170 protein-coding genes, 3 tRNA genes, 1 other RNA gene and 5 pseudogenes (1 of these 179 only partly in view) are annotated in these 230,686 nt (G+C 37.8%); 111 read left to right on the top strand and 68 right to left on the bottom strand.

Annotated elements, in window-relative coordinates; translation table 11 throughout:
- From AC6ER8_RS07675 to AC6ER8_RS07600, 16 genes are all read left to right on the top strand, one after another.
- Positions 1–17,626, top strand: partial view of a Vomp family autotransporter gene (locus AC6ER8_RS07675; RefSeq protein ID WP_497078158.1) — the 3' portion only. 929 nt of this gene lie to the left of the window's left edge; 17,626 of the gene's 18,555 nt are visible here — the last part of the coding sequence; its start codon lies off the left edge, out of view; it ends in the stop codon at positions 17,624–17,626.
- 17 nt (positions 17,627–17,643) lie between these two features.
- Entirely contained in the window at positions 17,644–18,198 is a 555-nt protein-coding gene (locus AC6ER8_RS07670) for an invasion associated locus B family protein (RefSeq protein ID WP_497078156.1), read from the top strand.
- Between the two features lie 946 nt (positions 18,199–19,144).
- Positions 19,145–20,455, top strand: coding sequence for a Ppx/GppA phosphatase family protein (locus AC6ER8_RS07665; protein ID WP_497078154.1), 1,311 nt, complete (start codon positions 19,145–19,147; stop codon positions 20,453–20,455).
- 29 nt (positions 20,456–20,484) lie between these two features.
- Positions 20,485–21,213 carry an RlmE family RNA methyltransferase gene (locus AC6ER8_RS07660; protein WP_497078152.1) on the top strand — a complete coding sequence of 243 codons (729 nt, stop codon included), beginning with the start codon at positions 20,485–20,487 and terminating at the stop codon, positions 21,211–21,213.
- Between the two features lie 175 nt (positions 21,214–21,388).
- Complete coding sequence (obgE, locus tag AC6ER8_RS07655; protein ID WP_497078150.1) at positions 21,389–22,414, top strand: GTPase ObgE; 1,026 nt, start codon at positions 21,389–21,391, stop codon at positions 22,412–22,414.
- A gap of 1 nt (position 22,415) precedes the next feature.
- Positions 22,416–23,555, top strand: a complete 1,140-nt coding sequence (proB, locus tag AC6ER8_RS07650; RefSeq protein ID WP_497079674.1) for a glutamate 5-kinase — start codon at positions 22,416–22,418, stop codon at positions 23,553–23,555.
- Positions 23,556–23,599: 44 nt separating this feature from the next.
- Positions 23,600–24,856 carry a glutamate-5-semialdehyde dehydrogenase gene (locus AC6ER8_RS07645; protein WP_497078148.1) on the top strand — a complete coding sequence of 419 codons (1,257 nt, stop codon included), beginning with the start codon at positions 23,600–23,602 and terminating at the stop codon, positions 24,854–24,856.
- Positions 24,857–24,885: 29 nt separating this feature from the next.
- Positions 24,886–25,479: a nicotinate-nucleotide adenylyltransferase gene (locus AC6ER8_RS07640; RefSeq protein WP_497078146.1), complete on the top strand. Its 594-nt coding sequence runs from the start codon at positions 24,886–24,888 to the stop codon at positions 25,477–25,479.
- A gap of 111 nt (positions 25,480–25,590) precedes the next feature.
- Positions 25,591–25,980, top strand: coding sequence for a ribosome silencing factor (rsfS, locus tag AC6ER8_RS07635; protein ID WP_497078144.1), 390 nt, complete (start codon positions 25,591–25,593; stop codon positions 25,978–25,980).
- Position 25,981: 1 nt separating this feature from the next.
- The gene (gene rlmH, locus AC6ER8_RS07630; RefSeq protein WP_497078142.1) at positions 25,982–26,464 is read left to right on the top strand and encodes a 23S rRNA (pseudouridine(1915)-N(3))-methyltransferase RlmH; all 483 of its coding nucleotides are present in this window, start codon (positions 25,982–25,984) and stop codon (positions 26,462–26,464) included.
- A 96-nt stretch (positions 26,465–26,560) separates the two neighbouring features.
- Complete coding sequence (locus tag AC6ER8_RS07625) at positions 26,561–27,841, top strand: murein hydrolase activator EnvC family protein (RefSeq protein ID WP_497078140.1); 1,281 nt, start codon at positions 26,561–26,563, stop codon at positions 27,839–27,841.
- Positions 27,831–29,141: a S41 family peptidase gene (locus AC6ER8_RS07620; protein WP_497078138.1), complete on the top strand. Its 1,311-nt coding sequence runs from the start codon at positions 27,831–27,833 to the stop codon at positions 29,139–29,141. Before AC6ER8_RS07625 ends, AC6ER8_RS07620 begins: the two co-directional genes overlap by 11 nt.
- 39 nt (positions 29,142–29,180) lie before the next feature.
- Positions 29,181–29,702: an RNA pyrophosphohydrolase gene (locus AC6ER8_RS07615; protein WP_497078137.1), complete on the top strand. Its 522-nt coding sequence runs from the start codon at positions 29,181–29,183 to the stop codon at positions 29,700–29,702.
- Positions 29,703–29,800: 98 nt separating this feature from the next.
- Positions 29,801–30,361 (top strand): invasion associated locus B family protein, encoded by a 561-nt coding sequence (locus AC6ER8_RS07610; protein WP_497078135.1) that lies wholly within the window; start codon positions 29,801–29,803, stop codon positions 30,359–30,361.
- Positions 30,362–30,703: 342 nt separating this feature from the next.
- Positions 30,704–30,997, top strand: a complete 294-nt coding sequence (locus tag AC6ER8_RS07605) for a YggT family protein (protein WP_497078133.1) — start codon at positions 30,704–30,706, stop codon at positions 30,995–30,997.
- A gap of 22 nt (positions 30,998–31,019) precedes the next feature.
- On the top strand, positions 31,020–31,334 hold the full coding sequence (locus AC6ER8_RS07600; RefSeq protein WP_497078131.1) for a DUF167 domain-containing protein: 315 nt from the start codon (positions 31,020–31,022) through the stop codon (positions 31,332–31,334).
- A 54-nt stretch (positions 31,335–31,388) separates the two neighbouring features.
- On the opposite strand, the gene ppa is transcribed toward AC6ER8_RS07600, so the two are convergent.
- The 3 genes from ppa to mgtE all read right to left on the bottom strand — a co-directional run bounded on the left by ppa (position 31,389) and on the right by mgtE (position 36,338).
- Positions 31,389–31,919, bottom strand: coding sequence for an inorganic diphosphatase (gene ppa, locus AC6ER8_RS07595; RefSeq protein ID WP_497078129.1), 531 nt, complete (start codon positions 31,917–31,919; stop codon positions 31,389–31,391).
- Positions 31,920–31,995: 76 nt separating this feature from the next.
- Positions 31,996–33,816, bottom strand: coding sequence for a translational GTPase TypA (typA, locus tag AC6ER8_RS07590; RefSeq protein WP_497078127.1), 1,821 nt, complete (start codon positions 33,814–33,816; stop codon positions 31,996–31,998).
- A gap of 1,145 nt (positions 33,817–34,961) precedes the next feature.
- A complete protein-coding gene (gene mgtE / locus AC6ER8_RS07585; RefSeq protein WP_497078125.1) occupies positions 34,962–36,338 on the bottom strand; it encodes a magnesium transporter in 1,377 nt (458 codons plus the stop codon).
- A gap of 975 nt (positions 36,339–37,313) precedes the next feature.
- Between mgtE and AC6ER8_RS07580 the strand changes: the two genes are divergently transcribed.
- Positions 37,314–39,338, top strand: a complete 2,025-nt coding sequence (locus tag AC6ER8_RS07580) for a M3 family metallopeptidase (RefSeq protein WP_497078123.1) — start codon at positions 37,314–37,316, stop codon at positions 39,336–39,338.
- Positions 39,339–39,719: 381 nt separating this feature from the next.
- Here AC6ER8_RS07580 and AC6ER8_RS07575 read toward each other — a convergent pair whose 3' ends face one another.
- Both AC6ER8_RS07575 and AC6ER8_RS07570 read right to left on the bottom strand, forming a co-directional pair.
- Complete coding sequence (locus AC6ER8_RS07575; protein WP_497078121.1) at positions 39,720–40,796, bottom strand: SGNH/GDSL hydrolase family protein; 1,077 nt, start codon at positions 40,794–40,796, stop codon at positions 39,720–39,722.
- A gap of 15 nt (positions 40,797–40,811) precedes the next feature.
- Entirely contained in the window at positions 40,812–42,068 is a 1,257-nt protein-coding gene (locus AC6ER8_RS07570) for a lytic murein transglycosylase (protein ID WP_497078119.1), read from the bottom strand.
- Positions 42,069–42,333: 265 nt separating this feature from the next.
- Here AC6ER8_RS07570 and galU point away from each other — a divergent pair, with 265 nt between their 5' ends.
- Positions 42,334–43,224 (top strand): UTP--glucose-1-phosphate uridylyltransferase GalU, encoded by an 891-nt coding sequence (gene galU / locus AC6ER8_RS07565; RefSeq protein WP_497078117.1) that lies wholly within the window; start codon positions 42,334–42,336, stop codon positions 43,222–43,224.
- Between the two features lie 39 nt (positions 43,225–43,263).
- Complete coding sequence (locus AC6ER8_RS07560) at positions 43,264–44,253, top strand: KpsF/GutQ family sugar-phosphate isomerase (RefSeq protein WP_497078115.1); 990 nt, start codon at positions 43,264–43,266, stop codon at positions 44,251–44,253.
- Positions 44,254–44,549: 296 nt separating this feature from the next.
- Here AC6ER8_RS07560 and omp10 read toward each other — a convergent pair whose 3' ends face one another.
- Positions 44,550–44,909, bottom strand: coding sequence for an outer membrane lipoprotein Omp10 (omp10, locus tag AC6ER8_RS07555; RefSeq protein ID WP_497078113.1), 360 nt, complete (start codon positions 44,907–44,909; stop codon positions 44,550–44,552).
- A gap of 253 nt (positions 44,910–45,162) precedes the next feature.
- On the opposite strand from omp10, the gene AC6ER8_RS07550 reads away from it, so the two are divergent.
- The 3 genes from AC6ER8_RS07550 to guaB all read left to right on the top strand — a co-directional run bounded on the left by AC6ER8_RS07550 (position 45,163) and on the right by guaB (position 50,173).
- The gene (locus AC6ER8_RS07550; protein ID WP_497078111.1) at positions 45,163–46,548 is read left to right on the top strand and encodes a sigma-54-dependent transcriptional regulator; all 1,386 of its coding nucleotides are present in this window, start codon (positions 45,163–45,165) and stop codon (positions 46,546–46,548) included.
- A 389-nt stretch (positions 46,549–46,937) separates the two neighbouring features.
- Entirely contained in the window at positions 46,938–48,509 is a 1,572-nt protein-coding gene (locus AC6ER8_RS07545) for a phospholipase D family protein (protein ID WP_497078109.1), read from the top strand.
- A 164-nt stretch (positions 48,510–48,673) separates the two neighbouring features.
- A complete protein-coding gene (gene guaB / locus AC6ER8_RS07540; RefSeq protein WP_497078107.1) occupies positions 48,674–50,173 on the top strand; it encodes an IMP dehydrogenase in 1,500 nt (499 codons plus the stop codon).
- A 175-nt stretch (positions 50,174–50,348) separates the two neighbouring features.
- On the opposite strand, the gene AC6ER8_RS07535 is transcribed toward guaB, so the two are convergent.
- Positions 50,349–50,495 (bottom strand): hypothetical protein, encoded by a 147-nt coding sequence (locus AC6ER8_RS07535; RefSeq protein ID WP_497078105.1) that lies wholly within the window; start codon positions 50,493–50,495, stop codon positions 50,349–50,351.
- 534 nt (positions 50,496–51,029) lie between these two features.
- Between AC6ER8_RS07535 and AC6ER8_RS07530 the strand changes: the two genes are divergently transcribed.
- From AC6ER8_RS07530 to AC6ER8_RS07500, 7 genes are all read left to right on the top strand, one after another.
- Positions 51,030–52,316 (top strand): RsmB/NOP family class I SAM-dependent RNA methyltransferase, encoded by a 1,287-nt coding sequence (locus AC6ER8_RS07530; protein ID WP_497078104.1) that lies wholly within the window; start codon positions 51,030–51,032, stop codon positions 52,314–52,316.
- Between the two features lie 134 nt (positions 52,317–52,450).
- Entirely contained in the window at positions 52,451–54,007 is a 1,557-nt protein-coding gene (guaA, locus tag AC6ER8_RS07525; RefSeq protein WP_497078102.1) for a glutamine-hydrolyzing GMP synthase, read from the top strand.
- A 200-nt stretch (positions 54,008–54,207) separates the two neighbouring features.
- Positions 54,208–54,930, top strand: coding sequence for a glycerophosphodiester phosphodiesterase (locus AC6ER8_RS07520; RefSeq protein WP_497078100.1), 723 nt, complete (start codon positions 54,208–54,210; stop codon positions 54,928–54,930).
- Between the two features lie 1,064 nt (positions 54,931–55,994).
- Positions 55,995–57,329: a sn-glycerol-3-phosphate ABC transporter substrate-binding protein UgpB gene (gene ugpB, locus AC6ER8_RS07515; protein WP_497078098.1), complete on the top strand. Its 1,335-nt coding sequence runs from the start codon at positions 55,995–55,997 to the stop codon at positions 57,327–57,329.
- A gap of 95 nt (positions 57,330–57,424) precedes the next feature.
- Positions 57,425–58,309, top strand: a complete 885-nt coding sequence (ugpA, locus tag AC6ER8_RS07510) for a sn-glycerol-3-phosphate ABC transporter permease UgpA (RefSeq protein ID WP_497078096.1) — start codon at positions 57,425–57,427, stop codon at positions 58,307–58,309.
- A gap of 10 nt (positions 58,310–58,319) precedes the next feature.
- Positions 58,320–59,171 carry a sn-glycerol-3-phosphate ABC transporter permease UgpE gene (ugpE, locus tag AC6ER8_RS07505; RefSeq protein ID WP_497078094.1) on the top strand — a complete coding sequence of 284 codons (852 nt, stop codon included), beginning with the start codon at positions 58,320–58,322 and terminating at the stop codon, positions 59,169–59,171.
- 2 nt (positions 59,172–59,173) lie between these two features.
- The gene (locus tag AC6ER8_RS07500) at positions 59,174–60,220 is read left to right on the top strand and encodes a sn-glycerol-3-phosphate import ATP-binding protein UgpC (protein WP_497078092.1); all 1,047 of its coding nucleotides are present in this window, start codon (positions 59,174–59,176) and stop codon (positions 60,218–60,220) included.
- 1,501 nt (positions 60,221–61,721) lie between these two features.
- On the opposite strand, the gene AC6ER8_RS07495 is transcribed toward AC6ER8_RS07500, so the two are convergent.
- Genes AC6ER8_RS07495 through AC6ER8_RS07485 form a run of 3 tightly spaced genes read right to left on the bottom strand, consistent with a single transcriptional unit; the run spans position 61,722 to position 64,282 of the window.
- Positions 61,722–62,639: a metal ABC transporter solute-binding protein, Zn/Mn family gene (locus AC6ER8_RS07495; protein WP_497078090.1), complete on the bottom strand. Its 918-nt coding sequence runs from the start codon at positions 62,637–62,639 to the stop codon at positions 61,722–61,724.
- 9 nt (positions 62,640–62,648) lie between these two features.
- Positions 62,649–63,521, bottom strand: coding sequence for a metal ABC transporter permease (locus tag AC6ER8_RS07490; RefSeq protein WP_497078088.1), 873 nt, complete (start codon positions 63,519–63,521; stop codon positions 62,649–62,651).
- Between the two features lie 5 nt (positions 63,522–63,526).
- Positions 63,527–64,282, bottom strand: coding sequence for an ABC transporter ATP-binding protein (locus AC6ER8_RS07485; RefSeq protein ID WP_497078086.1), 756 nt, complete (start codon positions 64,280–64,282; stop codon positions 63,527–63,529).
- Between the two features lie 685 nt (positions 64,283–64,967).
- On the opposite strand from AC6ER8_RS07485, the gene nrdH reads away from it, so the two are divergent.
- Genes nrdH through nrdF form a run of 4 tightly spaced genes read left to right on the top strand, consistent with a single transcriptional unit; the run spans position 64,968 to position 68,708 of the window.
- A complete protein-coding gene (nrdH, locus tag AC6ER8_RS07480) occupies positions 64,968–65,192 on the top strand; it encodes a glutaredoxin-like protein NrdH (protein ID WP_142415928.1) in 225 nt (74 codons plus the stop codon).
- Positions 65,192–65,590 carry a class Ib ribonucleoside-diphosphate reductase assembly flavoprotein NrdI gene (gene nrdI / locus AC6ER8_RS07475; protein ID WP_497078084.1) on the top strand — a complete coding sequence of 133 codons (399 nt, stop codon included), beginning with the start codon at positions 65,192–65,194 and terminating at the stop codon, positions 65,588–65,590. The genes nrdH and nrdI overlap by 1 nt, the downstream gene beginning before the upstream one ends.
- Positions 65,572–67,722, top strand: coding sequence for a class 1b ribonucleoside-diphosphate reductase subunit alpha (nrdE, locus tag AC6ER8_RS07470; RefSeq protein ID WP_497078083.1), 2,151 nt, complete (start codon positions 65,572–65,574; stop codon positions 67,720–67,722). Before nrdI ends, nrdE begins: the two co-directional genes overlap by 19 nt.
- 11 nt (positions 67,723–67,733) lie before the next feature.
- Positions 67,734–68,708, top strand: a complete 975-nt coding sequence (gene nrdF / locus AC6ER8_RS07465; protein WP_497078081.1) for a class 1b ribonucleoside-diphosphate reductase subunit beta — start codon at positions 67,734–67,736, stop codon at positions 68,706–68,708.
- Here nrdF and prmC read toward each other — a convergent pair.
- From prmC to secA, 4 genes are all read right to left on the bottom strand, one after another.
- The gene (gene prmC / locus AC6ER8_RS07460; protein ID WP_497078079.1) at positions 68,705–69,571 is read right to left on the bottom strand and encodes a peptide chain release factor N(5)-glutamine methyltransferase; all 867 of its coding nucleotides are present in this window, start codon (positions 69,569–69,571) and stop codon (positions 68,705–68,707) included. The two genes, nrdF and prmC, sit on opposite strands and share 4 nt — an antisense overlap.
- Positions 69,568–70,644, bottom strand: coding sequence for a peptide chain release factor 1 (gene prfA, locus AC6ER8_RS07455; protein ID WP_497078077.1), 1,077 nt, complete (start codon positions 70,642–70,644; stop codon positions 69,568–69,570). Before prfA ends, prmC begins: the two co-directional genes overlap by 4 nt.
- A gap of 214 nt (positions 70,645–70,858) precedes the next feature.
- Entirely contained in the window at positions 70,859–71,356 is a 498-nt protein-coding gene (locus AC6ER8_RS07450) for a Fur family transcriptional regulator (RefSeq protein ID WP_497078075.1), read from the bottom strand.
- Positions 71,295–74,012 (bottom strand): preprotein translocase subunit SecA, encoded by a 2,718-nt coding sequence (secA, locus tag AC6ER8_RS07445; protein WP_497078073.1) that lies wholly within the window; start codon positions 74,010–74,012, stop codon positions 71,295–71,297. The genes AC6ER8_RS07450 and secA overlap by 62 nt, the downstream gene beginning before the upstream one ends.
- Before the next feature lie 421 nt (positions 74,013–74,433).
- Here secA and AC6ER8_RS07440 point away from each other — a divergent pair, with 421 nt between their 5' ends.
- From AC6ER8_RS07440 to mutT, 3 genes are all read left to right on the top strand, one after another.
- The gene (locus AC6ER8_RS07440; protein ID WP_497078071.1) at positions 74,434–75,387 is read left to right on the top strand and encodes a peptidylprolyl isomerase; all 954 of its coding nucleotides are present in this window, start codon (positions 74,434–74,436) and stop codon (positions 75,385–75,387) included.
- Positions 75,388–75,519: 132 nt separating this feature from the next.
- On the top strand, positions 75,520–76,752 hold the full coding sequence (gene argJ, locus AC6ER8_RS07435; protein ID WP_497078069.1) for a bifunctional glutamate N-acetyltransferase/amino-acid acetyltransferase ArgJ: 1,233 nt from the start codon (positions 75,520–75,522) through the stop codon (positions 76,750–76,752).
- 135 nt (positions 76,753–76,887) lie between these two features.
- Positions 76,888–77,310: an 8-oxo-dGTP diphosphatase MutT gene (gene mutT / locus AC6ER8_RS07430; protein WP_497079672.1), complete on the top strand. Its 423-nt coding sequence runs from the start codon at positions 76,888–76,890 to the stop codon at positions 77,308–77,310.
- A gap of 1,163 nt (positions 77,311–78,473) precedes the next feature.
- On the opposite strand, the gene AC6ER8_RS07425 is transcribed toward mutT, so the two are convergent.
- The 4 genes from AC6ER8_RS07425 to AC6ER8_RS07410 form a co-directional block, all read right to left on the bottom strand.
- Positions 78,474–79,340 (bottom strand): C40 family peptidase, encoded by an 867-nt coding sequence (locus tag AC6ER8_RS07425; RefSeq protein ID WP_497079671.1) that lies wholly within the window; start codon positions 79,338–79,340, stop codon positions 78,474–78,476.
- A gap of 144 nt (positions 79,341–79,484) precedes the next feature.
- Positions 79,485–80,858 (bottom strand): leucyl aminopeptidase family protein, encoded by a 1,374-nt coding sequence (locus AC6ER8_RS07420; protein WP_497078067.1) that lies wholly within the window; start codon positions 80,856–80,858, stop codon positions 79,485–79,487.
- Positions 80,859–80,871: 13 nt separating this feature from the next.
- Complete coding sequence (coaA, locus tag AC6ER8_RS07415; protein ID WP_497079669.1) at positions 80,872–81,816, bottom strand: type I pantothenate kinase; 945 nt, start codon at positions 81,814–81,816, stop codon at positions 80,872–80,874.
- Between the two features lie 174 nt (positions 81,817–81,990).
- The gene (locus AC6ER8_RS07410) at positions 81,991–82,980 is read right to left on the bottom strand and encodes an asparaginase (RefSeq protein ID WP_497079668.1); all 990 of its coding nucleotides are present in this window, start codon (positions 82,978–82,980) and stop codon (positions 81,991–81,993) included.
- 220 nt (positions 82,981–83,200) lie between these two features.
- On the opposite strand from AC6ER8_RS07410, the gene hslV reads away from it, so the two are divergent.
- A complete protein-coding gene (gene hslV, locus AC6ER8_RS07405) occupies positions 83,201–83,782 on the top strand; it encodes an ATP-dependent protease subunit HslV (protein ID WP_497078065.1) in 582 nt (193 codons plus the stop codon).
- On the top strand, positions 83,783–85,093 hold the full coding sequence (gene hslU, locus AC6ER8_RS07400; RefSeq protein ID WP_497073725.1) for an ATP-dependent protease ATPase subunit HslU: 1,311 nt from the start codon (positions 83,783–83,785) through the stop codon (positions 85,091–85,093).
- Between the two features lie 18 nt (positions 85,094–85,111).
- Here the strand turns inward: hslU and AC6ER8_RS07395 are convergent, their stop codons facing one another.
- From AC6ER8_RS07395 to rpsO, 3 genes are all read right to left on the bottom strand, one after another.
- Positions 85,112–86,107, bottom strand: coding sequence for a class I SAM-dependent methyltransferase (locus AC6ER8_RS07395; protein ID WP_497078063.1), 996 nt, complete (start codon positions 86,105–86,107; stop codon positions 85,112–85,114).
- Positions 86,108–86,180: 73 nt separating this feature from the next.
- Complete coding sequence (pnp, locus tag AC6ER8_RS07390; protein WP_497078061.1) at positions 86,181–88,376, bottom strand: polyribonucleotide nucleotidyltransferase; 2,196 nt, start codon at positions 88,374–88,376, stop codon at positions 86,181–86,183.
- 244 nt (positions 88,377–88,620) lie between these two features.
- Entirely contained in the window at positions 88,621–88,890 is a 270-nt protein-coding gene (gene rpsO / locus AC6ER8_RS07385) for a 30S ribosomal protein S15 (RefSeq protein ID WP_142415910.1), read from the bottom strand.
- Positions 88,891–89,207: 317 nt separating this feature from the next.
- Between rpsO and AC6ER8_RS07380 the strand changes: the two genes are divergently transcribed.
- Both AC6ER8_RS07380 and AC6ER8_RS07375 read left to right on the top strand, forming a co-directional pair.
- Positions 89,208–90,836 carry an MFS transporter gene (locus tag AC6ER8_RS07380; RefSeq protein WP_497078059.1) on the top strand — a complete coding sequence of 543 codons (1,629 nt, stop codon included), beginning with the start codon at positions 89,208–89,210 and terminating at the stop codon, positions 90,834–90,836.
- 232 nt (positions 90,837–91,068) lie between these two features.
- Complete coding sequence (locus AC6ER8_RS07375; protein ID WP_497078057.1) at positions 91,069–91,227, top strand: hypothetical protein; 159 nt, start codon at positions 91,069–91,071, stop codon at positions 91,225–91,227.
- 73 nt (positions 91,228–91,300) lie between these two features.
- On the opposite strand, the gene truB is transcribed toward AC6ER8_RS07375, so the two are convergent.
- From truB to AC6ER8_RS07255, 24 genes and pseudogenes are all read right to left on the bottom strand, one after another.
- Positions 91,301–92,263 carry a tRNA pseudouridine(55) synthase TruB gene (gene truB, locus AC6ER8_RS07370; RefSeq protein ID WP_497078055.1) on the bottom strand — a complete coding sequence of 321 codons (963 nt, stop codon included), beginning with the start codon at positions 92,261–92,263 and terminating at the stop codon, positions 91,301–91,303.
- A 4-nt stretch (positions 92,264–92,267) separates the two neighbouring features.
- The gene (gene rbfA / locus AC6ER8_RS07365) at positions 92,268–92,672 is read right to left on the bottom strand and encodes a 30S ribosome-binding factor RbfA (protein ID WP_497078053.1); all 405 of its coding nucleotides are present in this window, start codon (positions 92,670–92,672) and stop codon (positions 92,268–92,270) included.
- A 123-nt stretch (positions 92,673–92,795) separates the two neighbouring features.
- Positions 92,796–95,324, bottom strand: coding sequence for a translation initiation factor IF-2 (gene infB / locus AC6ER8_RS07360; protein WP_497078051.1), 2,529 nt, complete (start codon positions 95,322–95,324; stop codon positions 92,796–92,798).
- On the bottom strand, positions 95,321–95,956 hold the full coding sequence (locus AC6ER8_RS07355) for an RNA-binding protein (protein WP_497078049.1): 636 nt from the start codon (positions 95,954–95,956) through the stop codon (positions 95,321–95,323). The genes infB and AC6ER8_RS07355 overlap by 4 nt, the downstream gene beginning before the upstream one ends.
- A complete protein-coding gene (gene nusA / locus AC6ER8_RS07350) occupies positions 95,957–97,594 on the bottom strand; it encodes a transcription termination factor NusA (RefSeq protein ID WP_497078047.1) in 1,638 nt (545 codons plus the stop codon). It abuts the gene before it with no gap.
- Between the two features lie 47 nt (positions 97,595–97,641).
- Positions 97,642–98,291: pseudogene (rimP, locus tag AC6ER8_RS07345) on the bottom strand (ribosome maturation factor RimP).
- Positions 98,292–98,418: 127 nt separating this feature from the next.
- Complete coding sequence (locus AC6ER8_RS07340; protein WP_497078046.1) at positions 98,419–99,120, bottom strand: tRNA (guanine(46)-N(7))-methyltransferase TrmB; 702 nt, start codon at positions 99,118–99,120, stop codon at positions 98,419–98,421.
- Positions 99,117–100,385, bottom strand: a complete 1,269-nt coding sequence (gene metK, locus AC6ER8_RS07335; protein WP_497078045.1) for a methionine adenosyltransferase — start codon at positions 100,383–100,385, stop codon at positions 99,117–99,119. The genes AC6ER8_RS07340 and metK overlap by 4 nt, the downstream gene beginning before the upstream one ends.
- Before the next feature lie 131 nt (positions 100,386–100,516).
- Complete coding sequence (locus AC6ER8_RS07330; protein ID WP_497078044.1) at positions 100,517–100,930, bottom strand: helix-turn-helix domain-containing protein; 414 nt, start codon at positions 100,928–100,930, stop codon at positions 100,517–100,519.
- Between the two features lie 150 nt (positions 100,931–101,080).
- Positions 101,081–102,715, bottom strand: a complete 1,635-nt coding sequence (gene lnt / locus AC6ER8_RS07325) for an apolipoprotein N-acyltransferase (RefSeq protein WP_497078043.1) — start codon at positions 102,713–102,715, stop codon at positions 101,081–101,083.
- Positions 102,678–103,703: a hemolysin family protein gene (locus AC6ER8_RS07320; RefSeq protein ID WP_497078042.1), complete on the bottom strand. Its 1,026-nt coding sequence runs from the start codon at positions 103,701–103,703 to the stop codon at positions 102,678–102,680. Before AC6ER8_RS07320 ends, lnt begins: the two co-directional genes overlap by 38 nt.
- Before the next feature lie 94 nt (positions 103,704–103,797).
- Complete coding sequence (ybeY, locus tag AC6ER8_RS07315; RefSeq protein WP_497078041.1) at positions 103,798–104,289, bottom strand: rRNA maturation RNase YbeY; 492 nt, start codon at positions 104,287–104,289, stop codon at positions 103,798–103,800.
- Positions 104,290–104,291: 2 nt separating this feature from the next.
- Positions 104,292–105,410 (bottom strand): PhoH family protein, encoded by a 1,119-nt coding sequence (locus AC6ER8_RS07310; protein ID WP_497079667.1) that lies wholly within the window; start codon positions 105,408–105,410, stop codon positions 104,292–104,294.
- A 161-nt stretch (positions 105,411–105,571) separates the two neighbouring features.
- The gene (gene miaB / locus AC6ER8_RS07305) at positions 105,572–106,948 is read right to left on the bottom strand and encodes a tRNA (N6-isopentenyl adenosine(37)-C2)-methylthiotransferase MiaB (RefSeq protein ID WP_497078040.1); all 1,377 of its coding nucleotides are present in this window, start codon (positions 106,946–106,948) and stop codon (positions 105,572–105,574) included.
- A gap of 31 nt (positions 106,949–106,979) precedes the next feature.
- Positions 106,980–107,471 carry a ribosomal protein S18-alanine N-acetyltransferase gene (gene rimI, locus AC6ER8_RS07300; protein ID WP_497078039.1) on the bottom strand — a complete coding sequence of 164 codons (492 nt, stop codon included), beginning with the start codon at positions 107,469–107,471 and terminating at the stop codon, positions 106,980–106,982.
- The gene (gene tsaB / locus AC6ER8_RS07295; RefSeq protein WP_497078038.1) at positions 107,453–108,157 is read right to left on the bottom strand and encodes a tRNA (adenosine(37)-N6)-threonylcarbamoyltransferase complex dimerization subunit type 1 TsaB; all 705 of its coding nucleotides are present in this window, start codon (positions 108,155–108,157) and stop codon (positions 107,453–107,455) included. The genes rimI and tsaB overlap by 19 nt, the downstream gene beginning before the upstream one ends.
- A 641-nt stretch (positions 108,158–108,798) precedes the next feature.
- On the bottom strand, positions 108,799–109,827 hold the full coding sequence (locus tag AC6ER8_RS07290) for a YeiH family protein (protein ID WP_497079666.1): 1,029 nt from the start codon (positions 109,825–109,827) through the stop codon (positions 108,799–108,801).
- 48 nt (positions 109,828–109,875) lie between these two features.
- Positions 109,876–110,481: a recombination mediator RecR gene (gene recR / locus AC6ER8_RS07285; protein WP_497078037.1), complete on the bottom strand. Its 606-nt coding sequence runs from the start codon at positions 110,479–110,481 to the stop codon at positions 109,876–109,878.
- 31 nt (positions 110,482–110,512) lie between these two features.
- Positions 110,513–110,836 carry a YbaB/EbfC family nucleoid-associated protein gene (locus AC6ER8_RS07280; RefSeq protein ID WP_497078036.1) on the bottom strand — a complete coding sequence of 108 codons (324 nt, stop codon included), beginning with the start codon at positions 110,834–110,836 and terminating at the stop codon, positions 110,513–110,515.
- A 14-nt stretch (positions 110,837–110,850) separates the two neighbouring features.
- Entirely contained in the window at positions 110,851–112,791 is a 1,941-nt protein-coding gene (locus tag AC6ER8_RS07275; RefSeq protein WP_497078035.1) for a DNA polymerase III subunit gamma/tau, read from the bottom strand.
- A 223-nt stretch (positions 112,792–113,014) separates the two neighbouring features.
- Positions 113,015–113,112, bottom strand: an RNA gene (gene ffs / locus AC6ER8_RS07270) — signal recognition particle sRNA small type.
- Between the two features lie 646 nt (positions 113,113–113,758).
- On the bottom strand, positions 113,759–114,166 hold the full coding sequence (locus AC6ER8_RS07265) for a hypothetical protein (RefSeq protein ID WP_497078034.1): 408 nt from the start codon (positions 114,164–114,166) through the stop codon (positions 113,759–113,761).
- A gap of 590 nt (positions 114,167–114,756) precedes the next feature.
- Positions 114,757–115,620 (bottom strand): prephenate dehydratase, encoded by an 864-nt coding sequence (locus AC6ER8_RS07260; protein ID WP_497078033.1) that lies wholly within the window; start codon positions 115,618–115,620, stop codon positions 114,757–114,759.
- Entirely contained in the window at positions 115,617–116,348 is a 732-nt protein-coding gene (locus tag AC6ER8_RS07255; RefSeq protein WP_497078032.1) for a 3-deoxy-manno-octulosonate cytidylyltransferase, read from the bottom strand. Before AC6ER8_RS07255 ends, AC6ER8_RS07260 begins: the two co-directional genes overlap by 4 nt.
- A 104-nt stretch (positions 116,349–116,452) precedes the next feature.
- Here AC6ER8_RS07255 and AC6ER8_RS07250 point away from each other — a divergent pair, with 104 nt between their 5' ends.
- Positions 116,453–117,016 carry a c-type cytochrome gene (locus AC6ER8_RS07250; RefSeq protein WP_497078031.1) on the top strand — a complete coding sequence of 188 codons (564 nt, stop codon included), beginning with the start codon at positions 116,453–116,455 and terminating at the stop codon, positions 117,014–117,016.
- Between the two features lie 341 nt (positions 117,017–117,357).
- Here the strand turns inward: AC6ER8_RS07250 and AC6ER8_RS07245 are convergent, their stop codons facing one another.
- Positions 117,358–118,116, bottom strand: coding sequence for a molybdopterin-synthase adenylyltransferase MoeB (locus AC6ER8_RS07245; RefSeq protein WP_497078030.1), 759 nt, complete (start codon positions 118,114–118,116; stop codon positions 117,358–117,360).
- An 87-nt stretch (positions 118,117–118,203) separates the two neighbouring features.
- On the opposite strand from AC6ER8_RS07245, the gene gshB reads away from it, so the two are divergent.
- From gshB to AC6ER8_RS07175, 14 genes are all read left to right on the top strand, one after another.
- Positions 118,204–119,142 (top strand): glutathione synthase, encoded by a 939-nt coding sequence (gshB, locus tag AC6ER8_RS07240; RefSeq protein ID WP_497078029.1) that lies wholly within the window; start codon positions 118,204–118,206, stop codon positions 119,140–119,142.
- Positions 119,143–119,288: 146 nt separating this feature from the next.
- A complete protein-coding gene (locus AC6ER8_RS07235; protein ID WP_497078028.1) occupies positions 119,289–120,335 on the top strand; it encodes a PstS family phosphate ABC transporter substrate-binding protein in 1,047 nt (348 codons plus the stop codon).
- 75 nt (positions 120,336–120,410) lie between these two features.
- On the top strand, positions 120,411–121,871 hold the full coding sequence (pstC, locus tag AC6ER8_RS07230) for a phosphate ABC transporter permease subunit PstC (protein WP_497078027.1): 1,461 nt from the start codon (positions 120,411–120,413) through the stop codon (positions 121,869–121,871).
- On the top strand, positions 121,868–123,157 hold the full coding sequence (gene pstA / locus AC6ER8_RS07225) for a phosphate ABC transporter permease PstA (RefSeq protein ID WP_497078026.1): 1,290 nt from the start codon (positions 121,868–121,870) through the stop codon (positions 123,155–123,157). Before pstC ends, pstA begins: the two co-directional genes overlap by 4 nt.
- Positions 123,158–123,208: 51 nt before the next feature.
- Positions 123,209–123,967 carry a phosphate ABC transporter ATP-binding protein PstB gene (gene pstB / locus AC6ER8_RS07220; RefSeq protein ID WP_497078025.1) on the top strand — a complete coding sequence of 253 codons (759 nt, stop codon included), beginning with the start codon at positions 123,209–123,211 and terminating at the stop codon, positions 123,965–123,967.
- A gap of 21 nt (positions 123,968–123,988) precedes the next feature.
- Entirely contained in the window at positions 123,989–124,711 is a 723-nt protein-coding gene (gene phoU / locus AC6ER8_RS07215) for a phosphate signaling complex protein PhoU (RefSeq protein ID WP_497078024.1), read from the top strand.
- A gap of 582 nt (positions 124,712–125,293) precedes the next feature.
- A complete protein-coding gene (locus AC6ER8_RS07210; protein ID WP_497078023.1) occupies positions 125,294–126,130 on the top strand; it encodes a cell wall hydrolase in 837 nt (278 codons plus the stop codon).
- A 178-nt stretch (positions 126,131–126,308) separates the two neighbouring features.
- Entirely contained in the window at positions 126,309–127,556 is a 1,248-nt protein-coding gene (locus AC6ER8_RS07205) for an aminopeptidase (RefSeq protein WP_497078022.1), read from the top strand.
- 303 nt (positions 127,557–127,859) lie between these two features.
- Positions 127,860–128,735 carry a bifunctional DNA-formamidopyrimidine glycosylase/DNA-(apurinic or apyrimidinic site) lyase gene (mutM, locus tag AC6ER8_RS07200; RefSeq protein WP_497078021.1) on the top strand — a complete coding sequence of 292 codons (876 nt, stop codon included), beginning with the start codon at positions 127,860–127,862 and terminating at the stop codon, positions 128,733–128,735.
- Positions 128,736–128,821: 86 nt separating this feature from the next.
- Positions 128,822–130,216 carry a M20/M25/M40 family metallo-hydrolase gene (locus AC6ER8_RS07195; protein WP_497078020.1) on the top strand — a complete coding sequence of 465 codons (1,395 nt, stop codon included), beginning with the start codon at positions 128,822–128,824 and terminating at the stop codon, positions 130,214–130,216.
- Positions 130,209–130,829: a ribonuclease D gene (locus AC6ER8_RS07190; RefSeq protein WP_497078019.1), complete on the top strand. Its 621-nt coding sequence runs from the start codon at positions 130,209–130,211 to the stop codon at positions 130,827–130,829. The genes AC6ER8_RS07195 and AC6ER8_RS07190 overlap by 8 nt, the downstream gene beginning before the upstream one ends.
- Before the next feature lie 1,116 nt (positions 130,830–131,945).
- Positions 131,946–132,272 (top strand): hypothetical protein, encoded by a 327-nt coding sequence (locus AC6ER8_RS07185; RefSeq protein ID WP_497078018.1) that lies wholly within the window; start codon positions 131,946–131,948, stop codon positions 132,270–132,272.
- Between the two features lie 1,859 nt (positions 132,273–134,131).
- Positions 134,132–134,965: an outer membrane protein gene (locus AC6ER8_RS07180; RefSeq protein WP_497078017.1), complete on the top strand. Its 834-nt coding sequence runs from the start codon at positions 134,132–134,134 to the stop codon at positions 134,963–134,965.
- A 336-nt stretch (positions 134,966–135,301) separates the two neighbouring features.
- Complete coding sequence (locus tag AC6ER8_RS07175; protein ID WP_497078016.1) at positions 135,302–136,129, top strand: outer membrane protein; 828 nt, start codon at positions 135,302–135,304, stop codon at positions 136,127–136,129.
- 236 nt (positions 136,130–136,365) lie between these two features.
- Here AC6ER8_RS07175 and AC6ER8_RS07170 read toward each other — a convergent pair whose 3' ends face one another.
- Positions 136,366–136,593, bottom strand: coding sequence for a hypothetical protein (locus AC6ER8_RS07170; protein WP_497078015.1), 228 nt, complete (start codon positions 136,591–136,593; stop codon positions 136,366–136,368).
- Here AC6ER8_RS07170 and AC6ER8_RS07165 point away from each other — a divergent pair.
- The 5 genes and pseudogenes from AC6ER8_RS07165 (at position 136,514) to AC6ER8_RS07145 (ending at position 146,385) form a co-directional block, all read left to right on the top strand.
- A pseudogene (locus AC6ER8_RS07165) lies at positions 136,514–137,349 on the top strand (outer membrane protein). The gene AC6ER8_RS07170 and the pseudogene AC6ER8_RS07165 sit on opposite strands and share 80 nt — an antisense overlap.
- A gap of 167 nt (positions 137,350–137,516) precedes the next feature.
- Positions 137,517–138,401: an outer membrane protein gene (locus tag AC6ER8_RS07160; protein ID WP_497078014.1), complete on the top strand. Its 885-nt coding sequence runs from the start codon at positions 137,517–137,519 to the stop codon at positions 138,399–138,401.
- Between the two features lie 2,460 nt (positions 138,402–140,861).
- Complete coding sequence (locus AC6ER8_RS07155) at positions 140,862–142,553, top strand: outer membrane protein (RefSeq protein WP_497078013.1); 1,692 nt, start codon at positions 140,862–140,864, stop codon at positions 142,551–142,553.
- A 247-nt stretch (positions 142,554–142,800) separates the two neighbouring features.
- Positions 142,801–145,716, top strand: a complete 2,916-nt coding sequence (gene ileS / locus AC6ER8_RS07150) for an isoleucine--tRNA ligase (protein ID WP_497078012.1) — start codon at positions 142,801–142,803, stop codon at positions 145,714–145,716.
- Positions 145,717–145,893: 177 nt separating this feature from the next.
- Positions 145,894–146,385 carry a hypothetical protein gene (locus AC6ER8_RS07145; RefSeq protein ID WP_497078011.1) on the top strand — a complete coding sequence of 164 codons (492 nt, stop codon included), beginning with the start codon at positions 145,894–145,896 and terminating at the stop codon, positions 146,383–146,385.
- Between the two features lie 613 nt (positions 146,386–146,998).
- Here the strand turns inward: AC6ER8_RS07145 and AC6ER8_RS07140 are convergent.
- The gene (locus AC6ER8_RS07140) at positions 146,999–147,442 is read right to left on the bottom strand and encodes a nucleoside deaminase (protein ID WP_497078010.1); all 444 of its coding nucleotides are present in this window, start codon (positions 147,440–147,442) and stop codon (positions 146,999–147,001) included.
- 269 nt (positions 147,443–147,711) lie between these two features.
- On the opposite strand from AC6ER8_RS07140, the gene AC6ER8_RS07135 reads away from it, so the two are divergent.
- The 8 genes from AC6ER8_RS07135 to lpxK all read left to right on the top strand — a co-directional run bounded on the left by AC6ER8_RS07135 (position 147,712) and on the right by lpxK (position 157,198).
- Entirely contained in the window at positions 147,712–149,133 is a 1,422-nt protein-coding gene (locus tag AC6ER8_RS07135; protein WP_497078009.1) for a pseudouridine synthase, read from the top strand.
- A complete protein-coding gene (gene rsmD / locus AC6ER8_RS07130) occupies positions 149,114–149,680 on the top strand; it encodes a 16S rRNA (guanine(966)-N(2))-methyltransferase RsmD (protein ID WP_497078008.1) in 567 nt (188 codons plus the stop codon). Before AC6ER8_RS07135 ends, rsmD begins: the two co-directional genes overlap by 20 nt.
- A gap of 695 nt (positions 149,681–150,375) precedes the next feature.
- A complete protein-coding gene (locus tag AC6ER8_RS07125; protein WP_497078007.1) occupies positions 150,376–150,822 on the top strand; it encodes an SRPBCC family protein in 447 nt (148 codons plus the stop codon).
- 275 nt (positions 150,823–151,097) lie between these two features.
- Positions 151,098–152,429: a TldD/PmbA family protein gene (locus tag AC6ER8_RS07120; protein WP_497078006.1), complete on the top strand. Its 1,332-nt coding sequence runs from the start codon at positions 151,098–151,100 to the stop codon at positions 152,427–152,429.
- Complete coding sequence (locus AC6ER8_RS07115) at positions 152,416–153,219, top strand: 3'(2'),5'-bisphosphate nucleotidase CysQ (protein ID WP_497078005.1); 804 nt, start codon at positions 152,416–152,418, stop codon at positions 153,217–153,219. Before AC6ER8_RS07120 ends, AC6ER8_RS07115 begins: the two co-directional genes overlap by 14 nt.
- Before the next feature lie 46 nt (positions 153,220–153,265).
- A complete protein-coding gene (locus tag AC6ER8_RS07110) occupies positions 153,266–153,511 on the top strand; it encodes a DUF4170 domain-containing protein (protein ID WP_497078004.1) in 246 nt (81 codons plus the stop codon).
- A 1,343-nt stretch (positions 153,512–154,854) separates the two neighbouring features.
- On the top strand, positions 154,855–156,177 hold the full coding sequence (gene waaA / locus AC6ER8_RS07105) for a lipid IV(A) 3-deoxy-D-manno-octulosonic acid transferase (RefSeq protein ID WP_497078003.1): 1,323 nt from the start codon (positions 154,855–154,857) through the stop codon (positions 156,175–156,177).
- Positions 156,167–157,198: a tetraacyldisaccharide 4'-kinase gene (gene lpxK / locus AC6ER8_RS07100; RefSeq protein WP_497078002.1), complete on the top strand. Its 1,032-nt coding sequence runs from the start codon at positions 156,167–156,169 to the stop codon at positions 157,196–157,198. Before waaA ends, lpxK begins: the two co-directional genes overlap by 11 nt.
- A gap of 19 nt (positions 157,199–157,217) precedes the next feature.
- Here the strand turns inward: lpxK and AC6ER8_RS07095 are convergent, their stop codons facing one another.
- On the bottom strand, positions 157,218–157,454 hold the full coding sequence (locus tag AC6ER8_RS07095; RefSeq protein WP_142415857.1) for a DUF2093 domain-containing protein: 237 nt from the start codon (positions 157,452–157,454) through the stop codon (positions 157,218–157,220).
- A gap of 107 nt (positions 157,455–157,561) precedes the next feature.
- A complete protein-coding gene (mutL, locus tag AC6ER8_RS07090) occupies positions 157,562–159,415 on the bottom strand; it encodes a DNA mismatch repair endonuclease MutL (RefSeq protein WP_497078001.1) in 1,854 nt (617 codons plus the stop codon).
- Between the two features lie 274 nt (positions 159,416–159,689).
- Between mutL and AC6ER8_RS07085 the strand changes: the two genes are divergently transcribed.
- From AC6ER8_RS07085 to AC6ER8_RS07075, 3 genes and pseudogenes are all read left to right on the top strand, one after another.
- Positions 159,690–160,787, top strand: coding sequence for a 2'-deoxycytidine 5'-triphosphate deaminase (locus AC6ER8_RS07085; RefSeq protein WP_497078000.1), 1,098 nt, complete (start codon positions 159,690–159,692; stop codon positions 160,785–160,787).
- A 792-nt stretch (positions 160,788–161,579) separates the two neighbouring features.
- Positions 161,580–162,731, top strand: a complete 1,152-nt coding sequence (lldD, locus tag AC6ER8_RS07080) for an FMN-dependent L-lactate dehydrogenase LldD (RefSeq protein ID WP_497079664.1) — start codon at positions 161,580–161,582, stop codon at positions 162,729–162,731.
- Between the two features lie 510 nt (positions 162,732–163,241).
- A pseudogene (locus tag AC6ER8_RS07075) lies at positions 163,242–163,319 on the top strand (SMI1/KNR4 family protein); the annotation flags it as partial.
- 1,528 nt (positions 163,320–164,847) lie between these two features.
- Here AC6ER8_RS07075 and AC6ER8_RS07070 read toward each other — a convergent pair.
- The 5 genes from AC6ER8_RS07070 to AC6ER8_RS07050 form a co-directional block, all read right to left on the bottom strand.
- Positions 164,848–165,057, bottom strand: coding sequence for a hypothetical protein (locus AC6ER8_RS07070; protein WP_497077999.1), 210 nt, complete (start codon positions 165,055–165,057; stop codon positions 164,848–164,850).
- Positions 164,990–165,217, bottom strand: coding sequence for a hypothetical protein (locus AC6ER8_RS07065; protein WP_497077998.1), 228 nt, complete (start codon positions 165,215–165,217; stop codon positions 164,990–164,992). Before AC6ER8_RS07065 ends, AC6ER8_RS07070 begins: the two co-directional genes overlap by 68 nt.
- A complete protein-coding gene (gene bgtA, locus AC6ER8_RS07060) occupies positions 165,214–165,876 on the bottom strand; it encodes a gene transfer agent endolysin BgtA (protein ID WP_497077997.1) in 663 nt (220 codons plus the stop codon). Before bgtA ends, AC6ER8_RS07065 begins: the two co-directional genes overlap by 4 nt.
- Before the next feature lie 1,292 nt (positions 165,877–167,168).
- A tRNA-Thr gene (locus AC6ER8_RS07055) sits at positions 167,169–167,241 on the bottom strand.
- Positions 167,242–168,643: 1,402 nt separating this feature from the next.
- Positions 168,644–168,967, bottom strand: coding sequence for a hypothetical protein (locus tag AC6ER8_RS07050; RefSeq protein WP_497077996.1), 324 nt, complete (start codon positions 168,965–168,967; stop codon positions 168,644–168,646).
- Between the two features lie 181 nt (positions 168,968–169,148).
- Here AC6ER8_RS07050 and AC6ER8_RS07045 point away from each other — a divergent pair, with 181 nt between their 5' ends.
- The 8 genes and pseudogenes from AC6ER8_RS07045 (at position 169,149) to AC6ER8_RS07010 (ending at position 175,590) form a co-directional block, all read left to right on the top strand.
- The gene (locus AC6ER8_RS07045) at positions 169,149–170,576 is read left to right on the top strand and encodes an amino acid permease (protein WP_497077995.1); all 1,428 of its coding nucleotides are present in this window, start codon (positions 169,149–169,151) and stop codon (positions 170,574–170,576) included.
- Between the two features lie 41 nt (positions 170,577–170,617).
- Positions 170,618–171,298, top strand: a complete 681-nt coding sequence (locus AC6ER8_RS07040; protein ID WP_497077994.1) for an energy-coupling factor ABC transporter ATP-binding protein — start codon at positions 170,618–170,620, stop codon at positions 171,296–171,298.
- Positions 171,295–171,934, top strand: a pseudogene (locus tag AC6ER8_RS07035) (energy-coupling factor transporter transmembrane component T family protein). Before AC6ER8_RS07040 ends, AC6ER8_RS07035 begins: the two are co-directional and overlap by 4 nt.
- Before the next feature lie 16 nt (positions 171,935–171,950).
- Positions 171,951–172,505 (top strand): biotin transporter BioY, encoded by a 555-nt coding sequence (locus tag AC6ER8_RS07030; RefSeq protein WP_497077993.1) that lies wholly within the window; start codon positions 171,951–171,953, stop codon positions 172,503–172,505.
- A 317-nt stretch (positions 172,506–172,822) separates the two neighbouring features.
- Positions 172,823–173,383 (top strand): biotin transporter BioY, encoded by a 561-nt coding sequence (locus AC6ER8_RS07025; RefSeq protein ID WP_497077992.1) that lies wholly within the window; start codon positions 172,823–172,825, stop codon positions 173,381–173,383.
- A gap of 999 nt (positions 173,384–174,382) precedes the next feature.
- Positions 174,383–174,697 (top strand): annotated as a pseudogene (locus AC6ER8_RS07020) (lysozyme); the annotation flags it as partial.
- Between the two features lie 179 nt (positions 174,698–174,876).
- Positions 174,877–175,092 (top strand): DNA adenine methylase, encoded by a 216-nt coding sequence (locus AC6ER8_RS07015; RefSeq protein WP_497077991.1) that lies wholly within the window; start codon positions 174,877–174,879, stop codon positions 175,090–175,092.
- A 249-nt stretch (positions 175,093–175,341) separates the two neighbouring features.
- Positions 175,342–175,590, top strand: a complete 249-nt coding sequence (locus AC6ER8_RS07010) for a DNA adenine methylase (protein WP_497077990.1) — start codon at positions 175,342–175,344, stop codon at positions 175,588–175,590.
- A gap of 132 nt (positions 175,591–175,722) precedes the next feature.
- Here AC6ER8_RS07010 and AC6ER8_RS07005 read toward each other — a convergent pair.
- Positions 175,723–175,798: transfer RNA gene (locus AC6ER8_RS07005), tRNA-Phe, on the bottom strand.
- Positions 175,799–176,199: 401 nt separating this feature from the next.
- Here AC6ER8_RS07005 and AC6ER8_RS07000 point away from each other — a divergent pair.
- The 3 genes from AC6ER8_RS07000 to AC6ER8_RS06990 all read left to right on the top strand — a co-directional run bounded on the left by AC6ER8_RS07000 (position 176,200) and on the right by AC6ER8_RS06990 (position 180,701).
- Complete coding sequence (locus tag AC6ER8_RS07000) at positions 176,200–177,363, top strand: phosphoserine transaminase (protein ID WP_497077989.1); 1,164 nt, start codon at positions 176,200–176,202, stop codon at positions 177,361–177,363.
- A 386-nt stretch (positions 177,364–177,749) separates the two neighbouring features.
- On the top strand, positions 177,750–179,039 hold the full coding sequence (locus tag AC6ER8_RS06995) for an adenylosuccinate synthase (RefSeq protein WP_497077988.1): 1,290 nt from the start codon (positions 177,750–177,752) through the stop codon (positions 179,037–179,039).
- Between the two features lie 237 nt (positions 179,040–179,276).
- On the top strand, positions 179,277–180,701 hold the full coding sequence (locus AC6ER8_RS06990; protein WP_497077987.1) for a hypothetical protein: 1,425 nt from the start codon (positions 179,277–179,279) through the stop codon (positions 180,699–180,701).
- A gap of 179 nt (positions 180,702–180,880) precedes the next feature.
- Here AC6ER8_RS06990 and rpoH read toward each other — a convergent pair whose 3' ends face one another.
- The 3 genes from rpoH to AC6ER8_RS06975 form a co-directional block, all read right to left on the bottom strand.
- On the bottom strand, positions 180,881–181,765 hold the full coding sequence (gene rpoH, locus AC6ER8_RS06985) for an RNA polymerase sigma factor RpoH (protein WP_497077986.1): 885 nt from the start codon (positions 181,763–181,765) through the stop codon (positions 180,881–180,883).
- Between the two features lie 149 nt (positions 181,766–181,914).
- The gene (locus AC6ER8_RS06980) at positions 181,915–182,919 is read right to left on the bottom strand and encodes an RluA family pseudouridine synthase (RefSeq protein ID WP_497077985.1); all 1,005 of its coding nucleotides are present in this window, start codon (positions 182,917–182,919) and stop codon (positions 181,915–181,917) included.
- 30 nt (positions 182,920–182,949) lie between these two features.
- Positions 182,950–184,380 carry an aldehyde dehydrogenase family protein gene (locus AC6ER8_RS06975; RefSeq protein ID WP_497077984.1) on the bottom strand — a complete coding sequence of 477 codons (1,431 nt, stop codon included), beginning with the start codon at positions 184,378–184,380 and terminating at the stop codon, positions 182,950–182,952.
- 465 nt (positions 184,381–184,845) lie between these two features.
- Between AC6ER8_RS06975 and AC6ER8_RS06970 the strand changes: the two genes are divergently transcribed.
- The gene (locus AC6ER8_RS06970; protein WP_497077983.1) at positions 184,846–187,437 is read left to right on the top strand and encodes a DNA translocase FtsK; all 2,592 of its coding nucleotides are present in this window, start codon (positions 184,846–184,848) and stop codon (positions 187,435–187,437) included.
- A 1,060-nt stretch (positions 187,438–188,497) separates the two neighbouring features.
- On the top strand, positions 188,498–190,204 hold the full coding sequence (locus AC6ER8_RS06965; RefSeq protein ID WP_497077982.1) for an ATP-binding protein: 1,707 nt from the start codon (positions 188,498–188,500) through the stop codon (positions 190,202–190,204).
- Between the two features lie 18 nt (positions 190,205–190,222).
- Here the strand turns inward: AC6ER8_RS06965 and mscL are convergent, their stop codons facing one another.
- Positions 190,223–190,636 carry a large conductance mechanosensitive channel protein MscL gene (mscL, locus tag AC6ER8_RS06960; protein ID WP_497077981.1) on the bottom strand — a complete coding sequence of 138 codons (414 nt, stop codon included), beginning with the start codon at positions 190,634–190,636 and terminating at the stop codon, positions 190,223–190,225.
- Between the two features lie 776 nt (positions 190,637–191,412).
- Here mscL and AC6ER8_RS06955 point away from each other — a divergent pair.
- The 14 genes from AC6ER8_RS06955 (at position 191,413) to AC6ER8_RS06890 (ending at position 202,861) form a co-directional block, all read left to right on the top strand.
- The gene (locus tag AC6ER8_RS06955; RefSeq protein ID WP_497077980.1) at positions 191,413–192,495 is read left to right on the top strand and encodes a quinone-dependent dihydroorotate dehydrogenase; all 1,083 of its coding nucleotides are present in this window, start codon (positions 191,413–191,415) and stop codon (positions 192,493–192,495) included.
- A 135-nt stretch (positions 192,496–192,630) separates the two neighbouring features.
- Positions 192,631–192,707 (top strand) — tRNA-His (locus AC6ER8_RS06950).
- A gap of 281 nt (positions 192,708–192,988) precedes the next feature.
- Positions 192,989–193,246 (top strand): hypothetical protein, encoded by a 258-nt coding sequence (locus tag AC6ER8_RS06945; RefSeq protein WP_497077979.1) that lies wholly within the window; start codon positions 192,989–192,991, stop codon positions 193,244–193,246.
- Positions 193,236–193,409: a hypothetical protein gene (locus tag AC6ER8_RS06940; protein WP_497077978.1), complete on the top strand. Its 174-nt coding sequence runs from the start codon at positions 193,236–193,238 to the stop codon at positions 193,407–193,409. The genes AC6ER8_RS06945 and AC6ER8_RS06940 overlap by 11 nt, the downstream gene beginning before the upstream one ends.
- A 111-nt stretch (positions 193,410–193,520) precedes the next feature.
- Positions 193,521–194,864, top strand: coding sequence for an MATE family efflux transporter (locus tag AC6ER8_RS06935; RefSeq protein WP_497077977.1), 1,344 nt, complete (start codon positions 193,521–193,523; stop codon positions 194,862–194,864).
- Between the two features lie 131 nt (positions 194,865–194,995).
- Positions 194,996–195,226: a hypothetical protein gene (locus AC6ER8_RS06930; RefSeq protein ID WP_497077976.1), complete on the top strand. Its 231-nt coding sequence runs from the start codon at positions 194,996–194,998 to the stop codon at positions 195,224–195,226.
- Between the two features lie 592 nt (positions 195,227–195,818).
- The gene (locus tag AC6ER8_RS06925; RefSeq protein ID WP_497077975.1) at positions 195,819–196,022 is read left to right on the top strand and encodes a restriction endonuclease; all 204 of its coding nucleotides are present in this window, start codon (positions 195,819–195,821) and stop codon (positions 196,020–196,022) included.
- A gap of 82 nt (positions 196,023–196,104) precedes the next feature.
- A complete protein-coding gene (locus AC6ER8_RS06920; RefSeq protein ID WP_497077974.1) occupies positions 196,105–196,995 on the top strand; it encodes a Gfo/Idh/MocA family oxidoreductase in 891 nt (296 codons plus the stop codon).
- Positions 196,979–197,149, top strand: a complete 171-nt coding sequence (locus AC6ER8_RS06915; protein ID WP_497077973.1) for a hypothetical protein — start codon at positions 196,979–196,981, stop codon at positions 197,147–197,149. Before AC6ER8_RS06920 ends, AC6ER8_RS06915 begins: the two co-directional genes overlap by 17 nt.
- 14 nt (positions 197,150–197,163) lie before the next feature.
- On the top strand, positions 197,164–198,300 hold the full coding sequence (locus AC6ER8_RS06910) for an MFS transporter (protein WP_497077972.1): 1,137 nt from the start codon (positions 197,164–197,166) through the stop codon (positions 198,298–198,300).
- Between the two features lie 1,045 nt (positions 198,301–199,345).
- Positions 199,346–199,819 carry a DNA methyltransferase gene (locus AC6ER8_RS06905; RefSeq protein ID WP_497077971.1) on the top strand — a complete coding sequence of 158 codons (474 nt, stop codon included), beginning with the start codon at positions 199,346–199,348 and terminating at the stop codon, positions 199,817–199,819.
- 60 nt (positions 199,820–199,879) lie between these two features.
- Positions 199,880–200,389: a hypothetical protein gene (locus tag AC6ER8_RS06900; RefSeq protein WP_497077970.1), complete on the top strand. Its 510-nt coding sequence runs from the start codon at positions 199,880–199,882 to the stop codon at positions 200,387–200,389.
- A 199-nt stretch (positions 200,390–200,588) separates the two neighbouring features.
- Positions 200,589–201,206 (top strand): hypothetical protein, encoded by a 618-nt coding sequence (locus AC6ER8_RS06895; protein ID WP_497077969.1) that lies wholly within the window; start codon positions 200,589–200,591, stop codon positions 201,204–201,206.
- A gap of 1,151 nt (positions 201,207–202,357) precedes the next feature.
- Entirely contained in the window at positions 202,358–202,861 is a 504-nt protein-coding gene (locus AC6ER8_RS06890; protein WP_497077968.1) for a DUF6622 family protein, read from the top strand.
- A gap of 1,460 nt (positions 202,862–204,321) precedes the next feature.
- Here AC6ER8_RS06890 and AC6ER8_RS06885 read toward each other — a convergent pair.
- The 4 genes from AC6ER8_RS06885 to rhuM all read right to left on the bottom strand — a co-directional run bounded on the left by AC6ER8_RS06885 (position 204,322) and on the right by rhuM (position 208,561).
- Positions 204,322–205,542 carry an MFS transporter gene (locus AC6ER8_RS06885; RefSeq protein WP_497077967.1) on the bottom strand — a complete coding sequence of 407 codons (1,221 nt, stop codon included), beginning with the start codon at positions 205,540–205,542 and terminating at the stop codon, positions 204,322–204,324.
- 136 nt (positions 205,543–205,678) lie between these two features.
- Complete coding sequence (locus AC6ER8_RS06880; RefSeq protein WP_497077966.1) at positions 205,679–205,873, bottom strand: hypothetical protein; 195 nt, start codon at positions 205,871–205,873, stop codon at positions 205,679–205,681.
- Positions 205,870–206,973 carry a radical SAM protein gene (locus tag AC6ER8_RS06875; protein ID WP_497077965.1) on the bottom strand — a complete coding sequence of 368 codons (1,104 nt, stop codon included), beginning with the start codon at positions 206,971–206,973 and terminating at the stop codon, positions 205,870–205,872. Before AC6ER8_RS06875 ends, AC6ER8_RS06880 begins: the two co-directional genes overlap by 4 nt.
- 928 nt (positions 206,974–207,901) lie before the next feature.
- Positions 207,902–208,561: a RhuM family protein gene (gene rhuM / locus AC6ER8_RS06870; RefSeq protein ID WP_497079663.1), complete on the bottom strand. Its 660-nt coding sequence runs from the start codon at positions 208,559–208,561 to the stop codon at positions 207,902–207,904.
- Positions 208,562–208,828: 267 nt separating this feature from the next.
- On the opposite strand from rhuM, the gene AC6ER8_RS06865 reads away from it, so the two are divergent.
- From AC6ER8_RS06865 to edd, 5 genes are all read left to right on the top strand, one after another.
- Positions 208,829–210,256 (top strand): glutamine synthetase family protein, encoded by a 1,428-nt coding sequence (locus AC6ER8_RS06865; protein WP_497077964.1) that lies wholly within the window; start codon positions 208,829–208,831, stop codon positions 210,254–210,256.
- A gap of 11 nt (positions 210,257–210,267) precedes the next feature.
- Positions 210,268–211,551, top strand: coding sequence for an NAD(P)/FAD-dependent oxidoreductase (locus tag AC6ER8_RS06860; RefSeq protein ID WP_497079661.1), 1,284 nt, complete (start codon positions 210,268–210,270; stop codon positions 211,549–211,551).
- A 120-nt stretch (positions 211,552–211,671) separates the two neighbouring features.
- Positions 211,672–213,147 carry a glucose-6-phosphate dehydrogenase gene (gene zwf / locus AC6ER8_RS06855; protein ID WP_497077963.1) on the top strand — a complete coding sequence of 492 codons (1,476 nt, stop codon included), beginning with the start codon at positions 211,672–211,674 and terminating at the stop codon, positions 213,145–213,147.
- A 10-nt stretch (positions 213,148–213,157) separates the two neighbouring features.
- On the top strand, positions 213,158–213,910 hold the full coding sequence (gene pgl, locus AC6ER8_RS06850; protein WP_497073822.1) for a 6-phosphogluconolactonase: 753 nt from the start codon (positions 213,158–213,160) through the stop codon (positions 213,908–213,910).
- Between the two features lie 58 nt (positions 213,911–213,968).
- The gene (edd, locus tag AC6ER8_RS06845; RefSeq protein WP_497077962.1) at positions 213,969–215,792 is read left to right on the top strand and encodes a phosphogluconate dehydratase; all 1,824 of its coding nucleotides are present in this window, start codon (positions 213,969–213,971) and stop codon (positions 215,790–215,792) included.
- A 48-nt stretch (positions 215,793–215,840) separates the two neighbouring features.
- Here edd and folD read toward each other — a convergent pair whose 3' ends face one another.
- On the bottom strand, positions 215,841–216,740 hold the full coding sequence (gene folD, locus AC6ER8_RS06840; protein WP_497077961.1) for a bifunctional methylenetetrahydrofolate dehydrogenase/methenyltetrahydrofolate cyclohydrolase FolD: 900 nt from the start codon (positions 216,738–216,740) through the stop codon (positions 215,841–215,843).
- A gap of 314 nt (positions 216,741–217,054) precedes the next feature.
- Here folD and AC6ER8_RS06835 point away from each other — a divergent pair, with 314 nt between their 5' ends.
- Positions 217,055–218,935: an AsmA family protein gene (locus AC6ER8_RS06835; RefSeq protein WP_497077960.1), complete on the top strand. Its 1,881-nt coding sequence runs from the start codon at positions 217,055–217,057 to the stop codon at positions 218,933–218,935.
- Between the two features lie 317 nt (positions 218,936–219,252).
- Here AC6ER8_RS06835 and AC6ER8_RS06830 read toward each other — a convergent pair whose 3' ends face one another.
- Entirely contained in the window at positions 219,253–219,396 is a 144-nt protein-coding gene (locus tag AC6ER8_RS06830; RefSeq protein ID WP_185913378.1) for a hypothetical protein, read from the bottom strand.
- Between the two features lie 235 nt (positions 219,397–219,631).
- Here AC6ER8_RS06830 and AC6ER8_RS06825 point away from each other — a divergent pair, with 235 nt between their 5' ends.
- The 3 genes from AC6ER8_RS06825 (at position 219,632) to AC6ER8_RS06815 (ending at position 225,052) form a co-directional block, all read left to right on the top strand.
- Complete coding sequence (locus AC6ER8_RS06825; RefSeq protein WP_497077959.1) at positions 219,632–220,375, top strand: 16S rRNA (uracil(1498)-N(3))-methyltransferase; 744 nt, start codon at positions 219,632–219,634, stop codon at positions 220,373–220,375.
- Positions 220,376–220,443: 68 nt separating this feature from the next.
- Positions 220,444–221,817 (top strand): glutamate--cysteine ligase, encoded by a 1,374-nt coding sequence (locus tag AC6ER8_RS06820; RefSeq protein WP_497077958.1) that lies wholly within the window; start codon positions 220,444–220,446, stop codon positions 221,815–221,817.
- A 1,879-nt stretch (positions 221,818–223,696) separates the two neighbouring features.
- Positions 223,697–225,052 (top strand): L-cystine transporter, encoded by a 1,356-nt coding sequence (locus AC6ER8_RS06815; protein ID WP_497077957.1) that lies wholly within the window; start codon positions 223,697–223,699, stop codon positions 225,050–225,052.
- A 7-nt stretch (positions 225,053–225,059) separates the two neighbouring features.
- On the opposite strand, the gene AC6ER8_RS06810 is transcribed toward AC6ER8_RS06815, so the two are convergent.
- Entirely contained in the window at positions 225,060–225,938 is an 879-nt protein-coding gene (locus tag AC6ER8_RS06810) for a methyltransferase domain-containing protein (protein WP_497077956.1), read from the bottom strand.
- A 199-nt stretch (positions 225,939–226,137) separates the two neighbouring features.
- Between AC6ER8_RS06810 and AC6ER8_RS06805 the strand changes: the two genes are divergently transcribed.
- Both AC6ER8_RS06805 and grxC read left to right on the top strand, forming a co-directional pair.
- Positions 226,138–226,923: a ComF family protein gene (locus tag AC6ER8_RS06805; RefSeq protein ID WP_497073832.1), complete on the top strand. Its 786-nt coding sequence runs from the start codon at positions 226,138–226,140 to the stop codon at positions 226,921–226,923.
- 49 nt (positions 226,924–226,972) lie between these two features.
- On the top strand, positions 226,973–227,227 hold the full coding sequence (gene grxC / locus AC6ER8_RS06800) for a glutaredoxin 3 (protein WP_497077955.1): 255 nt from the start codon (positions 226,973–226,975) through the stop codon (positions 227,225–227,227).
- 39 nt (positions 227,228–227,266) lie between these two features.
- Here grxC and ubiG read toward each other — a convergent pair whose 3' ends face one another.
- Entirely contained in the window at positions 227,267–228,010 is a 744-nt protein-coding gene (ubiG, locus tag AC6ER8_RS06795; RefSeq protein WP_497077954.1) for a bifunctional 2-polyprenyl-6-hydroxyphenol methylase/3-demethylubiquinol 3-O-methyltransferase UbiG, read from the bottom strand.
- A 189-nt stretch (positions 228,011–228,199) separates the two neighbouring features.
- Here ubiG and AC6ER8_RS06790 point away from each other — a divergent pair, with 189 nt between their 5' ends.
- Both AC6ER8_RS06790 and tmk read left to right on the top strand, forming a co-directional pair.
- Positions 228,200–229,456 (top strand): aspartate kinase, encoded by a 1,257-nt coding sequence (locus AC6ER8_RS06790; protein ID WP_497077953.1) that lies wholly within the window; start codon positions 228,200–228,202, stop codon positions 229,454–229,456.
- Positions 229,457–229,925: 469 nt separating this feature from the next.
- Entirely contained in the window at positions 229,926–230,585 is a 660-nt protein-coding gene (gene tmk, locus AC6ER8_RS06785; protein ID WP_497077952.1) for a dTMP kinase, read from the top strand.
- The last annotated feature ends 101 nt before the right edge of the window (positions 230,586–230,686 follow it).

The raw sequence follows: 230,686 nt of genomic DNA, 5'->3' as shown, positions 1-230,686 counted from the left end.
TTTGGGCGCGGAGTCACTGGCGAACAGAAGAGCAGGGCAAGCTGGATTTGACCCCAGAACTGGTCAAATCTCAAAACTTTCAAATTATGTATGGAAAAGCACCATGGGTGCAGTCAGTATTGGTCGTTCTATAGGGACTACTATTCATACGCGACAAATTACCGGAGTAGCAGCGGGCACGCAAGACACCGATGCCGTCAACCTTGCACAGCTAAAAGCAGCAATGGGGATGATCGTAAAACCTCCAGAAGGGCCAGAAGGGCCAGAAAAGCCAGAACAAGGGTCCGGCGGGGCTCTAAGAGGTTTAGTTATTGACACATCGGATACAGCATTTACAGATCCTGTAGCCGAATCTCAAAATTCCGCTGCTCTTGGTTCATTCGCTACGGTTGCTAAAGGGGCCGAGTATTCGCTTGCTTTTGGTTCATTTGCTAGTGTTGGTGAAGCGTCTAGGATGTCGCTTGTCTTTGGTGCGTTTGCCACAATTGGTAAAAACTCTAGTCAATCATCTGCCCTTGGTTTTACAGCCAAAATTGGTGATAATGCCGAGAATGCGTTGGCCTTTGGTGCTTCAGCCATAGTTGGTGACAATGCCAACTATGCGATGGCTCTTGGTAGTGAGACAAACGTATCAGTTGAGGATGGTGTTGCATTAGGTTCACATTCTATCGCTGATGTTAGCGCTGGTATTGCAGGGTATGATCCAATCACCAAGACAGGCTCAACAAACGCAGACAAGGCATGGAAATCCGGTTATGCTGCACTCAGCATTGGGAATGTTAAGGAAGGCAAAACACGACAAATTACCGGATTAGCAGCAGGTACTCAAGATACTGATGCAGTCAACGTTGCACAGCTGAAAGCTGTAGCAAAGTCTGCCGGTGGAAGCTGGAAGTTCGTAGGTTTAAATAGTGATGGTAATTCCACAGTAATAGATGTTAATTCAGATAACAATCTAATCTTTGAGGCTGGTTCTAATGTAACGCTTAGCAAAGCATCCAAAGGAATAAAAATTGACTTGAGTGATATTCTCACAGTAAAGGGCATAAATTTAGGAAAAACGACACTAACAGAGAATGGTTTAATATTTGAAAATGGTCCACAAATAACCACGACTGGTATTAATGTTGCAAATCAAAAAATTACAGGAGTAGCAACAGGTACCGATGACACCGATGCCGTGAATTTTGGACAGTTAAGAAAAACCAAGGAAGAGGTCCAAGAACAAGTAGCAGAAAAAATTCAAGAAGTTGAAAAACAAGTTGCATCCAATAGCTTCGTTAAACAAAATCCCGAAACAAGACATATCACCATTGGTAAGGAAACAGATGGTGATAAAATCGATATTGCCAATAAAGATGGTAGTGCTCGGATTATTTCTGGGGTGAAGGATGGTATTGCAGAAACTGATGCAGTAAATTTTGGACAGTTGCAGAAAATTCAAACAGAAGTCACAGAGCAATTGGCTGCTAATAGCTTTGTAAAACAAGATTCCAATACAAGAGACATCACTATTGGTAAAGAAACAGATGGCAATATAATTAATCTTCAAAACAAGAATAATGAGAACCGAACCCTTTCTGGTTTGACAGGTGGGACAATCTCTAAAGATTCACATGATGCGGTAAATGGTTCTCAGCTTTTTGAGACCAATGATAAGGTTGCGAAGTATTTTGGCGGTGGCACTAAGTATGAAAATGGCACATGGACCGCTCCTACTTTTAAGGTTGCATCAGTTGATGGTAAAGGTAACGTAACCACGAATACATACAATGATGTTGCTTCAGCGTTTGCAGGTGTTGGTGCATCTTTCACGAATATTGAGAATAAAATTACCAATGACATTAATAAAGGGATCGAAAAAACTAAAAGCGATGCTTTATTATGGAATGATGATGCCGGAGCCTTTGTCGCACAGCATAAAAAGGCTGGAGACAAAGAAGTCGCAGAAAAAACCGCAAGCAAAATCACGTCTCTCGCACCAGGCGATATTAACAACACCTCCACTGATGCAATCAATGGCTCCCAGCTTCATGCTTTAGGGAGCAATGTCGCAAAATCTTTAGGGGGTAATGCAACTTACGAAAACGGCAAATGGACAGAACCTACTTTTGAGGTCTCATCAGTTGACGATAAAGGTCAAACAACTACGAATACATATCAGAATGTTTCTGATGCATTTGCAGGTGTTGGCAGTAGCTTCAAAAATGTCGTTAAGAACGTTAAGGACCAAGTCGATGATGTAAAAAAAGGCTTTGATGAGAAAATCAAAGATATAACCGCAGAAGTTCAAGGCGATTCCTTGTTATGGAATGAAGAAACTGGAGCCTTTGTGGCCAAGCATAAAAAGGCTGGAGCTGAAGAAGGCAATGAGAAAGTTGCAAGCAAAATTACGTCTCTTGCAAATGGCGATATTTCAGAAACTTCCACTGATGCGATCAATGGTTCTCAGCTTCATGCTTTGGGTAGCGGTGTTGCAAAATCTTTAGGGGGTAATGCAAGGTACGAGAATGGTGCGTGGACCGCTCCTAAATTCACGGTTAAGACCTTCAGTGAAAATGGTACGGAAGGTACGGCAGAGTATGACAATGTAGCTTCGGCTTTTGCTGGTATTGATAGCAACTTTACAAATGTCGTTAAGAACGTTGATAAAAAAGTTGATGATGTAAAAAAAGACTTTGATAAGCAAGTCAAAGATATAACCGCAGAAGTTCAAGGTGATTCCTTACTGTGGAGCACGGAAGATGAAGCCTTTGTAGCCAAGCATAAAAAGGCTGGAGATGAAGAAGGCAATGAGAAAGTTGCAAGCAAAATTACGTCTCTTGCAAATGGCGATATTTCAGAAACTTCCACCGATGCAATCAATGGTGCACAACTTTATACTTTGGGTAGTGGTGTTGCAAAGTATTTTGGTGGTGGTGCAACTTACGAAAACGGCAAATGGACCGCTCCCAAGTTCACGGTTAAGACCTTCAGTGAAAATGGTACGGAAGGTACGGCAGAGTATGACAATGTAGCTTCGGCTTTTGCTGGTATTGATAGCAACTTTACAAATGTCGTTAAGAACGTTGATAAAAAAGTTGATGATGTAAAAAAAGACTTTGATAAGCAAGTCAAAGATATAACCGCAGAAGTTCAAGGTGATTCCTTACTGTGGAGTAAAAAAGCCGGCGCCTTTGTCGCCACACATAAAAAGGTTGGAGATAAAGAAAGCGATGAGAAGGTTGCAAGCAAAATCACCTCTCTTGCAAATGGCGATATTTCAGAAACTTCCACCGATGCAATCAATGGTTCTCAGCTTCATGCTTTGGGTAGCGGTGTTGCAAAATCTTTAGGGGGTAATGCAAGCTACGAGAATGGTGCGTGGACCGCTCCTAAGTTCACGGTTAAGACCTTCAGTGAAAATGGTACGGAAGGTACGGCAGAGTATGACAATGTAGCTTCGGCTTTTGCTGGTATTGATAGCAACTTTACAAATGTCGTTAAGAACGTTAAGGACCAAGTCGATAATGTAAAAAAAGGCTTTGATGAGAAAATCAAAGATATAACCGCAGAAGTTCAAGGTGATTCCTTACTGTGGAGCACGGAAGATGAAGCCTTTGTAGCCAAGCATAAAAAGTCTGGAGATGAAGAAGGCAATGAGAAAGTTGCAAGCAAAATTACGTCTCTTGCAAATGGCGATATTTCAGAAACTTCCACTGATGCGATCAATGGTTCTCAGCTTCATGCTTTGGGTAGCGGTGTTGCAAAATCTTTAGGGGGTAATGCAAGCTACGAGAATGGTGCGTGGACCGCTCCTAAATTCACGGTTAAGACCTTCAGTGAAAATGGTACGGAAGGTACGGCAGAGTATGACAATGTAGCTTCGGCTTTTGCTGGTATTGATAGCAACTTTACAAATGTCGTTAAGAACGTTGATAAAAAAGTTGATGATGTAAAAAAAGACTTTGATAAGCAAGTCAAAGATATAACCGCAGAAGTTCAAGGTGATTCCTTACTGTGGAGTAAAAAAGCCGGCGCCTTTGTCGCCACACATAAAAAGGTTGGAGATAAAGAAAGCGATGAGAAGGTTGCAAGCAAAATCACCTCTCTTGCAAATGGCGATATTTCAGAAACTTCCACCGATGCAATCAATGGTGCACAACTTTATACTTTGGGTAGTGGTGTTGCAAAGTATTTTGGTGGTGGTGCAACTTACGAAAACGGCAAATGGACCGCTCCTACTTTTAAGGTTGCATCAGTTGATGGTAAAGGTAAGGTAACCACGAATACATACAATGATGTTGCTTCAGCGTTTGCAGGTGTTGGTGCATCTTTCACGAATATTGAGAATAAAATTACCAATGACATTAATAAAGGGATCGAAAAAACTAAAAGCGATGCTTTATTATGGAATGATGATGCCGGAGCCTTTGTCGCACAACATATTCAAAAATCCGCAGGTGATACTGAAGGAGAAGGTGTCAAGAGTAACAGCAAGATCACGTCTCTCGCAAATGGCGATATTTCAGAAATTTCCACTGATGCAATCAATGGTTCTCAACTTTATACTTTGGGTAGCGGTGTTGTAAAATCTTTAGGGGGAGGTGCAACTTACGAAAATGGCGCATGGACAGCCCCCAAATTCACGGTTAAGACCTTCAGTGAAGATGGTACGGAAGGTACGGCAGAGTATGACAATGTAGCTTCGGCTTTTGCTGGTATTGATAGCAACTTTACAAATGTCGTTAAGAACGTTGATAAAAAAGTTGATGATGTAAAAAAAGACTTTGATAAGCAAGTCAAAGATATAACCGCAGAAGTTCAAGGTGATTCCTTGCTGTGGAGCACAAAAGATGAAGCCTTTGTAGCCAAGCATAAAAAGTCTGGAGAAGATGAGGGAAAAACCGCAAGCAAAATCACCTCTCTCGCACCAGGCGATATTAACAACACCTCCACTGATGCAATCAATGGCTCCCAGCTTCATGCTTTAGGGAGCAATGTCGCAAAATCTTTAGGGGGGAATGCAAGTTACGAGAACGGCACATGGACAGAACCTACTTTTGAGGTCTCATCAGTTGACGATAAAGGTCAAACAACTACGAATACATATCAGAATGTTTCTGATGCATTTGCAGGTGTTGGCAGTAGCTTCAAAAATGTCGTTAAGAACGTTAAGGACCAAGTCGATGATGTAAAAAAAGAGTTTGGTGATAAAATCGATCATATAACTGCAGAAGTTCAAGGCGATTCCTTGCTGTGGAGCACAAAAGATGAAGCCTTTGTAGCCAAGCATAAAAAGTCTGGAGCTGAAGAAAGCGATGAGAAAGTTGCAAGTAAGATCACCTCTCTTGCAAATGGTGATATTAATTCTGCCTCCACTGATGCAATCAATGGTGCACAACTTTATACTTTGGGTAGTGGTGTTGCAAAGTATTTTGGTGGTGGTGCTAAGTATGAAAACGGCACATGGACCGCTCCCAAATTTACGGTTAAGCAGCTTAGTGAGGATGGCACGTCTCAGGATAAGACATACCAGAATGTTGCTGATGCCTTTGCTGGTGTTGATAGCAACTTCACGAATGTTGTTAAGAACGTTGATGACAAAGTCAAAGATGTTAAAAAAGACTTTGATGAAAAAATCGAAGGTATAACCGCACAAGTTCAAGGCGATTCCTTGTTGTGGAGTAAGAGCGAAGGAGCTTTTGTAGCCAAACATAACAAGGATGGGGATGAAGAAGGCCAAGCGAAAACCGCAAGTAAAATTAAACATCTTGCAAATGGTGATATTAATGTCACCTCCACCGATGCTATCAATGGCTCTCAACTCTATACTTTGGGCACGAATGTCGCAAATTCTTTAGGGGGTAATGCAACTTACGAAAACGGCAAATGGACCGCTCCCAAATTCACGGTTAAGACCTTCAGCGAAGATGGTACGGAAGGTACAGCAGAGTATGACAATGTAGCTTCGGCTTTTTCTGGTGTTGGTAGTAGCTTTACAAATGTCGTTAAAAACGTTGATAAAAAAGTCGATGATGTAAAAAAAGAGTTTGGTGATAAAATCGATCATATAACTGCAGAAGTTCAAGGTGATTCCTTGCTGTGGAGCACAAAAGATGAAGCCTTTGTAGCCAAGCATAAAAAGTCTGGAGCTGAAGAAAGCGATGAGAAAGTTGCAAGTAAGATCACCTCTCTTGCAAATGGTGATATTAATTCTGCCTCCACTGATGCAATCAATGGTTCTCAACTTTATACTTTGGGTAGCAGTGTTGCGAAATCTTTAGGGGGGAGTGCAAGTTATGAGAATGGCACGTGGAAAGACCCAAGTTATACGGTCTCATCAGTTGATGATAAAGGTAATGTAACGACACAAGAATACCATGATGTTGGTGCAGCGTTTGCTGGTGTTGATAGCAACTTTAAAAATGTTGTTAAGAATGTTGATGACAAAGTCAAAGATGTAAAAAAAGACTTTGATGATAAAATCGAAGGTATAACAGCACAAGTTCAAGGTGATTCCTTGTTGTGGAGTAAGAGCGAAGGAGCTTTTGTTGCCAAACATAACAAGGATGGAGATGAAGAAGGCCAAGCGAAAACCGCAAGTAAAATTAAACATCTTGCAAATGGTGATATTAATGCCACCTCTACCGATGCGATCAATGGTTCCCAGCTTTTTGAAACCAATGATAAGGTTGCGCAGTACTTTGGTGGTGGTGCTAAGTATGAAAATGGAGCATGGACAGCCCCTACTTTTAAGGTTGCATCAGTTGATGGTAAAGGTGAGGTAACGACGCAAGAATACAATGATGTTGCTTCAGCGTTTGCAGGTGTTGGTACCTCTTTCACGAATATTGAGAATAAAATTACCAATGAAATTAATAAAGAGATCGAAAAGACCCAAAGCGATGCTTTATTATGGAGTAATGATGCTGGAGCTTTTGTAGCGCAACATAGTACAAAAGTTGGAGAAGATCAGGAAAAAACCAATAGTAAGATCACGTCTCTCGCACCAGGTGATATTTCTACCACCTCCACCGATGCAATCAATGGTTCCCAACTTCATGCTTTGGGTAACAGTGTTGCAAAATCTTTAGGGGGAAGTGCAAGTTACGAGAATGGTACGTGGAAAGACCCAAGTTATACAGTTTCATCCGTTGATGATAAAGGTAATATAACCACGCAAAAATACCATGATGTGGGTGCAGCGTTTGCTGGTATTGATAGCAACTTCAAAAATGTCGTTGATAACGTTAAGGATGTTGATAAAAAAGTCGAGGGTGTAAAAAAAGACTTTGATGATAAAATCGAAGGTATAACCGCACAAGTTCAAGGCGATTCCTTGTTGTGGAGTAAGAGCGAAGGAGCTTTTGTAGCCAAACATAACAAGGCTGGAGATGAAGAAGGCCAAGCGAAAACCGCAAGTAAAATTAAACATCTTGCACAAGGTGATATTTCTGCTGCCTCCACCGATGCTATCAATGGCTCTCAGCTTCATGCTTTGGGTAACAGTGTCGCAAATTATTTTGGTGGTGGTGCTAAGTATGAAAACGGCACGTGGACAGCACCTACTTTCACGGTTGCATCAGTTGATGGTAAAGGTGAGGTAACGACGCAAGAATACAATGATGTCGGTGCAGCGTTTGCAGGTGTTGGTACCTCTTTCACGAATATTGAGAATAAAATTACCAATGAAATTAATAAAGAGATCGAAAAGACCCAAAGCGATGCTTTATTATGGAGTGAAGAACAAAGTGCGTTTGTAGCGCAACATAGTACAAAAGTTGGAGAAGAACAGAAAAAAACCAATAGCAAGATCACGTCTCTCGCACCAGGTGATATTTCTACCACCTCCACCGATGCAATCAATGGTTCCCAACTTCATGCTTTGGGTAACAGTGTTGCAAAATCTTTAGGGGGAAGTGCAAGTTACGAGAATGGTACGTGGAAAGATCCTACTTTCACGATCACATCAGTTGATGATAAAGGTAATGTAACCACGGATACATATCAGAATGTTTCTGATGCATTTACAGGTGTTGGCAGTAGCTTCAAAAATGTCGCTGAGAAGGTTGATAAAAAAGTCGATGATGTAAAAAAAGACTTTGATGATAAAATCGAAGGTATAACCGCACAAGTTCAAGGTGATTCCTTGTTGTGGAGTAAGAGCGAAGGAGCTTTTGTTGCTAAGCATAAAAAGGCTGGAGATAAAGAAAGCGATGAGAAAGTTGCAAGCAAAATCACCTCTCTCGCAAATGGTGATATTTCTGCCAATTCAAGTGATGCGATCAATGGTTCTCAGCTTCATGCTTTGGGTAACAGTGTCGCAAATTCTTTAGGGGGGAATGCAAGTTATGAGAATGGCACGTGGAAAGACCCAAGTTATACAGTTTCATCCGTTGATGATAAAGGTAATATAACCACGAAAAAATACCATGATGTTGGTGCAGCCTTTGCTGGAGTTGATAGCAACTTTAAAAATGTTGTTAAGAACGTTGATGACAAAGTCAAAGATGTTAAAAAAGACTTTGATGAAAAAATCGAAGGTATAACCGCACAAGTTCAAGGCGATTCCTTGTTGTGGAGTAAGAGCGAAGGAGCTTTTGTAGCCAAACATAACAAGGCTGGGGATGAAGAAGGCCAAGCGAAAACCGCAAGTAAAATTAAACATCTTGCAAATGGTGATATTAATGCCACCTCCACCGATGCGATCAATGGTTCCCAGCTTTTTGAAACCAATGATAAGGTTGCGCAGTACTTTGGTGGTGGTGCTAAGTATGAAAATGGAGCATGGACAGCTCCTACTTTTAAGGTTGCATCAGTTGATGGTAAAGGTGAGGTAACCACGAAAGAATACAATGATGTTGCTTCAGCCTTTGCAGGAGTTGGTACTTCTTTTACGAATATTGAGAATAAAATTACCAATGAAATTAATAAAGAGATCGAAAAGACCCAAAGCGATGCTTTATTATGGAGTAATGATGCCGGAGCGTTTGTAGCGCAACATAGTACAAAAGTTGGAGAAGATCAGGAAAAAACCAATAGCAAGATTACGTCTCTTGCAAATGGTGATATTAATAACACTTCCACCGATGCCATCAATGGTTCTCAACTTTATACTTTGGGCACGAATGTCGCAAAATCTTTAGGTGGTAATGCAAGTTATGAGAATGGCAAATGGACAGCCCCCAAATTTACGGTCTCATCAATTGACGATAAAGGTAATGTCACCAAAAAAGAATACAATGATGTTGGTGCAGCCTTTGCTGGAGTTGATAGCAACTTCACGAATGTCGTTAAGAACGTTGATGACAAAGTCAAAGATGTTAAAAAAGACTTTAATGAGAAAATCGAAGATATAACCGCACAAGTTCAAGGCGATTCTTTGTTATGGAGTAAGAGTGAAGGGGCTTTTGTGGCCAAACATAACAAGGCTGGTGCTGAAGAAAGCGATGAAAAAGTTGCAAGTAAGATCAAGTATCTTGCGGATGGTGATATTAATTCTGCCTCCACTGATGCGATCAATGGTTCCCAGCTTTTTGAAACCAATGATAAGGTTGCGCAGTACTTTGGTGGTGGTGCTAAGTATGAAAATGGAGCATGGACAGCTCCTACTTTTAAGGTTGCGTCAGTTGATGGTGAAGGTAAGGTAACCACGAATACATACCAGAATGTTGCTGATGCCTTTGCAGGAGTTGGTACCTCTTTCACGAATATTGAGAATAAAATTACCAATGAAATTAATAAAGAGATCGAAAAGACCCAAAGCGATGCTTTATTATGGAGTAATGATGCCGGAGCTTTTGTAGCACAACATAGTACAAAATCTGGAGAAGAACAGAAAAAAAACAATAGCAAGATCACGTCTCTCGCACCAGGTGATATTTCTACCACCTCCACCGATGCAATCAATGGTTCCCAACTTCATGCTTTGGGTAACAGTGTTGCGAAATCTTTAGGGGGAAGTGCAAGTTACGAGAATGGTACGTGGAAAGATCCTACTTTCACGATCTCATCAGTTGATGATAAAGGTAATGTAATCACGAATAAATACCAAGATGTTGGTACAGCCTTTGCAGGTGTTGGTAACAGCTTCACGAATGTCGTTAAGAACGTTGATGAGAAAGTCAAAGATGTTAAACAAGACATTGATGATAAAATTAACGAAACGACAAAAAAGATTGAAAACAATATCACCCATATTACAGAACAAGTCCAAGGCGATGCGTTGCTGTGGAGCAAGGATGATGGGGCCTTTGTTGCCAAGCATAAAAAGGCAGGAACTGAAGAAAGCGATGAGAAAGTTGCAAGCAAAATCACCTCTCTCGCAAATGGCGATATTTCAGAAACTTCCACCGATGCGATCAATGGTTCCCAGCTTCATGCTTTGGGTAACAGTGTCGCAAATTCTTTAGGGGGTAATGCAAGTTACGAGAATGGCAAGTGGACAGCACCAAGTTATACGGTCTCATCAGTTGATGATAAAGGTAATGTAACGACACAAGAATACCATGATGTTGGTGCAGCGTTTGCTGGTGTTGATAGTAACTTCACGAATGTGGTTAAGAACGTTAAGGACCAAGTCGATAGTGTAAAAAAAGACTTTAATGAGAAAATCGAAGGTATAACCGCACAAGTTCAAGGTGATTCCTTGTTGTGGAGCACGGATGATGGAGCCTTTGTTGCCAAGCATAAAAAGGCTGGAATTGAAGAAAGCGATGAGAAAGCTGCAAGTAAGATCAAGTATCTTGCGGATGGTGATATTAATTCTGCCTCCACTGATGCGATCAATGGTTCCCAGCTTTTTGAAACCAATGATAAGGTTGCGCAGTACTTTGGTGGTGGTGCTAAGTATGAAAATGGAGCATGGACAGCTCCTACTTTTAAGGTTGCATCAGTTGATGGTGAAGGTAAGGTAACCACGAATACATATCAGAATGTTTCTGATGCATTTACAGGTGTTGGCAGTAGCTTCAAAAATGTCGCTGAGAACGTTGATAAAAAAGTTGATGATGTAAAAAAAGACGTTAATGATAAAATCAATGATATAACAGCACAAGTTCAAGGCGATTCCTTGTTGTGGAGCACGGATGATGGAGCCTTTGTTGCCAAGCATAAAAAGGCAGGAACTGAAGAAAGCGATGAGAAATTTGCGAGCAAAATCACCTCTCTCGCAAATGGCGATATTTCAGAAACTTCCACCGATGCGATCAATGGTTCTCAGCTGCACGCCTTGGGTGATAGTGTTGCGAAGTCTTTAGGAGGTAATGCAAGTTACGAGAACGGTACATGGATAGCACCAAGTTATACAGTCTCATCAGTTGATGGTGAAGGTAATGTAACCAAGAATGAACACCATGACATTGGCTCAACAGTTACAGATCTTGATAAAAGTATTAATAGTGTCAATGACCACTTATCGAATACTGTTAAGGATTTTGATGATAAAATTGAAAAAACGACGAAAGAGATTCAAAACAATATCACCAATATTACAGAGAAAGTTCAGGGTGATGCGTTGCTGTGGAGCAAGGATGATGGAGCTTTTGTTGCCAAGCATGGTGAAGAAGGTAAAGAGAAAGTTGCAAGTAAGATCAAGTATCTTGCCAATGGTGACATCAATGCCAATTCGAGTGATGCTATAGCTGGTAATCAGCTGTACGCCTTGGGTGATAGTGTTGCGAAGTCTTTAGGAGGTAATGCAAGTTACGAGAACGGTACATGGATAGCACCAAGTTATACAGTCTCATCAGTTGATGGTGAAGGTAATGTAACCAAGAATGAACACCATGACATTGGCTCAACAGTTACAGATCTTGATAAAAGTATTAATAGTGTCAATGACCACTTATCGAATACTGTTAAGGATTTTGATGATAAAATTGAAAAAACGACGAAAGAGATTCAAAACAATATCACCAATATTACAGAGAAAGTTCAGGGTGATGCGTTGCTGTGGAGCAAGGATGATGGAGCTTTTGTTGCCAAGCATGGTGAAGAAGGTAAAGAGAAAGTTGCAAGTAAGATCAAGTATCTTGCCAATGGTGACATCAATGCCAATTCGAGTGATGCTATAGCTGGTAATCAGCTGTACGCCTTGGGTGATAGTGTTGCGAAGTCTTTAGGAGGTAATGCAAGTTACGAGAACGGTACATGGACAGCACCAAGTTATACAGTCTCATCAGTTGATGGTGAAGGTAATGTAACCAAGAATGAACACCATGACATTGGCTCAACAGTTACAGATCTTGATAAAAGTATTAATAGTGTCAATGACCACTTATCGAATACTGTTAAGGATTTTGATGATAAAATTGAAAAAACGACGAAAGAGATTCAAAACAATATCACCAATATTACAGAGAAAGTTCAGGGTGATGCGTTGCTGTGGAGCAAGGATGATGGAGCTTTTGTAGCCAAACATGGCGAAGAAGGCCAAGCGAAAACCGCAAGTAAGATTAAGTATCTTGCACAAGGTGATGTTTCTGCCACCTCCACCGATGCGATCAATGGTTCTCAGCTTTTTGAGACAAATACAAAGATTTCCGAGTATTTTGGTGGTGGTGCTAAGTATGAAAACGGCACATGGACGGCTCCTGCTTTCACGGTTGCATCAGTTGATGGTGAAGGTAAGGTAACCACGAACGAATACCAAGATGTCGCAACAGCTTTTACTGGTGTTGGTACCTCTTTCACGAATGTTGTTAAGAGCGTTGATGATAAAGTCAAAGATGTTAAGAAAGACATTGACGATAAAATTGACGAAACGACAAAAAAGATTGAAAACAATATCACTAATATTACAGAGCAGGTTCAAGGCGATGCGTTGCTGTGGAGCAAGGATGATGGAGCCTTTGTTGCTAAGCATGGTGAAGAAAAGAACAATAGCAAGATCACTTCTCTTGCCAATGGTGATATTAATGCCACCTCCACCGATGCGATCAATGGTTCTCAGTTTTACGGCTTGGGTAGCAGTGTTGCAAAATCTTTAGGAGGTAATGCGAGTTACGAGAATGGCCAGTGGACAGCACCTACTTTCACGGTTGCATCAGTTGATGGTGAAGGTAAGGTAACCACGAACGAATACCAAGATGTCGCAACAGCTTTTACTGGTGTTGGTACCTCTTTCACGAATGTTGTTAAGAGCGTTGATGATAAAGTCAAAGATGTTAAGAAAGACATTGATGATAAAATTGACGAAACGACAAAAAAGATTGAAAACAATATTACCCATATTACAGAGCGAGTTCAGGGTGATGCGTTGTTGTGGAGCAAGGATGATGGAGCCTTTGTTGCTAAGCATGGTGAAAAAGGCAAAGAGAAAACGGCAAGTAAGATTACATCACTTGCAAATGGTGATATTAATGCTGCCTCCACCGACGCAATCAATGGTTCTCAGCTTCATGCCTTGGGTGACAGTGTTGCGAAGTCTTTAGGAGGTAATGCAAGTTACGAGAATGGCCAGTGGACAGCACCTACTTTTAATGTCGCATCCGTTGATGATGAAGGTAATGTCACTACGAATGAATATCATGATATTGGCTCGACAGTTAAAGATCTTGATAAAAGTATTAATAATGTCAATGACCATTTATCGAATACTGTTAAGGATTTTGATAAGAAAGTAGAAGAAGTTTCTAAAGGTGTTAAAGATGATGCCTTGTTGTGGGATAAGGCTGAAGGAGCTTTTGTTGCCAAGCATGGTGAAGAAGGTAAAGAGAAAGTTGCAAGTAAGATCACGTCTCTTGCACAAGGTGATATCAATGCTGCCTCCACCGATGCGATCAATGGTTCTCAGCTTCATGCCTTGGGTGACAGTGTTGCGAAGTCTTTAGGAGGTAATGCAAGTTATGAGAATGGCACATGGATAGCACCTACTTTTAATGTCTCATCAGTTGATGATAAAGGTAAGGTAACCACGAATAAATACCAAGATGTTGGTACAGCCTTTGCAGGTGTTGGTAACAGCTTCGCGAATGTTGTTAAGAGTGTCGATGAGAAAGTCAAAGATGTTAAACAAGACATTGATGATAAAATTGAAAAAACGACGAAAGAAATTCAAAACAATATCACTAATATTACAGAGCAGGTTCAAGGCGATGCGTTGCTGTGGAGCAAGGATGATGGAGCTTTTGTTGCCAAGCATGGCGAAGAAGGTAAAGAGAAGGTTGCAAGTAAGATCAAGTATCTTGCGGATGGTGATATTAATTCTGCCTCCACCGATGCCATCAATGGTTCTCAGCTTCATGCTTTGGGTGACAGTGTTGCGAAATCTTTAGGGGGGAATGCAAGTTATGAGAATGGCACATGGATAGCACCTACTTTTAATGTCTCATCAGTTGATGATAAAGGTAATGTAATCACGAATAAATACCAAGATGTTGGTACAGCCTTTGCAGGTGTTGGTAACAGCTTCACGAATGTCGTTAAGAACGTTGATGAGAAAGTCAAAGATGTTAAACAAGACATTGATGATAAAATTAACGAAACGACAAAAAAGATTGAAAACAATATCACCCATATTACAGAACAAGTCCAAGGCGATGCGTTGCTGTGGAGCAAGGATGATGGGGCCTTTGTTGCCAAGCATGGTGAAAAAGGCAAAGAGAAAGTTGCAAGTAAGATCACGTCTCTTGCCAATGGTGACATCAATGCCAATTCGAGTGATGCTATAGCTGGTAATCAGCTGCACGCCTTGGGTGATAGTGTTGCGAAGTCTTTAGGAGGTAATGCAAGTTACGAGAATGGTGCGTGGACAGCCCCAAGTTATACGATCACATCAGTTGATGATGAAGGTAATGTAATCAAGAATGAACACCATGATATTGGCTCAACAGTTACAGATCTTGATAAAAGTATTAATAGTGTCAATGACCATTTATCGAATACTGTTAAGGATTTTGATAAGAAAGTAGAAGAAGTTTCTAAAGGTGTTAAAGATGATGCCTTGTTGTGGGATAAGGCTAAAGGAGCTTTTGTTGCCAAGCATGGTGAAGAAGGTAAAGAGAAAGTTGCAAGCAAGATCACGTCTCTTGCCAATGGTGACATCAATGCCAATTCGAGTGATGCTATAGCTGGTAATCAGCTGCACGCCTTGGGTGACAGTGTTGCGAAGTCTTTAGGCGGAGGTGCTCGTTATGAAGGTGGACAATGGAAGGCGCCCGAATACAAGGTTACGACAGTCAAGGAAGATGGGAGTAATGTTGAAGAGAAATATGAGAATGTTGCTGAAGCGTTTGTAGGTGTTGGTAGCTCTTTCACGAATATTAAGAATGAGCTTAACAAAGCGATTAACCAAGTGGTTAGTGATAGTCTTGTTAAGCAGGATGCTGATACGAAAGTCATCAAAATAGGAGCAGAAAAAGGCGGCAGCACCATTAGTATTGCCAATAGTGGTGATGCACCACGGACGCTTTCAGGTGTGAAAGCAGGAGCACTTTCGGCAGAATCGAATGATGCGGTCAATGGTTCCCAGCTTTATTCAATGAGTAATACACTAGCGACCTATTTTGGTGGAGGTGCTGGCTATAAGAATGGAGAATGGAGCCAACCCAACTTCAAGGTTACCACAGTCAAGGAAGACGGCAGAGGTGTTGAAGAGCAAAGCTATGCGAGTGTATCTGAGGCGCTTTCTGGTGTAGGGACTTCTTTCACCAATCTTCATAATGAGCTCAAGAATGAGATTAAGCAAGTTGTGGGTGATAGTCTTGTTAAACAAGATTCTAAGACACATGTTATTAGTGTAGGAAAAGAAAAGAGCGGTACTGAAGTTAACTTTGCCAATATTGATGGTGCCTCACGGACGCTTTCAGGTGTGAAGGCAGGAGCACTTTCGGCAGAATCGAGAGATGCAGTTAATGGTTCACAGCTTTTTGCCACCAATCAACATGTGAATGCTGTATCTGATGATTTACAAACAACAGCCATGGATATAGCGAAATCGCTTGGTGGTGGCGCTGAATATAAAGAAGGCCAATGGAAAGCGCCAAGCTTTAGAGTTAAAACCATTAAGGATGATGGTCATTCTGGAGAAGAGGATTATGCGAGTGTATCTGAAGCGTTTGCTGGTGTAGGTACTTCTTTCACCAATCTTCATAATGAGCTTAAGAATGAGATTAACCAAGTTGTCAGTGATAGTCTTGTTAAGCAGGATTCAGACAGTAAGGTTATCCGCATTGGTTCAGAGAAAGAGGGTACAGAAATCAGCATTGCCAACAGTGAGGGTGCAGTGCGTAGTCTTTCTGGCGTAAAAGCGGCAACAGTTTCAGAAGGCTCGACAGAGGCAGTGAATGGTGGTCAGCTTTATTCTTTAAATCAGACGTTAGCGACGTATTTTGGAGGTGGAGCTCGTTATGAAGAAGGTCAATGGACCGCACCTACATTCACATTAACCAGCTTCAATTCTGATGGGAGTTCAGAAGAGAAGAGCTATAATAATGTTGCAGCAGCCTTTGCCGGTATGAATAGTTCCTTCACACAGCTTCATGATACTATTTCTGACAATATTGAGCAGAATGCGTTGTTGTGGAGTGATGAAGATCAAGCTTTTGTAGCGCTTCATGGGAAAGGATCTCAAAGAAGCAAGAGCAAATTGAAGTCGCTTTTAGATGGTGACATTTCAGAAGGTTCTACAGAAGCGATCACGGGAAATCAGCTTTATTCACTCAATCAGACGTTAGCGCTGTATTTAGGAGGAGGAGCGAGCTATGAAGGAGGGCATTGGACAGCACCCGAATTCAAGGTTGCACAATTCAATAGCGATGGCGGTTCGTCAGATAAGAAGGTTTATAATGATGTTGCTGGTGCCTTTGAAGGTGTTAGTGAGGGTATGACGAGTATCAACGATCGTATTACGGAGGTTGCGAACAATCTTGATACGAATGGCTTGAATTGGAATGAAGACAAGGGTGCGTATGATGCTGGTCATAAAGGAGAATCGAGTAAGATCACGAATGTTTCCGATGGTGCGGTAGAGGAAGGCTCGAAAGATGTTGTAAATGGCGGTCAGCTTTGGGATACGAATAATAGGGTTAGCAAGGTTGAAGACCGTGTAGATACGATAGATCAACATGTAAAAGATATTGAAACGGCCGTAACTGATGGCGCAGTTAACTATGATAAAGGAGCGGATGGTAAGAAGAGCAATAGCATCACGTTGGTTGGGGGAGATGAAAGTGCTCCGGTATTAATAGACAATGTGGGTGATGGTAAGATTGAGAAAGGTTCTCATGAAGCAGTTAATGGCGGTCAGTTGCATGATTATACGGAAGAGCAGATGAAGATTGTTCTTGATGATGCGAAGAAATATACGGATGAACAAGTAAGTAGTCTTGTCGACAATGGCATTAGCGAGGCGAAATCCTATACGGATATGAAGTTTGATACGTTGAGTTATGCGATTGAGGATGTTCGCAAAGAGGCAAGACAAGCCGCAGCTATTGGTTTGGCAGTTTCTAATTTACGTTACTATGATATACCAGGGTCTTTAAGTGTCTCATTTGGTAGTGGTTTATGGCGGAGCCAATCAGCATTTGCTATTGGAGCTGGTTATACGTCTGAAGATGGAAATATTCGCTCGAATGTATCTGTTACGAGTGCGGGAGGCCATTGGGGTATAGGTGCTGGGATTACTCTGAGGTTGAGATGATAATAAAAAAGAAAAGTATGTTCATGAAGATTCTGTTTGCTCTTGTCTTAATAGGCAAGGGCGAAGGCTCTGCTAACGAAAATCATAGTGTTTATACAGTTCATCCACCACACTTATCGGTACCTAAGGGAGAACCTGGTGAAACACGTCGAATTATTATGCAGTTTTATGACTGGACTTTGATTTGTGATGAAAAACAAAAGCTTAAACAAGGTATATGTAATGTGACACAGACTGTTCATGATCAGGAGGGAAATACTATTTTTAGTTGGTCTCTTGTTTCTACAACAAATGGTCAAGCAGTGATGTTGTTTCGAACATTACCAAATTCTGATATAAATGTTCCAATTCAAGTGTTTGTGAAAGGTGTTAAAAAACCTATTCTTATTCGTTATACGCAATGTAATGAAACGGTTTGTTTGGCACAATCACCTATAGGTCCAGTTTTGACTAAACAAATAGAGCAGAATAATAAAGTACGTATTTCCTATAAGATTAAAGAGGGAAAGGTATTTTCTTTTACTGTACCATTTAAAGGGTTAAACGCAGCACTTAATTCTTTGCGCCGTTAGAAAACCATCGAATATTTTAATAAGAGTTATTTTGTTATAAATCGTTGTGTTATATTTTTTAATATCAATGATAAGGTAAAACAAGTAAGAAGTTTTATGTGATATGACAGAGAGGTGATTTATTCGAAAGAGTGAGCATTTTAAGAAGTTAAATTCACAATAAATTCTTTATATATAATAGAAAATTAAATTAGAATTCTCTATAAAGCCTAGAAAATAATTATGTTGGTTGTTAGAAGAAAAAATATTAGAAATACTCAATTTTAAATAAAATATGGCTTTCTTATAAGAGTGATGAGGTTAATTTCCTTTTTTAAGCTCTATATGGATTTTTATAGTGATCTGATTAAGCAGTAATATTTTTCAATTGAAGTTTTACAATAATAGATAAGTTTATAATTCTAGAGAATTTTTTAAGCGATAGTTTTTCTTTTTATTCATGAGATAACAGCTATTGGAATTTCATTTTGTAGGACCATAAAACTTTTACTCCAGTATAATCAAAGCTATTTCGTTGAATAGAACGAACGAGGCTTATGTGTTGATAAAACGATTGAAGAAAAAAGTAAAATTTTTTCTTATAAGCCATTTAAATATATAGGTTATTGCAACTTCAAACGTTAGTAAAGAGTATGATAATGCTGGTTTGTTACCATAGAATATTCTTTGTATAAATGGTATAAAAAGCGTATAATGTACAAAATTTATGTGAACGTAAACGATTAATTTATAGTTTTAAGTTTATAAAGAAAAACATTACTTTACGAATGCAACCAAAACATTATACAAAATCTGAATGATGCGAACGTAGAAAATTTTGATGATAAGAAAAGGGGAATAGTTTCTTGTATTTTATCATTTGATGCCACATTGTTGCTTTATTTAGAAATGAGCAGAAGATTTTTTGCGTTTATTTATTGGGGGAATCGCTCAAGGGATAAGAGAAATGACCCCGTTAAATTATGGTTCAGAAGAATCAAAGCAAGGAAAATCATACGATACCGAAGCAAATCAATTGTATGATCAGTGTGGGAATAATAAAAATAATCATTCTGCATTGTTACGAACAGAGCCATGCTCTGTCCTTGTTGATATAAAGAGACAACAGAAAGAAAAATATTGTAAACAGAAACAGTTTTTGATCCAATCTAAGACAGCTTTTGAATTTCATAGTCAGACAATGATAGGTGATCAAAAACAAAAAAAACGTCACGCATCTTTTCTTCGACGGCGTTCTCAAGTAAAATCTCCACCTCTTTATGCGGCTCTTGATTTGGGAACGAATAATTGTCGCCTTCTTATTGCATCTCCTAGTAAACCTGGCTATTTTCGTGTTGTTGATGCTTTTTCACGCATTGTACGATTGGGAGAAGGTTTGATCAATAATGGCTTTCTTAATACACAAGCTATGGATCGTGCAATTGAAGCATTAAAGATTTGTCATTTAAAGCTAAAACAAAGGCATATTAAGCGTTATCGTTTGATTGCAACGGAAGCTTGTCGTTCTGCAGAAAATGGTAGACATTTTATTCAGCGTGTTTTGGATGAGACAGGTCTTGAATTGGAAATTGTTGATCGGCAAACAGAAGCACGTTTTGCTGTTACAGGATGTAGTACACTTGTTGAACCAAATACTGAGGCAATTGTGCTTTTTGATATTGGAGGAGGGTCATCAGAAATTGTTCTCCTTGATGTTTCTCAAAAGCGTTCTTTTCGTTTAGCGAGGCAAATTACCGCTTGGACTTCTCTTCCTGTTGGTGTTGTTACGCTTGCTGAACGTTTTGGAGGGAAAAATATTAGTTTAGATGATTTTGAAAAAATGAAAAATTATGTGCGAGGATTGTTAAATAATTTTTCAGATCGTCATAAATTAGGAAAGTTAGCGCAAGGATCGAAGTTTCATCTTTTGGGAACTTCCGGTACAGTTACGACGTTAGCCGGGATGTATCTTAATTTAGAGCGTTATGATAGGAAGAAAGTGGATGGCATTTGGATGAATGATGCAGACATTACGCTTATGACAAAACGCTTATTGTCATGGGATATAGAAAAACGTGTTATAAATCCTTTTATTGGGAAAGAGAGAGCAGATTTAGTTTTAGCTGGTTGTGCCATTTTAGATGTTATTCGAGAAGTTTGGCCAAGTCAGCGTTTAAGGGTTGCAGATCGTGGATTACGGGAAGGAATTTTGATAGAATTGATGTTACGCGATGGTGTGTGGTGTCGTCGTAGAAAGAGCCAAGATTTCAAGCGTTAGAGAATTACATGTGGAGACAATGAATAACGATGAAAAAAACGACAAAAAAACCAACGGGTGGCTATGGAGGTTCAGGATCCCATGAATTATATCAGCGTGTCAAAAAGAAAGCTGGGACCATTAAGGCCTCATCACGGCGATGGTTAGAGAGGCACTTGAATGATCCTTATGTCCATCAATCAAAAGTAGATGGTTATCGTTCGCGTGCGGCTTATAAACTCATTGAAATTAATGAGCGTTATAAGTTTTTGAAAAAAGGTCAAAAGGTTATTGATCTAGGGGCAGCACCGGGAGGATGGTGTCAGGTGGCTGAGTGTATCGTAGGGTCAAGTGATGAAAAGCCTAGTGTCGTTGGTATTGATTATTTGCCTGTAGATCCATTGCCTAGAGTTGCGATGTTGGAAATGGATTTTTTACATACAGATGCACCACAGAAATTAATTGAAACTTTAGGGACAAAACCGGATGTGGTTCTTTCTGATATGGCTGCACCAACAACAGGTCATCGTCATACGGATCATTTAAGAACGATTTATTTATGTGAAGTTGCGGCTGATTTTGCTCTTTCGGTTCTCAAGCCTGGGGGGCATTTTTTAGCAAAGGCGTTTCAAGGAGGAGCAGAAAATACGCTTCTCGCAGTATTAAAACAGCATTTTAAAAAAGTCTATCATGTTAAACCACCCGCAAGCCGATCAGAATCAGTCGAGCTTTATCTTCTCGCGCTTGAATTTAAGGGAAAAACAAAAATACAAGAATAGCGCCTTCTTTTAAGAAGACTTAAACCTTACTTAACTTGGTTTAAATTGTAATGTTTTTTTCCAAAAGAGTTATCAGCGATAGGGACAGTTTTTTTGTTATCAATGATGAAAAACTGGTAAAATTAATGTATTGCCTATAGAGGTAGAGAAATTGATTCCTCAGTGAGTGCTTCCAATGAAATTTCTTGATCAAGCTAAAGTTTATATTCGTTCTGGGAATGGAGGTTCTGGAGCTGTATCATTTCGTCGTGAAAAATTCATAGAATTTGGGGGGCCTGATGGAGGGAATGGGGGGCGGGGTGGTGATGTCTGGGCTCTTGTTGTTGATGGACTTAATACGCTGATTGATTATCGCTACCAACAACATTTTAAAGCAAAAACAGGAGGGCATGGCAAGGGGCGTAATATGACGGGTGAAAAGGGTGATGATGTCATCCTTAAAGTGCCGGTTGGGACACAAATTTTTGAAGAAGATAATACAACATTAATCTGTGATTTAACACAAGTTGGACAGCGCTATCGCCTTGCAAAAGGAGGGAATGGCGGTTTTGGTAATCTTCATTTTACAACATCGACAAATCGGGCACCGCGCCGTGCAAATCCAGGTTTGGCTGGAGAAGAGCGTGCAATATGGCTTCGTTTGAAGTTAATTGCTGATGCGGGACTTGTTGGTTTACCCAATGCTGGAAAATCAACTTTTTTAGCTTCTGTAACGGCTGCAAAGCCAAAAGTTGCAGATTATCCTTTTACCACTCTTCATCCTCATCTTGGTGTTGTACGGATTGATGATCGTGAATTTGTTTTGGCTGATATTCCAGGGTTAATCGAAGGAGCTCATGAAGGGGTTGGAATTGGAGATCGTTTTTTAGGACACGTGGAACGTTGTCGCGTACTCCTTCATTTGATTTCTGCTCAAGAAGAAGATGTAGCAAAAGCCTATAAAATTGTGCGTCATGAACTCGAAGCATATGGACATAGTCTCAGTGATAAGATTGAAATTGTTGCTTTAAGCCAGATAGATACCCTCACGATTGAAGAGCGTAAAGCTAAACAGGAAGCTTTGCAAAGAGTAGCGGGTCAACCTGTTATGATGTTTTCTGCGGTTAGCCGTGAAGGTTTAGAAAATGTGCTGCGGGCTGGGGCACACATTATTGAAATGTCACGTAAAGAGGAGATTGGTGGGGATAGCAGGACTGATTGAGATGGTTGTTGGATTGCAAAAACTCACACATTATAAACGTATCGTGGTCAAGATTGGATCTGCACTTTTGGTTGATCCTCAGACAGGTTTACGCGTTGAATGGCTTAAAAGCTTGATCCATGATGTTGTTGAATTGCACAAAGGAGGCACAGAGATATTATTGGTGTCTTCAGGTGCTATTGCTTTAGGAAGGACATTGCTACAGCTTCCTAAAGGGGCTTTGAAACTGGAAGAAAGTCAGGCATGTGCTGCTTTGGGGCAAATTGAGTTAGCGAAAACCTATGGTGATATGCTTGCACAATATGGGCTTAAAACAGGGCAAATTTTGCTCACTTTATTTGATACGGAAGAGCGAAGGCGTTATCTCAATGCACGTGCGACGATTAATGTGCTTTTACGTTTTGGAGCAGTGCCTGTTATTAATGAGAATGATACTGTCGCGACAAATGAAATTCGTTATGGCGATAATGATCGTTTAGCTGCGCGCGTGGCAACAATGATGGGGGCAGATCTTTTAATACTTTTATCTGATATTGATGGTCTTTATACAAAGTCTCCCCATTGTGATCCGGCGGCTGAATTTATTCCTTTTGTGGCGTCCATTACGCATGATATCGAAAAAATGGCAGATGGTGCTACTTCAGAGTTTTCACGGGGCGGAATGAAAACCAAGCTTGATGCTGGAAAGATAGCGAATGCTGCTGGAACGGCAATGATTATCACGTCAGGCAAACGTATGAATCCTCTTGCGGCGATTGATAAAGGTGAACGCAAGACTTTTTTTGCGGCCGGTGAAAAATCCGTCAATGCTTGGAAAACATGGATTTCTGGTCATCTAGATCCGTCTGGTATTTTGACGATTGATCAAGGAGCCATTAAGGCTCTTGAAACAGGAAAATCATTATTAGCAGCAGGGGTTATTGGCGTTGAGGGAAATTTCAATCGTGGGGATACGGTGGCTATTGTTGATACAAATGGAGTTGAGATTGCGCGTGGACTTGTAAGCTATGACAAAGATGAAGCAGTACGTATTATGGGACATAAAAGCGAAGCAATTGAATCGATTCTTGGGTATGAGGCACGCTCTGCGATGGTGCATCGTAATGATATGATTTTACGCTGCATAACGAGTTTTATTTAAAAAAGCTACTTTTATTTTATTATTTTGGTAGAGTGAATGATAAGATGACTTTAGAAGAACAAATGAAAGATATGGGGCAAAAAGCACGCACTGCAGCAGCAATGTTAGCCGTTGCTTCTTCTGAGCAAAAGAACCATGCCTTGGAAATGATCGCTTTAAGTTTAGAGGCCCAATCAAATGAAATTTTACAGGCGAATTGTCTGGATTTAGAGAAGGCTACTCAGAATAATTTGAAAGCCGCAATGGTGGATCGGCTTAAATTAGATGAATTGCGTTTGAGGACAATAATAGACAGTGTTCGCCAAGTTGCGCGTTTATCTGATCCTGTTGGGCAAGTCATGAGTGCGTGGACACGCCCCAATGGGCTTCATATAAGTCGTGTACGCACACCTCTTGGTGTGATTGGCATTATTTATGAAAGTCGTCCAAATGTTACAGTTGATGCGAGTGCTTTATGCTTAAAAGCGGGCAATGCTGTGATTTTGCGCGGTGGTTCAGATAGTTTTCACTCTTCACATGCTCTTTACTGTGCATTGGTAAAAGGTTTAGAGCGCTCTGGTTTACCGAAAGATGCAATTCAAATGGTTAAAACAACAGATCGTGCTGCCGTTGGAGAGATGCTTAAAGGATTGGATGGAGCAATTGATGTGATCGTGCCACGTGGTGGAAAGAGTCTTGTTGCACGTGTTCAATCTGATGCACGTGTTCCAGTTTTTTCTCATTTAGAAGGGCTTTGTCATATTTATATTGATAAATCGGCTGATTTAGAGATGGCACGCAATATTGTTTTAAATGCGAAGTTGCGGCGGACAGGGATCTGTGGTGCCGTTGAGACAGTTCTCATTGACAGAGGGGCATTAAAAAAGTTTCTTCCTGTTTTGACTGCTTTACAGGAGAAGGGATGTGAAATCCGTGCTACGGAAGATATTGCATGTCTTATACCAGATATCAAATTAGCCTCTGAAGAAGATTGGTCATATGAATATCTTGACGCTATTCTTTCTGTTAAAACAGTTGAGGGGATTGAGGGAGCCATTTCTCATATTAAGCGTTATTCATCAGGACATACGGAATCGATTATTGCTGAGGATATGGAAGTCGTGAAGAGCTTTTTTAGTCATTTGGATTCAGCTATTTTATTGCACAATGCGTCTACACAATTTGCTGATGGAGGTGAGTTTGGTTTTGGAATGGAAATTGGTATTGCAACAGGAAAAATGCATGCACGTGGTCCTATCGGTGTTGAACAGTTAACATCATTTCAATATCAAGTTAAAGGAAATGGTCAGGTTAGAGCTTGAAAAGTCCATTTTTTCCATGGAAAGATCGTATGCCACATGTTGAAAGATCCAATGTTGTGGGTCTTTTTGGTGGTTCTTTTAATCCGCCGCATGCGGGACATCTTCTTGTTGCAAAAACGGCTATTCGGCGTTTGCATCTTGATCAATTATGGTGGATGGTTAGTCCAGGAAATCCTTTAAAGGACTGTACACAGTTACTCCCTTTAGAGGAGAGAATGCGATTAAGTTTTAAACTTATTGATCATCCGAAGATTCGCTTAACAGCTTTTGAGCAGGCTATAGGAAGCCAAGTATCAATAGAGACGATTTTTCACATTCTTACCCATTACACTGGTGTAAATTTTGTATGGATTATGGGGGCAGATAGTTTTACAACGATTCATCATTGGTATCGATGGCGTGATATCGTCTCTATGCTTCCTATTGCAATTATTGACCGTCCTTTAGGCAATAGGTCAGCTCTCTCTTTTCCTATGGCACACATTTATCGCCAGTTTCGTTTGGATGAGAGAGAAAGTAAGCGATTACCTTTTATCAAACCACCTGTTTGGACTTATTTGCATGGACCTCTCTCTTTTCAATCGTCAACAAACCTTCGTTTGAAAAAGAATGATTTCTCTTGAACAATGTATAAGTTTCTGCTTTTCTTTGGAAAAATCTCTCTTTTTTACATTCTATAACAATAAGAAAGGAATATTGATCTGAAAAACATTGCACAAAATCGTTCTTACGATATGAATTCTGCAACAGAAAAAAAAGTTTTTTCTGTGAGTGAGAGTCTTGAAATTATTCTCAAGAGTTTAGAAGATACAAAAGCAGAAGATATTGTTGCTATTAATATTCAAGAAAAGTCATCTTTAGCTGATTATATGGTCATCGCTTCAGCAAATTCGCAGCGTCATGTATCTTCTGTTGCTGATCATTTGTTACGCACTTGGAAAGATAGTGGGCAGGGGGGTGCACATGTAGAAGGGCTTTCTGGAGGTGATTGGGTATTGATTGATACGGGTGATATTATCATTCACCTTTTTCGTCCGGAAATTCGTCTTTTTTATAATTTAGAAAAAATATGGATGGCTCCAGATTTAAATAATACACCATCGATTCTCTTCGGAGATCATTAAAATGCAAATTTCTATTTTTGCTGTTGGTCGTATGAAAAGCGGAGCGGAGCAAAAATTGGTTCAACATTATTTGGGTCGTTTTTCTAAAAGTTCTGGAGCTATAGGATTTCATTTAAAAAAGGTACAGGAGATACCAGAAAGCCGTGCTCAAACAGCGTGTCAACGTATGGAGGAAGAGGGAAGGAGACTTATTGAATTTTTACCTGAAAAGTGTCGATTAATTGTGTTAGATGAGCGAGGAGAGTCGATTTCTTCAGTTGCTTTTGCTGAAAAATTGGGATGTTATCGTGATGAAGGCATTCGAGATGTCGTCATTGCTTTAGGGGGGCCTGATGGGCATAATGAACAAGTAAGGAATCGTGCTGATTTTCTGTTATCTTTTGGTTTTATGACGTGGCCACATCAAATTGCACGTATTCTTCTTGCAGAACAACTTTACCGTGCCGTAACAATTGCAAATCATCATCCCTATCATCGTTTTTAAATATTTTTTTCAATTTTTAGCACTTATTTATATATTTATTAATATAGTTTTAGCCGACACCATTTAAAGCATTTCTCGTGTATACGATGAGGTGTGATGGTTGGCAAAATGAAAAAACTTCTTCATAGAAAGATGCTCTATTTATATGGGGAGTGTGTGATATTTGTCATCTTGCTTTTGAGTATATTTTTTTGCTTTTCTGTATCGCATGCGGAAGATACAATGAGTAGTACAGCAGCACATAAGGCTTTGGGAGAAATTCGTCAAAATATTTCACTTTCGCGTGAGCGTGTTACTTTTCTTACGCGTCAAGTTGAGCATTTAAAAAAAGATCAACGTGTTTTGAGTGATGCACTCATAAAAGCTGCTAAAGAAGAACGGAAAGTTACAGATGATATTGCTGAAAGGGAAGAAAAGCTAAAAAAAATGATAGAAACGCGGGTACAAGTCTATCAAAGTTTAAAAAGTCGTCGCGCTGAATTTGCAGAAGTTCTTGCAATTTTAGAGCGTATGGGATTGAATCCACCTCCAGCTCTTATGATACAGCCAGAAGATGTGTTGGCTTCTATGCGCAGTTCTGTTTTATTAGGAGCTGTCATTCCTCAGATGCAGGAGAAAACACGAGATTTAACAGAAAAACTCAAGGAGTTGACCAATTTAAGTAATTCCATTACTACGGAATATACAGCGTTAAAAATAAAACTGCAAAGTCAAGCAGAACAGCGAAAACGTCTAGAGCTTTTATTAGACCAAAAAAATAAACTACAAAAAAAATCAGAAAAAGAACTTACAGAACAGCAACAAAAGAATATGGCTCTTGCTAGAAAAGCGCAGTCTTTAGAAGAATTGATTTTAGAGCTTGATCGTCAGTCAAAATTGAGCTCTGATGCATCGCTACAAGTCCAGAGAAGTTTACAATTGTTAGAGCAGTCTAATTTTGAAAGCCGAAAAGGTTCTTTACTTTTTCCTGTTTCAGGAAAAAGAATAAAGCACTCTAACAAAAATTCGCAAATTACGCGCTTTGGTGAAATGATAGAAACAGAGCCAGGGGCTGTTGTTATATCTCCTACGGATGCTTTTGTTGCTTTTGCTGGGCCATTTCGTTCTTATGGACAATTGATTATTCTCAGTGTTGGAAATGGTTATCATATCATTCTTACGGGAATGTCGAGAATTAATGTAAAACAGGGGCAGTTTGTTCTTTCAGGTGAGCCTCTGGGTGTGATGGAAATGCAATTTATTGCAAATAGTGTTGCATTGGATATAGGAAAAAATTCTCCAATGCTTTACATTGAGTTTAGAAAGCAGGGAAAGCCTGTAAATCCAACTCCTTGGTGGCAGACTGAAAAAATAAGAAGGAGCCAAAATGATTCGTAAAGTTATTCTTTTGGTCGCTGGGGTATTGCTCGGCGCCTGTTCAATGATTATGGTGCAGTCTGTTGCTGCGGATAATGAAGATAATGCCTATAAAAAACTATCCATATTTGGCGATGTTTTTGAGCGTGTGCGTAAGCAATACGTCACAGTTCCAGATGATAAAAAGCTTATTGAAAATGCTATCAATGGTATGCTGTCATCACTGGACCCCCATTCATCTTATTTGAATGCTGAAGAAGCTAAAGATATGCGAGATTCTACGAAAGGAGAATTCGGAGGTCTTGGTATTGAAGTCACTATGGAAAAAAACTTAATTAAAGTTGTTTCACCAATGGATGATACTCCCGCTTCGAAGGCAGGTATTCTAGCAGGAGATCTTATTTCAAAAATTGATGATGTACAAACGAATGGTCAAACATTGAATGAAGCTGTTAATAAGATGCGAGGGGCTCCTGGAACACCAATTACCTTGACAATTATTCGTTCTGGTGTTGATAAGCCATTTGAAGTCAAGATTGTTCGTGATATTATCAAGGTAAAAGCGGTAAAATATCGCGTTGAGGGGGATATTGGATATTTAAGAGTTATCCAGTTTTCTGAGCAGACTTTGAATAATCTTCTGGCGGCAATTAAAGATATCCAATCTAAAATTCCTGAAGATAAGCTAAAAGGTTACGTCCTTGATTTACGGCTTAATCCAGGTGGGCTTTTAGATCAAGCTGTTAATGTGTCGAGTGCTTTTCTCAATAAAGGTGAGATTGTATCGACTCGTGGACGCAAAAAGAGTGATGTGACGCGATTTGATGCGAAGCCAGGTGATGTTACGAATGGAAAACCACTCATTGTCCTTATTAATGGTGGTTCGGCAAGTGCTTCTGAAATTGTTGCAGGAGCGCTACAAGATCATCGTCGTGCAACAATTTTAGGGACTCAATCTTTTGGTAAAGGATCTGTTCAAACAATTATTCCTTTGGGTGAAAATGGAGCTTTACGCTTAACAACAGCACTGTATTATACGCCGTCAGGCGCTTCTATTCAAGGAACAGGGATCACACCTGATATTATTGTAGAGCAACCACTTCCTGAAAAATATAAGGGTTATGATGTAAAAATTGGTGAGTCTGCATTAAAAGGGCATATCAAAGGGAAACGAGAAAGCAATAAAGGATCTGGTTCAGCTGCTTTTGTTCCAAAAGATCCTAAAGATGACCTTCAATTGAATGAAGCTTATAAGTTATTACGGGGTGAGATGGCCAATGCAGCATTTCCACCAGATCCTAATAAGGATATATTACAGTGAGAAACGATGTCTGTAGTTTGCACTTTTGAGGGATATTAAATGGATGCAGATATTAATTTAAAGACTCTTCCTTATCGCAAATGTGTTGGAATTGTTGTCTTTAATCAGGAGGGTAAAGTTTGGGTTGGGCGTCGTCTAATGACGCCTGCTCATGCAGATATTGATATATCTCATCGTTGGCAGCTTCCTCAAGGAGGGATTGATGGAGATGAACAGCCATTAGATGCAGCTTATCGAGAACTGTATGAAGAAACGGGTATTCGATCTGTAAAGTTGATCAAAGAAGCACAAAATTGGTTCCACTATGATTTTCCACAAGAACTTGTTGGAAGTGCATTGAGCAATAAGTATCGTGGGCAAATGCAGAAATGGTTTGCTTTTCAGTTTATGGGAGATCTCTCTGAAATTGCAATTAATCCACCGCCAGATGGCAATAAAGCAGAGTTTGATCAATGGAAGTGGATGGATCTAGAAACCCTTCCTTTAATCGTTGTTTCTTTTAAAAAGCATGTTTATATGAAAGTTGTTAGCGAATTTCGAGGTAGCTTTAGAGCATTATAAAAGCTATAGATTATAAGAAAGCTTTTTTATTAAGATGCTTTATACCATTTATAAATAATAAACATGTTTATCTTTTATGTAAAGAACAGGAATATAAAATGAGAAAGTTATTTAATTTACTTATAGTTTGTACTCTCTTGAGTATTTCATCTGTTGCGTTTGCAACAAATTCAAAGCCTTCTACATCTAAAGATGCAGCGGAAACATTGCCAAATGGCGCTTCTTCTTTGACTGAAACCTACGGTTTGTGGACCATTAATTGTGGATTACAAGAAGGAAAGAAAATTTGTTTTATGCACCGTCAAGAAGTCAATGAGCAGGGGCGTATTGTTGTGGCTATAAGCCTTCTTCTCAATTCTGAAGGTGTTGTTTCTGGTAATTTAACTGTTCCTTTTGGCATTTTGGTTTCTAAGCCTGTTCGTTTACAAGTTGATGAGGGAAAAACTGTTATTGAAACCGGTATACGGACTTGTGTACCAGCAGGTTGCATGGTTCCTGTTGTTTTTGACAAAAGTCATGTAGCAGCTTTACGTTCTGGCAAAAAGTTAAAGTTAGCAATGACAATCGCTGCTGCAGGAGAACCTGCTTTAAATGATTTGTTTGTTCAACTCGATGGTTTTAGTAATGCTCTTAACCGTTTGACTGCTTTGCAGAAATAATTTAAAAATAAAATGAAAGCGGCCTTTTAAGGCCGCCTTTAGTTTGTGTATATAGATTTTTCATTAAAACGATGGGATTTAAGATTAATCCTGTAAGGGATATTCAGCGCTTTTAGAATCCTAAGATTATTTGCTGTTTCTTCTATTTTCACACACTATTTTTAATTTTTATATTTGTCTTCTGGGATCATCGCCATTACATAGAGAGACAAACAGTTTGGGCTATTTAGTTTTTTATTCGTGAGATGTTGGGGTATAAAACTATTTATTTCAATATATAGATTCATTTTAATGAAGGCTTTCTATACGCTTTTCTGTTTCCTTGATTGAAAGGGATAACGCATGGTTTATGCATTGCTTAGAACGATTGATTTGATGCTTGATATTTATATTGATATTTTAATCGCCAGTGTCATTTTTTCTTGGCTTTATGTCTTTAATATCATAAATTCGCGTCATCGCTTTGTTGTTTTGATAGGGAATTTTTTATATCGTCTTACAGATCCACTTCTAAGCCGTATTCGGCGTATTTTACCAAACCTTGGAACAATTGATATTTCACCTATTGTTGTATTTATCCTTATTTATTTTATTCGTACTTTCATGTGGCATGCTTACGCAAACGCGTATCTATAGAAACATTATTTGAGACGAATATATGTTTTATCAAGTTGATAAAAATAGCTTGGTTTTGTTTGTATACCTCATTCCCAAGTCATCAGTTGATAAAATAATAGGGGTTGAATGCAAAGATGGTGAGAAACAATATCTTGTTATACGTCTTCGTGCTGTTCCGGAGGATGGAAAAGCAAATAAAGCTCTCATTAAATTTCTTGCGAAGCAATGGAAAATTCCATCTTCTTCTATTTCTCTGAAAAGTGGTGCAACGTCTCGCTACAAACAACTTTACTTTTCAACACATTTAGAAGAGCTAAAGCAGATATGGCAATTCTTTAAAGATGGTATCTCGTAGAAAAAATAAATAATAAAGCCTATTAAAAAATAGGCTTTATTATATAAAAGAACATTATATTTCTTTATTGCGCTCAACAGCTTGCTTGATCAATTCATGAGCAAAGCTTTTATCGCGCCACCCTTCAATTTTAGCCCATTTCCCAGGTTCTAAATCTTTGTAATGTTCGAAGAAATGTTCAATTTGCTTGAGTGTAATTTCGGGTAGGTCTGTATAGTCATGAATATTGAGATAGCGCTTTGTTAATTTTGGTGTGGGGATGGCAATAATTTTTTCATCTTTACCACCATCATCTTCCATAATCAGCGCACCGATGGGGCGAACATTGATCACACAACCAGGAAGGAGAGGACGGGTATTACAGATAAGGACGTCAATAGGGTCACCATCCTCTGAAAGCGTATGAGGAACAAAACCGTAATTTCCAGGATACACCATTGAGGTATGAAGAAAACGGTCAACAAATAACGCACCTGACTTTTTATCCATTTCATATTTTATGGGTTCTCCTCCAACAGAGACTTCCACAATAACATTAATATCTTCTGGTGGATTGTTGCCCACGGGTATTTCCTTAATATTCATAGAGACATCCTTTCTTAAGATAGAGCAAGTCTTAGTACAGCCAAATGTTTTATCAAAGAGATTTCTAAAATTAGCTTTAAATTGATGACCGTGTTTTTTCAAAACGTTTACGTTCATTGGGATCAAGATAAAGCTTACGAAGACGAATATTTTTAGGGGTTACCTCCACAAGTTCATCATCTTGTATCCATGATAAGGCACGTTCTAATGTCATTTTTATGGGAGGCGTTAACTTTACGGCTTCATCTTTTCCAGAAGCGCGCATATTGGTGAGTTTTTTTCCTTTTAAAACATTGACTTCTAAGTCGTTATCCCGCGAGTGGATGCCAATAATCATTCCTTGATAGACTTTCACACCGGCATCAATGATCATAGGTCCACGATCTTCAAGGTTAAAAAGAGCATAAGCGACAGATTCACCATTGTCATTTGAAATCATAACACCATTAACGCGACCCGCAATATCTCCTTTATAAGGTTCATAAGCATGGAACAGGCGATTCATAATGGCTGTACCACGGGTATCCGTTAAAAGTTCAGATTGATAACCAATGAGTCCTCTTGTTGGTGCATAAAAAACAAGGCGGACACGATTTCCTCCAGAAGGACGTAATTCCACCATTTCGGCTTTACGTTCAGACATTTTTTGTACAACAGTGCCAGAATATTCTTCATCAACATCGATAACGACTTCTTCGATTGGCTCAAGAGTGGTCCCATTTTCATCTTTTTGCATCACAACACGTGGACGTGAAACACTAAGCTCAAATCCTTCACGGCGCATATTTTCAATGAGAACCGCAAGTTGTAATTCTCCTCGTCCTGAAACGTAGAAAGAATCCTTATCGGCTGATTCTTCAATTTTAAGAGCAACATTGCCTTCCGCTTCTTTTAACAAACGGTCACGGATAACACGGCTTGTCACTTTATCCCCTTCCGTTCCAGCAAGGGGACTATCATTGACGAGAAAGCTCATCGTAACAGTGGGGGGATCAATTGGTTGGGCAGTCAAGGGTTCATTAACAGTAGGATCACAAAAAGTATCCGCAACAGTCCCTTTTTGTAGACCTGCAATCGCCACAATATCACCAGCATTTCCTTCTTCAATAGGTTGTCGTTCTAACCCACGAAATGCTAAAATTTTTGAGATACGTCCAGTTTCTAAGAGCTTTCCATCTTGTCCAAGAACTTTGACATTTTGATTAGGCTTTAGAGAGCCGGAATGAATACGTCCTGTAATAATTCGTCCCAAAAATGGATCTGCTTCAAGAATAGTTCCAATCATGCGAAAGGGTCCTTCTGCGACGCAAGGAGAAGGAACATGTCTTGTTACAAGATCAAATAAAGGCCCCAATCCTTGATCTTTTGGTCCCTCAGGGGCCTCAGCCATCCATCCATCGCGCCCAGACCCATAAAGAATAGGAAAATCAAGCTGTTCATCGGTTGCATCAAGAGCAGCAAAAAGGTCAAAAACCTCATTAATGACTTCATCAACGCGTGCATCGGGTCGATCAATTTTATTAATAGCAACAATAGGACGCAATCCTACTTTCAATGCTTTGCCAACGACAAATTTTGTTTGTGGCATTGGTCCTTCAGCAGCATCAACCAGTACAATGGCACCATCAACCATGTTTAGAATACGTTCAACTTCTCCACCAAAATCAGCATGTCCTGGTGTATCGACAATATTAATTCGGGTATCTTTCCAAACAACAGAGGTTACTTTCGCTAGAATTGTAATTCCACGTTCTTTTTCAATATCGTTTGAATCCATCATGCGTTCGCTTGTACGCTGATTATCACGGAAGTTTCCTGATTGCTTGAGAAGCCCATCTACAAGCGTTGTTTTCCCATGGTCAACGTGGGCAATGATGGCAATGTTACGCAATTGCATAAATTTTCTTCTTTTCGTTTAATGAAATTTCATTTGAGGCAAAGTCTTTACATTCTTTGCCTGATTATTAAAAAACCTTTTACATGTTTTTTTATCATTTTGGAAGACGGAGTCCATATTTTTATGGCAAAACGATTCACCCAAGTTTTGAATACTCTATTGAGAGTTCATTGGTGTGGTTTCATAAAAGAATTTTTATAATATAGGTGTGTTATTATTTTTGGGCTGAAGAATTATCTATACCTTACCCTTAATTGGAGCTTTATCAATATAACGCAAGGAATTTATGTGAACGTCTGCAAGAATAAGTGAAGTGACAGCGAGGTGTTTTATATTTATTGTTTCACAAAGAGATTGATAAAAATTCGGAATATCTCTTAAACCTTATAGCTAACCTATTGATCGCTTTATGACATTGTCATTCTCAATAATGCTTTTGCTTATTCTATAGCTAATAAATCAACATACAGATTTAATGCTACTGATATTTGAGATAAATATTGAGATGATGAATAGTTTTATATGAAGTTCCAGTTTTGTATACCAAATTAGAGGAAGCGTTATTATTTTTTATCGATTTATAAAACGGGAACATAGCCTTATTGATAAAGTCAAGGATCTGAAGAAGAATTCTTTCTTTATCGATATTTTAATTCAAATTTATAGTTTCAAAAACACTACATTTAAAACTGTAGAGAGTGTCTTGTTCCCTCTCTAAGAGGGGGGCATGCCAAACAGAACAAATATACTTATTGTTGCACAGTTATGACTTTGGTTTTAAAGAGTGATACCTTAACATTACGCATCTATTTCGTGATGGGTTTATGGTATAATATAAGTGTATGATACATGATCGGCGTCTTTATGAAGCGTATAAAGGTTACAGAATAGCATTTTAATGTCTCTTTTCTCGAAATTTCTAGCCACACACTTATCCTGCTTTTAGATAGGCAAGAAGGAAGATTTATGATGAGGTAATTTTACAGTATTCGAAGTTATAATTTGATATAACAATGTCTTTATAAAGCAATGTATTATCTATGAAATGGCACACTGGAAAACAAATACTAGAGCTTGTTTTTAGGGAAAGATCTGAAGAGATATGACAAGATTTTTCCCTAACGAATTGTTTTTACTTCACACATTTAAAGAAGTGTTCCGGACAAAATGAGGGAAGCGACAGAAAAATAAATTATAATGCCCATGACATCAACTAAAGTGGCTACAAAAGGAGCAGAAGCACTTGCTGGATCAAATTTTAAACCTTTAAGAATAAAAGGCAGCATAGATCCAGAAAGAGAACCAAATGTCACGATCCCGACTAAAGCTGTGCCTACTGTTGTTGAAACAGCAATCCAATGTTGGCCATAATCATAGATACCGAGCTTTTGCCAAAGCGTAATGCGCATAACGCCAATGATTCCCAGTAAAAGACCAAGGGATAGTCCTGTTGGAATTTCACGAACAATAACTTTCCACCAATCTTTCAGCGTGAGTTCACGTAAAGCCAACGCACGGATAATAAGGGATGTCGCCTGCGAGCCGGAATTTCCTCCAGAGCTCATAATGAGAGGAATAAACAGAGTAAGGATAATCGCTTTTTCAAGTTCTGTTTCGAAATATTGCATAGCGCTTGCGGTTAACATTTCACCCACAAAGAGTAAAGCGAGCCAACCGCCGCGTTTTTTCATCATTTCAGGAAATTTGATCTGCATATAGGGCTTATTAAGCGCTTCCATACCCCCAAATTTATAGGCATCCTCATTCATCTCATCGACCATAGTATCAAGTACGTCGTCAACGGTTACAATGCCAATGACATGGTTATTTTCATCAACGACGGGCACAGAGAGAAGGTCATGGCGTTGGAAAAGGCGCGCAATATCTTCATGGTGTGTGAAAGGCGATATTGTAACCGGTGAGTCATGAGTACGGACATTAAGAATTTGTTCATCAGGTGAGGCAAGAATAAGATTACGCAGTGAAACAGCTTTGAGAAGAATCCCTGTTTTAGGGTCAATCACATAGCTGGTATAAACTGTTTCACGTGTTCGCTCGACCTCACGAATGTGATCCAAAGTTTTTTGTATAGTCCAGTTTGAAGGAACCGCTATAAACTCTGTTGTCATCAGTGCTCCTGCTGTATGATCAGGATAACTGGTGAGTTTTTTAAGTTCAGCGCGCGTTAAGGGTTTCAGCAAGGCATAAAGCCGCGTGCGGGTTTCTTTATCCATTTCTTGAAAGACGTCTGCAGCAGCATCTGCAGACATGCCATCAAGAATTTCAACGGCACGATTTATGGGTAGAAGTTCTAAAATTGCAGCAGGTTGTTCAAGCTCTGGTTTATCAAAAAGTTCGATAACATACTCAAGAGGCAGAAGACTAAGAATAGTTACACGCTCCATGATATCGAGGTCATTGATGATATCAATAGAGTCTGCAAAATGCTGACTTTTTAATTTTTCAGCGAGAGCTTCAGGAGAAAAGTTTTTAAAATCGAAGGCCGTTTTAATTTCAGTCATGATAAAATACCTCCTGAAGAGTTGGAGAATTGTCAATCTAGATAATAGATGAGATAAAAAATAAAAGTTTATGGAAGATTCGAAAAAAAAACCTCCCCAACTATACTCCCAATTGTTAATATTTTAAGTAAAGTCAAGGAAAAATTATAAATTATAAACAATTTTCTGAATTACTTAAACGAGAATACAACCTAATTAAAAGATAATATGAAGGCATAAATGTAAAAGCAGTTTTCGTTTTTATTATTATGCTTTAGTATAGTTTTGCAACTTTAAAAAGAGTTTACACTTGTATCCGGAGTGAAAATTATACCTTTCTTCAAAATTTTGTTTCTTAAGATTCTTTAAAGAGAAGTATATTTCCCAATGTTGCAATAGGCTTTGATGCTTGAGAAGGATCATTAGAGGTGTTTTTAAACATTTTTATGGGGCAATAAAAAAGAGAATACTCTTAATGTTGCAAATTCATATACTTTTTAAAAAAATATCTTTCTGGATACGTTTCATTTCATGATGCTACGCGCAAATGGTATAAAATCCATAAAAGATCATCATCTTTACATTTAAATAAAAGGTGAAAGCTGGTATCATTATACTATTTTCCAGCTCCCAATATTATAACAGCGCTTGTATTTTAAAAGTTCATAAGAAGCATTTTTATATTTTTTTCAAGTGTTGTTATCAATAAGCAATTTCATTTGTGATGTGAGAGTGAATAATTTTTATTGCTTTGATACAATATGGTTCAGAATAAAAGAATCCTACGATATTCAAGTTCTTGTTCAATATAAAAAATGATAAATTATCATTATAAATCAAATGGTTTATTTGATAAGTGTAGAAATATTTATTTTTTTATTCGATAGAGCTTTGAAAGGTCATTTCGAAGTGCGTGAAATAGTCTTAGTATATTATCAATTTGTGTCGTAAAGATAATGATGACAGCTTAAATTTATAATGGAGATATAACGTATTATGACAACAACAGCAGTGCTGGACTGGAAGGGATTTTCAGGTCTTCCTGATTTTTCTTCTATAAGAGATGAAGATTTTAAACCTGCATTTGAACAGGCACTTCAAGAAGCTGAAGAAGAATTAGAAGTGATTGCGATGGTGCAAGAATCACCAACACTTGAGAATTTTTTGCAACCTTTTGAGCTTTGTGGCAAAGCACTTGATCGTGTCTGTTCAATATTTTTCTTGCGCACTAGTGCTCATACGAATGCATTGATTCAACAGTTAGAACAAGAGTTCGTTGTAAAACTTTCCCGTTATTCTTCAAAAATGATGATGGATACGCGGATATTTGCAAAAATAGATGCACTTTATAAACAGGCACAGCAGGGCCTATTTGAGAGTGAAACAACACGCGTTCTGGAACTGTGGTGGAAAAAGTTCGTTTGTCATGGTGCAAAACTAGATGATAAAGCTAAAAAACGACTTGTGGAAATTAATGAAAGACTTGCTTTTTTAAATGCTACTTTTGGGCAGAATGTCTTAAACGATGAAGCTGAGTGGATTCTATTTTTAAAACAAACAGATTTATCTGGTTTACCGGAAGATCTCATTGCTTCAATGAAGGAAATTGCGTGCGAACGAGGCCATGAAGAAGCTTATGCATTAACACTTGCACGCTCGATTGTTGAGCCTTTTTTAAAATTCTCTGATCGTCGTGATTTACGTGAGGTTGTATTCCAAGCTTGGGCTAAACGTGGTGAAAATAATAACAAGAATGATAATCGAACTATTATTTTAGAGATTGTTGCGCTTCGAGATGAACAGGCTAAATTATTGGGATATCAATCTTTTGCAGATTTGAAACTCGATAATACCATGGCTAAAAGTATTAATTCTGTTATGGATTTGCTTATGCCTGTATGGGAGCGTGCAAGAGCGAAAGCTTCTAGTGAGCAAAGTGAATTACAAAATTTTGCCAACAATCAGGGCAGCAATGAATCTTTAGCTGCTTGGGATTGGCGTTATTATGCTGAAAAGCTTCGCACTAAAAAATTTTCTTTCGATAGCGCTGAAATTAAATATTATTTTCAACTGGACCGTATGATTCAAGCGGCTTTTGGGGTAGCAGAAAAACTCTTTGGCATTACCTTTGAAGAAAAAAATGCTGTTGCACTTTGGCATCCTGATGCACGTTTGTGGGAAGTAAAGCAATCTGATGGAAGTTTACTTGGGCATTTTATTGGTGATTATTTTGCACGTTCTTCAAAACGTTCTGGTGCATGGATGAGCCAATTGCAATCACAGCATAAATTGGATGGTGGACAAAAACCGATTATCTACAATATTTGTAATTTTGCTAAATCCTCTAAAGGAGAACCTGCTCTTTTATCACTTGATGATGCACGGACACTTTTCCATGAATTTGGGCATGCATTGCATGGTTTGCTTTCTGATGTTACATGGCCCTCTGTAGCAGGAACATCTGTTTCACGTGATTTTGTTGAACTTCCCTCTCAACTTTATGAACACTGGTTAACCGTACCAGAGATATTAAAATCTTATGCTATACATACAAAAACAGGGCATTCGATGCCACAAGAGTTGATTGATAAAGTTTTAGCGGCGCAGACATTTAATGCGGGATTCTCAGCAGTTGAATTTATCTCATCAGCTTTAGTGGATATGGCTTTTCATCAAGGAGAAAAAGTCACTGATCCAACAGTCTTTGAACGTAAAGAATTAGAAAAATTGCAAATGCCTGATACAATTATTATGCGTCATCGTCCTTCGCATTTTATGCATGTGTTTGCAGGGGATGGTTATGCTGCTGGTTACTATTCTTATATGTGGGCAGAAGTACTTGATGCCGATGCTTTTCAAGCATTTGAAGAAACAGGTGATGTCTTTAATTCAGAGCTTGCTGATCTTTTAAAGCGTTTTATTTATTCTGCTGGGGGAAGCCGCGATCCAGAGGAACTGTATAAAGCTTTTCGGGGACGGATGCCTTTACCAGAGGCAATGATGAACAAACGTGGATTGTAAGATATAACGGTATGGTTATCTCCATGCCGTTTTCTTGGATAAGAAATTGATTTATAATGATAATATAGCGTATTTATATTCAATTAGAAACTCGAATAACGTAAGATTCTCTAATCTCAAGTTTGTTTATCCTGAAACAATCAAAATCATTTTCTTGCACACCACAGGCGGGCGGGCCATGTGGGGCAAAAATTGTATAAGCAAGAAATAAAAATGGCGCTTATGAATCGTCTTAAGTGCCAAGGGCTGTTGCAACATTGGATAGAGTTACGCTTAATGTAAGCCTTCTCTTCAATATGGCTATATTATCGCTCTATAAAAAGAGTATTTTATCTTCTTTTCGTTTATGGAAGAAATGAGAGTTTATATTTTAAAGAGACATTATGGGAAAGAAAAATTATCAGCACGATCTTTTTGATGCCCATTTGGTGGAATCCATGATTTTTTGATAAAGCTTGACATTCTTTTTCCTAAGAGGTGGGTATTTTGTTGTGCCATATCATCAAGGCTCATTGGAGGCTGACGCATAATATTGCCTAGCGTTTGCTTATCTGAATCTTGTATGAGTTTTTGAATAGCTTTATCGGTTGAGTATGGCTCTTCATGAGAAAGGGTATGAAAATTTAAAATATTGTTCAATGGTTTTTCTAAATAAGAGGCGAGTTTTTTCTTTCCCTCAGAAGTGAAATGAATGCCGTTATTGGTGCGTAATTTGACGATTTTTCCATTGATATCATTGCCTGAGAAAGAAAAGTTTCCTTCTTTATCACTAAAGCCGTTCCAAATATCGAGGAAATAGCCACCCGCTGTTTCTGTTTCTTGTTTGTAGAGCGCATTAAAAATTTTCATTTTTTGTGTCAAAAGGTCATTTTTAAAAGAAGGCTGACCTACCCATATCCACGATTTTCCAGAGGCATGAAGACTTTCAGCAATTTCGATAATTCTTTGTTTGTAGATGCGCATCCATTCTGACTGATCTGTATTAATTATGCTATCAGAGTCCTTGATCGGTTGATTATCATTGGCTCCGATCATCATGATAATGACATCGGGGTTATTTTGATTAATGAGTTTAGAAATATTGCTTTGCCAAGAATAATAATCTGTTCGAACGAGACCGGAAGCGGGCATTGTGTTGTTCATGATAAGGATATCACTATTATCGGCAAAGAATTTTTTAAGTGCATCGGCAACAGAAGAAGCTGCAAAATCCCCTATAACAAGAATGCGTTTTGCATACTCGTTTTTCGGATTGTTTATGTTTCTGTATGTTACGATTTTTTTTTGCGGTTTGCCTATTTTTTGTTCTATAATTTGCGGAGGTTGTTGTGTCTGTTTGTTTTGTTGTGACAGCCATTTAAAGAAGTTGGTTGCTTGACTTGGAGATGGCTGTATGATTCCCATACCAGCAAGTAAAAGCAGTAATAACATCCAGTATAATAGACGAAAAAGAGACAAAACCTTAATTCTCCATTATTGTTTACGCAGGAGAAAAAGCACTTGAGATGATGGATACCCATTTGCTTTTAGACCGTGACGCATCTGAAAAGCTTTAATGGCTTTGCGAGAGGCTGTTCCGATTTTTCCATCAATATTTCCTTTATAATATCCTAGGGCACTTAAGCGAGATTGTAGTTCTTTACATTCTTGGAAGCTAAGAGATTGAAAAGGTCTTTGCCAATCGTGCACCAATCTAGGATGTCCAGCAATGCGATCAGCAAGAAGGGCAACAGCAAAGGCATAACGATCTGCATTATTATAACGTTTTAGAACAAAGAAATTTTTTGTGACTAAAAATACAGGACCTTTGGCTCCATCTGGATATTTTAATATTGCTTGTTCAGCTAATGGAGGAAGAGGGTTCCCATTTGCATGTTTTACACCTAACTTTTTCCATTGTTCAAAAGAATACCAACGTTCAGGAAGGTTTTTCCCCTGCGGAACTTGCACTTCTACGCCCCAAATAAGATGAGGTTGCCAGCCATTTTTGTGAAGAAGATTAGCAGCTGTTGCCAAAGCATCTGGAATAGAGGTCCAGATATCACGCCGTCCATCTTTGTCCATATCAATGGCATAGGCAAGATAACTGCTTGGAATAAATTGCGTATGCCCCAATGCACCAGCCCAAGATCCAGTAAGTTGAGAGCGTTTAATTTCACCACTTTGTAGAATTTTCATCGCAGCAATCAGTTGTGTATGTGCATATTTTGCACGTTTTTTATCAGCATAGGCTAAGGTTGCAAGCGAGCGAATGGTATCACGCATGACACTTTTATTAGCTAAAATTTTTCCGTAATTGCTTTCCATTGACCAAATAGCGAGCAAAATATTGCGATCAACACCAAAACGTTCTTCAATTTTAAGAAGCCATTGATTCCACTTTTTTGCCTGGCGCCGTCCTTCTACAATTGCGATATCATGAACACGATTATCGAAATAATTCCATGAAGGTGCAATAAATTCCGGTTGATATGTGGCACTTTTTAAAACTTCTGGATCAATGGCATTAACACCTTTAAAAGCCATATAAAATGTAGAGGGGGTAATATTGTGAGCAAGAGCTATTTTTTTAAACTCTTTAATCCAGTGGTTAAATCCGCTACTAGCATATGAAAAGGAGGAAAAGAACATTAAAAACGCAGACAACAGAATGACAGAGCCAGTGATAAGCGTTCTCTGATTTATTAACTTCTCTAAAAAAGAGAAAGTTTTCAATTCTGTTTTTTGCATTTTGAAATCCCCATTAATATTCAATTTATTAGATGTCTAATCGCTTTATTTTGTATGTAGTTTAATCGATCATACGATCAAGAAGAGGAAAAAATTGAAATAACGAATTCATTAATTTTTTCAATAAATTCTCATATCCTCTTTTACATTTTTGATTGCTCATTATAAGAATAAACAAAATAATAAGATATCTTTTTTACTATTTCGTAAAAACATATGATAAATAAAATAAAAAGGTTATATGAATTCATTTAGGAGGGTGGGTGTGCGTAAAATTCGGAAAGCAGTATTTCCCGTAGCGGGTCTTGGTACGCGTTTTCTTCCTGCGACAAAAACGATACCTAAAGAAATGCTCACAGTTGTTGATAAGCCTGTTATTCAATATGTTGTGGATGAGGCTCGGGAGGCTGGTATTGAGCATTTTATTTTTGTGACTGGACGTAACAAAGCAGTCATTGAGGATTATTTTGATACGCAAGTTGAATTATATGCGACACTTGCTGAATGTGGAAAGAAAGAAGAACTTGCGCGTTTACACCGTTTACAGCCGTTGCCAGGGACAACTTCTTTCACACGCCAACAGCAACCTTTGGGGTTAGGGCATGCGCTTTGGTGTGCGCGTGAATTAGTTGCAGATGAACCTTTTGCTTTATTATTACCTGATATGTTAATACAAGCAAAAAAGGGATGTCTTTCTGAAATGATGAGCCTTTATGAAAAGGTGGGGGGAGGGAATATTATTTCGGTTCAAGAGTGCGATCCTAGAGAAACACATAAATATGGTATTGTTGGAAAAGGCAGACATTTTGCCAATGGTTTTGAAATTACAAAAATGGTAGAAAAACCAGCGCAAGGGATGGCACCATCAAATTTGTACATCAATGGACGTTATATTTTGCAACCAGAAATTTTTAATATTCTTTCCACTCAAGAACGAGGAGCAGGCAATGAAATTCAACTAACAGATGCGATGATAAGGCTTTCAAACGAACAGGATTTTTGGGGGGTTCAATTAGAAGGACGAACTTTTGATTGTGGTTCTAAAGCTGGTTTTATTGAAGCTAATGTTGCCTTTTCTTTGGCACGCGCTGATATGCACAACCATATTTCTGCCTCATTGAAAAATTTATTGGAAACCGTTAAAGTTGAAAAATGATGTAGATCTCTCATTTAATTTTATTGATCGAATTTGATTATGACAATATCATCTCTTAAGGCTTTGCAGGGTTCTGTTACATCAGCGCTTAAAACAGTTGCGAGTGAAAAACAAGGGCTTGAAGCTCTTGAAACAGCTCTTCTTGGCAATCTTTCATCTTCTTTTGAAGCGGCTGTTCAAACCATTAAAAGTGCTCGTGGACATGTGGTTATTACGGGTCTTGGGAAAAGTGGTCATATAGGGACAAAAATTGCAGCAACCTTAGCTTCAACGGGAACTCCTGCCTTTTTTGTTCACGCTGCAGAAGCTAATCACGGTGATCTTGGGATGATTGGATCGGATGACGTTATTCTTGCTTTATCATGGTCTGGTGAAACACAAGAATTAAGTGGTATTATGAGTTATGCTGCACGTTTTCGTATTCCCCTTATTGCCATGACATCAAGTGAATACTCTGTGTTAGGACGACAAGCTGATATTGTTCTCTTATTACCAAAGGTAGAAGAGGCTTGTCCCCATGGTTTAGCACCTACAACGTCAACAATTATGCAATTGGCAATGGGAGATGCCTTAGCGGTTTCTCTTTTAGAAATGCGTGGTTTTACAGCAACCGATTTCAAAATATATCATCCTGGTGGTTCTCTTGGTGCAAGCCTTAAATACGTGCGTGATATTATGCATGAGGGTGATCGTATTCCTTTGGTTATGCAGGGAACAACGATGATTGAAGCGATGAATGTTTTAGTAGAGAAACATTTTGGCTGTGTTGGTGTTATCAACACAAAAGATGAACTCATCGGAATTGTGACTGATGGTGATCTTGCACGGAACATTCATTTTAATTTATCAAAATTTAATGTTGATGAGGTAATGACCAAGGATCCTAAAGTTGTAAAGCCAAATACACTTGTTGGTGCAGCAATGGCTTTTATTAATGATTATCATATTGGTGCATTTTTCGTGGTTGAAGATAAAAAACCGATAGGAATTGTTCATTTTCATGATCTTTTGCGCATCGGTGCTGCTTAGATTAAAGTTTCCTATCAGATAAAATATTATTTTAGGCTAAAATAGATTGAACGATATAAAGTCATAATTTTATTATGAAATTTTATTATGAAGAGATTCTTTGCTGATATTTTGTAAAAGAAAAAGATTATTTTACGCATTTTATCATGTTTAGAAAATTCCATGGATAGAGATTATATCCATGTTTTTGCGTATTATGAGAGAGGATTTTCTATCAGGAGGCGAAAGGATCACCTCCTGTTTTATGTATGTTCTTCCTCTATTTTTAATTAAGAGAAGCTTCACTTTTATTTTATTTAAGATTTCCGCTTAAGGAAAAACTGTGATCCGGTATGTGAGGTACAGAGAAGTTGTGTGGCGTCATATGACATGGTACAATTGACTCTAGAAATTGTTCCACGGAGAATAGAGCGTATTTCAATTTCTATATTTTGAGCATTGAGATAATTATATGCTCCTTCTGACAGTTTTTCTTCTGTATCTGCTGCACGCGTTTCAAAAATACCATTATGGAAAGAAGAAATAATACCATTCTCATCAATCCATTTTCCATCAATTCCAGTTGGCATATTGGAGTTATAATATTGCGAAAAGCTACAGGCACTTAATAGCAAAGCGATGATTGTAAGACATAAAATATGATAGGTATGTTTCATTTATTTCACTCTATTTAGATTATTTTGCTCTCTATTTTCTATAAAATTATTAAATTACACCGTGAGTCAATATGAAAAATTTGATGAAAATCAATGAAAAGGCAAAAAAATGGAAAAAAATGCCTTAATGTTGTATTTTATTAACAGCTTGATGAAGTTCGTAAGTGAAACACAAGAGGTGAAATATTTCTTATGGTTTACAACAAGTGTTACATTAAGCCGCTGAGTAGTCTCAAAGGAGATTATTGACATTATGGTTGGTCCCATTCTTGTTGCGAGTGAAGATTATGGAAGACGTATAGAGCTTTCTGCTATGCTCCGAGGTTTTGGTTACCGTGTCATTGAAGCAGAAAATGGCCTCCGTACGATTGATCTTTTACACAGGCGTAAAAACATTGTGCTTGCACTCCTTGATGTTGTTATGACTGATTTGAGTGTCAGTGATTTGATTAAAATGATTAGAGTTGCTGGTGTTTCTGTTCCTATTATTGTGATAGCACAACAAGAGAATCAGAATTTACTCCAAAAAGCTTTAACCGCTGGCGCTATTGATTATTGGATTCATCCAGTAACATTATTACGCGTAAGAGTTACTTTGGATATTCTTGCTTTTATCTCTGCTTTGGAGCATGAGGTTCGAGATATGCGACGAAAGAAAGAGAATCATTTAAGGTTTTCTGACCTTTGCATAAAAAGTAGAGCGATGCAGATCGTTTTAGAACAATCAAGAATAGCAGCAACGACTTCACAGAATCTTTTGATAGAAGGTGAAGTTGGAACAGGCCGTGAGACATTAGCTCGGATTATTCATCATGAGGGTTTATTCTCAAAGGGCACTTTTATTCGTTTTCAATGCTCAGCGATTGTTGATCCAGAAAAAGAAAATCAGCATTGGTTTCAAGAATTTCTTCCATTGGTTTCTTCGCTTGAAAAAGGAACTCTTTGCCTTTGTGATATTGATCGACTTGAGCCCATACAGCAAAAGCGGTTAGCTCATTACCTTAAAGAAAGAGAAAGCAATACAAAAGGAGAGCTTTTTCCCTTCCGAATTATTGCTATTTCAACATCGCGTTTAAAGGACTTAGTTAAAGAGAACTTTTTTTCGCATAGTTTATTTGAACAATTTTCCCATTCGTCTATTAGTGTTCCTGCTTTACGAGAATTAAGAGATGATTTTCCAGAGATCATCCAACGTTTGATTAATCGCATTATTACAGAAACAGGACGATCACATGTTCATGGTTTAGCAGGATCGGCTCTTTCCTTGCTTATGCAGTATGATTGGCCTGGCAATAGAAATGAACTTGAAAATTTTTTATTTCGTGCGATTTTGCTCAGTGAAGGACCTTTATTAACTGTTCGAGATTTTCCGCAATTAATGGGAAATTCATTAATGAGTGTTCCAAATATCATTGAGGGTAATATGAAGGAAGGTGATGAACAAGAGTCAATACAATTTTTGAATACTGATGGGCATGTGCGCACTTTTTCAGAGATGGAACATGATATTATCGAGAAAGCGGTTAAACATTATAAGGGACATATGAGTGAGATTGCACGCCGCCTTCATATCGGACGCTCTACACTTTATAGAAAGATGGAAGAATTAAGAGCGGTAAGGAGTCAAGAACGAAAGTAAAATTCATAACAACTCTCTATTTGATGACAAGAATAGGTTTCAAAAAAGGAGTGGGGCTTTTAATACAGTCTATGGGTGAACGATTTAAGAAAACAATCATTTATTGTTAAAATTATCTATAGAGATAGAGGATGATGTTGTAGGTTTAAATCAAATATAAACTTTATTTTACGCAAATTTATTTAAATTTATATCCAGTAAAGAAAAGGCAGATGTTTTTAAAGGCTGTTTAAACTTACTGCTAAATTTTTTGTATCATCAATATTAAATTTATACTCTCTTAAGCAAGAAGTGGCATTTTATCTTCTATACGGTTAAGATAAAATGATGAGTATAGCAGTTTGTATCACTGGTGATACGATAGCGTAAAAATAGAAAGTTTATCCTCTTTGACTCTTTTACAGATTATTATTGGCTTTATTCTCTTTTTTTTAATTGCGTCTATGTTGGCAATTTATACCTATGGGCGTTTTGTAAAAAATGCTAGAGGGCAAAGTTCTTATGCATTGCCTATTAAGAAAGATGAAACGAGGCTTGATCGTATTGTCGGTCAATTAGCTGAGAAAGAAAATGGGCTGGGAGTTGATAAAGATGCTCTTTCTCTTATCATCAGCAATTTAGATGCGTTTTGTGTTCGTGCACTGGGAGCCGCTGAGGCCGGCCGTAGCCTTGACTTGATGTATTATATTTGGGATGATGATTTAACGGGGCGCCTCTTATTGAGTGAAATCGTTGAGGCCGCTGATCGGGGCGTTCGGGTACGGCTTCTTTTGGATGATATTAATGCTCAGGCACGTGATCCAGCTTATATTGCGCTTGATAAACATCCTCATATTGAGGTGAGAATGTTTAACCCAGGGCGATCACGTAAAGGTGGTTTGCGCCGTGGTTTAGAGATTATATTACGGGCAATCACTGTAACACGTAGAATGCATAATAAAGCTTTTATTGTTGATGGTAGGGTCGCTTTTGTAGGAGGACGTAATCTTGCAGATTCTTATTTTGATGCTGGTGAAGAATCTCATTTTCGAGATTTAGATTTGATGTTAATCGGTCCCTCTGTGAAAAAAGTGGAAAGTATTTTTGATGATTTTTGGAATAGTGCTGTTGTTTTACCCATTCATACTTTAGTTGTTCCTAAAAGCGCAAGCGACCTTAGCTATTGGAAAGATAAATTACGGAAATTTCGTGATTCCAAGGTTGCAAAAGTTTATTTGGATTATGTCAAAGAGCACATTAACTTTGATGGTTTTATGCAAGCAGGAAAGCGGTTATTCTTAGCCGATAAGGTTGTTGTTCTTTCTGACCCTCCAGAAAAAGCCTTGCGTAAAAAAACAGGTAATTGGCTTATGAAGGTCCTCTCAAAGGTCATTGGCAATGCTCAAAAAACGGTTCAGATTACATCCCCTTATTTTGTCCCTGGGAAGGTTGGTACGCAGAATTTTAGCAATTTGGTTTCAAAAGGTGTGGATGTTAAAATTTTGACGAACTCTTTAGCTGCAACCGATGTAGCATTGGTGCATGGTGGTTATGTCTCATATCGTAAGGCACTGTTGAAAAGCGGTGTTAAGCTTTATGAATTAAAAGCGGAAGGCAACACCCAGGGGTTACGATTGTTTCGATCAAGTAAGGCAAGTTTACATGCTAAAGCTTTTTTAGTTGATCGTAAAACAGCTTTTATTGGATCTTTAAATTTTGATCCCAGATCAGCAGCGCTCAATACAGAAATGGGCATTCTTTTTGAATGTGCCCCTATTACAGCAAGACTAGATTTGTTGTTTTCTGAAGAAATAACCAAAGAAATGAGTTATCATCTTCGTCTTGGTGATAATAATCGTATTTACTGGGATTTTATTGAAAATGAAAAAAAATATAGCACTGATTATGAGCCAGAAAGTAATTTTTGGCGCCGTACCTTTGCAAAAATAATAAGTTGGTTACCCATTGAATCACAATTGTAAAATTTTTATAAACCACATTTCATGAAAAATATTTATTTTTCTTTTCATTTTGTTTGTAGCATGGCATAATTTTTTGCCAATCTACCTTGTATGAGAACCGCAGTTGTATTTTAAAGCTCCTTGCGGTGTTTTATTATAATATTTTATTATAAAGGAATTTTGCTATGGCAAAGATTGTTGAAACGGGGACAGGTGCATTGGCGCTAACTTTTGATGATGTACTTTTACAGCCCGGTCATTCTCTTGTTATGCCTAGTCAAGTGGATCTTAAGACGCGCATTGCAGCTGATATTCAGCTTAATTTGCCATTACTTTCCGCTGCTATGGATACGGTAACAGAATCGCGTTTGGCAATTGCTATGGCTCAAGCGGGTGGTCTTGGGGTTATCCACCGTAATATGTCTCCTGCAGAGCAGGCAGAAGAGGTTCGGCAAGTAAAAAAGTTTGAATCTGGTATGGTTGTTAATCCAGTCACAATTGGACCCGATGCGACACTTGAAGAAGCGAAAGCTTTGATGCGTTTTCATGGTATTTCAGGTATTCCGGTTGTTGAAAATAGTGCTAAAGGTGAGTCTGCAGGACGACTTGTTGGAATTTTGACCAATAGAGATGTTCGTTTTGCATCGGATCCAAAACAAAAAATTTATGAATTAATGACGCATGAAAATTTGATCACGGTGCGTGAAAATGTCCAACTCAATGAAGCAAAATATCTTTTACATCATCATCGTATTGAAAAATTATTGGTTGTGGATGAACAAAATCGTTGTGTCGGCTTGATAACAGTTAAGGATATTGAAAAAGCAAAATTAAATCCAAATGCGGCTAAAGATTCTCAAGGGCGCTTGCGTGCCGCAGCGGCTAGCAGTGTTGGGAATGATGGGATTGAACGTGCTGAACGTCTCATTGACGCAGGTGTTGATGTATTGGTTATTGATACAGCGCATGGGCATTCTCAACGTGTGCTAGAAACTGTTGAACGGATTAAAAAGATGGCTTCCTCTCCAGCTGTCATTGCTGGGAATGTTGCGACCGCTCAAGCAACGCAAGCATTGATTGACAGTGGTGCAGATGCGGTAAAAGTTGGTATTGGTCCTGGCTCTATTTGCACAACGCGTATTGTTGCAGGTGTCGGTGTCCCTCAACTTGCAGCCATTATGAATGCGGCAGAAGTTGCTGAAAAAGCAGGCATTCCCATCATTGCTGATGGTGGGATCAAGGCATCGGGTGATTTTGCCAAAGCTCTAGCGGGTGGGGCTTGTGCAGCCATGATCGGTTCTCTTTTAGCGGGGACAGAAGAAAGTCCCGGTGAAGTTTATCTTTATCAAGGTCGGTCTTTTAAAGCCTATCGCGGTATGGGATCTGTTGGTGCTATGGCACGAGGATCAGCAGATCGTTATTTTCAAGATGATGTTCGTGATGAATTGAAGTTGGTTCCGGAAGGTGTAGAGGGGCAGGTGGCTTATAAAGGTCCTATAGCATCAGTTCTCCATCAGCTTGCTGGTGGACTGCGTGCGTCTATGGGCTATGTGGGGGCGAAAGATCTCGTAGAGTTTCGTAAAAAAGCAACGTTTGTTCGTATTACCAATGCGGGACTCCATGAAAGTCATACGCATGATGTTTCGATCACACGGGAGAGTCCAAATTATCGGGGCCCAGTTTGAAGGAATAAGAGCCAAGAAACATATCGCATAGATATAAAATCTTCTAAGAACAAGAAAGGTGCTCTTTTTTCTGTTTATAATTTGGTGTAATAGTCCTAGAAAAGAAAGAATTAGAGGTTAAAGCTCTAATTCTTTCGGTTGAGACTTATGTGAAGTAAATTATATAAAGTTAGAATTAACTTTTTGTTGTCTTGCGTCCCGTCTTTGACGCGCGTTGGCGATTGTTTGTCTGATCACTTTGGACGGATTTCTTTCCATTGTTTGAGGGCATTGTATTATGACGGCTTTTAGATGAAGTTGTTTTTTCATTATTATAAGTCATTATTTTCTCCTTTAAAATTATCTGGCAGTTGCCAGTATGTTAAAAACGGTCATGCCAAATAGTGGTTCCAAGCATTTTCTAAAAAGTTAATTTTTTGTAGAGAAAAAGGTGAGCCTATCTTATTTTGTTAGAAGCTTTTTCTATTTTTTCTAAAGGGATAACCTTTTCAAGATGGAGGTTCTTTGATTTTTTCTGTTGTTTAGATAAGTCGAGAAAATTTCATTTTACGCAATAATTAAAGAATTTTGTTTTTTTGTAATGTATAGCGGAAAACAGATCTTTATAGAGGCAACGTATTTTTTAGCACAAGAGGATCTTATGTCTTTTAGAAGGATAAAAAGCCAATGGTAAAAAATGACAGGAAAAATCTAGAGACACTCAATTGGATCTTATAAACTTATAAAGAAGTATGATCAGATCATTTTGATATTGAATGTAATTTTTTAATGGCTTTGAATAGGTTTTATTGGCAAAAAGAAGATCATACTATTTTCTAAATGGCTTAGAATTTTATGATATTAATGGGAGAAATGAATGCGATTAGGTGGGCGTTTGCAAGCAGCAATAGATGTTCTCAAAGAGATAGAAATGAGGCATCGCCCTGTCGGAGAAGTTTTAAAGGATTGGGGGCTTTCTCATCGTTTTGCTGGAGCAGGTGATCGTGCAGCCATTGGTACAGTCGTTTATGATGTTTTAAGACGACGATATTCTTTACAATGGCGTATAGAAAGTGATGATATTCGGGATATTGTTTTTGCTGCCTTATTAGATACTGGAAAAATGACGCTGGAGCAAATTGATAGTGCGTTAGAAGGAGACCGGTTTGCACCACAGTTATTAGAGGATAAACAGCGCAAGTCGTGGCAAAGGCGACAATTAGCAGATGCACCAGACTATATTCGTGGTGATATTCCTCAATGGTGTCAAGCGCATCTTTATCCTTTGTTTGGTGATCATTGGATCGTGGAAGCGGCTGCGTTAGCAACGCGTCCTTCTTTAGATTTACGGGTAAATAACCTAAAGGCAACACCAGAAAAGGTACTAAAAGAGTTAGCAAAAACCAAACTTCAATCTTTTGCGTGGTTTCGGCAAGCTTTAAGAGTTGCTCCGATTGAAAAATTTGATCGCCATCCCAATGTTCAAGTGGAACCAGCTTTTCAAAAAGGGCACTTTGAAATACAGGATTTAGGATCTCAAATTGTTGCTCATCTTGTGGAAGCGCAAGAAAGTATGCAAGTATTAGATTATTGTGCAGGTGCTGGTGGCAAAACATTAGCTTTAGCTTCCGATATGAAAAACCGTGGGCAAATTTATGCTTATGATTGTGATAAAGCGCGCTTGGCTCCTATTTTTGATCGACTTCGACGTGCTGGTGTTCGTAATGTACAAACACGTGCACAAAAAGAAGAATTGAAGTCCTTAATAGGGCAGATGGATAGAGTTTTATTAGACGCACCCTGTAGTGGGACAGGAACATGGCGTCGTCGTCCTGATGCAAAATGGCGTTTAACATTAGAGCAGGTAAAACAACGCCAAACAGAACAGAGGGCTATTTTGAATGAGGCGATAGATTATCTTAAGCCAAATGGACGCTTAGTTTATATTACTTGTTCTCTTTTTGCAGATGAAAATGAGGAACAAATTTCCCATTTTCTTCAACAGCACTCCCATTTTTATCCAATAGATATGCAAGCACTTTGGCAGAAACATTTTAGTTCTTCGCCGGTGCAACCCGTTTTTTCCAATTATGGACTGACTTTATCGCCTGCAACAACACAAACAGATGGGTTCTTTTTATCTGTGTTGCAAAAAAAACATTGATCGATATTTTTGCATTTTTTATCATAAATTTTACGAGAATAATCTTTTTCTTCAAAAAAACAGGCTTGTGAAAAGAGAAAGATTGAATCATAACTCTCGTGAGTTCTCTTTTTTCAATTGTTGATTGGTTTTTTATGAGCATATCACATTCAGACACTGTTCTTATTATTGATTTTGGTTCACAAGTGACACAACTTATTGCTCGACGGGTCCGAGCAATGGGGGTATACTGTGAAATTATTCCTTTTCAATTGGCTTTAGAAGCTTTGCACCGCATAAATCCTAAAGCTATTATTTTATCCGGGAGTCCTTATTCCGTTATTGATAAAGGTTCTCCGCGTGCTCCAATGGAAATTTTTGAGGCCGGCATTCCTATTTTGGGGATTTGTTATGGGGAGCAAGTCATGTGTGTTCAGCTTGGAGGAAAGGTTGAAGCTGGACATGAGCGTGAATTTGGTCGTGCTTTTTTGGAAATCCAAGAGGAGAGTGCCCTTTTTGATGGCGTATGGGAAAAAGGTTCTCGTTATCAAGTATGGATGAGTCACGGCGACCGTGTAGCAGCTTTACCGGAAGGTTTTCGTGTTATAGGAACCTCGAAAGGAGCACCCTATGCGGCCATTGCTGATGAAAAAAGACATTTTTATGCGGTACAGTTTCATCCTGAAGTGATCCATACACCGGATGGTACAAAACTTTTACAAAATTTTATTCATAAGATCTCTGCGATTAAAGGTAATTGGTCAATGGCTTCTTATCGCGAGCAGGCCATTGCCACAATACGACAAAAAGTTGGAAAAAGTCGTGTGATTTGTGGTCTTTCAGGGGGGGTGGATTCATCCGTTGTAGCGGTGCTCCTTCATGAAGCCATAGGAGACCAGCTGACATGCATTTTGGTTGACCATGGCTTAATGCGTAAGAATGAAGCGCAGGAAGTTGTTACATTATTCCGCGATCACTATAACATAGAGCTTATTCACGTTGATGCTACCGATATATTTCTTAATGCTCTAAAAGGTGAGACAGATCCAGAAAAAAAGCGCAAGACGATTGGTCGCCTTTTTATTGAAGTTTTTGAAGAAGAAACTAAAAAAATCGGTGGTGCAGAGTTTTTGGCACAAGGAACACTTTATCCAGATGTTATTGAAAGTGTCTCTGCCATTGGTCAATCGGTCACCATAAAAAGCCATCATAATGTAGGTGGGCTACCAGAACAGATGAAACTAAAACTTGTAGAACCGTTACGTGAGCTCTTTAAGGATGAAGTTCGCATGCTGGGACGAGAGTTAGGGTTACCCGAGCAGTTTATTGGCCGCCATCCTTTTCCAGGTCCCGGTCTTGCAATTCGCTGTCCAGGGGCTGTGACCCGTGAAAAATTAGAAATTTTACGGGAAGCAGATGCTATCTATCTTGAGGAAATCCGTAAAGCCGGTCTTTATGACGAAATTTGGCAAGCTTTTGCTGTCCTTCTTCCTGTCCAGACTGTTGGTGTGATGGGAGATGGTCGCACGTATGAATTTGTTTGTGCGCTTCGCGCTGTTACGTCTGTTGATGGAATGACTGCGGATTTTTATCCCTATGATATGGCATTTTTAAGCAAGACAGCATCACGCATTATTAATGAAGTTAGAGGCATTAATCGTGTTGTTTATGATGTCACTTCAAAACCTCCTGGTACCATTGAATGGGAATAATTGAAATGAAGAACAAGCTTTTTAAGCATAAAATATGATTGAGAGCTGGATATTTAGAAAAATGTAGAAAAGATCTTAAAAGAAATAATTGTTCTCGTTTATAGGGTATAAGCCTTTCTGAAAATCTGTGCACTCATATCATTGAGAGTCCAAGTCTTTTAAATCATTGTCATTTAAAATTGAGAAGTGTGAAATTTTGCATGTCTGAGAAAAAAATTGTTGCACACCGTGGTGGAGCCCATCTTTATCCTGAAAATACCTTTTTAGCTTTTAGTAACGCTATAGCGTTAGGCGCTGATGAAATTGAATGCGACGTTCATTTGTTGAAAAGTGGTGAAGTAGTTGTTTTTCATGATTTCCGTTTAGAGCAATTGGTTGGAAAAAAGGGATATATCCACGACATTGATAATGAAACACGCAAACAGCTCTGCGTGAAGGGGAGCCGCGAGGCACCTCCTTTGCTAGAAGAAGTTCTTGATCTTTTAGCACCAACCAATGTTGGTTTGCACCTTGAAATCAAAACATGTGGTGAAGTGGAGCGTGAAACAATATTATCTCAAAAAGCGCTTGCACTCATAAAAAGCCGAAATTTAACAGAACGGGTTTCTGCCATTAGTTTTGATCCTTTGGTCCTTCGTCCTTTTATTGAAGCAGGAATACCTTCTGGTCCATGTGTTGATAATTTTGAAGGTGATATGAACCGTCATTTTTCTGAATGGAAACAATTAGGCTATTCTGATCTCAGTTTAGATGGTTCCATTGCCTCACAGGACTTTATTGAAGCAGCTCTTGAAGCTGGTTTTACCGTAGGGGTATGGACAATCAATGGGAAAGCTCGCTTATCGCACTGGCTTGATATGCCTGTACATTATATTACAACCGATCAACCTGATCTTGCATTACAATTGCGTGCACAAAGATAAACTCTATATTTATAAAATCCCTCTACCTTCATAAAGTCAGCGTAATGGAGGAAGGAAGTATTGTCGAATACATAAAATGACACATTAATTTATAATGATAATTCATAGACTTTATGTTGAATGAGAGAGTTTAATACGTAAGATTCTCTTACTTTAGATCTTGTGATAATCTGAAAATTATTTTCTTACACATTACAAATGGGTTGGTGTGTGAACAAAAACTATTGAGAAAAGAATAAAATATTCATTTAAATGCATTTAAAATGCAAAGTGCGTTGCATTATTAGGGGCTTATTGATGGTATTGTTTTTCATTTTTACGAAGTCTAAAAATGATGACATGCAAAAAGTCTTATATACTGTAGCAGAGAGACTTTTTGTATCCTATTTTATAGGAACTCTTAATAGATGTATTGAAAGGTTTCTTAATAGCATGAAAATGCGTAATATAATGTCATTTTGTTTTGCATGTAGGACATAATTCCATTGTGGGTGGAGATGATTAAAGCGCTTTACAATGGTTCTTTATTTTAAGACAAAAGTCTATGTCTCTTTGATTAAATGTAGTATTAATATCGTAATTTTGGTGAGAGGATCAGAAGCTTAAGATGTCAATAACTTCTTAATAAATTTAAAAGCTCTGCTTCAACAATGATATTGTAAGTATAAATAATTCACTTAAAGATTGTAAGTGAGAAGTTGTAGGACAAAAATAAATAAAAGAATAAACAGCTCTTTTTTGAAACAAGTCAATTCAGATATTATAATAGACCCAGATAATCGCTATTGAATGGTACTGATGAGCGATAGCTTTTTATCTTTTTACGGATTACTTTTCTTGTTGAATCCTTCTGATTTTTTCAGATATTTACAAGCGCACATTTCGTCAATACATTGAGAAAGATGATATAAGGAAAACGAATAAATCGAAACAAATTCATTTGACCTTTTGGTGGTTCCTGTTTAAATGAGGCGATATGTTATTTAAACAATCATAGTATATTCATGTGTAATACGGTAATTTTAAGGATAGTTTGTATTCCATCACTTCAGAAAGGGTGAACCATGAGTCGTTTTTATCTTTCCATAGCGGCCACGGTTGCTATCCTAATGACAACAGCGGGAATAACAGAAGGTTTTGCGCAGACAAAAATTAGCTTTTGGCATTCTATGAGTGGTGAACTAGGAAAGCAAACAGAAAGTCTCATTAACGATTTTAATGCAAGCCAATCTGAGTATAAAATTGTGCCTTCATTTCGCGGTGAGTATGAAGAGGGATTGATTTCACTCATTGCAGCATTTCGTGGAAAGAAACAACCAGTGCTCGCTCAAATTTATGACGTTGGTACTGGAACGATGATGGCAGCAAAAGGCGCGATCTACCCATTTTATAAACTTATGGCTGACACAAAACAAGAATTCGATCCAACAGATTATTTTCCTGCGATTAGCGGTTATTATTCCGATGAACAGGGTCATATGGTCTCTATGCCATTCAATATTTCAACACCTGTTCTTTATTATAATAAAGATATTTTTAAAAAAGCAGGACTTGATCCAGAACAGCCCCCTAAAACGTGGCAAGATATAGAAGACTTTTCCAAAAAAATTCTTGAGACTAAAGCGGCTGCATGTGGTTTTACCATGGCTTATGCAGCGCAATGGATTGGTATAGAAAATTTTTCAGCGTTGCATAATGTTCCTTTTGGAACGAAGGAAAATGGCTTTAAAGGGCTCGATGCAGAACTTACATTTAATGGACCTTTACAAGTGCGTATGTGGACGGATTTGAAAAGATGGTCTGATCAAGGTATTTTCCGCTATGGTGGTCCAGCAGGTGCACTCGATTCAGCGCCGATGTTTATGGCACAAAGCTGTGCAATTTTTATGCAATCTTCAGGATCATATGGTGGAATTGCTTCTGAAGCTCAGTTTAATGTGGGCGTTGGTATGCTCCCGTACTATAAAGATGTAGAAGGAGCACCGCAAAACTCAGTTATTGGGGGTGCTTCTATTTGGACATTTAAGGGACATACTCCCAAGGAATATGCTGGAGCAGCGGCTTTTCTTAAATTTCTGTCAAAAACAGAAAATCAAGCAAAATGGCATCAAAAAACGGGTTATCTTCCAACCACAAAGGCAACTTATGAATTGAGCAAAAAGCAACATTTTTATGAAAAAACGCCAGGGGCTGATATTGCGATCAAACAGATCAATCTTAATCCACCAACAGTTAATTCGAAAGGAATAAGATTTGGTAATTTACCACAAATTCGTACCATTCTTGATCAAGAGTTAGAAGCTGTTCTTAGTGGTTCAAAAACACCGAAAGATGGTTTAGATGAGACCGTTAAACGTGGCAATAAACTCTTACGTGAATTTGAAAAATCCAATCATTAGTTTCGTTTTTTTGTTAAACATTAAAGACTCAACAAAAACAGTTGAGTCCTTTTTGTTTATCTTTTTAAAGTCTCTACATTTAAAGAGCCCTACGAATGCAAGAAAAACAAGCATATTTTAAAAATAGTTTCCTTCCTTACGGACTACTTTTCCCTCAGCTTCTTGTGACTTTTTTGTTTTTCTTTTGGCCTGCTGCTCAAGCCATAAAATCATCCTTTGAGCGTGAAGATCCTTTTGGCTTTACAACAACCTTTATTGGTTTTGAAAATTATTTAACCGTTCTTTCTGATCCTATTTATCTGCAATCACTTCTTACAACAGCCGTATTTTCTATCTCAGTTACTGTCGCTTCAATGACAATATCCCTTCTTTTGGCTGTCTGTGTTGATCGTGTTATCTGTGCAAAAAAGGCTTATACAATGCTTTTGCTCTGGCCCTATGCTGTTGCTCCAGTATTGGCAGGTATATTATGGTTGTTTATCTTTCATCCCACCATTGGGATTATCCCTTTTCTTCTTGAGAAAATAGGGGTGCTATGGAATTATCGTATGAACAGTACTCAGGCGATGATTCTGATTGTTATTGCGGCTAGCTGGAAACAGATTTCTTACAATTTTCTCTTTTTTCTTACGGGTCTTCAGTCTGTTCCGCGTTCTCAAATAGAAGCAGCAGCCATTGATGGTGCTGGTCCTTTTAAACGATTTTGGACAGTGGTCTTTCCGCAAATTTCACCAACAACATTTTTCCTTCTTATCGTCAATATCAATTATGTTATGTTTGACACTTTTGGTATCATTGATAACACAACTTCTGGAGGTCCTGCACGTGCAACGAGTACTCTCGTCTATAAAGTGTATGACGATGGCTTTAGAAATCAAATAATCGGTGCGTCAGCAGCACAATCAACACTCTTGATGTTGATGGTTATTGTCTTAACGTTTATCCAATTTCGTTGGATTGAGCGTCGTGTACAATATTAGGAAACACATTATGGTTGAAAATCGCCCTGTTTTAAAATTTCTAACCCATATTACGCTGATTGTTGGCATTCTCATTATTTTCTTTCCAGTTTATGTTGCTATCATTGCGTCAACCCATAGTTCAGCAACATTTAATGCCGGAACAATTCCTCTTTTACCTGGGAAATATGCTCTGGAAAACTATAAAACAATTTTTGGGGATGGCCTTGCACAACGCGGTCTACCTAATCTTTGGCCACTCTTAATGAATTCACTCATTATGGCTTTAGGGATTAGCATTGGCAAAATTATTATTTCACTTTTGTCTGCTTATGCCATTGTCTACATGCGTTTTCCTTTCCGAAAAACTGCTTTTGTTCTTATTTTTGTTACCTTAATGCTCCCTGTTGAAGTTCGCATTCTGCCAACCTATGAGGTTGTTGCGAAATTAGGGATGATAGATACCTATAGTGGAATGATTATTCCACTTATTGCATCCGCAACCGCTACATTTTTATTTCGTCAATTTTTTTTAACTGTTCCTGACGAACTCTTAGAAGCCGCCCGTGTTGACGGCGCAGGACCATTTAAATTTTTTAAGGATATTCTTCTTCCTCTCAGTCAAAGTAATATCGCTGCTTTATTTATCATTATGTTCATTTATGGATGGATACAATATCTCTGGCCTCTTATTATTACAACGGATCAAAACCATCAAACGATTCTTGTTATTTTAAAACAGCTTGTTATCGAATCACTACAACATGATCCTCAATGGAATATCCTTATGGCAGTATCGGTTATTGCCATGCTACCCCCTGTTCTTGTTGTTATCTGCATGCAGCGGCTTTTTATCAAAGGCCTTATTGAAACGGAGAAGTAATTGTGGCCATAATCCAGTTATCAAATATAAAAAAACAGTACGAAAACGGCATTCTGGTCATTGATGATTTAAATTTAACTGTTGCCGATAAAGAGCTTCTTGTTCTTGTTGGTCCCTCAGGATGCGGAAAATCAACCTTGTTACGTATTGTCGCAGGACTTGAACAAGTCACTTCAGGTGATTTGTATATTGATAATGAACGTATCAATGATCGTGAACCAGCAGAGCGTGATATTGCGATGGTTTTTCAAAACTATGCTCTTTATCCCCATATGACAGTTCGTGGAAACTTAGAATATGGTCTGAAAAATCGAAAAACCCCTAAGGAAGAAATAAAAAAACGCATCGCACATGCTGCAAAACTTTTGGAGATAGAACCGTTTCTTGATCGTAAACCACGACAATTATCAGGAGGTCAACGCCAGCGTGTTGCAATGGGGCGCGTGATTGTACGTCAACCCCGAGTTTTTCTTTTTGATGAACCTCTTTCAAATCTTGATGCAAAATTACGGGCACAAATGTGTATTGAGATAAAAACGCTACAGCGTTCGTTAGGAACAACCAGCCTCTATGTTACCCATGATCAACTAGAAGCCATGACATTAGCCGATAGAATAGTCGTTTTGAATAAAGGAGCTATCGAGCAAATTGGAACACCAATGGAAATTTATGACACTCCAGCAACCACATTTGTTGCCGATTTTATTGGCTCTCCTCCTATGAATTTTCTTGATCGTCATGTCCTAGAACAACATTTAGGGCATGCATTTTCTTATAGCGAAGAAACTGATCTTTTAGCCTTCAGACCCGAAATAATCTTATTAGGTGAACACCCCGATAAAGGGCCTATCTTTCACACACAAATTGAGTTAATTAAGCCTATCGGAACTGGGTGCCATATTTTAACACGTTGGAATAATCTTATTTTTACGATTGAAATAAAAGAACGTTTAACACACGACTATGGTCAAAACTTAAGTTTCACTGTCGCTCATCAAGATTTTCATACTTTTAACAAAAACACTGGAAAACGGACAAAGAATAGGTAAACATCGTTTGATGTGACAAGACTTTTTTTATGCTGTGTCGTGACAATATCTTTGGCTCTCTTAATTGCATTGAGAAAATCTAAAGTATAACCAATGAAATTAAAAACATGAAAAATTTTTATCATGATCCATTGTCAGATGACATCGAGAATATCGAAACACTCATCTGAAGAAATTCACTCTTTTTACGGTCTGTAAGAAGAACATTATTTTTAAATATAACAAAGTTTTTTCATTGAAAATAATAATGATAATAATTGATTAATCATATCTTATAAAGAATAAATAAGGAAAATAAAGAGAGTAAATTATTCACAAATGGTAGCGTTAAGGTACTTCATATCTTCGCTTTGCTTAGTGATATCAATAAATCTATTTTATCCATAAAAACGAGATGGTGTTCAAAATAGCTTGTACAAAAGTAGGTCCATTTTACTGAACCATAATAGATGGGTTTAAATGATCATTCATTGATTTGTTTATTGAGCGAGAATCTCAAATACCAGAAGATTTTCTCATTCCAAATCTGTTTTATGTTAAATCAATTAAAACCATTTGCTTACCGTAGCTAGTGGGGAGAGCCGTGTGGATAAAAAACGATTAAGATAAGGACTTTAAATGCCTCTTATGAATCCATCTCGATGCAAGAGTTGTAGCAATTTCTAGGGCTAGTAAATAGTGTAATAGGACCAGTTTTTTTCTTTATAAATGTAAAGATGGGGTCATAATAGATTTATCATTATACCATTCACGGGTGCCGTCGCAAAATGAGCTTGGATACCTTAAGAGATACCTTTTAGCATCGTTTTTTAATTGTGCATTGTTGTTTTCAAAAATATCTGAGGAAATGTCTCTTAAATCATAAAGATGCACATTTTGTTTACCTCATTCTTTATCATATACAACAGAATGTCTCAATCAAAACGCTATTGGAGCGCAAATTTACGCATGTGTTTTAAAGAACATTATTCAAGGTTATTCCACCTACTATTTCATGTAATTGTCTGCGTGATATAATATAAAGTCCATTGTATATTACCCTCTTTATACTTATACAAAGTGCAAACGGATATTATGATTCTCTGGCCAGTCTTTCATGTTACTCCAGCCCCTTACATCAAAACGATTCATAAGAGACATTTTTCAAGTATTTTTATCCATAGGCTAATCCTACTTACATATCATCAATGAGAGTTATCGTGTGGCGAAAACGCTTTAAGAAAAAAATAAAAATACTGCTTATGAATTGTTTCAAGTGTTGAGAAGTATTGCAAAAGAAATGTTGGAAAATAGAATAATAATGTTTGTGGTTTTGGCTCCATAAGGCAATAATTTCACTTATGATTTTATCTATCTGAGTATCTATAAGGTATAAATTTTTTCTAAAAAATTAACTTTATTTCAGATCATTGTTATCAATCATAGATGTCAGACATCATTGTGGTTATATAATCATAAGCTTATGATTATATAAGACTTTTTTCTTCTATAAAAAGATTTTTTAATGTTTTGTAATGGCATTAATGATGGTATTCACATTATGCTCCATCATATCGAGATAAGTTGCGGCAGGGCCATTTTCGTTTGACAATGCATCAGAATAAAGTGTTCCACCAATTTTTAAACCTGTTTCTTTTGAAATTTGTTTTATGAGACGGGGGTTAGAGATATTTTCAACAAATAGTGCCGCTGCCTTATTTTCTTTAATTTGTGTGATAAGTTTAGCAACATCAGCGGCAGTTGCTTCGGCTTCTGTTGAAGCGCTTTGAGGGGCAAGGATAGTGAAGCCATATTCTTTGGCAAAATAGCCAAAGGCATCATGGGATGTGATAATGACACGTTTATTTTTAGGGATAGTAGCAATTTTTGTTTTTAAGGTATCTTGTGCTGTTTTAAGTTTTTTGATGTAGGTTTCGGCATTTTTATTGTAGTTGGTGCAGGATTGTGGATTAATTTTGCAAAAAGCAGCGGCGATATTCTTCACATAGATTTCGACATTGGGAATTGTTTGCCAAGCATGTGGATCAAGAGCGCTGTGATGGTGATGGGCATTATATTCTTGATTTTTCATTTCAAGAGGAGTGATGTTTGCACTAACCGCAACGAGAAGTGCTTTTGTCCCGCTTGCTGTAATAAGACGGTCAATAAACCCTTCTAAATGAAGTCCGTTGATAAAAATAATTTCAGCATTTTTAAGAGCTTGTGCATCATGGGGCGTAGGTTCATAAGTGTGGGTATTTGCATTAGGACCCACAAAAGTGGTTATAGAGATATGGTCGCCTCCTACATTTTTTACGAGATCTGCGAGAATAGAAAAGCTTGCCACAACTTTAATTTTATTATGTGCAAAAGCAGAGAATGGAGAAAGGGTAAGCAATAAAGCACCAAGCAGAAAAATTTTTTGAGTAAATCTAGACACAGCTTTTCCTTAAAGTGAGGAGGAAGTATAAAAGAGATGGGGAAACCATGTGACAATAAAACCACGTGGACTTATCAGACAAGAAACAAGATAAATAAATCCCGCGGCAATGATGATAGCAGGGCCGGAGGGAAGTGAAAGGTGAAAAGAAAGCAAAAGGCCACATATGCTAGAAATGATTCCAAAAAGAATGGAAAGCACGCAGATAGGGACGAGCCGAGAAAACCAAAAACGAGCTGTAATTGCTGGAATCATCATAATGCCAACGGAAAGTAATGTTCCTAGTGATTGAAATCCCCCAACCAGATTCAACACCACGAGTCCAAGCAGTGAAATATGAACATATTTACTCAATGGAGAGAGTGATTTAAAAAAGAGAGGATCAAAGCTTTCTAAGACGAGTGCACGCCAGAAAATAAAAAGGCTGCAGAGTGTGATGAGCATTATGATGCTGATCAACCAAAGGGTTTGTGTATCAATTGCCAGAACCGATCCGAATAAGAGATGAAGTAGTTCAATAGTTGAATTTTTCAGTGAGATAATGATGACACCTGCTGCCAGTGCAATAAGGTAAAAGACGGTCATAGATGCATCTTCTTTCTGAAGACTATTTCGTGAAATTAAAATGGTTGCTAAGGCCACAATAATGCCAGCGAAAATACCACCAATTGTCATAGATATAAGGGAGAATCCGCAAATGAGAAAAGCAGTTGCAACACCAGGAAGAATGGCATGAGAGATAGCATCTCCTGTCAAACTCATTCCACGCAGCATCAAAAAAACACCAACAGGACAAGCGCTAATAGACAGGAAAATAGAACCGATAAGGGCGCTTTGCATAAAGTGGAAATCAACAAAGGGGGCAAGAAAAAATGCATACACGTAGATTATAACCTAAGAAAGAGAGAATCATCATTAATCGGAGAGAGATTCTTTTGTACACGAGCACACAAAGAGTTGGAGGTGAGAGGGGGCATAATATGGTGAATTTTATTGTCGAGAAATTGTGTTGTTTCTCCATAAAAGGCGTTTTGTTGCTTAATTTGAATCATTTGAGGAAAAAATTCTTGTACGATGAGAGGATCATGGAGTGCTGTGAGAACTGTCCGCCCTTGCTGTTTCCAGTATGTAATCAGAGCAAGAAGATCTTTTTGAGTATGACGATCAATACCATTGAAAGGTTCATCAAGCAGAATAATATCGGCATCTTGTACAATGATACGTGCAAAAAGAGCGCGTTGTAATTGTCCCCCTGATAATGTGTCAAGCGAACGGGTGGCAAGTGTTGTGAGCCCAACCATTTCAAGGGCATTTTGAACTTTAGAATCATAAGGGCGCTGGTTTTTCCATAATCCACAAAAAGACCACAGTCCTGTTTTCACAAGCGTTTTTACATCAATTGGAAATGTTTGATCGATATCACATTGCTGAGCAAGATAAGCAATGCGGCTTTTTTTCGGTTTTGTAATTTTTCCCTTAAGGGGTTTAATCAAGCCGGCGATGGTTTTTAGCAGCGTTGATTTTCCAGCACCGTTATCACCTGTTATGGCAACCAATGAACCCGCTTTTAACTTTGCTGAAAAATTCTTTATTGCTATTCTATTCCGATAGCCTAACGTTGCTTTATTGAAGTGCAGATCCATAATTTGTACCATCTTTTCTTAACTATTTTGGAAACTATGTAATAATATAACATTTGTCAATAAAATGTTATATTATTACATAGTTTGCATACTGAAATATTTTAGTGGGAAGAGCGTGGAAAATTCAAAATAATGGTCGAATCCTCCTTGACGAAAGAGAGAGTGTGTATACTATATATAGTATCAAAATGATTGGTGATTCTAAATAAGCACAAGAGAGGGTGTTAGTGTGTTTCGTTTGGTATCTAAGTTATTTCCAATGTTATTGTAAAGAGTTTGGTTGACCAAGGATATAGCAGTATTCTTTCGGAAGTATTTTTTTGGAAGAATTTCCTTTCATTTTTGTAATTAATTTTTACTGTAAAAGAGTAAAATAGAACTCTTTAAAAGCAGTGGTTTAGAACGTTTGTTTTTTAGACAGCAGGAGGGAATTGTAATGCAAGCAAAAGATTGTTTTATAACGAGAGGGGCACGCCGTTTAAGTTGTAGAATAATCGCTTATCCTCATCATCGTCTTTGAAGTTATTTGATGGGGAATTTTGTTATGTTCAGGAAGCTGCGTGCTCTTTGAAAATAATCATACGTTTTGCGTACAATTTCTGTTTTTTGTTATTCTTGAGTACCTATAAAATTATTAGATTAACTCTTTTAGAGTTGATCGTCTGAGATTATGAAAGTTGAAAAAATGTCGATCACTATTTATAGCAAACCATCTTGTGTCCAATGTGATGCTACGCGTCGTGCTTTTGATGCAAAAGGCATTCATTATCGCGTTATTGATATTTCTTGTGATGAACAAGCATACAATTTTGTTCAATCTCTGGGGTATCGTCAAGTTCCTGTCGTTGTTTGTGGCGAGAATCATTGGTCTGGTTTTAGGCCAGATATGATTAGTGGTCTTTGTGCTTAATGGGACTTATTGTTTATTATTCGAGTGCAACGGGTAATACAGAACATTTTGTCTCGCAGCTTGGTCAACGACTTTTCAAAATTGATAAAAGGAAACCGTCTGCATTAGTTAGTGAACCCTATGTATTGGTTGTTCCTACATATGCGGATGGCGAAGGAAGAGGGGCAGTACCGAAAGCCGTTATTCATTTTCTTAATGAAGTTGAGAACCGCAGATTAATTCGTGGTGTCATTGGCGGTGGGAATCGTAATTTTGGTCGCTATTATAATTTAGCAAGTAAGATCATTGCTGAAAAATGTTGTGTACCTTGCCTTTATCGTTTTGAGCTGCGTGGAACTGATGAAGACGTTATTTGTGTAAAAAAGGGATTGGAAAGATTTTGGAAACAATTGGTATAGAACAGTCACAGAAATCTGATCAAATTACTGATTATCATGCGCTGAATGCAATGCTTAATCTTTATGATGAAAATGGTCATATCCAATTTGACATGGATCGGCTTGCTGCACGGCAATATTTTCTTCAGCATGTTAATCAAAATACAGTCTTTTTTCATAACCTGAAGGAAAAAATCGATTATTTGATAGAAGAAGGTTATTATGAAAAGGCTTTATTTGAGCTTTATGATTTTTCTTTTATTAAAAAGCTTTTTAAACGCGCTTATGCATTTAAATTTCGTTTTCCTACCTTTCTAGGCGCATTTAAATACTATACCAGCTACACGCTAAAGACTTTTGATGGAAAACGTTATCTTGAACGGTATGAAGATCGTGTCTGTCTTGTCGCTTTATATTTGGCACAAGGGAATAAAGCTCTTGCTGAAAGTTTCGTGGATGAGATTATTACAGGGCGTTTTCAACCAGCAACGCCAACATTTTTAAATGCTGGAAAAAAACAACGTGGTGAATTGGTTTCATGTTTTTTGCTTCGTGTTGAAGATAATATGGAATCGATAGGCCGTGCGGTTAATTCGGCTTTGCAGCTTTCAAAACGCGGTGGCGGTGTAGCGCTTTGTTTAACAAATTTGCGGGAGGCTGGAGCGCCAATTAAGCAAATAGAAAATCAATCTTCTGGTGTTTTACCGGTGATGAAACTTTTAGAAGATTCTTTTTCTTATGCTAATCAGCTTGGGGCGCGCCAAGGGGCAGGAGCTGTTTATCTGCACGCACATCATTTGGATATTATGAAGTTTTTGGATACAAAGCGTGAAAATGCTGATGAAAAAGTCAGAATTAAAACGCTTTCGCTTGGTGTGGTTATTCCTGATATTACGTTTGAGCTTGCACGGAATAATGAGGATATGTATCTCTTCTCATCTTACGATATTGAGCGTGTGACAGGCAAACCTTTTAGCGATATTTCTTTAACAGAGCATTATCGCTCCTTTGTTGATAATGCAAAGATTCGTAAGAAGAAAATAAGTGCACGCGTTTTTTTTCAGACATTGGCAGAAATTCAATTTGAGTCTGGTTATCCTTATATTTTATTTGAGGATACTGCTAATCGGTTAAATCCAATCGCTGGACGTATCAGTATGAGCAATTTATGTTCAGAGATTTTGCAGGTCAGTGAGGCGAGTGAACTGGAGACAGATTTAACTTATCGCACAGTTGGAAGTGATATATCCTGTAATCTTGGATCAATGAATATTGCCAAAGCAATGGAAAGTCCTGATTTCGGACAGACCGTGGAATCTGCTGTTCGTGCTCTTACGGCAGTTTCTGATATGAGCAATATTGCTTGTGTCCCTTCCATTGCGAAAGGCAATGCGGAAAGTCATGCGATTGGTTTGGGACAAATGAATTTGCATGGGTTTCTAGCGCGTGAGAAAATCTATTATGGGTCTCCAGAAGCGATTGATTTTACGAATATCTATTTTTATACTGTGACCTATCACGCCATACGAGCTTCCAATTTAATTGCGCGCGAACGTCAAGAAATGTTTGCAGGATTTGAAAAATCAGCTTACGCAGATGGACGTTTTTTCGAAAAATATATCGAGAAAGAATGGAAACCGCAATTTGCGCTTGTGCAAGAGCTTTTTGCACGGAATAATATTGTTATTCCAGATCAAAAGGATTGGCAGGAGCTTAAGAAATGCGTTATTAAGTATGGGCTTTATAATCGCAATTTGCAGGCAGTTCCCCCTACGGGATCTATCTCCTATATTAATCATGCTACCTCTTCTATTCATCCAATTGCTTCAAAAATTGAAATTCGCAAAGAGGGAAAAATTGGGCGCGTTTATTATCCCGCTCCTTATATGGATAATACGAATTTGAGTTTTTACCAAGATGCTTATGAGATTGGTCCTGAAAAGATTATCGATACCTATGCTGTTGCGACACAGCATGTCGATCAAGGTCTTTCATTAACACTCTTTTTTCCTGATACCGCGACCACACGTGATATTAATCGCGCACAAATTTATGCTTGGAAAAAGGGTATAAAAAGCATCTACTACGTACGATTGCGGCAAGTCGCATTGAGTGGCACAGAGGTTGATGGCTGTGTTTCTTGTAGTTTATAGGAGGTTATCATATGACAAAGATTACAACCAAAAATCCTATTGTGTCTGCTGTTAATTGGAATAGATTACACGATGAGAAAGACCTTGAAGTATGGAACCGCTTAACTGGAAATTTTTGGTTGCCTGAGAAGGTTCCACTGTCGAATGATATTCCCTCATGGTCAAGCTTGACCGAGGATGAACGTAAATTAACCATTCGTGTTTTTACAGGACTAACGCTTCTTGATACCATTCAAAATACCGTAGGGGCTATTTCACTTCTGGCTGATGCAATCACAGAGCATGAGGAAGCTGTTTTGACGAATATTGCCTTCATGGAAGCGGTTCATGCACGGTCTTATTCCTCTATTTTTTCAACCCTTTGTTCGACGGTAGAGGTTGATGATGCATTTAGATGGTCAGAAGAAAATATTCATTTGCAAAAAAAAGCAAGGTTAGTCCTTGAACGTTATGAAGCCAATGATCCACTCAAGAAAAAAATTGCTTCAACTTTGCTGGAAAGTTTTTTATTTTATTCTGGTTTCTATTTGCCTATGTATTGGGCCAGTCGCGCTAAATTGACCAATACCGCAGATCTCATTCGATTGATCATTCGTGATGAAGCGGTCCACGGTTATTATATAGGTTATAAATTCCAATTAGGCTATGCAAAGCTTGATGAGGCCAAAAAACAAGAAATTAAAGATTTTGCTTTTAACTTGCTTTTTGATCTTTACAACATCGAGTGCAAATATACTGAAGATCTTTATGATGCCCTTGGGTTGACGGAAGATGTGAAAATTTTTCTTCATTATAATGCCAACAAAGCTTTAATGAACTTGGGTTTTGAAGCTCTTTTCCCCCCAGAGGTTTGTCGTGTTAATCCTGCTATTTTGGCATCTTTATCACCAAACTCTGATGAAAATCATGACTTTTTTTCAGGAGCTGGCTCTTCCTATGTCATTGGCAAGGCGGTTGCAACCACGGATGATGATTGGGAATTTTAATGTTTGCATGCAAACAGAAGTGCGCGGGGTATCCTATTTAAATCTTTGCGCATTTCTAAACATTGAAAACCATTTTTTTCAAACAAATCGCAGACTTCTTTTTCTTGAGAATAACCAATTTCAACAGCAACATAGCCGTTTTCTTTTAAGTAGTTAGCGGCGCCATGGGCGAGCTTTCGATAAAAATCAAGCCCATCTTCCCCTCCGATCAGAGCGCGCAATGGATCATGTAAGCGAACTTCTTTTGCAAGTCTTTTGATATCTTTTGCAGGAATATAGGGTGGATTGGAAACGATGAAATCAAAGCGACCTGTGACAGAATTAAACCAATCGCTAAGAAGAGGGGTGAAGCGATGGATTACTTCAGCATTTTTTGCATTTTTTGTCGCTGTTTTAAGGGCATCTTCAGAAATGTCGACCGCTACTATATAGGATTGAGGAATTTGTTTAAGAATGGCAATTGCAATAGCACCACTGCCTGTTCCCATATCAAGGAGTGTGGTTTTTTTCGAATTTTCGACCTGTTTTTTGAGGAAAGGGAGAACAAGATCGATGAGTGTTTCTGTATCCGGACGGGGTTCTAACGTTTCTTGAGACAATGCGAAAGGTATACCATAAAATTCTCTCATTCCTATAATGCGGTAGACCGGTTCACCTGCAATTCGCCGTTGTACAGCCTCTTCTATTTTTCTAATGTGTTCACAAGACACATGCATATTGGGGTTAGAAATTCTTTCAGCAGCATTTATTCCTGTTATCCATTCAACAAGTATTTTCGCATCGAGATCGGCTTCTAAAATTCCTTTCGTGCGCAATTTTTCTCGCACTTGTTGGATAACATTTTTGAAAGAATATTGGTTCAATGATTATCCATTTCCATCAGCAGTGTTGTTTGATGATCTGAGATGAGCGCATGAATAAGCTCATCAATATCTCCTTCTAAAATTCGATCAAGCTTATAAAGGGTTAGATTAATCCGGTGATCTGTGACGCGTCCTTGTGGAAAATTATAGGTACGAATACGCTCAGAACGATCACCAGAACCAACTTGGCTTTTACGGGACGCTGAACGTTCATTTTCCGCTTTTTGTCGTTCAATATCGAACAAACGTGCTCTTAAAATTTGCAGCGCCCGTGCACGGTTTTGATGTTGTGATTTTTCTGCTTGTACGACCATAATTCCGGTTGGAATATGCGTGATACGAACAGCTGAATCTGTTGTGTTGACATGCTGTCCTCCTGCTCCAGATGCACGCATTGTATCGATGCGAATATCTTCCGGACGAATATCAATATCAATTTCTGCAGCCTCTGGAAGCACTGCAACGGTCGCAGCTGATGTATGGATACGTCCACCGGTTTCTGTTTCAGGAATGCGTTGCACACGATGGACACCGGATTCATATTTCAATTTAGAAAAGACACCTTTTCCTGAAATGCTTGCAATAATCTCTTTATAACCGCCAACATCTCCCTCACTGATTGAAATAACGTCTACTTTCCAATTGTGAGCATGGGCATAACGTTCATACATGCGGAAAAGGTCACCAGAAAAAAGTGCAGCTTCTGATCCACCTGTTCCTGCTCGAATTTCAATAATAGCGCTTTTTTCATCAGCAACATCTTTAGGCAAAAGCAGAATTTGGAGTTCTTTTTCAAATTGTTCTACTTTTTTATATACAGATGGTAGCTCCTCTTGGGCAAGGTTACGCATCTCTATATCTATTTGTTTATCGTTGATAATCGTTTCTAATTCTGTAATCTCTCCGTAAAGAGCATTTAATGCGCGTATAGAGGAAATAACGGGTTGTAGCTCTGCATATTCAGAAGATAATTTGACATATGTTTCAGCATTTAGATTGGTCGTCATTTGGCTTTCAATTATTTCAAAGCGCTTTTCAAGCTGTTTTATGCGATCTTGTGGCAAAGAAACCATGATAATATTGGCCTAATTTTTCATAATACAATTTTTATAATATTTTATTGCCATGCTTTTTTGTTATAACACTGACAATGAATTAGCGTATAGCATCATACAAAAAGGGGTAATAAAGCAGAAAAACTTTTTTGCCAATGAAAACTATTCTATTTTTAAGGTAAATTTTTATAAAATTCGATTTGCTAGAACTATTTCATCTCATAATATATCATTATTTCTTTAAGAGCTTTTTTCCGTAAAGCTCAAGGCGATGATGAATGATATTATAGCCAAGGGATTTTGCAATTTCCTCTTGCAGTTTTTCAATAACATCAGAATGAAACTCGATAACTTGTCCTGTTTCTATATCGATGAGATGGTCATGATGTTGCCCATCTGCTTGCTCAAAACGAGAGGGGCCACCATTAAAGGTATGACGATGAATTTTTCCATTTCCTTCTAATGTTTTCATGGTTCGATAAACCGTTGAGAGTGAAATGCTCGAATCTATTTGGTTTGCACGCTGAAAAATTTCAAATGCATTGGGATGATCATTTGTATCAGACAAAATATCAAGGATAATACGCCGTTGACGCGTTACCCTTAACCCAGCTGCACGCAATTCTTGCTCATAGTTTCGCTTTTTATTCATCTTCATTGTTGGCTTTTCAAACAAAGGCTCCATGACAGTGTTTGTATTTTTTCTCCGAACCGCAAGGACAACGCTCATTGCGTCCAACCTTTCCCCATGTCGTTACATCGTTGGGGTCACGGTCTTGTGGATTAACAAATCTATTTTCTTGTGTTCGTGCCCATAAAGGAGATGCCTTTTCTTGACTTTGATCATTAAAGACAGAAGAATCAGTATCCATTTGCTCAGGCATGGTCGGTTCTGTTGGGGGTTGAATAATTTCAAAGCGCATAAGCTTAGATGTGACAATTCGGCGCAAATTTCTCAACATACTTTGAAAAAGTTCAAATGATTCTGTCTTATACTCATTGAGTGGATCCCGCTGCGCATAACCGCGAAAACCAACCACAGAACGTAAATGATCTAAACTCACCAGATGTTCACGCCATAAAGTATCAATCGTTTCGAGCAATACTGCTTTGTGAAAATAAGCCATAACCTCTGGAGTGTAGCGTTCAGTTCGTTCATTTTCAAGTTTTGTAACAGCATCTGAGATACGCTCTAAAATTTGTTCCTCGGCAATTCCATCTTCTTTTGCCCATTCTTCCACTGGAAGCTCAAGATTAAAGAGTTCTTGCAGCTCTTCTTCGAGAGCTTTTACATCCCATTTTTCAGAATATGTTCCAGAGGGAATATAAGTCTCTACAAGATCTTCCACGACTTCATCGCGCATTTCATGGATCATTTCTGATAAATCATCTGCGTTCATGACCTCCATACGCTGTTCAAAAATAACCTTGCGTTGATCATTCATGACATCATCATATTTTAGCAGATTTTTACGAATTTCAAAGTTCCGTGCTTCAACCTTTTTTTGAGCTTTTTCAAGGGCTTTATTAATCCACGGATGGATAATAGCTTCATTTTCTTTCAATCCCAGTTTTTGCAGCATAGTATCCATACGGTCGGAGCCAAAGATACGCATGAGATCATCTTGGAGAGAGAGAAAGAATTTTGAGCGACCAGGATCTCCCTGGCGACCGGAACGTCCACGAAGCTGATTATCAATACGACGGCTTTCATGACGTTCAGTCGCGATAACATAAAGTCCTCCAGCGGCTAAAGCTTTTTCTTTAAGTTGGTTGACATCTTTTTTGATTTCTTCAATTTTAGCTGTCCGCTCTGGCCCTTCGGGGATATCCTGTAGTTCTTGTCGGATACGCATTTCAACATTCCCACCAAGCTGTATATCCGTACCACGTCCTGCCATATTGGTTGCGATGGTAAGAGCTCCAGGAACACCTGCTTGCGCAATGATGTATGCTTCTTGCTCGTGATAGCGAGCATTTAAGACTCTAAAATCGGTAATACCCTCTTTTCGCAAACGCTCTGCTAATTGTTCTGACTTTTCAATAGAGGTTGTTCCAACAAGAATAGGTTGTTTTTTTTCGTGTGCTTGACGGATATCACGCACAATTGCTCGATATTTCTCTTCTGCGGTTCGATAAATTTCATCATCTTCATCAAGACGTTGTACGGGTAAATTGGTCGGAACTTCGACAACGTCAAGACCATAAATATTTCTGAATTCTTCGGCTTCTGTTGTTGCCGTTCCAGTCATTCCAGATAATTTTCTATACATACGGAAATAATTTTGGAAAGTGATGGAAGCAAGCGTTTGATTTTCTGGTTGAATAGCAACATGCTCTTTAGCCTCTAACGCTTGATGAAGGCCTTCAGAATAACGCCGTCCGGGCATCATACGACCTGTAAATTCGTCAATGATAACGATTTCATCATTACGAACAATGTAATCTTTATCGCGAACAAACAGTTTATGGGCTTTTAGAGCATTATTAATATGATGAACGATAGCAACATTTTCTATATCATAAAGACTTTCACCTTTAAGATACCCAGCTTGTTCGAGCATTTTTTCAATTTTTTCAGTACCAACTTCGGTAAAGGTCGTTGTTTTTTGCTTTTCATCTATTTCATAGTCCTCTGGAGTTAAGGCAGGAATAAATGTATCAATAAGGTTATAAAAGTCCGTGCGATCTTCTAGAGGACCAGAAATAATAAGAGGCGTGCGAGCTTCATCAATAAGGATAGAATCTACTTCATCGACAATTGCGTAATGATGTCCTCGTTGAACCATTTGACTATGATCGAAAGCCATATTATCACGCAAGTAATCAAAACCTAGTTCATTATTTGTCGCATAGGTGATGTCACATGCATAGGCTTGTCTGCGAGCATCATTATCAAGATCATGAAGAATCACGCCTGTTGTAAGCCCTAGAAAACTAAAAATTTTCCCCATTGTTTCAGCATCACGACTAGCGAGATAATCGTTTACTGTCACCACATGAACGCCTTTACCTTCTAATGCATTGAGATAAATTGGTAAAGTTGCCATTAATGTTTTACCTTCACCGGTACGCATTTCAGCGATACCACAGTCGTGAAGAACCATTCCTCCAATAAGCTGTACATCAAAAGGACGCATGTCATAAACACGTTTTGCGGCTTCACGAACCGTTGCAAACGCTTCCGGTAACAGTAAATCAACATTTTCACCTTCACTAAGGCGCTTACGAAAAGCATCTGTTTTTTGGCAAAGCTGCTCATCACTTAATTTTACGAATTGTTCTTCCAAAGCATTAATTTGTGCAACTTTTTGGCGGAGTGCTTTGAGACGTCGCTCCTGAGCTGAACCAAAAAATTTACGTGCAAAAACACCTAAACTGACCATCTCTGGCCCTTTCTTTTAATTGTTATCACTCTTGCTGGGTAATTCATATGCTCTCCCCATGCTCTACATTTTCTTTAAGTTTTCTGATATCATAAAATGCAGATGGTATCATTATACTTGTCGGTGTGCAATTTTTCACTTTAATTGTAAAGTAGAGATAAGAGGCGAAGTGCGCTATGTCAACTTTAGGTATGCTATTTAGCTGATACAATACAAAGTAATTTAAGATACAATATGTCATTTTCTCTATTATCATGTGTTTTATCTGCATTAGATAGGGTTGGAGAAACCGAGATAAAAGGACGATTTTATACTTTTTAAAATAAAATTACTCATTTATTTCTCTATGTTTAAAGATTAAAGTGTTATGGTAAAGGAAATTGGAATCTTGAACCTGCCTTCATTTTTAAGGAGTATATTTATGAAATTGAACTTTATCACGCTGTTTTTAGCATCAGCTTTATTGGCAAGTACAAGTTTAGGGGTGAGCGCCCAAGAAAATTTGAATTCATCGTCGAATGATTTAAAGACTTTGGAGAAAGCTTCTGAAAAAGCTGTTTCACCTTCTCATGTTATGGCTGTTATTGATGGGAAGGATATTACAGCAGGCCAATTAGATGATTTAGCGCTTGAAATAAATCCTAATTTAGCACGTTTTCCTGATGAACAACGTCGTATGATGGTTTTAAAAGCTTATTTGGATATGCAGGCACTTGCAAAAGCAGCAAAAAGCAAAGGTCTTGATAAGACAGAAGCTTACGATAAACGCATGGCAGTTATGCGTGACAATGTGCTTCAGCAGCTTTATTTTAAGCAAGCGATTGTTGACAAAATTTCGGATGCTGATTTGGAAGCTCTTTACAAAAAGGAAATTGCTGCTTTACCTAAAGAAGATGAAGTTAAAGCCCGTCATATTTTGGTCAAAACGAGAAAAGAAGCAGAATCTATCATTAAGCATTTAAATAAAGGCGAAAATTTTGAAGAGATTGCAAAGAAAAGTTCAACAGATGGTTCTGCTGCTGTTGGAGGTGATCTTGGTTATTTTAGCCATGGTCAAATGGTTAAGCCTTTTGAAGATGCTGCATTTGGTCTAAAAGTTGGCGAATACACGAAACAGCCCGTTGAAAGTCCTTTTGGTTGGCATATTATTAAATTAGAAGATCGTCGTGTAAAACAACCTCCTGTATTTGATGATGTTAAAGAGATGTTGCGTACACAATTGATAAAAAAGCACTATCAAGAACTCATTGTTGATTTGCGGAGCAAGATAGATGTGAAATATCCTGATCCTAATGTTGCAAAAATCATGGAATCGCTTAATCAAAATGGGACGTTGCTTCCCGATGAAACATCCGATGAAGAAGATACGGAATAATAAGGAAAAATAAGAAGATAGTCTTTTTAATAGAGAGTTTGCTAGGTTTATTTTTTCAAAAAAACCTAGCAGTTTTCTATAAGAGAGTATCAATTTTGCAATTATTTTATTTGTTTTTATAGAAAGCATATTGTGGTTTTAAAAATATCTCCTTTGGCGCCTCAAAACATCCAAGAGCTTTCCCCATTATCTGGTGTGCGGATAGCAACGGCTAAAGCTGGGATTAAATATAAAGATCGCACAGATCTTCTTTTTATTATATTTGATAAGCCAGTGAGTGTGGCAGGTGTTTTTACACGTTCAAAGTGTCCTTCTGCTCCTGTAGAGCACAGTCGTGCATCGCTTTCCCATGGGGTTGCAAGGGGTATTGTTGTAAATTCTGGAAATGCCAATGCTTTTACAGGAAGCAAAGGAAAAAATACAACCAATGAAATCATCTGTGCAGCAGCAAACACTTTAAAGGTGAGAGAAAATGAAATTTTTATAGCTTCTACGGGTGTTATTGGTGAGCCAATGGATGCATCGGGTATTGTCAATCTTTTACCCAGTATGGCAGAGACAGCAGAAGAGAAAAATTGGTTGGAAGCTGCAAAAGCCATAATGACAACCGACACATTTCCAAAACTTGCTACGCGTACTTTTGATTGTGGGGGGGTAAATATTACCATTCATGGAATTGCAAAAGGAGCTGGTATGATTGCTCCTGATATGGCAACAATGCTATCGTTTGTGGTTAGTGATGCGACGATTTCTTCGGATATGCTTCAATCCATGTTATCAGAAGCCGTTGAAGGTTCTTTCAATTCGATTACTGTTGATAGCGATACCTCGACTTCAGATACGCTTATGGTATTTGCGACAGGAAAAGAAAGTTTTCCTCCCCTTACAAGTCAATCAGATCCACGTTATAAGATTTTTTTGAAACAATTGAATTCACTTCTGCATGAACTTGCGCTCCAAGTTGTATGTGATGGTGAAGGTGCGCGTCATTTAATTGAAGTGAATGTGCGTGGTGCGACAACCAACAATGCAGCGAAAACGATTGCTTTATCCATTGCAAATTCACCGCTTGTAAAAACGGCTATTGCCGGTGAAGATGCAAATTGGGGGCGAGTCGTTATGGCAGTTGGAAAGGCCGGTGTTGAAGTTGATCGTGATCTATTGACGATTTGGTTTGGTGAGCATCGTGTGGCAGTGAATGGCGAACGAGACCCTGCATATTGTGAAGAGACAGTAGGTTCTTATATGCAAGGTAAACACATTACAATTCGTGTTGATATTGGTTTGGGTGAGGGCACAGCAACGGTTTGGTCTTGCGACTTAACAGAAGAGTACGTTATGATCAATAGCGATTATAGAAGTTAACGGATGCACTCTCTAATATTTAACGGCTGCTTATTTTTTAAGAGAATGAGATATATGAATTCTTTTTGAGGTAAGGGAATATGATAAAAAGGGACAGTTATATTCTCATGGGAGAGCGATATGAGTATAAGCGATATAGGTATAAAAAATTCCCTTCTTCTTGTTGTTGCTTGCGCACTGTTAGATCAAAATAATCGTGTTTTGCTTACCAAACGTCCTGAAGGAAAATCACTGGCTGGTTTATGGGAGTTTCCTGGTGGAAAGGTTGAGCAAGGTGAAACTCCAGAGATCTCACTGATTCGTGAGCTAGAAGAAGAGCTTGGTGTGTATGTTCAGGCAAGTAATTTACACCCTTTAACGTTTGCGAGCCATAGCTATGAAAAGTTTCACCTCTTAATGCCATTGTATCTTTGTGACCAATACGAGGGAGTTGCACAAGGGCGAGAGGGACAAAGTTTAGAATGGGTTTTTATGAATGATCTCGATAAATATCCTATGCCGGATGCTGATAAACCATTGGTTCAGGTATTAAAAAATTATCTTTTTAATGTGTTATAAGAAGGCAAGATTATTTAAATATAAGGATTTATTGATAATCTTTCATATTAAATGGGAAAGCTCAGTCTCGTAAAATCTGTTTCATGCTCAATCAATGAAAACTATGTTTTTTGTATACTCCAAGCAGAGAGAGCTAGGTGGATAAGCGATTTAAGAAAGACATGAAATTCATTCTGAAAGAACGCCCTCCAACAGTCAAGGGGTTATAGCAACATTAATAATTGACAAAATTTATAATGATGGCGTTAAATATTTCATAAGCATAAAATGGTCGAAGATAATGGATTTATACTTTTTCATATATTGTTGTGAGGTGAGATTGGGGGCACTGAGAGATATAAGGGGCATTTATTTCATGAAATATCGATAATAGAAGAAATTTCACAAGATTCTTTAAAAAGAAGATGTTTTGAGCTTATTATGAGAGATTATTTTACATGACCCAATAATTTAAGCGCCATCGTAATACAATTTAGTATAATAACATATTGTTTTATATGAGTAAATTTTTTCTCTTGATGCTTTATTCATTCAAAAAAAATTCAATAACGTACGAAGAGTGGTGTGTCATTTAAAAAATAATTTTAAAACGAATAAAATGCACGATAAATATAAAAAATTATACAGTGAGTCTGTCAATAAATTTTTGCACTCTTTAAAATAGGCAAGTATTAATAAAGGCTTCTCAATCAATATTAAATCTAAGCTTTAAGAAAAGATTAAAAGATATTTCTTTTAATCAAAGGAGACACATCTTTCACATAAATATAGAGCTCCATTTCTTTGATATTCGTGAGCCTGTTTTTTTAAAAGACATATCTCTCAACACATTTAAGCCCCTTTCGCGTTGGTTTTTCGTGAAGAGCATAACGTTCAAGCTCCCTATGGAAATAATATAAAGTTTATTAAGCACTATCCTTTTTACGCTTAATATTCAAAGAGCACGCCGGCGCTATTTTATGCTCTGTCAGTCCCAATTTTACGACAGCTCTCATATTCGGCCTTAGTATTCGAGAACATTCATAAGAGCTATTCTTTTCTTAATCATTTTTATTCACATCCCCCCTTGCTTGTGACGCACAAGCGGATGATTGCGATGAATTCAACATAAAATAATTTACTCTATAATAAAAACACTCAATCATTTGTTTTTATAGGGGGGACTAAATTTCTTGAATTGGACGGCGTTTTGCGATGGGATATCGTTGATATGTTTGAGCAATACGTGTAATGACTTCCTCTAGTGGTTCAATCATAACGTCCATAGAGAAGCCATTTGCATGAATAATATTTTCATGATCAACCATAATAGCAACATGACCTTGCCAAAAAATCAAATCACCTCGTTGAAGTTTATCACTGTCTGAGAGTTGATTTCCTATAGTTTCTCGCTGCATATCAGTATCACGTAAAACCATTTGACCGGTCATTATCATAGAGAGCTGGATGAGTCCTGAACAATCAATTCCGAAACCGCTGACACCACCCCAAAGATAAGGTGTCCGGATAAACATTTCAGCAACCGTAACATAATCCTCATACACACGTCCAATGGGGCTGAGATGGGTTGCAATGATTGCTTTTCCGTTTTCAAGTATAGAATACATGGTTTTACGGACTTCAACTTCATCAACAACAGTTACTTTACTTCCCATGGATAAAGGATATTCCATTGGTCCACGCAAATCAGCTTGGAAATATTGAAAAGTACGTGGGACTGAAACGATATGTGTTTGCTTTACAGTCGATGTACAAAGCGCTTTGGTTTCAATATAACCAACATAATTATCTTTGAGAGATTGTACCCACGACATGGTTTCTCCGTGTTCAAAGATAAGAAGTTCTTCCCCGAATAAGCACTCCGTCTGCATTTCGCTTTTTTTATTGTTTTCTTTAAACAATCCAGCGACAGGGACATTAACACGTCTTTTTTCACCTTTAGCAAAACGCTGAGCTGTAATTTCTCCTTCAAGACGTTGATCTGCTAGATCTTCTCTAAAAGCATGTAACCTTGGATCTTTAGAGATCATCTTTTCATTTTTCATCTTTAAACAAACTCATGAAAACTATATTGATAAGATTTTTAGCTTCAAATAAAACCAAAAACACAGTCTCAAGAAGGGTGCAATTCTTCTTGAAACTGCAGCATTGTTCATCTTTATGGATATTTTGTGTCAAACTTCATTTTTTAAAATATTATAAAGGGCACGAATAGTTTGTGCAGATCCCCCCACAGGGTATCCTGGTTTTTCTTTTGGAACCCATCCAAAAAGGTCGAAATGCGCAAAATGTTTAGCTTTTTCAACAAAAGAATTAAGAAATAAAGCAGCCACTATAGAGCCAGCAAAGCTATTTCCAGTTACATTGTTAAGATCAGCAATGGGTGATGATAACATCTCTTGGTAAGGTTTCCAAAGGGGCATTTGCCAAAGAGGATCAGAAACAGCGTGAGCCGATTCAGAAATTTGTTGTGCCCATATTGAATCATTACAATAAAATGCAGGAAGATCAGGCCCTAATGCGATACGTGCTGCCCCCGTTAAAGTAGCCATGCAAAGCATGAATTCTGGACTTTCTTCATCACCATAGGCAAGCGCATCGGCAAGAACAAGTCGTCCTTCGGCATCTGTATTCCCCACTTCAACACTTAAGCCTTTACGGCTTTTAAGAATATCACCTGGTCGGTAAGCATTCGCAGAAATTGCATTTTCTACAGCAGGAATCAAAACACGTAGACGGAAAGGCAATTTTGCATCCATGATCAGTTTAGCCAATCCTAAAACGTTTGCTCCACCTCCCATATCTTTTTTCATAAGCAACATGTTATTGGCTGATTTAATATCCAGCCCCCCCGTATCAAAAGTTACACCTTTGCCTACCAACGTTATTTTAGGATGATGTTCTTGTCCCCAGTGTAATTCAATCAGTCGTGGTGCCGTGCTGCCTGCGCGTCCTACGGCATGAATCATCGGAAAGTTATGGGTTAAGAGATCATCTCCACGAATGCTTTGGACATGAGCACCATATGTTTTTCCTAGTTTTCGTGCTTCTTCTTCAAGCATATCAGGATTCATATCATTGGCTGGGATATTAATAAGATCACGGACGAAAAAGATAGCTTCATAAAGTCGTTGGAGTTCATTAAGATCAACGGCTTCATTGACATGGATGGATAATGATTTGAAAGAAGAATTTTGACGATAACGATTAAATTGATAGCTTCCCAGTGCCAATCCAAGATAGGCATTTATTTCATCAGAGGTTTCACCTTCTAAATGCCATTGACCAGCAGGAAGTTTTTGAGAAAGCAAACCTGTGATAAAGGGATCATTACCGTTGCCAATTCCAAATAAAACTTTTTTTAAATGTCCCGTTTCGTGAGGAACAAAGAGTATTTGTCCTGCTTTTCCAGTAAAATCATTAACTTTTATCCATGCTGTTGTTGAAGCATCAAGTGATAAGTTAGCAAGGTTTTGTTGGCTTACCAAGATGATAGGGCAACTGTTATCAATACGTGCTGAGATAAAATGAATAGAGTGCTGGTGCATAGTTATGAGATCCTTATAGTCGTCTAAGCGCGACATACTCGACCAAATGATTTTTTCCCTTTCGTAGAATGAGATTAGACCGTGGTCGTGTTGGCAATATATTTTCTTGTAAATTTTTTAGATTAATCGTTTGCCAAAGATCCTCAGCGATTTTTGAGGCTTCTTTTTCATTGAGCAGGGCATAACGATGAAAGTAGGATTCAGGATTTTGAAAAGCTGTTTTACACAAACGTTTAAAGCGCTCCAAATACCAGTGACGAATGACTTCGGTTTCAGCATCGACATAAATTGAAAAGTCAAAAAAATCTGATACAAAAGGAATAGCTTTTCCATCTTTAGGAAGATCACTGACCTGTAATACATTAATACCTTCAACAATTAAAATATCAGGACGGTCAATGGTAATTGTCTGATTTTCTAGAACATCATAGGCCATATGTGAGTAAAGTGGGGCGCGGACATTCCCAATACCTGCTTTTATAGCTGAAAGAAAGTGCAGCAATTTTTTAATATCATAGGAATCAGGAAATCCTTTACGATTCATACGATTTTTTTGCTGTAAGATTGCGTTAGGATAGAGAAAACCATCCGTTGTGATAAGATCCACTTTAAGGCTAGATGTCCAACGTTTCAACAATTCTTGAAGAATACGAGCGGTGGTTGATTTTCCGACCGCTACAGAACCTGCAATTCCAATAAGAAAGGGCGTTTTTTTATTCTCTTCTTGATGGAGAAACTGTTGTCGTTTGTGAAAAAGCTCTTGTACTGCTTCAACATGGCATGAAAGAAGACGCGATAAAGAAAGATAAATGCGTTGGACTTCTTCAAGATCAATGGGATCATCAATAGAGCGTAAACGTTTAATTTCATCAAAAGTCAAAGTGAGAGGTGTGTCCGCACGAAACTCTGACCATTCTTGTGCCGTAAAAACAAGATAGGGTGAATATCGGTCAGAAATAGATTTGACCAGATTATCTTCTTGATTAATTTTTTGTATAGCCATACCAATCATTTATATTTGTTGATATTTTTTGCCGCAGCAATCGATGAAAAACAAATAGGTAAAAAACTTTGTGTTCAAATAAATTTTGTTTTTCATGCTCTCTTCTTTAAGATAATAAATCACTTCTCGCTAGCTTATTGTCCAGTCGTTCCAGTGTGCACGGATTTGTGTCAATGAGTTTCCTTGTGCCAAAAATGCCCATAAAAGGAGACGCGCTTTTACGGCAGATAAATAACCAGACATGAGAGCACCAGAAGCAATCATATCTATTTCCGAGCCTTTATAGCCATAAGTTATACGAGTTGTTGAGCCATTACAACAACGACTAGCAATAATAATTGGTATTTTTTGTGCATATTGTTGTACAAGATCTGCTTCTTGAAAACTACAATGTCCTGCACCAAAACCAGCGATAACAAGTCCAGCATAATCCCCACTTTCAAGGCAGAGTTTCATTAATTTGGCATCAGATGATAAAGAGGAATGGAGGAGTGCAATTTGATGATCGTGATTTTGGGGAAGATCAAACGTTGTCGGAAAAAACTTTCGATCATTAAAATAAATGAGTTTTCCCTCTAAAATCGTTCCTAAAATACCTGAGAGACCTGATTGAAATGTTTCAACTTTGACGGTATGGCTTTTATAGAGCCAATAAGGTGAATGAATTGTATCGTTGATGACAACGAGAACGCCTCTGTTACGACTTTGTGGGGAAGCTGCAACACGCGTTGCTGCTAAAATATTAGCAGGTCCATCAGCGCCTGCCTCAAGAGGGGTGCGCATAGCACCGGTTATGATGAGTGGTTCAGCTTCCTTCCAATAAAGAGAAAGAAAAAAAGCTGTTTCTTCTAGAGTATCAGTTCCTTGCGTTAAAACAATCCCTGTTGCACCAGCGTTTATTTGCTGTTTTCCCCACTCGATTATTTCAAAAAGAATTTTAAAAGATAAAGATCCACTTGGTATTTGCATTAATGTTTGTGCATGAATATCAGCAACGCTATTTAAGTCAGGAACACTTTTTATGAGGCTATCTGAAGTTAAAGTTGGCTGCATGTGACCAAAACGATCAGCAGTCATTGCAATTGTTCCACCTAAGGTTCCTATGGCTATTTTTTTCATCATTTTCCTCTAAAAGGCACAAACTGTTTATATAAGGCTACTTAGCAGTAATTTACATTGACAACAATGGTATCATTTTTTCAATTTTAATAAATTGAGTTATGCTGAATCATTGTGTTTTGCTTTATATGTTCTTAAATAGGACAATAGTAATTGAATTTAATATTGTATGCAAAGCAATCAATATTAAAAAATAAAGTTAATATTAAGGAGTCTCCTTATGACAGAACATAAGCCAGACATAATGTATGGTACAACAATTATTACGGTACGAAAAGGTGACAAAGTGGTGATGGCTGGCGATGGTCAGGTTTCTCTTGGACAGACGATTATGAAAGGTAATGCACGTAAAGTCCGTCGTCTTGGGAAGAGTGGAGCGGTTATTGCTGGTTTTGCAGGTGCTACGGCAGATGCCTTCACATTATTGGAAAGATTGGAAACAAAGCTTGAGCAATATCCTGATCAGCTTATGCGTGCATGTGTAGAGCTTGCGAAGGACTGGCGAACAGATCGCTATTTGCGTCGTCTTGAAGCAATGATGCTCGTGGCTGATAAAAAAGTAACTTTGGCTCTAACAGGGCTTGGTGATGTCTTAGAACCAGAAGATGGGGTTATGGCTATTGGCTCTGGAGGAAATTTTGCTCTTTCAGCAGCACGAGCACTCATCGACTTGGATTTGGATGCCGAAACGATTGCTCGTAAAGCGATGGCGATTGCCGCTAAAATTTGTGTTTACACCAATGATCATTTTACAATTGAAACATTGGATGCAGAATTATCTTCTTTAGAGAAAGCTATTTAAATGTGTGTTGTATTTTCCCCTCGTGAAACTGTTTCTGAACTTGATCGTTTTATTATTGGCCAAAATGATGCCAAACGTTCTGTAGCTATTGCACTGCGCAATCGGTGGCGTAGACAACAGCTTGATGAGCCGATGCGTGAAGAAGTTATGCCAAAAAATATTTTAATGATAGGGCCAACAGGTGTTGGTAAAACAGGGATTGCACGTCGATTAGCAAAACTTTCTGGAGCACCCTTCGTGAAAGTAGAAGCGACTAAATTTACTGAAGTTGGTTATGTGGGGCGCGACGTTGAACAAATTATTCGAGACCTTGTTGAAATCGCTGTTTCTCTTGTGCGTGAAAAAAAACGCGATGAAATAAAAGAAAAAGCTCACATGAATGCTGAGGAGCGTGTTTTAGATGCCCTTGTTGGTAAAACAGCAAGTCCCGCTACCCGTGATAGTTTTCGCAAAAAATTGCGTGAAGGTGAATTAGATGAGAAAGAGATTGAAATAGAAGTCGCCGATAATAATAGCAATAGTGCTTCAACCTTTGATATTCCTGGTATGCCTGGGGCGCAAATGGGGATTATGAATTTATCCGATATTTTGGGCAAAATGGGTAGTCGTACAAAAGTCCGCAAAACGACAGTAAGGGATGCTTTTAAACCGCTCATTGATGACGAATCTGAAAAACTCCTTGATCAGGAACAAATTATTCAAGAAGCGCTGCGTGTTGCTGAAAATGACGGTATTGTTTTTATCGATGAGATTGATAAAATTGCATCCAGAGATGGAGGCGCAAGTGCTGCAGTTTCACGTGAAGGTGTTCAACGTGATCTTTTGCCTTTGGTTGAAGGAACAACAATTGCGACAAAATATGGGCAAATTAAAACAGATCATATTCTTTTTATCGCCTCTGGTGCATTTCATGTTTCCAAACCCTCTGATTTATTACCGGAGCTTCAAGGGCGTTTGCCTATCCGCGTAGAACTAAACCCTTTAACAAGGGAAGATTTACGACGCATTCTAACCGAACCAGAAGCGAGTTTGATTAAACAATATATTGCTCTTATGGCAACAGAAGAGGTTCATTTGGAAATTACCGATGATGCAATTGATGCTTTAGCAGATATTGCTGTGGATTTAAATGCAAGGATTGAAAACATAGGGGCACGTCGCTTGCAAACGGTGATGGAGCGTGTTTTGGATGAGATTTCTTTCACGGCGCCCGATAAAGCTGGAACATCGTTTAAAATTGATGCTGCTTATGTGAAAAAATCTATTGGTGAACTTGCTGCTGATATCGATCTTTCCCGTTTTATTCTTTAGAGGTATCGCTTGTTTTGCTTATCTTTGTGCTTGGATAATTTTAAAGCCATGGGCTTGTTCATGTATCAACACTGTACGGAAAATATCTTTTAAGAGTGTTTCATAAGGGAGATGGCGGTTTGCAACAAGAAGCAGACTGCCATTTGGTTTTAGGCATTTTGCAGCATTTATAATAAAGTATTTTCCTAAGGAAACATCTGTTTTTTGTTGTGTGTGAAATGGTGGATTTGAAATGATTGTATCATACAGGTTTATGATAGGCTCATGCACAAGGTCATGCCAATAAAAGTGAATTGGAAAAGGAGCTTTTATGGGATTAAGGTGCTGTTTTGCTGCTTTCAAAGCATTGTAATCGGCTTCATAAAGATCAAGAGTTTCCAGCTTTACATTGCTTTTAAGGGCAGCGTGAGAAAGATAGCCCCAGCCCGCTCCAAAATCAGCCGTTTTCCCAGAAATAATTTTGAGCATATAAGAAGCAAGTGCTGCAGATCCTGGATCAATACGACCGTGTGAGAACATACCAGGAGTGGTTTGAAAGTTATCAAAAGAAAGCGGTGGTGAGCGCCATTGGGCAATATTCTGTTTCTCTATTTTTTGAGGAACTTGTAGCCAAAATACAAGACCATGATTTTTAGACAATTTATCGGTAATGGGAACAATATTTTTAACCCATTTCATCATTGAAGCAGCACCAGCCGTTTTATTCCCACTGACCACAATCCATCCATTGGGTTTAACGCATTCTAATAAATCAAGAAAACAATTTTGGTTAAAACCACGATATTTTCCCAACTGTAAAAATGCTCCATCATAGAGGGAAGTTTTATCTATTTGAGGAGAGCAATGAAATTGAGTATCGACAAATTTTAAAAAATCTGGTCGCCAAGGCGTGATAATTTTTAAATTTTGGGCCCATTTTTGAGCAGGGATTTCCGTTAAACCGAAACTTAGCCAACATTGGTGTGGATCTGGATAAGGGAGTACTTGATTTTCAAAAGGTAAAAATAATAACACATGTGGTTCTTTCAAAGAAAAATGCCACTCCAATGTTGGGATGGCATTTCATGATTACGATAAGAAGAAAAGATTACGCTTCTTTTTTCTTCCGACGGCGCTTATTTTCAGATTGTTTTTTTTCATCTATGCACTTTTCTTCTTTCACCGATTGATCATCGGTAATTTCTTTTCCGGTTTCTTGATCAACAACCTTCATTGATAAGCGAACTTTTCCACGCTCATCAAAGCCCATGAGTTTAACCCAAACTTTATCACCTTCTTTAACCACATCTGTTGTTTTTGTGACGCGTTCTGATGCCAGTTGAGAGATATGAACGAGTCCATCACGAGAACCAAAGAAGTTTATAAACGCACCAAAGTCTGCAGTTTTTACAACTGTTCCTTGGTAGATAGCGCCAACTTCGGGCTCATCGACAATAGAATGAATCCAGCGTTTTGCTGCTTCAATGGTTTTAGCATCCGCAGAAGCAATTTTAATGGTACCATCATCTTCAATATTAATTTTTGCTCCAGTTTGTTCCACAATTTCTCGAATAACCTTACCACCAGAGCCGATAACATCACGGATTTTATCAACAGAAATATTCATTACTTCAATTCGTGGAGAAAATTCACTCAGTTCAGCTCGTGCGCTGGTTAAAGCTTTCGCCATTTCGTTAAGGATATGGATTCGGCCACCTTTGGCTTGTTCCAGTGCGATTTTCATAATCTCTTCGGTAATACCGTCAATTTTGATATCCATTTGCAAAGCAGTAATACCATTTTCTGTTCCTGCGACTTTAAAATCCATATCTCCAAGATGATCTTCATCGCCTAAAATATCAGACAGAACCGCAAAGCGTTCTCCTTCTTTAATCAAGCCCATGGCAATACCTGCAACGGGGCGTGCTAAAGGAACACCAGCATCCATGAGAGCAAGCGACGTTCCACAAACTGTTGCCATAGAAGAAGATCCATTGGATTCAGTAATTTCTGAGACAGCACGAATGGTATAAGGAAAAGATTCTTTTGTTGGCAGCATGGGGTGAATGGCTCGCCATGCCAATTTGCCATGTCCAATTTCACGACGACCAGGAGAACCAAGGCGTCCTGTTTCACCCACTGAAAAGGGTGGAAAATTGTAATGGAGAAGGAATGTTTCCTTGTACATCCCCGTTAATGCATCCACATATTGTTCATCTTCACCAGTCCCCAATGTTGCAACGACAATCGCTTGTGTTTCTCCACGGGTAAAGAGTGCTGATCCATGTGTACGGGGCAAAATACTTACTTCTGATTGGATAGGGCGCACGGTAGAAAGATTGCGTCCATCAATACGCTTTTCTGTATCAAGAATGTTTCCACGAACAATTTTTGCTTGCAACTGTTTAAATACGGTTGCAATTTGGTCCGTACTGAATTGACAGTTTTCTTCTGTTTCTGGCATAAATTTATTAATGATTTCTGTTTTTAGTGCATCAATTGCAGCATAACGTTCTTGCTTATCAGTAATTGTGTAAGCTTTTCGTATATCCTGTTCTGCCATTTCCTGCATCGCTTTTTCAAGTTCAGAAAGATCTTCTGGAACAAAATCACGAGGATCTTTTGCAGCAACTTCAGCAAGCTTGATAATGGCATCAATGACAGGTTGAAGGCCTTTGTGACCGAACATCACAGCACCCAGCATGATATCTTCCGGCAATTCTTGTGCTTCTGATTCAACCATCAATACAGCACTGTCTGTTCCAGCAACCACAAGATCAAGTTTTGATTCAGGCATTTCATCGATATGAGGATTGAGAACATATTGTCCGTTGCAATAGCCAACGCGAGCACCCGCTATCGGCCCCATGAAAGGCACTCCCGACAGGGTCAATGCGGCAGAGGATGCAATCATCGCAAGGATATCGGGATTATTTTCAAGATCATGCTGTATAACAGAAACAATGACTTGTGTATCATTTTTATAACCCTCAACGAAAAGGGGACGAATTGGACGATCAATCAAACGTGAAACCAAAGTTTCATTTTCACTTGGACGACTTTCCCGTTTTAAATAGCCACCAGGTATTCGACCAACAGCATAGGATTTTTCTTGATAATTAACGGTGAGCGGAAAAAAGTCCTGGTCTGGTTTTGGGCTTTTTGCCGATACGACGGTTGCTAAAACCATTGTTTCTCCATAGGTAGCAATCACTGCACCATCAGCTTGACGCGCTATTTTCCCTGTTTCAAGGGTGAGCGGACGTCCGGCCCATTCAATTTCTATCTTGTGCGTTTTGAACATTTTTTATCCTTAATGACCAGTGTTTAAATCTTTGATTGTGCACATTCTGGTTTTGCGTAGCATATTTCTAAGCTCTAAGGTGGACAACATACTTTCAATGTGTTGAGAGAAGAGAGAAGTAAATCATATTAAATACGAAAGACGAGCAATCCTATCCCATAATAACTTGTCAGTTTTTAAAATTTTTAACTAAAAGTAATATGTTAAAAAAATGGGGAGTTTTTTACATCACCCCATTTTTCTTTTAGCGACGCAAACCTAACTTCTTGATAAGTGTCTGATAACGATTTTGGTCAACTCCTTTAAGATAATCAAGAAGGCGCCGGCGTTGAGACACCATCTTCAAAAGACCACGACGCGAATGATTATCCTTTTTGTGAGATTTAAAGTGGTTTGTTAAATTAGAAATACGTTCAGAAAGTACAGCAATCTGTACTTCTGGTGATCCTGTATCACCAACTTTGGTCGCGTATTCTGCGACAAGAGCTTGTTTACGTTCAGCTGTAATCGACATCGTATTATCCTTTCCAAAAACGAAGAAACATAAAGTCACCCATAGCCGAGATGTCGTTCAGCAAGGGTCTACGAAAAAATAAGAAGAGTCGAAGACTCCTACCTACTTTCGCCTTTATATAGGAAAGAAGGTTAAAATACTAGTCCTTTACAGCACTTTGAAGTCTTTCTTTAAATAAAGGCTTTTATTTTGAAATATTGATTTAAATAAAGTTTTATGAGAGTTTTTTAAAGAATTATGCATCCTTTTGATACAAAGATTATAAGAGAGAGTGTGTGTGATAACAAAAGTAATCAATACCGATTTGGAGGAAAAAGATGCAGAGCATTTCAACATTAAGACTTTTTCGTAATTCGGTATTTCGAAATTTATGGTCATCTACTCTTATTTCTAATTTAGGGGGGCTGATACAGGCTGTTGGAGCAGGGTGGTTAATGGCGCTAATTAGTTCTTCGCATTCCATGGTTGGGCTTGTTCAAAGTGCGACAACGTTACCACTTGTTATGTTTTCTTTGATGGCAGGAGCATTAGCGGACAATTTTAATCGGCGTCAAATTATGTTGTGCGCACAGATTATGATGATGGTCATATCCATGAGTTTAGCTGTTTTAGCTTATATGGGACTTTTAACACCTTGGCTTTTGTTATGTTTTACGTTTTTGATTGGATGCGGCACAGCTTTTTATAATCCTTCTTGGCAAGCAACAATAGGAGATATTGTAAGTCGGGAAAATATTCCTGCTGCTGTGAGCTTGAATAGCGTTGGTTTTAATTTAATGCGCAGTGTGGGGCCTGCTATTGGAGGGGCCATCATTGCAACTTTGGGGGCATCTGCTGCTTTTTTGTTTAATGCTATAAGCTATATTCCTCTTATTGGCGCATTATTTTTCTGGAAATCAAATTATGAAAACAACCCATTGCCAAGAGAAAGACTTCTAGGGGCTGTTTCAGATGGTTTGCGTTATGTTGCGATGTCACCTAATCTCTTGAATATTATGGTTCGAGCGTTCTTTTTTGGTATAGGGGCTATTTCGATTTTAGCTCTTTTGCCAATTGTTGCACATAAAGTTCTGGGAGGAAGTGCCCTTCTTTATGGTACATTGCTTGGTTGTTTTGGGTTAGGAGCCATGACAGCAGGGATTACGAATGCATTTATACGGCATCATTTTCGTCCAGAAACCATTATTGTAAGTGCATTTATTGGTTTTGCTTTTTCTTGCTTTTTATTAGGAATAAGTCGTTCACTAATTGTAAGCCATATTGCTTTATTTCCTGCAGGCCTATGTTGGGTTTTGGCATTATCATTGTTTAATACATCTGTACAACTCTCTACACCACGATGGGTTGTAGCACGTGCTTTAGCACTCTATCAAACAGCATCTTATGGAGGGATGGCGGCTGGAAGTGCAATTTGGGGCGCTTTGGCTGATGGTTATTCTCCAACAATTGCTTTGAGTATTTGTTCTCTATTCTTGATTTTTGGTGCTCTTGCAGGGGTAAAATTTAGAATTCAAGAAATTCCACAGATAGATCTAAATCCTCTCGATCATTTTAGAGAGCCGGAACTCTTACTCGATCTAAAAGCAAGAAGTGGCCCGATCATGATCATGATCGATTATCAAATTCATGAAAATGATCTGGAAGAGTTTCTCAAAGTGATGACGCATAGACGCCATATTCGTTTACGTGATGGTGCGCGTCAATGGGTCCTTTTACGAGATCTTGAAAGACCTGAATATTGGACAGAGGCGTATCATATGCCAACATGGGTAGATTATCTACGTCATAATCATCGTCGTACAAAAGCGGACGCTGAAGTTAATAAGCGTCTGCGTCATTTAAATTGTGCCCCTAACGGTATAAGGGTGCACCGCATGATTGAACGGCAAACAATACCCCAACCCGATGAGATGCTTTTAAAAGCTTCTTCTGAGCATCTCCCTTAAGTTTAAAACAGTTCTTAAATAGGGTCATATTACTTTTGAACAATTGGTTCGCATAAGAACAACAATAAAAATTGGTTTTTTAGTAATTAATATATTGATTTGTAGTGATTATTTTTGTTTTTATGTTGCGTAATAGTTTTGAAAATCTTAAGCTTTTCTTCTTTCTAGTCTGTTTATTTTACTTCATATTGAGACAGTAAAACTATTTTCTTATACATTACGGGGGGCTGGCGTGTGGATAAAAACGATAAAAAAAGGAAAGTCTCTTATTAAATTCATTTCAAATGCAAGGGGTGTTGCAACATTAGGGGATAGCAAAGTGTATGGTGGTGTTGTCTTATCGCTCTATTTTTCAAGTTTTGATATGAATAAGGTGAGTGTAGATAAATGAAAAGAACCATATTTCTCTTAATTTGATAGAGAGCAATATCTTCCAACAAAAGACAGTTATAAGAAAGAAACACTTAAATTGTAAAAATCCGCTTTGGTTTAAAGAGACCTTTGTCGAGAATGCCAATAGCAAGAAGTTGTTCCTTATAGAGGAGACAAACCTCCTCTGCATCAAGAAGTGTTTTATGAGTACACAAAGGAATAGAATGTCCTCTCATAACTCTCTGTGCCTGGGTTTCGGTAAGCGGATAATGAGGGAGACAATCTAATGCAGCTCCTGTTTCAATGAGCAGTTCATCGAGTGTTGAGAAATCTTTTTCAAAAAAACGCTCATTTTCATCTGTGGTATTTTTATTTGGCGATATTGCTTCTTTTAGTTCATCCCATGTAATGAGATCCTCTTCATCAAAAGGTGCAACGGCAATACGTCTTAAGTCAGCGATATGTCCATAGCAACCCAGATCACGTCCCATATCACGTGCTAGCGAGCGCACATAGGTTCCTTTTCCGCACGTTATTTCAAAGACAGAATACTCTTTGGTAGGCATTTCTATTAATTTGAAAGTTTCTATTTCCACTTCACGGGGCGCAATTTCAACGACTTCCCCTTCACGGGCTAGATCATAGGCACGATTTCCAGCAATTTTGATGGCTGAAAATTGTGGGGGTATTTGCAAAATAATACCTGTATATTGCGGGAGCAGAGCCAGTATTTCTTCTTGTGTTGGACGTTTGAGAGATGTTTTCGTTATTTCTCCTTCTAGATCATCTGTTGAACGTTCTTGTCCCCAAGCGATATGAAAACGATAAGTTTTTTTGCCTTGCATCACGTAAGGAACGGTTTTGGTTGCTTCGCCTAAGGCAATGGGAAGAAGACCAGAAGCAAGAGGATCAAGTGTACCTGCATGTCCTGCTTTTTGTGCATGAAAGAGCCATTTAATTTGTGAGACAGCTTCTGTTGATTTCATTCCTTTTGGTTTATCAAATATGACCCAGCCAGAAACAGGACGCCCTTTTTTTTTGCGTTGCCGTGCCATTTCTTTAATCCTCATCTTTATTGTGATGAAAATCACGCGCAACCTCAGGTGATCGGAGGAGGGCATCAATTTTTGAAAAATTATCAAAACTATTATCAAGTCTAAAACGCAGTTCTGGCATATATTTCATTTGTCGCAATGCATGACTAATTTCTCCACGGAGAAAACGACTATGCTTATTGAGGGCATCAACGACATCGGTATGGGCAGTATTTTTAAGCGTGTTGAGAGGTGATACAAAGCAAGTTGCAATTTTTAAATCTGGTGACATGCGTACTTCAGAGACAGAAATGACACTATCTTTTAAGATATCATCAAACAAAATATTACGCTGTAGTATATGTGCTACAGCATGACGTACTTGCTCTGCTACTCTGAGTTGCCGTTGTGATGGCCCTGCATTTTTCATCAAAGTTTTGTCCTTGCTCCAAAACCTCTTCTTTGATCATCCAAATAAGGAAAAAAAGAGACATTGTGATAGAATTCCAATAACTTTCCTCATTTTAAAATAGAGTAAAGTTATTGGATTATTTTATAATGTGCGATTAATATGTTCGATACGGAAGGTTTCAATAATGTCTCCTGCGCGCATATCTTCATAATTTTCAAAGGCTATTCCACATTCTTGACCACTTTGTACTTCATTGACTTCATCTTTAAAGCGTTTAAGTGTTTTTAATTTTCCTTCGTGAATAACGATATTATCGCGAATAAGGCGGACACCGGCTCCTCGCTCTATTTTACCTTCTGTAACACGACACCCAGCGACTTTTCCGATTTTTGTAATATTAAAGACTTCTAGAATTTCAGCATTACCAAGGAAAGTTTCACGCTGTTCTGGTGAGAGCAACCCAGACATGGCCGCTTTGATATCATCAACAAGATCATAAATGATGTTATAATAACGAATTTCAATTCCTTGTGTTTTTGCAAAATCACGCGCTTGTTTATTGGCTCGAACATTAAAGCCAATCACAGCGGAGTTAGAAGCTTCGGCAAGAGAAATATCACTTTCGGTAATTCCTCCGGCACCAGAATGTACAACACGCGCACGAACCTCATCATTTCCTAGCTTCTCCAATGCTGAAGCGATTGCTTCAATGGATCCTTGCACATCCCCTTTGATAATAAGAGAAAACTCCTTAACACCAGTCGTTTGCAATTTTGTCATCATCTGCTCAAGTGAACCACGCGAGCCGGTTTGTCGAGCAACAGCTTTATCACGCGCTAATCGCTGACGATATTCAGAAATTTCGCGTGCTTTTGCTTCATGCGTGACAACAGCAAAACGATCTCCAGCTTGAGGTGTTCCTTGCATGCCTAAAATTTCAATCGGTGTAGAAGGAACGGCTTCTTTGACATGGCGACCATGGTCGTCAATCAAAGCACGCACACGCCCCCATTCATTTCCAGCAACGATAATATCAGAAGGATGCAATGTCCCTTTTTGAACAAGAACGGTTGCAACAGATCCACGTCCACGATCCAATTTCGCTTCGATGACAACACCTTCTGCAGTTCGCTGAGGATCTGCTTTCAGATCAAGCATTTCAGCCTGAAGAAGGATAGCTTCAAGAAGTTTATCAAGGTTTTGACCCGTTTTAGCAGAAACTTCAACGTCCAAAGTTTCACCGCCCATCGTTTCAACAAATACTTCATGTTGTAAAAGTTCTGTACGCACTTTTTGTGCATTTGCAGCTGGTTTATCAATTTTGTTGATAGCAACAATAATAGGTACACCAGCAGCTTTAGCGTGATTAATTGATTCAATCGTTTGCGGCATAACACTATCATCAGCGGCAACAACAAGAACAGCAATATCGGTAACACGAGCTCCACGGGCACGCATAGCGGTAAATGCAGCATGTCCCGGTGTATCAATAAAGGTAATTTTTTGACCGTTTTGTTCTACTTGATAGGCTCCAATATGCTGCGTAATACCACCTGCTTCACCAGACACAACATTGGCTTTGCGAATAGCATCGAGAAGAGAAGTTTTTCCGTGGTCAACATGACCCATAATGGTTACAACAGGGGGACGTTGCTGCATATTCTGAGGATTATCTGTTATATTAAAGATACCTTCCTCTACATCAGATTCTAAAACACGTTTAACCGTATGGCCAAATTCAACAGCGATGAGTTCAGCAACATCTGCATCAATAACATCGCCAGGTTTCATCATTTGTCCTTGTTTCATCAAGAATTTAATAACATCAACGGAACGCTCCGTCATACGTTGTGCGAGCTCTTGAATGGTTATCGTCTCAGGAAGTACAACTTCACGAGAAATTTTTTCTCTTGGTTCTTGGTTTTGTGCACGCTTAAACTTTTCTTGTCTGCGCCGCATTGCAGCCATTGAGCGTCCACGCGCACTTCCTTCTTCGTCCAGTGCGCTATTAAGAGTTAGTTTTCCACGGCGCCGTTCATCAGCTCCTTTGACAACTTTTGGTGCACGTATTTCTGATTTACCAGGATTAGCACGTCGGCTATACCGTTCCTCCTCTTTATCTTCATCTATTTTGCGCTTTTCAACCGCAGGTGCATTTTTAGGTGCAACAGGAATCTCTACCTGTTCAATAAGAGGGGGCTCAGAGAGAACAGGTGAAATGTGTACCGGCTGTTTTTCTTCTTCTTGTTTGTGCTGTATTTCTTTTTCTTTAATTTCTTTCTGTAAAATTTCTTCACGCTCTTTAGCGCGTCTTGCTTCTTCTTCGGCTTTTTCTCGCGTTATTCTTTCTTGAATATGTGCTTCTTCTAACGCGCGAAGTCTTGCTTCCATTTCAGCCGATGAAAGATTACTTTTAGCGGCAGATTCTTGAGGTTTTTTTTCCTCAAAACGCGGTTTAGAGCGTTGGGGGGCTACATGCGGCTTTGTAATAGGCTGAAGGGTTTCAGCTTTTTCATCAGGCCGCGTAATTTTACGTCGTTTGGTTTCAACAACGACAGCCTTTGTACGGCCATGACTAAAATTTTGTTTGACCGTGCTTGTTTCCAAGACAGACCGCTTGAGAGTTAGTGTCTTCTTGTTTGTTATTTTGTCGTTGTTATTTTCACTCATTGTACTTCCTTCACGGCTTGAGCCGTCATCTCACCGGGCTTACTATGCTTGTCATCACGATAGCTGATCAATTTATATGTTGTTTTGAGAAATCCTTCAGCAGCCTTTGTGTCCAATAAGGCTGCGTGCATGACAGGATTAGAGCCAAAAGCCACGCGCATTTCATCACTTGTAAATAAAGATATAGTTTTTATTGTCCGATTTGTTTGTTGTTGTATTGTATGGATAGCTTGTGCAATTTTTCGTTTTCCATCTTCTGTTGTTTCTTTAGCATGAAGTACAAGAATAGCTTGACCGGAGCGGATAGCAGCATCAACCTTCGTTGCTCCCATGACAACTGCTCCCGCTTTTCTTGCCAAAGAAAGGCTTGAAAGAGCAGCTTTGAGTAAAAGCGTATCAACAATATGCGCAAGATTTGGTACAACCTCAACATCTGTTTTAAAACTTTTATGAAAAGCTTTCTGTTTGATCGCTTTCTCAATAACAGTGTGATGAGCAGAAATCCAAACGCCGCGCCCTGGTAAATTCGCTTTAAGATCAGGGACAATTTGGTTATTGGGACCAATAACAAAACGGATCAGCGTTTGTGCTGAAGCATTTTGTCGAGTCACAATGCAAGTCCGTTCATTCATTTAAAGTGTATCCACATCCAAATCATCTGTTTTTTCATTTTCTGCAGAATTTTCATCTTCTACTTCTACAGGACTTTCTGTAACAAGATCAGCTGGGTCTATCCATCCTGCTTGTACACGTGCAGCTAAAACCATAGCTTCTGCATCTGCGCGTGTAATGTCAAAAGGGGTTAAAACACCAGAAAAGTTTTGCGTCTGACCTTCTTTGCGTTCTCTCCAACCCGCCAAATCATCAACGGCATAGCCAGCAAAATCCTCCATTGTTTTTACACCATCCTCACCCACAGCAACTAGCATAGCACTTGTCATTCCAGGAAGTGTTCGTAATTCGTCAGAAACGCCGAGCTTTCTGCGTTTTTCATCAAGTTCTTTTTCTTTATGATCAAGATATTCGCGCGCTCGATTTTGGATTTCAGCGGCGGTATCATGGTCAAAACCATCAATAGAAGCGATTTCCTCAAGATCAATATAGGCAATTTCTTCAATAGAAGAAAAACCTTCTGACGCCATAACTTGTCCGATCATTTCGTCAACTTCTAAGGCTTCCATAAATAATTTACTCCGTTCAGTAAATTCTTTTTGACGATTTTCAGATTCTTCCTTTTCCGTTAAAATATCAATGTTCCATCCAGTTAGCTGCGAAGCTAAACGAACATTTTGCCCACGTCGTCCAATAGCAAGGCTAAGTTGGTCATCCGGCACAATAACTTCAATGCGCTCAGCATCTTCATCAAGGATGATTTTAGAAACTTCAGCAGGTTGCAAGGCATTCACAACAAATGTTGCAGCATCAGGCGACCAAGGAATAATATCAATTTTTTCGCCTTGTAATTCTGCAACAACTGCTTGTACACGACTTCCTCGCATCCCCACACATGCACCAACAGGATCAATGGAACCATCGCGTGAAACAACAGCAATTTTGGCTCGTGAACCTGGATCACGAGCAACCGATTTGATTTCTATAATACCATCATAAATTTCTGGAACTTCCATGGTAAAAAGTTTTACCATAAATTGAGGATGTGTGCGTGAAAGGAAAATCTGTGGTCCACGTGTTTCACGGTGTACATCATTGACAAAGGCACGAATACGGTCTCCATAGCGGAAAGATTCACGGGGGATTAATTCATCACGGCGTACAATGGCCTCACCACGCCCCAAATCAACGATAACATTGCCATATTCCACACGTTTGACTGTACCAGAAATAATTTCACCAACTTTATTTTTAAATTCTTCATATTGCTGATCACGCTCTGCGTCACGTACTTTTTGTACAATAACTTGTTTAGCAGATTGTGCTGCGATACGTCCAAAATCCATAGGAGGTAAAGGATCAGCAAAAAAATCACCAACTTTTGCTTCTGCTTGACGTTTGAGTGCATCTGACAAAGTAATTTCCGCTGTATAGTCTTCAACAACATCAACGATTTTAAGCAGGCGTTGTAATTTAATTTCACCTGTTTTGGAATTTATTTCAGCACGTATATTGGTTTCTTGACCATAACGAGAACGTGCTGCTTTCTGAATCGCATCCGCCATCGCAGAAATGACAATTTCACGGTCGATTGACTTTTCACGTGCAACAGCATCTGCAATTTGCAGAATTTCAAGCCTGTTAGCGCTTGTAGCCATCAATTTTCTCCTTCTTTGTGCCACACGATGGGTATTCCCCAGTGATATTATTTTTTGAAATTGAGCGTCTGTATTGAGTCGGTAGGATTATCTTCGTCAATGAATTGTTGACTCAAATCTTTATTTTTTTTCAATGCATCGCGAATAAGCTCATCGGTAAGCACTAAATGCGCATTTATGATATCACAAAAGGAAATAGAGGTGTACATGGCTTCTCCGTAAGCAGCTTTATCCGTATTTAAAATAAATCCATCTTGCGTAATATTGGTCAGTATTCCACGAAATTTTCGACGCCCATCAATGGTTATTTTTGTCTCAATTTTTGCAAGATGCCCCTGCCAATGAAAAAAATCAGATTTTCTTACCAATGGACGATCAATTCCAGGGGATGAGACTTCTAAATGATATTTGCGTTCAATAACATTTTCCACATCAAGGAGGGGGAAACAGTTCGACTAACAGTTTCACAATCTTCTACGGTCAAAGAACCATCAGCTCGTTCCACCATAATTTGAAGTGTTAAACCATTTTGTCCAAGAAGTTTTACACGAACCAAACGAAATCCTAAAGGTTTCAGCAGTGGTATGACAAGAGCCCCAACCCGTGCTTCAATACCATCTTCTTCAAACAAGCGAGGTTCGTCAAGATTGCTTATTTTTTCCGCTTCGTTCATAAATTTTATCCACGTTATTTCCATCAGTTTTATGATATTAAAAAAGAGCGGGTCCAAGGGCCCACTCTTCATCATAAGACCAAGAATTTAGTTATTAATACTCTTAAATTCAAAATTTTTCAAGTTGTTTATGAGAAAAGCACTCGATCATTTATTTCTTGATAAAGGTAAGATAGGCAGGTGTTCGTCCTTCCCGTAAAGCTTTTGCTTCATAGCGCGTTCCTCTCCATAGTGGATAAGGGGTTTTCCAGTCTTGGGGGCTTTCTGCTTTCCACTCAAAGTGATCATGATGTGCACAGTGATAAAGGGTCCAGTTTATATAACTGTCTATATCACTAGCAAAGCGAAAAGCTTTCCCTATTTTAAGAACGCGAGCAAAACGGTTAAGATTTTTTATGTTAATGAAACGTCGTTTCCAGTGTTTCTTTTTCGGCCAAGGATCAGGATAGAAAAGATCTATTCCATCAAGCGAATTATCAGGAAGCCAATCAAGCAGGCGTGTAGCATCATCATTATAGAGGCGAAGATGGTTTTGATAATGTGTATGCTGTTCAAGAGACAACAATATTTTTGCCATGCCATTGATAAAGGGCTCGATGCCGATAAAACCGGTTTGCGGAAAATGTTCCATTTCATGGAGTAAATGTTCACCGCCACCAAAGCCGATTTCAAGTCTAATTTCTTTTACTTTACTCGCAAATAAGGATGTAAGGTCTGAGGGAGGAGGGACATTTAAATCAATATTAAAATGAGGGAGAAGCATTTTTAGACGTGCAAGCTGATTGTTTCGTAGCTGCTTTCCTTGTCGGCGTCCAAAAAAGGCTTCACTTTTGCGTGTATTATATTTAATCATGAGATTTTGATTATTTCTTGAAGCGTTTTTACGAGATCAGTTTTTTCCCATGAAAACGAACCATCATGCTTTGGTTTTCGCCCGAAGTGACCATAAGCAGCTGTTTTTGTGTATATTGGTTTATTAAGGTCAAGATGTTTTCGAATTCCTGTAGGGGAAAGATCCATTATTTTGCGAATGGCCGCTTCAATAATCTTTTCATCGACTTTTCCTGTTCCATGCAGATTAAGATAAATCGATAAAGGTTGTGCAATACCAATTGCATAGGAGAGCTGAATGGTGCATCGTTCTGCTAGATGAGCAGCAACAATATTCTTAGCCAGATAACGTGCTGCATAGGCTGCAGAACGGTCAACTTTTGTCGTATCTTTTCCTGAAAATGCACCGCCTCCATGGGGAGCTGCACCTCCGTAAGTATCCACGATAATTTTTCGTCCTGTTAATCCGGCATCACTTTGGGGACCACCAATGACAAATTTTCCTGTTGGATTAATATACCAACTGCATTGAGCTGAAATAGGGATATCATGTAAAGCTTGACGAATATAAGGTTCAACCACTGTACGGACTTTATTGGAATCCCAACTTTCATCGAGGTGCTGAGTTGAAAGAACGATGGATGTTACCTCTATTGGTTTTCCGCCTTTATAGCGTATAGTGATTTGACTTTTAGCATCCGGTCCTAATTTTCCAGTTTCGCCTTCTCCTTTATGACGAGCTGCAGAAAGAAGTTTGAGAATCTTATGCGCATAATAAATTGGTGCAGGCATCAGGTCAGGCGTTTCACGGCAAGCATATCCAAACATGATACCTTGATCACCTGCTCCTTCTTCACCATGCCGATCCATTGCATTATCAACGCCTCTTGCAATGTCAGCAGATTGAGGACGCAAAAGAACATCAATTTTAACAGTTTTCCAATGGAAACCTGCTTGTTCATAGCCAATGGAACGGATAGCACGGCGCGCTGCTGTACGAAAACGCGTAGGGTTAATGAGTGGACAGCCAGTTTCATCATAGATAATTTTTTTATCTTTATCTTTTTTTAAGAGCGTATCAGGAACACGTACCTCACCGGCGATAACAACACGGTTGACACTGACGAGAGTTTCACAAGCAACACGGACTAACCATGGATCAGTACCGGTCTTTTGTGCTTCTTTATAGACCATATCAACGATTTCATCGGAAATACGATCACAAATTTTATCAGGATGCCCTTCCGATACCGATTCGCTCGTAAAAAGATAATCTTGATGCGGCATAGGAACTCCTTCAAAAAAGAAAACCAACAATTCAATTAATTGCCTACTAAAGCTGCTCCGGTTTGCTCATTCCACAGCAAATCGACAATGCAAATTTATATGAACAAGAGAGAAAAAATATAATTTTAATTTTATAGCTTATCTGTCAAATCTTCCTCAGAAAGTGCTTTTGCCAAGTCAATGATTTTGCGACGCACTTTAGCATCAGATATATTCGTAAAAGCCCGCATGAGCTGAATACCTTCGCTACTAGAACAAAAGTCCATAAAATTGTGTTCACTTTCAGCAAAACCCTCTACTTGTTGAGAGGTAAGACCCTTATCAAAAAAGTAAGAAACAGGAACATCCATAATTTCTGCTATTGCTTGAAGGCGACTGGCACCAATACGGTTTGTTCCTTTTTCATATTTTTGGATTTGCTGAAAAGTAATGCCTAATTTTTCACCTAATTTTTCTTGAGTAAGTCCCAAAATATTACGACGTAAACGGATACGCGTTCCAACATAGATATCTATAGGGTCAGGTTTTTTTCTAGTTTCGGTCATAATGCAACTCTTTAAATTTCCAGCACTTTTCTTTTAAACCAACATCAAATTTATGCGAAGTTGATTTATCATATAATTAAATAATTATGTAATATTTTTTCCCAATATTACTGGTAAACGCAACATAATACCGTACAAGGAGCACTTGAATCATTTAAGCTGTTTTGTAGAACCAAAACCAATACGACACAATAGCATAAGAATGAATAAGATAAAAGTAGAGAAAGTTCTGTATTCATTGCTTCCTATAGGGGTAATGGATGGTGGAACTTCTGAATCAATAATGCCCACAACATTTTGTTGAAGAGCTACAACGATTCGTCCATAAGAATCAATAACAGCTGATATTCCATTATTCGCTGCTCGTATGAGTGGGATACCTAATTCAATGGCACGAAGCTGTGCTTGTTGAAGATGTTGATAAGGCCCCGGTGTTACACCAAACCATGCATCATTTGTGACATTAATGATTGCTTGAGGAGAGGGGCCTTTAAAAGTCATTTCATGGGGAAATATTGCCTCATAACAAATTAAGGGCAGATAAGAAAATCCGTTTGGCATTGTAACAGTTGTGCGCACATGTGCAGCGCTATATCCACCAATATTATCAGCGAGAATATGTAAGCCAATTTTTTTCAATAAATTTTGATAGGGAAGATACTCACCAAAAGGGACCAAATGAAGTTTATCGGAAGTATGTACAATATTACCTTGAGCATTGATGACGGCAATTGTATTGAAATATTGTGTTTGGGAACGAGGGGGATCATCACTAGCGCGTACCGCTCCGATGATAGCCCATTGTTTTGGTTTTAAAAGAGAGGCAATGTGCATCGTGATAGATGAGTTATCATAGAGAAGGTAAGGAACGGAAGCTTCAGGCCATATGATAAAATCGGGTTCTGGATTTTTACCCGTTACTGGTTTTGCACTCAGATTCATGTGCGCTTCCAACACAGTTTCTCGTGTATTATCATGCAATTTTATATTTTGTGGGATAGAGGGTTGAACAATGCGCACCCAATAATTGCTTTTTTGATCTTCAGCTGTATTCTCTATCGTATGGAGGCGATAAAATCCAAAACCACTGTGAAGGAATATAAGTGATAAGCAAAGAGAAAGAGCAACCTTCTTTTTTTCATCTGTTAATAAAACTGTGGGTAAACTATAGGTTAAGACAGCAAGAATATTCATTCCATAAAGTCCCACGATTGCATCAGATTGCATGAACATCGGGGTTGGCATAGCTGTATAGCCAAGAGAATTCCATGGAAATCCTGTAAATAAGAACGCACGCAACCATTCGGCCAATCCTAAGGCAAAGGCTAAAACAAAAAAGCGTGCTATTCCTTTTGTCCATAATAAACCGACAATGAAACCAGAAAAAAACCAATAAAGAGAAAGGTAGAGAGGAGGAAATACAATGGCTAGTGGTACGGCCCAACCAAAAGAATCTGGATCTGTCAACAAAGCATTGCAGAGCCACCAAAGTCCGCAAATAAAATAACTAAAACCAAAAGTTCCACAGCTTAAAGCATAGGTAAAAAAATATTTTTTATTTTTTGGGGAGGCTTGTATTGAGTCAAGTAAAACAACAAAAATAGGAAAAGTTAGAAAGCAAAGAGGTGTTAAATAAAAGGGTGGAAGTGCAAAGGAAGAAAGAGCACCACATAGAAATATCCATGCCTGCCTCTTCCAGCCGGTAACAGAGCGCAAAAAAACGATGAAATTATTTAAAGGCGCTCGACTATTCTTTAGAGATGGCATTGTTTTCAAGATTTTCATTTTCTGGAATGCGAAAAATGCGCAACCGCTTAATTCGGCGTTTATCAGCTTCTAAAATACGAAATTTATAGCCAGGGACAGCTTCGACAACTTCACCTTTTGCAGGAATACGATCAAGAATAGAGACAATTAAACCACCAATAGTATCAACCTCATCACCATATTCTCCTACGATAAAATCAGGTCCAAGAGCTTTCTCCACATCTTCTAGTTCGGTTCTTGCATCAACAAGCCATTTATTGTTGTGTTCGCGTACGATAGCATTGTCGACATGATCATGTTCATCTTCGATATCACCAACGACCAATTCAACAATATCCTCCATTGAAACGAGACCATCTGTTCCGCCGTGTTCATCAATAACTAAAGCCATTTGTGTTCGCGTGGTTTGCATCCGTGTTAAGAGCTTGCTTGCAAGCATAGAACTGGGAACAAAGAGAACGGTTCGGATCAAATCCAATTCACCGATTGGGGTATGTAAATCTGTGTGATTTAATTGAAGCACATCAGATTTTTGTTCGGTTTTTGTAGGATTGATAATAAAGCGAGTCATATAATTTAGAATATCACGGATATGGATCATGCCGCGTGGATCATCTAAAGTTTCAGCGTAAACAGGTATGCGAGAATGACCAACTTTTGCGAAACATTTAAGGGCATCTCCAAGTGAAGTGTTTATTTCCAATGCTTCGATTTCAGAGCGAGGGATCATAACATCATCTACGCGTGCTTCACGCAAACGCAAAATATTATGCAACATAGTCCGTTCTTCAGGTGAGAAGAGAGCTGTATCTTTTTCATTATTAGTTGCAAGTGCAACGGTAAGATCATCGCGCAGTGATGTAGGTGCACAATTACGACCCCGTAAGAATGAAAACAAATGATTTATCAGGGAATATTTTTCTGTATGATTCGTCTGTTGAGAGGGATCTTTTTCATTATTAGAAGATGTTTGACGACTATTTTGTGTATTTGTTTTGTTTGTCATGGTTTTGCAATCTTCTAAACTTTCTTCTTATAACTTTTTATAATAAGTGAATGAGAGGTTTTAAATGGTATACTCATAATATTAATGTTAAAAGTTAATTTCTATCATTTATAGGCAATTCAGTATAAGGATCTTTGATGGAGAGCTTTTGTAGAATTTCTCTTTCAAGCGTTTCCATTTGATGTGCTTCATCATCGGTTTCATGGTCATAGCCAAGCAGATGCAAGACACCATGAACGATCATATGCGTTAAATGGTCTTGAAATGTTTTTCCTTGTTTTTCTGCTTCGAGAACAACAGTTTCTCGCGCGATGATAATATCACCCATCATGGAATTCGGAGGATTCCCAGCTTTAATTGGAAAAGCTGGAAAGGATAATACATTGGTGGGTTTGTTTTTACCACGCCATTGTGCATTGATTTGTGCCATATGTTCATCATCCGTAAAAAGCAGGCTAATCTCGCTTACAACATTTTCCAATGAAACATGATGCATCGTTGTCGTTAATGCTTTTTCGGTGATATTATAAAGCATTTTCTCATCATTCCACCCTGCGCTTTCAACCATTATATCAATAATAATCATGATCAATCAAATTCATTTTTTAATGGATCACACGCGATTGATTTTTTTTTATTTTGTATTTCAGAATCACGATCATAAGCATGAACGATAGCAGCAACAAGTGGGTGGCGTACAACATCTTTTTCATCAAAGCGCACAATTGCAATATTGTCTACATTTGAAAGAATGCGGATGGCTTCAATAAGACCTGATTTTTGCCCTATAGGCAAATCAATTTGGCTTACATCACCGGTAACGATCATACGTGTTCCTTCTCCAAGACGTGTAAGGAACATCTTCATTTGCATCGGTGTTGTATTTTGTGCTTCATCAAGAATAACCGCGGCATGGGCAAGCGTTCGTCCACGCATAAAGGCAAGAGGAGCAATTTCTATGACACCAGAAGTTAAAACGCGTTCTATTTTTTCAGCAGGCATCATATCATAAAGAGCATCATAAAGTGGTCGTAAATAGGGGTCGACTTTTTCTTTAAGATCACCGGGAAGAAACCCCAGGTGTTCTCCAGCTTCAACAGCAGGACGTGAGAGAATAATCCGCTCAATGATACCACGTTCTAGAAGCATTGCAGCATGAGCAACAGCAAGATACGTTTTTCCTGTTCCTGCTGGTCCTACACCAAACACAAGTTCAGTATGCTCCATTGCGCGTATATAAGCATCTTGTGTTGGAGTCCTTGCATGAATTATTTTTTTATGGGTACTCAACTTTGCTGGTATACGTTTCGGTGCAGATTTGTGTGTTATTGTGTCTTCTTTCTGCTTTTGCGGTATACTCGCCATAGCAATCACCCCTTTTATATCTGATAAAGCGAGCTCTTGATGTGTTTTGGCACGTTCATAAAGCTGCTGCAATACATATCGTGCACGTTTTATAACAGAAATATTTCCATGGATTAAGATTTCATTGCCACGTGGATGAATACTAAGGCCAAGTTTTTTTTCGATATAAGCGAGATTTTCATCAAATTTACCAAAAACCGCTTTTGCATATTTATTATTTTCAAAAACCAAAATAACTTGGCTCGTATCTGAAGCGCTTTCTTGTTTCAAGGGATCAATCTTTTTAATGTCAGCATTTATTTTTTCTTTAACGCGCTTTATTTTTTCAGTTGAAGCTTTCAGCCTATATTCTCCATATCTATATAAATATTACATATTTTTTTGAGTAAACTTTATAAAAGACGAGTTTTTTATAAAAGTGCACGCTTTAGATGTAATCATTTTCTTTTAAAATAAAAGAGTTTTCCAAAACCTTTATTATGAACAAGGTATTAGAGTCATATTTATCTATTTGTCACTTCACCGACAAAACTGTTTGAGCTTGTATTTTTAATATGAATTTCTATCACACTACCTGTAGAGGCTTCTGTATCCACAACAACAGGTAAAAGCCAAGGAGAGCGCCCTACCATTTGTCCTGAGTGACGTCCAGGTTTTTCAATAAGAACATCCGTTTTTTGACCAACCTTAGAACGCAAAAATGCATTTTGTTGCTCAAGAAGAAGGACTTGTAAATGTTGAAGACGGGCATCTTTTACAGATTCCTCAACATGATTTTTCATTGTGGCTCCCACGGTTCCAGGACGGGGGGAATATTTAAAAGAATAAGCTGAACTATATTGTACTTGTTGAATGAGCTTAATGGTTTCTTCAAAGTCTTCATCTGTTTCTCCTGGAAACCCTACAATAAAATCGCCTGAAAAGGCAATATCTGGCCGTGCAGCGCGAATTTTTTCGATAATATGAAGATAATGAGCGCTTTTATGTTGGCGGTTCATGGCTTTTAAGATGCGATCTGAACCAGATTGCACAGGCAGGTGCAGGTAAGGCATTAACATATCAAGATCTCGATGTGCAGCAATAAGGCTATCATCCATATCGCGCGGGTGGCTGGTTGTATAACGCAAACGCTTTAAACCATCGAGTTTTGCAAGATGATAAAGAAGATCACCAAGGCGCCAAGTTTTTCCATCAGCACTTTGTCCATGCCAACCATTAACATTTTGTCCAAGCAGCGTAATTTCTTTAACACCCGCTTCAATGAGTTGACGGGCTTCCTCGGTAATTTGTTCGACAGAGCGCGATATTTCAGCACCCCGCGTATAAGGAACAACACAAAAAGTGCAAAATTTATCACACCCTTCCTGGACTGTTAAAAAGGCACTAACACCCCGCTTTCTGACTGCACGTTTATTATGCGGCGGTAAATGAGCAAATTTATCTTCAACAGCATAATCCGTTTCGATAACTTTTTTACCTTGTTTGGCTTTTTCTAATAATTCTGGCAAGCGATGATACATTTGCGGACCAATAACGAGATCCACTGTTGGAGCGCGACGCAAGATTTCACTTCCTTCAGCTTGTGCAACACAACCTGTTACACCAACAGTTAAGGGTTTATCAGGTGCTCGCTCTTGACGCATAACACGCAAGCGACCGAGATCAGAATAGAGTTTTTCAGCTGCTTTTTCACGAATATGACAGGTATTAACAAGAATAAGATCGGCATCATTGGGTGTTTGTGTTGTCACATAGCCTTGAGCACTGAGACTATCAGTCATTCGTTGGCTATCATAAACATTCATTTGACACCCATAGGTCTTGATAAAAACCTTTTTAGGAGCAACAGGAGGCGTATTTTTAGGATTTACTTTATTCATAATACCTGTCTAAATGTTTTTTACATAAATCTCAATCTATTTGCCTAAAAGTTTTTTGCATGATGATTGCATCACCGCGACCATTTTTTGACGGATAGTAGGCAAGACGTTTAGAAATTTTTTGAAATTCGAAGCGTTTATAAAGATTTAAAGCAGAAAGGTTGGTGGTTTCGACTTCCAAGAATAATTTTATAGCGTGCTTATCGCGAAGATGGCGAAGTGTATGATCGATAAGCAAAGTACCTATTCCTTGTTGACGATAATGAGGATGGACCGCAATTGTGATAATCTCTGCTTCATCAAGAATGAGACGGCATAGGCAAAAACCTACAATCTGATCAGATTGATCAATGAGAAAGACTTTGTATCCAAAGATAGAGTGATCTGTTAAAAAGTTATCAAAAGCTTGTTTCCCCCAAGCAGGGGTAAAGCAATGTTGATGAATTTGATGGAGAGAAACACTATCATTAACGTGTAGTGGAGCAATTCCAAAATGCTTTTTTGTCAATGAAACTTCGGACATACTTTTTTTCGTGGTAAAGCAAAATCGGTTTGTTGTTTTGCATCAGCACTGCGTAGATAGAGAGGACGAGGTGAGTTTTGTGGTTGTTTGTTTGCCGCAAGATAAGCATAGTTCACAATATCTGCTGCTTCGCAAGGGATGTTTTCTAGAATAATTTTTTCGTTTATTTTATGGTTTTTAATATGCTCCATAACGATATCAGCCGCTGGACCAGTCAGTTGGGTTTTGTGGGGTAAAACTTCGAGGATATTTTCAAGTGTTTTTAATCCTGGCTCTCCCAAAGGTGTGAGATCATGATGAAAATTTTGATGGTAGAACATCTCTCTTCCTGCCTCAATGACAACAGTAATTGCTGATGCAGTATTTTTACGGGTTGCGACTTGTGCTGCTAAAGCTTCAAGGGCACTCACTCCAATAGTTGGTATTTCAAGTGCCAATGCCAAAGCGCGTGCTGTAGCAACACCAACACGGACACCAGTAAATGATCCAGGTCCAACATTGACAGCAATACGCTCAACTTGATCAAGTGTCATATGAGCTTGTGTCATTATTTGTGTAATCTGCCCAATAAGTCTTTCAGCATGTCCTTTATTCATGCGCTCATTGATATGCGCAAGAACAGACTTATGATGAACGAGCGCAACAGCACAATAAATTGAAGCAGTATCGATAGCAAGAATAAGCATAAAAATATTTTAATTGAATAAGACAAAAGGTCTACTGTATTTTTAATCTCTTTTAGTATCGTATAGTTCATTTGTAAAAAAGTTACTAGTGCCAATAAGCAACAATATCTTTTTATGGAATAGGAGGAGATGTTGATTTGATCCCTATTTATTTTTGTTATTAATATATTGATTTTGTACACGCTGTAAGGTTCTAATTATACCCTTCATGGGGAATAGGGGCGTAAAAGGGAGTTGATGTGTCTTAAGAGTTTTTTTACCAGCATGTAAATGAGCAGCTTACATATGCTTTATTCTGTTTTGGGGGGAGCCTTTTCGTAAGCGTTTTGACCTTATTAAAAAGTATATTTTGTCAATTTTTGATAAAAATTTTAGCTTTATGAAGGCAATGATGAAAGAAATTATATTATTTTTATGTATAATGTATTTTGATCTTCCTCCATTGCAAATTATTATGGCTTGAAAAGCCAGTTTGATAATCCTCATTGAATATCGAATATCACGGCTCTTCCAATTTTTCGTATAGAATAATGAGCAATTTTTTAAGTTTTACAGGTTTTATGAAAGAGCTGATTCAACATTGGTGTGTCTCTGGATTAATTATATGGTTATGCTCTGTTGAAAAAAGAAATAATAATATTTTAAAATATTATATGATTTAAATCATGCAATTGTATCATGATAAGGCTACAAATACCGAGAATAATTATAGAGCAGGTTGAAGCCAAAATGACGCGCCATCCTGCTTTTTTTAATGAGCGTATATCAACACCTAAACCTAATGCAGCCATTGAAATGACAGTGAATAACTGAGCAATAAACTTGATGGGAACAAGAGCTGTTTCGGGGATAAGACCACTTGAGCGGATTAGCATCATACAAATAAAGCCAATAATAAACCATGGAATGAGAGTGTGTAAGCCAAAGCGTGTCTGTGCTGATCTGTGATAGATGAGTGAGAGGGTAAAAATAACAGGACCTAACATGAGAACGCGTACCAATTTAACAACAGTTGCAATTTGAACACTGGTGAAAGAAACAGATGCAGTTGCTGCTAAAACTTGTGGTACAGCGTAAACAACCATGCCGGCAAGCACACCATATTGGTTAAAGGATAAATTCAAAAATGGATGTGCAAAAGGGAGAAATAAAATAATAAGAATTCCCAAAAGAGCTGAAAAAGCAATTGATGCAGCAACCTCTTCATGTTTTGCTTTAATGACAGGGGCAACAGCAACGATAGCGGAATTTCCACAAATAGTGTTTCCGCAGGCAACGAGTACTGCTAAATGTGTAGAAAGTCCAAAAATTCGACCGATGATAAAGCTAAGAATAATGGTTACAAATATAATGAATACAATGCTTGCCAGCAAACTCCAACCAGTAGCAAGAACAGCATGAATGCTAATGCTTGCTCCTAAAAGGACAATAGCAATTTCAAGAAGTGTTTTGGCACAAAAAGTTATACCTTTTTGAAAATATATTGGTATCGTAAAATAATGACGGATAATAGATCCTAAGAGAATTGCTAAAACAAGACTTTCAAGCCATGCTTGCTCAAAAAGCTGTTTTTCTAAGAATTCTAAACCATATGCTAAAGCTGATATAAGTAAACATACTAAAATACCAGGGTAAAAGTCGTTTAGAAGTGAGAGGTTTTTCTTCAGTATTTGAATATTCCTCATTATTAAATAACTAAAGATTTAAATAAAAAACTTTTACAGGTTTGTTCTTGCTTGTACGGCTGCCGCTAAAGTGCCATCATCAAGATAATCGAGCTCGCCTCCTACAGGAACACCATGAGCAAGTCGCGTAATTTTAACCGAAAAATTGGAAAGCTGATCGGTGATGTAGTGAGCGGTTGTTTGTCCTTCAACAGTTGCATTGACAGCAAGAATAACCTCCGTAATTGGGTTTTGTTCAATACGTTGTATTAAGGTGGCAATGTTGAGTTCGTCAGGACCTATTCCATCTAAAGGGGAGAGTCTTCCACCCAAGACATGATAACGTGCAGCGAGAGTTTTTGCACGCTCAAGAGCCCACAGGTCAGCAATATCTTCCACAACGATGATTGTTGTATCATCGCGGCGTGGGTCAGTACAAATTGAACAAGGATCAATGGTATCGATATTGCCACAAACAGAACAAATGCCGACTTTTTCTATAGCACCTTGTAATGCTGCTCCTAAAGGCTCCATCAAAGTTTCCTTTTTTTTAATAAGATGAAGAGCAGCACGACGCGCTGAACGCGGACCAAGACCTGGTAACCGTGCTAAAATCTGAATGAGACGCTCAATCTCAGGTCCTGCAATGTATTTAGACATATATTTTGTTCCATGGGAAAAAGCTGTTTTATTAAAATGGCAGCTTGAAACCTGATGGGAGCGGTAGCCCTGCTGTCATGCTCTTTGTTTTTTCTTCTAGTGCGCTATCAATTTTTGTTCTTGCTTCATTATAAGCTGCCATGATGAGATCCTCAAGAATTTCAGCTTCCTCAGGTTTGAGTAATGAAGGATCAATTTGAATGGCTGTTATAATATTTTTGCCATTTAAAGTAATACTGACGAGATCACCCCCTGCAGTGCCGGTAGCTTGCAGATTAACCATTTCCTCTTGAATTTTCTGCATTTTCTCTTGCATTTCTTTGGCTTTTTTCATCATGCTCATCATTTCACGCATAGGAATAGGTATCCTTATTCATCGTTATTATCATTTTCATTTTTAAAGAGATCAGTATTTTTAAAGGTATCAGAGGTTAAATCAAGATCATTTTCTTCTTTGTTGAGTCGAATATCGACAATTTTTGATTCTGGAAAATGGTTGAGGATTTTTGCAATATCAGGATTTGTCTCTGCATTGGAAAAAAGTGTCTTTTGAATCGCGATACTTTCTTCCTGTAAGGTTGGACCGCCTCCTTCATTAACAAAAGTTATCACATAGCGTTTTTCAGCCCATTGAGAGATTTTTTTTTCGATATCATGGGTAAGAAAGCGTGGAGTATTTTCAGAAAGCCTTAAGGTAATATGCCCGTCTTCAAAAGAAACAGGATGAACAAATTCTTTAATAAGGAGTTTGAAAGGAACATCATTATGCTGTTCGGCTAATTTAACAATATCGTGCAAAGAATTAATCGCTAGAGTCTTAGGTTTAGTAATTTCTTCTGTTGTTTGCGTGGCTAGATGCGATGAATTTGCACTCTTTTCAGAAAGATCAACAGCTTGGGAAGTTTCAAGAGTTTCCATTACTCCAGGAGCGTTAGTGTTTTCAGGAGTTTGAGTCTTGATTAAGTTTTCCGGTTGTAAGGAATGATCTAATTGGTTTTTTAAAGATGGTGTTAAATCTGATTGCTCTGTTGATGGATTGGAAACGCTTGAGGAAGCATGGACATCAATTGTTGTTTCCTTTGTTGTGTTATTGATATTTGTGGATTCTTGATGAGAAGAATTTGTAACGAGAGTGAGAGGTGTTTTTTCTTGCGTAAGCTTTTTTAAAGCTTCATCAAGAGTGGGGAGGTCAGCCGTGTGAGCAAGACGAATTAAAAGCATTTCAGCAGCTTGAAGTGGACGTGCAGTTTGATTAATCTCTTGTAAGCCTTTGAGTAACATTTGCCAGTTTCTGGATAAAACAGGAACGGAAAGTTTTTTTGAAAAATCTAAACTTCTTAAACGTTGTTCTTCAGTCAGTGAAAAATCTTCCACTATTTCTGGTGTAAAGCGTAATCGTGTGACCAGATGATTAAAATCAGCTAGTTCTGTCAATATCGTAAGAGGATCAGCGCCTGCATCATATTGACTGCGTAATTCATGTAATGCATGGACAACATTACCCTTCATGATAAATTCAAAGAGATCAATAATACGTGCTTGATCCGCTAATCCTAGCATTGTACGCACTGCAGTGGCATTAACATTGCCATTGCTATGGGCAATGGCTTGATCAAAAATAGATAATGCATCACGGACAGAGCCTTCTGCGGCACGAACAATCATAGAGAGTGCTTGATCTTCTACTTCGACCTTTTCATATTGCGCAATTTGACGCAAATGCGCACTCAAAGCTTTTGCTTCAATCCGTCGCAAATCAAAGCGTTGGCAACGCGAAAGGATGGTAATAGGAACTTTGCGAATTTCTGTTGTGGCAAAAATAAATTTTACATGTGACGGTGGCTCTTCAAGCGTTTTCAACAAACCATTAAAGGCTTGCGTTGAGAGCATATGAACTTCATCGATAATATAAACCTTATAGCGAGCAGAAACAGGACGATAGCGTATTTGTTCAATAATTTCACGAATATCGTCAATGCCTGTATGAGAAGCGGCATCCATTTCTATAACATCAATATGACGTCCTTCAATAATTTGGGTGCAATGTTCACCAAGAGAGTCTAAGATAGTTGTTGGTTGGTCAATATCTTTCGTTTTATAATTGAGTGCACGTGCCAAAATCCGTGCTGTTGTTGTTTTACCTACACCACGAATCCCAGTTAACATCCATGCTTGTGCAATGCGACCTTTTTCAAAAGCATTAGTAAGAGTACGCACCATAGCTTCCTGACCAATGAGGTCAGAAAAGTTTTGAGGTCGATATTTGCGGGCAAGAACACGATAGGCTGTCTCTACCGGTGCGTTTTCCATGAATGTTTCCAACTTCGAAGTTCTTTATGCGCACATTTTGATCATACACAAAGGATAGGTCAATACTGCACTTTCATATAAAAGGATTTTTTTTCAATCAATTTATTTTTTATGGGATCATTTGCTAAAAATAACCCAATCCTTTTATTTGCTGCACACAAATGAAATCCTAAAGATTAAATACATTGCTAAAAGAGAGCATGAAAATAACCTCTTCAACAAAATAGGAGGCCGGCACGATGACCCGTACCAGAACTCGTTGGGGCTGCTTCTTTCCAGACCTGACCCAGTTGGCGAGTAGTTCGTCCACCACCAACCTCCCAAATTTATATTGTCGATTTGGCATGAAAAATCAAGCTCAGAAACGAAAAATATCATAAGAACAAGAAATAATTTTTCTTTTACGTTTAATGTATGGGCATAATAAATAGCAAAGAGGGTGAAATTTTACCAGTTTCCATAGCAGAGTAGCTTTTCATATGATATTCAGTATAAAATCTTTTCTCCGTTTAAGATAATCTGCACGCATGACTATGCTCATTTTCTCAAACCTGTGAGAGTTTTAGGATAGATATGTCTGTTAAAAAAGCCTAAACGAATGTGATTTAAAATGAAATTGGGTTTCTAGCGCTCATAGAACTAAAAAAATACAGCGAGGATTTTTCGTCTATAGACCTAAAATAGTGGCACTTCTCTTTTTTATTTGAGTGATTGATATAAATGCATTTTATAATGCTTTAGCTGATCTATTACGAAGGAAAAGCTTGTTTTACAGATTTAAAAATTAGCCTAATGGTAGAGAATATACAACAATGTAAATTGCGACAAAAACTTTTTAAATATTTACTTTCTATACCATAAAAAACTTCTTACAAATCCAGCTTTAATAATTCGTCATATATTGGATTTTAAAAAAGCTAAAAAGCAAGAAAATTTGCTAAAACTTAGATGTTGATAAAAACAATTATTAATCATAATCTCCTGTATCACAGTTTGTTCCAATAACTTTTTTCTTTGTAATATTTTTAAAAATATAATTCCCTGATGAAGGAAAGCTGACCTGAAGAGATTTTATATTTTTCAATGTAAAGATCTTCTTTTCTTTATCATGGGTTATTTTCTTTTTATCATCAGCAACAATTTTCAATTTGTCTAAGTCAGAAGGAGAAGAGTACGATAAAGTAAAGGATACTTTTTTCGGTTTAAATACCTCGCAAAAATATTCAGCTCCTTGACGGACGATATCGGAGGGGATAATTGTAACACTTTCATCTGGCGCAAAATTCCACTCTCTCTCGCCAAATCCAGCAAATGCAACGCTAGAACATGCGAGAATATTGGTAGCTAATAACCCTTGCGTGAAGATTTTTTTCATTATCCTCTCCTTTTTTCTTAAAGCTTAATGAAGCATAAATCAGTTTTTATAAATAGGAAAGTTCAAACGGCATACAAAGAATATGATTAAATGGCGAATATGATTAAAGGACAGTATATAGTTTTATAAAAAGAACGTTGAAAATGATCTGAATTCAAGAGATTTGAATGATTTATTTATTATCGCAAATATACGCTGATGATAAGTTAAATTTTTTATGTGCTAATTTAGAAGTTCGTTATTTTTATTGGAATAAAATGCCATAGAAAATGATATGTTGTCTGAAAGCTCTTTCTTTTCTATGAGGGAAAATGGAAAGTATAAATGCTTTCATTTTCGCTTATTGTTTTTCTTTACAGAGCTCTTTGTATGCATTGAATTGCTATTTATCATAATGTCATGTGTCAAAAAACATTATCGAAGCAATTGATATATTCTGTTATAGAATTTATGACTCTTTTTCTTTTTGCTTTAGCTTCATAATGAAGCACATTTAGCAAAAAAAACGCGTCTCTCTAAAACACATTCCATGATAGGACTTTTAGGATATTCTTCGATATCAGCAAAAAATGATGGTGTTTTTGTTGCTTTTATATATGCGACGTTCGATCATTTTTTGCTGGATAAGTACCGATAATACGCATTTCGGCAGAAAAGAACGACAATTCTTCTAAGGCAAGTTTCATCATGGGATCTTCAGGATGTCCTTCAATATCCACAAAGAATTGTGTTGCATTAAAATTTCCACCAATTTGATAGCTTTCTAATTTTGTCATATTGATACCATTCGTTGCAAATCCTCCCATGGCTTTGTAGAGAGCAGCAGGGACATTCCGCACTCGAAAAAGAAGACTGGTGATAATTTTTTCACCATTTGTAGGTTTGGGGACATGTCGTTTGGATCGCGAAAGAATGACAAAACGTGTAATATTATGAGGGTTATCTTCAACATCTCTTTCAAGAATATCAAGCCCATAGAGCTCTGCTGCGATCAGAGGTGCTAAGGCTGCTTGTGAACGTTGAGCACTTTTTTTAACAAATTTTGCAGCTCCAGCCGTGTCTTCAGAAACAATTGGTTTCCAACCATTATTTCGTATGATTTTTCGGCATTGTGCAAGGGCATGCGTATGGCTGTGAACGGTCTTAATTTCGTCATGTGTAACACCGGGCAAAACCATGAGTTGAAAGTGGATAGGTAAAAAATATTCATCAATAATATAAAGGGATGATTGCGGTAAAAGATGATGAATGTCTGCAACGCGTCCAGCAAGAGTATTTTCAATAGGGATCATAGCAAGATCAGCTTTTCCGCTTTCCACTAAATGAAGGGCGTCTTCAAAAGTAGCAGAGGGAACAGCCTCCATATGAGGAAACATATTGGAGCAAGCAATATGGGAATTAGCACCGTATTCCCCTTGGAAAGAGATTTTATTGTTTTTTTTGAGTGTTTTCATGCTAAAATCTTACGTACTCTATCGAGATCACGTTGTGTGTCCACACCTAAAGGAATCGTATCGACTATTTCCACATCGATCCGCATATTATGTTCTAATGCACGTAATTGTTCAAGCCTTTCACGTTGTTCGAGACAGGAGGGTTGGAATGATACAAATTTTTCAAGTGCTTCGCGCTTATAGGCATATATTCCAATATGATGATAAAGAGGACCATCTCCATAAGGGGCTGTGGCGCGCGTGAAATAAAGAGCTCGCAGGCGATTTTGAGAAAGCGGTGTTCCAATAATTTTGACGACATTAGGATCTCTTTTTTCATCTTCCTCAATGATTTGAGCTCCCAAGGTTGCAATATCGGTAAAGCTATCTTCTAAAGGGCTTAGCGCACTGATGATTTCATGAGGCATTATCGTTGGGAGATCACCTTGTATATTCAAAATAGCATTATAACGTTGTTCAGGATCAATGCGCATTAAAGCCTCATAAATGCGATCAGAGCCAGACTTATGATCATCTCGTGTTATGAGATATTCATGTCCATATTCTGCAACTGCTTTAGCAATATCATTGTGATCTGTGGCAACGATTGTACGCCCTATTGCCGCTTTTTTAGCCTGTTCTACGACATGAACAATCATCGGCTTTCCTGCGATTTCAGCAAGGGCCTTTTGAGGCAGACGGGTTGAGCCCATACGAGCAGGAATAAGAATAATTGGTTCAAGAGCCATTGCAAGATTCCAAATGTCATTTGTGATACATTTATGATGTTGTGTGTTATAAAGAAAAAGCTTAAACTTAAAATGGTAATGAAACCGTGAACATTTGAGTTTTTATGAAACGCTCGAGAGCTATCTATTTTATTTGCGCGTGTTTATGTGTGTTTGTCATTGTTGTGGGAATTTCCACACTCAGTGATATAGTTTATGACCATTCCACATCCGTTAAATATCATCATACCGTTGCTCAGAATAATACATTTAAAGAAGAACAGAAAAACCCCGTAGTTTCACTATCACTCAATGATCGCCTTCAGCAAGGAAATCTTGAAAATGGGCGCAAAATTTTTCGTCAATGTGCCCTATGCCATACTTCTGGACGCAATCAAGCAGGGCGTGTTGGTCCTGTTCTTTGGGAGATTGTGAACCGTCCTTTGGCATCAGCAGCAGGTTTTGCCTATTCACGGGCATTGCGTGCGCATTCTGATCAAAAATGGGATTTTGTAACGTTAGATCGTTATCTGCATTCTCCACGTCAAGCGTTTCCTGGGACTATTATGTCATTCCGTGGCATTAAAAACGACCAAGACCGTGCGGATCTTTTGCTTTATTTGCGTAGTTTATCCGATCATCCTGTTCCCATACCAAGGGATAATGATAAAGCGAATGAGCCAAGCTAAAATCATAGATGCTCACTTTAGAAAGAAATGCGCTGTTTTTTGTAATTTGGTTCTCAAGGCTTTATCATAAGGATCTTTATTGATGTTTTGATAGGAAAAAGTCTTTCACACAAAACAGAACACTCTTCGCGTCGCACATTCATCCGCTTATTTTAAAGAGATTTTTTCTACAAGAGGTCTTCAATATTTATGATAAATTTAAGCGTTTCGATTGTTTACAGCATTTCGATGATTTACGGTAAAACATCAGTATTCCAGTTTCAATACACATCGTGAGATGTCTTGAAAATGAAGAGGGATAAAATCATGTTTCTCCAAGCTTTTTATTCGCTTAAGGTATTTTATTTAGAATTTTTCCGCCTATAGGTAATAACATTAAATTGCGCTAATAATCCGTTATAGAGTAGAACCTTTCCTACGAGGGGCTCTCCGGTGTTTGTGATTATTTTAATCGCTTCCATGGCTTGTAGGGTTCCAATAACGCCGGGTAAAACACCAATGATTCCAGCTTCAGCACATGTTGGAATAGTTCCGGGAGCCGGAGGAGTGGGGAATAAATCGCGATAGTGAGGGTTATTATCTTTATACGGCATAAGGACGGTTAATGAGCCATTAAAACGTTCTACAGCGCCACTTATTAAAGGCTTTTTGCATTGGGCTGCGTGATCAGCAAGAAGATAGCGTGTGGTAAAATTATCGCTTGCATCAACAATGATGTGGTAGGCATTAAGCAGTTTATCCACATTACTTTTTTCTAAGCGTAGGGTGTGTTTCTCAACCATAACATGAGGATTTATTGCTTTTATAGTGGTTTCAGCGCTGTCTGTTTTGTTTTGGTTTATTGTATTTGTGTTATGAATCACTTGGCGTTGTAAATTAGAAAGTGAAACAGTATCGTTATCAACAATTCCAAGGGTTCCAACACCTACAGCGGCCAAATAAGTTAAGACAGGCGCTCCAAGACCACCAGCACCCACCACAAGAACACGCGCTTTTTTGAGCTTTTGCTGCCCCGCACCACCAATTTCAGGTAAAATGATGTGGCGTGCATAGCGTTCGATTTCTTCGTTATTGAATTTTGTCTCTGTTTCTTGTGTCATGAATTTTCTCTTGTCATCGTTCTTTTATTGTTTACTAAGTTTATAATGCATAGACCAGTCTGCTTTTAGAATAGGGAGGATTTATTGATGAAAATTGCCATTCAGATGGATCATATTTCAACAGTTCGGATTCAAGGAGATACAACATTTGCACTCGCTTTAGCAGCGCAAGAACGCGGACACTCTCTTTTCCATTATACACCAGATCGTTTATCTTTGTGCGATGGTTGTGTGATTGCACGACTAGAGCCATTAACTGTCTATGATAAAGAGGAAAACCATTATCAATTAGGAAAGCCTGTTCGCACAGAATTAAGAGATATGGATGTGGTTCTTTTGCGTCAAGATCCACCTTTTGATCTCAACTATATCACAACAACTCATTTGTTAGAACGTATTCATCCTAAAACGCTTGTTGTGAATGATCCAGCATGGGTACGCAACAGTCCAGAAAAAATTTTTGTGACTGAATTTTCTGATTTGATGCCAGAAACATTAATCACCAAAGATATTGAAGAAATAACAGCTTTTAGAGAGAAATTTGGCGATATTATTGTGAAACCACTTTATGGGAATGGGGGCGCTGGTGTTTTTTATTTAAAACAAGATGATCGCAATTTAGCATCGCTGTTGGAAATGTTTTCAGACATTTATCGTGAACCTTTTATTATTCAGCGTTATTTAGAGGCGGTACGGAAAGGAGATAAAAGGATTATTTTGCTTGATGGTACACCTGTTGGAGCCATTAATCGAGTTCCGACAAAAACAGATGTGCGCTCTAACATGCATGTTGGAGGTCGAGCAGAAAATGTTGCGTTAACAAAACGTGATTATGAAATTTGTGAACGCATTGGGCCAGCCTTAAAGGAACGTGGTCTTCTTTTTGTGGGGATTGATGTGATTGGAGATTATATAACAGAAATCAATGTAACGTCTCCTACGGGAATTCGTGAAATTAAGCGCTTCTGTGGTACAGATGTTGCGCATCTTTTTTGGGATGTTGTTGAATCTAAACGTTCAAATTAATTTATGTGATAGAGAATCAAAATATGGTTGTGTTAAAAAAATGATCCATGTTGTTTTTTTATATTTGTTATGTTGCAAATGTTAACTAGAATGACCGTATCGTATAAATTAAGAGGCTTTGTTCTCAATTTTTAGGGAGTTTACAGATGAGCAGAGTATTATCAATTGGAGTGGGGTTGATTTTTGTGTTACTGCTATCCGTAAATAGAGGCAACGCGCGTGATCAAATACATGTTACAGGCTCATCTACAGTTTTACCTTATCAAAAGATTGTTGCTGAAACATTTGGAGAAATTTATCCCCATTTTAAGGTTCCTGTTATCGAATCAGGTGGAACAGGAGTGGGTATTAAGGAGTTTTGCCGTGGTATTGGGGAGAACACCGTTGATATCGTTAATGCTTCACGCGCAATGAAATCGAGCGAATTGCAGTCTTGTTTTGATGTTGGTGTGAAGGATATTGAGGAAATACGCATTGGATATGATGGCATTGTTTTTGCAACAGATATAAAGGGTCCTGATTGGAAGTTACGGCCGGTAGATGTTTATAAAGCCCTTGCTGCTCGCGTTATTATAGACGGGAAGTTGCAGCCTAATAATGTTTTGAAATGGAGCACTATCAATAGTGCGCTTCCTGATTGGATGATAGAAGTCTATATTCCTGGAGAAAAGCATGGAACTCGGGAAGTCTTTGAGGAAAAATTACTTGCTGTAGGTTGTAAAGAGAGTGGGGCAGTTGAGGTGATGAAGTCGTCAGGAATGGATGATAAGGAGATACACGCTGCTTGTATTGCTGTCCGTAAGGATGGAAAAGCGGTTGATATTGATGGTGATTATTCTGAAACATTTGCGCGTCTAACGTCGAATAAAACAGGGATTGGTATTTTGGGTTTGTCTTTTTATCAAAACAATGCTGATAGACTAAAGGTTGCCGATATTAATGGTTTTGTGCCAACAGTTGAGACAATTTCTCAGGGCCAATATCCAGTTTCTCGACCACTTTTTTTCTACGTTAAGAAAGCCCATTTAGATATTGTCCCAGGTTTGCGAGAATATGTTGACTTTTTTCTTTCTGATCAAATGATCGGTCCAGAGGGCCCTTTGGCTGAATATGGTTTGATTGTTGCTCCTGAAAAGGAGCGTCAAGCGCAGCGTTCTGATTTTTCTGCTGGTCGAGTAATGATGTTGAAATAATTTTGAGGAATAATTTATTGGGTTTCCGGAGCCAAGCGTTTTGGGCGCTATTTTTTATAAAAACTGAAAGATAAAATGCGCATTTCCTTCATTATTTTGCTGTTATTGATTTTTGGACTTTGTGGCTTTTGTATTTCTTATATGCGAGCACGCACTCTTGAATACAAACAACATAAAATGCATTCTCGTGCATATTATTACGGCTGGTGGACATTTTTGATTACTGTTCTTCCAGCTTTTATTTTTTTATTTTTTTGGGATGCAGGGAGTGCAATTTATTTAGAATATAACGCCTCTCGAGAGCTTGGGGCATATAGTACACAGATAACAGAGTCTGTAAATTATGATCTACTTTGGGAGGCTCTTCGAAGTCTTGTCAAAATGATTCATTACTTTGAAGGGAATCTTTCCGCCACTTCTTTTAAGGAAGTGCAGGCACAATTATTGGCGAAGGGGTTTATTCTACCGCATGAAGCATCGGATGATGTGTTCAAAATAGCACGGTCTTGGATATTTTTGTCTCAAAAGCTTCAATTTATTGGCCATGGTTTTCTTTTTGCTATTGCTTCCTTTGGTTTTATCTGTGGAATGATGCAAATTGCACCTCATCAGCGTGCGCGCAATAAGGTTGAAACTTTGATTATTATTGGGTTGGCCTGTGCTTCTATCGTTGCCGTTTTGACGACAATTGCCATTGCACTTTCTCTGTTCTTTCAGACAATAAGCTTTTTTCAGTCTGTATCCTTTTCAAATTTCTTTTTCGGAACGGTTTGGGATCCACGTTTTTCTGCGAGTGGTGCAAGCGATGAAGGAGGACAATTTGGCTTAATACCGCTCCTTGCGGGTACACTTTATATCGCATTTGTCGCTATGCTTTTTGCTGTACCGATAGGACTATTTTCAGCGCTTTATATGGCCGAGTATGCTTCTGCGCGATTGCGAGCAATTGTAAAACCATTATTGGAGGTTCTTGCTGGCATCCCTACCATTGTTTATGGTTTTTTTGCTTTGAAGGTTGTCGGGCCATTTTTACGTGATCTGTCTGCTTCTCTTTCAGATGGGGGGAGTTTTATTATGGCACAAAGTGTTTTGACCGCTGGCGTTGTGATGGGAATTATGTTGATACCTTTTGTTTCCTCTTTGTCAGATGATGTTATTACGGCTGTTCCACGCATTTTGCGTGAAGGTTCTTATGGTTTAGGCGCAACGCAATCTGAAACAATAAAAAAAGTTGTTATACCAGCGGCGCTCCCAGGAATTATGGGAGCTATTTTGTTGACAGCATCGCGTGCAATTGGGGAAACGATGATTGTCGTTTTAGCGGCAGGTGTTGCAGCAAACTTGACACTTAATCCTTTCGAAGCAATGACCACGATGACGGTTAAGATTGTTAATCAATTGACTGGTGATTTTGAGTTTAATTCTCCCCAAACTCTGGTGGCTTTTGCCTTGGGGATGACACTCTTTGTGATGACACTCTTGATGAATATTCTAGCTCTTTATATTGTGCGTAGATATCGGGAACAATATGAATGAATGAAAAATTTTTTCCTCGTCGCAATATTAGCCTTAAACGTCGACATTGGGCTGAACGTCGTTTTCGTGCCTATGGTTTGAGTGCTATTTTTATTGGTTTATTTTTTTTATTTGCGCTTTTATGGTCTATCTTTAGTCAAGGTTATACAGCTTTTTTTCAAAGTGAAATGACATTATCGGTTTATTTGGATGAAAAGATTATTGATCCAAGTGGTCAACGTCAAACAAATCCACAAATCCTCATGACAGCGAATTATCCTCTTCTTGTACGCAATGCTTTAGCAAAAAAACTTGATATTAATCAAAATGATCGAGCCTCTCTGCGGGACATTAACCGTATGTTTTCAAAAGGTATCCGTGTTCAACTGCGTGAAATGGTAACAAAAAATCCAAAATTAATTGGCACAATGCAAAAAATTAAAGTTTTAGCAGCGGCGGATATTGATTCTGCTTATAAGGGGCAGATTGATCTGCATGTAGCAGAAAAAAACCGCAAAGTTTCTAATCGACAGGTGGAATGGATAAAACGTTTAGCGCATGATGGTACGCTTTATAAGACGTTTAACATTGGTTTTTTTACATTTGGTGCTTCAAGTCGTCCTGAGACTGCGGGATTAGGTGTTGCGATCATTGGTTCTCTTTATATGATAGGCATTGTTTTATTGGTTTCACTTCCGATAGGCATAGCAACAGCTCTTTATTTGGAAGAGTATGCACGTAAAAATAAATTTACAGATTTTATTGAAGTAAATATCAATAATCTTGCCGCTGTTCCTTCGATTGTATTTGGTCTTTTAGGACTTGCGGTTTTTGTTAATTTTTTAGGATTACCCCGTTCAGCCTCTTTTGTTGGTGGTCTTGTTTTAGCGCTCATGACTCTTCCCACGATCATTATTGCAACACGTTCTGCTTTGCGTGCTGTTCCTCTCTCTATTCGTGCGGCCGCTTTAGGGTTGGGGGCATCAAAAACACAAATGATTTTTCATCATGTTGTTCCTTTAGCGGCACCTGGTATTTTGACAGGCACAATTATTGGAGTAGCTCAAGCTTTGGGTGAAACAGCCCCTTTGCTTTTGATTGGCATGGTTGCTTTTGTTGTTAATATTCCTACGACTCCTATGGACCCAGCAACAGCTTTGCCGGTTCAAATTTTTATGTGGGCAGGTGAAGCAGAACGCGCTTTTGTTGAAAAGACATCAGGGGCTATTATTGTATTAATGATTTTTCTTGCGATCATGAATATTTCTGCGGTTTTTTTACGTCGGCGATTTGAACGCCGCCAGTAATTTTAATAAAATAATAACTTCGATAAGGTTGTTTTAAGGTGAGTTTTTGTTATGAAGATTAAAATGCGTGGTCAGGATGTAAAGGTTTCTTATGGAGACAAAGAAGCTCTTCACGGTATTACTCTTGATATTCCTGAACATCAAGTCACTGCTTTGATTGGTCCATCAGGATGTGGAAAATCGACTTTTTTGCGTTGTTTCAACCGTATGAATGATACGATTGAAGGGGCTAAAATAACGGGTCTTATTACTTTAGATGGGGAGAATATTTATGACCAGAAGATCGATGTTGTAGAATTACGTGCCCGTGTTGGAATGGTTTTTCAAAAGCCTAGTCCTTTTCCAAAGTCTATATTTGATAATGTTGCTTATGGTCCACGCATTCATGGTTTAGTGAAAACACGCTCTGAGCTGCATGATGTGGTTGAAAAGAGTTTGAGACAAGCTGGTTTGTTTGAAGAAGTAAAAGACCGCCTTCATGATCTTGGAACAAGTTTATCCGGAGGACAACAACAACGTTTGTGTATTGCGCGTGCCATTGCGGTTAGTCCTGAAGTTATTTTGATGGATGAGCCTTGTTCAGCTCTTGATCCCATTGCGACGGCACGGATTGAAGAGCTTATTGATGCGTTACGGCAAAATTATACAATTGTTATTGTAACACATTCTATGCAACAGGCGGCTCGTGTTTCTCAATATACGGCCATGTTTCATTTAGGGCATTTAGTAGAAGTTGGTGCAACTGAAATGATCTTCACTTCACCAAAAGAACAGCGGACACAAGATTATATTACGGGGCGTTTTGGATAGGTGAATTGAGGAGTGTAAAAGATGTCTATGAACCATACTGTTCGTTCTTATGATGCAGAACTAAAATATCTAAAAGCAAGGATTGCAGAAATGGGGAGCCATGCAGAAAGAATGATTGAACGTTCTGTTGCATCGGTTGTATGTAGTGATCTTCAACTCGCAACAACAGTGATTGCCGATGATGTGTTTTTAGATGAAGCAGAACGTGACATTGATGAAAAAGCGGTTGCTATTATTTGCAAACGCCAGCCGATGGCTGTAGATCTGCGTGAAATCATTGGAGCCATTCGTATTTCTTCTGATCTTGAGCGCATTGGGGATATGGCTAAAAATATTGCTAAGAGGACTGTTGCTCTTTCAGAAATACGTCAATCTGCCTCCTTTTATCATGGTCTTGAAACAATTACAGCTTTAGCGCTCAATCAATTAAAAGAAGTTTTAAATGCTTATACGAGTCGCCTATTAGAGCGTGTTGATGCTGTGCGTGAGCGTGATGAAAAGATTGATGCTTTGTATACCTCTCTTTTCCGTGAACTTTTGACATATATGATGGAAGATATGCGCAATATTACGGTTTGTACGCATTTATTGTTTTGTTTAAAGAATATTGAACGAATTGGTGATCATGTTACCAATATCGCTGAGATGTTGCATTATATCATAACAGGTTATCATATGTCTTCTGATCGTCCTCGCGATGACCTTACTTATAAAGTTGGGATAGGCGAGAAGAAAATAGATTAAATTTTTCTTAGCTGTCTAAAATAAGCTTATAAATATATTCAATCTTTTTTACAGTACAGCTATAGAAAGAATGTAATAACCATATTATCAAAAAAGCAAAAAAGAGTTTTTTCAGGTTAACATGGTGGCTTGTTAACTCTTGATTTGACATATTTGTATATCGGATGATACCATCACGCATAGTGTAGCCGGAGAGGCGTTTTCTTTCTGGTCATTATTAAAATATTAAAGGGGGTATCTGTATTATTTTTTTAATATTGATGTAGAGGGTTTTGCAGCCCAAGTCTTTTTCATATTGAAAATGAGGGGTGAGTGTTCAGGCATATTCTTTTATTTTATTGCGATTGAAAGATGGAGGGTGTTATAGTCTATATTTGTAGGAGCGACAATATTGATCTATAAATTAAGAGTTTTTTATTTTTTATTTTGCATAGATAGTTTTTGATTACCACTTGTATTAAAATTTTACTGAGTGCTAACAATTAGCTGTGTACTTTATTAAGAGATACATTTAAAGCTCATTTCAAAATTTTAATAGCTTAGAGATTATAGGCCAGAGATTATAGGAATGTGTTGCATAAGATGAAAAAAAATCGTTGGAATGTTTTTGTTACCTGTTGCGTAGCGCCGTTGGTTGTTGTGGGGTGTGCAGCAAATCATTTAGAGGCTGGCAAAGTAAATAATAAGAGGACAAAAACAGTTCCGTATCCATTGTCAGAGCGCCAGTGCCTTATGCGTGCGATGTATTTTGAATCAAATCGCTCAAGTCGTGAAGGAATGATTGCCGTTGGGACAGTTGTTATGAATCGTGTTAATTCAACGGCCTATCCCAAGACAATTTGTGGTGTTGTTGGCCAATATAAGCAGTTTGCTCCTGGTGTTTTAACACGTCCTATGACGGAGAAAGCATCTGTTGCTCGTGTAAGAGAGGCTGCTGATGCTGTTTTACGGGGGGAGCGAGATAAGAAAGTTAAATACGCTAAGTTTTTTCACACCGCAGGTTTGTCTTTTCCTTATAGAAACATGCACTATGTTCATGTTGCAGGGGGCAATGCTTTTTATGAAAAACGATCACGTGATGGATCACTTCAAGTTCCTACCAATAATCGTCCTTATGATGTTGCTTATGCTTTTGCTCAAGAGCGATCTGGTCATTTACCTAGCTTTATCGATGAAGGCTTAGAAAGTAAGGGAATAAAGGCAGAAAAAGGTGCGTCTCCTTCGACAGAAGTAGCACAGTCCAAGGCAGTGCAGCCTAAGTCTTTTGCTATGGTTCGGCTTGATAAAGTTCCCATTCCTTCTTATGCACCTCAACATTTAGTTCAGAAAGAAGAAAATAAAACGATTATGGCATTGCCTTCATCAGATCAGTTAAATGCAATTGTTGCAATGTTAGAAAAACGACGTAGAAACTTGTAATTTTTTTCAGGATCGAAGAAGGGATATACAGCTATTGCGGTTTAATGCATTAAGTAAACCCTTTAGCGATAATAAAACGTATAAATATACGTAGAGAAAGTGAACTCAAAGGTTTTGAAAAAACAATTTAGAATATGACGGCGTAAGGAATGTCTTTATTTAAAGAAGGGTATTGGTAATGTATTTTGATATTCATGAGACAATTTCTCCTGAATTGCTTAATCGTCTTGCAGAAGTTACGGTAAAAGTGGGGCTTAATTTACAAGAGGGGCAGGATCTTGTTTTGACGGCTCCAGTTTCAGCATTACCTTTTGTTCGACGTATTGCCTATCATGCTTATAAGGTTGGTGCTGGTGTCATTACACCAATTTTTAGCGATGATATGCTATCGCTTACACGTTTTGAAAATGCCCATACGGCTAGTTTTGATTGTGCACCTTCTTGGCTTTATGAGGGAATGGCGAAAGCTTTTGAAAATGGGGCTGCACGTTTAGCGATAGTAGGTGATAATCCTTTGCTCCTTTCCAATCAAGATTTTGATAAAGTTTCGCGTTTGAATAAGGCGACTTCGCTGGCTTATCAACCTGCTCTCAAAAAAATATCAAATTTTGCTATCAATTGGTCGATTGTTGCTTACCCAACAATAGGATGGGCTGAAGCGATGTTTCCTTCTTTACCACTTAATGAAGCGGTAAAAAAGTTAGCCGATGCAATTTTTTCTGCTTCACGTGTTACAGGGGAAGACCCAGTGCAGGCGTGGACTGTCCATAATGAAACTTTGAAGAAACGGTCATCTTGGTTGAATGAGCAGCGTTTTTCTGCCTTGCATTTTACAGGACCAGGGACTGATTTAACGGTTGGTTTGGCTGATGATCATGAATGGCATGGAGGGGCATCTGTTGCTCAAAATGGTGTTGTTTGCAATCCCAATATTCCAACAGAAGAAGTTTTTACAACGCCTCATGCTCATAAAGTTGAAGGATTTGTTCGCTCAACAAAGCCACTTTCCTATCAAGGAACACTGATTGATAATATTGAAGTGCGTTTTGAAGCAGGGCGTATTGTTGAGGCCCGTGCATCAGCAGGTCAGGAAGTTTTACGGCAGGTTTTGCAAAGTGATGAGGGGGCAAGCCGATTGGGTGAAGTTGCTCTTGTGCCTCATTCTTCACCCATTTCTAAGAGTAATCTTCTTTTTTATAATACCCTATTTGATGAAAATGCAGCCTGTCATATTGCTTTAGGGCAATGTTATTCCAAATGCTTTTTAGATGGTGCATCATTGACACCAGAAGAAATTGCAGCACGGGGTGGTAATAAAAGTGTTATTCATATTGATTGGATGATTGGCTCCGGTGAAATTGATATAGATGGCATTAGGCAGGATGGTATGAGAGTTCCTATTTTTCGTAAGGGTGAATGGGCTTAATCCTGTTATGGTGTGAAACACGTCATTCGAGATAGGGGATGGAGGCTCTCTGGATACGTTAAGTATTTTTAAAGTACGTGTTGGATACTCAAGGCAGAGCTTGACTGTAAAATATTTTGTTAAGTCAATCACATGATTGGGAAGCCAAGAGAAGTCCATTTGACGAGAACTTGGGTTGTTTATAGACCACAACTGGGGTGGGGGGCTTTGTTCTTTAAGGATGGAGGGGTAGTCAATTTATCGGTGATATGATTGGAAAGTGCATAAATCATTAAAAAAATGCATAACTATTAAAGAGGATTGATGCCTGAGCTTCCTGAAGTAGAGACAGTTCGTCGTGGACTTGAGTCTGTTGTCACTGATGCAAAGATAATTTCTGTAAAGCTTAATCGTAGAGATTTGCGTTTTCCTTTTCCTGAGGCTTTTTCTGAGCGTCTTATTGGCAGAACAATTATAGAACTTGGTCGGCGTGCGAAATATTTATTATTCCATCTTTCTCAGGATGAAACGATTTTAAGCCATTTAGGAATGTCGGGCTCATGGCGTATAGAGAATGATCTTTTAAGAAAAGATTTTTCAAAGACGAGTAAATTGGTTAAGCATGACCATTTCATTATGGTTCTTCAAGCCAAGGATGGTGAAATTTATCATCTTATTTATAATGATGTGCGTCGCTTTGGGTTTATACTTTTAGTTGATACAGACAAGCTTTCTGAACATCCGCTTTTAAATAAGTTAGGGCTTGAACCTATGAGTAATGCATTTTCTGGTCCTTATTTACAAAAGGCTTTTGTTAATAAAAAAATGTCTCTCAAAGGGGCTTTACTTGATCAGTCTATCGTTGCGGGTCTTGGGAATATTTATGTTTGTGAGGCACTTTGGCGGAGTCGCTTATCTCCACAGCGTGGGGCATTTACATTGGCATCAAAAAACCTACATGCACGTGAACTTGCAGATTCTTTAGCACAGAATATACGCAATGTAATTTCTGAAGCCATTTTGTCTGGTGGCTCTTCTTTACGTGATTATACGCATGTAGATGGTTCACTTGGTTATTTTCAACATGCTTTTTCGGTTTATGGACGAGAAGGCAAGGAATGTTTGGAATGCGGAACGCCTATACTCCGTATTTTACAGGCTGGGCGTTCAAGTTTTTACTGCTCACAATGTCAAAAATGAATAAGGTGTCTTGCAAAATCCGATAAGAAGCTTAAAGTCAAGATCTGACAATTATACGAAAATACAAGGCTTGAGAGGTTTTTTTTATGCTGAATAAAGTACTAACACATCTTGATGGGAATATAGAAAAGAGCCTTGAGCGCCTTTTTTCTCTTTTACGTTTTCAATCAGTTTCTACAGACTCTGCTTATAAGGATGAATGTCGTAAAGCAGCTGATTGGTTAGTAGAAGACTTAAAAAGCATTGGTTTTGAGGCTTCACGGCGTGATACACCGGGTCATCCAATGGTTGTGGGGCATCATCCAGGACCTTCAGAGGATTGTTTACATGTATTGTTTTACGGACATTACGATGTTCAACCTGTTGATCCGTTAAATTTATGGGAAGATGATCCGTTTAATCCTTCCTTAAAAGAGAGAGATGGAGAAAAAGTTATTTGTGCTCGCGGAGCTTCTGATGACAAAGGTCAGTTGATGACTTTTATTGAAGCATGTCGTGCATATAAGAAAGAAACAGGACAGCTTCCTGTTAAGATTACTATTTTATTTGAGGGAGAAGAAGAATGTGCTTCCCCCTCTCTTATTCCTTTTTTAAAAGCAAATAAAGATGAACTTAAGGCAGATTATGCATTGGTTTGTGACACGTCAATGTGGAACGCGGATACACCATCTATTGCTCTTTCTCTTCGGGGAGTTATGGCAGAAGAGATTATTATTACTGCAGCAAATCGTGATTTGCATTCCGGTTATTTTGGAGGAGTAGCAGCCAATCCCATTCGTATTTTAACTAAAATTTTGGCAGGACTTCACGATGAAAATAATAAGGTAACACTTCCTGGTTTTTATGATGGCGTAGAAGAAACACCTCCACATATTTTACAATCATGGAATGAGCTTGATTGTACTGCTGAAAGTTTTCTTGGTCCTATTGGTCTTTCTGTTCCAGCTGGTGAAAAAGGTCGGAGCATTTTAGAGCTTGTATGGGCACGCCCTACCATGGAATTTAATGGTATTAGTGGGGGGTATGAAGGAGAAGGAATGAAAACGGTTATTGCTTCTCAAGCGAGTGCAAAAGTATCATGTCGTCTGGTCCATAAGCAAGATCCAGAGAAAATACGTCAAGCATTGCGTGATTATGTCCGCGGTGCGATTCCTGCTGACTGTACGGTTGAATTTAAGAATCATGGCTCTTCTCCGGCACTTCAGCTTTCTGATACTTCATCTTTTACCAAAGCGGCAAAGGAAGCTTTATCACAAGAGTGGGAAGTTCCTGCTGTCTTGACAGCCATGGGGGGCTCGATTCCAATTGTTGCAGATTTTCGGTCAATTCTTGGTATGGAAACTCTTTTGGTTGGTTTTGGATTGGCTGATGATCGTATTCATTCGCCTAATGAAAAGTATAATCTAAAATCATTTCATAAGGGACAGCGGTCTTGGGCACGTATTCTTACTGCTTTAGCAAATAGGAGGGTGAATGGCTGATATTCGCGTTCATCAAGGTGATTTGCCAAACTTAGACAATTATAAAACTGATGCTGTTGCGATTGATACGGAGACTTTAGGATTACAACCACATCGTGATCGTTTATGTGTTGTTCAGATTTCTTCTGGAGATGGGACTGCTGATATTATACAGATTGCTAAAGGACAAAAGAGTGCGCCTCATTTGGTCAAGCTTCTTAAAGATAACGCAGTCACCAAGATATTCCATTTTGGGCGTTTTGATCTTGCTATTTTAGCACATACATTTGGCGTGATGCCGGAAGCCGTTTTTTGCACAAAGATTGCCTCAAAACTCACGCGTACCTATACAGATCGTCATGGATTGAAAGAAATTTGTAGTGAATTGCTAAATGTGAATATTTCCAAACAGCAACAATCTTCCGATTGGGCGGCAGAAAAGTTATCACAGGCACAAATTGAATACGCTGCATCGGATGTATTATATTTGCATCGTTTAAAAGTTATATTTGAAGAGCGCTTAAAACGCGAAGAGCGAGAAAATGTTGCCAAAGCATGTTTTCAGTTTTTGCCTATGAGAGCTAGACTTGACCTTTTAGGGTGGTCAGAAGTTGATATTTTTGCGCATAGCTAACTTTGAAAATTGGCTTTTAAATAGATGAATTACTAATGCAAGAGGATAAAATGCCCACATTATCGGCATTTTATCCTCTTATTTTTTATGAGAGTATTTTATGATATCGTTACGCTCTTTTAGTTGAAGTTTAGGCAATAAAAATGCATTTACGGCCTTATGCTTTTTTATGCCCATTCTTTTTTATGTTTTTAACGGTCTTTATTTGAAAAAGTAATGTTGAGGAAAGTCTGGGAACATATGCGAGGTTGGAAGGTTTTAATCTCTGAAATCGGTATATGGCCTAATTCGCTGAGAATATGAAGGCATTAATGTAAAACCAATGCCCATTCTTATCATTCTTAATTCTGCTTTACGTCTTTCAAAACTATGCTAAGGTATTGCCTGTTAAATAATGGAGATTATGTATTACCTAACGCTCTTTAATAGCATAAAATTTTTCATGCAAAACAGAACGCTCTAAACAGAATATTTATATTGCGTATTCACGTACTTTTTAAAAGAAACCTTTCTTAAAGCATCCAAACCCATTTCGTAGAGGCACTCATGAAGAGCATAAGGCCCCAATATTAAAATTTATTGAGTATTCCCATCTTTATGCTTGTGGAGCAACAAGGCGGTACCATTACATGACTTTGCTCATAGCAAATATTGTAATCGTCTTTTCTATTCTTAATATTGAAGGCATCTATCAGAAGTATTTTTAGTTTTTTCTTGAGTGTTTTTTATTCACACACGCAGCACATCTTGTAATGTGCAAACAAATAAATTTGATTGATTCAACTTGAAACAGATTTTGAATAAGAGAATTTTATGGTATTCAGAGTTACAATTTAATATGAATAACGATAAATTATATTTATAAATCAATATATTGATGTGATACTTGTGTTGTTTCTTCCAGACGATACTTTATGCTTTTATTGATTAGCAAATGAATGATTTCTATGTTGGCTGAGCAAGGCAATTTGTATTTATTTTAAAATTAAAATGCTTCAAAGCTTTGTTCTTTTGATGATTTTCACGTTTTATCTATAAATATGCTATTTTTTCTGGAAATTTGCAATGACGACACTAGGTAAAAATCCATTATGGATATTTAATGAGGTTAAATTTATGAATATAAAATATTTTATGACAACTTTTGCTACTTTTACTTCCATTTCTGTTGCTCAGGGTGCTTCTTTTTTGGCGTCTCAAAACTTTCTACAAAGAGCATCTTCAGCCATTCCTTCTATAGATCTTTTTTCATCAGGGAAACAGATTAGCAAGATCTTATCTGAAATTGTTCAAATGGAACGTGTTTGTACAAATAGCAGCCCGTGTATGACAGCCGCTCAGTTAGTCCCAGTCTCACATTCTGGTAAAAAAAGAGGTCCTAAAAAAGGACCAGGTAAAAAAGGTCGACCAAATCTATTTACACGAGGACCAATGAGTTATTAAAAAATAGCATCAAGATGTAATTATGCTCGGGAGTTGAAAAAAAAGATATTTTTTATCATTTGGAAAGGGGGAGAGCTGTTTGTTTACCAAGATTAATATGATTGTGCACGGTGAGGGTGAAACACACTGTTTATAGCGTATATTGATTTATAATAAGCGTTCATTATTTTACATGCTGAATGATCACAGCTATTTCTTTGTACTTTATGAGGTATGTGGAGTGGAACTATACAATAAAAATGCTTCTTATGAACTGCCTTAAGAGCTAAAGGGTAACGCAATGTTGGGGGGATTGTCAAAGCGCGGGGAGGGCATCGGTTTACTTTTTCATAAGTGTAAAGATAGGGGCCGTGGAATGATCATTATACCCTTCATGTTCGCTGTCGCGAAATGGACGTGAGAGCCTTAAGAGATATCTCTTTAAACGAGTGTATGAATATGCAACCCAATGGCGTTCTGACATCGGAAAAGATAGGGGGCAGGGATATTTTAGTGAAAACTGTATAATGGCAATTGTTCGCTACAAATTTATTGCTTCCTTACAAATTTCATGGATTATAGATTGGGCTTTTAAAGCTGTAAATACCATTTAAGCGTGACATTTAAACCGCCGTGATAATTCCTTTTTTAAAGGAAAGGATGAGTTAGAGCAGGATTGGGGCCATAGAGTTGCCAGTCCAGTAAATCATATGAGCGAGAACCAAGACAAACTCACTCTACAAAAATCAGGCGACAAAAATCTGGGTTGTTTAGAGACAGAATCTGAGAGAATGACTCGTTCCAAATCGAGTAAGAGGCCATGCATGAAGGTATAATAAACTTTTTATTTTTGAATTATGTTTCAACGACATAGTTAAGAACAATACGTTATTTATCTATGATTCAATCCCAGAGATTTTTCTTCCAAATTATTTGCTTAATTGATAATTTTTAGAGCGAGGTTTATTTTGAAAGCTTTAAGAAAAAACTTTCATTTTCTCAGTGTTCGGAAGAGTTTAATATAAATTTCAGTTTTTATCATATCCGTTGTTTGTTTCGAGGCCTTCTTTTCAATTGAGTCTACAGAAGAGTACGAAATATATCCCCTACAAATAATTCTAAAGCTCTGAAAAAGATTTTCTATAAGATTGAGAGAAGCAGTAACATGGTAAGTAGATCAAAACAATAAATGCCTAAAGTCAAAATAAAGAGCAGGCGTAAGGAAGCTTTATGTAATCTGATTGCATGGGGGTATTCGATAGTTTGTTTATGTGTAATATAAGTATCTTTTTTACGAAAAAAATATTTACATGGCCTTTTCATTTGCTCATGCAAAGGGTGAAGTTAAAAATGTTGTTTGTATAAATTTATTTGTATGAACCTCAACGAAAGACTTGCATTTAACTGTTCTCAAGATTGTAATTGTCTTTATTGCTCTTAATATTGAGAGCGTTTATTAAGAAGCATTTTTAGCTTTTTCTTAAACGACTTTATTCCCTTGTTTGTTTGTATAACGTGCATGGGAAGGTTTTAGCCTCTTTAAATATAAAAAATATAAAACGCTTAGAATGAAAACATCTTCAATATAACAGACAAATTAATGTAAAAATTTCGTTATAAATCAGAATGCTATCTTTTTATAACGCGTAGCACATGCCTTACACGGGGGATGATGCAATTTTTTAAAAAATTTATAAAGACGAGAGAAGGTCATTTGGGCATAGGCATCGTATCGTTCTTATTCATGAAAGCTCAAGCTGTTAAGAGTATTTTAATTGGCTCTTTTTTTATAAGTGTATCATTTTTGCTACAGATATCTAAAGTTTGAGCTCTATATGACATGACGTGTTCAAATAAATATTCAGCTATGGAGAGAAAATATGAATATGAAATGGTTAATAACAGCTTCTGCTTTTGCTTTTGTTTCAGTTTCAGCAGCGCAGGCAGCAGATGTTGTTGTTCCCCCGAGTCCAACGCCCGTTGCTCCTGTTATCGTTGCTCCAACTTTTTCTTGGACTGGTTTTTACTTTGGTGGGCAGCTTGGTGGTTTTTCGGGTAAAACAAAGATGGATATTCTCGCTAAAGGACAAAAGATTCCAGTCAATAAAGATTATTTGCCTAAACTATCTGGCTTTATAGGGGGGCTTTATGGAGGTTCCAATATTGATCTCGGCAACGGCCTCATTTTAGGTGTCGATACAGATATTATGTGGTCTAATAAAGATGACACGAAGACAGGAAAAACATATGTCATTGCTAAAGATCACATCAATTACATTCAGAAGGTTTTAAAAGAATCTGGAATTAATATTGGTAAAGACGCACTTAAAGAGGGTGCTAAACGGACACACAGTTTTACTTTTAAAGAAAAGTGGGCTGGTGCAACACGTGTGCGTATTGGTTTTGCTGCTGAACGTATTATGCCTTATGTTGCGGGGGGTATTGCCTATACACAGCTTCAAGATACGGCAGCGATTTCAATAACAGACAAAGATTCAGACAAAGTCATAGCTTCTGGTACTCTGTCTGATGAAACAAAGACTCTTGTTGGTTATACTCTTGGTGCGGGTGTTGATTTAGCAATGACCAATCATGTTATTGTCCGTGCGGAATATCGTTATTCAGATTTTGGTAAAAAGAAATTCTCAAATGATAAATATGAAACTTCTTACAAAACCAATGATTTCCGTGTAGGTGTTGCTTACAAATTTTAACAGATGATCAGTTAAATAACGAAGAGGCTCTGTCAAAGATAGAGTCTCTTGTTATTTTTGTTGCTATATTATCACACTTCCCATATTTATTGTGGATGTGAAAAGGTACTTTTTAGATTTTATTAAAAGTATTTTAATAAATAACAAATAAGATTAATATTTTAAATCAAGCATTTACTTATATATATAGCCCACAGTATCTCGTATAAAACGAGGTTATGAAGTGTTTTTATCTTCAGCAAACTCTTCATTTCCTGTGACTGTATCATTTTTACTACAGCTTTTCTTCATTTAATCTTGTAGCACTATCTCATAAATAAATTAGGAGCAAAGTTTATGAATATAAAATCTTTAGTAACAACTTCTGTCATTGCTATAGCAGCAGCTTCTGCAGCCCAAGCTGCTGATGTTATCGTCCCTCATGAAGCAGCCCCAGCAGCAGTTATTGCAGCAGCGCCTTCATTTTCTTGGACAGGTTTTTATATCGGTGGTCAAGTTGGAAACTTTTCAAGTAAAGTTGATGAATATGATTCACAATCAAAAAAGAAAATTACAGATAAAGACTCGAGACTTAAACCTTCTGGTTTCATGGGTGGTATCTATGTAGGTTCTAACGTCGATCTTGGCAATGGCCTCATTTTAGGTGTTGAAACCGATGCCGTTTGGGCAGATCGTGAAGAATCAAGAACAGGTGCTGCGGTAACTGTTGAAAGCGATTTCGCTGAGGATTTTGATAAGCTCAAACCTGCATATGCTCCAAATAAAGATAAGAATGATATCACGAATACAAGCAAACGTATAGATAGCGTTTCTTTAAAAGAAAAATGGTCTGGAGCTACACGCGTTCGCGTTGGTTTTTCAGCCATTGATCGCATTATGCCTTATGTTGCTGGTGGTATTGCTTATGCACAGGTACAAAGAGTCGATTCAATTAAGGTAAAAAATGGTAATACAGATATCGGCACTGCTAAAGCATTTGATAAATCAAAAACCTTTGTTGGTTTCACCATTGGTGGTGGTGTTGACTTCGCAATGACAGACAATGTTTTGTTGCGTGCTGAATACCGTTACTCAGACTTTGGTAAAAAAGCATTTGTAAAGGACGGGGAAAAAACCTCTTACAAAACCAATGACTTCCGTGTAGGTGTTGCTTACAAATTCTAATTTCGTAAAAAACGAAATGATGAACATAGAATAAATTATTATGAGGCTCTGTTTTAAACGGAGCCTCTGTTTTTTCTATTACTATCTTCTCTATACACTCTGTCCTTATTGGGGGTGTAAAAGGATATTATTCAGATTTTCTTAAAAAAGATTTGCATAAACGATAGTCAATAATGACGCTGTAAGATCAATATCTCATGTGTGTTCATAGCCTACAACTTCTGGTGCGAACTAAGTTATAAAGTGTTGTAAGGGTATGGAAGCTGTGCAGTGATTTTATCTTCAGCAAACTCCCCCTTTCCTGTAACCGCGTCATTTAAAAGGCAGCTTTTCTCTGTGTAATTTTGTAAGCACTGTCTCATAAATAAATGAGGTGCAAAGTTTATAAATATAAAATCTTTAATAACAACTTCTGTTGTCGCTTTTATTTCCGCTTCTTCGGTACAAGCTTCAGATGTTATCATCTCTCGTAAAACAGCCCCAGCAGTTACTACAGCAGCCTCATCATTTTCTTGGGCAGTTTTTTATATCGGTGGTCAAGTTGGCAACTTTTCAAGTAAAGTTGTGGTATTTGATTTAGAGACAAAAAAACGACTGATAAAGATGGGCTCCTTAAGCTTTCAGATTTCATGGGGACGTCTCTGTAGGTTCTAACATAGATCTTGATCATGCCTTATTCTAGGAGTTGAGACCGATGCCGTCTGGACAGAGCGAGGAGACAAGAAGACAACCTCAAAGATTCTTACAGTTGATAAATTTGATGATTTGAATGATAAATGTGAAGATGTTGGTGTTATACTGGATGAAAATCAAAAGTTTAAAGAAGGCGATACGGTAGTGTAGAGCATTGGTCTCAAAGAAAAATGGTCTGGCGCTATACACGTTCGTATTGGTTTTGCAGCTGTTGATTGCATTATGTCTTATGTTGCTGGGGGGATTTCCTATGCGTAAATACAAGGTGTTGGTGGAGTTTTAGGAACAAAAAAGCAGGTAGATCATTAAGCCACGTAAAGAAGTTTTTGCTACAGTACTTGATAAAACAAAAACAATGATTGGTTTTACTCTTGGGTGCAGGTGTTGATTTTGCAATGACAGACAATGTATTATTGCGTGCAGAATACCGTTATTCAGACTTTGGTAAAAAAGAATTTAAAAAAGATAATCTTAAATTAGGCTATAAAACCAATAATTTCCGTGTTCGTGTCGCGTACAAATTTTAAGCCCATAAAATAAAATTATTAATAAAAAATAAATTTCTAAGAGTTTTTATCAAAAATAATTCTTTTATTTTATTTCCTTTTTATTTGTACGACTGTGACATTTTTACTACAGCTTTTCACTCTGTAATCTTGTAGCACTGTCTTATAAATAAACTAGGAGCAAAATTATGAATACAAAATCTTTAATAGCAACTTCTGTTGTCGCTTTGGTTTCCGCTTCTGCAGCACAAGCTGCTGATGTCATGATCCCTCATGAAACAGCCCCAGCCGTCATCGCAGCAGCCCCTTCATTTTCTTGGACAGGTTTTTATATCGGTGGTCAAGTTGGAAACTTTTCAAGTAAAACTAAAGTGACTATTCCAGGAGAAGACAGAAATCTTTTCAAAAAAGAGAATACACCTAAACCTTCTGGTTTCATGGGAGGTATTTATGCAGGCTCTAACGTAGACCTTGGAAATGGTCTCATCCTCGGTGTTGAAACTGATGCCGTTTGGGCAGACCGTGAAAAAACAAAAACAGCACGTGAGTACACTCTTACTCCTACGCAAGCAACAAATTTTAATGATGCCCTTGCAAAAGCTAAGGTTGAATTAGAAGGTGACCAAGCGTTTAAAAAAGGGGACCAGCTAACGGAAACACACAGCTACAAAGAAAAATGGTCTGGTGCGACACGCGTTCGTATCGGTTTTGCTGCTTTTGACCGTATTATGCCTTATGTTGCTGGGGGTATTGCCTATGCGCAGGTACAGGGCATTCAATCCGTTTCAGGAAAAGGCCAAAGAGAGAAGCCTGTTCAGGCGAAAGATGCGGGGCAGGAGCCAGAAAAGAGTATGCAAACTGTAGATTTGACTGGTGGTACTTGGGCTGATGACACAAAGACAATGGTTGGTTTCACTATAGGTGGTGGTGTTGACTTTGCAATGACAGACAATGTTTTGTTGCGTGCTGAATACCGTTACTCTGATTTTGGTAAAAAGAAATTCGCAACCGATACACGTGAATTTCACTACAAAACCAATGACTTCCGTGTAGGTGTTGCTTACAAATTCTAATTTCATAAAAATGAAATTAGAAATACAGAAAGAATACGAAGGCCTCGTTTAACGGGGCCTTTATTTCATTCACTCTCTATTTGATCTCTCTTAATTTCTTTATATTTATATTATTTTACGTCATAAGGCTTTAAAAGTTTTATATCATAGGGATGATAAATGGGTGTATATACATATTGATTTTAGAATGACTGATTTATAAAATTTTATAGTGCTACGACTATTCTACGAAATAAGTGGAAAGCGTTTAGTGAATCTCAGAAGCAGAAAAAGATTATAATCAGTAATTAACTTTAATCTTCTTTTATAGACTATATTCCAGATGAGAGCGAGCGTATGATGTAATCCATTCATCATAAAAACCAAAAGACAGCCTCTGTTAGAAAAATATGAAGTTTTAGAAATAGAAACCAGCTTTGGACTTTATCCTCTTTTTTGTCACTTAGCTTTACGGCTTTCAAAAGCACCTCGTATCTTTTAAATAATAAAGACTATATATTTTTTTCAATATCTTGCGCTTTTATTGACGACGTTTTTTAAAGAATATAGTACATTGATTTATAATGATAATATAGTGTTATCCAACTTGAATTAAAAGCTCGAATACCGTAAGATTCTCTCATTTCAAATCTATCTACACTGAATGCGTCAAAATCATTTACTTGCACGTCAAAAGCAAGGCTGGCGTGTGGGGAAAACTATATAATAAAAATGATTCTTATGAATCGTTTTAAGTGCCAAGGTCTGTCGCCACTATTCTAGGGTTGGTAAATATAACGATGGTGCTGGCTTTTTCTTTCACTAGCGTAAAGATGGGGGAGCTCAATAGATTTTATATTATTGGAGCTTTATCGGTATACCCTTCATTCATGGGGCTCGGCGTGAAATGAGGGTGATAACCTTGAGAGATGTTTCTTTCAAGCAAACCCGTGAATATGCAATACCCTATATTCTGTTTGGGACGTTTTGTTTTACGTGCAGGTTGTACCCCCGTTAAAGACAGCAATAAACAAAAGCGTGAGGCAATAAGCGATCTCCATTATTTAAAAGACATGAGATGTTGTTGAAAGTCGTAAAGCTGAATTAAAAAATGATAGTAAAGATGGAAACTGGTTTTCATTTTTAAAATTTCATATTCTTTTCAAAGTAGGCTGTCTGTCTATTTCAGAGATTACATAAACAGAGAGATACGCAATATCCCTGTCCACATCTGGTATATAAAAGCTGGAGTTGCTCGAACAGCATTGAATCGTTTCAATCTTTGTTTCAAATATGCTACTGCATTAGGATTGGTATTGAGTAAAAAGAAACAACAAAAGCACGTGCTTTTTTAGGAAAACAATGCCATAAAAAAAATATGTCAGTATATGAATTGGAGAGATATAAAATACTTTATAAAACATCAATCATAACACAACTGCTTTTACATCTGCTTATCCTTACAGATGTTTGTACATGCTTTTTTACGTTATATATACGTGAAGATAAAATTTATGGAAATATATGAAACACCCCTCATACAAAATAAGATTCTCCAACAAAATACACTTGTGTTTCATATTTAAACACTGACTCTAAAGAAATATTTGCTCAAAACACATTACATTCACTTCATGACAGTTCCATGAATGCTGTAAGACTTCTTCCCCTCAATATAATATAAAATCTATCAAGCTCCATCGTCTTTACGCGTAGGAAGTAATAAGCTGGCATCATAACATACTTGTGCTAGCTTTAAAATGTCGCAGATCAAACCTTGGCTCTTTTCGACAGTTTATGAAAGGGCATGCCTTTCTTGTACAGTTTTTATCTATATGCCAGCCCCGCTTTTGATATGAAAGCCAAGTGATTTTGACTCATTTAGTATAAATAGTTTTGCAATGAGAAAACCCGATGTGCTTTGTGTTCAACGTGCAAAACAACAAGTTGATTATTATCAATCAAAGTGATGTGTCTGGATGAAAATATTTCCACAAAGAATCTAAAATTTTTTTGTAATGTTTGACCTTAGGCTTTTGGATTTCGTAATTTAAGATACAAAATACTCATAGCTAAAGCATCAAAGAGATAGCATGCTGGCCAATAGGTAAAACTTTAATGATGTTTAATCTTAAAAAAAGACAATGATTTGTTTTACTTTTTTGCGCTAGCATTGATTTTGCAATGATAAAAAATATTCTGTTGTATGAAGCATATCGTTATTTAGATTTCAGTAAAAAGAAATTTGTAAAAAATATCATCCTTAACAGTCATGCGAAAATTTAGCGTAAATGAGTCCAAAGATAAGACATATATCCAGTGTGATTTGGTTTATCAATTCTCATTGAACATAAAATTAATTTGCTTGGAAAACTTATTTTCAAAATTTCTTTATTTTTTTGTGAGTGTGTCATTTTTGCTACAGATCTTTCAAAAAAGATGCTCTATATACATATCATTTTGGATATTTGGAGAGATTTTATGAATACGAAACGTTTAATAACAGCGTCGATTTTTTCTTTAATTTCAGCGTCTACAGCGCTTGCTGCTGATGTGATGATTCCTCGTCAGCCTGCATCATCGACTTCTTCTACCATTGTTGCCCCTGCTTTTTCATGGACTGGTCTTTATTTAGGTGTTCAAGCTGGTGGTTTTTCGAGCAAAGCTGATATAGCGCTTGTTGATCAAGACAAGAGTTTCCCACTAGATAAAGAGTTCTCTCCTAAACTTTCTGGTTTTGCAGGTGGTTTCTATGCAGGCTCTAATATTGATCTCGGTGATAACTTTATTTTTGGTGTCGATACGGATTTAATGCTGTCTGGTAAAAAGCACACAAAGACCATTAATATAGGGGCATCTGATAACGTTGCAGTAGAAAATGCAGTCGTAAGATCCCGCAGATCAGCGTCTCAAACACTGCCTCCAGCTCCAGCAGCACCAGCACCAGCAAAAGCAGCAAAACCAGCGGATCCTACGAAGGCAGAAACTGTATCAACACAACCAGAGGAAAAGGCAATATCAGAAAACGGACTAGTACAACAGCTAAGAGCTTCAGCGCTATCAACAGATAAATTACAAGCAACAGAAACAGTATCAAAGGAAAAAACGCAATCAGGTGGATCTACATTGACACTCACCAGCACGGAGACGGGATCAGTATCCACAAACTCGGCATCGTTAACAAGAACAGATATAGAAGGGACATCGGCGAGCGGTGTAAGTGGATCGCAGTCGGCTAAACCTAAACCATCCTCTGGCACAGGGGCAGGACTTTCATTAGCGAGATCATCGAATGGAGCAAGCGCGTCAGCACAACCAGCACCTGCAAAACCAGCACCTGCAAAACCAGCACCTGCAAAACCAGCACCTGCACAACCAGCACCTGCAAAACCAGCATCTGTAACCTCTGCTTCAACAACACCTGCATCACAACCATCAACAGTAGAAAGAACAGTACCGAGTGTAGGGGAATTCGTTCTTGGGAGATCAGCCTCATCCAATGGATCAGATCCAAAAGCTTCTAACGGAACAAATGGAGCGCAAGGTTATCATGCTGCCCATGGTGGTGGACATCCTCATTCGCATGGAAGTGGGTACGGATCTGGCGCTCATCCGCATGGTGAATCTCACGCAGGTGGGCATCATGGCTTTGGTTCTAATCCACATGGTGCTAGCCCACATGGTTCTAATTCTCATGGGGCTCCAAATACCCAAACTGCAGATAAGGGAGCGTCCAGTGTATATGGTATAGAACAAATGAAAAGAGTAGCTTCTGAACTTGGTCTTGATCAAGCGGGTGAAGTTGAAACTTTAAATCATACTTTCAAGCAAAATTGGGGTGGTGCTACACGGGTACGTATCGGTTTTGCTGCTGATCGCTTTATGCCTTATCTTGCTGGTGGTATTGCTTACGGGCAGTTCCAAGATACTATATCAATATCCGTTAAGGGGGAGGATGGAAATGTCGTTTCTTCTAAGAATTTAACCGATGAAACAAAGACGATGATTGGTTACACTCTTGGTGGTGGCGTTGATTTCTCGGTGTTGGATAACGTGATTGTACGTGCAGAATACCGTTACTCCGATTTTGGTAAAAAGAAATTTGCAAAGGAAAAACTTGAGGTTAACTACAAAACCAATGACTTCCGTGTTGGTGTAGCTTATAAATTCTAATCTCTTTTACGAGTAAATTTCTAAGAGGCTCCACTATTGGTGGAGCCTTTATTTTTTTAAGCTCATTTTTTGGTTTCTTTTTTTGTGAATTTCATGATAAAGCCCATAAAGTGTGATGATATATTTTCTTGATTGCTGTTTAATGCGAATGATAAGCAGGGCTTTCCCTATAGATAAAAACCAAAGTTGCAGGATTCAGGGAAGTTATGCAAAAATAAAATCGTAAAATGGACAGGAATATTTCACAATGACTGTGAAAAATGAAACAATAGATTATTCAAAAACTCTTTATCTCCCACAGACAAATTTTCCTATGCGTGCAGGGCTTCCACAAAAAGAGCTTGAATTGATGGCGCGTTGGGAAAATATGGGGCTTTATGCGCAATTGCGTCAACAAGCAAAAGATCGTCCTTTTTATATCCTTCATGATGGTCCGCCTTATGCAAATGGTCATATTCATATTGGGCATGCCTTAAATAAAGTTCTAAAGGATGTGGTTGTCCGTTCATTCCAAATGCGGGGCTTTAATGCCAATTATGTTCCTGGTTGGGATTGCCATGGGCTTCCAATTGAATGGAAAATTGAGGAAAAATATCGAGCACAAGGAAAAAATAAGGACGAGGTTCCTCTGAACGAGTTTCGTCAGGAATGCCGTGAATTTGCACAGCATTGGGTGAGCGTTCAAAGTGAAGAATTTAAACGCCTTGGTGTCGTGGGAGATTTTAGTACACCTTATACAACAATGGCTTTTCAAGCAGAAGCACGCATTGCGCGTGAATTGATAAAATTTGCGATGTCAGATCAGATTTATCGTGGTTCCAAGCCAGTGATGTGGTCTGTTGTGGAGCGTACAGCTTTGGCAGAGGCAGAGATTGAGTACCATGATCATGAATCAGAGGTGATTTGGGTTAAATTTCCTGTTTTTGAAACAAATTCTGATGATTTATATGGGGCTTATGTTGTCATTTGGACAACAACACCGTGGACCATTCCTGCTAACCGTGCGGTGAGTTATTCTTCGCAAATTTCTTATGGACTTTATGAAGTTGAAAGTGCTGAAAATGATTTTGGTCCTCAAGCGGGAGAAAAGCTTCTTTTTGCAGATGCGCTCGCCATGAGTTGTGCAGAAAAAGCCAAGCTTGTTTTGAAACGTTTGCGTGTTATTTCCGCTGATGAATTGAAAGCTCTTGTTCTTTCTCATCCCCTTAAAGGTTTGGCTGGAGGATATAATTATAAAATTGCACTGCTTGAGGGCGCTCATGTAACAGAAAGTGCTGGTACAGGTTTTGTCCATACAGCACCAAGCCATGGGCGTGAGGACTTTGAAATTTGGAATGATTATAAGTCCTTACTAGAGAAAGCGGGGATTGATTCATCGATACCCTTTCCTGTTGATGATGCAGGGTTTTATACGAAAGATGTTCTTGGGTTTGGGCCGGATCGAGAAGGGGGACCAGCACGTGTTATTGACGATAATGGAAAAATGGGTAATGCCAATAAAGAGGTCATTAACGCTTTGATTAATGCAGATCGATTATTTGCACGGGGGCGTTTAAAACATTCCTATCCTCATAGTTGGCGTTCGAAAAAACCCGTTATTTTTCGCAATACACCGCAATGGTTTATTTCAATGGATAAAGATTTTGGCGATGGGTCGACTTTACGCAGTCGGGCTTTGGAAGCTGTTGCAAAAACGCGTTTTGTGCCATCTTCTGGGCAACACCGCCTCGCTTCTATGATAGAAGATCGTCCTGATTGGGTTTTGTCACGGCAACGTTCTTGGGGTGTTCCTATTTGTATTTTTGCCAATGAGGATGGTGTTGTTCTAAAAGATGAAGGCGTAAACGAGCGTATTTTACGGGCTTTTGAAGAAGAAGGGGCAGATGCATGGTTTGCTGAGGGAGCGCGTGAACGTTTTTTAGGTAACCGTGCGCATGAGCCTTGGGTGCAGGTTTATGATATTTTGGATGTTTGGTTTGATTCTGGAGCAAGTCATAGCTTTGTGTTGGAAGATCGGGCGGATTTGAAATGGCCAGCAGATGTTTATTTTGAAGGTTCTGATCAACATCGTGGATGGTTCCAATCTTCTCTTTTGGAAAGCTGTGGTACGCGTGCTTGTTCTCCCTATAAAACAGTGATCACACACGGTTTTACTTTGGATGAAAATGGTAAAAAAATGTCTAAATCTTTAGGCAATACGGTTGTTCCACAGGAAGTCATAAAAACATCTGGAGCTGATATTTTTCGTCTTTGGGTGATGACAACAGATTATTGGGAAGATCAGCGTTTAGGTAAGAAAATTCTTCAGACAAATGTGGATTCATATCGTAAATTGCGCAATGCAATTCGCTGGATGCTTGGAACTTTAGCCTACGATGAAGGGGAAGAAATACCTTATGATGCACTACCGGATCTTGAGAAACTTATCTTACATCGGCTTTTTGAACTCGATCAACTGATTAATCGAGCCTATGATGCGTTTGATTTTAAAAAGATCATGCGTGCATTATTGGATTTTTCAATCATTGAGTTATCGGCATTTTATTTTGATATCCGTAAGGATTCTCTTTATTGTGACGCGCCTTCATCACAAAAACGTAAGGCCTCCCTACAGGTTGTTCGTGAGATTTTTGAGCATATGGTTATATGGCTTGCTCCAATGTTGCCTTTTACGATGGAAGAAGCTTGGTTGGAGCGTTATCCAGAAAGTCAGTCTGTGCATTTGGAACAGTTTCGCTTGGTACCAGAAGAATGGCAAAACCAGTCTTTAGCTGAACGTTGGAAAAAAATTCGGCAGGTTCGTAAAGTTGTGACAGGTGCTTTGGAGCTTGAGCGCGCAGATAAGCGTATTGGATCTTCGTTAGAAGCTGCACCCATTGTTTTTATTTCTAATCCGGTTTTACGAGAGGCATTAGAAAATGTGGATATGGCGGAGATTTGTATCACCAGTGCTCTCACAATTACGCAGGAGCCAATACCTTCTGATGCTTTTACTTTGAATGATGTTGAAGGTGTCGGTGTCTTGCCAGAGAAAGCGGTGGGAAAAAAATGTGCCAGGTCATGGCGTTATACACAAGATGTCGGGAGTGATCCGTCTTATCCGGATGTCTCTTCCCGTGATGCAGCGACTTTGCGGGAATTAAAAGCTCTTGGCAAGATTTAAAATTTTAGATCAAGGGAAAGAAATGCGAGAAGACTTCCCATATTGATAAATATAGTTTTTTGTGCTATGAGGTAAATTCCGTTATTTTATCTGCAGGGGGGAAATTTGTGTATGGATCGTTCTCTCATAAATAGCGGGAATGTTAATAAGCCATATACTTAGGAAATGGAATAGGCAGTGAGAAAACGTGAAGTAAAAATATTCCCAATAGGAGTTTTAAGTGTATGCTTTATTTTAACTGGATGCAACTTATCTGCTCCTACCTATGGGACAAATAAACCGGTTTCAATACAGTTTTTTGAAGATGTTGCTAATATTGCTTCATTAACGCCAGTCAATAACAGTAGTCAGATTGTTATGAAACCTCGTCGAGAACTTGTCATACCAAGTTCTAGCGCACGCAGGTTTTTACCGCTGCCACAACAAGATACATCGGTCAATAAAATGGCAGCATCAAAGAAACATCAAGGAAGTTCTCCTCTTCCTCACAAAGGATCGTCAGTTAACAGTGCTGGTTCAAAAAATCCCTCACAGTTAAATGCAAAACAACGACAAGAATATTTACGTCGTCAAAGAGCACAAGTTGGGAGTCCAAAATACCGTCGCTATCTCACAGAACCGCCTTTAATTTATCGTCAACCAGCAAAGACCGCACCGGTTGGCCGATAGAGGAAAGGTTAAAGGGGGTGAGGTATTCTTCCAAAATTATGATACCAAGTTTTCACTTACAAAGAGCTTTATCATTTCTATAAGAAAATCGTTATTTCCGTGAAATAAATATAGTAAGGGTATCGAGAGAGTAATTCTGTATTTTCCTAACAAAAAGCCTTTCTCAAGGTTTCCAAGCCCATTTCACACCGTCACTTGTGTGGATGATATAATGATAAGTCCCTTGAGCAGTTACTCATCTTTACGCTTGTGAAGAAGAGGGCTGGTATCATCATTTTATTTGTGGGGACCCCAATGTTGCGGTAATTTTTCCATTTGAAAACATTCCTAAGAGATATTTTAGTCTTTTCGAAGTCGCTTTTTATCTAGATGATAATTTTATTTGTGATGTGCAAGAAAGCTATTTTCATTGTAAACAGATTTGAAATGAAAGTATTCTACGATATTTTTGGAGTTGATATTTTATGTACAAAATAATGGATGACTTATAAATCAATCAATCTCATAGAAACAATATGCAATGTTAAAAGAAAAAAATGCTTCGAAATAGTCTTTTTTTAAAGATAGGATAGTTCTTAAAGTCTAAAAGTTATGAATGAAAAATTATTTTTTATTATCGCTTTTGGATAAAAAAATCTTTAAGTAATTGAGCCGCTTCTTTTTCCTTAAAACCAGAATAAATCTCAGGTTTGTGATGACAAGTTGGTTGCTGATAAAAACGTGGGCCATTTTCTATAGCGCCTCCTTTGGGATCATTTGTTGCATAATAGAGACGTCGTATGCGCGCAAATGAAATGGCAGCAGCACACATAGCACAAGGCTCAAGTGTGACGTAAAGATCGCAATCAGGAAGTCTTTCGCTTTGCAATGCTTCACAAGCCATACGGATTGCACGCATTTCTGCGTGTCCTGTAGGGTCATAGGCAGATTTTATAAAGTTACCAGCGCTTGCGATGATAGCTTTTCCACGTGTAATGACGGCGCCTACGGGAACCTCATCTTTTTTTGCAGCCAATTGTGCTTCCAAAAGGGCTATTTCCATGGGCGTCAAAGTCATAATGTTCTTCCTACAGAAGGCATAGAGAATCTCAAGGTTTCTTGATAAGGAATGCTATGGAATGAGTAATTTATTATTTTTTTATAATGAAAGGAATACCTTTATTTTTTAAAGTGTTTCAAACAAGCTTACAAGTTAATGGATACGTTATTGCTGTTATAAGGATAGAAAATAATAAATGATTGTGCTACTTGCTCGTTCAGGATAAGCGGTATGGTGTATGTGAATCATTTTCTGAACATACTGGCAAAGATTGGTTTGAAACGCAAATGAATGAAAATAATGAGAGTGAACGGATTGCTAAAAGGTTAGCGCGTGCTGGCGTTGCTTCACGCCGCGATGCAGAAATGATGATTGTTGCAGGTCGTGTTTCTGTGAATGGTACAGTTGTAAAAACGCCTGCTTTTAATGTTAGCCGCTCTGATGTTATTAAAGTTGATGGCAAGCCTTTACCCCCTATAGAACGAACTCGTTTATGGCTTTACCATAAGCCAGCAGGGCTTGTCACCACGAACCGTGATCCGGAAGGCAGACCTACAGTATTTAGTCATTTACCAAAAGGAATGCCGCGCGTTCTTTCTGTTGGAAGACTTGACATTAATACGGAAGGGCTTTTGCTTTTAACCAATGATGGTGGCTTAGCACGTGTATTAGAGCTTCCTGTAACGGGGTGGGTTCGCAAATATCGCGTTCGTGCCCATGGAAGAGTAAAGCAGAGTGCGCTGGATAACCTTAAAAATGGTATTGCGATTAATGGTATTTTCTATGGTTCGATTGAAGCTTCAATAGAACGGGAGCAAGGGTCTAATATATGGCTTTCTGTTGCTTTGCGAGAAGGGAAAAATCGTGAAATAAAGAATGTTTTAGGGGCGTTGGGATTATCAGTTAATCGTTTAATCCGTGTCTCTTATGGTCCATTTCATCTCTCTGATTTAGAAGAAGGAGCTGTACAAGAATTAAAAGGTCGGATGTTACGAGATCAGTTGGGAGAGCGTTTGATTATGCAAGCTAATGCAGATTTTGATGCTCCTATTCTGAAACCATTTTCAAATTCTCCAGTTGTTACCGAAAAGCAAAGCCAGAAGGATGTTTCTATTGCCAATGATGGTTGGGTTTTCTCAAGTGAAAGAGCGATGAGGAGAAGGTCGAAAGATGGTTCTGTTGAGCATGGTCGTGGACGATTAAATACAAAGTCTCATGAAAATATGAATAAGGGGAAAAATGAGGAAGGAAAAGCGGAACGTTTTCTCCCGCGTTCTCGCCGTGCTAATGTTTGGATGGCTCCTGGTGCACGTCCGCAGAGTGCACGGAAGAAGTCTTCCTATAGTGAAGATAAATCGCATGATCATAAAAGTGATTTGACTGATAAAAAATCTTTTCATCGGGGCAAGGAAAAACGAAAAGACAATCACGTGCAGAAAGAGAAGGGGCACTTACAGAAAGAGAAGGGGGGAAGTTTTGTTCAAAAAGGTGGCAAAACACCTTATGATGAGACACATAGCTTTGGGAAGAAAGATCGCTTTTTAAAGGATAAAGAGAAAATGATAAAAGATGGTTCTGATGGACGTTCTTTTGAGAGAAAGGACAAGGTCAAATCATTTAGTGGTGCTATGAAAAAGTCTAAACCACATCGTGATGGTGCAAAAACTTCAAAGCGATTTGGAGGGCCACGTGCGGATCATCGGCGGTAAATTTGCTGGGCGTGTTTTGTTTTCCCCTATTGATCAGTCGATTCGCCCAACGAGTGATCGTACACGAGAAAGCCTTTTTAATATTCTTTCTAGCCGTGAAGAACAATTTTGGACCAATAAACGCATTCTTGATCTGTTTGCGGGTACTGGTGCTCTTGGCATTGAAGCACTTTCACGTGGAGCAAAGGCTGCTGTTTTTGTTGAGAACTCGGTTGAGGGGCGTGGAATTCTTCAAAAAAATATCGAAGCCTTTGAATTACAGTCGATAGGACGGATTTTGCGTCGTGATGCAACCAAACTTGGTAATATTGGAACAATGCTTCCATTTGATGTTATCTTCGCTGATCCTCCCTATCGCCGTTGCTTAGGTGAACGAGCTTTTATAGAGGCTTTGCGAGGGGGGTGGGCAAAAGCTGATACACTTTTCATACTTGAAGAAAAAAAGGATACAATAATTCATTTACCTGACGTCTTTTATCTAGATGATGAACGTTTTTACGGTGAGACAGCAATACGTCTTTATAAATTACGATCGCTTACATCCTGAGAAAGTTTTCTATCCGGTAAGGACAAAAAGCGCTTTTTACAGTTTTCTTTATTTTATATCGTTCTTTTAAGGTTAAGCAGAAAATCAATAAAAGATTCTAACGTTAAAGAAATTGATGAATTTTGATTTCATGATATTTTTTGTTTCAAGGCCTCATTTTTTTAAGCTTTTTTATAGCTCTAAGGGTAATCCTTTTACCATATATGCTCTTTAATAATATTGAGAGATATCCTCTAATCTTTTGTTCAATTCCAAATTACATTACAAGTTCAATACATTATCAAAGCTTTAGTGTCTTATGAGCTACCGATGCATATTTCTTCTTCAATAGGAGATATATTACACGACAATAGTTATGATACCTTTTTGTTTTATTTCTTTTGGTGACACCTTAATTATCAACAGATAAAAATTTTTATCTATGTCGTCTATATTGATATCTTAAATGGTGTGTAAATTTTATCTTTGTTATTGTATGAAATTAAAACAGATATCTTTATTTAAGGTAGACAATATTGTTCATTTATTAATGAACATTTGTGCGTTTATTTTATTAATATCGCTTGTGGATTTACTCATTCCCTATTAAGGACACTTCAAAAGATTAAATATCCTATGTGCAGCTTTAAGCGTAATTTATATATTATTCTTTGTCATTAAAAATAAATGATTTTGTAAAAAAAGGGGAGAATATCATGTTTAAATGGACACATAGTGAAGAGATTAACACACAAGCAAGTGCAGAGCAGATTTGGTCTATGTGGGAAGATGTAGCATCATGGCCTTGTTGGGATTATGAACTTGAATGGGTAGAACTTTCTGGTGCTTTCAAAGAAGGCGCTGTAGGACGTATGAAACCTAAAAAAGGACCAACAGTAACTTTTACACTTGATAAAGTTATAAAAAATGTTTGTTTTTCTGATTATGCTAAACTTCCTCTTACACGTATGAGTTTTGATCATGAATATATTTGTTCAAAAGAATCTGGTTTTTCAAATAACAAAATTCGTCATACTGTAACGATGTCTGGTTTACTTTCTCCTTTCTTTGGAATGATTATTGGATCAAAAATTAAATTACATCTTCGCGATGCAATGATTGAAATGAGCAGACGTGCTCTTACTAAAGATAAAGCTATCTGATGTATCTACATAAAGAAGTTGATCTAGTTGTGAGTGTAGATTTAGCTTTTAGAAATGATAAGGTTTCATGAGAAATCTTGAAACTAAAGAGATTTTACGACATATTACTTCTTTTCATAAAGAAACTAAAAGGAAATGATTAAATTGCATTAAAAAAAGAATGCATGAAATGTGCATAATTTTATAAATAAACATACAAGAGTTATATTCTGATTTGTATAAATTTGTCAGAGTGCTTATCAAGGTAAATAATAAAATATTTTAGGGAGACTATAATGCCTGACAAGAACCAGATTGAGAAAGCTGTTTCATTGGTTGAAGCAGCAAAGCGTTCTGGGGCGGATGCTGCTGATGCGGTTATTGTTTATACACATTCCACCAGTGTATCTGTTCGTTTTGGGAAAGTCGAATCGACAGAAGCAGCCGAGAGCAACGATTTTACTCTAAGGGTTTTTGTTGGAAAAAAAGTCGCCAGTGTTTCTGCTAATTTAGCGTCTTATCCGCAAGAACTTGCAGAACGCGCTGTTGCGATGGCTAAAGCTTCTCCCGATAGTTTGTTTGAAGGTTTAGCAGATAAAGAGTGTTTGGTTAAGCATCCTAAAGATCTTGATCTTTTTGATGATTTTGTACCCAGCAGCCATTTTTTAACGGAAGATGCGCTAAAAACGGAAGCAGCAGCTCTTGATGTTAAAGGTGTAACCAATTCTGGCGGCGCTGCAACAGCTTATGGCCATAGTGGACTTACTCTTGTGACCAGCGATGGTTTTTGTGGAGCCTATCGTTCCAGTTTTTTTTCACGTTCTTGCAGTGCTCTTGCGGGAGAAGGGACACAGATGGAACGGGATTATGATTATACAACAGCCTTACATTTTTCTGATTTAGAGGCTGCAGAAACTGTGGGAAAGAATGCAGGACTTGGTGCTGTTCGACGTTTGGGGGCAGTTCGTGCAGCGACAGGGGGCGTTGATGTTATTTTTAATCCGCGCACCGCTCGCGGGATTGCAGGGCATATCGCATCTATGGTTAATGGAGCCTCTGTAGCGCGTAAAACGAGTCTTTTACAGGATTTTTTAGGTAAGTCAGTCATGAAGTCTGATGTTAATGTCACCGATCAACCTTTGCGATTGCGTGGAAATTCTTCCCATCCTTTTGATGGAGAAGGGGTAGAGGGGCAAACACTTAATATTATTGAAAATGGTATTTTAAAAAACTGGCTGCTTTCATCATCTACAGCACGTGAATTGGGGCTTAAAACAAATGGACACGGTACACGTTCGGGGGCGTTGGTGCAGCCGACACGTACGAATTTTGCTATTGAGCCAGGTCTAGTATCGCCTTGCGATATGATCAAAAGTTTGCAGAGTGGATTTTATGTGACAGAATTATTCGGCCATGGCATTGATTTTGTTACCGGTCAGTATAGTCGTGGTGCCTCTGGTTTTTGGATTGAAAATGGTGAAATTGCTTATCCGGTGAGTGAAGTAACGCTAGGCTCTGATTTGCTCCATATGTTAGCACATTTAACACCTGCCAATGATATTGATCGGCGTTATGGTACAGCAGCTCCAACATTGTTAATTGAAGGGATGACACTTGCAGGAAAATAACACGCATTATTCTTCTGATTTAAATCTTTTGCGTGACGTTTGTCGAGAGGCAGGAGATTTAGCAATGCGCTATTTTGGATGCACGTTGGATGTTTGGATTAAAGAGGGTAATTCCCCGGTCAGTGAAGCAGATTTTGCTGTTGATCATTTTTTAAAAGAGAAACTTCTTGGAGCACGTCCAGATTATGGATGGATTTCAGAAGAAACAAAAGATAATCGAGAACAACAAGGTTATGAACGCTCCTTTGTGGTTGATCCTATTGATGGAACACGTGGTTTTCTTTCAGGGAGTCCTTATTGGTGTATTTCGGTTGCTATTATTGAAAATGGGCGTCCTATTGTGGGTGTTCTACAATGTCCGGTTCAAGGAGACGTTTATGCAGCTGTTACGGGCGGAGGGGCAACATTAAATGGGATAAAACTTCCTCGTTTAGCCTCGAAAGCTCATCGAAAATATAAAGTTTCGATTGATAAATCGCTCGCACAAAAGTTACCAGATGATTTTCTCAATCGAATCAGTCTTTACCATTATCTTCCTTCTCTTGCTTATCGTATTGTTCTTGTTGCTCAAGATGAGATTGATATCGTATTGGTTCGTCCCAATTGTCATGAGTGGGATATTGCCGCTGCTGATCTTATTTTGCAGGAGTGTGGGGGGTGTTTTTTATCGCTTGATGCCCCTTTACTATCTTATGGAATTGAACCTTATCAATATGGACTTTTAATTGCTGGTAAAAATAATTGCTGTCAGGATATGATAGATGTTGTTCATCAAGCAAAGTTAGTTTAATCACATAAAAAAGCGCTAAAATTATCTGAATGATATGGAGGCACATATGACTGAAGCCAACGAAAAAAAACAATATTTACACCTTGTATTTGGTGGTGAATTAAAAAATCTTAAGAGTAATCAATTTAAGAATCCTGATGATTTAGATGTGGTTGGTATTTTCTCAAATTATCAATCTGCTCAAGAAGCATGGCAGGCAAAAGCACAAAGCAGTGTCGATAATGCATTACAACGCTATTACATTGTAGACTTGCATCAGTTTCTTGATTCTGAATCAAGCGAAGCAGAGTAAAGCTTGAATAGTGATAATCTGTCGATTGCCTTACATTTCTTGATCGTGCTTTTATCGGTATGTTCTTTAAGTAAAATAGAATGCAGAAAAACAGAAAATGCCTATTTTAAAGAATTCATATGCTTTTTTAAAAAAGTATTTCAGAGGACATGTGACGTTGATTTTATAACAATACGAATGAAGGATATAACAAAAAATATTTCATGGAGTGTGTAAGATCCAGTTTGCATTGTCATCTGTACACTTAATAAAAATGCAAGATAACCCACAAAGTTATTTACAACAAAAGTATTATAGTGACGAAATATTGCTCAAAGCCTCTGATTATAATACTGCGAATAGTCACTGTGCTTTTGAAGGGGATATGAGACATTAATACGTTACAACTGATAAAAGAGTCGCATCGTTAATGAAGTCAATCGCTCCTTTGTTTGGGATTATTGTCAGTCCTACTTACTCATTAGAATGGTTTCAATAAGTTATAATTGTAAACTTAAAAACCATGAAATCATGAGAACATTACCGAAATTGGAAGTTTAGAGAAACTGAATAAATTTATGAAGTTAACTTATCTCATCAAAGCTTCTTGAGGACTCATTTAAAATGACAATTGATAAGTTAATCATTTTATTCAGTTAATTATATACAATCATAAAAGGAATATTTATCTGCCTTTTCTCAAAAAGATGGGGTAAAAATTTAAAAAATCTTATTTTAATTGCTTTAAGATTTACAAGAAATTACCTCTTAAACAAGATTAAGCTTTTCTCAGTTGCCTTTAACAGATTATATCATAATCTAAAGTTATAGCTCCAGTCCCTTCGAACATTCTATTTAAAGGTTAGTCTTACATATTTATTTTATTTATATAGGTCGTAATATCTATACATTTTTTATTAACAACACCTAAAATATCTAAAAATAAATTATTTTTTAAGAGGTCTGAAAAAAAACTGATAAAACCTATGTCATCAATTGTATTGTGTTTATCCGTTACATTTTTAAAATTATAATCTATTGAAATATAATCTTATTATTTTTGATTAAGATTTTTTTAGGATACAGAATGAAATAATAAAGCCAATATAAAGGAATAACGAATACAGTTTCATTAAAGTGGATTTTAAAAATGTGTATTTATTTTGATAAGAAAATATAACAGAAAGATGGGAATAAAATTGTATATCTTTTTCTTTAGTATCTTCAATTTTCTCATGGAAAAAATGTTTTTTATCTAAGATATAGATGGTATTAAAAATATGGATGCCCCCAATAGTGTTGATAAATTTTTTAACAAAATAAGCCTATAGATATATCAAGACAGCTGGATGAGGTGATTTTAAATGGTAGAATTAAAGGCACATGCGGCTCTTTTAACTTATCGAATCATTGGTTTTTGCTTATGTCCTGTTATTCCTTTTTATTTGTTCTTTCGTGCAATCCGTGGAAAAGAAGAATGGTGTCGCAAAAAAGAGCGTTTAGGGAAAAGTTCTCTTGCACGTCCCCAAGGTTCATTAGTTTGGTTGCATGCAGCAAGTGTTGGAGAAACACTTGCACTTGTTCCACTTATTAATCATATTTTATCATTAAAAATCAATGTCTTGTTGACAACAGGAACTGTGACATCTTCCTCTCTTGTGAAAAAGCATTTTGGTAACCGATTGATTCATCAATATGCTCCTTTGGATTTAGATTTTGCAGTGCGCCGTTTTATTCGTCATTGGAAGCCTGATCTCGTTTTGATTTGTGAATCAGAAATTTGGCCTTTGCGTATTAAAGAGCTTGCCAAAATGCATATTCCGCAGATTTTGGTTAATGCCCATATGTCTGAACGTTCTTTTAAAGCTTGGCAAAAGCGGCGTTTTCTTGCCAAATATATTTTTAAAGAGATTGATTTAGCCATTGGACAGAATGAAAGGGATGTCACTTATTACCATACACTTGGTGTAAAGTCTGTTACGTTTTCTGGTAATCTTAAGGCTGATGTTTTTTTGGTTGAAGATAAAGCATTGCTTGCACGTTATCGTAATGCTATCGGCAATCGCCCAGTTTGGGCAGCGGTTTCAACCCATGAAGGGGAAGAGGAGATTGCTTTTGAGGTTCATAAGATTGTTAAAAATTACTTGCCAGATTTATTAACAATTATTGTTCCTCGTCACCCTGAACGTTTAGAAGATCTTATTAGGAAATGCGATAATCAAAGTTTACGTTTTATTCGTAGAAGTAGAAATGCTATTCCAGATATGAATACCGACATTTTATGGGGAGATACCATTGGAGAAATGGGACTTTTTCTTCGCTTATCGAAAGTTTCTTTCGTTGGTAAGTCGTTATGTGGAAAGGGGGGACATAATCCATTGGAATTGGCTTTGCTTGGATCCGCTATTTTGACGGGGCCTCATGTTTCAAATTTTCAAGAGATGTTTGAAAAATTTTTAGCATGTGATGCAGCATATATGGTTCAAGATACAAAACAGCTTGCGATTCAGGTCTATAGGCTTTTAACAAATGAAACATCGCGACAAGAAATGGTTGATAGGGCTCATGAAGTGGCAACAGCTATGGCAGGTGCACTTGAGAGAACATTAAAGATTTTAGATCCGTTTTTACAACCTCTTGTCATACAAACAGGTTTAAGTCAGTGTCAGGGTAGATATGCCTATTAGTGCTCCTCATTTTTGGTGGAAAAATAAAAGTTTTTTGCGTTTGTTATTCACTCCAATTTCATGGGGATATGGTTATTTTTCACGTCGTTTTATGAAAAGACAGCCGCCCGTGATTGATCTTCCGGTTTTATGTATTGGAAATTTTACATGTGGTGGTGCGGGTAAAACGCCGGTTGTTATTGCTTTTGCCAAAGTGGCTAAAGAACTTGGTTTCATCCCTGGTGTTGTATCACGTGGTTATGGTGGAAACGTTAAAGGAGTGCATCTTGTAAATGAGAAGTATGATACTGCACACGATGTTGGAGATGAGGCCCTTTTACTGGCACGGCATGCTTTTGTCACTGTATCGGCTAATCGTTATGTTGCGGCACAGCGGTTGAAAAAAGAGGGATGTGATCTTATTTTAATGGATGATGGTTTTCAAAGCCGCCGCCTTTATACAGATTATGCGTTACTTGTTGTTGATGCGCTGCGCGGTTTTGGTAATGGCGCTGTCTTTCCAGCAGGACCTCTACGTGTACCATTAAAAACGCAGTTTTCTTTTATGGATAGTGTTTTATTGATTGGTGATACAGATGCGTATGAGAATGTTTCTTTCCTTGTTGCGCGTACTGGCAAGCCTTTGCATCGTGCTCATCTTAAGGCCAATGCCTCTGATGCGGTTGCAGGAAAATCATTTTTGGCATTTGCAGGGATCGGCAATCCAGATAAATTCTTTCAATCCATTAAAGAGTTGTCTGGTCATGTGGTGCAAACTTATATCTATCCAGATCACTATTTTTTCACCGATAAAAATTTAACAAGCCTTATACAAAAGGCTCAAATGCACAATTTATGGCTAGCGACAACTGCTAAAGATTATATCCGTATACAGACAACTCATGAGCAAAAAGATTTTAAAAATCTTATTGTTTTTGATGTGGATGTCGATTTTGTTCAAAAAGATTTTTGTCATATGCTCCTTGAGGAGGTCATAACGCGCTTTAAAAAACGTTCCCTTGAATTAAAAAGTAAATGCTAAATTTATAGCTTTAAAGGGGTCACTTTTCTTGTGTTTCTAACAATTTTTTGAGATATGGATTACATTCAAGTTCGCGCTGATAGGAAATTTCACAACTGGCATATGCTTCTTGCCGGTGATGATTCCAATATTTTAAATCATCGATAGGGATTTTCTGTCCGCTAACAGCACAAATGGTATAGGTTCCGTATTCTACAATGTCATATCCGTTATTAGAATAACGAACTTTTGCTTCGCGTTCACCATTAGAAAACATTTTAATTCCTTTTTACTTTAATATGATTATTTTAAAAAATGCCATAAGATATATTATAAAATCAAAAGTGGATTAAAAAATATTTTCTTATTCAAAATAATAAGAGCTTATTTTCTGCCAAAAAGCCGTTCTATATCCGCTAATTTGAGTTCAATATAAGTCGGGCGGCCATGATTGCATGTACTTGTGTTGGGTGTTGCTTCCATTTGTCGTAACAGTGTATTCATTTCTTCGGGACGTAAAAGGCGCCCTGATCGTATTGAACCGTGGCAAGCCATCGTTGCTGCAACATAATCAAGCATTGCTTTTAAATTATTTGTTGTATCATATTCAGCGGCTTCATCGGCAAGATCTTTAATAAGGGCTTGTACGTCGATCTCTCCTAACATGGAAGGTGTCTCGCGTACAACAATCGCTCCAGGCCCAAATGGTTCTATCCCTAATCCAAATTTTTTCAAAGCCTCTTTGTGCGTTAAAAGGCATGTTGCTTCCTCTTCAGAGAGTTCTACGATTTCAGGAATGAGTAATAATTGCGAAGGAAGTGGTTTGGCATAAAGTGCATTTTTGAGGGCTTCATAAACCAACCGTTCGTGAGCTGCATGCTGATCGACAATAATCAAACTGTCTTGAGTTTGCGCGATAATATAGTTTTTATGGATTTGTGCTCTAGCCGCGCCTAATGGATAAGATAATTCTTCTGATGAAGGTATCGTGCTTGGAATATAGGCCTCTCCACTTGGTGTATTTAAGCCCTCCATAAGAGGAGCAGCGTCTTCTTTAAAACCAAAAGAGCTTGTTGTATCCAAGGGTTTGTGCATCATTGAAGCGGCGGCAGAATGATAAGGATATGGGCTATAAGAAGAGGATTGGGCAGCGTTTTTAAAATTTCCCAAAGGCTGTTGTACCAATGGTTTTTGTGTTTGAAAGGCTGCGAGCATTGCTTCAGAACGGGTTGAAGTAGGACGAATACCAGCGTGTTGTAATGCTTCACGAATGGCTCCAACGATTAAACCACGAATTAATCCTGGATCACGGAATCTGACATCAGCTTTGGCTGGATGGACATTAACATCCACCTCAGCAGGTGGAAGGTCAATAAAAAGAATAGCGACAGGATAACGATCGCGTGTCATGACATCAGCATAAGCCCCTCGGATAGCACCCCATATAAATTTATCACGCACGGGACGCCCATTAACATAAGCAAATTGGTGCAGGCTGTTATTTCGGTTGAAAGATGGCAAACAAGCAAACCCCGTTAAGCGTACGGATTCGCGTTCAGCATTAAGTGCAATACTGTTAGGAGCAAATTCTTTTCCCATAATTTGGGTAATACGTTGTAATTGTCCTTGAGTATTATTTTCTGTCGCAGACAGTTCTATAGAGGTTCTGTCTAGTCCTGAAAGAGAAAAGCGAATATGTGGAAATGCGATAGCAATTCGCTTAATCATATCACTAATCGCATTTGTTTCAGCACGATCAGTTTTCATAAATTTTAATCGTGCTGGCGTGACAAAGAAAAGATCGCGAACTTCAACAATTGTTCCCAGATTTGCAGCGGCTGGTTTGGGGCCTACAATTTTCCCTGCTGTAACGGAAATTTCAGCAGCATTCTCGGCTTCTTTTGTTCGTGAAGTGAGTTTGAGTTTTGCAACAGAACCAATAGAGGGGAGGGCTTCTCCTCGAAATCCAAGAAAGCAGATATTGTGCACGTCATCGGTAATCTTTGAGGTACAATGGCGAGAAACGGCCAAAGTTAACTGATCTGCCGGAATCCCACAACCATTATCACAGACTTTGATAAAATTTTTGCCACCATTTGCTGTAATAATTTCAATGCGCGTTGCACCAGCATCAATAGCATTTTCAACAAGTTCTTTGACAACATTTGCAGGCCGTTCAATAACTTCACCAGCGGCGATTTGATTAATAATATTTTCGCTAAGATGGCGTATAATCATAATAAATTCTAACAGGGCTCTTAAGGGGTTTATGGAAAATTATGATAACATCATTTGTGCAACATTCAAGAATAAGAGGGGTTGAGAAGTATTATTTCTAAACACTTCTTATTTTTTTCGAGAGCGTATTGTGCTAAATGTCTTTCATTATTCGAAGTATTAACAAATTAGTTGGAAAAAATAGAAAAATCGTTTTTATCATCCTAAAATAGCTTGCACCAATTTATCATCTAGGCCAAAAAAGAAATAGTATAATAAAGGGAAGGCAATATACATGGCGTGTATGAGCGGTATTTTAGCAGATAGTGATATACAAGCTTTGATTGATAATAACTTTCTCAAAGCTCAGTATCCATTTGATAACTCTCAAATACAACCTGCAAGTTTTGATCTTCGTTTAGGAGAAAAAGCTTATCGTATACGTGCTTCCTTTATGCCGGGGCTTGATGTAAAAGTTTCGGATAAGCTTGAACGGTTAAAGTTACATGAGTTTGATTTACAAAATGGTGCTGTTTTGGAAACGGGCTGTGTTTATATTGTTCCACTTTTGGAAAATTTGGCCTTACCGGAATCTTTATCGGCGATTGCCAATCCAAAAAGCTCTACGGGACGATTAGATATTTTTACACGGGTCATTACGGATAATGCTCAAGAGTTTGATAAAATTTGTGCAGGCTATCATGGTCCGCTTTATCTGGAAATTAGTCCACGAACATTTCCAATTTTGGTGCGTACAGGCTCGCATTTATCACAGCTTCGATTTAGAAAAGGACAAAGTTATTTAAATGAAATTGAGCTGCATGCTTTGCAAAAGCAAGAAACGCTGATATCGGATGATCTTCCTAATATTAGCGCTGGTGGTATTGGACTTTCCATTAATTTAAAAGGAGATGAAAACGGGCTGATAGGTTATCGTGGTAAACATCATACAAGTGTTATTGATATTGATAAACGTGCTGTTGCTCACGTTTTAGATTTTTGGGAACCACTGTTTGATCGTGGTCAAAACGAACTGATTCTTGATCCTGATGAATTTTACATTTTAGTTTCACGAGAATCTGTTCATGTGCCTCCGCTTTATGCTGCAGAAATGACCCCCTTTGATCCATTAGTGGGTGAGTTTAGGGTGCATTATGCAGGTTTTTTTGATCCAGGATTTGGGCATAGGGAAGCAGGAGGAAAAGGAGCAAAAGCGGTTTTAGAAGTGCGGAGCCATGAAGTTCCATTTATCCTAGAGCATGGTCAAATTGTTGGCCGTTTGGTCTATGAGCATATGCTTAATCGACCCTCCACCCTTTATGGACAGGATGTTGGTTCACATTATCAAGCACAGGGTTTAAAGTTATCCAAGCATTTTAAACAAGCATTTTAAATGAGTTAAAACGATAAATTTTGATAAAATGCAGTAGGAAATGCCTTTTAAGGAGAATTTTTTTCACAAGACTTGTTTTATCATACATGCTACTTTTAGTCTCCAAGCTTATGACATACCTTGTGTTTGAGAAGATATGAGGGATATTTTTTAGATTTTTTTACCCATATGAGCTTCGTTCATGATGCGAAAAAGAATAGTTTTAAATGTTTTATTGTCAAAAGATTTAAAATGAAAGAACTTGATATAACGGTGATGTCTTTGCTTTTTAAAACAAACATGTAAGCTTTCGATTTTGCTATTAACTTCATTTTTTCAGGATATAAATGCCTAGTATATTTTATTCCGTATGAAATTGCTTATTAAGAGCCAGTAAATAATTTTTATCTTTTTTGGGAGGATGTTTATAATTAATAACAATGGTTTCTTTATTCTTATACACGATAATGTAAAGAATCTTTAAGAAGGAGAAACGACTTTAAATTATCATGAATAAAGTGGTGAATTAGGAGCTCTCTAAGAAATATTTTTTTACAGAAAGTATAATATTTCAATTGTACATGAACAATATATGCGTAAATCCGTTATTGATATCGCTCCATACTGTGAAGTTTTAAATTTGGGAAAGAGAAAAAAAGACGTTGTTTTTATCAATGAGTTTTTTTAGAAAGTTGCAATCCCTGTTACCTCTATTTTTCAATTTGGGGAGATTATCGAATGGGAGGGATAAGGGGGGCTCTTGTATATTTTAGAATGTCTGCTCTTTGTCATTTAGGAATAATGGTGCCATCAATGATTATTTCTTCAACATTTGATTATCGCAAGGCAGCAAAGCGTCGTCTTCCTCCTTTTCTTTTTCACTATATTGATGGTGGAGCTTATGCTGAAGAAACGATGCGGCGTAATTGTACAGATCTTCAAGAACTTGCACTGCGTCAAAGGATTCTAAGGCAGATTGGTGTTGTTGATCTTTCCACCAAGATTTTTGATCAAAAATTCGATTTGCCGATTATACTTGCACCCGTTGGGCTAACAGGCATGTATGCACGCCGTGGCGAAGTGCAAGCAGCACGTGCTGCCGTTGCAAAAGGCATTCCTTTTACCCTATCTTCAGTTTCAGTTTGTTCCATTGCAGAAGTACAGGAAGTGGTTGGAGGGGAATTTTGGTTCCAGCTTTATGTTCTCAAAGATCGCGGTTTCATGCGTGATGCATTAGAGCGGGCTTGGGCATCTGGTGTCCGCACGTTGGTTTTTACAGTTGATATGCCAGTTCCTGGTGCACGTTATCGTGATGCGCATTCAGGAATGTCTGGTCCTTATGCTGGGTTACGCCGCATTTTACAAGCTTTTACGCATCCACATTGGGCTTGGAATGTTGGCATTATGGGGCGTCCTCATGATCTTGGAAATGTTTCTACTTATCTCAAAAAGAAGATTGCATTGGACGATTATGTTGGTTGGCTTGGAAAAAATTTTGATCCATCAATTGGTTGGCATGATCTGCAATGGATTCGAGATTTCTGGAAGGGAAAAATGATTCTAAAAGGTATTCTTGATCCAGAAGATGCGCGAGAAGCAGTACAATTTGGTGCTGATGGGATTGTTGTTTCCAATCACGGCGGACGCCAACTTGACGGTGTCTTATCAACGACACAGGCATTACCCGCAATCGCCGAGGCTGTAAAGAATGATTTGGTTATTTTAGTGGATTCTGGTGTGCGTTCTGGGCTTGATGTTGTACGCATGATCGCACAAGGCGCGGATGCTGTTATGATTGGTCGTGCTTTTGTTTATGCGCTTGCAGCAGCAGGTGAGAAAGGTGTTGCTCACCTGCTTGATCTTTTTGCCAATGAAATGCGGGTAGCTATGACATTGACTGGTGCCCAGACACTCAAAGAGATTACACGCGAAAGTTTAGTGAATACAGATGTCTTTAAGCAATAAAAGTCATATTTTATACTGCTTTTAGAAAAAGAAAGCTCTGTTTATAGAAGAATATATCTTATGTCATTGCTAACATAGTTTTCGTTATAACTTTTTGACTTATTCTATAATTTGCCAAAGCACATGGTTTCCATTACAGATTGACTCTCCCGGTCTTCCTAACGGTATAAATTTACAGACAATATCCTGCTCCATAAGTAATTTTGCAATGGTATCTCCCCCCCCATGAATGCTATGCTCTTCACAAACAATGATCGATCTATAGGATTTGATAATAACTCTGTTGAGTTACATCATCTCTCACAAATGCCTGAGGGGCCATAGCAGAAATTAGCTATGAATTTCATAATGAATATAGTTCGGTGATTCATAATAATCCTCAAAAACACATCAATCACTTATAGAAAGAAAAAAGTTTGATAAGTGAAGAGAGAAATATTGGAAGGAATGTGCTGAAGGATTTAGAGAATAAAAAACAGAGACTTATAAATAATTTATGGAGAATAATTGATGAAAGCCTATACTTTAGCTGATGTTGCAGTATTAATTGATAAAGTGAATAAATATGATAGTGATACTATCAATGTTTGTTTTGGAGAAAGAGAAAGGATAGGTTACCTAAGTTTAAAGCAGTTTTGTAATATATTTAAGCTTACTATTTTCACAAGTTCTCTATGGCTGTTATAATTTTTATAGGCACCGCAATCATTTTTCATTTTCATAAGATAAGTTATAAATAAGATAATTGCGATTTGTTGTTTTTTATGAAAATATCTAGATAGAGACTGATAATTATAGGGATTAACAAAATCTCTTTCAGTAAGCTTTTGTCAGTTCTTTTTAGACCCTATATTTCATTTCCAAATGAAAAAATTAAAAACGTTACATTTCAATATATTAATATTTTATAAACCTTCAAAAAACAATCTATAGTGATACTATAAACCTATACATACAACTAATAATATATTTTTAAGTTATTTTGAGAATCCTGTCAGAATTTTTTGAAAAAAGTGAAATAATACAAGGTGTTTCTGTCAAAATCTAACAAGTTAAATTTATATTAAACATAAAAAAACACCGCGACAAGTAAGCAGAAAGGGCTTTAGTAACGAGAAGCAAAGTGTATAAAGATACGCAAGGATATGATCCATATCATTTTATAATTCAATAAAAAATAAAAATTAAAGAAAAAGCCTCAAATAAAAATCAGGGGAGTCTCAAAGGTTACTCCCAAAGGAGAGACAGGAAATACATAAAAAAGTACAGGAAAAGGTAGGTTAGGTAAGGATGATACCATAGATTATCAGTAGTATCTATAAAGGCGTTTCCTCAAGGTGAATATTGTAATGCAGAAAGAATGTGATTGAATGTTCGAAAAAACATATAGGTCTTGGTTTTTCATTGTACACATCACAATAAGTGACGTGAAAAGGGATTTTGATCTGTCATAAGGACTTTTTTTAAAGAAGTTACACAGACGGTTTTTGAAAGTAAAAAATCTGAGTTAACAGATAAAGGAAAAATGGTTCTTGGTGTCTTCCACTGGAATTGTATATGATTCCTTATATGGGGATCTTACCGATAGGAAAATTAACAGCCAATACCGTTCGCAATATTCTTGTATCAATTTATCATGAAAAAGCAAATATAGTGAGAAAGTATTGATTTTATCTCCAAGAGCATTACGCTAAAAAAAACTAAACACCGTCATTTATAAATTGCATAACAAACCAATCCCTGTACATTGTCGTAGATTGATGTCCTTTAGTGCTTGCACCTTAGATAGGTTTTTCTTGAAGATAGCTCTTTTTTTATATCATAAGCTCTCTGAACGGCAATCACAGGGGGATCTATAATATATTTTTATATTTTTTCATCTTTTCGGGATAGATAACCAAGATAACGTTAAAATATATTGATATACTCAATCACTTTACGCAAACACGACGAGTTAAATTCTTTGGTTGTAAATCGAGTATCTTGGTTATTACAATTAAACGCAATAAACCATCAAACTATTTTAATCCTTTAAGTTCAACTGCTTTTAATTTAATGTATTTATCTTTGAAGCTTTTTTATTGCTGAATATTTCAGGAATTGCATTTTTATCACTTTACTTTCGTGTATGTTTCCATCCACATAAGCGTTCACCTTGTTCGTTATGTTTTAGAATATCTCTTGCTAAATTGGGGCTCATGACTTTAATGTCTTGTCGATTCAAATAAATTGGCAACCATCCAATACAAGACATTCGTTCATTCGTCGCGCAACCAGTTAGAAAGCTTAGCGCGCACATCAGCATCACTTTTCTTGTTAATTTCATTTTCTACCTCAAGCCGTGTTTTTGCTACCTTAAAGGCTTCTTTTGTTTGTTTTTGCTTTTCAACTTTTTTTCCAATAAAAAAGGCTTTCACTAAAGCTATAAAAAAAGCTGCTATGATTGCTGATGTCATCGTTAGATATTTTTTTATCCATAAAATCATAGGCGGTGTTCCTGAAAACGTTTAGCAATATATATCATAGCCGTACAAGCCGCCAAAATCATAATGCCTGCTAAAACCCATTGGACAGGACCATTTCCTGCAAAAAGGCCTCCAAGTCCCGAAAAAGAACCTATGATTGGTGCAAGAGCCTCTACTTTGCAGATACCTGTTACACCTTTTGACTCCACGACATGATAGTTGGGGGAAACATGAGCCCCTTTCGCCCATAATCCTGCTTCAGCTGCTCGACGATTAACAAGACCTTGGATACGTTTTCCTCCTACTCTTGTCCATTTTTGTAATTCAGCTGGTACTGCTTCATATTCACCTTTATTGAGCTTTTTCAAAAGAGTAGAATTACAAAAAGCTGTTATTCCTACATTATAGCAAAATGATACTAATGCCGCGAACTGTTCATCGCTTAAAGGAAGGTTCACGACTTTTTCAACAACAGCCTCACACTCTTTCAAGTCTTGATAAAGAATTTTTTCAGCTTCTTTTTCTGTAATCTGCAGGTCTTTATGGACACTTGGAGCACCAGCAGCACTTGTATGCCCATAACCAATTGTCCATATACCACCGGAGTCCTCATAGGCTTTTAAACGCAAACCTTCCAATTGCTTAATTAGTGCAATTCCTTCCTTTGATATTTTTCGCATTATCCTTATCCTATAAAAAACGAAATAGTGAAAGAATCTAAATAGCTAAACTTCTATAATGGTTTCTACTAAAATCCATATCGTTTTCTTCATTGAGGCAAAGACGAAACAAAGATTATGCTAATAACTATTCATTCTTGCAGCAATTAATATCCGCCTAAATAAAAGAACTCTGCCTAAATCCAACTGATAATCAGATGAATTATATTCATAAACTGTTACAGTTTATCCAGAATTATTTTATAAAACCTACTTGAAAAACTCGATGCTTCTAAAAAAGAAAAGTTTCTCCAATAAAAAACAAAAAATATAACAATTAACAAAATAATAGGTATTGATTTTAAATAATTGTAAAACCCATAATTAAACACCATAGAAATTTTCTACAAAAAACAAAAAGATGTATTTTATTTAAAATATATATCTTAAAGGTTTTTTTAGAATCAATATAACGAATACATAATGTGGTACACATATTTAATAAAAAAATCTATAGCCAATTTAATAATTCTTTAATTTTCTTCTAATTGCTTAATTTTCTTAAAAAAAACACCGTTATGAAAGATTTTGAACAAACTTTTGCATCAATTTCTTTATCAATAAAATATATTTATATAAAACCATAATGGATATTTTTTTATTCTCTTATAATCTGTTTCCAACGGAAACAATATATTAATGGGGCCTATTCAAGATATGGGACAATGATATTTGATAGTTTTGTAAAGAATATTATTTTGTAATAAAGTCGAACAATAGTCCTACTTATGTATTTTCCCATATGAAACAAGCTTTGATCTTTTTCATATGAAGTGTTTTATGGGGGAAATAGTATACTCTTTGTTTGGTGTTGTATTAGCTAGTTTTTTAGCAATGGCTTAAATAAATCAATCAAACTTTTGAAATCTTTTTAGGGGCAATAGTACAAGAGATACAAAAGATTTTGACAAAAGCCGTTTGAAGTTATGGAGGTATCTTCAACTATATCTATATGTCAAAAGATAATCTTTGATAATTCTGGTAGATATGTCATACACCATAAATATGCACAGCTTTTAGTGTGTCCACAACAACGATTCGCAATTGGATTCTACAAGAGGAAGCTTGTTAGAGTTATATAAGTAAGGTGCGGCCGTGTGGTAGTAAAAAAGAGATATTAGCCTTTACTCCAAAGAAAAATACGGAGAAAATAACAACAAATTAGATAAAATTGTATAAACTACAATAGGTGGTTTAAAAATGCTATTTAATTAAAAAACTATACATCTCAATGTTCTAAAAGAAAAAAACGGTGCCGCATGCCGGATTCGAACCAGCGACCCCATCATTACGAATGATGTGCTCTACCAACTGAGCTAATGCGGCATAAGCTTATAGTTTAATAAGGCAAAACCAATTCGAGGGTAATAACCAAAAGTACGCATAAAAGCAAGTATGCATTTTTTTCAATAATTTATAATGTATGATAATCATTGAAGTAAAAGAGAGGAATGCAAACGTTGAAAGCAGGTCAGTGTTCTTCGAACTTAATGCTATAAAATGCTTTTTAATTTACAATCTTTTTTAAATTAAGAAGTCAGAAGAAAAACACATCATTCAGGTGAAAGAAAGATGTTAGGATATCTTCGTAAAAATCAAAATATTTGTTGATGATCATACTCAAATCGTACATTCGACTATAATCAAAGTGTGTATTACCTTATTCCAAGTAAAAATATTTTAAAGTTTAATTATTATAGGGGGATTTATCCATGAAACGCATTGTTTTCGCGACAGCTTTGTTTTTGGCTTTTTTTCAGTATTATCTCCAATAGCGGTTAAGGCACTTCCGGCGGGAGGTAGATGGGGAAATGAGAGAGATAAGGTAGTGGCAAACATTATAAACGGAACAGAGATTGAATCGGCGGGGAAAGAAGTTTTTAGAAAGCTTATTTGTTCTTGAAAGAATTATCCTCTTTAAATATGACCATATTTTCTTTTCTAAAGAGTGAGTATTTCACTTTTCAGTTTATGCTTATTTTGAGGGATTAGATAGTTAAGAGGATTACTTGTAAAGACATTGATCCGAAGACATGTATGGGTTGCAAATGGAAGGCGCACTCTGTTCAATAGTTAATAGAGAGATAAGAAGCTCTTTATAAAAAAGCGCATTTTTGTATAATTTTTGTATAAGATGTGCCGTTTTACAAGCTGGTACCATCGTTATATTTGTTAGCTCCTAATATTGCCGAAGAAGCTTGATATGTAAGACGGTTCATAAGAGCCATTTTTAGTCTTTTCTTATACAGTTTTATCTATACGGCTTTCCTCGCTTGTAAAATGCAAGCAAAAGATTTTTATTGTTTCAACATAAAAGAGATTTGAAATGAGAAAACCTTACGTTATTTAAGGTCTCCAATATAAATAAGTGATAAACTATCATCATAAATCAATATGTTGATTTATGATGATAGTTTTTTTATAGTATAAAGCAGCAGCAATAGAAAAATCTAAAGATTTCGATATAGATCAATTTTTCTGTACAGAATTTTTTTATAAGCGGGAGTTAAATTTATTCGCTAATTTCTTTGAAATAATGCCAATGAAGCGGTATTATCGATTAGAAATTATGAGTGGGTGTATATTGATATAATAAAGCGTTTTAGTTTGTTTTTATGATCAAATGATTTTTAGCTGTATTGATATAGGGGGAGGTGCTTTTAGCTATACTGATGTGTATCGTAGAGAGGGTTCTAGAAGTCTTTTTCAAGCTTAAATGTGATCTTTATTATATGTATAGAACATTCTTTCCAAAAGGTTTTTGTTTTTCGTAAGTTAAGATACAAAATACTATTGCTAAAGCACCAAAGGCTGCCCATGCTGGTAAATAGGTGAGAGTAATGCAAATGGAGGATAGAAAATCGGGCATTATCGTGCATAGAGATTGATGAAGGTTATAGGCATCTGTGTGCAGAAGATTTACTAGAATTTTATTAAGGGGGGTTATTGTCCAATGTGATGTGATGATAGAGTGTGCATTATCAATAACCAATGCTATGATTGTTAGTGTAACGAAAATGAAAGCCATTAATCTGAATAAAGAGCGAAGCATATTTCTTCCTGTAATTTTAATGGAACATTCTCATAATGCATAGAAAGAAAAGGAGTTGCATTATGACAAAAAAATAGACTTATGTTCTTTTTTATAATTTCTATTGAAAAAAAATATATCAAAGGTATTATCAGCTCCTTTTATAAATATTACCATCATTATCGAGGGGGAGTGCAGAATAATGCTTAAAGATGCGAATAATGAGTTGAAGCGTAATCTTCAAAATCGCCATATTCAAATGATTGCTTTGGGTGGCGTTATCGGTACAGGTCTTTTTTATGGTTCAACGGAATCTATAAAATTGGCTGGTCCTTCGGCTATTCTAGCTTATCTTTTCGGAGGACTTATTATTTATTTTATCATGCGAATGCTTGGTGAAATGTCAGTAGAAGAACCAACATCGGGTGCTTTTAGTTTTTTTGCTTATAAATACTGGGGGAGTTTAGCGGGTTTTATATCGGGTTGGAATTATTGGTTTCTTTATATTCTCGTCAGTATGACCGAACTTACAGTGATTGGATTTTATCTAGATCACTGGATTTTGATTGATCATTGGAAGTCTTCTTTCATTGTTCTTTTATGTGTGACATTGATCAATTTGTTGAATGTTCGTTTTTATGGAGAATTTGAATTTGGTTGTGCTTTAATCAAAGTTGCTGCTGTGATTGGTATGATTATTTTTGGGATTTTTCTCATTGTCACTGGAATAGGGGAAAATCAAGCGAGTATCCATTATCTTTGGGATCACGGCGGTTTTTTCCCTTATGGAGCTATAGGGGTTGTTTTGGCGACTTCTGTCGTAATGTTTTCTTTTGGAGGAACCGAACTTATTGGTATTGCTGCTGGAGAAACATCTAACCCACAAAAAACAATTCCGGCGGCTATTCGTCAAGTTATGTGGAGAATTATAATTTTTTATGTCGGTTCTATCAGCGTTATTATGATAATCAGTCCCTGGAATATGATTGGAGAAGATGGTAGTCCTTTTGTTACAATTTTTGAAACTGTGGGGATTCCCGCTGCGGGTCATATTTTGAATTTTGTCGTTATTATGGCGGCTATTTCTGTTTACAATAGTGGCATTTATTCTAATGGTCGTATGCTTTATAGTTTAGCTATACAAAAAAATGCACCACATATTTTCAGTAAACTGAGTGCTGCTCGTGTTCCTTATGTTGCGATCCTTTTTTCATCGTTATGTACAGCAATAATCGTTGTTATTAATGCTCTCGTTCCTGACAATAGTTTTATGCGAATTATGGCTCTTGCAACTGCAGCCGCGCTTATTACTTGGGCTATGATTGTTATTGTTCATTTAAAGTTTCGAAAAGCCCATAAGAACAGAAAAGAAAGCTTTATTTATCCGTTTGGTTTATATCCTTACGCTAACTATCTTTGCTTATGCTTTCTTGTTTTGTTATTTTGTATAATGTTTATAAGTGGTTTTGGGAAAAATGGATTAATGGCTCGACTGTTGGATATGGTAGGAATAAGAATACCTTTTCTTGAAACATATATTCCTATACAGATGCCTGATATGAGTTTGGCTGTTATTATTATTCCTCTATGGTGCTTATTTTTACTTTTGGGCTATAGGCTTAAGCGATAATAATAAAAGGGGTAATATAGAGGGTTTGATTGGAATAAACCTTGGGAATTATAAAATTTGATAAGGTGACACAAGTCTTTGGTGAGTTGTACGTTTTAAAGGATATTACTATACAACTTACCGAAAGACGCATCGCCATTATTGGTGCAAATGGTTCTGGAAAAAGTACATTTGTTCGTCTTATAAATGGGCTCCAATTACCATCTCATGGTTTTGTAAGCGTTGATGGGCTTGATACCAAACGCGACGCAAAAGCAGTAAAACGCAAAGTTGGATTTGTTTTTCAAAACCCTGATAATCAGATTGTTTTACCCTTAGTGGAAGAAGATTTATCCTTTGGTCTTAAAAATTTGAAGCTTAGTAAGGATGAAATTAAGGAGCGTGTAGATGAAATTTTACAGCGCTATGAACTTCAAGACTTTAGAAATCACGCTGTTCATTTATTAAGTGGTGGGCAAAAACAACTTGTTGCTATTTCCAGTGTGGTTGCCATGAAACCAGATTACATTATTTTTGATGAGCCTACGACATTACTCGATTTGCGAAATAAGCACCGTGTTACGCAAGTGATAGAAGAATTACCACAAACGGCAATAGTTGTATCGCATGATTTGGAGTTTTTGAAAAGTTTTGATAGAGTACTTGTTTTTGATAGGGGAGAAATAGTAATCGATGATATACCTTTTGTTGCTATAAAAGAATATATAAGAAGAATGTCATGATCGGTTTATATATTCCAAAAGACACATTTATTCACAGGCTTAGTCCCAGAGTAAAGTTATTATTTCTTATAGTATGTGGAACTTTTATAATAATGGTTTCATCTATACCACTTCTTGGACTTTTTTTATTATTCGTTGCCTTACTTTACAGGTTTGCCAAGGTTCCTTTTAGCATTGTGGTAAAGCAGTTTAAATCGATGGGATTGCTTTTAGTTCTTCTGTTTGTATTTCAGGCTATTTTTAACAGTTGGCTAACAGGAGTTGAAGTCGTATTACGTCTTATTATCCTCTTTTTTTTATCATCACTTATTTCACTTACAACAAAAGTTTCAGATATGGTGGAGGCAATTGAAGCAGGGCTTCAGCCCTTTCGTTGTTTTGGTCTAAATCCATCCAAAGTGAGTATGGTTATCTCTATGGCGATCAGGTTTATTCCTCTTTTGAGTGAAAAGTTTCATGAGGTGCGTGAAGCACAGCAAGCACGGGGGCTTAATACGAACATTATCGCTCTTGCAATACCTTTAATTATACGAACCATAAGAATGGCTTCAGAAGTGGCTGAGGCATTGGAAGCACGCTCTTATGATGGTTGATATTGTTGATAGAGTATTTCATAATCATCAAAGTGTTTTATAATGAAAAGAACCATCCAATGAATACAAAAGACTTAACTTATATTGCTTTATTTGCTGCTATTTATGCTGTTTTGGGCCTCTTTCCTCCCATTTATCTTCCTTTTTTTCTAGGCGTACCGATTACAGCTCAGTCGATGGGACCGATGTTATCAGGGTCTATACTTGGGGCTAAAAGGGGAGCTCTCGCATCACTTCTTTTCCTTGTTCTTGTTGCAATTGGATTGCCTTTATTGCCTGGTGGTCGTGGTGGAATTAGCGTTTTTTCAGGAATAACGAGTGGTTATCTCATTAGTTTCCCCTTTGCGGCATTTTTTATTGGTTTATTGGTTGAGTTATTTTGGAAACGATTAAATTTTATACTCTTATTATTGATAAATGCTGTGGGGGGTATAGGAATTGTCTATGCTTTTGGTATTCCCTGGACAGCATATATGACTGACGCTTCTTTACTAAAAGTTTTAATCGCTTCCTCAGTTTTTTTGATCGGTGATTGTTTAAAAGTGCTGATAGCATCCTTTGTCGCACTTGCGATTAAAAGATCTGTTCCTCTCATTCATTCAAAGAAAAAATAGGTTTTACTTTGAACGCATTATTATAATGCAATAAATTAAAAAATGCAGCATAATAAGAATAAGCTAAAATCAATATATTATTTTAGCATGCTGTTGCTGTATTATATTTACAATCATCACAAGCCCATTGAATTTAACTGTAGTCATTTATGACATAATAAAACATTGTAGAATCTAATATAATTCATATAAATAATATTTTATTATAATATTTTTCTTTATATCTAAGGCATTGGAAGTGTGCTTTTATAAAACTTATACTTTTTATTAATTATACAACAATAACTAAAACTTTGTTACAATGAAGGAATAGTCCAGTGAATACAAAAGATTTAGTCTATATAGCTTTATTTGCCGCTATTTATGCTATTTTAAGTCTTTTCCCTCCTGTTTATTTCCCTTTTCTTTTAGGTGTACCGATTACAGCTCAATCTATGGCTCCAATGTTAGCAGGATCTATCCTTGGTGCCAAAAGGGGAACTCTTGCGTCGCTTCTTTTTCTTGTTCTTGTTGCGATTGGGTTGCCTTTATTGCCTGGTGGCCGTGGCGGCATTGGCGTTTTTTTAGGTGTTACAAGTGGCTATCTCATTAGTTTTCCCTTTGCTGCATTTTTTATTGGCTTATTGGTTGAATTATTTTGGAAGAGATTAAACTTTCTACTCTTATTCTTGATAAATACTGTGGGGGGGATAGGGGTTGTCTATGCTTTTGGTATTCCATGGACAGCGTATATGACACAAGTGTCTTTGCTGACAGTTTTAATGGGTTCATTAGTTTTTTTAATTGGTGGTTTTTTGAAAGTGCTGATTGCATCCTTTGTCGCGCTTACCATTAAAAAAACTATCCCTCTCATTCATTCTGAGAAAGGGACCTACTGATGCTTGAATGAAATTTTTTATTACATTAAGTGAGAAAATTAGAATGAAAATTGTAATAATATAAAGTACTTTTTATCTTCTTTTTTATTCTAAGGAAAGAGAGTATCTAGCAAATAGAAAGCTATTATATGTTATCTTATATATTTTTTAGAAAATATATATTAAAACTAAAATATAAATAATATATGCATATTATTGAAATAATATTCAAAAAAATATTAATTATAAAACTCATTTTTAAAAATATATAAATCTAATGATTTATAAATTTATATAAAAATTATTAGCTAATAAATATCAATAGTATAAAAATATTTATTTTTTTATATTTTATTTTACATCTATTATAGACACAAAATAAAAATTATGTTAATTACATTATGATTTTTATTAATGGAGGTAAATTATAAATATTATGATTATAAAATATTTCTTTGCCATATGTGCTCTATTATTAATTGCTTTATCTGTTGTAAAAGCATCTGAATGTACAATTTTTCAACGAGAAACATCTGTTACTGCTACTTATAATATTTCTGCATCAGATTTATTTTTTAGTAAACAGAGTAATTCTTTGTTTAATAAAATAATTTTACCAGTGCATCCTGGTGATCATAATATATTTTGGAAAAATGCGATAATTTTTTTTCAAACAGCAAAACGTGTGTATGCTAATTTAGGAATGTATTTATATTATTCAATATTTTCCATATTCAAATGATAGAGTAATTTTTAAGAGAATAAAATAATCTTATAATCAATATAATATATATATATTTATAAATAATAATTTAAATAACTTAATATTTATATTATTATAAGAGATCAATTCTCTATCCGAAAAAATGATATTATCATCGAAGTTGATAATGTTTTTCAAATCTTTTTCATTGAATTGAGAATAAACTAGTATGAAGTATCTCTAAAAGTATAGTTGTTTTTTTATTTCCAATAACTATAGTGTTTTGATGGCATTATATTATATGACTTTAATTTTGTACAATAAATTGTGGTCACACCAGCAATGCAGGTCAACCGCTTGTCAAAAAAGGCATGTGTATTACGCAAGAGCAAGCGGAAGAAATCCTTTGTGAAGACTTAAAGAAATTTGAGAAGACGGTAGAGGAATTGGTAACGGTTTCGTTAACGGATTGTCAATTCGCGGCATTGGTATCGTTTTGTTATAACGTAGGAACAAAAGCTTTTTGCAAGTCAACATTGTTGAAGAAGCTTAATCAGGGGGATTATGAAGCCGTTCCCTTCGAGTTACAGAAATGGAATAAAGTGGGCGGTAAGCCTCTACAGAGTTTGGCTAAATAAAGTGGTTAGCCTTCATTGTTTTTATGTTTGTAATCGATTTTTCTCGTTTTATGGACGCGTTAGGGAATAGCTTCTCACACTTTAAAAAATGGATAACTAAAAGTTAAATCTTACAAGACCTTTCCTTAAAAAGTATGATTAAAGAAGACTTTACACAGACATTGTTTGCGTGGATGAGTGGAAAGCATTATCTACGTAAAAAAATTGTACCGATTTTAAATAGTATTGACCACAAAACCTATGTTGAGCCGTTTTTAGGTTCAGGCGTCATTTTTCTAAATAAACTACCAGCGAAATATTCCGTCATTAATGATTTGAATGGAGAGATCACGAATCTGTCTCAATGTGCTCAAAATGACTTTGATGATTTAGCCAAACGATTAGAGTAGTTTGTTTGTTCAAGAGCGTTGTTTTTTTAACTTGCAGCTATTGACCCCGAGAATCTTACCAAAGTTGAAAGAGCGGCGCGCTTTTTATTTCTTCAACGTTGTGTCATGTATGGGAAAAAAGATTACGTCTCTTTTAGCTTTTGCAAAAAAAGGACGGCAGAGTTTAATCCCGACAAGCTTTTAGTAAGAATGCAACGTGTTAGACAGAAGCTTCTAGATATTACTATCTTAAATTTATCATGAGAACGGGTGGTCGCGCTATTTGATGCGCTCGATAGTTTATTTTATCTAGACCCACCTTATCTTATGAAGAAGAAATACTATAGCTCTGGGAATTTTGTTGAAGATGATTTTGTGAATATGGCAAAAGTTCTTAAAGGCATTCAAGGCAAATTGGTCTTGAGTCTGAATGATTGTGATGCGGTTCGAGAGATTTTTAAAGATTTTGACTTTTTAGAAGTTAAGACTCTTTGGGCATCTGATATGGCAAAAAAATAACCTCGAAAAGAAGTTCTGATTCGCAATAATTAAGAGCACGTCACAAAATTCTATTCCCTTACTTTTATTCGGGTATCCCCCACATAAAAAACATTAGAAAAAACAATAAACTATATGGATAAAAAAAGAAAGTGGTGCCCAGACGCGGATTCGAACCACGGACACGCGGATTTTCAGTCCGCTGCTCTACCTACTGAGCTATCTGGGCACGCTTTATAAAAATATAAAGCGTTTGCGGTTATAACATTAAAATTTTCTCTGTCCAGTCATCAAAAGAAAAATAATTGATTTTTTAATAAGTTTCTCTCTTTATGCTAGAGAGTTATCAATAAATCTTTATCATAAAATAAACTTGATAGGTATGTTGTGATACGTTAGTGTATTAGTATCGAAATGCTATTTTATTGTGGTGGTGATACGAAAAAAAATAAAAGAATCAACTGATAAGCATGATTAGGAAAGATTTTTTTATAAAATTTGTGTGAATTTTAAGCCCAAGAAATAATAGAAAACATTTTTGACTTTTTAAAAAAGGACTATTGATTAGCCTTTATCATAGTTTGTTTTTCTTTAATAAAAGAAAGCATGAGATCTAAAAGGGGAGAAATAATGATAATGTTACAAAAACCAAGTAGTCGTCCCAAAAATAATAATTTTTCTTCGGGGCCTTGTAGTAAACGGCCTGGGTGGACTCTTGATGTTCTTAAAAATGCATTAGTTGGGCGTTCGCATAGATCGAGAGAAGCAGAGTTAAAACTTGCTGAAATTGTTAATTTAACGCGTGAAATTCTTGAGGTTCCCTCTGATTACCGTATAGGAATTATGCCAGGTTCAGATACCGGTGCTGTGGAGGCTTCTCTATGGTCTCTATTAGGTGAGCGTGGCGTTGATATGGCAGCGTGGGAAAGTTTTGGATTTGGGTGGAATAAAGATGTTGTTGAGCAATTAAAGCTTTCTGATGTGCGTCGTTTTGAGGCTCCATATGGTGAACTACCAGATTTAACACAACTTGATTTTGATCGTGATGTTGTTTTTACATGGAATGGGACAACTTCTGGTGTGCGTATTCCTAATGCCGATTTTATTCCAGATAAGCGGGCAGGATTGACCATTTGTGATGCAACATCTGCAGCTTTTGCGCAATATCTTGATTTTTCAAAATTAGATGTTGTTACTTTTTCGTGGCAAAAGGTTTTAGGAGGTGAAGCAGCACATGGGATGATAATTTTAAGTCCTCGTGCTGTTGAGAGGCTTGAGAATCATGTTCCAGCTTGGCCCATGCCACAACTTTTCTACATGACAAAAAATGGAAAATTGAACGAAGATATTTTTAAAGGAAAGATAATTAATACGCCTTCTATGCTTTGTGTTGAGGATTTTCTTGATGGATTGAAGTGGGCAAAGTCTCTAGGAGGTGCAGCGGCATTAAGAGCACGGGTTGAGAAAAATTTTTCTGTGCTTGATGCTTTTGTTCGCAAGACACCATGGTTAGAATATTTGGCAAAGGATCCTGAAGTGCGTTCTAACACATCTATTTGTTTAGATATTGTGGATCCAGTAATTACTGCTTTGGATACAGAAAAGCGGGTATCTTTTATAAAAGCGGTTGTCAATCGTCTTGATGAAGAAGGGGTTGCTTATGATATCGGTTCGTATCGCGATGCTCCTCCTGGGCTTCGAATTTGGTCGGGCATAACAATTGAGGCTTCTGATCTTGAAATTTTAACACAATGGCTTGAATGGGCGTTCCAAGTTGAAAAAGCACAACTTTAAATAACGACGGGTGATTTTCATACCGCGTTTTTAAAAAGAAAAAGGATACGAGAGATTATGATGATTTTTCGTATTCTTGTATCAGACGACAGACTTCTAAATTATTGATATAAATTGTAAAAAATTAAGAGGAAAAATGAGAACTTTGTCAACAGGGAGGTAAAGTGCTCGTTAAAATCTCTAATTTTTTACTTTTTGTAGAAAAAATGACAGATTTAGAATATTTTGGTCTTTACTTATCTTTGTTATCATAAATTTAAAAATTTAATGACTTTAAGATTGAAAAAAATCTGAAATGAAGAGTCGCACTTACTCTAAGGTTTCGCTATAAGGAAATATTTGTTTTTGGATGCTGGTTTTTTTGACCAAACACGACGGAGAAAGTTATGGCCAATGTAGTTGTTGTCGGTACACAATGGGGTGATGAAGGCAAAGGTAAAATTGTAGATTGGTTGTCTGAGCGCGCAGATATCGTGGTGAGATATCAGGGGGGACATAATGCTGGCCATACATTGGTTATTGATGGGGTGAGTTATAAATTATCACTTCTACCATCTGGTTTAGTTCGTGGAAAGTTATCAATTATTGGTAACGGTGTTGTTGTTGATCCTCATCATTTTGTTGCAGAATTAAAAAAACTATCTGATCAGGGTGTAAATATTACACCAGAAATTTTAAGGATTGCTGAAAACGCCCCCTTAATTCTTTCTTTACATCGTGATCTTGATGCAATTCGAGAAAGTGGTCTATCGGGTTTAAAGATCGGGACAACAAAGCGTGGTATTGGACCGGCTTATGAAGACAAGGTGGGACGCCGTGCTATCCGAGTGATGGATTTAGCAGAAAAAGATACGCTTATCGCTAAGATTGAGCGGCTTTTGAGGCATCATAATGCTTTACGTCGTGGGATGGGAGTTACAGAGATTGATTCTCAGGCACTTTATGATGAGTTAATGCAAGTTGCGGATAAAATTCTACCCTTTATGGATTGTACGTGGCGTCTTTTAGATGATGGTTATCAGGCGGGAAAACACATTCTTTTTGAAGGAGCACAAGGTGCTTTACTTGATAATGATTTTGGAACGTATCCTTATGTAACATCATCGAATACAGTTGCTGGGCAGGCATGTACGGGATCTGGGATGGGACCTAGAGTCATTCATTATGTTTTAGGTATTGCAAAAGCTTATACCACACGTGTTGGAGAAGGGCCGTTTCCGACAGAGCAGATAAATGATATTGGTGAATTTCTTGGGACACGTGGGCATGAATTTGGTGTAGTAACGGGTCGAAAGCGTCGATGTGGTTGGTTTGATGCTGTTTTAGTCCGTCAGATGGTAGCAATTTGTGGAGTTCAAGGTATAGCATTGACAAAACTTGATGTTCTGGATGGTTTGGATGAAATAAAAATTTGTATTGGTTATGAGCTTGATGGTAAAAGGATTGATTATTTACCTTCTTCTATGGGAGCTCAAGCCCGTGTGAGACCTATTTATGAAACATTAGAAGGTTGGAAGGAAAAAACAGCCCATGCATTAAGGTGGGAAGATTTACCAGTGCAGGCTGTTAAATATATACGCTATATTGAAGAACTGATTAATACAAAAGTAGCTTTATTATCTACAAGTCCAGAACGTGAAGATACTATTCTTATTACAGACCCCTTTGCAAATTGATGATTGTTTTTAGACTTTCATGCAGATTCTTTGTTTATTTCTGTATTTTTTAATAAAGAGTCTTTTTTAAGAGCACGTGAGAGAAAGGTGTAAAATAACATTGTTTATTTTTCATATTCATTTTACACTATTACGATAGTTGTACCACTATAAATGACAATCAATTTATGAGGCTAAAAGGTGTTTTGGCTTTAGGGCTGGGGTTTCTTTTCTCAGTTTAAGAGAGATTATAGAGGAATGGTAGATTTCGTTGGAATCTTAAAAAAAGCAATTAATGCACAAAGTAATGTTACACCACAATTGCGTAAGCGGATTTATAAACGGGCTATCGAAACATTAGAACATCAATTTGTAACAGCAGAAATACCACAAGCAATAGCAGATGAACAAAGAAAGGTTCTTCAAAGTGCTATTAAAACTGTTGAAGAAGAATATTTAGCCTTTGAAAAGAAACGACTTTCTTCAGCTATTGGGTGGAGTTCAGCAAATATAACAGAAGATAAGAAATATACAAAAGAAGCTATAAAAACAAAGAATAATGAATCTTCAGAGATAAATACAAAAAGAGAGCAGCAGGACTTTATTAAACCATCAAAGGATAACAGGGGACCTGATAGGTCTTGTACATCAAATATGCCAGAGGCAGAGCCTGTTAATATGGAGGCTTATGTGCCTTCTGAGCATGTTAATCGCAGCGCATTAAAGGCTTCTCCTTCACAAGAAGATAATCCACATGTTGTTTCGCATATTTTTTCTCAAGCTTTACGTCGTGCTAATAAATCATTGGTGCAAAGGCGTATTGTGATAAGTACTGTTTCTGTTTTGAGTTTTGTTGTTTTAACTATTGGTATTTTATTTATTGGTGAGCGTGTATTTGTATCAAATGATCATCGGTTATTAGGGGAAAATCTTCAAGCTTCTCATGGGGTACCAAAGGTACTTTCGGTCAAAAGAAAATTAACACAACGTTTATTAGAAGATGGGAGTGAAGTTGATGTTGGTTTAAAGCAAGCTGCAGATTCTTCCGATGAAGAAGGAACCTCAACTGTTGTTGCCAGCAATTTGCAGTCGTTTGAGAAGTCAGGGGAGGCTGTTTTTTATCAAGCACGTACAAATTATGATGCAGAAAAAGTAGCAACGGGAAATGCTCGCTGGACGCTTATAAAGGAATCTTATGTAAAGGGGGCTCCAGAAGAAATGGCTATACAAGGTGATATAACAATTCCCGATGAAGGGCTATCATTACGATTAATTCTACGTCGTAATACCGATCGGTCATTTCCAGCGGCCTATATTATGGACCTTATTTTTACTCTTTCTGATACTTTTTCAGGTAAAGCTATCAGCAATGTTCAGGCATTAACCTTTAAAGCAAGTGAACAATCTATTGGACAGGCTTTAACAAGAACTATTTCTGCAAAGATTAACGATGATTTTTTTCTTGTTGCATTGAGTGGTAATCATCCATTCCTAAATCGAAATTTACAAGTGATGCGAGAGTTAAATTGGATGCGTTTGGTGTTAACAGATAAAAATGGACGTATAAATGAATTAACCTTTGCAAAAGGACCAACAGGTGAGTCTATTTTTAATGAAGTTATTGGACAATGGCTTGCACAACAAGATAAGTTAACTGTTCTTGGTGAGAAAAATAAAACATAGATGAAAAATAAGATAAAAGGCCACCTCTCACTATCCATTTTTAAACGTACTCAATAACCAATACATCAAGAATTCAAAGAACTCGAGAGGTTATTTATACGTACAAAGCCAATAGATGCTTTTCTCATTTTCAATTTGAAAGTGTGCAAACAATTGGCTTCATACTTAATTTTAAAATTTTACACTTGATTTTGAGATAAAGCAAAATCTCTGATGGAGTCTTGTACTTTTTCAAACGCGCGCATTTCAATTTGCCTTACTCGTTCTCGACTAATATTAAATTCACCAGAGAGTTCTTCCAGAGTTAAGGGAACATCATTTAAACGACGCGCTTTGAATATACGCCTTTCGCGTTCATTGAGATTGTTCATAGCATTCACAAGCATGGAACGACGATTTTCCAATTCACTTTTTTCAATTAGAATCTGTTCCTGATTGCTAGATTCATCCACTAACCAATCTTGCAACTCACTGTTTTCTCCTTCTTTTGTACGAAGGGGTGCGTTGAGTGAAGTGTCACCACTAAGCCGGCGATTCATTGATACAACTTCATCTTCCGAGACATTCAACTGAGTCGCAATTTCTTTTACTTGTTCGACATTGAGATCACCGCTATCAAGGGCTTGAAGTTTACTTTTCAACTTACGAAGATTGAAAAACAAGCGCTTTTGATTGGCTGTTGTTCCCATTTTTACCAAACTCCAAGACCGTAACACATATTCTTGGATTGAAGCTTTAATCCACCATATTGCATAGGTCGCAAGACGAAAGCCCCGTTCTGGTTCGAAACGTTTAACAGCTTGCATAAGTCCAACATTACCTTCTGAGATGACTTCCCCCATGGGCAGTCCATAACCCCGATATCCCATCGCAATTTTAGCGACGAGACGCAAATGACTGGTCACCAGACTATGCGCTGCTTTTAAATCGTTATGCTCACGATAACGCTGAGCGAGCATATACTCTTCTTTTGGCTCAAGCATTGGAAAACGACGCACTTCTTCCAAGTAGCGGTTTAATCCACCATCACCTATTGTTACTGATAACAAATTCATATGGGCCATATAGCACCCTCCTTTTGTATGAATTCCCTGATAAGGCAAATTCGATGTTTAAAGATAGTCAATATCCTTCTCACATCACTCTAGCATATTTTTTAATTTTGTTCAAAAAAAGATATTTTATTCTTGAAATCTTGAGAAAGAAAAAAGTTTCAATTCATTTTTTTTAAATGTTGAATAAGTGTAGCCATATCTTGAGGCAGTGGTGTGGAAAACGACATAACTTTACCGGTAGAAGGATGTTCAAAAGTAAGACTTGCGGCATGGAGTGCTTGTCGGTTGAATTGATCGATGGCATTTTTAAGAGTGGGATTAAGGATGTTTGATTTTGTTTTAAAGGCGTTTCCATAAACTGTATCACCTACGAGTGGATGTCCGATATGGGCCATATGAACACGGATTTGATGGGTCCGTCCGGTTTCCAGACGACATTCCAGAAGGCTCGCAAAAGGCGTTGAGCTTTCATGAGTACTATATTTTTCAAGAAGAGAAAAATGTGTAACAGCATGACGCGCATAAGGGGTTTGATTATGGACGACAGCTTGCTTTGTTCGATTATGGGGTGAACGACCAAGTGATGCCTCAATTGTCCAGATATTGCGCTGAGGTGTTCCCCAAATCAAGGCATGATAGCGTCGATCTAATGCGCAGGTCCGTCCATGATCAGAAAATTGAGCACTGAGACTTTTGTGAGCCAGATCATTTTTTGCAACAACCATAACGCCGCTTGTGTTTTTATCAAGACGATGGACAATGCCAGGGCGTTTAATACCACCGATACCTGATAAACTATTTCCACAGTGGTAAATAAGGGCATTAACTAATGTACCAGTCCAATTACCATTACCAGGATGAACAACAAGACCTGCAGGTTTGTTAATAACAATGACATAATCATCTTCAAAAAGGATATCCAATGCAATGGCTTCAGCGCTAGGTTCTGGATCACGAAGGTCAGGCATTGTCAATTCAATGATTTGATTAGGTTTTAATTTTGTTTTTGGTTCCTTTATGAATTGACCATCAATTTTCAGACAGCCTTCACGGATGAGGGTTTGCAAACGTGAACGTGAGAGCATATTATGGTATTGTTTTGCCAGCCACTGATCAAGACGTTGTCCAAGAGCACCTTCATCCGTTATTTTTTGTATGACCATACGCTTCCTATTAAGTTTTTAATAAGATTTTTACCAGTATGAAATGGCTTTGCTATCGAGAAATTCTTTAATTCCCCAATGTCCCCCTTCACGGGCGCGACCAGAAAATTTCACACCTCCAAAATAACTTCCATCAGGTAATCCATGGCCGTTGACTTCTACCATACCGGATCGTACTTGTGCCGCAATACGACGACATTTGTCGCGATCTTGTGATTGAATATAGTTTGTAAGACCATATTCAGTATCATTTGCTAAAGCAACAGCTTCTTCTTCTGTATTAAAGGCAAGAATTGAGAGAACAGGACCAAAGATCTCTTCTTTGAAAATACGCATATGAGGTTTTACATCAGCAAAGACTGTGGGACGAACATAATAACCGCGTTCCATCCCTATAGGTAAACCAGTTCCACCTGCAATGAGAGTCGCTCCTTCATCAATTCCTGATTGGATAAGGTCTTGAATTTTATCATATTGTTTTTTTGAAACAACAGGTCCAATATGATCTCCCTCTTGGCTATTTTCTCCTACTTTTGTTGTTTCTGCAATATCTTTCGCTATTTCTATGGCTTTATCATAGATGCTCTGTTCCACGAGCATACGAGTCGGTGCATTACAGCTTTGTCCACTATTATAAAAGCAATGTCGTGCACCGCGTTGAACCGCATCGGAGTCGGCATCAGCAAAGATAATATTTGCTCCTTTTCCTCCAAGTTCTAAACAGACCCTTTTTAAAGTAGCACTGGCATTTTTAGAGATATCTTTTCCTGCTCTGGTTGAGCCCGTAAAGCTAATCATTTCTAGATCAGGATGTGCAGAGAGGTAAGAGCCGACAGTTGCACCATCACCATTGATTAAATTAAAAACACCAGCAGGAAGCGCGGCTTCATCTAGAATTTCAGCAAAAAGCATAGCAGAAAGAGGTGCAATTTCAGAGGGTTTTAGCACCATGGTACAGCCAGCCAAGAGAGCAGGGATAACTTTAAGAGTCACTTGGTTCATGGGCCAATTCCATGGCGTAATTAACCCTACGACGCCGATAGGGTCATAGTGAAGGATTGCTTGCTCATTTCCCTTTATTAAAGTTTCTTGGAAGGAAAACTCTTTATAAGCTTCGATAAAATCGCGAATATGAGAACCTCCCGCTGCAGTTTGCGCATTAAGCGCCATATCAATCGGTGCTCCCATTTCCATTGAAATGGTTTTTGCCATGTCTTTGGAACGTTTTTCATAAATCTCTAGAATTTTTTCAACAAATCCAAGACGCTCTTTTGGTGACGTTTTTTTCCATTTTTGAAACGCTTCTTTTGCTGCGTTAATTGCTTTATCAGCATCTTTTGTACTTCCAAGGCTAATGACAGCACAAGCCTCTTCTGTTGATGGGTTAATGACATCAAAATCGTGAGGCGTACTTGGGTTATCCCATAGACCATTGATATAAAATTGCCGTTTATTAAACATAATTCACTCCCTTTTTTCTATTTATGTTTATGTAATTATGATTGTCTTAGTCTAAGCCTTTTTAAACAAGGATAACAAGGATAATCTTATAAAAACGCGAGAAATCAGATTGTACGATGATCATCAAACATGGAAGTTAAAGAGAGCAATATTTCTATAACTGTTTGTATTATTGAAATTAATCGTTGTTATGAAATAGGGGAAAAAGAGGGGGAGACGGTTTTCTTAACGTTTTTTTATCATGAAGTTTTCTTCAAAATATAAGGGAATAGGAGCTATGTAACATTATAAACGGGACAATTTACATCGTAAATATGCAGAAGCGACATTGATTAAGTATTCTGGCCTTATTTTTTCATTAGAAAATAATCCACAGCAAAAGGTTATTAACCTTCATATGATAGATTCTATCAATTCTTTTTAAAAAGGTCATTTTTTTCATTGCTATAAATTTGTTGGGTGCCCATGCATAACTCGAAAAAAAAATCTCTTTCTACGTCTTCTTTTTCTGATGATGGTACGAAAGGTGTATCAAGAGAAGATTTATCGCTTAAGATTACAGAGATATTTCCTTATCCGGAAGTATGGAAAAAGGCATTTACCCTTGGAAAAAATGTCCGTTTTACGCGAACCCCAGAAGTTGAGATTTTACGTCGTCGTATAGAAACAGATCCAATTTTTGCAAAACAGTTTAAAATTTTTACGAAGCAAGATCGAAAAAAAATTACAGATATTGTATCTTGTAAAAAGAAAACAACACATATTCCATCGGCAAAAAAAGTCATTAATCCCCAATCGATAGAGAATAAAACGTCAGTTTGTCATTCAACAGTTTTAAAGCAGCTGTCGCAACAAGCTATGAGCATACCATCAGACAATATCTCCTTTAAGGAAGATAAACAAAAGCATGAGTTACAGGTGGAAAATGTGCTACAAAACATAAAGCCTGCTTTGCACCTTTCCGATGATGCATTTTTTGAGTGTGGATCTTTGATATTTGAACATATGGATACTCAAACGTCAAAAGAGGATGAGGCAGCGATTGATAAAACAAATGAAATTATACCTGATGTCCCTTCTGCTTTTGATGAGTCAATAACAGCTCTTTACCGTGTTCTTGAATACCGCTTTCCGCAACTCTATGATTCTATTACATCAGAATCTGCAACGGAAAGAATGCGAGGTGTTGAGAAAATTTCTGATTTAATGAATACGAATAATGATACTATGAAGGAATCTAAAGAGTGTCATTCTAAGCTTTCTGTTGAAGATTCTGCTCATATCTCAAATGATACTGAGGCATTAAGTGACTCGGGGAATGTTATAGAGACAAAAGAAAACAATAATACTGTCGCTCATAATGCTCATAACACTGGCAATTGTATAACAAAGAATTCAAAAGATTTGTTTGCGATACAAGAACAGAGTAAAACTAAAACATTGCAATCTAACAGCGCAGCATTGGGCAATTGCACATCATTAGACAATTATAATTCTACTTTTATGAAAAATAGTCAATCTATTGACGATGATGTTTATGAGTTTCCTCCGATAAGTTTATTACAGAAACCTATTTTTCATGAAGAAACAATGATTTCTCAGGAAACATTAGAACGTGGTGCTGGACTTTTGGAAAGTGTTTTGGAAGATTTTGGCATTAAAGGTGAAGTTATCCATGTTCATCCGGGGCCAGTGGTAACAATGTATGAATTTGAACCCGCTGCGGGTGTAAAGTCATCGCGCGTTATTAATCTTTCTGATGATATTGCACGTTCTATGTCTGCCATTTCTACACGCGTTGCTGTCATTCCTGGACGGAATGTTATTGGGATTGAATTGCCTAATGCGGTCCGTGAAACTGTTTATTTACGGGAGTTAATCCAAACGCGTTCTTTTCGTGAAAGTGAATTTAAACTTGCTCTTGCTTTGGGGAAAGGGATTAATGGTGAACCTGTTATTGCAGAATTAGCAAAAATGCCGCATCTTTTGGTTGCAGGAACAACAGGATCGGGAAAATCTGTTGCAATTAATACAATGATTTTGTCGATTCTTTATCGCATGACACCACAGCAATGCCGTTTGATCATGGTTGATCCTAAAATGTTAGAGCTTTCTGTTTATGATGGCATACCACATCTTTTAACACCTGTTGTAACAGATCCTAAAAAAGCAGTAACCGCTTTAAAATGGGCAGTTCGAGAAATGGAAGAGCGTTATCGCAAAATGGCAAAATTAGGGGTGCGTAATATTGATGGTTTTAATGCACGCGTTGCGCTTGCGGCTCAAAAAGGCGAAACGATCATGTGTACTGTAAAGTCGGGTTTTGATAAAGAAACAGGCGAAATGCTTTATCATGAAGAAGCCATGGATCTCACGCAACTTCCCTATATTGTCGTGATTGTTGATGAGATGGCTGATCTCATGATGGTGGCAGGGAAAGAAATTGAAAATGCCATTCAGCGCTTAGCACAAATGGCGCGTGCGGCAGGTATTCATCTTATTATGGCAACGCAGCGTCCTTCTGTTGATGTTATCACGGGGACAATTAAAGCAAACTTTCCTACCCGTATTTCTTTTCAGGTTACATCAAAAATTGACAGTCGTACGATCTTGGGCGAACAAGGTGCTGAAACGCTTTTAGGTCAAGGAGATATGCTTCATATGGTAGGTGGGGGGCGTATTGTGCGCGTTCATGGGCCTTTTGTCTCTGATGAAGAGGTTGAATCGGTTGTTGCACATCTTAAAATGCAAGGAAAACCTGATTACTTAGCAACGGTCACGGATAATGAAGACGAAAACAATGAGGATGTGTCTGCTAATTTAACGCCTGAAGTTTCTGAAGAAGAAAATTTTGATGAAGAGGGGGAGAGACTTTATAATCAAGCTGTAAAAATTGTTATGCGTGATAAAAAATGTTCAACATCTTATATTCAGCGTCGACTTTCAATCGGCTATAATAAAGCAGCTTCTCTTGTTGAGCGGATGGAAGAAAGAGGTATTGTGGGAGCCGCTAATCATGTTGGAAAACGCGAAATTCTACTCAATGAAGGAAAATAAACAAGCACGTTTAAAAAAAGCGCATTTTAAAATATGTAATTTTAAAAATATTTGATTGTTATTATTTAAAGAGCAAATGCTTGTTTTATTTTTATAACAATATTAAAAATTGAGTAAAGCGTAATAAAGCAATCTTTTGATTACTGATGATGAGAATAAGCTGAGACTAAGGGGAAGATGTTTTTAACATTGATAAGCTGATCTGGAATGTAAAGAAATCAAATCAATCTTTATATTCGGACAGGTAATTTTTGTTTCTCGTTTTTGATTGCGAAAAAACTCTTGGGTTCGATTGCGCGGTGGTGTGTTTTTTCTTTTGTGACGGTTAATAATAAAGATTACAAATTTCTTCACGTTTTTGTTCTTTCATGGGGGACCACCCTCATGCAAAATAAAACACTATTAAGTTGTATATTTGCGTACTTGTTTTAAAGATGCATCTAATGCTTCCCATCCTATTTTGTGACAACGCTTATGAATGGTATAATAGTAAATCCATAGAGCTCTCCCATCTTTAGACTTGTAAAGGAGCAATCTGACATCATCACATAACTTTGTCGATGCACAATGTTGTGACAGCTTTTTTGGCTTAAGGGCCAAGAATATTTATAAATATTATGAGCTGGAAAATATAATGATGATGCCAGCGAGTTCTTTCATGAATATAAAATGGTTATGTTCAATGCTTTGATATCCTTTATGGGGAGCTTTATACTTCGCTATTTACGGATGCCGTCATAAATAAATTTGGGGACAGATGTTTCTTTAAAACAGGCGCATGAATGTGCAAAATGAGTATGTTTTTAGGAATATACTCTTTATGCAAGAAGAATATTTCTATGATTGTAACAAGATTTATTATAATCATAGGTTAATAGGAAACATTTTTGGAGGATTCTTTCTACTCTTGTTTTGTTGGCGAAACAGTCAAAATTTTGCTACAGATAATTGATAATGAGATATAAAATTATTTTAATCAGCAGCAGGTATTTATAAATATTTATAAATAAAAGAGCACTATTCGTTTGAGAGTCAATCCAACGTTTTTTTTAATTTTAAGATGCCATTAAAAGCAGATAAGTCAAAGTTAAATAAAAATAAATTAGAATGTAAGCAAGAAGCTTTTGATTTTAAACCAGAGCTTTTGCCACGACCTTTTACGTGGGAAATCGATAACAATGGTTTATTTTGTGAAGTCTCAAAAGAGTTAGCTGAAGTTGTTGGACCTCTTTCTTCCTCTATTTTAGGATGTAGTTTCCATGAGCTTGCGCATCAATTTAATGATGAGCGATATCGTGTTCTCAGTCGTTTTATTGAAGCGGCTATGCCTTGGAGTAAAGAGATTGTTCAATGGCCAGTTGATGATTGCTCACAATGGCTTGATGTTGAGTTATCAGCTTTGCCAATTTTTGATGGTAAAAAGCAACTGAAGGGATTCCGTGGTTTTGGTGTTTTAAAAATACAAAAACAAGTTCCAGGAAAAAGAGATGAAAAGCTGGAGACGGAAGTGCCGTGTCTTACAGAGATAGAACGCTCAGCTTTTCGTGAGATTGCAGAACACTTACGTGATGAATTGAATTCATCGGTAAAAAAAGAGAGTTTTGCTAAAGAAACAGCGTTTCAGTCTCCATATACAGGAATATTGCCGGTAAATGCTATAGAACAAGCTCTCATAAAAGAGCCTGCTGCGGTTTTATCATTATTGGAGACAGCAACAGACGGTGTTTTATGGTTAGATGAACAAGGCTTTATTCAATCGGCAAGTAGGGCAGCTTTAGCATTGATGGGGTATGAAATAAATGAACTACAAGGACAGCCACTTTCTTCATTATTTACTTTAAAAAGCCGTCTCTTGGTTGAAAAATATTTTAAATTAATTCGTATAAAGGGGAAAAATCAGTTTTTAAATCGCAATGAAACAGCTGATTTAATGACGAAAAGTCATAAGAATATAACGGTTCTTATAACAATTGTATTTTTGGCACAGCAAGGCAATTATGCTGTTATGCTGCGTGATATGACCAAAACAATGTCATCAAAAGAAGAAAAAGCAGAAGAAAAGAAAATCGTTGGCGTTGTGCATGAAATACGAACACCTTTGAATGCTCTTATTGGTTTTGCGGAAATTATGAGAGAGGGTCGTTTTGGTTCGATAGAAAATGAGCGCTATCATGGATATTTGCGCGATATTATTTCTTCTGGAAAACATATATTATCGCTCATCAATGAATTACTCGAATGTTCGAAAGCAAACTATTCTGGTTCCAATAATCAGGCGGGCTCCTCCCTTATTTCTGAGACATTTGATGTGATATCTTATTTACGTGCAACGATAGCTTTTCTTGAAACTCAAGCCAATCATAACGGCATTATCATGCGCATTGTTGCTCCAGCTCATGTTCCATGTATTCCTGTATCACAACAAATATTTCGCCAGATTATGTGGAATCTTCTTTCCAATGCTATTCGTTTTACTCCATTGGGTGGACAGATTATTGTTCATGTTTCTTATAGAAAAGAACGCGTAAGAATTTCAGTGAGCGATAATGGTGTAGGGATGAGTGAAGAAGAAGTTGCACAGGCCCTGCAACCTTATGGTCAAATAGAGCGCAAAGATGGCCGGTCTGGTGATAGTGCTTTTATGGGAACAGGCCTAGGCCTTCCAATGTGTAAAGCAATGGTGGAAGAAAGTGGGGGAGAATTTTTATTGTTCTCAAAACCCAATCATGGAACAACAGTGGAAATGTTTTTTCCTCATGTTCCATGATGTAAGTTTTGTATAAAGTTATTTTCTCTTAGCCAAAAGATCTCTAATTTCTGTTAAAAGTTGTTCTTCTGAAGAGATTTTGGGGGGAGGACTTTCTTCTTCTTCTTTTCTACGGATTTTATTCATAGCTTTAACAAAGAAAAAAAGAACCCAAGCAATAATCAAAAAATTGATAAGTAAAGTGATAAAGTGTCCATAACTAATGGTTGCTCCAGCTGCTTTAGCGGCACTCAATGTCGCTTGTTTCTCTCCAGCAAGTTGAATAAACATATTAGAAAAATCGATCCCACCTGTAATAAGCCCAATGATTGGCATAAAAATATCATTGACAATTGAATTGACTAAGCCCCCAAAAGCACCCCCGATAATCACACCAATAGCAAGATCAATCATATTACCTTTTAGGGCAAATTCTTTGAATTCTTTAAGCATTGCGTTTTCCCCTTTATGTAAGCGATATACGGTAATTTACTTACCGCTTTTGATGAAAAAGGAAAGGGCATATTTTATTTTTAAGATTATAATACAAATATTAATATCATTTTCCAAGAACTTTATAAGGTTTAATAAAGAGCTCTATGGACTCTATTTTAAGGACATATCTCTCGTAGAGAAAAGCTTTTTTTTGCTAAAAACTGTATTTGTATTTTTCAACGGAAAGTCGAAAATTATTCTTAAGTAATATAATTGCTTCAACATTTTTATGATAACATTAAAAAAGAGAGATTTTAAAGGATATCATAAAGTTAGCAATGTTAAGAATTTAGCCATTGTGAAGTTTTGTGCATGAATTATCATATATTGGCATAAAAAAGAGTTGAGAATAAAAATTATAGCTCAGCCCTGATGAGAGAAAAATAGAAAGATGAAATTAAGAGTCAGGCTTATACTTTAATTTCCTCTTAATTCAGTAAGCGATAGAGGAATGAGGAGCGCCAGTTTATCTAAAAGCTCTTTATATTATGCTTCATAGATTGAAAATGATCATCATTTTAATCGAAAGCAACCCATTGATTTATTTTATGATAAATCGTTCTTTTTTCAAAATAATTTTTTCTATTCAAGGTTTGTAAAAATCCACGCGAATGACGATGGTGTAATGAAAATTTCTTATAGAAGGAGGAATAATATGCTCTTTTGGTGACCTTTTGTGTTAAAAGGTGTATGTGAGGTGTGATGGATCATTTTTATGTTTTGGAGAAGGATTGATGAGTTTTTTTCGTTGTATTGGCCGTTCTGCTTTATTTATGTTGGATCCAGAGCATGCACACCGTTTAGCGATTGTCGGATTGAAAAGTGGATTAAGCGGTTGCCAAAAGGTTGTCGATAAACGATTGTCTGTAACGATTGCAGGGCTTGAGTTTAAAAATTTTATTGGTCTTGCAGCGGGGTTTGATAAAAACGCAGAGGTTGTTGATGAAATTCTTCGTTTAGGATTTGGTTTTACTGAAATTGGTACAGTAACACCAAAGCCTCAGATTGGAAATCCTAAACCACGGCTTTTTCGTTTAAAAGAAGATGAAGCAATTATTAATAGAATGGGTTTTAATAATGACGGGCATCAAGTTGTTTACAACAGATTGCGGACATGTAAAAAAACAGGTATTGTAGGGATAAATATTGGAGCCAATAAGGATACGGTTAATAAGATTGACGATTATACTGTTGGCATTGCTCATTTTTATGATGTTGCGGATTATTTTACGATAAATATTTCTTCTCCCAATACACCAGGTTTGCGCGATTTACAAGCTCGTGATAGTTTGCATCTTTTGTTGAATGCCATTTCGCAAGCACGAAAGGAGCAAGAGAAAAGACGTGGATTCTTGATTCCTATTTTTTTAAAAATTGCTCCCGATTTATCCGAGAAAGAATTGGATGATATTGCTGAAGAAATAAAACTTTCTGATTTTGATGGACTTATTGTTTCCAATACGACTCTTTCACGCCAAGGTCTTAAGAATATTCATTTCAGCCATGAAGAGGGTGGGCTTTCTGGACGTCCACTTTTTGAGCGGTCTACAATTGTGCTTGCAAAAATGCGTCAAAAGCTCGGGCGGGAGATTGCAATTATTGGCGTTGGCGGTGTAAAGGATGCTAAAACCGCTTTGGAAAAAGTAAAAGCGGGTGCAGATTTGATTCAGTTATATAGTGGGATGGTTTATGAAGGTCCAAATCTTGCCATAACGATTTTGAAAGAGATTTTGCAGATCATGCAACAAGATGGTGTTGATAACATAAAAAGCTATCGTGATCATTGTCTTGAGCATTGGGCAAAATTTCCTTTGTAAAAGATATTTTTCTTCACAAAAAATTGCGAGATTTTTTTTTAGGGGCTTGCAAACTTTGTTGATCTTCCTTATGTCACGTATGCAGAGAATAAATGTTTACAAAATCGTGAACAATTATGATAGGTTTTCTTTTATGCGGTTGTAGCTCAGTTGGTTAGAGCGCTGGTTTGTGGCACCAGAGGTCGTAGGTTCAAATCCCACCAACCGTACCATTTATCTTGTTACAACTTTTCTAATTCTTATTTAGTGCGATTTTCGCTGTGGTTAAAAGCTGCAGTTATCGATTTTTTTTTTGCGTTTGAGCCGTCACAGAGCAAAGACCTTATCTCTGGTGTTTTTCTTTTTTGCTTTACACGTAACAGAATTATTCGAACGGCCCAGTTTTATGCGACGTCTTATGGGTGTTGGACGATGAACAAAAACGGGTTGAATTACTTCAACGAGAGTTACAAGGGCTATGGAAAAATTTCATTCCCACTGCCACGGATCTATTTTGGCTATGGTTGAAGGACGTGTGCATCCCCTCCAGTTAAAAGACGGCGTTTTATATTCAGATCGTTTTGGATTGCGTATTGATTTTGAAACTCATTCCATTGTACAAAATCTTCGAACAGGACGATTAGTTCTTCGTTTATTTTTTATATTTTTCAACAGTTCTTTATTGCCAAGAATTCGTTTTTTAGGGGGGAGCATATCAAGTCTTGTACCAAAAAATTTTATTAAAAATACTGAAAATGGATGTGCAAGATAAACAAAGGTTTGCTGAAGATATTTTACCAACGATTGTAACGGTTTGGGGGCATAATGTTGTACAAAAAATGCATGGCATGAAGTTGAAAAAAAATAATAAAGGCGCATTGCGCTTCTCCTTTAAGAACTGGACATCTCCTTTTAAGCTTAATGTGTTCTCATGATTCATCCTTTACGCAAGATTTGCGATGGAAAGACTTGACGGAAAAAATCAATACGTTTTGTTTAAAAGGTCTGAGCTTAATAGCTCCTTCAATATGGAAGGGTTTTTCACAATGTTTGTTGTGATGAAACAATTGCTCTCTCTTGGTATGCCTCTGGCTGTTGGGTTTATCTCTCAGATGATGATTTCCTTCACAGATGCAGCACTTGTAGCGCATTTAGGCGTTCAAGCCTTGAGTGGTACAATGTTGGCTTTGAGTATGTTTAGTTTTGTTATGTTGTTGGGACTAGGGATTATTACCGCGGTTGCACCAAAACTTGCGGAAAGCTTTCGCAAACAAGATAGACATGCATTGAAGGCATGGTTTGATCAAGGAATATGGCTTTCCCTTTTGATTGGAATGATGAGTGCGATCATTTTACTCAATACGAGAAATATTTTATGTCTTCTTGGTCAAGATGAGGCAATTGCTCATATAGCGCAGGAATATAACAGAGGCGCTGCGATAGGCGTGGTGTTTTTTTATCTTTATGTGAATAGCCGGGGATTATTTTCAGCGATTGGTAATTCCAAGCCCCTAACTTGGATTATGCTTACTGCTATCCCCATGAATTTTCTTATCTCTTGGCTGCTTATTTTGGGTATTGGTCCTATAAGCGGCTTCGGTGTTTTTGGGGCTGGAATTGCGAGTAGTTTGACACGTATTTTGATTGTTATGGCAGTAGCAATAATTCTGGCTCGCAATTCTACTTTTCATTCCTTTCGCTTTAATTATTTGAGACCAAAATTAGAAATTTCACGAATAATAAAATTGCTGCTCGTAGGGCTGCCCATTGGTATCCGTATTCTGATTGCGGAGGGCTTTCCTTCTGTCATTGCCTTCATGGTTACAGCTTATGGGGTCGAAGCTTTGGCTGCCCATACGATTGGAATGCGTCTCGATATGCTTATTTCTGTGGTGGCTTTGGGAATTTCCAGTGCAGCCGCGACCATAGCAGCGTGGTATAGAGCAGATGGAAATCGTATGGCTCTAAAACAGTTGCGTATGAGTGTCACAGTTGTGGCTTTCGCTTACGTCCTGTTTTTATCAGGGGTTGTTTATCTCTCTTATGAATTCATTCTTACAACCATCTTTGATATTTCTTCAGTCCACGTTATTGTTTTCTCTTGGGCATTACTTCCACTCATCTTATTATCTTTTACTTTTGGTACTTTAGGAGCTATGCTCAATGGCATACTTGTGGGCTTGCTTGATACGTTTTGGTCAACCATTGTTGTTACAATAAGCTATTGGGGGATAGGCTTATTGGGTGGGGCATTCATGGCACATTTTTTTAAATATGGCTTTATGGGTTATTGGCTTGGTATGATTGGTGCAAGCTTAATTGTTTCGCTCTTTAACTATATACGCGTGGGTTATTTAATAAAACACACTCCTTTATTTGGGGCGGAGTGAGTTTTATAAAAGCGCTGTGAGTACTCGCTATAAAGGCATAGAACCTCACTGTCCATAGAGTTCTGCTTACAACGAGGAGTAAGTTCGGTAAGTTTGAAGAGTTTAATTCCGTAAAAAATGACGAGAAAAACATGCTTAATTTATACCCTACTGAGAAGCAATGTAAAGGAGTTATTGTTTTTATAACTAATGATAATCGCGGTGCTAAAGTGCATGTATTTGTCAAAACAATCGCAGCTGCTGGCGGTGTTATTCTTGCAAGTCTTATTCATGGGGTTTGGAAAAATGCTCTTGATAATTTAGATGATGATGTTTTTGGGGTAAAGTTGTTGATCTTATTTCTCATGGCAATAGAGCCCTAAAATACGCACTACCATGTGAAAATTTGGTACCAGTTATACACACGTTCTATGCCCCCTCACTGCAATGTTAAGTTGCTTTAGCTAAAGATGATTTTGCATCTAAGAATAAAAGTTGTACATGAAGACTGCGCGGAAAATATGTATGGGCTTGTTGCAAATATCTTGCTAATGGAATGTATAGATTTTTACACAATAAGGTAGGAAGATATGATCAAAAATGATAGGAAACACCATGATTTAGTTGTTGGTGGTACAGGAATATTGGCTTCCTTCTGCCGGTCATGAGGACTGCACGACATGATTATCGCAGCGCATTTTCATGTAGGTTGATTGAGTCGCTGGCCTTATTATTGAAGTTGGTGTGTATTTTTCATGTTTTTGGCTCTCATACAGATGATAAAATAACCGCTGAATATGTGCATCGTAATAAAATTTATTTTACATATGTAAAATGAAGTCATAGAAGGTGATCATATGGCTGGTGGTGGTCAACGAGAAAAGTTTTATGATCCATGTGATTTGTGAGAGCTGTATTGAGAAAGAGTTTGTGTAAAATCTCAATCATAACCCTGATGTAAGATTATTTTTTTAATTGCGAAGGGGTTTTAATATTGCAACGATGATTAGCTCTTACATACCAGATTGGGCGGTGTTAGAGTGTGAGGGCGAACAAAAGCTTTATTTTGTGCTGGAGACAAAAGGCTCTACCAGAGAATATGATTTGTGCCTTAAAGAATTGATGAAGATCAAATGCGGCAAAGTCCATTTTGAAGCCTTAAAGACGGGCGTCGCCTAATCTGCTCAGGATTTTTATAAAAAAAGTGGATGGAGTGATACTGGAGAACCCTTACTTTATAAAAGGCTAGGAGAATGATCGGATGAAGGTTTTGATAGTTGGAATGGGTTATGCGGGAAGACGCTATCTCCGTGCGTGGAAAAATGTAGCACAAAAGAAACAAATCCCTTTAGAAGTGGCCTACCATTCTAGATGTAATAAGAATAATGGTGTTAAGTATTATGATTGTTTAACCGATGCTTTAGCTGATTTTTGCCCAGATGTTTTGGTTGTCGCTGTTACTGATGGTCGGCATTATGAGATTATAGAACAGTTAACCGACTATAAAGGGTTTGTTATTTGTGAAAAACCCTTTGTTGGTCATGAGGATTCTCTCGTAGACGCTAGCGCTAAACTCGTACAGTGTTCAGGTTTTTGTTTAGATATGGTAGAGAGATATTCTGCCGTGAGCAGTCTTTTAAGAAACTATATCAGTGAGTATAATCTGGAGCCTATGCGCTGTACTTTTCATTGGGGCAATGATCGATTATGGGATGGTTGGCCTACAAGTGGTGTTTCCAGTGAAATAATTCACCCTATAGATCTTGTCCAATGGATTTGTAAACGGCGCTTGGTTCTCAATAAGGTAATAGCCGTAGAATCTGATTTTGCTGTTGGATCTACGCTTAAATTAGATAGTGCATTCATACTTGCTCAATTAGGCACGGAAGCAGTTTGCACGGGTTACAGCAGTTTTGTAAATGTAATTACAAAAAGAACATTAAGTTTTATATTTAGGGGCGGAGCAGGTGGTATCGTCTTCGCTCGTGTTATATATGATGATCCCGATTGGGATCACGATTATCTCAAAATTTGGGAAAAGGATAAGGAATATGCGCCATTATTAGAGGAGCGTATTGTTGGTTTGGCCGCAGGATCACCAGATTATGAAGCTTATGAGGCAAGTAGAAGATGTGATGGATTTTGTTTATAGTGGCAGAAAACCAGTTGTGGAGTTTGCTGATCTTACTGCCGCGATTGATTTGCAAACAATGTTAAATGATATGAATAGTCAACCAAGTTGTTGCACGTCTCCTACTTTTTTAGTGAACGGGCATAAAAGGGTTATCGATTATCATAATTCTTAAGCTAGAAGGTTCTCATGCTTAAAATTCTTTTTATTTCGCTGGCTATGTTTGCATTGGGTTTAGATGCTTATGTCGTTGCTGGTCTTCTTCCTCAAATTGCCGTCAGCTTTGATTTGAGTGAAGCGGCGGCCGGGCAAGCTGTCACGATTTTTACACTTTGTTATGCGCTTTCTGCTCCTTTTTTTACTTTGCTTTTTGCCATTAAAGAGGCAAGGAAAACTCTGCTTTATGCGCTGCTTGTTTTTCTTGTCGCTAATGGTGTAAGCGCGTGTGCAACCAACTATACAATACTACTTTTTTCTCGTGCTATTGCTGGTTTAGGGGCTGGTTTGTTTTCGCCTATAGCTATGGTGGCCGCTACGCAGCTCGTCGCTGTTGAGAAAAAGGGACGCGCTTTAGGTTTGACTCTAGGGGGCATGAGTTGTGGAACGGTATTGGGCGTGCCACTTGGTTTATTGATTAGCGATTATTTTAGCTGGCATGCTAGTTTTGGGTTGGTGGTTTTGGTTTCAATGATAGCTTTTGCTGGGCTATGGTGGGGTGTGCCACGCCTCGTAATTGCTGCCCCAGCGTCTGTAAAAGAAAGAATAGCGGTCTTATCGGATAAAAGAATTTTTATTACAGTTCTTATTACTTTTCTGACAGCAATTGCGAGTTTAGGCGCCTACACTTACCTGAGTCCTATTATTACTAGCTCCGTATCCAATGTTGACATGGTTGTTGCTTTTTGGGTTTGGGGCGTAGGTGGCGTCTTTGGGAGTTTTTCTATAGGTTATTTAATTGATAAAACAAAAGGTACGCCTTTACTATTATTAGCGCTTCTCTCACTCATGGCCATAGCGATTTTTTCTTTGTATTTTATGCAATATTTGCATAGTATTTTATTTTTACCATTGTTTATTTGGGGAATGACCGGATGGGCGTCTTTGGCGCCGCAACAGCATAGTTTGTTAGCGTATCAACCACAACATAGTAATGCTGCGTTAGCGCTTAATAGCTCCTGTAATTATCTTGGTAGTGCGGTGGGTGCCTTATTAGGTGGGCTGATTGGATCGTTTTTATCGTACAGCTACATACCTTTGTTCGCTACCTTTATTCTTATCGTAGCGCTTTTATTAAAGATTATGTTAATAAAGCGCCTAGAGACATGAGTTGTGGTGCTGTCAAGCGTGGCTTGTTGCTTAGTTGTATAGCTGATTAATCTAAGCGGCACTTCTGGGTGAGAAATAAGGCTCCGTACTTTTAATACCAAGGGATAGCCTAGCGATGCCGTAATTAGATAAGGATATATACAGCGAGCCTTTTACGTTAATTTGAGCTGTGTTGGGGTAAAAGTCTTCTTTAGACAAAAGTGCGTTGCCCTTGCACATATTATTTATTCGGCGGGGCTTAGGAGGCCTTTAAAGTTAGCATTGATCTCAGCGCAGTTCACAGAAATTACGAAAAACATTAACATCTTTCTGAGTATTTGGCGCGATTTTTGCTTTGGTTAAAAGCTGCAGTTATCGGCCTTTTTTGCGTTTGAGCCGTCACAGAGAAAAGACCTTGCGCGGGTGATTTTATGTGTTTTTTGCCCAAAATGGCCAATTTGTCTAAAAGAGCAGAGACTGTGTTGCAGAAGGTCTCGATTAATTTTTCCCTTATTTTTTTCAATATGTTATGAAAATAGCACTTTCTGAAGTCTGAATGCACCTCATGGGGTGCAGACAAGATGCGAACCGACGAACTTCATTAAGAAGGCACTATAAGTAGCATCTAAAAAATTGTTTATTATGCATAAATCTGTCATTACGGCAGAATATAGCATCTTATATTTATTCTAGCATAGGGGAGCGCAAAGATGAATATAATAGCGGGTGAGCGTAAAATAGAGGGTTTGAGCTAAAGCTCACAAGAGCAAGACATGGATAAGTTAAAGGCCGCCTTTTCACAATGTTTTTGGGAGGGCAATCTGGATATAGATCAGTTATTAAATTTATGTGGCGAATATATTGATAATGATTTTGAGAAGTTCAAATGTGAATGAAAAGGCAAGGGAGAAAGTCTATAAAACTTGCGCAAAAGCCTTCCTTGGCAATGTTGCGGCCTAAGTTTGATGAAAGTGTAGATTTTGACAACACGCATAATGTCTATATCAAAGGTGATAATCTCGAAGTTTTAAAGATTATCCAACGGGCTTATTTTTAAGAGGTCAAGATGATTTATATTAACCCACCCTATAATATAGGGAATGATTTTAAAACCCTCCTAGCTAGATATAAAGATGTGACGCGCCAAACAACAAAATCGAATCCCGAGATAATGGGGCGGTTTCACACGGTGTGGCTGAATATGATCTACCCGTGGCTCAGATTAGCGCAGAGCCTCTTGCGTGATGATGGGGTGATCTTTATCTCGATTGATGATCATGAAGTGCATCATTTGCGCAAAGTCTGTGATGAAGTGTTCGGCGAAGAGAATTTTGTTGCACAATTGGTGTGGGAAAAAGTGCATACGCGCAAAAATTCTGCAAAATATAAGGAAAATTTCAAGAGGAACCTGTTACCGCGACCAGATAGTTCAGCATATAAAAAACTGATAATCACCCTAAGGGACCTTGGAAAGTGGACCCCATTACGGCTCATAAACCCTATGCGGCCAATTATACAATTACCAAGCCGAGTGGGGTAATTCTGAAAAGGCCGCAAGGCTGGATTTGATAGTTTATTTTCCCGTATTGAAGCAGTCAGCATGATGCAGCTTTCGTTAAATGTTGCAGAAATTATTGAAAGTCGCCCAGTAGGGGATGGAGTCCATGCGTGTATTAATCTTGCTGTGATTTTTAATAAAGATCAAGGGGACTTGGTAAGATCTACGTTGCAAGGGAGCTTTCTTGCCTGTCCAGAAGTATTTGAAATGCCTTACATGCCTAAACGAGAGTTTTGTATCAATGCTGATGGGGTGCATAGTTATGTATTTCTGCATGATGAGCGGACCAAATATATTTCAGAATTGCGTAGCGGTGATCCTACGTTAATCGTTGATTTAATGGGTAACGCTCGATTAGTTCCTATTGGACGAGTAAAAATCGAAAAAAGGTCCCTTCACCTAATTAAAGCGCGTTTTGCAAGCGATGAGGAGATTAGCGTTTTGATGCAAGATGATTGGCATGTGCGTATATTCTCTGAGAGTGGTCAACCCCTAAATATTACTGAATTATTACTGAATTGCTTGCTGGTTCGAGGATCAAGGCTTATCTGAGTACCGTAGGATGTCATGTTGGAGTGCAGGTTAATGAGTATATTAAAGAGACCTAGCTTAATGGCTAGATATTATAGGGCTTTAAATATTTTCATGAATTTTTTTTAAAATAGATGTAGAACTGTGCTTAACAGAGGATTAGTGGTACATAAATGTATCAGCCCATACTCTTTAGTATGTATATAGGATCGGAAGAAGAATGAAACAATTTTCTAAGCATATGACGATAGAAGAGTTTGAGCGGGCATATTTTTACGCTAAAGAACTTAAACAGATCGCTCAATCTTTAGGGATTCGCGTGGGTAGTTTGAAAAAAAATGAACTTGAACAGCATATTAAAGCTTATTTGTTTGGTTCGTCTAGTCCGTTGCCAGTTGATGTTCCTAACCGACAAAATAAGGGGGATCGCGATAGATTGGCCATGGATAGCCGCGTGATAAATTATGTTAGTGATAAAAAAACAAAAGTTTTTCTACAGGAGAATGTTGAAAAAAAGTTTGGCGCATTGCCGGATAAATCTGGTCAATGGTATTGGTTAAATCATTGGCGCAAATCTCGTATTTTAGGTGGAGAGAATATTAGCTATGGTGATTTAGTTGATCACCTCGCTGCTTTAAAACAGAAGCGAGGACGGCTGCCGCAAATTCCTTCCACACGGATGAATAATTTTATTAGTGATTACATTGCTGATGAGCAAAATAGTAACCATGGGCGTCAAAAAGCGTTAGAGGAATGGTTTAAACTTAAGCGTACTTCTCTTCCAAAGGAATATCAGGCCTATAAACACGCAAAAGAGACAGGAGAGTGGCCTAGCTGAGGGGCTGATGTTTGATCGCATTTTTTGGGCATGCTATATTTTATAGAACTGGCAGCTCTTTTATGCTTGCTACAGCTCTTAGTGAATTGATTGGCGTTAAAGAGTGGCTAAAAAGCTGCTTGTGTCAGTTTTCAGTTCGATTCGCTACCGTGGTGGCTAAAAACTCGGATCTCACTTATTGCTATCTCCCTGTTATGGTTGAACAGTTTTTTCTACCACCCATTTTGATAGCGATCGGTTATGCGTTGAAGGACATATTGAACGCATTAATGAGGTCTACCGTATTCACTGTAAGGCCAGCCCATACGACAATGGCAAGGCCGTTATTGCGCAGACAATCATCATTGTCAGTAAGGTCTGCTTCCTTGACTCGTATTCTGAGAAAGCCGCTCTTCCATTACTAGGAGATTTATGTAAGATTTCCTCCGTAACCGGAGATTATTGTACTTTTTCCTTTAATGCGCATCACCCGCTTTTTGAGGAATATTTCCCCTCCCGCGTCATATGTACTGGTTCACTATTGATTGAGATTGTTCTGGCTTTGTCCACGCCAAGGTAGGGCGAAAAATATCGCATCTGTTACGCTGAAAAAAGTAAAGTTCATTGAAGCAGTTTATCTGGGAGATACCTATCATTTGACCATTAAACAGGATACAGAGTGTGAACAAGGTGGCGTTTTTATTCATACGGAAACTGAAAAACGAAGCACTTGCGGTAGGTTTTTTATCAAATATAGAAAGGAGGATGCACCATAGTTAACATAATAATCTTTTTTATCCTGTGGAGTATTTACTCCTAGGTTATCAATGGAAATGTTTTAACTCTGGTCGAACGCTCTCTCATCTTAACTGTGATTTTATTGTCCATTATTGCTGTGAATATTAAAATTGTTTGACAAGGAGAACCCGTGATGATTACTAACACTCTGACAGTTATTGTCCTGTTTGTTAATTACTTCGCTGGATGGTCTACACTTTTGCTGAACTACCCCACAGTTTTTTGCTATCTGTCACTTGCTCTGGTTTCATTGATTAGCTTGCTGGTAAAGAAACCCCTCATCATTTTTTATGCCAGTGCTAGCATTCTTTTTTCTAAATATCTTCCTAACATCATGCAATATTTTTATCGCATCAAACATCATGGAGCATAATATGTCATTGTTTAATATTCTGACCGGAACCCCTTTATGGGTCTGGATTTTGCTTATTTTTCTCATTGCGTGGGGAATAATCGCATTGAAAGATAGGGAAATGGGGGTTTACCGCCTTTTTATCTTGCCGTTAGTCTTTCTTTTTTTGGGTGGCAGCGATGTGATTAACAAGCTGGCGTTCCCGCTTTGGGGAGCAATCTCAATGTTGGCAGGGCTGATGATCGGCATTGGCGTTGGCTGGTTGCTCTGGCGTGCCACTCCGCGTTTAAAAATCAAAGAGGGAACGGATTTAATTATTCGGCCCGGTACGCCGTTGACGCTGATATTTATTCTTATCGCTTTTGTCATCAAATTCACATTGACTGTTTTTCTCAAAGTTGAACCTGATTTGAAATATCTATTTGATTTTAATCTTCTTTTTGGTCTTTTAAATGGGTTCACTGCTGGTGTATTTTGGGGCGGCACATTAAATTTATATAGAACATTTCGAAAGAATCCAAATTAATTCCTATACCATTCGCTGTGGGGGCTTCTTATCAGAACTATCTCAATAGAAGCTTATTCTTAACAACAACGCTGCATACAAACGCAGTGTTGCCTCATAGTTTCAGATTCTTGTCCCAGCGCGTGAATACGTGACGGAAGTGATAGATCTAACTATGTCCTCCCTTGGGGGCAGAGCGAGCCTAAAGGTTTAGAATGCTACGCGTTTAAACTAGCTGGACTTTAAGCAGATAGTTTATTGTTAATGGTAAATCATTTTGTTTTACTCTTCAAAAAGAGGATAGTGATGGTCTCATTGGCGTAGGTGGGCAAAAAAGCTCTTAGCTTGGTAATGCGTCAGCAATTTGTAGAACTATGTTGTGGAACCAATACGCAAAGCGGTTGCTATGATAGCATGATGCTTTTGTCAAGCATTATGATATGGTAGGAACCGGTGTTTAAGGGCACAACAGCGGTCATTGTACGACCCCGTAGCATTACGTCTGAGTATTTAGGAGCGGCAGACTTCGTACAGGCTACGCGTACAATATGTGAAGCACGCTTGCGGGAATCAATGTGTCATTATTGTATTGTGCATGCAGCCCTCTAGCTAGTCCTTCATTGGTAAGGCCGTTTTTTGAAGCTGGTTCTAATTGTCTGTGTGTTTTTAAAGAGATGATGTATCGCGTGCAGTACAATTTTCCTTTGTACAACTATTCTCATTTTTCTTGCTTTCTTCCTTTAAAAACTGCGATTATCGGTTTTTCGGCGTGTGAGCGATAACAGAGTAAAGACTTTTTTCTCATGTTTTTCCTTTTTTGTACAAAAAAGTCAAAGCGTCTTCATGAGTAGAGATCTTGTCTAAAAAGGTATTTTTTAGATTTATAGCTTTATTTTTAATGAAATAGAAAATTTTTGCTTTTGAGTGTGCAAAACAGTGTGCCAACTTAGAGCACAAAATTATTGCTCTTGCAAAGCAAAATGATCAAAGTGTGGTAATGTGAACAGATCTAGCTAACTTGCATAAGTAAAAAAATAAAGAGAACAATCTATGATATTTTTCATGAAAGTAAATTTACAAAGGATACAGAAATAAACAGGATAAAAGCAATAGTGATGTACAAAAGAAACATTCATAGACATTTTATTACTAAGCGTAATGGAGAAGCGTCAAGATAAGTATATTAGCAGATGACGGATTAACTGGAATATAAGTGGGCATTGTGAGGGCGGGGTTTTTGGTTAAGAATTGCGCTCTGTACGCTATAAGCTCTCTGCATCCTTCATATAGGCGTTGAAATCATCGCTCAATGCAACGTAAGGGGGCTGTTTTGCCTTTAGCGCTTGTTTGGCTGCTTCCATAGTGCCCCTTAGCTCTATCAGCCATTATGGTGATAATTTTCTCGTCCAAAGAACAGATTAATCGATTGCGTAATAGGGTATATGTACCTTTTTCGACCGTGTCTTTTTTTTAAGCAGCTGTTATCTCGTGGCAGGGTTGGGTGTGTCTATATGATCAGCCTGCCAAAGAAATGGAAGCGTTATCGCGATAGCCACCAATAGGAGTCCAGCGATAAAGGTGGCAGCAAACTGCAATGATATAAAAGAACCAAGGACGCCGATCAAAAAGCTTCCGACCGGCATTCCAGCATAGCCGATTACCCGAAAAGCAGAATTAGCTCGCCCGAGAAGTTGCTTTGGTGTGAGGCGCTGCCTGAAGGCAGTAACAGCAATAAACCATAAGCTTGCTCCAACGCCAGCGATAAAGGTGATGCCCCATACGACGACAGCACTTTTTGAAAAGGCTGGAATCAGCAGCAAGATAACCGTTCCTAAACCGTCAGTGAGAACAGCTAGGCGCACCGGTGCATAGCGTATACGCGGCGCAAATAGGGCACCTGCCATTGTACCAAGCGCGTAGGCTGCAAACATCACGCCATATTGGCTGCTATGGAGGCCCAGATACCGATCGTCGGTAACGAAGAAGATGAACGAGGTTAGGAATGCTCCAAAGACTACCGATAGAAAGAATGTAAGTAATGTAAGGGAGGTGAGATGCCGATTTGAAAAAATGAAATGAAAGCCGGCAATGATATAACGGAAAGTGATGTTTTCTTTATCAAGTGCTAGCGATGTCGGAACAGCACGGCGAGTGGTAAAAATCAACGTGATAAAAAGCATGATTAAAAAGCCGAGAAATAGCAATGTGCTATGCGCTAAAATGCTGCTTGTTATGATAGGGGCAAGAAAAGAGGAGACACCGAAATCTAAAAATAAGACAATTGAGTAGAAGGTCATCAATCGCTCTCCTTCCATGATAAGTGGTGGAATCGTCATGATATAAGCTTCGGCAGAAACAACGATGAATCCAGCAATGCTTGCATAGAAGAAAATTTGTGCGGCTGGAGTAATCTGTACCATAAGCAGTACGAACAGTACAATATGCAGTAGCATGAAGATGAGAAGAGCCGAGGTGGCAAGTTTTATTTTGTCGCAGCGATCAAGTAAAGTTCCTGCAAGAATGCCGAAAATTGGCCACGCTAATGAGAAGAGACCTTGTGCCCAACTGACTCCGACGACGCCATATCCAGATTGTCTTGCTAATAGCGGGATGGCAGTGCGCAAAGCACCGCTGAGTAAGGCGAGCAGACTAACGGTTAGGCAAAAATAGCGTATGTCCTTATTGGCAAAAAGTGTGAACATTCTTTTCTCCTTAAGATGCCACACAGATTTCCACTGGTCCATCAAGTACGGCGGTTGTATTCAGCATGTTTGCGACATAGTCGTCCAAGATATTCCTATCTTCCTGTGGTAGAAGAAAATACATGAGGTTGGAATATCATTGCCAACCATGCTGAGTCAGCTGGAGATCGTTATCATTTTCTGCAATGAGACCTGCACCTATAAGCTGTTGTAGGTTATTGTATACAAAAGAGGGAAGTGCGGTCCAGTCAATTCTTTCTTTTTTGACATAGCCGTTATAAGGTAGACGCATACCAAAGCCTTGGAGGTTTGTTGCTCCGCTGATATTCAATTGTAGTACACTTTGAATTTGCCTTTAAGTTGTATGTTGGGAATGTATTCGCTTTGACGGGGATTGGCTCGTGTGATGAGTGAGCCGAGAATCGACTGTTCTGACGTCCCGAAGCCAACCACATAATCATCATGACAACCATGCAAATATTGGTGATAGCGGAAATAATGAGCTGAACTCGTTTGAGCGAGCGTTAGAGGAGTGTTATTGTTAATTTTGATATAGGAATGCCCATTACACGGTGCATAGCCGCAGCTGCGCATAACGATGTCACTAAATAAGCGAAGCATCTGTCGATGCTGTAGGCTGGATGGTTTTAGCCCTTTTTGTGCGTAAGACTTATGCAGTTGCGACGTGATAGCTAGATTGTTGATTGCGTAGAGGTTGATAGTTTCAGGGTGAAGCTCGCTTGCTTGCTTCAAATCGTATAATAGTTCTTCGCCTTTCTGGTTGTGCATGCCATATAGTAGGTCGAAACCAACATGTCCAATTATCTCTTGTGACCAAGCCACGGTATTTTTGATTTGTTCACGTGTTGAGGTGAGGTTAAACAATAATCGGAAACGCTCAATGAAACTCTGTACACCGAAACTGATCCGGTTAACGCTGATCTCATGGGCTGCATAAAGTTTATCACGTGTGACGCTTTTCGGTTCGCTTTCCAGTGTAAACTCGGCTAAGGACGAGAGCTCAAATTCGTCATGCAATACTTTTCCGATGTGTCGGATATTATCTGCGGACAAGAGCGAGGGTGTGCCACCCCCTATATAGATGCTGCGGATGGGACCTCTAAGCGAGCGAATGAAATTTCCTTTGTTTCTGATCTCTGTGGTAAGCGCTGACATATAAGCTTCGATTTGCTTAACATGTTTATAGGCTCCTTTCTGAAAGGGACAGAAGGAACAAATGGTTTCGCAAAAGGGAATATGCAAATAAAGAGAAATAGTACGCGCTCGTGGAATTCGCTTACTTTGCGCTAGCTTATTAAAGTTTAGGTAATCATAAAATTCATTTGAAATAGTGCGAAACAGCGGATATATGAAATTGTAAATCGGTTTGAGTTGATCGAACTCCACAAAAGGATGATCCACGAGTTGCATAGGTTACCTCCCCCAATTTCTTACCTCGCAATATATTATTGATGGGTGATTAGTAGTCCAATCACCCGAGTGTATTACCAAAGATTGCTACGGAACATAATGAATCCTCCTTTTGTAGAAGTCATATGCGTTACACATATAACTTATTATATGAAGGGGCTAGCTTGTTTAAGAGGCAATGTAAAGATAAAAAAATATCTATTTATAAAATAACTTTCTTTTGCAATCTTATGGTCTGATATTGTAATTGGCATTCTATTTTACGTGGTCGGGCTATGAATGCCTAGAGCAAGAAAAAGCAGGGTCTTTTAATGGAGGTGCGGAGTATCATTGTTATGTTGCTGGGACTTGGGATTTGTGTCTGGTCATGAAATATCATTAGCGCAAAAAGGTGGTTTTAAAGGTAGAGATATATTTTAATATCCCTGTAAAACTTTGAGAAGAGATATAATTATCTATTAGAAAACATATAAATGTCCAGTGTGATAATATTATCGAATTACATGACATCATGGCTCTTGCTCGCCATTTTGGCATATTTCCTAAAATCTCATTGAGATTGTGCCATGTACTGGCGAATGGAAATAGACCGCGTTTTGGTATGACTGTGGCGGAGTTACATGCTGCATTATCTTTGCTAGAATCCAATAGGATTAAGCTTAATGGGATGCATTTGCATGTATCTCTAATTTGGCTGAGTTAATAATATCCACCTTAACTAAGACTGGAAAGGATATTTACGCATTGAAGAATCAGAAGTTTTATCAGTCTAGGCGGGGGATATCCGACTCCCATAGCGTTCTGATGCTGTGACGGTCAATAACAAATACCCTCGTAAAATTTATGAGGCATTATCACAATTGGGTTGTGATTTACATAAGCTTACGGTCGTTATTGAATTTGGGCGTATTATATCTAAAGATTATGGTTATTTATTTTCAAATTCAGTTTCGGCATGTTCTTTGGCAATCTTTTCTGTGATTGTTCCAGTATGTTGTAAAATATTCCATTCGTCTAACTCTAGGAGCTTATCTAATTGTTTTGCCCAATCTTCCGTGGTCATTGGCTTTTTCCGATTTTCACGGCTCTCTGCTAAATCAAGACACGCATTAACAATTAAGCCAAGCTGCTTAAGTTCATCTTGTGTTAGGTAGTTTTTAGCAATTGTGACATCAGTTTTTACAATTTTACCATGTGGAGAATTCTCCCACGTTGCTAAGCCCATATGTTCTTTTTCGCTGTCTGCTCGCTTAGCAATAAGTTCAGCTGCTGTGTGTCCGTGCACAGCGAAATGCAACTTATTCTGAACCTTTGCGAAAAACTCGCGTGTTGTTGGCGAATCTTTGTTATAATCCATACTGGTTGTATAAATATCTGTAATTTTTTGATAAAAACGCCGTTCACTAAGGCGAATTTCTCTTATTTCAGCGAGTAAATGTTCGAAATAGTCTTCATTAAGAGCTTGGCCATTTTCAAGGCGCTTTTTGTCTATAACATAGCCTCTAATTGCAAAATCACGTAATATTTGCGTTGCCCATTGTCGAAATTGTGTTGCGCGTTTAGAATTTACCCGATATCCAACAGCGATATTGGCAAGAGGCTAGGGGCGATGATCACGTTCGTTTTCGCTGTTTTATATCAAAGAGAAGGTTAGAATTGATGTTTCGTGTGCAGTAACGTTTTTCTATAATATTTGATATAATCAGCAGCCTAAATGATGACAAGATCAATTTTACTTTGATAGAGGTTATAGATTCTATAAAAATTAAGTTGATTCAGATTTTTTGTATGACATTTATACATGGGGTGGTACCATGAATGGTGGGACTTGATTGTTTTTTTAAATGGTGTGTTTATGGCTGTGAAAAATGGTAAACAAATAAAAAACAAGGGTTCTAAGCCTGTTGCGCGTTTCCTTAAAAATTTAAGGGGTGTGAACAATTGGGAACAAGTTTTACAATGGCTTGCTTTCCGTAAGGTAGAGGATATTGAATGTATTACGCCTGATCAAGCAGGGGTGCCGCGTGGAAAGATGATGCTTTCTAAAAAATTTACATCGGAAACATCATTAGCATTGCCTTCAGCGGTTTTTATGGCAACAATTTCAGGGGATTATCCGGAAGATGGCCATGGCTTTGAATATCCCAAAACCGATGGCGATTTGCGTCTTGAGCCTGATTTATCGACGTTAAGCATTGTGCCATGGGAAGATGCTCCAACAGCACAGGTGATTTGTGATCTTGTATATCAGAATGGACAGATCGTTGATTATACACCACGAAATGTTTTGCGAAAGGTCGTCAGCTTTTATACGCAAATGGATCTAAAGCCGATTGTTTCACCAGAAATTGAGTTTTATTTAGTAGAAAAAAATCCTGATCCTGATTATCCTTTAGTTCCTCCCGTTGGTCGTTCTGGACGTTCAATTGGTGGAGGACAGGGCTATTCGATTGCCGGTGTGAATGAGTTTGATGAATTCATTGATGATATTTATCAATTTTCAGAGGCGCAAGGATTGGAGATTGATACGCTTATTCATGAGGAAGGGGCAGGTCAGTTTGAAATCAATTTACGCCATGGTGATCCAATTGAATTGGCTGATCAAGTTTTTATGTTCAAACGAACAATTCGTGAAGCAGCGCTGAAACACAATATGTATGCAACTTTTATGGCCAAACCCATTCAAGGGCAGCCAGGCTCTGCGATGCATATTCACCAATCGATTGTTGATAAGAAGACAGGTATGAATATTTTTACACGAGAGGATGGTGAAGAAAGCGCTTGTTTTCGCCATTTTATTGGTGGATTGCAAAAACATATGCCAGGAGTTCTTGTGATGCTTGCGCCTTATGTCAATTCTTATCGACGTCTTATGCCGGATGTGTCGGCACCTGTTAATTTGCGATGGGGCTATGATAACCGTACTACAGCATTTCGTGTTCCTCGTTCTGCTCCTCAAGCGCGTCGTGTTGAGAATAGGCTTCCTTCATCAGATGCAAACCCTTATTTAGCTCTTGCAGCTTCTTTAGCGTGTGGTCTCATTGGTTTACAGCAAAAAATTGAACCCGATGAGCCAACGACAAATAATGTCAATGCTGATAATATTGAGTTACCACGTGGACTCATTGAAGCCGTCAACTTATTTGAACAAGATACAGAAATACGTGCTATTCTAGGAGATATGTTTGTTAGTACATATGCTGCAATCAAACGACAAGAGTTTGAAACTTTTATGGAAGTAATTAGCCCGTGGGAGCGTGAATATCTCTTGCTTAATGTTTAAATTTTATGACGATGATTGATAATAATCCAATTTCTCCAGGCGTTTCTTGGTATGAAGATACTTTAGAAGAGCGCCCATCCTATCCTTCTTTTTGTGAAGATAGACAGACTGATGTGGTCATTATTGGAGGTGGATTAACAGGCCTTTCAGCTGCGTATCATTTAGCCAAAGCTGGCGTGAGTGTTGTTTTATTTGAAGCATCACGTTTGGGAGATGGTGCTTCAGGGCGCAATGGTGGGCAGCTGGGAACGGGGCAACGGCAATGGGTCGAAACATTAGAGAAAAGATATGGTTTTGAGCGCAGTAAAGTGCTCTTTGATTTAGCTGAAGAAGCTAAAAGAGATATTTTATCTTTATGCACGAGACCTGATTTTCAATGTGATTTTATGGCAGGACAGCTTTCTGTAACCCATAAAAGGCGTGAGCTTCTCTCTTATCAACGGCATATTGAGGTCATGCAGCGTTATGGCTATCACGCCCTTACTTTTATGGATAGGGCTGAAACAGTAAGACGTCTTGGATCGTCTTTTTATTGTGGTGGTATTTATGATGCGGATACCGGCCATATAAATCCCTTAAAACTCATTATTGGTTTGGCAAAAAAAGCTCAAAATGCTGGAGCTAAGCTTTATGAGAAGACACAAGTAACAAGCATGAAGAGTAAGGGCGCTCATTGGAAAGTAATAACAGAAAAAGGGAGTATAACAGCGGAGCATGTTTTACTCGCAACAAACGGGTATAAACTTGGTCTAGAGCGTTTTGTTGAAAAAAAAATTGTTTCTATTCGCTCATATATTGGAGCAACGGAACCATTACCAAAGAAAAGTTCAATTCTTGTAGGGGGGGAATCGGTCGATGATTCCCGTTTTATGGTTCGCTATTTTCGCAAAAGCATTGATAATCGTCTCTTATTTGGGGGCGTAGAAAGTTACAATAATAAGTATCCTACAAATTTAGATGAACGTATAAAACAGCAAATTGCTGAAATTTATCCTCAATTAAGTTCTATCAGTCTCAGTCATCGTTGGGGGGCAACCGTTGCCATTACGGTTGAGCGCATGCCCTATGTTCGACAACTTTTCTCAAGGATGATTTATTGTGGTGGTTATTCAGGGCATGGTGTTATGTTGGCTCCTTTCATGGGAAAATTATATGCAGAATGGTTAACTGGGCAACATGAACGTTTTGCTCATTTTAAAGATTTAAAGATTTCATCTTTCCCAGGAGGAAGAGTTTTGCGTTATCCGCTCATATTTTTAGCAATGCGTTGGTTTTCCTTAATGGATCGTTTTTAAGAGAAACATCGATTGAAATTTAGAAAATTAATGGCTTATTTAGGTTCTGTCTGCTTTAATGATGGAAGCTTTTATAAGTGATATGAAATTTCATAATCGAATGGAAAAATAAATAAGTTCATGGTGCGTAAAATTACTCCAGTTTCTTCCTTTGATTGTATTGTTTTTGGTGGCAATGGTGATTTGGCTTCACGCAAGCTTTTACCGGCTCTCTATCATTGTCAGTGTGTTGGGCAATTCAGTGAGCCAACACGTATTATTGGAGTTTCGCGCACTTCTTTAAGTCGTGAAGAATATCAAAATTTTGTTCGTGCATCTTTAGAAAAACATATTCATAGGGAAGACCTTAATTCAACTGAACTTCATCGTTTTCTTGCACGTTTAACCTACGTTTCTGTTGATATTTCCTCAAACCGAGGGTGGGAGGATCTAGCACGGATTTTGTCACAAGATTCAGCAGATATTCGCGCTTTTTATTTGGCTGTTGGTTCATCACTTTTTGCTGATATTGCAAGGAAGTTGGGGAAAAGCAATTTGGTAACACCGCAAACACGGATAATCATTGAAAAACCGATTGGTTATAGTGCACAAACAGCTGTTGCACTTAATGATGCATTTGCAAGCGTTTTTAATGAAGAACAAATCTTTCGCATTGATCATTATCTTGGGAAGGAAACGGTTCAAAATTTAATGGCATTGCGGTTTGTGAATACGCTTTATGAACCGCTATGGAATTCCAACTATATTGATCATATTCAGATAACCGTCGCTGAATCTTTAGGGTTAGAGGGGCGTACAGAATATTATGAGAGTACTGGTGCTCTACGCGATATGGTTCAAAATCATATGCTACAATTGCTTTGTTTGGTGGCGATGGAAGTACCATTTACCAACAGTGCTAATGCTGTGCGTGATGAAAAGTTGAAAGTTTTGCATTCTTTAATACCTCTTGATATTCATAATGTAGAACAACATACTGTGCGTGGACAGTATGTCGCTGGTACATTGAATGGTGTTCGTGTGGGATCTTATCTTGATGATCTTGAAAAAACGGCGAGTCGGAGCGAAACATTTGTAGCATTGAAGGTTAAGATTAATAATTGGCGTTGGGCCGATACACCTTTTTATTTACGAACTGGTAAGCGTATGTTTACCCGAATGTCTGAAATCGTTGTCGTTTTTAAACCTATTCCTCATAATATTTTTAATGTAGATTTAGATGAGATTTTTTCTAATCGGCTTGTTATTCGTCTCCAACCTGATGAAGGTGTAAAACAATGGTTGATGATTAAGGATCCAAGTTATGGTGGTATGCGGTTTCGCCATATCCCATTAGACATGAGTTTTGCTTCCGCATTTTCTCAGCGTAACCCTGATGCTTATGAACGTTTATTGATGGATGTTATTCGTGGAGATCAAACACTCTTTATGCGTCGTGACGAAGTTGAAGCGGCTTGGCATTGGATTGATCCAATCATTGAGGGGTGGGAAGCAATAAAACAGCCTGTTCACGGTTATAATGCTGGTTCATGGGGGCCTTCTGCTGCGAAAACTCTTATGGAGCGTGATGGACGTATCTGGAACAATTTAGTTTAGAGCAATAAGTATGTATAAAATGAATATTGATCGTTTAGATTTTGAAACCCCTCAGACTTTAGCTTTGGCATTAGCAGACCGTGTAGCCGCAGAGCTTAGTGTGTCTGTTCTTGAGCGCAACAGAGCTGTTTTAGCGGTGTCTGGTGGTAAAACACCAGAATTGTTTTTTCATTATTTATCAAAAGCAGATATTGATTGGCAAAATATCATTATTACTTTAGTTGATGAACGTTTTGTCCCTCCACACGATGAACGTTCAAATGAACATATGGTACGGAGTCATTTGTTACAAAACTTTGCCGCAAAAGCGCGTTTTGTAGGACTTTATCATAAAGCAATTACTGTTGAGCTTGCTGCTTTTTCAGCGGCAAGTCGCGTTAATACTTTGCCTAAACCCTTTGATGTTGTTGTTTTAGGAATGGGAGTTGATGGACATACGGCTTCTTTTTTTCCTAATGCTGATCGTTTAAAACAAGCGCTTGATCTTCAAACCCAAGCTCTTGTTTTACCCCTTCATGCCAAGAGTGCTGTTGAACCAAGACTCTCATTAACTTTGCCAGTTATTATGCAATCTCGTTGTATTATTCTTCATTTTGAAGGGTTTGAAAAACGCGATTGTTTTGAAGCAGCTTGTAAAGATGGATCTGAAATGGAAATGCCTATCCGAGCGATTTTGCGCAATTCTCCTCATCTGGTGCAGGTTTACTGGTCGCCTGCAGAAAATGAAATAAGTGAATCAGAATATGAAAAACAAGCTGAATAGAAACGTAATCTCTCTTCAATGAAAGAGAGAAAACATTAATGAAAGGGGGGAAGTGAATATGGCACTTTCTACGACAATTGCCACGGTTACACGAAGAATTTATGAACGCTCTCTACCAACACGAGAAATTTATTTAGATCGTATTGCAAAAGCGCAGGCTCATCGCCCCAAACGGAGTTTTTTAGGATGTGCTAATCAGGCGCATGATTTTGCTGCTTGTGGTGCAATAGATAAAGAGCGTTTGAAGGGAAGTATTGTTGGAAATATTGGTATTATTACCGCCTATAACGATATACTTTCAGCGCATCAACCTTTTGAAAAGTTTCCGCATTTAATTAAAGAGACGGCACGTATGGTTGGTGGTGTCGCTCAGGTTGCAGGAGGTGTTCCTGCAATGTGTGATGGTGTTACGCAGGGGAATGTGGGGATGGAGCTTTCCCTTTTTTCGCGTGAAGTGATTGCAATGGCGACAGCTATAAGCTTATCACACGATGTCTTTGATGCCGCATTGTATCTTGGGGTATGTGATAAAATTGTACCAGGCTTATTGATTGGTGCACTCACATTTGGTCACTTACCAGGAATTTTTATACCCGCTGGTCCTATGACAACGGGTCAAGGTAATGATGAAAAAGCAAAAATACGTCAACTTTATGCGGAAAATAAAATAGATCGCCAAACATTGCTGGAATCAGAAGCCCGTTCTTATCATGGACCAGGGACATGTACATTTTATGGAACTGCTAATTCAAATCAGATCATCCTAGAGATGATGGGGCTCCATATGCCAGGAAGTTCTTTCATCAATGCCAATACACCATTGCGTGATGCTTTAACAAAGGAAGCCACAAAGCGTGTACTTGAAATGACAGCTCTTGGTGATCATTATAAGCCACTTGGTATGATCATTGATGAGCGTTCTTTTGTGAATGCCATTGTAGGATTAAATGCAACAGGAGGCTCTACTAATCATACAATTCACTTGATTGCTATAGCAGCAGCTTGTGGTATTCAATTGACATGGCATGATATTGCAGAAATTTCATGCCATGTGCCTCTTTTAGCACGAATTTATCCTAACGGTTTGGCTGATATCAATCATTTTCATGCTGCAGGAGGAGTAGGATTTATTATTCGCGAACTTATTGAGGCCGGTTTACTCCATGAAGATGTTTCTACAGTTTTTGGTAAAGGTCTCAATGCTTATGCAATTGAAGCAAAGCTTTCTGCTGATGGCAGTGTGGTTCGTGAAGCAGCTCTTAAGGAAAGTGGTGATCATAAGGTGTTAACAGGGTGGAGAAAACCATTTCAGCCTGATGGTGGTCTTCGTGTTTTATCGGGAGATTTAGGAACAGCTATTATAAAAGTTTCATCTGTTAAACCAGAATATTGGCAGATTAAAGCACCAGTTCTTGTTTTTAATGATCAAGAGGAACTCCAAAAATCTTTTAAATCTGGAGCGTTACATGATAAAGATTTTATCGCTGTTATTCGCTACCAAGGCCCCAAAGCCAATGGGATGCCAGAGCTTCATAAGTTAACAACCATTTTAGGCGTTTTACAAGATCGCGGTCAAAGGATAGCGCTGATAACGGATGGTCGTATGTCAGGTGCATCAGGGAAAATTCCTGCTGCAATCCATGTGACACCAGAGGCTGTGGATGATGGTCCCATTGCACGTTTACAAAATGGTGATATTGTTTTCCTTGATGCACGCGAGGGTAAATTAACGCTCTTGGAAGACTTAGAAAAATTTAAAGCACGCACAATCACGCCTCCTGATCTTGCAAAAAACGAACAGGGTATTGGACGTGAACTTTTTCATGTTTTTCGTCAATCCGTTAATCGTGCAGATCAAGGAGCATCCGTTTTCATGACATGAGGAATACAAAAAATAAGCTCACTCAAGTGCAATGAATCGTTAAAATTCCTAGAATTTTGGTATAGGAAGACTATGTAATCGCGCGGCAGCTTTGAGTGTATTAACCATTAGCATGGCAATAGTCATGGGGCCAACACCTCCTGGAACCGGGGTAATTGCCGCAGCTTTTTCTTTGACGTTTTCAAAATCGACATCTCCAACAAGACGCGTTTTCTCTACACCCTTTTCTGGTGCAGCAACGCGGTTAATACCAACATCAATAACAATTGCACCATTTTTTACCCAATCTTTTTTAATCATTTTAGGACGGCCTACAGCTGCAACGAGAATATCAGCGCTACGACATACATCATCAAGGTCTCGAGTCCGACTATGGGCAATTGTCACGGTGGCATTCGCTGCTGTTAAAAGAGCAGCCATAGGTTTTCCAACGATATTAGAGCGTCCAACAACGACAGCATCAAGTCCAGATAAATCCCGTCCACAGTGTCGTTCAATCATCATCATAGCACCCGCTGGTGTACAGGGAATAATAGCATCTTCAAGTGCATTTGCTGCAAGTTTTCCTATATTGACATAATGAAAACCATCAACATCTTTTTGGAAAGCAACGGCTTGTGTTATGCGGTTTGCATTAATATGGTCTGGGAGAGGCAGCTGTACCAAAATACCGTGAATTTTTGGATCAGAATTTAATGTTGTAATAAGTTGAAGGAGGTCTTTTTCTTGTGTTTGCTTGGAAACAACATGTTTGACGGACAGAAAACCACATTCTTCGGCTTTTTTATTTTTTGAGGCGACATAGACTTGACTTGCGGGATCATCTCCAACAATAACAACAGCAATACCAGGTTGTATATTATAGTTATTGCGGAGTTTTTCTGTTTCAGCCTTAACTTTCACAATAATCTCTTCAGCAAGTTTTTTTCCGTCTATAATATTATTCATGAAAGATCCTTTCGGTAAGGCTGTTTGTTTTTTTGTAAAGCATTTTCTAATGATAGGATAGAGTTTAATAGCAATATTATGTAAGAACAGTAAGAATGGTTTGATAATGTTGTGGATTTATAGTTTTAGAAGACTTTTAAATAATTGTTTTATAAAGAAGCAGCAACATTGCTGTTTGAATAAACTTTGGATAAAGAACAAAATAATGAAGATATAAAATGGATATGGTGAAATGTAAGGCTATCACAAAACTTTTAACGATCATTTAAGTTTGTTTTTAAGCGGTTATAGGGGGATAAGTATAGAGGAATATTGTGCGCATCAGAATAATAAAATTTTTGAGCGGAATTTTTATTACAATTATCTTTTTATTTGGAGTGGGGATTTTCGTTTTACCTTATCTTATTTCTACGGATGTGATTCGTATTCGTTTAGCGCAGGAGCTGAGCGCATGGACAGGTTATAATGTGCAATTGCGTGATCCACCACGGTTAGATCTTTTCCCCTATCCCAAAGCATTTCTCTCTGGCGTTACTTTAATATCAAAAATAGGTGATGCTGCGCCATTAATGGAGGCTGAATCCATAGAAGTTGATCTTTCTGTCGTTGATCTTCTGTGGGGACATATTTCTTTTTCAGAGACGCGGATTGTGCGTCCTCAATTTGTTATGGAAAAGCCTATTAAAACAATGGCAGATTTTTTTGATCGCTTTTCTCGTTCACAAGGTGCTTTAGGATTAGCCATACGCAATGCGCGTGAAATATTAAAACATAATCCAGAGCATCCAGAGATAGAGCACCTTTTAAAACAACCTTTTGGGCGCGTTATTATTGAAAATGGCGCGCTTGTGTATCACGACAGTTTTTCAGGAGTAGCAGAAACAATAACAGGATTAAATGCAACTTTAGATTGGCCAGAATCGACAGAGGCAGTACGATTGCGCGCAGATGCTCGTTGGCGTGGCGAATTTACAAAATTATCCATTGATGCTTCTCAAGCATTGCTGCTTCTTGCAGGAGGCAAAAGCCAGATTAGGGCAAGTCTTAATTCTATACGTGGGGGAATAACTTTTACGGGACAGGCTCGATTATCTGAATATTATATTTTTGATGGCAAAGTATCAATGCGTTCTCCAGGATGGAATCAGACACTCTCTTGGATTGGTGGGAATCAATTTTGGGGGCATAAATTAAAAATACCCATCATATGGGAATCTCATTTTCTAGCGCAACCAATGCATATCCAAATGAGCAATGTTACATTTACAATGGGAAAAGCCAATGCGCGAGGGGCTTTAAAACTTGATTTTCAAGATTATGTCCCAAATATCATGGGCTCTTTAGCCTTTGATAACCTAGATCTTAACTTTTTGGGTTCAATATTTTTTCCAATTAAAAAGAAAAATTCATTCTTTGATATGGCGCTTTTTGATCGTATCGGGGTCGATATACGACTTTCTGCACCACAAGGCCAAATAGGAAGTATTTTACTCACAAATTTAGCGGCTGCAGTGCAAATAAAAAATGGACATGGTATTTTTGATCTTGGACATGCAAATATTTTTGGGGGATCCGTTCAAAGTAATATTGAAGTTACGTCAGCTGGACAGAAAGTCCGTATAGGAGGAAATATTTCAGGAACTTCTATTAATACGCAAGAGGCCTTAGAAGCTTTAAGATTTATTCCATTTGTACAAAGCCAAACGAATTTTACCGCAACAATACAAACACTTGCTGATTCTTGGAGGGAAGTTTTTACAAAAATGCAGGGTGAACTAACACTGAAGATGTCTTCTGGGCGGCTTTTAGGATATGATTTGAATGAATTACAAACAGAACTTTCCAACAAAAACCAATTTCTTTTAACAAAGAATGATACTCTTTCAACACCTTTTGATCACTGGGATATTCAGACAAGCTTTTCAGAAGGTACGATGAAGGTAACAGAGTCATTGCTGCGTACAAAAGACTTGAGTTTATCCATTCATGGAACTGTTAACACTGCTATTTCACAAGAAGAGCAGAATGAATTGATATTCCAAGCCCAATTACGCAAAAACCATAGATCAGAAACTTTATGTAAAGATGTCCAATGCCTCGCTAACAGCCTTGCATGGCCTTTTACATTCTCTCTAAGCTCTAAAGGACAAGATCATGGCCATTTTTTGATTACAAAAGATGTCGATGCAGATTGAGCATTGTTTTCCATCTTTATAATATGGTGGTTTATAATGATGATTCATTTCTTTACAATTTTAAATTGCTTTTGAATTTAAAATTCAAATAAAGGATCCCAATGTCGTAGCGTTCTTTTCATGATGAAGTAATAAAAGTTATCTTCTCTGTTATAGATGCGGCGAGTATATAAGATAAACGATTAAAGAGAGGAATAAAATCGCCTCTCTCTAGATCCTTTCAAATATAAGAGATTCACAATAGGGGTGAAAATCTTATAAAGTCTTCTAAAAAACATTTTATTAGCTTTAAAATTTTAAAGGCATGGCTGCTGATTTTATTGAATCTGAGAAGAAATACCATAGCCATCTTCGGTAACTGTATGCTTTCCATCTGCTCCAACAGAACCAATTCCCACCGTAATCAAAATAAAGGCTAAGAGGGTTGTAATCGTAATAATGGTAGCTTTTTTAGCAGACATATCTTTCCTCCACTGATGCATCAATGACTGAATGCAAAGATGAATGGTGTATTATTTAAACTTTTTATGAAAGCAGAATCACTTAAACGATCTATTGGTTCCTATCATTATCTCATAAAGTTAAAAAAACTCTATAATTCTTTAATATATTATAGTGCTATAGATATAATTTTTTCTTTTTGTTATATATTTTTCTTCATTTTTTGATAGTGAGAGTAAGCATTGGCAAGATTTTATGCGCATAAATTATAAACTTAAAAGATTATTTATCCGACAGCCATTGGCTTTAAATGAAGAAATAAAGATAGAGGGGGCCCAAGCTTCTTATCTTGTGCATGTTTTGCGGATGAAAGAAGGAGCGGAAATTTTACTTTTTAATGGACAGGATGGTGAATGGCTTGCTAAACTTATCATTGTTCAGAAAAAATTTGTTGTGGTTCAGCTTATTCATCAGGAAAGATTACAGACAACGCATTCCAATCTTATTTATTGTTTTGCTCCACTCAAAAACGCGCGGTTGGATTATATGGTGCAGAAAGCTGTTGAAATGGGGGTATCGGTTTTGCAGCCTGTTATAACACATCATACGCAGGTTACGCGTATTAATATGGCGCGTATGGAAGCCAATGTTATTGAAGCTTCTGAACAATGTGGCATTTTATCTCTCCCTGAATGCTTATCGGCTTTATCATTAGCTAAGCTTTTAGCAGATTGGGATAAGACACAGCCTTTATTCTTTTGTGATGAAGAGCATCAACCGCATAATCCATTAGCTTCTTTTAAAAAGCGTGATGTTACAACGCCTGGTGTTCTTATTGGACCGGAAGGTGGGTTTAGTGAAGAAGAGCGAAGTCTTTTAAAAAAACATCCTTTTGTGGTTCCAATATCATTAGGTCCGCGTATTTTACGTGCTGATACTGCCGCTGTTGTTGCTTTGGCTCTTCTTAACGCTACTGTGGGGGATTGGTCAATGGATTGAGAAGTCTGTAAAATCATTCTAAACAATTCATTTAAGATGATGATACCAATGATAGGATACGATAAGTTATGGCGCTTGATATAACGGATGAAAGTGAAGTTTATAACTTAGATTCCTTGGTTAGCTATTTCCAAGGGGGGTATAAGGCAGAAGATGATTGGCGTATTGGTACAGAACATGAAAAATTTCCATTTTATAAAAAAGGTTTTCTTCCTGTTCCTTATGAAGGAGAGAGGGGAATCCGAGCACTTTTAGAGGGGATGCAAAGCGCTTTAGGATGGAAAGCTATTTTAGATGAAGAGAATATTATTGGGCTCGTAGGATCTGTTGATCAAGGGGCTATTTCTTTGGAACCTGGGGGACAGTTTGAATTATCTGGTGCTCCCTTAAAATCAGTGGGTCATACCTATCTAGAGTTGGTGGAACATTTAGCTCTTCTTAAAAAAGTTGCAGAACCATTGGGTATTGGTTTTTTGGGGATGGGAGCTAGTCCAAAGTGGACGTTAGCTGAAACACCGAAAATGCCTAAATCACGTTATCAGATTATGACAGATTATATGCCGAAAGTCGGACATAATGGTCTTAATATGATGTATCGCACATCAACGGTTCAAGTTAATCTTGATTTTTCATCTGAAAGTGATATGCGGCGAAAAATGCAAGTATCCATGAAGTTACAGTCCATTGCGACTGCATTATTTGCAAGTTCACCTTTTACAGAAGGACGTCCAAATGGCTTTTTATCATGGCGTTCTGAAATTTGGCGTGATACGGATAATCAAAGGACAGGTGTTCTTCCCTTTATATTTTCTGAGCGTTTTGGTTTTGCTGATTACGTTGAATGGGCTCTTGATGTTCCCATGTACTTTGTTCTACGTGATGGCCGCTATCATGATTGTACACATATAACGTTTCGTCAGTTTATGAATGGAGCATTAAAGGGACAAGTTGCAAATTCAATTCCAAACATGGGAGATTGGATTAATCACTTATCAACGTTATTTCCTGAAGTCCGCTTAAAAAGATTTTTAGAAATGAGAGGCGCTGATTGCGGTTCTTGGAAGCGCATCTGTGCATTGTCGGCTTTTTGGGTTGGGCTTCTTTATGATAGAGAAGCGCTTAATGAGGCAGAGGCTTTGACAAAAGATTGGCATTTTGAAGAAGTTTTAGAGATGCGTCAACGCGTTCCTAAAGAAGGTTTAAGAACGCCTTTTCGTCAAACCATTATTTTAGAATTAGCACGTCAAGCTCTTGCTATTGCACGCAAGGGCTTAAAAAATCGCAAACAATATGATGCCAATGGTTTTGATGAAACAATTTTTCTTAATCCTTTAGAAGAGGTTGTTACAACGGGGAAAACTGATGCTGAAAAGTTATTGTCCCATTACCATTCTATTTGGAATGAGTCTGTAGAACCTGTATTTTTAGAATATGCCTATTAAACTTTAAGCAAAGGCACTTTTAAAAATGTATATTACCGTGGTAGCTTATTCACCAACTTATCTTAGAGAGCATATTCATCTTTTCTGTCAACATTTCTCATAAAGGATACAATACAAAGATTTTTTTGGCGCTGTTAATCAGTATGATCATAGATATTTATGTAATTTTTATGTTATTATTTATGCTAAAGATGATTTGATCTATTGAGCTTTTTATCAAGCATTTTGGATTGGCTTGGTCCATTCTCCTTATGAATGGGGTTGAAAATATTGTTTTTACTTTCTAATGCTTTAAATAAGGGATAAAAATATTATTTTTATTCGATGTCCTCAATGCTATGCTCATAAAAATATAGGGTATTTTTGGTTTGGAATAGAAATATAAAACTTTAGTCTTTTTAAATGATAAGCCATAAACGCCCCTTTGGTTGGCTAAGAACATAGAGGGCGCTTTTTAATCTTTCTTCTTCCGTTTTTTATCGCCAGATCTTACGAAGTTTATGATGCCTTTTTTGTGCCACTATACAAAATAGTGTTATACAGTTATTATGTAAGCAATAGCGGCATTTTAAAAACGAGATAAGAAAATTACAGGGCATAATTTTCTCTATCCGGATAATTTATTCTTTCCAGTTAATGTTAGTTGAAGAATCTAAAAGTTTTTCTCCATATTCAAGCATCGGATTAGTAAAGTCTGCTTCAAGGTTTGCAAGAGGAATTTTTTTTGCTTAAGAACAGTAAAAAAATCACAAAAACACAGATTGTGCGGGAGTGTTTTAAAAATATCTAATTATGAATATTCAATTTTTTGTTCTATTCGATATTTCTAAAACACCTCCTTATCCTATTTTTGTAGATATGGCGGATTCTATCTGCCTCTTAAATATTTTTATATATTCTTTTGCTATTTCATCTTTTTCGCTATATTCTAAGACTCTATGGTTTTTATTAAGGTATGACTGGTAAAATTCGCTGTACTCATTCAAATCGTTCACTTTTGTGTATCCAAGTGATATTAATACAGCAAAGAAAAGTATCAACAGAGAAGCTAAAACAATAAATGTTATGGTACGTTTCATGAATGACTTAACTTTCTTCTTCAGTAAATAGACCAATATTGAATACGGCTATTATGATGGTTGATGTCGCTTAATTTAGTTATATCGATAAGATATAGGGTATTTTTGTTGGTATTATGTTTTAAGTTGTATCGAACAATATTGTGCATTAAAAGTTGTATGGTGATTCAATAGGCATTATGGTTTTAAAAATTTTCACATGTATGATTTTTTTTGTTATTGAGAGGGGATATTTTGAGGCCTATAAAAAGAATTTCGAAAAATCAAAAAACTTTCCTTAAAAAATTTTCATTGAAAGAAAGAATGTATAAGAGCTATTTTCAATAAAATTATTATATTGGGAGTGGAAATCAAAGCTGTTGAGAATTGCGATTCATAAAATTGGCAAGATAAGCTTTTTATGGTGTATTCTCCAGAAGATTCATGAATGTTTGTTTTTTAATTAATTGTTTTAGAAAGCTCTTTTTAATTTAAAGGGTAAAAGAAAGTGTGCATGAATAGGATAAGCTATGTTGGAATTATTCATTATTAAGTTGTAATGAATACTGCTTATATTTCTCTTTTTTAACTATTTTATGAGAGCGTAAGTTTTAAATAATAGGGAAATAATTTTATTTATTTTCTTTAAATTGTTATTCGTAGATAAAAAATTCTTTTTTAATCTATAAATTAAAAAATAATGATTTTTCAAAAAACTTATAAGCTTTATACTTTGGTTTCAAATATCATGCATTGATTTTGAATTATGCATATTATCTACATCAATCATAACAATAGTGGGCATAGACTGGGCATCGGCAATGACATTTAATTTTTTCATCAATTTGTTTCTATTTATTATTTTTTTATTGTGGGTTGCTCAAAGTAAGAGAATGCAGTGGAGCCTTTCACGCCGTGTTATGTTAGGGCTTATCCTTGGTTTGGTTTTGGGAAGTATTTTTCAGTTTTTTTATGGAGAAGGTGAAGCCACTTTATTAAAATCTGTTGAATGGTTTAACATTGTTGGGAATGGTTATGTCTTATTGTTACAAATGGTTGTTATGCCGCTGGTTTTTGTCTCTATCGTTTCAGCGGTAGCTCATTTAAACTCTGTTCATGCTGTTGGAAAGATGAGTGTCATAACGATTTCAATATTACTTATTACAACGGCTTTTTCAGCGTTAGTTGGTATTTTGGTCGTGAATTTCTTTGGATTAACCGCAAATGGTTTGGTGCATGAAGGGCAAAATGTTTCTGCTCTTCTTGGAGATCGTATTTCTCAACTTGGAGATATGAATATACCAAAGATGATTTTGTCTATGATTCCTAAAAATCCCTTTGCTGAATTGAGTGGAGCTAAACGTACGTCAATTATCAGTGTCGTTATTTTTGCATCATTTTTAGGAGCATCGGTTCTTCTTTTAAACAAAGATGAACCAGAAAAAGGAGAAAAAGCGCTTTTATTTATTCAAGTAGCACAAGCTTGGATTATGCGGTTAGTTCGTATTGTGATTGCTTTGACGCCTTATGGTATTTTTGCTCTTATGACGAAAGTAGGAGCAACTTCGCATATTTCAGATATTTTAAATTTATTGTTTTTTGTCATTGCCTCTTATGTCGCTATTATTTTAATTTTTGGAGTTCATGGTGTATTGCTAGGCATTTCTGGGGTTAATCCTTTTCGTTTTTTCAAAAAAGTTTTACCGGTTTTAACATTTGCTTTTAGCAGCCGTTCAAGTGCTGCAAGTATTCCTTTGAATATTGAAGCGCAAACACAGTGGATTGGTGTACCACAATCCATTGCGAGTTTTGCAGCTTCTTTTGGGGCCACAATTGGACAAAATGGTTGTGCCGGTCTTTATCCAGCGATGCTTGCGACTATGATTGCACCGACCGTGGGGATTAATCCTCTTGATCTTACGTGGATTGCTACGCTTGTTGGTGTTGTAACGTTGAGTTCTATTGGTGTTGCGGGTGTTGGGGGAGGGGCTATTTTTGCTGCATTGATTGTCTTACCAATTATGGGACTCCCTGTTACTTTGGTTGCTGTACTTATCTCTATTGAACCGCTCATTGATATGGGACGTACGGCTCTCAATGTGAGCGATTCGATGGTTGCTGGAACGATCACCAGTCAGATGTTGCGGACAACGGATCACAGTCTTTTAAAAAAATGATTTTAGGTTATGTTTTTTTGGATTGTAAAACATCCGTAAGAGATATTTGCGCAGTACCAGGTTGTAGGGGTTTTTGTTGATTGGGGTGAGGCGCCCAACCAGAAAGCCAGATAAAAGAAAAGTGTGCACGAATACGTCCATCAGGATCACTAAATTTTTGTGCATAAATTTCAGCTGCACGGAGAAAAAATCGTTTGGAGATAGGGCGCCTTGAACGCTTAATGAGGGCATTTTGCATTCCCATTGCTTTAAGGTCGTGCATAAGGTCAAACATTGTATTATAACGTATTGTAATATCTTCAACGTCTGCTACAGGCAGAGCAAAGCCAACACGCTGTAAAAGAGCGCCTGCATCACGAATATCAGCAAAAGGATAGACCCTAGGGCTTGCTCCACCATAGATCTCAATTTCAGCCTGTAGGAGGCATTCACGGAGTTCTTTAAGTGTACCAGCTCCTGCCATAACAGCCAGAAATAAACCATCTGGTTTAAGAGTATTTTTTATTTGGCTTAGAACACCAGGGGTATCATTCGTTAATTGTAATGAAAGAAGTGAAACAATAAGATCACAGTAATTTTGAGGTAAATCAAGAAATTCTCGATGGCGTAAATGAAATTTTTTATCATCGCTTTGATAAATCCTATCGGTTTCAATACGTTCTATAGAACAAACTTTTCCAGATTTCATGAGAGCTTGCGTGGCAAGGTTTGTATGGCTGTGTAAATCGAGCGCTAATGTAAAGAGGCGATCGACAGTGCTAAGGCGCTTATAGAGATCTTCTGCCATGAGAGAGAGTAAAAAGTCATCTCCTTTTTTTGCTTTTTGGAAGGCACGTTTGCGGAATTGTTCAATGCGGCTATGATCAAAAATTAAAGGATGCGACATATTGTGGAACACTTTCGATCTATAAAAGAATATATTTTGAAAAGGTTCATGTTTGTGGAAGCTCTGTCAAGTTTATAATGTGAAAGAAAAATAAATTTATGGAAGGTTAAGGGTTTTTAAAGAAATTAAAATTATAAATTGAGGAAATATACAAAGGAACTTTTGTTCTGTGGGGAAATTGTAAAAGCCTAAATTTATAATGTTTTACTTTCGAGAAGCGGCTTTAAATAGCGGGGATATACTCAGTCAGTTCATTGAACGTTTTAAAGCGATGCTTTATCCACCAATTTGTCCTGGATGTAAGCAAAATGTTTCTACTTATGGGACCATTTGTCCGGAATGTTGGAAAGACCTTCAATTTATCACGAAACCTTATTGTCCTGTGATGGGGATTCCTTTTGTTTGTGATATGGGAGATGGTTTTCTTAGTGGTGAAGCGCTTCGTAATTCTTACCCTTTTTCACGTGTTCGCTCAGTTATTGTTCATGAAGGGCTTGCACAAACTTTAGTAACGCGCTTAAAATATGGTGATCATATAGAATTGGCACCCTTTATGGCCAATTGGATGATGTTTGCTGGACGTGAGGTTATTGATGAGTGTGATGTTATTATTCCTATTCCATTGCATTTTCGTCGTTTTTGGGAGAGACGTTATAATCAATCTGCTGAGCTTGCACGTTATATTGCAGCATCAAAAAAAAAGGTTTTAAAACCGGGTTGGCTTGTTCGTTGTCGGCACACGCGTCCGCAGGTTAGTCTTTCTTCAAAAGAGAGAAAACTTAATGTAAAAAATGCTTTTAAGGTTTCAGATAAGGTTAAAAAATATCTCAAAGGGCGCTCTATTTTACTGATTGATGATGTTTTTACAACGGGAGCAACGGTTACGGCAGCAGCTGCTGCATTAAAATATGCGGGTGCACGACAGGTTGATGTGCTAACATTTTCGCGTGTCCTTAAAGAAGATTCTATTTTTCCCTCTTCTTAAAGGGAACTAAAAGTGAATATTATTAAAAAAATATTGGAGGATAATACTTATGAAAGAGATAATCATTTATACACGTCCTAACTGTCCTTATTGCATAAAAGCACGTGATTTACTTGATAAAAAAGGTGTAAAATATACAGATATTGATGCTTCCACATCTCTTCGTCAAGAAATGGTACAGCGCGCAAATGGACGCAATACATTTCCACAAATTTTTATAGGTGATTATCACGTTGGTGGTTGTGATGACCTTTATGCTTTAGAAGCTGAGGGAAAGCTCAATTCTTTATTGCAAGGCATATAATCGTTGTAAATGATATCTCCTTAAGATTATGGCATATCCTTAAGGCCGTTTTGCGAGAAGGAGATAGTTAACATCCATGTCTTTTGAGCGATTCCAGCTGTCATTGAATGGATTATAAGTAATCCCTATCTCATCAATGACAGTCAGAGCATTTTTTGATAAGAAATTTTTAAGCTCTTGGGGTTTTAGAAATTTTTTATAATCATGGGTTCCTTTAGGCAGCCAACGGAGGATATATTCAGCGCCTATAATAGCGAGCCCCCATGCTTTCCACGTGCGGTTGAGTGTTGCGACAAACATCAACCCTTGTGGTTTTAGCATTTTTGCTGTCGCTTTTATGAAGAGATCAACGTCAGCGACATGTTCAACAACTTCCATATTAAGGATAATATCAAATTTTTCTCCTTCATTAGCGAGCGCTTCTGCTGTTGTCGTGCGATAGTCAATTGAAAGATCATTTTGAGCGGCATGGATTTTTGCGACTTCAATATTCGTTTGTGCAGCATCAACGCCTACGACCATAGCGCCAAGACGTGCCATGGGTTCACATAACAAGCCTCCTCCACAGCCAATATCAAGAATTTTCAAATGATTAAAGGGCGTCAGTGAAATAGGGTCACGATTAAACTCTAAACAGATTTTTTCTCTGATGTAAGCAAGGCGTGTTGGATTAAATTGATGAAGAGGCCGAAATTTCCCTTGTGGATTCCACCATTCTGTAGCAATCCGTGAAAAGTGATCAATTTCACTTTGATCAATTGTGGTTGGAGTTTCCTCTATCATGTTGCCTTCCTTTTATTTTTAACAATTAAGTCACGGAGACTTTATACCAAGTCAAGAGCAATTAATATAATCATAATGCAACTTGCACAAATGATCGATATTCGCTATGTCGAGAAAATGGTTAGTTAATAGAGCATCTTATTCTCATTATCGTGCGAGATAAAAGATGTAAGGTTAAGAGTGTTGTTAATGGCGCGCATTGTCATGAAGTTTGGTGGAACGTCTGTCGCAAACATTGAATGTATTCATAATGTTGCACGGCATGTCAAAAGGGAAGTGGATGCAGGCAATGAGGTTGCTGTTGTCGTATCTGCGATGGCGGGTAAAACCAATGAGCTTGTCCAGTGGACATGTGATGCTTCCCCCATACATAAAGATGCGCGTGAATATGATGTTGTGGTTGCTGCTGGTGAACAGGTTACTTCAGGTTTGCTGGCTTTGACGCTTCAAGCAATGGGTGTGAATGCACGTTCATGGCTTGGTTGGCAGATTCCTATTCATACAGACAATGCGCATGGTCGGGCACGGATTACTGATATTGATGGCTCTTTTTTAATAGAGCGTTTTCAGGAAGGGCAGGTTGCCGTTATTGCTGGTTTTCAGGGGGTAACCCCGGATAATCGGATTTCTACTTTAGGGCGTGGAGGATCAGATACAAGTGCTGTTGCTATAGCGGCGGCTGTACAAGCTGATCGATGTGATATTTATACAGATGTGGATGGTGTTTATACAACGGATCCACGTATAGAACCGAAAGCGCGTCGGCTACCAAAAGTAGCTTTTGAAGAAATGTTGGAAATGGCGTCTTTAGGGGCGAAAGTTTTACAGGTCCGTTCTGTTGAATTGGCCATGGTTCATAAGGTTCGTACCTTTGTGCGTTCAAGTTTTGAGGATCCTGATGCATTAGGCATGGAGGATCCAGAGAGTTCTTCTGGAACACTTATTTGCGATGAGGATGAAATCGTGGAACAACAAAATGTTACTGGTATTGCGTTTGCTAAGGATGAAGCGCAAATTTCGCTGCGTCGGCTTGCTGATCGTCCAGGAATTTCAGCAGCAATTTTTGGTCCTTTGGCTGAAGAGTGTATTAATGTTGATATGATTGTGCAAAATATTTCTGAAGATGGCTCAAAAACTGATATGACTTTTACTGTACCATCAGCAGATGTAGAAAAAGCCGTTGCACTTCTTGAGAAAAATCGCAAAGAAATTGGATTTGATGTTCTCCAATTTGAAAGTGATCTTGCTAAAATTTCTGTGATTGGTATTGGAATGCGCAGCCATGCAGGTGTTGCGGCTACAGCATTTAGGGCTTTGGCTGAGAAGGGTATTAATATTCAAGCAATCACGACTTCCGAGATTAAGATTTCTGTTTTGATTGATAGTGCTTACACTGAACTTGCGGTAAGAACATTACATGCTGTTTATGGACTGGATAAGAGTTAAGTATTTTAAAACGCTTAATACCGTGAAATTCTTTCATTGAAGATTTTTTTATGATGAAGCAAAAAACTGTTTGCTTGCGCATTATAAACAAGATTGGCATAGGAATAAAAACCATTTAAGAGATAACATACAATACTTCTTATAAATTATTGAGATATAAGATAAAATAAAAGAAGAATTATTTGTAAATTAAGTATTTTTCAGAGAAGAAAAATGCACCATGTGTATGTTTATAAAAGGGGGGATTTACACTTCAGAATCAATATTATAGAGCTTACAGAGTTTTTTAATTGCTTCAAAATTAAAAATGTTATCCTAGCAGTCAATCAGTTATAAAAAATTTCAAGCTCTTGTGCTGAAGAGGAGAATGCTCTTGATATCATGCCTCTGATAGTAAGAGATAAAACGCTTTATCTTTAAACAAAGAAGATTTTAAATGTAAAATGACGTAAATTATAGATGAAAGAGTATGTATCTTGATAAAGATATTTATAATTCCATGTGGTCTTTGAAGCCATATTCTGGTTCTTTTGTTGCTCTATGTGGATTTGATGGGAGTGGAAAGACCACTCAAGCACAAGGAATTTCTCGCCATTACTCACAAGAAAAACATATAATACAAACTTTTCAACCCAGTCACTGGTATAGAAATAATCAAGAGGTGAGAGGTTATTTAGAGAGTGGAAAACCAATTGATTCATTGCTTTTAGCACTTTTCGCGGCAACAGATAGACGAAAGCATACGCTTGAAATTATAGAACCTTCTTTAACTTCATCGCAAAATTTATTAATCAGCGATCGATATGTTTATTCTAATCTTGCTTATTTCTACGCTAGAGGACTTTCTCTTGAAAGTGTGATTAAATTAAATCAATCTATTCCAAGACCTCATATCACATTTTATCTTCATTTACCGTCTGCTGCTATTATCGAACGATTGCAAAAAAGGGATGGTTTAGCCTTAAAATACGAAGAAAAACGCTCATTTATTGAAAAAGTTTCTGAAGTATATCAGCTTTTATCAGAAATAGACGAACGATTTATCGTTATTGATAGAACTGCTTCTATTTCTTTAATTCATAAGCAAATACGACACCATATAGACAAGGCTTGTTTTGACGATAAATAAAATATACCCATTGATGAATATCATTTTAAAAATTTATCTATACTCCTTTATGAGCTAGTTTAGATTTTACACCTGGAGCTTTAAAAGGTCTGTTTACGATA

The sequence above is a fragment of the Bartonella sp. SL320 genome, assembly GCF_059687635.1.
This window is presented reverse-complemented; position numbering and strand designations above follow the sequence as displayed.

Coding starts and splice junctions, on each gene's coding strand:
- AC6ER8_RS06815 (WP_497077957.1), top strand. CDS start 223,697: ATGACATTTAATTTTTTCATCAATTTGTTTCTATTTATTATTTTTTTA.
- AC6ER8_RS07570 (WP_497078119.1), bottom strand. CDS start 42,068: ATGCAAAAAACAGAATTGAAAACTTTCTCTTTTTTAGAGAAGTTAATA.
- AC6ER8_RS07095 (WP_142415857.1), bottom strand. CDS start 157,454: ATGTTTTCTAATGGTGAACGCGAAGCAAAAGTTCGTTATTCTAATAAC.
- AC6ER8_RS07175 (WP_497078016.1), top strand. CDS start 135,302: ATGAATATAAAATCTTTAGTAACAACTTCTGTCATTGCTATAGCAGCA.
- zwf (WP_497077963.1), top strand. CDS start 211,672: ATGGTGCGTAAAATTACTCCAGTTTCTTCCTTTGATTGTATTGTTTTT.
- AC6ER8_RS06895 (WP_497077969.1), top strand. CDS start 200,589: ATGAAACAATTTTCTAAGCATATGACGATAGAAGAGTTTGAGCGGGCA.
- AC6ER8_RS07180 (WP_497078017.1), top strand. CDS start 134,132: ATGAATATGAAATGGTTAATAACAGCTTCTGCTTTTGCTTTTGTTTCA.
- AC6ER8_RS06865 (WP_497077964.1), top strand. CDS start 208,829: ATGGCTGTGAAAAATGGTAAACAAATAAAAAACAAGGGTTCTAAGCCT.
- ileS (WP_497078012.1), top strand. CDS start 142,801: ATGACTGTGAAAAATGAAACAATAGATTATTCAAAAACTCTTTATCTC.
- bgtA (WP_497077997.1), bottom strand. CDS start 165,876: ATGCGAAAAATATCAAAGGAAGGAATTGCACTAATTAAGCAATTGGAA.
- waaA (WP_497078003.1), top strand. CDS start 154,855: ATGGTAGAATTAAAGGCACATGCGGCTCTTTTAACTTATCGAATCATT.
- AC6ER8_RS06900 (WP_497077970.1), top strand. CDS start 199,880: ATGATGCAGCTTTCGTTAAATGTTGCAGAAATTATTGAAAGTCGCCCA.
- AC6ER8_RS06825 (WP_497077959.1), top strand. CDS start 219,632: ATGCGCATAAATTATAAACTTAAAAGATTATTTATCCGACAGCCATTG.
- AC6ER8_RS06965 (WP_497077982.1), top strand. CDS start 188,498: ATGCCATTAAAAGCAGATAAGTCAAAGTTAAATAAAAATAAATTAGAA.
- AC6ER8_RS07000 (WP_497077989.1), top strand. CDS start 176,200: ATGATAATGTTACAAAAACCAAGTAGTCGTCCCAAAAATAATAATTTT.
- AC6ER8_RS07110 (WP_497078004.1), top strand. CDS start 153,266: ATGACTGAAGCCAACGAAAAAAAACAATATTTACACCTTGTATTTGGT.
- rlmH (WP_497078142.1), top strand. CDS start 25,982: ATGCAAATTTCTATTTTTGCTGTTGGTCGTATGAAAAGCGGAGCGGAG.
- AC6ER8_RS07645 (WP_497078148.1), top strand. CDS start 23,600: ATGACTTTAGAAGAACAAATGAAAGATATGGGGCAAAAAGCACGCACT.
- AC6ER8_RS07275 (WP_497078035.1), bottom strand. CDS start 112,791: ATGGAAAACGCACCGGTAGAGACAGCCTATCGTGTTCTTGCCCGCAAA.
- AC6ER8_RS06995 (WP_497077988.1), top strand. CDS start 177,750: ATGGCCAATGTAGTTGTTGTCGGTACACAATGGGGTGATGAAGGCAAA.
- AC6ER8_RS07420 (WP_497078067.1), bottom strand. CDS start 80,858: ATGCACCAGCACTCTATTCATTTTATCTCAGCACGTATTGATAACAGT.
- hslV (WP_497078065.1), top strand. CDS start 83,201: ATGACAGAACATAAGCCAGACATAATGTATGGTACAACAATTATTACG.
- AC6ER8_RS07235 (WP_497078028.1), top strand. CDS start 119,289: ATGAGCAGAGTATTATCAATTGGAGTGGGGTTGATTTTTGTGTTACTG.
- AC6ER8_RS07340 (WP_497078046.1), bottom strand. CDS start 99,120: ATGATTAAATATAATACACGCAAAAGTGAAGCCTTTTTTGGACGCCGA.
- metK (WP_497078045.1), bottom strand. CDS start 100,385: ATGCCGCATCAAGATTATCTTTTTACGAGCGAATCGGTATCGGAAGGG.
- typA (WP_497078127.1), bottom strand. CDS start 33,816: ATGCAATTGCGTAACATTGCCATCATTGCCCACGTTGACCATGGGAAA.
- AC6ER8_RS07580 (WP_497078123.1), top strand. CDS start 37,314: ATGACAACAACAGCAGTGCTGGACTGGAAGGGATTTTCAGGTCTTCCT.
- AC6ER8_RS07085 (WP_497078000.1), top strand. CDS start 159,690: ATGGCGTGTATGAGCGGTATTTTAGCAGATAGTGATATACAAGCTTTG.
- AC6ER8_RS06975 (WP_497077984.1), bottom strand. CDS start 184,380: ATGTTTAATAAACGGCAATTTTATATCAATGGTCTATGGGATAACCCA.
- grxC (WP_497077955.1), top strand. CDS start 226,973: ATGAAAGAGATAATCATTTATACACGTCCTAACTGTCCTTATTGCATA.
- AC6ER8_RS07535 (WP_497078105.1), bottom strand. CDS start 50,495: ATGACTTATAATAATGAAAAAACAACTTCATCTAAAAGCCGTCATAAT.
- mgtE (WP_497078125.1), bottom strand. CDS start 36,338: ATGACTGAAATTAAAACGGCCTTCGATTTTAAAAACTTTTCTCCTGAA.
- AC6ER8_RS07050 (WP_497077996.1), bottom strand. CDS start 168,967: ATGCTTCGCTCTTTATTCAGATTAATGGCTTTCATTTTCGTTACACTA.
- AC6ER8_RS07425 (WP_497079671.1), bottom strand. CDS start 79,340: ATGATCTCTAAAGATCCAAGGTTACATGCTTTTAGAGAAGATCTAGCA.
- AC6ER8_RS07640 (WP_497078146.1), top strand. CDS start 24,886: ATGCCACATGTTGAAAGATCCAATGTTGTGGGTCTTTTTGGTGGTTCT.
- pstC (WP_497078027.1), top strand. CDS start 120,411: ATGCGCATTTCCTTCATTATTTTGCTGTTATTGATTTTTGGACTTTGT.
- miaB (WP_497078040.1), bottom strand. CDS start 106,948: ATGAATAAAGTAAATCCTAAAAATACGCCTCCTGTTGCTCCTAAAAAG.
- ugpB (WP_497078098.1), top strand. CDS start 55,995: ATGAGTCGTTTTTATCTTTCCATAGCGGCCACGGTTGCTATCCTAATG.
- AC6ER8_RS07070 (WP_497077999.1), bottom strand. CDS start 165,057: ATGAAATTAACAAGAAAAGTGATGCTGATGTGCGCGCTAAGCTTTCTA.
- AC6ER8_RS07170 (WP_497078015.1), bottom strand. CDS start 136,593: ATGATAACATCTGAAGCTTGTACCGAAGAAGCGGAAATAAAAGCGACA.
- AC6ER8_RS07120 (WP_497078006.1), top strand. CDS start 151,098: ATGCCTGACAAGAACCAGATTGAGAAAGCTGTTTCATTGGTTGAAGCA.
- AC6ER8_RS07255 (WP_497078032.1), bottom strand. CDS start 116,348: ATGGCTCTTGAACCAATTATTCTTATTCCTGCTCGTATGGGCTCAACC.
- AC6ER8_RS07560 (WP_497078115.1), top strand. CDS start 43,264: ATGACAATATCATCTCTTAAGGCTTTGCAGGGTTCTGTTACATCAGCG.
- tmk (WP_497077952.1), top strand. CDS start 229,926: ATGTATCTTGATAAAGATATTTATAATTCCATGTGGTCTTTGAAGCCA.
- rsfS (WP_497078144.1), top strand. CDS start 25,591: ATGAATTCTGCAACAGAAAAAAAAGTTTTTTCTGTGAGTGAGAGTCTT.
- ubiG (WP_497077954.1), bottom strand. CDS start 228,010: ATGATAGAGGAAACTCCAACCACAATTGATCAAAGTGAAATTGATCAC.
- AC6ER8_RS07245 (WP_497078030.1), bottom strand. CDS start 118,116: ATGACACAAGAAACAGAGACAAAATTCAATAACGAAGAAATCGAACGC.
- AC6ER8_RS07155 (WP_497078013.1), top strand. CDS start 140,862: ATGAATACGAAACGTTTAATAACAGCGTCGATTTTTTCTTTAATTTCA.
- AC6ER8_RS07670 (WP_497078156.1), top strand. CDS start 17,644: ATGTTCATGAAGATTCTGTTTGCTCTTGTCTTAATAGGCAAGGGCGAA.
- AC6ER8_RS07625 (WP_497078140.1), top strand. CDS start 26,561: ATGGTTGGCAAAATGAAAAAACTTCTTCATAGAAAGATGCTCTATTTA.
- AC6ER8_RS06915 (WP_497077973.1), top strand. CDS start 196,979: ATGGATTTTGTTTATAGTGGCAGAAAACCAGTTGTGGAGTTTGCTGAT.
- AC6ER8_RS06930 (WP_497077976.1), top strand. CDS start 194,996: ATGCTTAATTTATACCCTACTGAGAAGCAATGTAAAGGAGTTATTGTT.
- AC6ER8_RS07260 (WP_497078033.1), bottom strand. CDS start 115,620: ATGAAAACACTCAAAAAAAACAATAAAATCTCTTTCCAAGGGGAATAC.
- AC6ER8_RS06905 (WP_497077971.1), top strand. CDS start 199,346: ATGATTTATATTAACCCACCCTATAATATAGGGAATGATTTTAAAACC.
- hslU (WP_497073725.1), top strand. CDS start 83,783: ATGTGTGTTGTATTTTCCCCTCGTGAAACTGTTTCTGAACTTGATCGT.
- AC6ER8_RS07620 (WP_497078138.1), top strand. CDS start 27,831: ATGATTCGTAAAGTTATTCTTTTGGTCGCTGGGGTATTGCTCGGCGCC.
- recR (WP_497078037.1), bottom strand. CDS start 110,481: ATGTCTAAATACATTGCAGGACCTGAGATTGAGCGTCTCATTCAGATT.
- infB (WP_497078051.1), bottom strand. CDS start 95,324: ATGAGTGAAAATAACAACGACAAAATAACAAACAAGAAGACACTAACT.
- obgE (WP_497078150.1), top strand. CDS start 21,389: ATGAAATTTCTTGATCAAGCTAAAGTTTATATTCGTTCTGGGAATGGA.
- ppa (WP_497078129.1), bottom strand. CDS start 31,919: ATGAATATTAAGGAAATACCCGTGGGCAACAATCCACCAGAAGATATT.
- AC6ER8_RS07330 (WP_497078044.1), bottom strand. CDS start 100,930: ATGACCGAAACTAGAAAAAAACCTGACCCTATAGATATCTATGTTGGA.
- AC6ER8_RS07135 (WP_497078009.1), top strand. CDS start 147,712: ATGAATGAAAATAATGAGAGTGAACGGATTGCTAAAAGGTTAGCGCGT.
- AC6ER8_RS07440 (WP_497078071.1), top strand. CDS start 74,434: ATGAAATTGAACTTTATCACGCTGTTTTTAGCATCAGCTTTATTGGCA.
- AC6ER8_RS07030 (WP_497077993.1), top strand. CDS start 171,951: ATGAATACAAAAGACTTAACTTATATTGCTTTATTTGCTGCTATTTAT.
- lpxK (WP_497078002.1), top strand. CDS start 156,167: ATGCCTATTAGTGCTCCTCATTTTTGGTGGAAAAATAAAAGTTTTTTG.
- AC6ER8_RS07530 (WP_497078104.1), top strand. CDS start 51,030: ATGCGATTAGGTGGGCGTTTGCAAGCAGCAATAGATGTTCTCAAAGAG.
- AC6ER8_RS07195 (WP_497078020.1), top strand. CDS start 128,822: ATGCTGAATAAAGTACTAACACATCTTGATGGGAATATAGAAAAGAGC.
- AC6ER8_RS07250 (WP_497078031.1), top strand. CDS start 116,453: ATGAAACGCTCGAGAGCTATCTATTTTATTTGCGCGTGTTTATGTGTG.
- AC6ER8_RS06890 (WP_497077968.1), top strand. CDS start 202,358: ATGTCATTGTTTAATATTCTGACCGGAACCCCTTTATGGGTCTGGATT.
- AC6ER8_RS06990 (WP_497077987.1), top strand. CDS start 179,277: ATGGTAGATTTCGTTGGAATCTTAAAAAAAGCAATTAATGCACAAAGT.
- AC6ER8_RS06980 (WP_497077985.1), bottom strand. CDS start 182,919: ATGGTCATACAAAAAATAACGGATGAAGGTGCTCTTGGACAACGTCTT.
- AC6ER8_RS07605 (WP_497078133.1), top strand. CDS start 30,704: ATGGTTTATGCATTGCTTAGAACGATTGATTTGATGCTTGATATTTAT.
- AC6ER8_RS06820 (WP_497077958.1), top strand. CDS start 220,444: ATGGCGCTTGATATAACGGATGAAAGTGAAGTTTATAACTTAGATTCC.
- AC6ER8_RS06920 (WP_497077974.1), top strand. CDS start 196,105: ATGAAGGTTTTGATAGTTGGAATGGGTTATGCGGGAAGACGCTATCTC.
- AC6ER8_RS07125 (WP_497078007.1), top strand. CDS start 150,376: ATGTTTAAATGGACACATAGTGAAGAGATTAACACACAAGCAAGTGCA.
- ybeY (WP_497078041.1), bottom strand. CDS start 104,289: ATGATTATTATTGATATAATGGTTGAAAGCGCAGGGTGGAATGATGAG.
- omp10 (WP_497078113.1), bottom strand. CDS start 44,909: ATGAAACATACCTATCATATTTTATGTCTTACAATCATCGCTTTGCTA.
- pgl (WP_497073822.1), top strand. CDS start 213,158: ATGTATAAAATGAATATTGATCGTTTAGATTTTGAAACCCCTCAGACT.
- pstB (WP_497078025.1), top strand. CDS start 123,209: ATGAAGATTAAAATGCGTGGTCAGGATGTAAAGGTTTCTTATGGAGAC.
- AC6ER8_RS07280 (WP_497078036.1), bottom strand. CDS start 110,836: ATGCGTGAAATGATGAGCATGATGAAAAAAGCCAAAGAAATGCAAGAG.
- AC6ER8_RS07615 (WP_497078137.1), top strand. CDS start 29,181: ATGGATGCAGATATTAATTTAAAGACTCTTCCTTATCGCAAATGTGTT.
- AC6ER8_RS07450 (WP_497078075.1), bottom strand. CDS start 71,356: ATGAGCGTTGTCCTTGCGGTTCGGAGAAAAAATACAAACACTGTCATG.
- lldD (WP_497079664.1), top strand. CDS start 161,580: ATGATTATTTCTTCAACATTTGATTATCGCAAGGCAGCAAAGCGTCGT.
- AC6ER8_RS07015 (WP_497077991.1), top strand. CDS start 174,877: ATGAGTGGAAAGCATTATCTACGTAAAAAAATTGTACCGATTTTAAAT.
- lnt (WP_497078043.1), bottom strand. CDS start 102,715: ATGAAAATCTTGAAAACAATGCCATCTCTAAAGAATAGTCGAGCGCCT.
- guaB (WP_497078107.1), top strand. CDS start 48,674: ATGGCAAAGATTGTTGAAACGGGGACAGGTGCATTGGCGCTAACTTTT.
- AC6ER8_RS07660 (WP_497078152.1), top strand. CDS start 20,485: ATGAAAAAAACGACAAAAAAACCAACGGGTGGCTATGGAGGTTCAGGA.
- AC6ER8_RS06790 (WP_497077953.1), top strand. CDS start 228,200: ATGGCGCGCATTGTCATGAAGTTTGGTGGAACGTCTGTCGCAAACATT.
- rimI (WP_497078039.1), bottom strand. CDS start 107,471: ATGTCCGAAGTTTCATTGACAAAAAAGCATTTTGGAATTGCTCCACTA.
- nrdI (WP_497078084.1), top strand. CDS start 65,192: ATGGGACTTATTGTTTATTATTCGAGTGCAACGGGTAATACAGAACAT.
- AC6ER8_RS07600 (WP_497078131.1), top strand. CDS start 31,020: ATGTTTTATCAAGTTGATAAAAATAGCTTGGTTTTGTTTGTATACCTC.
- AC6ER8_RS07265 (WP_497078034.1), bottom strand. CDS start 114,166: ATGAAAAAAATCTTCACGCAAGGGTTATTAGCTACCAATATTCTCGCA.
- AC6ER8_RS07520 (WP_497078100.1), top strand. CDS start 54,208: ATGTCTGAGAAAAAAATTGTTGCACACCGTGGTGGAGCCCATCTTTAT.
- nusA (WP_497078047.1), bottom strand. CDS start 97,594: ATGGCTACAAGCGCTAACAGGCTTGAAATTCTGCAAATTGCAGATGCT.
- AC6ER8_RS07045 (WP_497077995.1), top strand. CDS start 169,149: ATGCTTAAAGATGCGAATAATGAGTTGAAGCGTAATCTTCAAAATCGC.
- AC6ER8_RS07665 (WP_497078154.1), top strand. CDS start 19,145: ATGACCCCGTTAAATTATGGTTCAGAAGAATCAAAGCAAGGAAAATCA.
- truB (WP_497078055.1), bottom strand. CDS start 92,263: ATGGCACGGCAACGCAAAAAAAAAGGGCGTCCTGTTTCTGGCTGGGTC.
- AC6ER8_RS06805 (WP_497073832.1), top strand. CDS start 226,138: ATGTTTTACTTTCGAGAAGCGGCTTTAAATAGCGGGGATATACTCAGT.
- nrdH (WP_142415928.1), top strand. CDS start 64,968: ATGTCGATCACTATTTATAGCAAACCATCTTGTGTCCAATGTGATGCT.
- AC6ER8_RS07380 (WP_497078059.1), top strand. CDS start 89,208: ATGCAGAGCATTTCAACATTAAGACTTTTTCGTAATTCGGTATTTCGA.
- pstA (WP_497078026.1), top strand. CDS start 121,868: ATGAATGAAAAATTTTTTCCTCGTCGCAATATTAGCCTTAAACGTCGA.
- ugpE (WP_497078094.1), top strand. CDS start 58,320: ATGGTTGAAAATCGCCCTGTTTTAAAATTTCTAACCCATATTACGCTG.
- AC6ER8_RS07140 (WP_497078010.1), bottom strand. CDS start 147,442: ATGACTTTGACGCCCATGGAAATAGCCCTTTTGGAAGCACAATTGGCT.
- AC6ER8_RS06935 (WP_497077977.1), top strand. CDS start 193,521: ATGTTTGTTGTGATGAAACAATTGCTCTCTCTTGGTATGCCTCTGGCT.
- ugpA (WP_497078096.1), top strand. CDS start 57,425: ATGCAAGAAAAACAAGCATATTTTAAAAATAGTTTCCTTCCTTACGGA.
- folD (WP_497077961.1), bottom strand. CDS start 216,740: ATGAATAATATTATAGACGGAAAAAAACTTGCTGAAGAGATTATTGTG.
- guaA (WP_497078102.1), top strand. CDS start 52,451: ATGAGCATATCACATTCAGACACTGTTCTTATTATTGATTTTGGTTCA.
- AC6ER8_RS06830 (WP_185913378.1), bottom strand. CDS start 219,396: ATGTCTGCTAAAAAAGCTACCATTATTACGATTACAACCCTCTTAGCC.
- nrdF (WP_497078081.1), top strand. CDS start 67,734: ATGACAAAGATTACAACCAAAAATCCTATTGTGTCTGCTGTTAATTGG.
- rbfA (WP_497078053.1), bottom strand. CDS start 92,672: ATGAAAAATGCAGGGCCATCACAACGGCAACTCAGAGTAGCAGAGCAA.
- gshB (WP_497078029.1), top strand. CDS start 118,204: ATGAAAATTGCCATTCAGATGGATCATATTTCAACAGTTCGGATTCAA.
- AC6ER8_RS07065 (WP_497077998.1), bottom strand. CDS start 165,217: ATGATTTTATGGATAAAAAAATATCTAACGATGACATCAGCAATCATA.
- AC6ER8_RS06875 (WP_497077965.1), bottom strand. CDS start 206,973: ATGCAACTCGTGGATCATCCTTTTGTGGAGTTCGATCAACTCAAACCG.
- phoU (WP_497078024.1), top strand. CDS start 123,989: ATGTCTATGAACCATACTGTTCGTTCTTATGATGCAGAACTAAAATAT.
- AC6ER8_RS07190 (WP_497078019.1), top strand. CDS start 130,209: ATGGCTGATATTCGCGTTCATCAAGGTGATTTGCCAAACTTAGACAAT.
- AC6ER8_RS07160 (WP_497078014.1), top strand. CDS start 137,517: ATGAATACAAAATCTTTAATAGCAACTTCTGTTGTCGCTTTGGTTTCC.
- AC6ER8_RS07485 (WP_497078086.1), bottom strand. CDS start 64,282: ATGGATCTGCACTTCAATAAAGCAACGTTAGGCTATCGGAATAGAATA.
- AC6ER8_RS06860 (WP_497079661.1), top strand. CDS start 210,268: ATGATTGATAATAATCCAATTTCTCCAGGCGTTTCTTGGTATGAAGAT.
- AC6ER8_RS06910 (WP_497077972.1), top strand. CDS start 197,164: ATGCTTAAAATTCTTTTTATTTCGCTGGCTATGTTTGCATTGGGTTTA.
- AC6ER8_RS07320 (WP_497078042.1), bottom strand. CDS start 103,703: ATGACAAACAAAACAAATACACAAAATAGTCGTCAAACATCTTCTAAT.
- rpoH (WP_497077986.1), bottom strand. CDS start 181,765: ATGGCCCATATGAATTTGTTATCAGTAACAATAGGTGATGGTGGATTA.
- tsaB (WP_497078038.1), bottom strand. CDS start 108,157: ATGCTTATTCTTGCTATCGATACTGCTTCAATTTATTGTGCTGTTGCG.
- secA (WP_497078073.1), bottom strand. CDS start 74,012: ATGGTCAGTTTAGGTGTTTTTGCACGTAAATTTTTTGGTTCAGCTCAG.
- AC6ER8_RS07185 (WP_497078018.1), top strand. CDS start 131,946: ATGAATATAAAATATTTTATGACAACTTTTGCTACTTTTACTTCCATT.
- edd (WP_497077962.1), top strand. CDS start 213,969: ATGGCACTTTCTACGACAATTGCCACGGTTACACGAAGAATTTATGAA.
- mscL (WP_497077981.1), bottom strand. CDS start 190,636: ATGCTTAAAGAATTCAAAGAATTTGCCCTAAAAGGTAATATGATTGAT.
- AC6ER8_RS07610 (WP_497078135.1), top strand. CDS start 29,801: ATGAGAAAGTTATTTAATTTACTTATAGTTTGTACTCTCTTGAGTATT.
- AC6ER8_RS07355 (WP_497078049.1), bottom strand. CDS start 95,956: ATGAATGAACGGACTTGCATTGTGACTCGACAAAATGCTTCAGCACAA.
- AC6ER8_RS06810 (WP_497077956.1), bottom strand. CDS start 225,938: ATGTCGCATCCTTTAATTTTTGATCATAGCCGCATTGAACAATTCCGC.
- pnp (WP_497078061.1), bottom strand. CDS start 88,376: ATGTTCAAAACGCACAAGATAGAAATTGAATGGGCCGGACGTCCGCTC.
- AC6ER8_RS06955 (WP_497077980.1), top strand. CDS start 191,413: ATGAGTTTTTTTCGTTGTATTGGCCGTTCTGCTTTATTTATGTTGGAT.
- mutL (WP_497078001.1), bottom strand. CDS start 159,415: ATGATTATACGCCATCTTAGCGAAAATATTATTAATCAAATCGCCGCT.
- AC6ER8_RS07550 (WP_497078111.1), top strand. CDS start 45,163: ATGGTTGGTCCCATTCTTGTTGCGAGTGAAGATTATGGAAGACGTATA.
- rpsO (WP_142415910.1), bottom strand. CDS start 88,890: ATGTCGATTACAGCTGAACGTAAACAAGCTCTTGTCGCAGAATACGCG.
- AC6ER8_RS07210 (WP_497078023.1), top strand. CDS start 125,294: ATGAAAAAAAATCGTTGGAATGTTTTTGTTACCTGTTGCGTAGCGCCG.
- AC6ER8_RS06970 (WP_497077983.1), top strand. CDS start 184,846: ATGCATAACTCGAAAAAAAAATCTCTTTCTACGTCTTCTTTTTCTGAT.
- AC6ER8_RS07410 (WP_497079668.1), bottom strand. CDS start 82,980: ATGAAAAAAATAGCCATAGGAACCTTAGGTGGAACAATTGCAATGACT.
- proB (WP_497079674.1), top strand. CDS start 22,416: ATGGTTGTTGGATTGCAAAAACTCACACATTATAAACGTATCGTGGTC.
- prfA (WP_497078077.1), bottom strand. CDS start 70,644: ATGGTTTCTTTGCCACAAGATCGCATAAAACAGCTTGAAAAGCGCTTT.
- AC6ER8_RS06885 (WP_497077967.1), bottom strand. CDS start 205,542: ATGTTCACACTTTTTGCCAATAAGGACATACGCTATTTTTGCCTAACC.
- mutM (WP_497078021.1), top strand. CDS start 127,860: ATGCCTGAGCTTCCTGAAGTAGAGACAGTTCGTCGTGGACTTGAGTCT.
- AC6ER8_RS07205 (WP_497078022.1), top strand. CDS start 126,309: ATGTATTTTGATATTCATGAGACAATTTCTCCTGAATTGCTTAATCGT.